Genomic DNA, 230686 nt, shown 5'->3' with positions numbered 1-230686 from the left:
TAGCGGGATGAAAATAGTGAGGAGGTGTGTTATATGGAACGTTTACCAGTTGTGATTTGTCCTAATTGTCACAATTCTGCTGAGATTATTCATGTACTAACGGCTCAATCGAATCAAAACGTAATTTATACGTGCCAAGTTTGCCAATATGTAATTCGGAATATTGAAACGAATAAAGGGTAGGGAGTTATAATTTTGGTTTTTGTCCCATACAATGAGAATACGAAAAGTCTGTCTAATTGAAAGGACGTGACTATGTGGCCGGTGAACATAAATTTTATAATGTTTCAGAGAGACATTTAAATTTTGATATGGTCTTTACCCGTATTTGTAATTTCATTGAAAAGGATCCGCGAAATTTATATCGTTTATCCATTGGGACAGACTCACAAGCACATCAAAAGGATACGAGGTTTATTACGGCAATTCATATTCATCGCGTTGGAAAAGGAGCCTGGGGGTGTTTACACCATCAATCAGTAAAAGATAAGCCAGAAACTTTACGTGAGAAAATATATTTAGAGACGCAGTTTAGTCAAGAAATTGCATGCCTATTTACTCCAAATCATATACAAACAATATGGGATTTATTGCATCCATATGCTCAAGATGGTGCTGGTTTTATAATGGAGATTCACTTAGATATCGGAAATGATGGTTTAACAAAAGAATTTATTCTAGATATGACAGCGAAAATTCAAGCGATGGGATTAACTGCAAAAATTAAGCCAGATGCTTATGCGGCGTTTAGTTATGCAAATCGATATACGAAATAAAAACAATTTATATATTTCTTTCACTAAAAACTGAATATTACATCTATTAAATAGGCTGAAAATTTTATATAATAATGGTAACGATGCGAGTATAAGGAGAGGGGTATATGAAAAGGGAATTTGTTTTAACGGAAGAAGAGGAAAGTTTGTTACTAGATATTTTATTTCAGCAAAATTATGCGAGTGAAATTTTAGCTGTGGAACTTACAGATATCGAGAATGGTTTAAAAAAGACAGACGTGATGCAATATAAAAAAATCACAAGGTTATTTTACAGATTAAAAAATAAAGGGTATTAAGCGCTACCGGAATGGTAGTCTTTTTTTTGTGTTATATGCTAAAATAGCTGTGTAATTTTGTTTTTTACTGAAAGAATGTAAGGACAAAATAATAATGTGAAAACGCTGTCATAAAATGTGAATAGAGCCGGTAATTATAAGCAGGAAAAAGGGAAAATGGGGGATGTAATATGATTAGTATTCCAAAAGACGAGTTTCAACAAATTTTTGTAAAAGATTTAATGATTTCATCAGAAAAAGTAGCACACGTCCAAATAGGGAATGGTTTAGAGCATGCTTTACTCGTACTTGTGAAATCTGGATATTCGGCGATACCTGTTTTGGACCCGATGTACAAATTGCATGGGTTAATTAGTACTGCTATGATTTTAGACGGTATGTTAGGGCTAGAACGCATTGAGTTTGAAAGACTTGACGAAATGAAAGTAGAGCAAGTAATGAAGAAAGATATTCCGGTTCTTAAGTTAGAAGATTCATTTGCAAAAGCATTAGAAATGACTATTGATCATCCATTTATTTGCGCTGTCAATGAAGATGGGTATTTTGAGGGGATTTTAACACGTCGAGCGATTTTAAAATTGTTGAATAAAAAAGTAAGGCAACATAATCGATAATGTGAGAAAAGTGACTTCATAGAACCGAAGAAGTCACTTTTTTTTCGTGCATATCAGTTGTGTATGTATTATATTTAAAAAGATAAAAAATATAAGCGTATGTAGTTAAATTAAGGATGAAAAGCTTATTGAGATAAGGTGTATGGAAGCTAAGGAAAGAGGGAGAAAGTTGCAAATTGATGATTTTCAAATGATGGTTGTGTTAGCACAGGAATCAAATATGAGAAAAGCGGCGGAACGTTTATTTGTTTCACAACCTGCGCTTAGTCAACGATTACAATCTATGGAGAAACAATGGGGAATGAAGTTTTTTATTCGCTCGCAAAAAGGATTGACAATTACACCTGAAGGGGAAAAAGTCGCAAATTACGCAAAAGAAATGCTACAAAGGGAAGAGGATATTAAAAGTGAGCTAGCTGTTTTTAGAACAGAAACTCATGGGACGTTAAAAATAGCTGTCGCATCAGTTATTGGTCAATATTGGCTTCCTCCTGTTTTGAAGAAGTTTGTACATAAATATCCTTCTGTAAAAATATCGCTGTTTACTGGCTGGAGTAGTGAAGTGCAAAAGCAATTTTATGAAGGAGACGTTCATGTTGCTATATTGAGAGGAACACAAGAATATAAAGGCCAGAAGCAACAATTATTTGAAGATGAACTTTATTTAGTGGATAAAGAAATAAAAGATATTTCGATGTTAAAAGAAACAAATAGACCATTTATTCAATTTAAAAGTGATTCGACTTATTATGGACAAATACAAAATTGGTGGTATGGTTTATTTTCTAATCCACCTAAGAGAACAATTGTCGTTGATCAAATTGAGACTTGCAAACAACTCGTTTTAAATGGTATAGGTTATGCTCTTTTACCTTCTACTGTTTTAAAAGAAGTACAGGAAAATATGTATAAAACACCTGTCCAATTAACGAGAGAAACATGGTTATTGACGAGTGAATCAGCTAGACAATTGAAGCAAGTACAAGCATTTTTAGAAATTATAGAAGAAATTCAAATGGAAAAATAGGATTATTATCTTGCTACTCGCCCTATCGTTTGGTAGAGTAACATTATAAATGGATTTAGGAGGCAACAAGAATGAAAATGATGGACGCTAACGAAATTATTTCGTTTATTCAAAAAAGTGAAAAGAAAACTCCTGTAAAGGTATACATAAAAGGGGATTTAAAAGAAGTAACATTCCCTGAAACGGTACAAGCATTTGTAAATAAAAAGTCTGGTGTATTATTTGGAGAATGGTCTGAAATTAAGACAATTCTAGATGAAAATAGCAAGTACATTGTTGATTACGTTGTTGAAAATGACCGTCGTAATTCTGCAATTCCAATGCTTGATTTAAAAGGTATTAAAGCTCGTATTGAGCCAGGTGCGATTATTCGTGACCACGTTGAAATCGGCGATAACGCTGTTATTATGATGAATGCAACAATTAATATCGGTGCTGTAATTGGTGAAGGGTCTATGATCGACATGAACGCGGTACTTGGTGGACGTGCAACTGTTGGTAAGAACTGTCACGTAGGTGCAGGCGCAGTACTTGCAGGTGTTATTGAGCCACCTTCAGCAAAACCAGTTATCGTTGAAGACGATGTTGTTATTGGTGCTAACGTAGTTGTGTTAGAGGGAGTTACAGTAGGTAAAGGTGCAGTTGTAGCAGCAGGAGCTGTTGTAACAGAAGATGTACCTCCATATACAGTTGTAGCAGGTACTCCAGCACGTGTAATTAAAGAGATTGATGAGAAGACAAAAGCAAAAACTGAAATTAAACAAGAGCTTCGTCAATTAAACCCAGAGAAATAAAAACAAAAAAGCGTAAGAGCATAAACAGGCTCTTACGCTTTTTATAGATAGAGGTGCAAAAATGGTAGTAAGCAAATTCGTTCAAATTCGTAGAGACTTACACAAAATACCAGAAATTGGATTTAAAGAGTGGAAAACACAACAGTATATTTTAGATTACATAGGAACGCTTTCGAATGAACATGTGGAAGTGAAAGTATGGAGAACAGGTGTCATTGTTAAAGTAAAGGGAAGAAATCCAGAAAAAGTTATAGGTTATCGCGCAGATATAGACGGTTTACCAATTACAGAGGAAACTGGATATGAGTTCGCTTCTGTTCATGAAGGAATGATGCATGCATGTGGACATGACTTACATACGGCAATCGGTTTAGGCCTCCTAACAACAGCTGTAACAGAAAGAATAGATGATGACCTTGTATTTCTATTCCAACCAGCTGAAGAAGGGCCTGGAGGGGCTCTTCCTATGTTAGAGAGTGAAGAGTTAAAAGAATGGAAGCCGAATATTATTCTCGGCCTTCATATTGCACCTGAATACCCTGTAGGAACAATTGCTACAAAAGAGGGGCTATTATTTGCAAATACATCAGAGTTATATGTTGATTTAAAGGGGAAAGGTGGACATGCAGCTTATCCTCATACTGCAAATGATATGATTGTCGCAGCTAGTCACCTTGTTACACAGCTTCAGTCTGTTATTAGTCGTAATGTAAACCCACTTGATAGTGCAGTAATTACAATCGGAAAAATAACAGGCGGTACAGTTCAAAATATCATAGCAGAAAAGTCTCGATTAGAAGGAACGATTCGAACGTTATCAGTGGAATCAATGAGTCGTGTTAAAAGTAGGATTGAGGCAATTGTTGCAGGTATAGAAGCTTCCTTCCAATGTGAAGCGGTTATTGACTACGGAGCGATGTATCACCAAGTATACAACCATGAAGCATTAACGAGAGAGTTTATGCAATTTGTAAGTGAACAAACTGATATGAAAGTAATTACATGCACTGAGGCAATGACAGGTGAAGATTTTGGTTATATGCTTCAAGAGATTCCTGGATTTATGTTTTGGCTTGGAGTAAATTCAGAATATGGTTTACATCATGCAAAATTAAAGCCAGATGAAGAGGCTATTGAGAAAGCTATCGTATTTTTAGATCAATATGTAAAGTGGAAGGGAACTAGAAAGTAAATTTGCTCGCCAACTTTGTAACAATTTAAAGTGGGTATTCGTTAGTTCCAAGGTGAAAACATCTTTTATATCTGTTTTGGATACACATCGGCATACAAATGGATAAAATAATGAGCAGTGGTTTTGAGCCGCTGCTCATTATTCATTATCACTTATTGAGAAGATGATTAGTTAACTAGCTTATATATGTTTACAATTCGTGTGGAGAGTGTGTAAAATCAAGGTGAAACGTAGAAAAAAGGGTGGGGAATTACGTGCAGATTAGCAGTGCGATTTTATGTTTTGTTTTATATACATATGTTATTATTGCGGCGGTTTATTTTGGGATAAGTTTTTATGCCTACCGTTTAGCGAATAATCATGAATATGAAGAGACATACAACTGGGTGAAAAGGTATTTATCACCTGTACTAGAAATTATGAATGGGTTTGTTCTTTTTTTATTTATTGGATTAATTGCTTTTTCAACGAGCTTAGTAGGAAATAAGACTACATTATTTGTACTAGGTATCATTATTTTTATGCTATTAGGAATTCGTATTGGTAATACGGTATTTTGGAATGAGAGAAAAGTAGATGGTTGGACGGGAATGCTAATACCGTGTATGCTAGCTGCTATCGTGACGAATATAGAACATGAATATTATCAGTTGCATTTTTGGCTCATAATTGTTTTAACAATTCTCTCTGTGTTGTATATAAGTACTGTCGTGCTAACATACATTGCAAATGAAAAGGGAGATGTAAAAGGTACGCATTTCTTTAGAGGGCGTGCATTGTTATGGAGTGTGCCAACGATGGCGGTTATAGCAATTATTGCGATATTAGTAAATGGGTATCAATTTACGAATTGGCAACTGTTTTTAGAAAATTGGTGGATTTTCATTCTTTCGTTTATCGCTTTTTTAGGTGCAACGCACTATTTATTCCATCAACACCATTATATATTGGCATTGCTATTCGCATTCACACAACTATTATTTGCTTTCTTCGGACAAGAAACGTTATTATTCGTTTTTGAAACGTTTAGTTCATTTGGAAACATATTTGTATTTGGTATGTTAATTTTCAGTATCGCATTTTATTTACAACAGTATTTTTATATGCAAAAACAAAAATAAAGAATGATATACAGGTTTTTGTAGCAAATCTAAAGTATGTTACAATAAAAATACATAGTATTCGATGTTATTGGAGGAATTTCTGTGGGTGAAAAAGAGAAAGAATTTGCTGTCATTGGGCTTGGGCGTTTTGGTGGAAGTATTTGTCGGGAACTTGCTCAATTAGGTATGGAAGTAATGGCAATTGACTCAGATGAGGATAAAATTAATGAGTTTGCAAATATAGCTTCACATGCTGTAATTGCAGATTCAACAGATGAGATGGTATTAAAAAGTCTTGGTATTCGTAATTTTGATCATGTAGTCGTTGCGATTGGAGACAATTTAAATTCAAGTATTTTAACAACATTAATTCTGAAAGAGTTAGGTGTAAAAAATATTACTGTAAAAGCTCAAAATGATTACCATGAAAAAGTATTAAGTAAAATAGGAGCAGATCACATTGTGCACCCAGAGCGTGATATGGGAAAAAGGATTGCTAATAATATTGCATCAAGTAATGTGCTAGACTATCTTGAGCTTTCAGATGAGCATAGCATTGTAGAGATTATTGCAAATAAAAAAATTGATGGTCATTCTTTAATCGAATTAGATATTCGTGCGAAGTTTGGATTGAATATTGTAGCGATTAAACGTGGTAAAGAAGTTATTGTATCCCCTCGAGCTACGGAAAATATTCAAGCGGGAGATATATTAATTGTAATTGGTCATGACGATGAAGTAGATCGTTTCAAGCACTTTTTAAGATAAGAGAAAAGGACAATACCATAAAGGTATTGTCCTTTTTTCTTATATCTCCATAATGATTGGTAAAATCATTGGGCGACGTTTCGTTTTCTCATATAGGAATGGTGCTAATGTATCTGTAATTTCATTTTTAATTTCAGACCATTGCGTTGTTTTACGTTCCATTACTTTTTCTAAATGAGTTGTAATTAATGTTTGAGCATCATTAATTAAATCACTACTTTCGCGCATATAAACGAAACCACGTGAGATAATATCAGGCCCTGCTGCAACTTTAAATTCTTTCATATCAATGCTTACGACGACAATAACAAGTCCTTCTTCAGAAAGGATACGACGATCGCGTAATACGATATTACCGATATCTCCAATACCATTTCCGTCAATATAAACAGATCCAGATGGTATTTTACCAGCTACACTTGCTTCATCTGAACGTAAGGCAAGAACATCACCATTATCCATAATGAAACAGTTTTCTTCTGGAATACCACAATCATTTGCTAATTTCATATGCATACGTTGCATACGATATTCACCATGAATTGGCATGAAATACTTCGGTTTAATTAGACGAAGCATTAGTTTTTGTTCTTCTTGTCCACCGTGTCCACTCGTATGAATGTTTGACAGTTTTCCGTGGATTACATCAGCACCAGCACGGTACAACATATTAATTGTACGGCTTACACTAACTGTATTACCAGGGATTGGTGAAGAAGAGAACACAACTGTGTCGCCAGGAATAATTTGAATTTGACGATGGGTACCATTAGCAATACGTGAAAGTGCTGCCATTGGCTCCCCTTGACTACCTGTACATAAAATAACAACTTTATTAGCCGGTAGACGATTTAATTGAGATGCATCTATGAATGTATCTTTCGGACAGCGAATATAACCGAGGTTTTGTCCGATTTCAATCGCTGCCTCCATACTTCGGCCAAATACAGCCACTTTACGATTGTTTTCAACAGCCGCTTCAACGACTTGTTGCAAGCGATGGATATTTGATGCAAAGGTTGCGAAGATAATACGACCTTCTACTTTGCGGAAAATATCTTGAATACTATCACCAACACGGCGCTCAGACATTGTAAAGTTTGGAACTTCACTGTTTGTACTGTCAGATAAGAGACAAAGTACACCGTCTTTTCCGATTTCAGCCATTTTTGTTAAGTCCGCTGGTTCACCAACCGGTGTGAAGTCAAATTTGAAATCTCCAGTATGAACCACTTGTCCTTGAGGTGTTTTCACAACAACTCCGTATGAATCTGGGATACTGTGAGTTGTACGGAAGAAGGAAACAGATGTCTTTTTAAATTTAATAACATCATCTTCTTGAATTTCATAAAGCTTTGCTTTACGAAGTAATCCGTGCTCTTCTAATTTGTTTTTGATTAGTGCAATTGCTAATTTTCCGCCATAAATCGGAATGTTCACTTGACGTAATAAGTAAGGAATTCCACCGATATGATCTTCGTGACCATGTGTAATGAATAACCCTTTAATTTTATCTTCGTTTCGCACAAAATAAGTGTAATCTGGTATTACATAATCGATTCCGAGGAGTTCGTCTTCTGGAAACTTAATTCCAGCGTCAATTATAATAATTTCATCTTGAAATTGAACAGCATATGTATTTTTACCGATTTCACCAAGACCACCTAAAGCAAAAACGGCTGCTTGATCATTCTTTAGAAATTTCATATGACTATACGATTTCCGCTAATGTTAAATCAGCGTTTTCTTTTTCATATTCAAGATGATTGCCAGTCACAGACTGAACGAATTCGATATTATATGCGAACTTATTTAATTTTGTACGAACATCCTTTTCAGACGTAGCCTCTAAATATAAAACTTTTGTATTTTCACGTACTGGAACCTCAGTCATTTTTTCTTGATAAAATACTTTAAAAATCATTTGGAAAACCTCTCCTTGTCTATGTTTTGCATTATCTGTTACTTATTATAAAGCAAACAGTCACGATTTTCATGTTTTTTCGAATGAGAATGAAGAAAAAGCCCGAAATGGGCACAATTTAAGCGATCGTCTTTTTACGGACTAGATCTTTTAAATAACGCTTCAGCTTTTTCTTCAGCTTCTTCAGCATGATTACTCCTTCCTTTCCTTATTTTAAACATGCATATTACTAGTGAAAACGCCGTCTCTGATATAAGAAAGAGGACAAAAGTGAATGTTGAATCTTGTCTTTTCTCATACAGAGAAAGTTATTCTATAGTAACGATTAGTAGCCGTTAGTTATAGATATAGTATGAGAAAGAATAGAAAAGAAAATTCATACGAACAAGTATCCACATTTTTTACTAATATATATATGCAGGTTTTATAAATAAGGTCAGAAAGTGAACGCTTTCTTCACAGATGTTTAATATGTTATACTTTTTTTTAGCATTTGAAAAGCGATAATCAAAATAGGAATATAGAGTAACAGAAAGGATTTTGACAAATGAATGATAAAATTGTCTTTTTTGATATTGATGGAACATTATTAGATCATGATAAGAAGATTCCGCAATCTACACGAGATGCAGTAAGACAGTTACAAGAAAAAGGCGTGCATGTAGCAATTGCGACAGGACGTGCACCATTTATGTTTGAAGATATTCGTAAGGAACTGAATATCCACAATTATGTTAGCTTTAATGGACAGTACGTTGTATTTGAAGATGAGGTAGTATTTAATAACCCATTACATCCAGCTGCTCTACATAAGTTTACTCAGTTTGCAAAACAAGAAGGATATCCGCTTGTATATCTTGATCATCAAGAAATGAGAGCATCAGTGGAATATCATGATTATGTGAAAGAAGGGTTTGGCAGTTTACATTTTGAGCATCCGGCATATGAACCTGATTTTTATGAGAAGCGTAATATTTATCAAACACTTCTTTTCTGTGAAGTAAATGAAGAAGAAAAGTTTATAAATCAATACCCAGACTTTCATTTTATTCGCTGGCATGCGTATTCAATGGATATTATTCCAAATGGTGGTTCTAAGGCAAAAGGGATTGAGAAATTTATTGAAAAATTAGGATTTAACCGTGAACAAGTGTATGCATTTGGGGATGGCTTAAATGATTTAGAAATGATTGAAGCAGTTGGGACAGGTATTGTGATGGGGAATGGTCATGAAGACTTGAAAAAACTTGCGAATCATGTGACAAAGGATGTTAGTGAAGACGGTATATATCACGGTTTAAAATGGGCTGGATTGCTATAAGTGAATATGGAATCTATTTCATATAGTAAAAAGGCGGAAGAGTGTATTCCGCCTTTTTTACTATCGCTCCAGAGGTTTTGAATCATCAGGAGCGGCAAATGGATTTTCTTTATTAATGTGGTCATAGAACATAACACCATTTAAATGGTCAATTTCATGTTGAAATACAATTGCTGGTAACCCTTTTAAACGTAATTTTACTTCTTCGCCGTTAATAGAAGTTGCTTTCACTGTAATTCTTGTATAACGAGGGACATAACCAGGTACTTCACGGTCTACTGATAGACAGCCTTCACCACTTTGTAAATATGTACGTTCAACAGAATGGCTAATGATTTTTGGATTGAATAATGCATGACTATATAACGTACCGTCCGTATCTGTTACATGAACCGCAATCATTCTTTTTGAAATACCGATTTGCGGAGCCGCTAATCCGATTCCAGGGCGTAAACTATATTTTTCAGCCATTTCAGGATCTTGGCTATTTATTACAAATTCAATCATTTCTTTAAGAGTATTTGTATCTTCTTCGCTCGCTGGTAGTACTACCTCTTCTGCAACGTTTCGCAAAATAGGATCTCCTTCGCGAATTACATCTTTCATTGTAAGCATATGTAATCTCTCCTTTCCCTTTTAGTCTACCAAAGGAGATGGAAAAAGTCATCGGCAAGTAAGGGGAAGATAGATCGGTTATGTAGGAATAAAAAGAAAGAGACGGCAGAGCCGTCTCTTTCTTTCCATAGTTGTTTCATTTTACATTAGCGAATGCAAGCAGCACCAACGATAATTAAAAGAATAAACAACACAACGATTAAGGCGAAGCCGCGTCCAGACCCACCACAAGAACCGCCATAACCGTAGGAAGGATATGAACAAGTTGGATAGCAATATGAATATCCGTACATGAGATGACCTCCTTTATCATTTCCCGCTAATACTGCGGTTACTATAATGTATGGAGGGAAGAGTAGAAATGTATGGGTAATTACCTATAAAAGGAAGAAGAGTTTGTATATTTTTGCTAAGAAGAGAGAAAAACTAAAGGGAATTAAATCGTTTACATATTATTCTAAGAGAAAAAACAAGTTAAAAAGGGAATAATATAACAGTAGGTTAATGCTTACTAATACAGATGTGAAAAATAAAAACACGTTTGTGTAGGAGAAACCTGCAGATTATTTATAAAAAAACGTATTCAAAGTAATTGACATCGTAATTAGAATAGTTGTAAACTAAAAAACGTGATCAAGATTGTATTAATATGTTTCTGAAAAAACATTAGTACAGATTGTTAGGTACACAAAATTATTCTCAACCGACAAATAAATTTGTTGGTTTACATTGTTGCGGTTTCCATCTAGCTAATAGATAGTGAAAGCGTTTCAGAATATGGTTCAAGAGAGGAAGAGGTGAACGGAATGGGTACTAAAACAAAAAAGACCCTATTTAATGTTGATGAGCAAATGAAAGCTATCGCAGCTCAATTTGAAACATTACAAATTTTAAATGAAAAAGGCGAAGTTGTGAATGAAGCAGCTATGCCTGAATTATCTGATGATCAATTAAAAGAATTAATGCGCCGTATGGTGTATACTCGCGTACTAGATCAACGTTCTATTTCTTTAAACCGTCAAGGACGTTTAGGTTTCTACGCACCAACAGCTGGACAAGAGGCTTCTCAATTAGCAAGTCATTTCGCACTTGAAGCAGAAGATTTCATCTTACCAGGATATCGTGATGTGCCACAATTAGTATGGCACGGTTTACCATTATACCAAGCATTCTTATTCTCTCGTGGACATTTCATGGGTAACCAAATGCCTGAGAACGTAAATGCACTTGCTCCACAAATCATCATCGGTGCGCAAATCATCCAAACTGCTGGTGTTGCGTTAGGTATGAAATTACGTGGTAAAAAATCTGTTGCAATTACTTACACTGGTGACGGTGGTGCTTCACAAGGTGACTTCTACGAAGGTATGAACTTTGCGGGCGCATTCAAAGCTCCAGCAATCTTCGTTGTACAAAACAACCGTTATGCAATCTCTACTCCAGTAGAAAAGCAATCTGCAGCTAAAACTGTAGCACAAAAAGCAGTAGCAGCAGGTATTTACGGAATTCAAGTAGACGGTATGGATCCATTAGCTGTATACGCAGCAACTGCTTTCGCTCGTGAGCGTGCAGTAAATGGCGAAGGTCCTACTTTAATCGAGACTTTAACATTCCGTTACGGTCCACATACAATGGCTGGTGATGACCCAACTCGTTACCGTACAAAAGATATCGAGAACGAATGGGAACAAAAAGATCCAATCGTACGCTTCCGTGCATTCTTAGAAAACAAAGGCCTATGGTCTCAAGAAGTTGAAGAGAAAGTAATCGAAGAAGCAAAAGAAGATATCAAACAAGCAATTGCTAAGGCTGACCAAGCTCCAAAACAAAAAGTTACTGATTTAATGGAAATCATGTACGAAAAAATGCCTTACAACTTAGCTGAACAATATGAAATTTACAAAGAAAAGGAGTCGAAGTAAGCCATGGCTCAAATGACAATGATTCAAGCAATCACTGATGCTTTACGCGTTGAAATGAAAAATGACCCTAACGTACTTGTGTTTGGTGAAGACGTTGGTGTAAACGGCGGTGTATTCCGTGCTACTGAAGGTTTACAAGCTGAATTCGGTGAAGACCGTGTAATGGATACTCCACTTGCAGAGTCTGGTATTGGTGGACTTGCAGTTGGACTTGCACTTGAAGGATTCCGTCCAGTTCCAGAAATCCAATTCTTCGGTTTCGTTTATGAAGTAATGGATTCAATTTCTGGTCAATTAGCTCGTATGCGTTACCGTTCTGGTGGACGTTGGACTGCTCCAGTAACAGTTCGTTCTCCATTCGGTGGTGGTGTTCATACTCCTGAACTACATGCTGATAGCTTAGAAGGTTTAGTGGCTCAACAACCTGGTCTAAAAGTTGTTATTCCATCTACTCCATACGATGCAAAAGGTCTTTTAATCTCTGCGATTCGTGACAACGATCCAGTTATCTACTTAGAGCATATGAAATTATACCGTTCATTCCGTCAAGATGTACCAGAAGGCGAATACACAATTGATTTAGGCAAAGCTGACATCAAACGTGAAGGTACAGATGTATCTGTTATCGCTTACGGTGCTATGGTTCACGCTGCATTAAAAGCTGCTGAAGAACTTGAAAAAGAAGGTATCTCTTTAGAAGTTGTTGACTTACGTACAGTTCAACCATTAGATATCGAAACAATCATCGCTTCTGTTGAAAAAACAGGCCGCGTAGTTGTAGTTCAAGAAGCTCAAAAACAAGCTGGTATTGCAGCTAACGTTGTAGCGGAAATTAACGACCGTGCAATCTTAAACTTAGAAGCTCCAGTTGTACGTGTTGCAGCTGCTGATACAGTATTCCCATTCTCTCAAGCTGAGAGCGTATGGTTACCAAACCACAAAGATATTGTTGAAGCTGTTAACAAAGTAATGAACTTCTAATTTTTACTTATTCATGTGCAAAAGAAATCAGCACATGCTGATTTCTTTTGCCATATTCCATAATAAAGAAATGAATCAGGGGGCTGAATTCCGTGGCATTTGAATTTAAACTACCAGATATCGGTGAAGGTATCCACGAAGGTGAAATCGTAAAATGGTTTATTAAACCAGGCGACGAAGTAAACGAAGACGACGTACTTCTTGAAGTACAAAATGATAAAGCAGTAGTAGAAATTCCTTCTCCTGTTAAAGGTAAAGTACTTGAAGTACTTGTAGAAGAAGGTACGGTTGCAGTAGTTGGAGATACATTAATTAAATTTGATGCTCCTGGATACGAAAACCTTAAATTTAAAGGCGACGATCATGACGAAGCTCCTAAAGCTGAAGAAGCAAAAGAAGAAGCTCCTAAAGCTGAAGCTACTCCAGCAGCAACTGCAGAAGTAGTAAATGAGCGCGTAATCGCTATGCCATCTGTTCGTAAATATGCTCGTGAAAACGGCGTAGACATTCATAAAGTAGCTGGTTCTGGTAAGAACGGTCGTATCGTAAAAGCTGACATCGATGCATTTGCAAATGGTGGACAAGCGGTAGCAGCAACTGAGGCTCCAGCAGCAGTAGAAGCTACTCCAGCAGCAGCGAAAGAAGAAGCACCAAAAGCACAACCAATCCCAGCTGGTGAATATCCAGAAACTCGTGAGAAAATGAGTGGTATCCGTAAAGCAATTGCGAAAGCAATGGTTAACTCTAAACATACAGCTCCTCACGTAACATTAATGGATGAAGTAGATGTAACTGAACTTGTTGCTCACCGTAAGAAGTTCAAAGCTGTTGCAGCTGACAAAGGTATTAAATTAACTTACCTTCCATACGTTGTTAAAGCTTTAACATCTGCATTACGTGAATATCCAATGTTAAACACTTCTTTAGATGATGCTTCTCAAGAAGTAGTTCATAAACATTACTTCAACATCGGTATCGCAGCTGATACAGACAAAGGTCTATTAGTACCAGTTGTTAAAGATACAGATCGCAAGTCTATCTTCACAATTTCTAACGAGATCAATGATCTTGCTGGTAAAGCACGTGAAGGTCGTTTAGCTCCTGCTGAAATGAAAGGCGCTTCTTGCACAATTACAAACATTGGTTCTGCAGGTGGACAATGGTTCACTCCAGTTATCAACCACCCAGAAGTAGCAATCCTTGGTATCGGTCGTATCGCTGAGAAACCAGTTGTGAAAAACGGTGAGATCGTTGCAGCTCCAGTATTAGCATTATCTCTAAGCTTTGACCATCGTTTAATTGACGGTGCAACTGCTCAAAAAGCATTAAACCAAATTAAACGTCTATTGAATGACCCACAATTATTAGTAATGGAGGCGTAATAACAATGGTAGTAGGAGATTTCCCAATTGAATTAGATACAGTCGTTGTTGGTGCAGGTCCTGGTGGATACGTTGCGGCAATTCGTGCAGCACAATTAGGTCAAAAGGTAGCAATCATTGAAAAAGCTAACCTTGGTGGCGTATGCTTAAACGTTGGATGTATTCCTTCAAAAGCGTTAATCAATGCAGGTCATCGTTATGAGAATGCAATGCATTCTGATGACATGGGTATCACTGCAGAGAATGTAAAAGTTGACTTTACAAAAGTTCAAGAATGGAAAAACGGCGTAGTTAAGAAATTAACTGGCGGTGTTGAAGGCCTTCTTAAAGGTAACAAAGTTGAAATCATTCGCGGTGAAGCTTACTTCGTAGATGCTAACACATTACGCGTAATGACTGAAGATGCAGCTCAAACTTATACGTTTAAAAATGCTGTTCTTGCAACTGGTTCTACACCAATCGAAATTCCAGGATTCAAATACTCTAAACGTGTTATCAACTCTACAGGTGCTTTAAGCTTACCTGAAATTCCTAAAAAACTTGTTGTAATCGGCGGCGGTTACATCGGTATGGAATTAGGTACTGCATATGCTAACTTCGGTACAGAAGTTACTGTAGTAGAAGCTGGCGACGAAATCTTAGCTGGTTTCGAAAAAGCTATGAGCTCTGTTGTTAAACGTGCTCTACAGAAAAAAGGTAACGTAACAATCCATACAAAAGCTATGGCTAAAGGCGTTGAAGAAACAGAAACTGGCGTAAAAGTTAGCTTCGAAGTTAAAGGTGAAATCCAAACTGTAGAAGCAGATTACGTATTAGTAACTGTAGGTCGTCGTCCAAACACTCAAGAAATCGGTCTTGAGCAAGTTGGAGTTAAAATGACTGACCGCGGCATCATCGAAATCGATGAGCAATGTCGTACAAATGTACCAAACATCTATGCAATCGGTGATATCGTTCCTGGACCACCATTAGCTCACAAAGCTTCTTACGAAGGTAAAGTAGCTGTAGAAGCAATTAGTGGCCATGCGTCAGCTATCGATTACATCGGAATTCCTGCAGTATGCTTCACTGATCCAGAATTAGCATCTGTTGGTTACACTAAGAAACAAGCTGAAGAAGCTGGAATGACTGTAACTGTATCTAAGTTCCCATTCGCTGCTAACGGTCGTGCATTATCATTAAACAGCACTGACGGTTTCTTACAACTTGTAACACGTAAAGAAGATGGTCTTCTTGTAGGTGCTCAAGTTGCAGGTGCAGGCGCTTCTGATATTATTTCTGAGATTGGTTTAGCTATCGAAGCTGGAATGACAGCAGAAGATATCGCTCAAACAATCCACGCTCACCCAACATTAGGTGAAATCACAATGGAAGCAGCTGAAGTTGCTCTTGGAATGCCAATTCACATTGTAAAATAATTTAAGTAATGAAAATAGCCCATCTCTTATTTAAAGAGATGGGCTATTTTTTATTTTATAATAAAAGTGGCTTGCAAGGTCTTTATACGTACTTGTCGAATGAATATATAATAATTTAATTGAATTGTTAAAACATATATAAATCCAAAAGCCGTATATATGCTTTCGTGTAATATGTAATTGATTCAAACTTAATACCATATATTAATAAAATAGAGCATGTCAAAGGAGAAGGTTCCATGAAAATATTACATGTTATATTTTATCATTTTTTATTATGGAGTGGTTTTTCTGTTGTATTATCATTGTCAAATGGTGATAAGTTGCATTATAAAGTCATTCTATTTTTTGTATTTCTTTATTTAGCATATGTGATCGCATATTTTGTATTGCAAATTAGAAAGCAGGCATTATTCCTTACGTGTTCAAATTGCATACTTTTCTTAATTATATTTTCTATTTTTTAAATTAACGTTTATAGAAATACATTGTTCTTCCATTAAATAATTTCAACTCTCCTTCTAATTTCTTCGCTAGAAAACGGCAAAATTCATTTGCTTTTCCTTTATCACCAAATGTTGCATTAGGTGGTAAAGAAACTTGAATATAAGTTTGTTCCTTTTCTATACCGATACCAACATAAATGGAGTCATATCGATCGTGCGTAGATTGTAGTTTGAATGTTGTTGCTGATGTATCTAAAATTTCATACGGAAAAGCGGTATTTGTATAAGCGTAATTAATTTGAACACCAGTTTTGGAAGTAACTGTTTTATAATAATGAAAAAGTTGTTTTATATCATCTATTGAAACAGATTGTTGATTGGATTTAGGTACAAGCGTAATAAAGGCATGTTGCATATAAGTTCCCCCTAACTTAGTAGAATACTCTCATTCTACATCCTACTGAATTTTTTGACAATTAAAAGGAGTATTCCTTTTTTTGTTTAATATACTTAATGAAAGGTGATGTAGAAAGGTGGAAACCGATGTTTGAAAAATTGTATGATGAGCATGAAAGTGTGAAGGTACGATTTTTGGGGTTTATGACACATGATACTCCTTATGATTTTGGCGTTATTTATACAAATATGTTTTTTGGAAAGCCACTTATTGTTTGCATGCAAACAGGAAGGTCTACTTTACTTGGACGAGATGATGTAGAGAATGTTCAACATTTGCAGGAAGTGTTCAAATTAGGTTCAGAAGAGGAAGCAGCTGAGTTAGCTCAGTTTTTCTCATTTTTAGTTCCATCTACATCTTTGCATGCGGAATACGAAGAATAAATAATGTAAAACAGTCGTACGTATAAATACGGCTGTTTTTTTGTTTGAATATCGCATACTAATTTAAAATAAAAATATTTAATGTGTTATACTAAAAACCTATTGACGCAAAAAGTATAACATATTAAAATAAAGACAGAAAGTTAAGCGGTTACAAAAAAGTTTTTGGGATTATAAACTTAGGGGGAAATGAAAAATGGGAACAATCGTATGTCAAGATTGTGAAGGTACAATTGCACACTTCGAGGATGAGAAAGTAACGGTACTTTACGGGAAATGTGGATCTTGCGGATGTGATCACACAGAGCATACAAAAGCCCAATAATTGATAGGAAATGGACAGCTGAAAGTTTTTAGGACCATAAACTTAGGGGGAAATGAAAAATGGGAACAATCGTATGCCAAGTATGTGAAGGAACAATCGGACATTTTGAAGATGAAAAAACGACAGTGCTTTACGGAAAATGCGGAACAAATTGTGACTGTGCTAGTAGAGATAATGCGAAAGCTTAATGATAAATAAATAGATTACTATTAAAACTCAGGGGGAAAAGAAAAATGGGAACAATCGTATGCCAAGTATGTGAAGGAACAATCGGACATTTTGAAGATGAAAAATCAACAGTACTATACGGGAAATGTGGATCTCATTGCGACTGTGACCATAAAGAACATTCAAAAGCTTAAATAAAAAAAGCGCCTACATATGTAGGTGCTTTTTTTAATAAACTGTAGTTGTGTTGCCAACTGTTGCAACAATTGCATCATCTCTAATCGGAATAAATCCTATGGATGTCTGTGGTGTGTTAGGAGAAGCGTGGTAGCTCATAAGACGGCTATCGATACGGGTAATAGTATCGGTTAAGAAAGCGGAAATAAAAGCGTAAGGGACTCGTCGCTCATTTAACGCGTATATAATTTCTTCTTTTGTTTTTACACCTACGCCATGCCCATAAAAAAAGAAATTTCCTAGATAGATTGTATTTTCTCCTTGCCACTCGATTGTAGCTGGGTTCACTAGTGGATTTTTAAAGTAAACGAGATCACCTGGGACAAGATCGCCACCCGTCTTTGTTATGAGCTTTAAATCTTGATCGTAGTCCCACGTATAAAGTAAAAGGTTTGCAAAGAGACGGTTGAAGGTTTCTTCCTCATATAATGCTAGTAAAGCTTTGTAAAAAATAATGATCATAGCGGTGGCACATTCAGTTCCATATAGTTTTCCGTTTTTGAAAATATCTTGTATGGCAATGGAAGGGGGTATGTTTGGAAGGAGCTCGAATCCTCCAAGAGATGTTCTTTTCCAATACTGAGGGTTACAAAAAGATTGTTGAAATGTGCGAAACTGAAAACCACTTTGAAAAAGTTCTAATGCAGAAGTAATAATATGAACACGCAAATTTAGATCAAAGCTGAGTTCACCAGATGTTCGGAAGGAATAGATTTCTTGATTTCCTGCCATTATAGATAAAATTTGTTGTTTCTCATTTGCAAATGGCTCATATTCATTTGTGATATAAGGATGTACAATAGAACGGCCTATTACAATCATAATAGTATCCCCACCTATACGTTACATTACATAATATCGTATGAGAAAAGGCCAAAAGGGTGAAAGAAAAGCCTATCAACTGATAGGCTTGTACTCTTTAATCACGCGTAATGTTTGTAATGTCATATCTTCAGGACCTTGTACAGGTAAACCTGCTTCTAAGTTTTTACGAATATACTCTAAGTTATCTTGTGTAATAATTTCCCCCGGAGTAAAGATTGGAATCCCTGGCGGATAAACCATAACGAAATCAGCTATAATACGACCTGCTGCATTTTCAAATGGGATGACTTCTGTTTCCGAATAAAAAGCATCTCGAGGAGAAAGTGCTAAAACAGGTATTTCTGGAATTTCTACTTGCACTTGAACACCTTTATCAGCTTTATTTTTAAATGTTGCTGATAAATCTTGTAATGCTGCAATAAGTGTATTTGTCTCACTTTCTGTATCCCCAAAAGTGACAAGACATAGTATGTTGTATAAATCTGAGAGCTCTACTTCAATGTTATATTGCTCTCTAAGCCATACTTCAGCCTGATGGCCTGTAATACCTAAATCTTTTACAGATACAATTATCTTTGTAGGATCATAGTTAAAAGTAGCATCCGTACCTAGCATTTCTTTCCCTGGACAGTAAAGATGTTCGATATCATTTATAGCATCACGAACTTGTTCCGCTAATTGTATTGTTTGTTCTATGAGTGCCGTTCCTTCTGTAGCAAGACGTTTTCTAGCAACATCTAGGGAGGCTAACAAGATGTAAGACGTTGATGTAGTCGTAAGCATGCTAATAATAGATTGAACATGTTTTACGTTCACAAGGCCTTCTTTTACATTAAGAATAGAACTTTGCGTTAAAGATCCACCTAATTTGTGAACACTTGTTGCTGCCATATCTGCACCGGCTTGCATCGCTGACATCGGCAGTTCATCGTGAAAATGAATATGAACACCATGAGCCTCATCAACGAGTACAGGGATATCGTAAGAATGTGCTAATTGTACAATCTGTTCTAAGTCCGCAGCAAAGCCAAAGTATGTTGGGTTAATAACAAGTAGGCCTTTCGCATCTGAGTGCTCTTCAAGTGCCTTTTTGACAGATTGAATTGTGATTCCATGTGAAATACCAAGTTTTGGATCAATTTCAGGATGCATGAAAATAGGTTTTGCACCTGAGAAAATAATAGCTGACATTACTGATTTATGCACGTTTCGTGGTACTAGTATTTTGTCACCAGGACCGCAAACGCTCATCACCATTGTCATAATTGCGCCACTTGTACCTTGAATAGAAAAGAAAGTATGATCCGCACCAAATGCAGCGGCTGCTAAATCCTGTGCTTCTTTAATCATACCTTTTGGATGATGTAAATCATCGAGCGGCGCAATATTAATTAAATCAATTGCTAATGCATTATGCCCAATAAATTCGCGAAATTCAGGATCCATGCCCTGTCCTTTTTTATGCCCTGGAATATGGAATTGAATTGGATTTCGCTTACTGTGCTCAACTAAAGCGGTAAACAATGGTGTTTCGTATTGGGACAATCTATACACCCCTTCTTTTTTTAATATTTATTAGAGTTTGTTTTATATAATCTTGTTCTAAAAAAGTTACGTTCTTTTTTAGAATGAGACTTGTTTTTCTGCCATTCACAAAAGCTTTTTTGAGATGGGAGCTTCACTTTATTTTCTATAAAACAAAAGCATTATATCACCAATAATTATAGATGTATAGCAAAAAATATTTTTACGGTGAGTATGTTAAATAGTAGCTTCCTACTAACTTCTAGTGGAAGGCAATTCCATTAAAATGAATAAATAGTGTATAATGCAAAGTGGCTATAGTGAAGTAGAAAAAATCACTTTAAGATAGCGTATTGAAATAAGAAGAAATGATAAATGAGGTGCGAAATGGAATATCAATATCCGTTAGATTATGATTGGTCAAATGAGGAAATGGTTACAATTGTGAAGTTTTATGAAGCGATTGAGAAAGCATATGAAAAAGGAATTGTAAGAGAAGAATTAATGGGTTTATATCGTCGTTTTAAAGAGATTGTTCCATCGAAAGCAGAAGAAAAGAAAATTGATAAAGAGTTTCAAGAAGTAAGTGGATATTCTATATACCGTGCGATTCAGAAGGCTAAAGAAATTGAAGAAGAAAAGCTTGTGAAAATGTAAAAAATATTTTGAAAAATAAAAACTGAAGTGATATAATGTGATAACAACTAAAAACGGACAATATAAATTGTCCGTTTTCTACTATCGATTACAAAGTGCATATAAAGGAAGGAGTGATTGCATCGTAGATTCAATCTTAGCAAGGAATTGTTCGTTGGTCATTGCTGAAAACTCCTCTGGTGATATATGAATACCAACTAATAATTCTGCTTTTTTCACAGTAGCTAGACGTTCAATCATCTTTTGTAAATCATTTGTTTCAAGTGTTTTATGTAATTTTACACTTGGTTTAGTATGGTCAATGGACCAAACGAAGTCATTTGGAATATTTGTTTTTAAATCATTTATATGTTCTAAGAAGGCGTGAGCCGTCTCCACTTTTTGTGGACACTCATAGATTAAACCAAAGTATATGAAGGCATGAGTACCCCATAATCCAATTTGGAAATGTGGTAGCATTTTATATCCGCGTTTATTTGTTGAAAAAGCAACCCAAGTATCGTTTGGTGGATTGACTTTGCGACGTGCGTGTTTTGCTACATGATAAAAAAAGTTCTCATCAGTTTGTTTGGATAAATACGCTGCAAACTGTTCCCCTAAAGCTTCTAGCTTAGGATGAATGTTCGTTTTAATTGCACTCATTCGTTCTTCGAGACCATCAACTGTAAAGACCTCAAAATCAGTTGATTTGAATGTTTGTAGTGTCATGATTGTTCCTCCAACTCCTATTTTGCTTTTATTTTAGCATAGCTTGTACTATTCATAAAAAAAACAGCACAAAAAAATTTAAATAAAAAAATATAATTTTGTTGCATAGATGATTTATCCAACATAGTATAGTATAAAACAAAAAATCAGAAAATTGAATCAATTCTAGTCCGAGGGCAGACGAATATTGGGAGGAGGCAAATAATATGAGACAGGTGATTAATGCGTTAAAGAGAACAGATGCTGAAAAGAGAATACCGGTGCTACGTTTGGAGCTAGATTATGAATTAGCGACTTTATATGATGCGATGATGGAAAATGATAAACAGAAAAAAGAAGAGTGTGTACAAAAGTTAGAAGTGTTAAGACTTGAAATGATTCGTTTAGAAGCGTAATAATAGTATATGTATAAAAAATTAGTTGGTGCGAACCTTATAAAGGGTTCGTTTTTTCTGTGAACAGTATAGATCGGAGTGTTTAAACATGCAAGAAGTATGGAAAGACATCGATGCACACGCCAAACAGTGGATTCGGGATGCGGGAGAGCGTTTAATGGCATCAATGAAAAAAGCACTTATTATAGAAACAAAATCAAATGCAGCTGATTTAGTAACAAATATGGACCGAGAAATAGAGCAGTTTTTAATTGGGAAAATTAAAGAAACATTCCCACATCATCATATTTTAGGTGAAGAGGGCTATGGAGACGAGGTAACTTCTTCTGACGGGGTTGTTTGGTTAATTGATCCAATTGACGGCACGATGAACTTTGTTCACCAAAAAAGAAATTTTGCAATTTCAATTGGAATTTATGAGAACGGTATCGGAAAGATTGGACTTATTTATGATCCAGTTCATGATGAATTATATCATGCGTTAAAAGGGGCTGGAGCATTTTGTAATGAAGTACCAATACCTTTATTACAAAAAGGTACTGTAGAGCAAGGTATTGTAGCTTTAAATGCGATATGGCTTACCGACAATCCATTGCTTAATATGGAAAGTATGATGGCACTTGTTAAGAAAGCAAGAGGCACGAGATCATATGGCTGTGCAGCATTAGAGATGGTATACGTTGCAACTGGAAGAATCGATGCATATGTAACGCCTAGATTATCACCATGGGACTTTGGTGGGGGACAGATAATTGTAGAGGAAGTTGGAGGCAAGGTAACAACATTCTCCGGAGCGCCACTTTCTATCGTAGAGAAGAGTAGCGTATTAGTTGCGAAGCCAGGGGTGTATGAAGAAGTGTTATCGTTTATATCCAAGTAACAAAAAAAGTAAGAGGCTGTATACAGGCTTCTTACTTTTTGACGTTATTGCGATTTACGCATTTTTCTTTTTGTTACAAAACCGTATCCAACTGTAACAAATGTGCCGATAATGCAAATAATAATACCGATTGGACTATTTTCAGCAATCATAATGCCGATACCGATTAAGAAAATAACACCGATAATTGCAGTTAATAAAAAGCGATATTGAATGTGTTCCATTTCTTCACCCTCCAATCTCATTTTACTTTCACAAAAGTAAGAATACAACTATATTTTCATTCTTGATTTTATTTTAATTGCTATTGTATCCCCTTCGCTCTTATAATAGAGAAGGATTAAAAAGACATTAGGAGTTGGACATGTTGAAAAAACGACAAGATTTACGTAATATAGCAATTATTGCCCACGTTGACCATGGTAAAACAACACTTGTTGACCAGTTATTACGTCAAGCGGGGACTTTCCGTGCGAACGAACACGTTGAAGAGCGCGCAATGGATTCAAATGATCTAGAAAGAGAGCGCGGTATTACAATTTTAGCGAAAAATACTGCGATTCACTATGAAGATAAAAGAATTAACATTTTAGATACACCAGGTCACGCTGACTTCGGTGGAGAAGTAGAACGTATTATGAAAATGGTTGATGGTGTTTTACTTGTTGTTGATGCATATGAAGGTTGTATGCCACAAACACGATTTGTTTTAAAGAAAGCTCTTGAGCAAAACTTAACTCCAATCGTAGTTGTAAATAAAATTGACCGTGACTTCGCTCGCCCTGATGAAGTAGTTGATGAAGTAATTGACTTATTCATCGAACTTGGTGCAAACGAAGATCAATTAGAGTTCCCAGTTGTATTTGCATCAGCAATGAACGGAACAGCAAGCTTAGATTCAAACCCAGCAAATCAAGAAGAGAATATGAAATCATTATTTGATACAATTATTGAACATATTCCTGCACCAATTGATAACAGCGAAGAGCCACTTCAATTCCAAGTAGCACTTCTTGATTACAACGACTATGTTGGACGTATTGGAGTTGGACGCGTATTCCGCGGTACAATGAAGGTTGGACAACAAGTTGCTTTAATGAAAGTAGACGGAAGCGTAAAACAATTCCGCGTAACAAAATTATTTGGTTACATGGGATTAAAACGTCAAGAAATTGAAGAAGCAAAAGCTGGAGACTTAGTAGCTGTTTCTGGTATGGAAGACATTAACGTTGGTGAAACAGTATGCCCAGTTGAACATCAAGATGCGTTACCATTATTACGTATTGATGAGCCAACACTACAAATGACGTTCCTTGTAAATAACAGTCCATTTGCAGGTCGTGAAGGTAAATACATTACATCTCGTAAAATTGAAGAGCGTCTTCGTTCACAATTAGAAACAGATGTAAGTTTACGTGTAGATAATACAGAGTCTCCTGATGCATGGATCGTATCTGGACGTGGGGAACTACATTTATCTATCTTAATTGAAAACATGCGTCGTGAAGGTTATGAACTACAAGTATCTAAGCCAGAAGTAATTATTAAAGAAGTTGATGGCGTAAGATGTGAGCCTGTAGAGCGTGTACAAATCGATGTACCTGAAGAATACACTGGTTCTATTATGGAATCTATGGGTGCACGTAAAGGTGAAATGTTAGATATGGTGAATAACGGAAACGGTCAAGTTCGCCTTACTTTCATGGTTCCAGCACGTGGTTTAATTGGTTACACAACAGAATTCTTAACATTAACTCGTGGTTACGGTATTTTAAACCATACATTCGATTGCTACCAACCAGTACACGCTGGACAAGTTGGTGGACGTCGTCAAGGTGTTCTAGTTTCACTTGAAACAGGAAAAGCATCACAATACGGTATTATGCAAGTTGAAGACCGTGGTGTAATCTTCGTTGAACCAGGTACAGAAGTATATGCTGGTATGATTGTCGGAGAACACACTCGTGAGAATGACTTAACAGTTAACGTTGTGAAAATGAAACAACAAACTAACATTCGTTCTGCGACGAAAGATCAAACTTCAACAATGAAAAAACCACGCTTAATGACTTTAGAAGAATCATTAGAGTACTTAAACGATGACGAGTTCTGTGAAGTAACTCCAGAATCCATTCGTTTACGTAAAAAGATTCTTGATAAGAGCGAACGTGAAAGAGCTGCTAAGAAAAAGAAATCTGTAGAAGCGTAAAATAGTAAAACAGCTACCTTTAATTAAGGTAGCTGTTTTTTTATGTTTATTTTTTAGAATATTTACTCTTTTTGTGGACAGTATTTTTTTCACAGGTTACTCTTGTATTAAGTACATAAAGAAAAATGGTTTGATTTATGAGGAAGGGGGATAAATAGTGTTAGAAAGAATGTCGTTTTTTGCGAAGTTATGTAAAGTTGATGAAAATCCAGAACTAGGGATGTGGTTACTGTATGGCGTCATTATTATATTAAGTGCACTTGTGTATAATTTAGGTTTTGCAAGAAAGCTATCTATAATAAAAAATATAGTGATATATATATCGTTAGCGATTGGGTGTACAGTGTTAACTTTCTTTGCAGTTTTTTTACCTGTTGGAGAGGGGCTTGTTGTAGCAGCAATTGTACTTGGGATTTATAGGTTGAGATTACGTCAAGCAAGACAACAAAAAGCAGGATGAGGGGGGAAGCTTTATGCGTTCCGTACAAGATGCGTTATATAATTGGTTAACAATTAAAACAGTTGCCGAAGCACGTCCGGATGATAGTGCTGCAAAAGAAACGTATTTGTTATTTCAAAATATGATATATGAAGAACATAAATTGAGAAATGTGGAAGTTAAGAAGAACGAGGAAATGTATGTAGTTACATATGAAATAAATGGAGAAAGAAAATCTGCAAGGTTTCCATTAGAAGCTATTGATTGTTTTTTGGATCAAATGAATCGCGAACCTGAAAAATATAAATAAGTCCTTTATCATATTGATAAAGGACTTATTTATATTTTACCAATCGTCTTCGACTTTTTTATCACGATATAATCGAAAATTACCACTTGCATGACGTTCCATCGTACGTTCAGCAATTCGTTCCGAACATTCCATGCACATATATGTATGAATAGGGCGATTACGCAGTTTTTTTGCCATAGGATTTTCATCATCTAACATATCTTTTTTATCACAAATCATACATTTGACTCTCATTTCGTCACCTCAATACGAATTCTATCAGTATAAGTATATCATGGAAGTGTAATGTTTTTGAATAATAGCGGGAAAAAATAATATTTTCGCAATTCAAAAAATAGGTTATGATAAGGATATATGAAGTATATTTGGAGGTGGAAATATGGCGAATGTAGTAGAGCCCACATTAACGGATGATTTAGTACAAACGTTACGTAAAGAGTGTATTGTTATGGTAGCAACAACAGATTTTGAAAAACAAGTTCCTAACGTAAGTGCTATTTCTTGGGTGTATGCAGTGAGTAAAACTAGTATTCGATTTGCAGTAGATCAACGTTCACGTATTGTGGAAAATATAAGACATAGTACTGGAGTGGTATTGACTATAATGGCGAATGAATCCGTATTTTCCATAAGTGGTGCAGGTGAAATTTTGACTGATAGAATGGAAGGCATTCCTTTAAAATTGACTGTAATAGAAGTAAATGTACAAGAAGTACGTGATGTTATGTTTTATGGTGCAAAACTTGCAATTGAACCAACATATGAAAAAACGTATGATCTTCGTGCAGCTAAAAAGCTCGATAACCAGGTGTTAGCAGGAATGAAAGAATTATAAATGTGATAAATAAGAAAGTCAGTTATTAACTTTTGTAATTACTTATTGTGATTTTATGTTAATAATTATAATTAAAAGTAATATATTGAATAGAAATGAATAAAAAATAAATAAAAGGTTTAATGGCTATAAATTTCGATTCTACCTCGTTTATACGGTACATATAATTATAACAATGGTTCGTCCATATTTTATGGATGAAACCCTTGTTCTACAAATTTAAAAGTGGAGTCAGGGGGTAACAGGTTGGATAAAATTTATGTGTTAGATACGAATGTACTTTTGCAGGATCCTTTATCTATTTTTTCATTTGAAACCAATGAAGTAGTGATTCCAGCAGTTGTATTAGAAGAGGTTGATTCGAAAAAACGTTATATGGATGAAGTAGGACGAAACGCTCGTTATGTATCTAAGTTAATAGACAAATTTCGTGAAATAGGAAAACTGCATGAAAGTATTCCGCTAGAAAACGGCGGTACATTTCGTATTGAATTAAATCATCGTTCGTTTGTCCAACTACAAGATATTTTTGTAGAAAAAACAAATGATAATCGAATTTTAGCTGTAGCAAAAAATCTATCTTTAGAAGAACAAGAAAAAGAGGACGGGAAGTCTGTTATTTTAGTAAGTAAAGACGTGCTCGTAAGGGTAAAAGCAGATGCAATAGGTTTAAAGGCGGAAGATTATTTAAGTGATCGGGTTATTGAAGTGGAAAATATATATTCAGGATTTTTAGAAGGATATATATCAAAAGAACAATTGGATTATTTTTATGAAAAAGGCGAATTGCCTTTATCCGAAATTGCAAATCATCCTTTTTATCCAAATCAGTTTGTAGTAATGAAAGATGCGTTAGGTGGATCTAGTTCAGCACTAGGTATTGTGGATCATTTAGGTAAGAAGGTAAAGAAACTTATTTTTCATAATGAACAAGTATGGGGAATACGACCACGAAATGTGCAGCAAATTATGGGATTAGAATTGTTGCTTCGTGAAGATATTCCGCTAGTCACGCTAACAGGGAAAGCTGGTACAGGAAAGACATTACTAGCTTTAGCTTCGGGGCTCATGCAAACGGAAGATTTAGGGTTATACAAAAAACTACTCGTTGCACGGCCAATTGTTCCAGTTGGGAAAGATATCGGTTATTTACCGGGAGAAAAAGAAGAAAAGTTAAGACCGTGGATGCAACCGATTTTTGATAATCTAGAGTATTTATTTAATACGAAAAAACCAGGAGAGTTAGATGCTATTTTAGCTGGAATGGGTTCGATAGAAGTAGAAGCTCTTACGTATATACGCGGGAGAAGTATTCCAGATCAATTCATTATAATTGACGAAGCACAAAATTTAACGAAGCATGAAGTGAAAACGATACTAACGAGGGTAGGAGAAAAAAGTAAAATCGTATTAATGGGAGATCCTCAGCAAATTGATCATCCGTATTTGGATGAGTATAATAACGGTTTAACATATGTTGTAGAGAAATTTAAAGAGCAACGTATTAGTGGTCATGTGAAATTTGTAAAAGGGGAGCGATCTAATTTAGCTCAACTAGCAGCAGATTTATTATAAAAAGGAGTGAGCTGAAGCTCACTCCTTTTCTTTAAATAATTGTAAATTTGCGGATGTTACGGATTGGATTTTGTCTATTAGATCCATCATTGTAATATAAATGAACAGGTCCATCTTCTTTTAATGGTTTTCCTTCTTTTGAAAAACCAAGAATAGCATGTTTGACAGTTTCTAATGGAAGCGTTATTGTATCATCTACTGTTTCGATCTCGACTTGCGTAGCGTCATCTGAAATTTCGGCGTTAGCAAGAAAAGGTTGAAATGGTATACCGAACGTTCCAGTAATTAGCTGTTCTTTTTTAAATTTCTTTACACTTTGTTGTATCGGCGGGAAAGCAGCACCATCACGGATTTCGCGATCCCAATGTTCCGAAGTGTTTTTTAAATAAGCTTCTAGTTCTGAAGTGTTTTCTCTCGTTTCATCAAAGTAAGTTGTCAAATCTACTTTTCGATCATCAAAGATCCAAACGGTTGGATCGATAGTGATTGGAAAACGAACTTTTCCATTAATAAATAAAATTTCGCTCATTGTTGTTCCCCCATTTGTGTTATACTCCCACTTTTCAGTATAATAGTATTAGACACTATTGTCACAAAAAATGTTTCTATTGCAATTTATTAAAACTATCGCTAATATTAATAGATAGGAGAGAGTAGGACGGAAACGGAGGGAATCAATTTGGCGTCTGAGACAGTATCAAATCATCAGGAAAAGGCACTAGCCCTTCTACAAGCGGATGCGGAGAAGATTTTAAGACTTATTAAGGTGCAAATGGACCATCTTACAATGCCGCAATGTCCATTATATGAAGAAGTGTTAGACACACAAATGTTTGGACTATCCCGCGAAGTCGATTTTGCAGTTCGCCTTGGTCTTATTTCAGAAGAACAAGGGAAAGCAATGTTAGGAGAGCTTGAACGTGAGTTATCTGCACTTCATGAAGCATTTACAAACAAACAACAATAACGGGTTCAAATAAGGGGGCTCAAACTGAAAAAGTTTGAGCTTTTTATTTGTATAATAAAGCAGGAAGAATCAATGTACATATGGAATACAACAATAATTAAATTGAAACAGAGAGAGGAAATGAAATGAAAAGAGTATGGAAATCAATGGATTATTCATTATTACTTCCTCTTGTTATCTTATGTGTGTTGGGAGTTATAATGGTATATAGTTCTAGTTCCATTGTTGCGATTTCGTCAAGATATAACTGGCCAGCAGATTACTTTTTTAAAAAACAATTATTGGCCCTTGCTATTGGGACGGTAATACTAGTGATTGTCGTTATAATTCCTTACAAATTTTGGAGGAAAGGAATGGTTCTAGCTGCGATGGGGCTAGGGAGTCTTGTCTTACTAGCAGCAGCCTATCTTTTCGGTAAGGAAATCAATGGTGCAAAAGGATGGATACTGGGTATACAACCTGCCGAGTTTGCTAAAATAGCGGTTATTATTACGCTAGCAAGTTTTTTTGCTAAGAAACAAGAGAGGCAAACTCCTTTTTTACAAGGGATTATCCCCCCTATAGCTGTTGTCGGTGGATCGATGGTATTAATTTTATTACAAAAGGACTTAGGGACTGACCTATTAATAGGTGGAACAGTGTTAATTATGTTCTTCTGCTCAGGAGTTAATGTTAACTTGTGGATAAAAAGATTCTTTTTAACTTCTATCATATGGATTCCAGCATTGTATTTTATTGGGAGTTATAAATTGAAAGCTTACCAAAAAGCTCGATTTTCAGTTTTTCTTGATCCATTTAACGATCCTCAAAATGATGGATTCCAATTAGTTAATTCGTTTATTGGAATTGCCTCAGGTGGGTTAAATGGTAGAGGATTAGGGAATAGTATACAAAAGTATGGCTACTTACCAGAGCCGCAAACGGATTTCATTATGGCAATTATATCTGAAGAACTAGGTTTTATAGGTGTAGCTATCATTTTAATCTGTTTATTACTTATTATTATTCGTTCGTTTAGAGTAGCACAAAAATGTAAAGATCCATTTGGAAGTTTAATTGCAATCGGAATTGCAAGTTTAATTGGCATACAAACTTTTGTTAATGTTGGTGGTATGTCAGGATTAATACCGCTTACAGGAGTACCTTTACCGTTTATTAGTTATGGCGGTAGTTCCTTGTTGGCTAATCTGATCTCGATGGGTATATTATTAAATATTGCTAGTCATGTGAAACGACAAGAGAAACAGCAAAATGAGGAAATGAAAGAAAGAGAACAAGATGGACCACGTCTTGTTGTTGTAAAATAAAAAACACATTGTGCTTTAGAGCGCGATGTGTTTTTTATTTTTAAGAAAAGTCAAATGTGATGTAATAATTAGCTTTAACATCAAAGGGTATATCACATTTATTTTAATGTGATATACAATTAAGTTGTTACATAAGGAAGAGGTATGCTATACTATTTTTGTGAGACAAATTGCTCAGAAAACTTATCATTTGTTAAAAAATAAGGTATGATGGATAAAAATAAAGTGAAGCTTTCTAAGTATAATATAATGTAGAAAGTGAAGAACTTCACGCTCTTTATGGTGTGTATATATTTTATCTCTAGAGTGGTAGGAAAGTAGAGGGGGAAAATCATGACAAAGCTGCAACGTATTCAAAAAGTATTGGTAGCTAACCGTGGAGAGATTGCAATTCGTGTGTTTCGAGCTTGTTCGGAACTGGGATTAAAAACAGTTGCAATCTATTCTAAAGAGGATAGTGGTTCTTATCATCGTTATAAAGCCGATGAATCCTATTTAGTTGGGGAAGGAAAAAAGCCAATTGATGCTTATCTAGATATTGAGGGCATTATTGAGATTGCGAAAAGTAATCATGTAGATGCAATCCACCCTGGATATGGTTTCTTGTCAGAAAATATTCAATTCGCAAAACGTTGTGAAGAAGAAGGGATTATCTTTATCGGTCCAAAAAGTAAGCATTTAGATATGTTTGGAGATAAAGTAAAAGCAAGAACACAAGCGCAGCTAGCACAAATTCCAGTTATTCCTGGTAGTGATGGGCCAGTAGATTCATTAGAAGAAGTCGAAGAATTTGCTGAAAAGTATGATTACCCGATTATTATTAAAGCTTCCCTTGGCGGTGGCGGTCGTGGTATGCGTATTGTACGTACTAGTGAAGAATTAAGAGAATCGTATAATCGAGCAAAGTCAGAAGCGAAAGCAGCCTTTGGTAATGATGAAGTATACGTAGAAAAATTCGTTGAAAAACCTAAACATATAGAAGTTCAAATTTTAGCAGATGAAGAGGGCAATGTTGTTCATTTATACGAGCGAGACTGTTCTGTACAACGTCGTCATCAAAAAGTAGTAGAAATTGCACCTAGTGTGTCGCTTTCAGATGATTTGCGTCAGCGTATTTGTGATGCTGCTGTGAAATTAACGAAAAATGTAAATTATTTAAACGCAGGAACAGTTGAATTTCTTGTAAAAGATGATAATTTCTATTTCATTGAAGTAAATCCGCGTGTTCAAGTAGAACATACAATTACAGAAATGATTACAGGAGTCGATATCGTTCAATCACAAATTTTAATAGCTGATGGACATGCATTACATAGCAAATTGGTGGGTGTTCCAAAGCAAGAGGAAGTTGTTGTACATGGATTTGCAATACAATCTCGAGTAACGACTGAGGATCCACTAAATAATTTCATGCCGGATACAGGAAAAATTATGGCATATCGATCAGGTGGTGGCTTTGGAGTTCGTCTTGATACAGGTAATAGTTTCCAAGGTGCTGTTATTACACCGTACTATGATTCTTTACTTGTAAAAGTTACAACATGGGCGCTTACTTTTGAACAAGCTGCTGCAAAAATGGAACGTAACTTAAAAGAATTCCGTATTCGTGGTATTAAAACGAATATTCCATTCCTAGAGAATGTAGTAAAACATAAAAACTTCTTATCAGGGGAATATGACACTTCATTTATTGATGCGTCACCTGAACTATTCTTGTTCTCGAAACGTAAAGACCGAGGAACGAAAATGTTAAATTACATCGGGACAGTAACAGTAAATGGCTTCCCAGGAGTAGGGAAAAAAGAGAAACCAATTTTCCCAGATGCTCGTATACCGAATGTATTACACTCAGAGCCAATCCAAAATGGAACGAAACAAATTTTGGATGAGCGTGGAGCAGACGGATTAGTAAAATGGGTACAAGATCAAAAACGTGTACTTTTAACGGATACAACATTCCGTGATGCGCATCAGTCATTACTTGCAACGCGTATTCGTACAAAAGATTTACACCAAATTGCAGAGCCGACAGCGAGAATGTTACCGAACTTATTCTCAGCAGAAATGTGGGGCGGTGCGACGTTTGATGTTGCATATCGTTTCTTAAAAGAAGATCCGTGGGAACGATTACTAGATCTTCGTGAAAAAATGCCAAATGTTTTATTCCAAATGTTACTTCGTTCTTCAAACGCGGTTGGTTACAAAAACTATCCGGATAATTTAATTCAAAAGTTTGTGGAGTGTTCTGCTCAAGCTGGAATTGATGTGTTCCGTATTTTTGATAGCTTAAACTGGGTAGAAGGTATGAGAGTTGCGATTGATGCTGTACGAGATACTGGTAAAATTGCAGAAGCAACTATGTGTTACACAGGGGATATTCATGATCCGTTACGTAGTAAATATGATTTAAATTACTATAAAAATTTAGCAAAAGAATTAGAAGCATCAGGAGCTCACATTTTAGGTATTAAAGATATGGCGGGCTTACTAAAACCAAATGCAGCATATGATTTAGTTTCAGCATTAAAAGAGACGGTATCGATTCCGATTCACCTGCACACACACGATACGAGTGGAAATGGTATATTAACGTATACGAAAGCAATTGAAGCAGGTGTTGACATTGTCGATGTAGCAGTAAGTTCTATGGCTGGTCAAACGTCACAACCAAGTGCGAACACGCTATACTATGCGTTAGGTGGAAACGAAAGACAGCCAGATGTTAATATAGATTCATTAGAAAAATTATCTCATTACTGGGAAGATGTACGTAAATACTACGCACCGTTTGAAAGTGGTATGAATGCTCCTCATACAGAGGTATATATGCACGAAATGCCAGGCGGACAGTATAGTAATTTACAACAACAAGCGAAAGCGGTTGGCTTAGGCGATCGTTTCGATGAAGTGAAAGTAATGTACCGCCGTGTGAATGACATGTTTGGTGATATTGTTAAAGTAACGCCATCATCTAAAGTTGTCGGTGATATGGCATTATTCATGGTTCAAAATCACTTAACAGAACAAGATGTTTTAGAGCGTGGACATTCTATGGATTTCCCAGGATCTGTTGTTGAAATGTTCTCTGGAGATTTAGGACAACCATATGGTGGTTTCCCGAAAAAGTTACAAGAAATTATTTTAAAAGGGAAAGAACCATTAACAGTAAGACCAGGTGAATTATTAGAACCAGTAGATTTCGACGCGTTAAAAGAAGAGCTATTCCATAAACTTGGACGCGAAGTGACGATGTTTGATGTAGTTGCATATGCATTATATCCAAAAGTATTTATGGATTACGAAAAAGTTGCTGAGATTTATGGAAATGTATCTGTGCTTGATACACCGACATTCTTCTATGGTATGAGACTTGGTGAAGAAATCGATGTGGAAATTGAACAAGGTAAAACATTGATGGTTAAACTAGTATCAATTGGAGAGCCTCAGCCAGATGGAAATCGTGTTCTTTACTTGGAGTTTAACGGTCAACCACGTGAGATTGTTGTGAAAGACGAAAGTGTGAAAGCGACAGTTGCACAACGTGTGAAAGGAAACCGTGAAAATCCAAACCACATTAGCGCAACAATGCCAGGAACGGTTATTAAAGTAGTTGTAAAAGAAGGCGATGAAGTGAAAAAAGGCGATTCTATGGCAATTACAGAAGCGATGAAAATGGAAACGACAGTTCAAGCGCCGTTTAATGGTAAAGTGAAAAAAGTATATGTTAACGATGGAGATGCAATTCAAACGGGTGACTTACTCATTGAATTAGATCACTAAAATAAAAAAGGGTTGTGGAAACACAGCTCTTTTTTATTACGAAAAAATACCTTGCCAATTCGGGCAAGGTATTTTCATTTATTTTGTTTGTTTAGAAGTTGATGCAGCTTCTTTTGCATTCACTTTACTTCTTGTACCTAACATAACTAAATAGCATAGTACAGCAAACAAGCAAGAAATGAATAGTGAATGTAATAATGCCATTGATAAACTAGCATTTGTAAATACGACTAAAATTCCTACGATAGCTTGAAGTGTAACAAGGATAAATGAGATGATCCATCCCCAGTATACGACAGGCTGCTGTTTGTAATGGCGGATAGCGAGAATCATCGCGTATAGTATCCAAGCGAAAATTAACATCGCTGCAACTCTATGTCCCATTTGAACCCATTCATGTAATTGAGTTGGCATAGGTCTATTTTTGCTACATAAAGGAAAGTCTGGACAGGCTAAGCTAGCTCGTTCGTGACGTACTAAAGCCCCTGTGTAGACGACAATATAACTGTAAATTGTTACACCATAAATATGAAATTTCATTTTTTTGTCCATAATAAGTGAACGTGCATCAAATTTTTGGTCGATTTCAAAGATAAGACACGTTAATAAAATGACAGAAGCAAATGAAATTAAGGAAATACCGAAATGGATAGCAAGTACAGCTGGCATTTGCCCCCAAACAACCGCTGCGGCTCCCATTAATGCTTGTGCAACTAAAAATACGAAGGATAAAATTGCTAACGTTTTTGTTTCGCGCACATGTTTATAATATTTCCAGGACAAAATACAAAGGAGAGTGACAAGAATTCCTGCTGATCCTGATGTAAGGCGATGACTTAGTTCAATAATAGTTTCCATTGATAAATTAGATGGAACAAATTCACCGTTACAAAGTGGCCATGATTTACCGCATCCTTGGCCAGAGCCTGTTTTTGTAACTAAGGCGCCTCCTAATAAAACTATTAATAAATCAAGACTCGTAATGACTGCTAACCATTTAATAAAGCGTTGCAATCTCTTTCACCATCTTTCTGCTATGAAGTTATTGCGAAATATTTTCATTCCATTATGTATAGAATAAAACGCGCTAGTTCCTATGATATATAAAAAATAATAAAATAGCAAAGAAATGGAGGGGGAAGACAGGGAAGAGAAAACGGGTGTGGAAATAAGGTTTATAAGGAAATTTTTAGGTGAAAAATAGGCTATTTTGAAAAGAAATGGGGAGAATACGTGTTAAATATGACAAAAAAGTTTATTATAGAAGGTAACATCATGTTATGATATGGATAAGTAACAATTAAGTTTTTTATGTTCGACACAAAAAGTTCATGTTTTCTTCACAAAATGTTCGGGAAATATGATTTAATATATTGGAGTATGGGCGTAGATTAGTAGTAGAATGGGTTAACAATGTTTCTACTGTAATAATATTGCTATATAGAAGCGAAATATTTCAATTTGAAATAGGCGCAAAAAGAAAGATGAAAGTTTTAAGAGGGGGTTAAAGTGATGAACCATGCAACAAGTGAGCTGCATGATGAGTCTGCTGTTACAAGCGTACCGGAAACAACTCGGTTACAAGATTTAAAAGCGCTCGTTAAAATGGGGATTGTAAACTCAAATACACTTACTGTATTTACAGGATTTTGGTTGGCATTACACTTTAATGGATTAAGTGTAATGGACAATCTGGATAAGTTATTCTTTACAATCGTTGGTTCTGGATTAGTTATGGCAGGGGTATGTTGTTTAAACAACTACATTGATCGAGACATCGATCCATTAATGGAAAGAACAAAGACCCGTCCAACGGTTACTGGAAAGTATAAACCAGGATTTGCACTTACATTTGGACTAGTTATATTACTTCTTGGTTTTGTATTTTTATTATTAACAACACCAATGGCAGTCTTAATGGGATTTATTGGTGCTTTCACATATGTTGTTCTATATAGTTTATGGACAAAGAGAAAGTATACACTAAATACTGTTGTAGGTAGTATATCTGGTGCAGTTCCACCTTTAATTGGATGGGCAGCAATCGATCCATCTTTAGGCCATCCAATTGCTTGGATGTTATTTTTAATTATGTTTATTTGGCAAATCCCACATTTCCTTGCATTAGCAATGAAACGTGTTGATGAATATCGAAACGCAGGAATTCCAATGCTTCCTGTAGTTCATGGATTTGAAATTACGAAACGCCAAATTATGATTTGGACAGTATGTTTATTACCACTACCATTTTATATGAGTGGACTAGGGATAACATTTATGGTAATTGCAACACTGCTTAACATCGGATGGATCGTTTTAGGTTTTTATGGCTTCCGTAAGAAAGATGACATCAAATGGTCCGTGCAAATGTTTGTTTATTCCCTAAATTATTTAACAATCTTATTTGTATCAATGATTGTAGTTACATTCTTCTAAGACAACGACATAATTGGATTTCTTTACGTTGAGATTTACTTTACTTAACTATAAAGTACAATCTAATTCACAAGGAAAGTGGGGGTTGTTTGTATGAAGAAACAGTGGCGACTGCTTTCGTTCGTTTCACTGCTGGCTTTACTGTTAGGGGGATGCGGTAAAGCCTTTCAATCTACTTTAATTCCGCAAGGAGAGGTAGCAAAAATGCAATACGATCTGCTCTTACTAGCAAGTGCAATCATGGTAGGAGTAGTACTAGTAGTTACTATTATTTTCTTATATGTAATTGTGCGTTTCCGACAAAAGAAAGGTCAGGAAGATTATATTCCGGAGCAAGTTGAAGGGAATCACAAACTAGAAATTATATGGACAGTTATTCCGATTATTCTTTTGCTAATCTTAGCTGTTCCGACGGTTACATATACATTCAAACTTGCTGATGTAAGTGCGATGGAGAAAAAGAATATTGATAAAGATACTATCGTTGTTGATGTAACAGCGAATCTTTATTGGTGGGAATTTTCTTATAAATCAGAAAAGATAGTAACTTCTCAAGATTTAGTCATCCCCACAGGTAAGAAAGTGTATTTGAATTTGAAGGGTGCCGATATTAAACATTCGTTTTGGGTTCCATCTTTAGCTGGGAAAATGGATACAAATACAGATAATGTAAACAAAATGTGGTTAAAGGCAGATAAATCGGGCACTTATAATGGTTTTTGTACAGAATTTTGCGGCCCATCACATTCTTTAATGCAATTCAAAGTGAAAGCTTTAGATGAAAGCGAGTACAAAAAGTGGCTTGCTGATATGAAGAAAATTGATGGGAAGAAAGAAGTAGCTTCAACAAAGGCGCAAGAAGGCCAAGAAATATTTAATAAAAGCTGTATTGGTTGTCACGCAGTTGGATCTAATGATAGTAGACCACCTTCCGCTCGTATCGCACCAAACTTAGCAAACTTTGCGGATCGCGATACAGTTGCCGGCATTGCTGAAAACAATGAAGAAAACTTAAAAAAATGGCTGAAAGATCCTGAAAATATGAAACCAGGAAATAAAATGACTGGTAAATATGGCAACTTAACAGACGATCAAATTGATGCATTAAATGCATATTTACAAACGTTAAAAGTTGAAAAGTAAAGAGGGATTATTCGCGAAGGGGAGGTTGAAAACGTGAGTTCTGTAGCAAAAAAACAGGGGATGGGTGCTGTCATATGGGATTATTTAACGACAGTAGACCATAAAAAGATTGCCATTCTCTATTTAATTGCAGGTGGATTGTTTTTTATAATAGGCGGAATAGAAGCTCTATTTATTCGCCTTCAATTAGCGATTCCTAACAACGCTTTTCTTGTTGGGGATGCTTATAATCAAGTATTAACTATGCACGGTACAACAATGATTTTCCTCGCAGCTATGCCACTCGTGTTTGCATTTATGAACGCCGCTGTACCACTTCAAATTGGTGCACGTGATGTAGCGTTCCCGTTTTTAAATTCACTCGGATTTTGGTTATTTTTCTTTGGTGGAGTATTTTTAAATTTAAGTTGGTTTTTAGGTGGAGCACCTGATGCAGGATGGACATCTTATGCATCTTTAGCTTTAGCCTCTAAAGGCCATGGTGTTGATTTTTATGTGCTTGGCTTGCAAATCTCCGGTATAGGTACATTAATTGGAGGTATTAACTTCCTTGTAACCATTATTAATATGCGTGCGCCAGGGATGACGTATATGCGTATGCCGATGTTTACATGGACGACATTTGTAACATCTTCATTAATATTATTTGCTTTTCCGCCGTTAACTGTAGGATTAGGACTTTTAATGTTAGACCGCTTATTTGGAACAAGTTTCTTTAATCCAGCACTGGGCGGGAATACAATTATATGGGAGCACTTATTCTGGATTTTCGGTCATCCAGAAGTATACATTCTTATACTCCCAGCTTTCGGAATATTCTCAGAAATCTTCGCGACGTTTTCGAAAAAACGATTATTTGGTTATTCGTCGATGGTGTTTGCGACAGTATTAATTGGATTTTTAGGGTTTATGGTATGGGCGCATCATATGTTTACTGTTGGGCTTGGTCCAGTTGCAAATGCTATTTTCTCAGTTGCAACAATGGCGATTGCGGTTCCGACCGGTATTAAAATATTCAACTGGCTCTTTACGATGTGGGGCGGAAGTATTCGTTTTACGACACCGATGATGTGGGCAGTAGCCTTCATTCCATCATTCGTAATGGGAGGAGTTACAGGTGTTATGCTAGCATCTGCACCAGCTGATTATCAATTTCATGATAACTATTTCGTAGTAGCTCACTTTCATTATGTAATTGTCGGTGGTGTTGTATTTGGTTTACTTGCAGGAGCCCATTATTATTGGCCACTGATGTTTAATAAAGTATTGAATGAAACGTTAGGAAAGATAACATTTTGGTTATTCTTTATCGGTTTCCATTTAACGTTCTTCATTCAGCATTTCCTTGGCTTAATTGGTATGCCACGTCGTTACTACACATATCTTGAAGGTCAAGGGTTGGAAATGGGCAATATGATTAGTTCTATTGGAGCGGTATTTATGGCTCTTGGAACGATTGTTCTTCTATTCAATGTAATTAAAACAACAGTATCAAAAGAAAAGGCTGGTCGTGATCCGTGGGATGGACGTACATTAGAATGGACAATGCCAGCACCTACACCAGAATATAACTTTAAACAATTACCATTTGTTCGCGGGTTAGATCCGTTTTGGATTGAAAAACGTGAAGGGAATAAAGAGATGACAGCGGCGGAACCAGTGGGTGATATTCATATGCCAAATCCATCATTTTCACCATTTATCATTTCTTTAGGATTGTTTATAGCGGCATTCGGTGCAATGTATATGCAGGGTGGAAAAGATAAGTTTTGGTTATTAGTAGCAATTATCGGTTTAATTATTACGTTTGGTACAATGTTCCTACGTTCAGTAATTGATGATCATGGATATCATATTCATAAAGAAGATTTAGAAGATAAGGGGGGCAAGGCGTAATGCATGTAGATGAAAAATTAACGAATGAAACATTTCCAGCAGAGCCTGAAAAAGCAACCCTTGAGGGGAAAAATAAGTTTGTCGGTTTTTGGTTATTTCTTGGAGGCGAAACAGTATTGTTCGCTTCCTTATTTGGCACATATTTAGCGTTAAAGAATTCTACAAATGGCGGACCAACATCTCAAGAGATGTTCCAAATGCCACTCGTTTTCATTATGACGATGCTTTTATTAACGAGTAGCTTAACGAGCGTATATGCGATGTATCATATGAAAAACTTTAATTTTAAGAAAATGCAACTTTGGCTACTGGTAACAGTGCTGCTAGGATTAGGGTTTTTAGGGTTTGAGATCTATGAGTTTTACCATTATACACATGAATTTAAGCATACTATGAGAAGTAGTGCATTTGGTTCTGCGTTTTATGCTCTTGTTGGTACACATGGACTCCACGTATTGTTTGGATTGTGTTGGATTTTAACATTAATCTTTAGAAATGCGAAGAGAGGTCTAAATTTATACAATGCACCGAAGTTTTATGTTGCATCAATTTATTGGCATTTTATTGACGTAGTTTGGGTGTTTATTTTCACTGTAGTATATTTAATGGGAATGGTGGGATAAACAATGGCGATAAAGCAAACGAATAATCCTAAAGTTGATCTCGTTTACCGGAAGAGGAAAAGTGCGGAGGAAATGAAGCATCAAGTTATTACATTTGCATTAATGATATTTTTAACATTAGTTGCATTTGTAGCAGTAGCATATCCGAAAACTTTCAGTCCGATTTTCTCAGTACCATTTATTTTACTATTAGCGGTGGTACAAGTAATTTTTCAATTGTACTATTTTATGCATATGAGTCATAAAGGACATGAAGCAGCGAGTTTCTTTCTTTATTCAGGTCTGCTAATCGGGTTAATTACAATTTTAGCTTTTATGACAATCGTGTGGATTTGAAAAGTGAAGAGGGAGCTTGTGTTGCCACAGCTCCCTCTTCATATTATGTGAAAAGATAACCTGAAGAAGGTAGGTGTGACAATGAGTAACTTGTGGATATTTGGTTTTCAAGCGCTATGGAGTCCAATCTTTTTATTATTTATGCTTTCGATCCTCATTGGGTATTTTTTAATTATTGGGCCATATAGAATGCGATTTGAACATGCGACAAAGGTAAGTAAGAAGCAAGTTTTTTATTTTACGACCGGGATTGTTCTTTTGTATTTTGTAAAGGGAGGGCCTATTGATTTAATTGGTCATATTATATTTAGTGCACATATGTTTGAAATGGCAGTTATGTATATTGCCGTTCCGCCGTTATTGTTGCTTGGTATACCAGTTTGGTTATATCGTTATATTACTTCTTTTAAGTTCGTTCAAATTATATTGAAGATATTTACTAAGCCACTTATCGCATTGTTTGTATTTAATGGCCTGTTTTCTTTTTATCATTTACCAGTTGTTTTTGATACAGTAAAACAAAGTCAAATTGCTCATCCTATTTGTCTCGCTATATTATTCTTTACGGCAATCATGATGTGGTGGCCGATGCTAAATCCATTACCAGAATATCAAACGTTAAGTGATATAAAGAAACTTGGTTATATGTTTGCTAATGGTATATTATTAACGCCAGCTTGCGCGTTAATTATTTTTGCGACGGCACCGTTGTTTGCAACGTATACGGATCCAGCTGCTTGGATGAAGGCGATGGAATTATGTGTACCAGCGGGAACTTTATCTGATTTAAATATAACTGGACCAGAATTTTTACACTGGATGCCTGTTTTACAAGACCAACAAACAGGCGGCATCATTATGAAAATTGTCCAGGAAATAGTGTACGGTACGATTATTGGTTATGTTTTCTTTCGATGGGCGCGTCGAGAGCGTGAAAAGGATAAAGAGCAGTTACAACAATTGCCGCCGTATTTACAAACGAAATAAAAGTGAGTGCATCAATATGATGCACTCACTTTTATTTTACTCAATGATTTGGAATTCTTTTAACTCTTTTTCGACATTTTGTAGGAGTTGTTCGCTTTTTTGAAGTACATTCGTTGGGAAAATTTCACCATCACCATATTCAACGCCGTGAGGATAATAGTGTTTACCTAATAAGGGAGGAAGTAGCTTTATTTCAGCGTGTCTACTACCAATGTCACCTTCAACAGCTAAACCTTGTACACGTAAATAATAAACATCGTTTAATATTTCGAATTTATAATCGTATGTAACTCGTTCATAATCCCACTGTCCAGCAAGTACAAAATGGTTCTTTTCCATAATCTCTGTTAATAGTGTTAAATCAACGACGGCTCCATTAAATTTTGTATTTGTAAATTGCATAAAATACCTCCTTTTTTTTATGTTACATCATTATTTTTATAATAGTATGAATAATAAGAAAGTGCAATTCATATTGAGAGAAAAGGGATAATCCAGACTTTTTTTGCAAAAATATGATATAGTGAAAAGAGTACGGTACACACAAAAAAAGGAAAGAAAAGGATTTGTGTATATCTCAATTTTATGTTTTGTGCAGGAGGTATATCGATTGAAGAAATTATTGCGTATCGTAATGATTACAATTTTAATTTTAGCTGTTGATTTATACGGGAAATTACTCGTTTCACAATATATATTAACCCCATCTCAATCAAAGCAAGAAAATAAAATTGTGAAAAAGAAAAAACAAGTGAATGAAGACTCTTCCGATACGGTTTTAAATATGATTGGTGGGGACTCTGAAAATTTATTAGCAAAATGGGGCGAACCTTCTCGAATAGAACCATCTGCTTACGGATATGAATGGTGGGTATACAATCAAGATTTATCTCAGTATGTTCAATTTGGGGTTGCTGAACGCAAAATTGTAACGGCGTATGTCGCTGGTGAGCAAGTTAAGGTGCCACCTTATTATATAAATGAAAAGTATGAAGATGTGTATAAAAAGAATCCACTTTCTCATGAGATTTCGTTAAAAAGAGGAAAGAATAGTTATCAATTTGAGTTATCTGATACTGAAGTGATGGAACAACCATTAGTACCAGTAGAAGATGGTTGGGCACAATTATATTTTGATCATTTTACGCATGAGCTTGTCGGTGTTCGTTATATGGATGACGAAACGTTATTGCGTCAAAGACCGTATCAGCTCGTTTATTCGGGTGAATTATTAGCAGAACAACCATTAACTCCAGATAAAATGAAACAAATAGAGAATGGGAATATGCAACAAATTTTTGATTTAACAAATATTATTCGAAGTCGTCATAATTTACCGTTATTAGCGTGGGACCAACAAACGGCAGAGGTGGCAATCGGTCATAGTAAAGATATGAAGGATAATAATTACTTTTCACACGATTCACCTACATTAGGTACGTTAGGAGATCGTTTACAGCGCGGGAAAGTAGGATTTCAGCTTGCCGGTGAGAACATAGCGGCGCAACATAGTGATGGGGTTGCGGCATTGCAAGGTTGGTTAAATAGTGAGGGACATCGAAAGAATTTATTGAATGAACAATTTACAGGATTAGGTGTTGGCGTATACGATAAGTTTTATACACAAAATTTTATTCGGAAATAAAATGAAACTGTAAATTGTGGATGGGAATCTTCCCCTATGCAAATAGTAGGATAAAAAGGTGCATGAATCGTCTAAAAATAGGCGAACCATGCGCCTTTTTTTTCTTATTATATAGTAGATATACATGAAGAGGTGAGGATTATGCCGACAACAAAAGGACCGTTACATCCATCGGTTCAACAGTTTAAAGAGTTTGTAAACCATCACCCTAAAATGGTTCATGAAGTTCGAAGTGGTCATAAAACTTGGCAACAGTTTTATGAGGAATGGTACTTACTTGGTGAAGAAGATCCAATATGGGCAACTTTTAGACCGGATGGAGCGCCTGCTTTTTCTTCGGTAAAAGAAAAGAAAAAAGAAAAAGGAAAAGAAAAGGATACTCGAACTGAAGAGGAAAAAACTGCTGATGTGATGGGACAAATGCTTTCTTTCTTTAAAAAGTTAGACGTGGAACAAATGCAACATCATTTAGCGAATGTGACGAGTGCGATTGGTAGTGTGCAACAAGTTTTTCAACAATTTCAAGGGAAACGCACGCAGCAAGAAGAGAGTACTTCCGAAAATAATCCATTTTTCTTTCAGAAGGATTAGGAGGAAAGCGGATGAGAGCAGAAATTATGGAGTTTATAAAGGCTGATGAGGATTTATCTCGCTATATTAGGGAGCAACCGTACTGGTATAGAAAACTAACGCGAAACCCTGAAGAAAAAGAGGCATTTGAGTTAGCAGCTATGCAACATTTCAAAAAAACGATACCAGATAAAGTTGAGAAATTTCAAAATCAATTGGCAGTTGCTTCCATTATGATTGATATGTTTCAGTATATGAAGCAGCAAAATGCAACATAATTGGAAGGGAAAACTATGTCCGTCATGCAGAACTTTTGATACAATAGAAGCGGATTATTTAAAAAGGAGTTGCAGCATGAGCATGACGGAAATTTGTTTAGTACGACATGGACAAACTGATTGGAATTTTCAAGAGATTATTCAGGGACGTGAAGATATTCCGCTTAATGAAGTGGGGAAGAAGCAAGCGAGTCAAAGTGCAGCTGCTTTGCAAGCGGAGGCATGGGATATAATTATAAGTAGCCCATTAATTAGAGCGCAAGAAACAGCTAAGGAAATTGCAGAGGCAACTGGATTACAATCAATTTTATTAGATGAGCGATTTGTTGAACGTAATTTTGGTGAAGCTTCTGGGAAGCCAGTTGCGACTGTTAGGGAATTAATTGCAGAAGGTAAAGTAGAAGGTATGGAGCAAGATGAAGAAATTGTAGCTCGTTGTTTTGCTGCGGTAAAAGACGTTGCAGAAACTCATTCTGGCAAACGTATTATTATTGTAGCCCATTCTCATGCGATAAAAGCAATTTTACATGCAATTGCTCCGGAAGATATTTCGTTTAAGACACCGTTAAAAAACGCATGTATTAGTTATGTGAATGAAAATAGTGGGAAGTGGGATGTTGTTAAATACAACATTGCGGAACATATTAATGTATAAATGCGTACTGAAATTATTAAAAAATAGTTAGAATGATATCTTTCTGTTTAGTGAGACACTTCAATTAGTAGTTCTATTCTAAATGTGGTATGATAAATACTCGGAGGTGTCTCTCATGATTGTAGCGACGCTAGAAAGCGTATTAATATTAGATAAGGCAGAGCAGCTTGCAAAAGCGATCATCTGTTCAGATATAGCAGAAGATTACCGTAAATGTTATAAAGACTTGCATGAAGATATGGAAGTTCAGACGTTAATTCAGCAATTTACAGCGATGAAAGAACGATATGAGGAAGTGCAACGTTTCGGTAAATATCATCCTGACTATACTTTCGTTTCGACGAAAATGAGGGAATTGAAGCGTTCTGTAGATTTACATGATAAGATTGCAGCTTTTAAACGAGTAGAAACGGCTTTACAAAAGTTGTTAGATGAAGTGAGTGTAGCAATCGGTTCTGAGGTGTCCTCTTCCATCAAAGTTCCAACAGGAAATCCATTTTTTGATGCTGGTGGCTGTGGTGGCGGTTGTGGTACCGGCGGAGGTTGCGGTTGTAAAAAAACGGGGTAAATCACCCCGTTTTTTAGAAGATAGAAGAAAACGTATACAGAGTTTGTCCTGTAATGTCATAAATTTCTGATTGGTTTTCATAAAATATAAAATATATGTTTTTAAAAGGAGAAGATGGAGAAGATTATGTTCGGGCAACGACAAAGTATGATTGTTTATTTACATTCATTGAAACATGCCAAGATTTTAAGAAAATATGGTAACATACATTACATATCAAAACGTTTAAAATATGCAGTAGTATATTGTGATATGGAACAAATTGAGCATATGATGCAAAAGTTGAACAAACTTCCTTTTGTGAAAAAGATAGAACAGTCGTACCGCCCGTATTTAAAAACGGAATTTGAAAATTCACGTCCTGATCGGGCAAAAGAATACGATTATAGCTAATAGAAAAAATCCCCTGCTAATTTTAACAGGGGATTTTTTATTTGAAATAACACATTATTTCATTGGAGGAATAAAATTATTCATTCGTAAAATACCAATTAAATGATTGAAAAACAGTTCTTTTTCTGGGAAAGTTGTGGATGGTTTTACCGTAAAGGTAGTCACTTTTTTTCCAAGTTGTTCTGCCGTTTCTTCAAATAAAATGACGCGTTTACTTTTTTTATTTTCAAGTACAGGAATGCCTTCACGACATATGTATAATGGTTGGAAATCACCAGTAGTAGTTGGTTTTAATATTACAACAAGTGAGCACACTTTTTTTTCATTTTTAATTGTTTCAAATTGTAACATATGTGTTATACGTTCTTGATTTGCTTTGGCAATTTCAAGTAATTCATATAAATCAGAGTAGCCCTCTCCGAGTTCTATAAAGCGTTGAATCATATCTTTTCCTCCTCTTTCTTTTACTGTACCATCTCACTTTTTAAATGAAAAGTAGACAAAGAAAAAAAACCCTGCAAAGCAGGGCCCTTCTTATACTAGCATGTACTAGTAAGAAGGCAAAGGGAGAGGAGAAACCGGAGGAAGAACTTATGGGGAAACGTAAGTCTTCTCCGCGGTTGGCAACAACATCGAAGGTGATGTTGTTATAGTTATTTATGTCCAATCTAAATGAAGATATACATGATGAAATTAAATTTTATGTTGGGCTTTTTATTTTTCTTTTTTTTATTTTATGATAGGATAAAAAAGATAAAGTGAAACGAATAGTTCGTGTTAGCGAATGGTGAGATGAATACATAAAAATGCAGAGCGGTTATTTTAAGCTAAGTTCTTCTAGTCTTCGTTGGAAGATGAATGGAATCGTAAAGTTTGGTAGCGGTTACCGAATGGAGAAGGGCTTTCTATAATTGCTCGATAGATTGAAATAAAGGTAGTGACAACAGATGAGAGTAGTTTCAGGAAAATGTAAAGGACACCCACTTAAAGCGGTGCCAGGTAATACAACACGTCCAACGACTGATAAAGTAAAAGAATCCATTTTTAATATGATAGGCCCTTATTTTGATGGGGGTGTCGCTCTTGATTTATTTGGTGGTAGCGGTGGTCTTGGAATCGAAGCTATAAGTAGAGGGATTGATAAAGCGATTTTTGTTGATCGAGACAATAAAGCGATAAAGGTAATCCATCAAAATTTAGAAAGTTGTAGAATACAGGAACAAGCTGAAGTATATCGGAATGATGCAGAACGTGCGATAAAAGCACTTATAAAACGTGAAATGTCATTTGATCTTATATTAATTGATCCTCCATATAAAGATCAAAAAATTGTATCTTTAATTAGTGTAATGGATCAACATGGATTGCTACATAACGATGGTTTAATTATGGCGGAGCATGGTAATGATATAGTTTTACCCGAGTCTATAGGAAGACTTGTAAAAGTGCGAGCTGAAAATTATGGTATTACAGCGATATCGATTTATAAGTATGAAGGTGAGGGGACGGAATGACAAGTATAGCTATTTCTTCGGGAAGTTTTGATCCAATTACCCTTGGGCATCTGGATATTATTAAAAGGGGAGCAAAAGTATTTGACGAGGTATACGTAGTAGTTTTAAACAACTCGTCAAAAAAACCGTTCTTTTCAGTGGAAGAGCGTTTAGATTTAATTCGAGAAGCAACAAAGGATATTCCTAATGTCAAAGTAGATTCACATAGTGGACTACTAGTTGAGTATGCAAAAATGCGTAATGCGAACGCGATTTTACGTGGATTACGAGCAGTTTCTGATTTTGAATATGAGATGCAAATTACTTCTATGAATCGAAAGTTAGATGAAAACATTGAAACCTTTTTTATTATGACAAACAATCAATACTCATTTTTAAGCTCGAGCATTGTGAAAGAAGTTGCGAGATATGGAGGAAGTGTAGTAGATCTTGTACCTCCTGTTGTAGAACGTGCTTTAAAAGAAAAGTTTCAAACCCCGTTAAAGTGAACGGGGTTTTTCTTTGTTGCTTCGAAAAAATAATAAGATGACATATACATGTAAACAAAATAATGTAAATATCGGTCCGTAGTGTATAAAAGATGTCCAAATTTCATGCAGAATAGAAGAATGATTCGATAAAAAGACAGGGATATCTTTTTGCATAGGTGAAAAAGAGCTTACTTTTTCATAAAATGGTTTCCAAAATATAAAAGTAAAAATAGGAGCAAGAATACTTTGGATAATTCTTGCGAAAAAATAGGGCTTAAATCTAATGTCTGTTTCAGCTAATATGCTAGCGACTTGTGCCTGAATAGAAAGGCCGCTAAATGCTAAAATAAAGCTTGTTACCATAGCTTGCTGCAGGAGGGGTGTTTCATTTATTTGACTAATCATTTGGCTTCCAAGTGTCATTTCAAACATGCCAGATAATATTGGGATACTAAATTCAGTAGTTAGTTGGAAGAATGATAAAATATGTTGCATAATAAAAGAAAGGGCTGCTGTAATATGAAATACAGTAATCATTTTATTTAAAACAGAGAATAAAATAATAAATCCACCAATCATAAGTAGCGTTTGAATAGAAGAAACGATAGCGTCCCCAAGTAATTTTCCTATTGGTCTTTTTTCTTGCATACGTGTCTCGTGTAGAATTGAAAAAGGGTTTTGAAAAGGGTGTTTTTTAGTAACATGTTTATCATGCGTGGAACTGTTGTTATTGCCGTAAAAACGCATCAGTAACCCGACAGCAAAATTACTTAAATAATGTGCAGCAGCTAATACGATTCCTAATTTCGGATTATTGAAAAAACCGATAGAAACAGCGCCAAAAATAAAAAGTGGATTGGATGAGTTTGTAAAAGATACGAGGCGCTCTGCTTCAATTTGTGTTAGCTGATTGCTTTTGCGCAGTCTAGCGCTTAATTTGGCGCCAGCGGGAAAGCCTGAAGCCATTCCCATTGCCCAAACAAATCCGCCTATTCCTGGAACGCGGAAAAGTGGTCGCATAAGTGGTTCTAATATAACGCCTATAAATTTTACAACACCAATACTAATGAGAAGTTCGGCAATGATGAAAAACGGTAAAAGTGAAGGGAATACAACTTCCCACCATATATTTAACCCTCGAATGGAAGCTTGTAAAGCAGCTTGGGGGTGGAGTACAAGAGAAAAGGTTAAAAAAAGTGTTGATATGGTAAGGAAAGCCGTTTTCCATTTTTCATACATGTAAGTAAATCCCCCTTTGTCCCAAAAAACGTTCATTTCAGTATACGTGGATACGTAGTGAATTTAGACCATAAGTATGAAAAAGGAACGAAAAAAATTAAAGGGTGAGAAAAGTGAAAGAACCGAAAATTGGCTTAGCTCTTGGATCTGGGGGCGCAAAAGGTTTTGCTCATATTGGTGTTATAAAGGTTTTAAGGGAAAATGATATACCGATTCATATGATTGCAGGAAGTAGTATGGGGGCTTTAGTAGGTACATTTTATGCCGCTAGTTCAAACGTTGAAAGACTGTATAAACTGGCAAATGTTTTTAAGAGGAAATATTATTTAGATTTTACGGTTCCGAAAATGGGATTTATTTCTGGAAAACGTGTCAAAGATATGATTAAAATGTTTACATATAATAAAAATTTAGAAGAATTAGATATCCCGACGGCTGTTGTGGCTACTGATATCTTAAAGGGGGAAAAAGTTGTTTTTACAAGTGGTCCAGTTGCAGAGGCGGTGAGAGCGAGTATTTCTGTACCTGGAGTGTTTGTGCCAGAGAAAATAGATGGACGATTATTGGTAGATGGCGGAGTGATTGATCGCATCCCAGTATCGGTTGTGAAAGAGTTAGGTGCCGATATTGTCATTGCTGTTGATGTATCCCCGATTAAAGTAAATGGAGAGGTTACGTCTATTTATGATGTAATTATGCAGAGTATTGAAATTATGCAACATGAGCTTGTGATAAATCGGCAAATTGCATCTGATTTAATGATGCGCCCAGCTGTAGAACAATTTAGTTCCCGGGCTTTTACAAACATTGAAGACATTATTCGAGTTGGAGAGGTAGAAGCGGAAAAGCATGTTGCAAATATTCATTTATTAATTGAGCAGTGGAAGGAGAAACATAATGTTTAAGCGTTTTCGGTTTATATATGCAATTTTAATAGGGGTTATATTGGCAATGTTACTTGTTTACGTACGCCTGCCGTATTATGTGACGAAACCAGGAATGGCTGCAAAATTAGAGCCTTACGTTCAAGTTGAGGGAGGAACAAAAGAATCTGGTGATTTTATGCTTGTTACGGTTTCAATGGGACCGGCAAATGTAGTGAATTTAATAGCGGCACAGTTTAATAAATATACACATATTTCAAAAGCGGAAGAAATATTGCAAAAAGGTGAAAGTGATGAAGAATATCAATTTCGCCAAAATTATGCGATGAAAGATTCGCAAAATGCAGCGATTTATAATGCTTATAAACGTGCAAATCGTACTGTTTCTTTTGAAAATAAAGGTGTGTTGGTTGCTGGTGTAGCGAAAGGGATGCCTTCAGAAGGAAAGCTTAAACTTGGAGATGTTATCATTGCCGTCGACGGAAAAACATTTGAAAAGACAGAACAATTTATTGAATATATGACAGGGAAAAAAGAAGGAGATACAGTAAATATTGAGTACAAGAGGGATGGGAAACAGTTAAAAGAAAATTTAAATGTAAAGACTATTCCGAATGGAAATGGACGTGTTGGTATAGGTGTTTCTATCGTTACGGAAAGAGAATTAGTGGTAGATCCGAAAGTGAAAATTGACTCTCATGAAATAGGAGGACCATCGGCAGGTCTAATGTTTACATTAGAAATATATAATCAGCTGGTGGACGAGGATTTAACAAGAGGGCATGAAATAGCTGGAACAGGTACGATTAATGAAAAGGGAGAAATTGGCCCGATTGGCGGTATTCAGCAAAAAGTAGTCGCTGCAAGTGATGCTGGTGCTGAAGTGTTCTTTGCACCAAATGAAAAAGGTGCGGAGAAATCGAATTATAAAGATGCACTTGAGGCTGCGAAAGATATTAAAACGAAAATGAAAGTTGTGCCAGTTGATACGTTGGATGATGCATTAATGTATTTGGAAAAAATGGGCAAGAAATAAAAAAATCTCTCTGAAAAGAGAGATTTTTTTATAGGAATTTTGCAGTTGTTTCATCGTAACGAATTGGGTGATGTGTTGCATCTTGTTTTAGTAGTTGTGTTCGTAATGGTTCTTGTATGATGGAGAAATATACAGAATTGGCTTTTCGATCTATGTGTAAAGTAGGATGGTCAAATGTTTTTGTATGGGTAAGGATTGGAAGCTCTATTTTTTTCTTGTTTTTTGAAAGGTACGTTTGTCCTTTTTGTGACATGCCTAATAGACGAATGTATGGTGCATGTTGTTCTATATTTGCGCAATGTATTTCTTCTTTTGTTGTATTTGTTAAAATATGTGTACAAGCTCTTTGTAATCTAGTCCACGTATAACGTTTCGTTTTTAACGCTTCCATGAATGAATGGAAGGAGGAACTGGTTTGTATTTTTGATAAAATACGATGCTCTAACCCTTCCTCAATTTCATATATATGTCGTAAGTCTTCTGGAGACATTGTCATAAGTTTGTATTTAAAAAATGAAAAGTATTGTTCCCAATTATGTAATGTCCCGTAGTTTTGTTTATAACTTGCTAAAAGAGAAGCAGTCGCTTTTGGGATGAAAGGCTCAATTTCTGTAAAGGAACTATTTTCACTAAAAAGTTGTTTGCGAATACTTGTTGCGCTTGCAATATGTTGGTCGTTAAATGTTTCATCATGATAATGAGATGCGAACCTTTTTATCGTTTGTGCTTGCATAGAACTATTTTGCATTAGAATTGCTTTTATGTATTGGAAGCCTAAAATGTTATTTGGTTGTGACATGTCTATATTTTTTTCAGAAGATAAAATGTGTAGGAAAGCTTCAGATGTAGCTTTTGCGTAACTATTACCTGCGTTCATAAATTGCTTTACAAGACGATTAAAAGTCTCTTCTTCATTTTTCTGCACAGAGATGGTGTTATAAAAATTTTCGATTTGTCCATCTTCACTGCCGAAACAAATTTCAGAAACGTGTAGGGCGTTTAAAATAGAAATAGCGCCATTTGCAAAGGTTTCGGCCTTTTGCGTTGAAAAGGCATAAGGAAGCTCTACAACGAGGTCTACACCGCATGCTAAGGCCATTTTGGTACGATACCATTTGGATACGAGTGCTGGCTCACCACGTTGTAAAAAAGGGCCACTCATAACAGCGATTGTAATATCAGAGTGTGTTAACTTTTTTGTTTGTTGCACATGATAAGCATGACCGTTATGAAAAGGGTTATATTCAACAACAATACCACTGGCTTTTATGGTAATCTCTCCTTTCGATGTAGCATCTTTTTGAAAAACGTGATACTCTATATATTATTTACTATGATGACTTCATTATAGTGTAAAGAAAAAACATTGACAAATATAAAATGGCTAGCTATAATTTTGTTTGTTGCCTTGAGGTGATATGATATGAAATGGTCCATCCATCAATTGAATAAATTGAGAAATAAAGGATTGACATTGGATGAGATGGTAGATGTAAGTGAGCTAAAAGAGGTCGAGAAAGATATTCGTGAAATTAATCCTGTTCACGTAACAGGAAGAGTTGATTTTGGCTCCGGTAAGTTTACGTTCCATCTACATATAACTGGAAGCATGGTTTTACCATGTTCTCGCTCTTTAGTAGATGTGACATTACCATTTGACATTAAAACAACTGAGGTGTTCCAAACTTCACAAGAAGAATTTGAAACTGAAGCTGAAATTCATTGTTTAGAAGGAGAAGTACTTGACTTACTGCCCGTAATCAAGGAAAATATACTTTTGGAGATTCCAATGCAAATTTTCAGTGATGATGTTTCTGGTGGAGCACCGACGCAAGGTCAAGACTGGCAAGTGATTTCGGAAGAAGACAAAGAAAAGCCTGTTGATCCAAGATTGGCAGGACTTGCAAAGTTTTTTGACAAATAATCGGAAGACTGGTTCAGGCCTTCATATGAAAATAACTATTTCTTTTAAGGAGGTGGGAAGAATGGCTGTACCTTTTAGAAGAACTTCTAAAACAGTAAAAAGAAAGCGTCGTACGCATTTCAAATTATCAGTACCTGGTATGGTAGAGTGCCCAAGCTGTGGTGAAGCGAAATTAGCTCACCGTGTATGTAAAGCATGCGGTACTTACAAAGGTAAAGAAGTAATCAGCAAGTAATTGCGGGAAAATAAACGTAGAAGATATCTTCTACGTTTATTTTTTTTGTCTTATTCTTCATTTGTTGTATTCTATCTTTTCTAGTAACTGCATATGTTTAATAAAAAATGCATAGGGAGGACTAGAGAGATGGCGACAACAAGACAAGATGCTTGGACTGATGATGAAGATTTGCTTCTGGCAGAAGTAGTACTCCGGCATATTCGAGAAGGTGGAACGCAATTATCTGCCTTTAAAGAAGTGGGAAGACATTTATCTCGTACACCAGCAGCATGTGGCTTTAGATGGAATTCTTACGTTAGAAAGCAATACAAAGAACGTATTGAAGAAGCGAAGCAACTGCGTAAAGTGGAAAATTATGAAGTGAAAGAGACGAAGGTATTAGAACCTACGTCAATTACATTGAATGATGTTATTGATTTCTTGCAAAATTATAAAGATGAAAACTCTTTAGTGGTGTTGCAACAGCAAATTGAATCGTTACAAACAGAGAAAGAGAGCCTGTTGGAGCGATTATCAGTATATGAGGAAGAATATAGAACGTTGCTTGATTATATCGATCAAAAAAGAAGTGTAATGGTAGCGGAAAGAAATAGCGCTCGTTCGAATGGGAAATTAGAGAAGTTAAAGAAATAAAAAAACAGCTGCTATGTAGCTGTTTTTTTATTTCTTATGCAGACTCTTCGTTTGTAACCGTATTCAAATTTGTTTCTGGGTGCCAAACGTAAAAATCACCATCAGGTACTGACACAGGTTGGAAATTTAATTTATCCCAAAAACCAGCTGAATGGATACGTGCGATCGTTTTAATTGGGAACTGTAGTTCCTTCGCATAATTTACAAGCATTTCTCCGAATCCTTGTTTTTGGAAAGTTGGTAATACTTCAAGTTTATAAAGTTCTAGGTAAGTACCTGTAATTTCGAATGGTTCCCCGCCGTTCCTTTTCATGTATAGACTCATACGTGCAATGAGTGATCCACCATAATAAATACCGTAAAATGGAGATTCACTATTGTTTTCAATAATGTTTGCTTGTAATTCTTCTAACATGGATAGTTCTTGAGCTCCGCAGCCTTTAAATTTTTTAAACTCGTCTAATGTTTTATAATTGATGAGCAAGCGCTCAACTTTTGGGAATCCCATAACATCACATCCTTTTTGTCTCATTGAATGCAGAAAAGTGAAAATATTTATAATAATATTATAACTCATTTTTTTATTTTTATGAAGATGATAGTGTATTTCTTTTATTATTTTTTGAGGATTTGCTAAACTAAGAGTAGAAGCATAGTAATAAGTAGTCTATACATATTGGAAGAAGAGGTGGCATTTGTTCATCTTTAGTTAATTATGATTCCACACGAATCGAATCGAGTGTTTGAGGAATAAAAGGGGAGGGGGAAAAAGGGACTTGTGTATCGTGTTCAGATGAGTTCCTTACGTGAAAATGAAAATCGGAGTTGTGGGACCAGGAGCTATTGGTCTATTGTATACATTTTATTTACAAAAAAGTAATCAAGATGTTACGTTGTTTACAAGGACAGCTAAGCAGGCTGACGAATTAAATATAACGGGTGTAACTTGTATTAGGGAGGGGAAACGTGAAACGGTATTCCCGCCAGTATTACCAATAGAAAGTATGCTAGACCAGCAGCTAGATTATATATTTATTGCTGTTAAGCAATATCATATAACTGACATACTACCTTTTGTGCGAGGGAAATCCTCAGTAGTCTTTTTGCAAAACGGAATGTCACACCTTCATGCTATGCAGAAAATAGAGAATGAAAATATTGCAGTTGGAATTGTAGAGCATGGTGCAAAAAAAGAAGAAAGACATACCGTTTATCATACAGGGATAGGTGTAACGAAGTTTGGAATCGTGCGCGGTCGGTCTATACATTTTGAAAAAATATTTAATTGCTTTCCTTTTCCGCATTTTCCAATTCGAATAGAAGATGATTGGAAGGGTGTTATGCACAAAAAATTAGTAGTGAATGTATGTATCAATCCATTGACGGCATTATTACAGGTCAAGAACGGAGAATTGATTACGAACCCGTTTTTTAATCAGATGATGGAGCAAGTATTCCAGGAGGTCGTTTTTCTCGTTAAAGAAGAAAAAGAAATGGTATGGGAAATGGTACGTTATGTATGTGAAAGAACGTCTCATAATACATCATCTATGTTGGCAGATGTAAGGGCGAATAGACAAACAGAGATTGGTGCGATTGTTGGATATGTATTAGAAGAAGCGAAGAAACAGCAACGATCCGTTCCGACACTTCAATTTTTGTTCGATGCAATAAAAGGGTTAGAAGTAAAAGTATAAGTGTAATTCTTTGCTTTTACGTGAAACATTGACTACAATGTGGATTGGTGAGAGAACAGGATACGAAAGGAAGAATTATATGGAGATAAAAGAAATCTCTGTTCCGCAACAAGGTGTTGTAGCGGACTATATGAACGGTAAAAAAGAGATACAGTCGTGTTTTGATTATATGTTAACAGAAGATGCTTTTAAACAGCGTGTACAAGATTTGCGTGAGAGGGAGTTTTTCCGCCAAGATTTAGTAGCGCATTTATTAGAATATAATACAAAATTACAAGCGGGAGAAGCTACAATTCAAAATGTAAAAGCGCTTGGAGATGAAGATACATATGTTGTTATAGCTGGACAACAAGCTGGGTTATTAACTGGACCACTTTATACGATTCATAAAATTATTTCAGTTTTACAGCTTGCGAAGGAAAAGGAAGAAAGTTTAGGCGTTAAAGTTGTTCCTGTTTTCTGGATTGCTGGTGAAGACCATGATATGGATGAAATTAATCATACTTTTGTAACGAAGAATAAAAAAATAAAAAAGACCATTTTTCATGATCGTAATCCGAAAAAGGCGAGTGCTTCAGAGTCTGAGCTTTCTTTGGAAGACTGTAGAAAGTGGATTGAAGAAATTTTTAAAACATACCCTGAAACGAATTTTACAAAGGATGTACTGCAATTTATTGATGATTCTTTAGGGGAATCGAATACGTATGTAGATTTCTTTGGTCACCTTATTATGAAAATGTTCATAAATTCTGGTTTAATTCTTGTCGATTCGCATCATCCTGAATTAAGAAAATTAGAAGTGCCGTTTTTTAAACAAATTATAAGTAAGTATAAAGAAGTGCAAGAGGGGCTTCATAACCAACAGGAAGTAATTAAAGAATTAGGGTATAAGCCAATTATTGAAACAAAGTCTAATGCAGTACATATATTCATGGAAATTGATAATGAGCGAGTGTTGCTTGAAGATAATCAAGGGAAGTTTGTTGGGAAGGATGGGACGTATTCCTTTTCATATGAGGAATTGATTGAAGAGATGGAAAGAAGCCCAGAGCGCTTTAGTAATAATGTTGTAACGCGCCCTCTTATGCAAGAGTATGTATTTCCTACATTGGCGTTTATTGGAGGTCCAGGGGAATTAGCTTACTGGAGTGAATTACAACAAGTCTTCCATACTATCGGTTTCCGGATGCCGCCTGTCGTTCCTCGTATTACAATCACTTATATTGAGAGGGATATAGCGACAGATTTACACGATTTACAATTGCAAGAGAGTGACCCGTTTTTAAATAACGTAGATAAGTTGCGTGAAAACTGGTTATCTAATCAAATAGAGGAACCGATAGATGAACGATTTGTAGAGGCGAAAAAAGAAATAATTGATATTCATAAGTCATTACAACAGTTTGTGAAGAAAATAGATCCTGGATTAAGTTCGTTTGCAGGGAAAAATGAGTTCAAAATTAATGAACAAATTGAACTGTTGGAAAGAATGTTGAAAAGAAATGTTGAGAAAAAACATGAAGTGGAACTAAATAAATTCCGTCGTATACAATTTGCAATCCGTCCATTGGGAGCGCCACAAGAGCGTGTGTGGAATGTATGTTACTATTTAAATCAGTTCGGTTTGGATTTCGTTGATCGTGTAATGGAAAACTCGTTTTCTTGGAATGGAAAACATCACGTTATAAAACTATAGAATCTTGCTCTTAGGAGCAGGATTTTATTTTTATCCCGTTGAATTTACTGTGAAGTGAATTTTTTCTGAATTATTAATTTTTAAAAAGCTAATATCGTAATTATGCAGGATACTTAAATATATGACAAAATAGCACAAAATGTAAACGTATTATTATCTTTTTCGACAGTTTTTTATTTAAATTCCCGCAAAAGATGATAAAATTTAGTATATAATAAAAGAAAATAGCGATTTGTATAGTATGCTGCCTTTGTAGGCAAGTTAAATGAGTCGTTCTTTCATAGTATTTCGTTCTCTAGTCGTGAGATATACGTTTAGAGGAGGAGATACATTCAACATAATTAATTGGAAAAAGAGTAGGTGCAACAATGTTTAATCACGTAACAGTGCTTTTGAAGGAAACAGTAGATGGCTTAGATATAAAGCCAGGTGGTACATATGTAGATTGTACACTGGGGGGAGGAGGACATAGTTCTTATTTATTATCCCAATTAACTGAAGGCGGAAGATTAATCGCGTTTGATCAAGATGAGATAGCAATTCAAAATGCGAAAGAAAAATTCTCTTCATACGGTGAGCAGTTCATAACAGTAAAGAGTAATTTCCGTTACCTATCTGAAAAACTACAGGAATTAGGTATAACAGAAGTAGACGGTATTTTATTTGATTTAGGTGTTTCATCCCCGCAATTAGATACACCAGAGCGTGGCTTTAGTTACCATCATGATGCACCGTTAGATATGCGAATGGATCAAGATGCCCCATTAACAGCCTATGATGTTGTAAATAGTTGGTCATATGAACAACTTGTAAGAATTTTCTTCCAGTATGGCGAAGAGAAATTTTCAAAACAAATAGCAAGAAAAATTGAAGCGTATCGTGAGAATAAAGCTATTGAAACGACAGGGGAATTAGTAGAACTAATTAAAGAGGGTATTCCAGCTCCTGCTCGTAGAACGGGAGGACATCCTGCGAAGCGAGTGTTCCAAGCGATCCGTATTGCGGTAAATGATGAATTGAAAGTATTTGAAGAAGCGTTGGAATCTGCAATTGAGATGGTCAAGCCAGGCGGAAGAGTTAGTGTTATAACATTCCATTCTTTAGAAGACCGTATTTGTAAAACGACGTTTAAGCGAAATAGTACAACGCCACAATTGCCACCAGGATTACCAATTATTCCTGATGAGTTTAAGCCGAAATTAAAGCTTATTACAAGAAAACCGATTTTACCTTCTGATATAGAGTTAGAAGAAAATAATCGAGCGCGTTCTGCGAAATTGAGAATCGCTGAAAAACGATAAAAAGGGGAGAGAGGTATGAGTAACTTAGCTGTAAAGTACAAGCAACAAGCGCAAGAAGAGGTTCAGATTCAAACGCCCCCACAGCAGATGGTTCAGCCAAAAGCTAAAGCGAAGATTACAAGAATCGAAAAACTGTTGTATGTAGCGTTTATTGGCTTTTTATTGTATGCCTGTGTAGCGTTTATTGGAAATAAAGCAGGCCTTTATCAAGTTAATGTAGAAGCTGCGACAATAGAACAAAAAATTGTACAGCAGCAAAAAGAAAATCAAGAATTACAGGCTGAAGTAGAGAAGTTAAGTCGTTATGAACGAATCGCTGAAGTTGCAAAAAAACACGGGCTAGAAATTAATGCGAATAATGTGAAAGGCCTCAAATAAGGCAATAGGTGTGAAGGGAAAATGAAGAGAGATATGACTAAATTTCATACCAATAAGGGAGCAGGGTATTTTATGATTTTATTCCTCCTGCTCTTTTTGCTGTTATTAGCCCGATTTTTTTACATACAAGCGACAGGAACAGTGCATAATCAGGATTTGGATAAACTTGCTAAGCAAAAACATAGTAAAACAGGAGTTCTCGAAGCAAATCGCGGGACGATTTATGATCAAAACGGTCATGTGTTAGCGCAAGATGCAAACTCTTATAAGCTTGTAGCCGAATTAAAAGGTGCAAAGCCGGTTGAGAATAAAGAGGATACTGCAAAGAAAATTGCGGGCGTACTCGGAAAAGATGAAGAGAAGATTTTAGCTACATTAAATAAAAAAGATAAAAGTCAAGTCGAATTTGGAACGCTAGGTAAAGATTTGACGAAAGAACAGAAGGAACAAATTGAAGCATTGAAATTGCCAGGTATATCTTTTATTACTGAAAATGCAAGAGTGTATCCGAACGGTGATTTTGCATCTTACGTTATAGGTCATGCTAAACCGAATGAAGAGGGAACTTCGGTGGGACAATTTGGTTTAGAAAAAAGTTTAGATAAGTATTTAAGTGCTTCTAACGGAAAAGTAGCTTATACAGGTGACCGTAAAGGTGTGTCTCTTGACGGTGGAACAGTGAATGTAAAGGCACCTAAAAACGGAGATAACACGTATTTAACGATAGATCAACGTGTTCAAAGTTATTTAGAAGATGCGATGAAATCTGCAAGTAAACATTATGACCCAGAAAGTTTAATAGGGATTGTTGCAGATCCAAAAACAGGGAAAATATTAGCGATGTCTAGTAAACCTAGTTATGATCCGAATGATCGTCAAATTCAATATTTCTTCAATGACGCAATTGCAAATGCATTTGAACCTGGATCAACCATGAAAATTTTCACGCTAGCAGCAGCTATTAATGAAGGTGTGTATAAGGGACAAGATTATTACCAGTCTGGTACATATCAAGTCGGGAACCGCAAAATAAAAGATCATAATGGCGGCGCTGGATGGGGATCTATCACATTTGATGAAGGGGTAGAGCGCTCTTCCAACGTAGCGTTTGCTATTTTAGGTGATCAAAAACTTGGTCCAGACCGTTTCAGAAAGTATATCCATGCTTTCGGATTAGATGAAAAAACGAATATTGATTTACCTGGTGAAGGTTCAAATACCATTTTATTCGATCAGCAAATACAGCAAGTAACGACAGCTTTTGGACAAGGCTCCACTGTAACACCAATTCAGCTTGTACAAGCTGCAACTGCTATTGCGAACGATGGAAAAATGATGAAACCTTATACAATTGATAAAATTGTAGATCCGATAACAGGGGAAGTAAAATTAGAACATAAGCCAGAAGAAGTGGGCAAACCGGTGACAAAAGAGACAGCAGCGCAAGTAAGACAGTTATTAGAACGCGTTGTTACATCGCCGAAAGGAACAGGAACTGCTTATAAAGTTGATGGCTATTCAGTTGGTGGTAAAACAGGAACAGCGCAAATTCCGGATGGAAAAGGGGGCTATATGACGGGAAGAGAGAATTATATATTCTCGTTCTTAGGTATGGCACCTATGGATGATCCGCAACTTGTTGTGTATGTAGCTGTTAAACAGCCAAAATTGAAAGATGATGAGAGTGGTGCACAACCTTTAGCTGATATTTTTAAATATGTAACGAAGAATAGTTTAGAGTATTTAAAGATTAAGCCTAATGAAGTGAAAGATCCGAAGAAATATGTGAAAGAGCAGCAAACTGCTGTTCCAGATGTAACGGGAAAAACGATGGAAGAAGCGAAAAAAGCCATTGATAAAGCAAAACTTCGTCCAATCGTATTAGGTGAAGGGAAAGTGCAGCAACAAGTACCGAAAGCAACCGAACAAACATTGAAGGGTGATCGAGTGTTCTTAGTGGGAGATCAACCTACAATGCCGAATATACAAGGCTGGGCACTTCGTGATGTTATGAATTTAGCAAAAACATTAAAGCTTAACCTAAAACCTACTGGTACCGGATATGTAACCGAACAAAGTGTACCAGAAGGAACATTGTTGCAACCTGGTACAGAGTTAGGTGTAACACTTGTACCGCCACTTGAACCACAACAAGAAGCAGAAAAGCCGTAATGGTAAAAGAGAAGAAGTTCTAATTAAATAAGTACAAGCATATATTGGAACAAGCTAGGCGTAAGGGAGGCTTGTTCCAATATGCGTGTATCAAATGTAACAGTTAGAAAACGACTTATTTTTATACTCATATCAGGTATACTTATTTTCACTATCATCGATATTCGTCTTGGATATGTGCAATTTTTTCTTGGGAATATGTTAACGGATCGTGCGAAAGATTCATGGAGTCGTAATATTACTTTTGAACCTGAACGTGGGAAGATTTTAGACCGAAATGGTGTGGAACTTGCTACGAATAAAAGTGCTCCAACTGTCTTTGTTGTACCGAGGCAAATTGAAAAACCAGCAGAGACTGCAGAGAAGTTAGCTGCAGTATTAGGTGTGGAAAAAGATGAGATTTATAAGAGAATTACAAAAAAAGAATCAATTGTAAGGTTAGATAAAGGCGGAAGGAAAATATCACATGATAAAGCGAAAGAGGTAAGAGGATTAAGTTTGAAAGGTGTTTATATTGCAGAGGACTCTATCCGGTACTATCCATTTGGCAACTTTTTATCACACGTATTAGGGTTTGCAGGTAGTGATAACCAAGGTCTTATGGGACTAGAAAAATATTATGATAAAGAACTAAATGGTGATGAAGGTCATGTGCGCTTTTTTGCAGATGCAAAAGGGCAAAGGATGCCTAATGTTGGCGATGATTTCAAAAAACCAGAAGCTGGTTTGAATTTAGGCTTAACAATTGATGCACGTATTAATAGAATTATGGAAAGAGAAATGAATATTGCAGAGTCGACATATAATCCAGATGGTATGATTGCGATTGCGATGAATCCGAAAAATGGTGAAATTTTAGGTATGTCGAGTCGGCCGAGCTTTGATCCAGCAGATTTTCAAAGTGTTTCTCCAGAAGTGTACAATAGAAATTTACCAGTATGGAGTACGTATGAGCCTGGTTCAACATTTAAGATTATTACGTTAGCCGCAGCTTTGAATGAAAATTTAGTAGACTTAGAGAAAGATACGTTTTATGATGATGGAGCAGCTGAAGTTGGTGGAGCTAGATTGAAATGCTGGAAAGCAGGAGGCCATGGTAGCCAAACGTTTTTAGAAGTAGTTCAAAACTCTTGTAACCCAGGATTTATTGAACTGGGTGATCGCCTTGGTAAAGACCGATTATTTAAATACATTCGTAATTTTGGCTTTGGACAAAAAACCGGAATTGACCTGCAAGGTGAAGGTAGTGGGATTTTATTTAATTTAGACAAAGTCGGTCCAGTTGAGCAAGCAACAACTTCATTCGGTCAAGGTGTTTCTGTTACGCCAATCCAACAAGTAGCGGCAGTAGCAGCGGCTGTAAATGGTGGGACATTGTATCAACCGTATATAGCTAAAGAATTTATTGATCCGAAAAACAATCAAGTTGTAAGTAAAAAGACACCTGTAGCAAAAAGAAAAGTTATTTCCAAGGAAACTTCAGAAAAAGTTCGGTATGCATTAGAGAATGTTGTAGCAAAGGGATCTGGTAAAGGTGCTTTCATTGATGGGTATCGTGTAGGTGGAAAAACAGGTACGGCTCAAAAAGTGAAAGATGGTAAATATTTAGAGAATAATTATATTGTATCTTTTATCGGTTTTGCTCCAGCAGATGATCCAGAAATTGTTGTATATGTTGCTGTTGATAATCCGAAAGGTGTAACGCAATTTGGTGGAGTAGTAGCGGCTCCAATTGTTGGGAATATTCTTCGGGATGCACTTCCTGTTATGGGAGTGAAACCGAGAAAAGAACAAGTTGAGAGAGAATATAAATGGGGCGATACACCAACTGTGGAAGTTCCGAATTTAATTGGTATGAAAAAGAAAGACTTACAGACGCAACTCGTCGATTTGAAGCTTGATATAAGCGGAGATGGAGAGAAAGTCATTAAACAGTCCCCAGAAGCAGGAGCTAAAGTGAAAGAAGGCTCAAAAATTAGAATTTACTTCGGGAATTAAAGGTAACCTAGTACGTTTTATGGTACAATTGGTGGAAGTGAGTTCTTTATAGAAGAGTTACTTAATTTGAGACCGCAAGAGTCTCGGTTATAAATAGGTCTATTTATTAGACAGAGTAGCACTTACCTCCTATTTTACATAATTAGGAGGTAACGTGTTGCTTATTAATAAAAGAGATAAATACACAATGTAGAGAGGGTTTAGTGAAATGAAGTTGCATACACTTGTATCATGTTTGCATGATTTTCCAGTTGTTCCAAAAGAAAATCCAGAAATCACATCTATAGAAGCTGATTCACGTAAAGTGAAAGAAGGAAGCTTATTTGTATGTATGAAAGGATATACGGTTGATAGCCATGATTTTGCTAAGCAAGCAGCGGCACAAGGAGCGGCTGCTATTGTTGCGGAAAGACCAATTGATGTTGACGTTCCAGTTGTACTTGTGAAAAATACTTTTCGTTCGTTAGCGGTTTTAGCTGATTATTTTTATGGTCAACCAACACACAAGTTACATTTAATCGGTATTACAGGTACAAATGGAAAGACAACAACATCGCATATTATGGATGAGATTATGCGCGCACATGGTCATAAAACGGGGCTAATTGGAACGATTAATATGAAAATCGGTGATGAAACATTTGAGGTGAAAAATACAACACCAGATGCACTAACACTTCAACAGACGTTTGCAAAAATGGTTGAACACGGTGTGGATAGCACAGTAATGGAAGTTTCGTCACATGCTTTAGATCTTGGCCGTGTACACGGATGTGATTACGATGTAGCAGTGTTTACAAATTTAACACAAGATCATTTAGACTATCATAAAACGATGGAAGAATATAAACATGCAAAAGGGTTGCTATTTGCGCAACTTGGCAATAGTTATAATCATAATCGTGAAAAATACGCGGTATTGAATAACGATGATGCTGTAACAGCGGAATATATGAGAAGTACTGCAGCAACTGTTGTAACGTATGGAATTGATACAACAAGTGATGTTATGGCCAAAGATATCGTTATGACAAGTGGTGGAACTACATTTACGCTTGTAACACCGTATGAGAGTGTAAATGTTACGATGAAATTAATTGGGAAATTTAATGTATATAACGTACTAGCTGCGACAGCGGCAGGACTTGTTTCTGGTGTAAGTTTAGAAACAATCATTGATGTAATAAAGGAACTAGCTGGAGTTCCAGGACGTTTTGAAGTGGTTGATGGTGGACAAAATTATACAGTTATTGTTGATTATGCACATACACCAGATAGCTTAGAAAATGTATTGAAAACAGCAAAACAGTTTGCAAAAGGTGACGTATATTGCATCGTCGGTTGTGGCGGTGATAGAGATAGAACGAAGAGACCAATCATGGCAAGTGTTGCAACACGATATGCAACTCACGCTATTTACACTTCAGATAATCCAAGAAGTGAAGAGCCAGGAGCTATTTTAGATGATATGGTACATGGTGCAAATGGAAATAATTATGAAGTAATTATTGATAGAAAAGAAGCGATATACCATGCAATTGCTAACGCAAAAGCTGAAGATATCATCATTATTGCTGGTAAGGGTCATGAAACATATCAAATTATTGGTAAAGATGTTCATCATTTTGACGATCGTGAAATCGCTAAAGAAGCAATTACAGAGCGTTTAAACAACGAAGAGTAACAACGTGAGAGGAGGACTACATGTGCTTGAGCAAGGTTTATTAGTAACGGCTGGGGTAGCATTCTTAATTTCTGTTGCCCTTTCGCCATTGTTTATTCCATTTTTAAGAAAATTAAAGTTCGGACAGAGTATTCGTGATGAGGGACCAAAATCACATCAAAAAAAATCAGGGACACCGACAATGGGTGGTATCGTCATATACGTATCTATGATGGTAACTTCACTTATTATGGCGATTAAGTTTAATCATTTAGGTGCAGAGGTATCGTTATTACTATTAGTGACATTTGGTTACGGATTGATTGGATTTTTAGATGACTACATAAAGGTAGTTAAGAAGAGAAATCTTGGTTTAACATCAAAACAAAAATTAGTAGGTCAGCTTGTTATTGCTATTGCGTTCTTTTTAATTGGAAAAGGGCAAGCGTTCCACACATACATCATGATTCCGGGAACGGATGTTAAGTTTGAATTAGGTTGGGCGTATTTTGTACTTGTACTATTTATGCTTATTGGTGGATCGAATGCAGTTAACTTAACTGACGGTTTAGATGGTTTATTATCAGGAACAGCTGCTATTGCATTTGGAGCATTTAGTATTATTGCTGTGGCACAAGAGCAATTTGGAGTAGCGATATTCTGTATGGCAGTTGTAGGAGCTGTACTTGGATTTTTAGTATTCAATGCGAATCCAGCAAAAGTGTTTATGGGAGATACAGGTTCATTAGCTTTAGGTGGAGCCATTGCAGCTGTAGCAATTTTATTAAAACAAGAATTGCTACTTGTAATCATTGGCGGAGTATTCGTAATGGAAACTTTATCGGTTATTATTCAGGTTATTTCGTTTAAAACAACAGGAAAACGTGTCTTTAAAATGAGTCCATTACACCATCATTATGAATTATGTGGTTGGTCAGAATGGCGTGTTGTTGTGACGTTTTGGTCTGTAGGATTTTTATTAGCTGTGTTAGGAATTTATATCGGGGTGTGGATGTAATTGAAAACTGTAACTGAATTTCAAAATAAGAATATTCTTGTATTAGGCATTGCAAAAAGTGGTTATGCAGCAGCTACATTGTTACAAAAGTTAGGGGCAAATGTTATTGTAAATGACGGAAAGCCTTTAGCAGAGAATGTACTTGCTGCAGAATTACAAGCAAAAGGAATGGATGTTGTATGCGGTGGTCATCCTTTAGAATTATTAGAGAGAAATATTTCTCTTGTAGTAAAAAATCCAGGAATCCCGTATTCTAATCCAATATTAGTTGCTGCGAAAGAAAAGCAAATTCCAATTGTTACGGAAGTTGAATTAGCATATCGTATTTCAGAAGCACCATTTGTTGGGATTACGGGGTCTAACGGTAAAACGACGACGACAATGCTTACATTTGAAATGCTAAAAGAAGGACAAAAGCATCCCGTAATTGCAGGGAACATTGGAACTGTTGCGTGTGAAGTAGCACAGGATGCAAAAGAAAATGAAGTTGTAGTTACAGAGCTTTCATCGTTCCAATTGATGGGAGTAGAATTGTTCCAACCTAAAATTGCTGCGTTTTTAAATTTATTTGAGGCCCATTTAGATTATCATGGGACGAAAAAAGAATATGGCTTAGCAAAAGCAAATATTTTTAAAAACCAAACAGAAAATGATTATAGTGTAATAAATGCAGATGATGCAGATGTGATGGCTTTATCTGCTTATAGTAAAGGTCAAAAAGTACTGTTCTCAACAACGAAAGAAATTGAAGATGGTGCGTGCATAAAAGATAATGCTCTTTATTTTAAAGGTGAAAAAGTTGTTGAAGTAGGTGATATCGTTTTACCTGGTCAACATAATTTAGAAAATATTTTAGCAGCGATGAGTATCGCAAAATTATTGGGTGTTTCTAATGAAGCGATTACGGCAGTTTTAAAACGTTTTACAGGTGTAAAACATCGTTTAGAATATGTAACAACTATAAACAACCGTAAGTTTTATAATGACTCAAAAGCAACGAATATGTTAGCGACAGAGAAAGCTTTATCTGCGTTTACACAACCGACTGTGTTATTAGCAGGTGGGCTGGATCGTGGAAATGAATTCGATGATTTAATTCCGTATTTCAAAAATGTTAAAGCGATTGTAACATTTGGACAAACAGCTCCAAAATTAGTAAGAGCTGCAGAAAAAGCGGGATTAGATACAATTGAAAGTGTCGATACTTTAGATGAAGCTGTAGTGAAAGCATATGCTCATTCTACAGATGGCGATGTAATTCTTCTTTCTCCAGCATGTGCAAGCTGGGATCAATTTAAAACATTTGAAGAAAGAGGAGACATTTTTATACAAGCTGTGCATAAACTTATATAAAGTAAATCAAAACATCAGTAGGCTAACACCTACTGATGTTTTGTTACATAGGGCAAAAGTTTCTGCCTAAAGAGGTGGTGTTTATGGGTAATGAAGAAAACGCCTGATTTTATTCTCATCATCGTTACACTTGCGTTGTTAACAATCGGAATGATTATGGTTTATAGTGCGAGTGCGGTTTGGGCCTCTTATAAAATGGGGGACTCATTCTTTTTTGCAAAAAGGCAATTGCTATTCGCAGGTCTTGGTGTAGTGGCTATGTTTTTTATTATGAAAATTGATTATTGGGTGTGGCGTACGTATTCAAAAGTAATTTTGCTAGTTTGCTTCATTCTTCTTATTCTCGTTCTTATTCCTGGAGTAGGTCTTGTTCGAGGAGGAGCGCGAAGTTGGATTGGAATCGGGGCATTTTCCATTCAACCGTCCGAATTTATGAAGTTTGCGATGATTATTTTCTTAGCGAAATTTTTAGCGGAACGACAAAAATTAATTACCTCTTTTAAACGTGGTTTACTACCAGCTCTAGGTTTTGTATTTCTTGCTTTCGGAATGATTATGTTACAGCCGGACCTTGGCACAGGAACGGTAATGGTTGGGACATGTATCATTATGATATTTATCTCAGGAGCAAGGGTCTTTCACTTTGCAATGTTTGGTTTGCTTGGTGTAGCAGGATTTGTAGGGCTAATTGCATCAGCACCGTATCGGATGAAACGTATTACATCATATTTAGACCCGTGGTCAGATCCGCTTGGAAGTGGATTTCAAATTATTCAATCGTTACTCGCAATTGGACCAGGTGGATTATTCGGGCTTGGACTTGGACAAAGTAGACAAAAGTTTCTTTATTTACCTGAACCGCAAACAGACTTTATATTTGCAATCTTATCCGAGGAATTAGGTTTTATTGGTGGTTCATTTGTGTTATTATTATTTAGTCTATTATTATGGCGTGGGATTCGTATAGCTTTAGGAGCGCCAGATTTATATGGTACGTTTTTAGCAGTAGGTATTGTGGCGATGATTGCGATTCAAGTAATGATTAATGTTGGTGTTGTAACAGGATTGATGCCTGTTACGGGTATTACTTTGCCGTTTTTAAGTTATGGTGGATCAAGTTTGACATTAATGTTAATGGCAGTAGGTGTATTATTAAATATAAGTCGCCATTCTCGCTACTAAACCCTGTTTTATAAGACAGGGTTTTTCGTATGTGTACGAAGAAACAATATGTATATAGAAATAAATACTGTAATAAGAAAAAGAGAAGCGGAGGAGTTAGTAGTGCGTGTATTAGTAAGTGGTGGGGGCACTGGAGGTCATATTTATCCGGCTCTTGCTTTAATAAGAGAAATAAAAAAATTAAATCCGGAAGCAAGGTTTTTATATATTGGTACGGAGAATGGATTAGAGAGCACAATCGTGCCCAAAGCAGGTATACCGTTTCAATCTATTGTTATAAGTGGATTTAAGCGTAAAATATCGTTAGATAACGTGAAAACGGTGATGCGTTTCCTAAAAGGTGTACAAGATAGTAAACGATATATTCGTCGTTTTAATCCAGATATTGTAATTGGAACAGGTGGATATGTATGTGGACCTGTTGTATATGCTGCGGCAAAATTAGGTATTCCAACTATTGTACATGAACAAAATAGTGTACCTGGTGTAACGAATAAATTTTTAAGCCGCTATGTTGATAAAGTTGCAGTTTGTTTTGAAGCGGCTGCAGAACATTTTCCGCAGTCAAAAGTGGTCATGACAGGAAACCCAAGAGCGTCAGAAGTAATGGATCAAAATGGAATGAAGGGAAAACGTTCAGTAGGTTTATCTCTTCCTAAAAAATCCGTGCTTATTTTTGGTGGCAGCCGTGGGGCTAGACCAATTAACGATGCTTTCGTAGAGGCAATTGAACAGTTTGGAAATAAAAGTTACGAAATATTGTATGTAACAGGTGAAGTTCATTACGACAAAGTGATGGATGCAGTGAAGCAAAAAGGGAATCCGAATAATGTTATTATTAAACCTTTCATTCATAATATGCCAGAAGTACTTACCGGTGTAGACCTGGTTGTCTCAAGGGCTGGAGCAACAACACTTGCAGAATTAACAGCGTTAGGTAAGCCAAGTGTGTTAATTCCGAGTCCTTATGTAACAAATAACCATCAGGAAAAAAATGCACGTTCTGTTGTCGATAAAGGAGCAGCAAAAATGTTGCTTGAAAAAGATTTAACAGCTGAAACACTTATTCGTGATATTGACGAGATTTTATTAGATGCACAAACATTACAAAATATGAAGCTTGCTGCTGGGCAATTAGGTATTCCAGATGCAGCAAATAAGTTGTATGAAGTAATGAATAAGCTTGTAAAAAAATAACGTTAGGTGAACGCCCTGCATACTACTGTAATAAGGATGCTTAGTATGGGGGAGATTGGTTTATGGAGCAATTAGTAAATGAGCTTATAGAAGCAAATGTTGGTCGTGTGTTAGTGGATGAACCGTTAGCACGTTATACAACTATGAAAATAGGTGGACCAGCTGATATTTTAATTGTGCCAAAGCATGTTGCCGGTATTGAAAAAACGTTGCAGTTAGTAAAGAAATATAAAACAAAGTGGACTGTAATTGGTCGCGGTTCGAACCTTCTTGTATCTGATCTGGGTATAGAAGGTGTCGTTATTCGTTTAGGAGAAGGATTAGACCACTTAGAAGTCGAAAAACATAGGGTAAGAGTTGGTGGTGGGTATCCCCTGATTAAATTATCAACTTTACTTAGTCGTCAAGGGTTAGCGGGTCTGGAGTTCGCAAGTGGTATTCCAGGAAGTGTTGGCGGTGCAGTGTATATGAATGCAGGAGCACATAAATCGGATATATCAAACATATTATCAAAAGCTCTTATTTTGTTTGAAGATGGAACAATTGACTGGTTAACGCATGAAGAAATGGAGTTTTCCTATCGTACATCTGTATTGCAAACGAAACGCCCTGGTATTGTTTTGGAAGCTGAGTTTCAATTACAGATAGGAGAGCGTGAGGGAATTGTAAGTGTCATGCAAAAGAATAAAGATTACCGCCGTGAAACACAGCCATGGAATCACCCTTGTGCAGGAAGTGTGTTTCGGAATCCAATTCCATACTTTGCAGGAGATTTAATAGAGAAGGCGGGACTTCGTGGTTATCAAATAGGTGGAGCTCAAATTTCTGAAATGCATGGGAACTTCATTATTAACACTGGTGGAGCTAGCGCGCAAGATGTATTATCTTTAATAGCATTAGTAAAACAAACAATCAAGGATAAATTTAGCGTAGAAATGCATACAGAAGTAGAAATCATTGGAAGATAACGGTTATTCGTTCCGCTCATTATCATTTATGTTATAATAAGAAGATAAGAACGGCATGAGGAACATGCCGTTCTTTATGTTACGTAGGGGGATCGTACATGAAAAATAGTAAAGTGATTAAACTACAGGATCGTGTACCAAAGTTAAAAAATCAACAGAAAAAAAACAAGAAAAATGTTAATCATCGGTTGATTCTATACATATCAATTTTATTTTTATTAGTGCTCTTTTTAATTTATTTTCGGTCTCCGCTTAGCAATATAAAAAAGATAAGCGTGTTTGGAAATCATTATATGACAGATGAACAAGTGATGAAGGAATCAGGTGTGACATATGATACAAGTTATTTCCGAGTGACAGCACATAAAGCAGAAGAAAACTTAACGAAACGAAAAGAAATTAAAGCAGTAAATGTAAAGAAGCGTTTTCCAAATAAAATTGACGTTCATATTGAAGAATATTTAACGATTGGTTATATAAACAAAGATGGGAAATTACAACCGTTATTAGAGAACGGGAAAACACTTGATGTACTCCCGAACGGAAAACTTCCTGTTGCAGCGCCAATTTTTGAACCTTTTAAAGAGGAGAAAATGAAGGAGTTAATTGCTGAGCTTGAAAAATTAACACCAACTATTTTAAGGTCTATTTCTGAAATTCGTTATTCACCGACAAATGCGAATGAAGACCACCTTACTTTATATATGAATGAAGGGTATGAAGTGAGCACTACGATTCAAAATTTCGCAAAACGTATGGAAGCTTATCCACTTATCTTAAAAACAATTGAGCCAGGTAAAAAGGTATTAATTGACTTAGAAGTAGGGGCGTATACGAAAGAATTAGGAGCAGAAGAAAAAAAAGAATAGAATGATAGTTTTCACTACGTTATTGTAGAAAAAACGAAACGAATGTTCTGCTTGGTGCATAGGAATTTACAAGAATGGTTCATTTGATGAAAAATATGTAAAAATTCTTAGATTCATACTAGGATTGGTACAAGTTTCACTTTTCTATGAGTACATCTTAGTGTAGACTTATACTTGGCGGTAATCTTTACACTTGAAATAGAATTATTTCAAGATAAGCAGTTATTCACAGTTTACTGCAATATTCTTAAATGAATGTTAAATAAAAATAAGAAAAATATAGGGTTAAAAAAGGGAAACGTATAAAGACGTTGAATATTTTTCTTATAAATAGTAAAGTTGCGATTGTTGTTCCATATATTGAGTTGTATGGTATAAATAAAGAAGGAGGTGCCAAAGAATGAACAGCAATGAAATATATGTTAGTCTTGACATCGGTACATCCAATGTTAAAGTCATCATTGGTGAAATGGTTAATGACAGCTTAAACATTATTGGTGTTGGAAATGTAAAATCAAATGGTTTAAAGAAGGGATCGATAGTTGATATAGACGAGACTGTTCGATCAATTAAAAAAGCAATTGAACAAGCTGAGCGCATGGTGGGAATCCACATTGAGCAAGTTGTAGTAGGTGTCAATGCAAACCAGGTACAGCTACTTCCGTGTCACGGAGTAGTCGCTGTTTCAAATGAAGATCGTGAAATCGGGAATGAAGATGTCTTACGCGTTCTAGATGCAGCACAAGTTGTGTCAATTGCTCCAGAACGTGAGTTTATTGATGTGGTACCTCGACAGTTCATTGTAGACGGTCTTGACGAGATTAACGATCCGCGCGGGATGATCGGTGTAAGATTAGAAATGGAAGGTACACTTATTACAGGCTCGAGAACTTTACTACATAACCTACTTCGTTGTGTAGAAAAAGCAGGTCTTGAAATTGTTGATATTTGTCTTCAACCTTTAGCGGCTGCAACAGTTGCTATATCTTCAGATGAAAAAAATAGAGGAGTAGCCCTTGTTGATATGGGGGGAGGATCTACAACTTTATCTATTTTTAAAGATGGAGAGTTACAAGCAACGAGCGTATTACCATTAGGTGGAGACCATATAACGAAAGATATTGCGATTGGGTTGAAAACTTCAACAGAAAATGCAGATCAAATTAAGTTGAAATATGGACATGCTTTTTATGATACAGCGTCGGAAGAAGAGATGTTTACGGTTCCTATTATGGGAAGCGATCAAACAGAACAATATTCTCAGTTGGAATTATCGGATATAATAGAGGCTCGTGTAGAGGAAATTTTAATGTTTGTTCAAGATGAAGTGCGTAAGTTAGGAGTAAAGCAAGTAGCTTCTGGTTATGTACTAACTGGTGGAATTGCTTCTATGCCAGGTGTTCTTGATCTTGCATATGATATTTTACATGAAAATGTTCGTATAGCAACTCCTGATTATATTGGCGTGCGTGAGCCCCAATATACAAGTGGAGTAGGATTAATTAAACATTCATATCAAAAAGCTAAGTTGCGTGGGAAAAATGTGCAGGAAAAACAAGAGCATTTTGAACCAGTACCAGCACCAGCTCCAACGCCGGTACAACAGCAACCTGCGAAACAAAAAACGCGTAATCAAAACAATAATAATCAAAATGATGACCGTATGATGTCAAAAGTAAAACGTGTATTCCGTTATTTATGGGATTAAAATTGGACACGAAAAATGAGGTTCTAGGGGGATTTCGACATGTTAGAGTTTGATACTACTCAAGATCAATTAGCGAATATAAAAGTTATCGGTGTCGGCGGTGGCGGAAACAATGCTGTAAACCGTATGATTGAACACGGTGTACAAGGTGTAGACTTTATCGCTGTAAATACTGATGCACAAGCATTAAATCTATCAAAAGCTGAAACGAAAATGCAAATTGGTGGAAAATTAACACGTGGACTTGGTGCAGGTGCAAACCCTGAAGTAGGGAAAAAAGCAGCAGAAGAAAGTAAAGAACAGATCCAAGAAGCACTTCGTGGTGCTGATATGGTATTCGTAACTGCTGGTATGGGAGGCGGAACTGGAACTGGTGCAGCTCCAGTTGTTGCTCAAGTGGCAAAAGAATTAGGTGCATTAACAGTTGGTGTTGTAACACGACCATTTACATTTGAAGGACGTAAGCGTGCAACACAAGCGGCATCTGGTATTGCGGCATTTAAAGAAAATGTAGATACACTTATTGTAATTCCAAACGATCGCTTATTAGAGATTGTTGATAAAAACACGCCAATGTTAGAGGCATTCCGTGAAGCAGATAACGTATTACGTCAAGGTGTTCAAGGTATTTCTGATTTAATTGCAACACCAGGTTTAATTAACTTAGACTTCGCAGACGTAAAGACAATTATGTCTAATAGAGGTTCTGCTTTAATGGGTATTGGTTCTGGTAATGGAGAAAATCGTGCTGCTGAAGCTGCGAAAAAAGCGATTTCTAGTCCATTATTAGAAACATCTATTGATGGAGCTCAAGGTGTTATCATGAACATTACGGGTGGAGCTAACTTAAGCTTATATGAAGTACAAGAAGCGGCAGACATTGTAGCTTCAGCTTCAGATCCAGAAGTAAATATGATCTTCGGTTCGGTTATTAATGAAGGATTAAAAGATGATATCGTTGTAACTGTAATTGCAACTGGTTTTGATGATACAATTGCAACTCAACCACCAAAACCAATTATCCGTCCGAATGTGAATCACACGCAACAACAGCAACAGCCAGTAGCTCAACCACCAAAACAACGTGAAGTAAAACGTGAAATGAAGCGTGAAGAGCCGGTTGTACATGAGCGTCATTCAGATTCAGATGATATCGATATTCCAGCATTCTTACGTAATCGTCGTAGACGATAAAAGAAAAGGAGCATTTATGCTCCTTTTTTGTTTTATACAGGGAAAAGATCTGCTAAGCAGGTCTTTTTTTATTGTAATTTATTCCGCTTTTTGCTGGGTAGCCCAATTGGTTCAACTAATAATCAGTGGGGGGATGAAGAAAACCCCCACTGATTAAAGTTTGAAAAAAAGATAGCATTCTATGAAACATATACTTTTATTTTTTACCGACAGATTATGTCTAGAAAGCACAAAATAACAAAAAAACACCTCCGCAAATTGACACACTTTCCTATTGGATATGCATTATACTAGTCTCAACTTAAAAAAAGAGGTGAATTGTTTGGTTGTTTACGCCGACGTTGTTTGGTTGTTAAACGCCTGCATTGATTTTCTTTTACTTTTATTAACAGCTACCGTGTTAAAAAAGAAGATCAAAAGATGGAGGCTTGTATTAGGGGCATTGATAGGTTCAACCATTGTTATTTTTGCCTTTACTCCTTTTGCTTCTGTGATGACACATCCAATTATGAAACTACTGTACTCGTTACTTATTGTGTATACAGCATTTGGGTTTACAACATTTAGAAATTATGCACAAACTGTTTTTACTTTTTACTTTGTAACCTTTATGGTTGGCGGAGGGTTAATGGGCACTCATTTCTTTTTGCAAACGAATGAAATGGTAAATGGGTTGGTTCAATCTCAATCAATTTCTTACGGTGACCCAATTAGCTGGTTGTTTGTTATTTTTGGTTTTCCAGTCATTTATTATTTTTCTAAAAAGCGGATTGAAAGCGTAGAGGTTACAAAAATACACTATGATCAAATTGTGAAATTGAAAGTTCAATTAGCTGAAGAGGAGCTAGAACTTGCAGGCTTAATTGATAGTGGAAATCAACTTTACGACCCGTTAACGAAAACACCTGTTATGATTATGCATATTTCATCGTTAGAACATTGTTTGCCGGCTTGGTTAACAGAACAAATTTATTCCAAAACAGAAATTCCTCAAATACCAGAAAATGATTCTGGGTGGGCGACAAAATTACGCTTAATTCCTTTCCGAGCAGTGGGAGTAGAAAGTCAATTTTTATGGGCAATTAAGCCAGATAGTGTACAAATTTATCATGAAGGAAGTTCTATCGTTGTGAACAAAGTATTGATTGGATTAAATACACAACAGTTATCAACCAATGGAGAGTATCAATGTATTGTGCATCCGAAAATGTTAATTTCGCAAAAAATGGTAATTGCTTAATAATGGGAGGCGGGATAATATGATGAAATTAAAATTTTATTTAGTATACCTTTGGTATAAAGTATTGCTGAAATTAGGAATTAAGACCGATGAAATTTATTACATTGGTGGAAGTGAAGCGTTACCACCGCCGTTAACGAAAGAAGAAGAGGAAGTTCTTTTAAATAAATTGCCAAAAGGAGATCAGGCGGCAAGATCGTTACTGATTGAACGCAACTTACGGCTAGTCGTATATATAGCAAGAAAATTTGAAAATACAGGGATAAATATTGAAGATTTGATTAGCATTGGAACAATTGGTCTTATTAAAGCGGTAAATACATTTAATCCAGAAAAGAAAATAAAATTAGCAACATATGCCTCACGTTGTATCGAAAATGAAATTTTAATGCATTTGCGCAGGAATAATAAAAATCGTTCAGAAGTTTCTTTTGATGAACCGCTTAACATCGATTGGGATGGAAACGAACTTTTATTATCAGATGTATTAGGTACAGACGATGATATTATTACAAAAGATTTAGAAGCGACTGTGGATCGTCATCTTCTAATGAAAGCATTACATCAATTAAATGATCGTGAAAAACAAATTATGGAACTTCGGTTTGGGCTTGCTGGAGGAGAGGAAAAGACGCAAAAAGATGTAGCGGATATGCTTGGGATTTCACAGTCATACATTTCGCGTTTAGAAAAAAGAATCATAAAAAGATTACGAAAAGAATTTAATAAAATGGTGTAAAGAGTAAGGCCAGCCGTTATCTAGGCTGGTCTTATTCTATTTAGTTGTATGAGGAAGGACAACTAAAATGAAAAATGAAGAGAAAACCGCATGCATAAAATCCCCTTCAAAGGAAATACTTTACACTGTACAGCAACTCCCGATAGGAGGGAACACTTTGACGAGAAACAAAGTAGAAATTTGCGGTGTTGATACAGCTAAACTTCCCGTACTAAAAAATGATGAAATGCGTAAATTATTTCGTGAAATGCAAAGTGGAGAGATAAGCGCAAGAGAGAAATTAGTGAATGGAAACTTACGTCTTGTACTGAGCGTCATCCAAAGATTTAATAACAGAGGAGAATATGTTGACGATTTATTTCAAGTTGGTTGTATCGGACTTATGAAATCCATTGATAACTTTGATTTAGGCCAAAATGTAAAATTTTCAACGTATGCTGTGCCGATGATTATTGGGGAAATACGCAGATATTTGCGTGATAACAATCCGATTCGCGTATCTCGCTCCTTACGAGATATTGCGTATAAAGCGTTACAAGTAAGAGAAAAGTTGATTGCAGAAAATTCAAAAGAACCGACAGCAATGGATATTGCAAAAGTGCTTGAAGTGACTCATGAAGAAATTGTTTTTGCTTTAGATGCAATTCAAGATCCAGTTTCATTATTTGAGCCGATTTATAACGATGGGGGAGATCCTATCTTTGTTATGGATCAGTTAAGTGATGAAAAACAAAAGGACGAGCAGTGGGTTGAAGAGTTAGCTCTAAAAGAAGGAATGAAGCGTTTAAATGATCGTGAGAAAATGATTATTCGAAAACGTTTCTTCCAAGGAAAAACACAAATGGAAGTTGCAGAAGAAATTGGGATTTCTCAAGCGCAAGTGTCACGTTTAGAGAAATCAGCTATTAAACAAATGAATAAGACGATTCAAGGATAAGGTTTCACCATTTATGGTGAGACCTTTTTATATGTCATATAGTTTGTTTGCGTTCATAGTAGGGGAGCTGTGTTCATATAATGAAAATAATATGAGGTTGGCAAGAGGATGCTTCCTGTTCATTTGAGAAACAATGTTTTTTCGATTCGTCATATATAAGGGAGAGGATGAAAGTGATACGAATTTCGGAATTACAGATGAAAGATATAATAAATGTTTCAGACGGAAAAAGGCTGGGTAATATTGGAGATATCGAAATCGATATGAACACAGGAAAAATCGAGTCTATTATTATTTCCAAACAGGCACGTATGTTAGGGATCTTTGGGAAAGATATAGAAATTGTAATTCCTTGGAAAGAAATTGTGAAAATTGGGGAAGATGTCATACTTGTTAGAGTAAATTCTGTTAATTCTGTAACAGAATCAATACAAACACCGACAATTTCATAAAGAATATTACAAATTCCTCTTTTTTTTCTGTTAGGATTATGAAAAAATAAAAGTATGGTAAAATAGACAGGAAGTACCATGCTTTTTTATGTTATTTTAATTAAAAGGAGCCGCTATTATGAGAGAGCCATTTAAATATGTGGACGGTATACTGTATTTACAAGCGTGGAAAGAACTTGGGAACATTACTGCTGGATTTACGACAAAAGATGGTGGGGTAAGTACGGGCTCCTTTCATGCGATGAATTTAGGATTACATGTGAATGATATTGCGGAGAACGTTCATGAAAATAGACGCATTTTAGCAAATAAGTTACAAAAACCATTAGAAAACTGGATTTGCTCTGAACAAGTTCATGATCATCATGTTGAAAAAGTAGGAGAACAGGAAAAAGGAAGTGGCGTTTATTCATATGAAGACGGCATTTCAAAAACAGATGGCATTTATACGACTAATAATGATGTTCTTCTAACATCTTGTTACGCGGATTGTGTTCCACTCTATTTTTATGCACCATCACATGGTATGATAGGACTTGCGCATGCTGGATGGAAAGGGACTGTAAAAGAGATTGCAAAAGAAATGATTCAAAAATGGAATGCAGAAGGGATTTCAAGTGATGAAATTCATGTTGCGATTGGACCAGCAATTGGATCTTGTTGTTACGTTGTTGATGATCGAGTGCTAACAGCAGCAGAGCAAGTAGTAAACGGTTCTGTCCCTTATAAAAAAATTTCTGACGGACAGTATGCAATTAATTTAAAAGAAATTAATCGTATACTATGTTTACAAGTAGGCATAAAAGAAGAGAATATTGTAATGTCATCTCTTTGTACAAGCTGTGAAGAGCAACTCTTTTTCTCTCATCGTCGTGATCAAGGTAAGACGGGGAGAATGTTGAGTTTCATAGGTTTTAAGGAGGAAGAAAGCAAGTGACAGTACAAACAAATTTAACAACTGTAAATGAATCAATTAAACAATCTTGCGCACGAGCAGGACGTTCGTTGCAAGATATTAAACTCGTTGCGGTTACAAAAACGGTAGGAATTGAAAAAACAAACGAAGTAATTGAAGCAGGAATTATCGATTTAGGTGAAAATAGAAATGAAGGTTTCTTACAGAAGTACGAACATTTCGGTTCAAAAGTGAATTGGCATTTTATTGGATCATTACAAACGAGAAAAGTAAAAGAAATCATTAATGAAATCGATTATTTACATTCATTAGATCGTCTTTCACTTGCAAAAGAAATTCAAAAACGTGCGGATAAGAAAGTGAAATGTTTTATTCAAGTGAAAACATCATCTGAAGAATCAAAGCAAGGATTGGCAATAGAAGAAACCGTTTCTTTTATTCAAAGTTTGCAAGAATTGGATAAGATTGAAGTGGTTGGACTAATGACAATGGCTCCATTTACAGAAGAAGAGAAAGAAATCAGACGCTGTTTTAAGACATTACGTATGCTACAAACAGAGGTGCAGGAGTTAGAATTGTTACATGCGCCATGTAAAGAATTATCAATGGGAATGTCTAATGATTACACCATTGCAATTGAAGAAGGTGCTACATACATTCGTTTGGGGACGATTTTAGTAGGAAAAGCGTAAAAGGAAGGAGAATCTTATTATGAGTTGGTCAAAAGTAAAATACTTCTTTTTTGATACACCTGAAGAAAAAGAAGCAGCTCAATATAGTTATGAAAAGGAGCAAACAGACATGAAGAAGCAGCAAGATCCGCCAGAACAACAAGATGTTACGTTTCCAAAAGCGCAAACGAAACAAAATGTTGTGAGCATTGAAACAGCGAAGCAATCTTCAAAAGTTGTTTTATTAGAACCACGCACATATTCGGAAGCGCAAGGAATTGCGGACCATTTAAAAGGTAGACGAGCTGTTGTGATTAATTTACAACGAATGTCTACGGATCAGGCTGTACGTATCGTTGACTTTTTAAGTGGTACTGTATACGCTATAGGCGGGGACATTCAAAAAATAGGACCGAAAACATTTATGTGTACGCCTGAAAATGTAGATATTGTTGGTGCAATTTCAGAGTTATTCGGTGAAGAAGAAGACACAAATATAAAGAGGTGGTAATACGCCATGGAAACCGTTTTAAGACTTTTAGTTTATGCTATCGAGATTTACTCGTGGGCACTTATTATTTACATTCTCCTATCATGGTTCCCAGGTGCAAAGGAATCAACTTTCGGAGAGTTTCTTGCGCGTATTTGTGAACCATATTTAGAACCATTTCGCAGATTTATTCCGCCGCTTGGTATGATTGATATTTCGCCACTCGTTGCGATCTTTGCTTTAAGACTTGCGACAAATGGCTTGGTAAGTTTATTCGGCTATTTCTTATAGTAAGAGGTTATATGTATGAGCATCTACGAGCATTTTAGACCTGATGAAGTGGTCTTTGTGGATAAAGTGTTAGAGTGGAAGCGAGCAGCGGAGTACCATCAAGTGAAGTTAACAGACTTTCTTGATCCAAGACAACAACAAATTGTCACGATGGTAATAGGACAAGGAGATGTTGCTGTACAGTTTGATGGTGCAACGTCTCAAGCAGAGCGCAAAAGAGCACTCATTTATCCGGACTATCTAGTAGTAAATGAAGAGGAATTTCAAGTAGAAGTATTGGAAATTGACTATCCTTCCAAGTTTTATACGCTAGAGCATAGGAAAATATTAGGTACATTTATGTCTCTCGGTTTAACGAGAGAAAAATGTGGTGATATTTTGCTTCAAGAAGATCGTGCCCAAATTGTAGTCGCGAAAGAAGTTGTATCTTATATTGAGATGAACTTACAATCTATAGGAAAAGTGAAAGTCTCCTTATCACCAGTGCAAGGGGAAAAAATTCTACAGATACAAGAAACGTGGGGGGAGAAATCCGGAACAGTTTCTTCACTTCGTTTAGATGTTATGTTAGCTGAAATGTTACATATATCTAGGCAAAAAGTACAACCTTTCATAAAAAATGGTTTAGTAAAAGTGAATTGGAAAACAGTGGAGCAAACCTCTTATGAATGTTATCCAGGAGATGTTTTTTCAGTGAGAGGATATGGACGCAGTAAATTGTTTTCTGTAGAAGGTAGAACAAAGCGCGACAAATGGAGAATTTTGTATGGTATACTAAAATGATTGGTTTTTTAGAAGGAAATCCTCCTATTTTGTCGAAGAAAAGATATAATTGAAAGAGGAAATTTAGATAACTACTTGGAGGTGGCGTTGTGCCGTTAACACCATTAGATATTCATAACAAAGAATTTGGTCGCGGATTCCGTGGCTATGATGAGGATCAAGTAAATGAGTTTCTTGATCAAATTATCAAAGATTATGAATTAGTCATTCGTGAGAAAAAAGCTTTAGAAGAACAAGTTGCGCAATTAGAAGGGAAGTTAGATCATTTCTCTAATATTGAAGATACGTTAAACAAATCTATCGTTGTTGCACAAGAAGCAGCGGAAGAAGTAAAACGTAATGCGCAAAAAGAAGCAAAATTAATTGTACGTGAAGCTGAAAAGAATGCAGACCGTATTATTAACGAAGCTTTAGTAAAATCAAGAAAAGTTGCTTTTGATATTGAAGAGCTAAAGAAACAAGCGAAAGTATTCCGCACTCGTTTCCGTATGTTATTAGAAACACAGCTTGAAATGTTAAACAACGATGATTGGGATAAACTAATTGAGTTAGAAGACGAAGTAGACGAGCTGTTGAAAAAAGAAGAAACAGTGTAAGCTTGACGTTTTTCTCATTATTACATATAATTTTAAACAACATATTTATTAAGAAAAACGAAGATAGGGATAAGTACCTTTTTCATACCTTATATAGCGAACTGAGGATGGTGTAAGCTCAGGATAAGGAGATAATGGGAATATCACCCTGGAGTTCCGCGCTGAACAAATAGAGTAAGCGTAGGCGTATATTCGCGTTAAGAATATAAAGAGGATTGTATACATACGTATAGGATCTACTAGGGTGGTACCGCGGGAGACTTTCTCGTCCCTTTTTGGGATGAGAAAGTCTCTTTTTTATTCCGTTTTTTAGGTCTTTCTTTTATACATGTAAGGAGGAATTGAGCATGGAGTACAAAAATACATTACTAATGCCAAAAACAGAGTTCCCGATGCGTGGGAATTTACCAAAACGTGAGCCTGCAATGCAAGAAAAGTGGGCGGAAATGAATATTTATGAAAAGGTACAAGAACATACGAAAGGTCGTCCTTTATTTGTACTGCATGATGGACCTCCATATGCGAATGGTGACATTCATATGGGACATGCATTAAATAAAGTATTAAAAGACTTTATCGTTCGTTATAAATCAATGACTGGTTTCTGTGCACCATATGTCCCAGGTTGGGATACACACGGTTTACCAATTGAACAAGCTTTAACAAATAAAGGTGTAAAGCGTAAAGAAATGACAGTTGCTGAGTTCCGTAAGTTATGTGCAGAGTATGCATATGAACAAGTAGAACGTCAGCGTGAGCAATTTAAGCGTTTAGGTGTACGTGCTGATTGGGATAACCCATACATTACTTTAGAGCCAGCTTATGAAGCACAACAAATTAAAGTGTTTGGTGATATGGCGAAAAAAGGTTATATCTATAAAGGACAAAAACCAGTTTATTGGTCACCAACGAGTGAATCAGCTTTAGCGGAAGCTGAAATTGAATACCAAGATAAAAAATCTGCATCTATTTACGTAGCATTCCCTGTAAAAGATGGAAAGAACGTATTAGAAGGTGATGAGAAATACATCATCTGGACAACAACGCCTTGGACGTTGCCTGCAAACTTAGGTATTTCTGTTCACCCAGAACTTGAATACGCTATTGTAAAAGTAAATGATGAAAAATATATTATTGCTTCTGAACTATTTGAGACAGTTGCAAAAACGTTAGAGTGGGAAAACGCTGAAGTTGTGAAAACAGTAAAAGGTAGCGAGCTTGAGTATACAGTTGCAAAGCATCCATTCTACGATCGTGATTCATTAGTTATGCTAGGAGATCACGTAACAACAGATGCAGGTACAGGTTGTGTTCATACAGCACCAGGACACGGGGAAGATGACTTTATTGTTGGTAAAAAGTATGGCTTAGAAGTACTTTGCCCAGTTGATGATAAAGGTGTATTAACAGAGGAAGCACCTGGATTTGAAGGCTTATTCTATGATAAAGCTAACAAGCCAATTACAGAAAAATTAGAAGAAGTAGGCGCATTACTGAAACTAACATTCATTACGCATTCATATCCACATGATTGGAGAACGAAAAAACCTATTATTTTCCGTGCGACAGCACAGTGGTTTGCATCTATTGAAGCATTCCGTAAAGAATTATTAGAAGCTGTTGCGGAAACAAAATGGGTACCAGCATGGGGCGAAACTCGTCTTCATAACATGGTTCGTGACCGTGGTGACTGGTGTATTTCTCGTCAACGTGCATGGGGTGTGCCAATTCCTGTATTCTATGCTGAGAATGGTGATCCAATCATTACGGATGAAACAATTAACCATGTAGCTGATTTATTCCGTGAACACGGTTCTAACGTATGGTTTGAGCGTGAAGCGAAAGATCTATTACCAGAAGGATTTACACATCCAGGTAGCCCAAATGGTGAATTCCGTAAAGAAACAGACATCATGGATGTATGGTTCGACTCAGGTTCTTCTCACCAAGCGGTATTAGAAGAGCGCGATGACTTACAACGTCCAGCAGATTTATATTTAGAAGGATCTGACCAATATCGTGGTTGGTTTAACTCTTCATTATCGACAGCAGTTGCTGTAACAGGAAAAGCGCCATATAAAGGCGTACTAAGCCATGGTTTCGTATTAGATGGTGAAGGACGTAAAATGAGTAAGTCGATTGGAAACATCGTCGTACCGAAGAAAATTATGGATCAATTAGGCGGAGATATTTTACGATTATGGGTATCTTCTGTTGACTATCAATCTGATGTACGTATTTCGGATGATATTTTAAAACAAGTAGCAGAAGTGTATCGTAAAATCCGTAACACATTCCGTTTCTTATTAGGAAACTTAGACGACTTTAAGCCAAGTGAAAATACAGTAGCTGTAGCTGAACTTCGTGAAGTAGATCGTTACATGTTAGTGAAATTAAATGACTTAATTACAAAAGTAAAAGAAGCATATGAGACATACGACTTCGCTGCTGTATATCATGCAATTCATAACTTCTGTACAATTGATTTAAGTTCGTTCTACTTAGACTTTGCAAAAGACATTTTATACATTGAAGGTGCGAACCATGAAGATCGTCGTGCAATTCAAACTGTATTATATGATGTTCTTGTTGCATTGACGAAACTTGTAACACCAATCTTACCGCATACAGCTGATGAAGTATGGCCATACATTCCGGGTGTAACAGAAGAAAGTGTACAATTAACTGATATGCCAGAAGCTGTACAATTAGATGGTGCAGAAGCATTAAAAACAAAATGGGATGCATTTATGACATTGCGTGATGACGTATTAAAAGCGTTAGAAGTGGCTCGTAATGAAAAGGTAATCGGTAAGTCATTAAATGCAAGCATTACGCTATATCCAACTGCAGAAATGAAAGCTATGTTAGAGTCTATTAACGAAGACTTAAAGCAATTATTCATCGTTTCTGAGTACAAACTTGGTGGCATGATGGAAGAAGCGCCAGCAGATGCACCGAAGTATGAACATACAGCGGTTGTTGTTGCTCAAGCAACTGGTGAAACATGTGAACGCTGTTGGGTAGTTTCAGAAACAATTGGTAAAGATGCTGAACATGAAACATTATGTGAGCGTTGTGCAACGGTTGTTAAAGAAAATTATGTAAAATAATAAGGGGTGACTGCACGTAAAGTGCAGTCATTTTTTGGTTAACAGTATATTGAAATAACTTTCACTCTCTTTCCTATGAAGGAAAAATGTGTGAGAGGTAAGCATATAAATTTCGGACACACTAATCGTACATTGCAACTGGGAGGAATGTACACGTGAATGAAATGTATATGGAAATCAAAGAAGAATTGCAATTGATGCGAAAAGAGTTACAAGAGAGGCTAGCTAAAGAGGTTATGTACAAATATAATACAGAGTTTAGCGAAGAGCTTGGGTATGAAATGAAGGAAGAGATAAAGAAAAAACTATTATTACATGATATAAAAGAGGATTTAAAAGATGTAGAACGTGCATTATTTAAAATGGAAATAGATATGTATGGTATTTGTGAAGACACAGGGAGAGTAATGTCGGTAAAACAAATGAAAACGATGCCGACTGCACGTACCATTCATGAATTTTTCTATGAAAAAGTAAATGTATGAATGGGCACAACGATATTATATTACCTTTTTTTTATTTATTTTATTCTTCTATAAAGGTTCATTGTGAAAAGGTTGCAGCTATGCTAAAATTTTGAGGTACACTGTCTTTGTGGGGGAAATGAAAATGATATATTATGTAATAGCGTTATTTGTCATTGCCATCGATCAAATATCGAAATGGCTAATTGTAAAGAACATGGAATTGGGTACGAGCATTCCGATTATCGATAATGTATTATACATAACATCACATCGAAATAGAGGAGCTGCCTGGGGCATTTTAGAAAATAAAATGTGGTTTTTCTACATTATTACAGTCGTTTTTGTAGCATTTATCGTATTTTATATGAAAAAATATGCAAAAACAGACAAGCTTCTAGGAATTTCATTAGGTCTAATTTTAGGCGGAGCAATTGGTAATTTTATTGATCGTGTATTTAGACAAGAAGTAGTGGATTTCATTCACGTGTATATTTTCTCGTACAACTATCCAGTATTCAATATCGCTGATTCAGCATTATGTATTGGTGTTGTATTAATTATTATTCAAACATTATTAGAAGGCAAGAAAACGAAGGAGTAATTGAATGAGTGAAGTAGTACAAGTAACAGTTGCAGAAGAACAAAAAAATGAGCGAATTGATAAATTCGTTGCAGGAATAAATAATGAATGGTCACGTACACAAGTACAACAATGGATTAAAGATGACATTGTTACAGTTAATGGAAAAGCTGTAAAAGGGAATTATAAAGTTAGAGAAAATGATGAAATTACAGTGACGATTCCTGAGCCAGAAGAGTTAGATATTCAGCCAGAAGATATGAACTTAGAAATTTATTATGAAGATGCAGATGTACTTGTTGTTAATAAGCCGCGTGGTATGGTTGTACATCCAGCACCAGGTCATACAAGTGGTACACTTGTGAACGGTCTTATGCACCATTGTACAGACTTATCAGGCATTAATGGTGTGATGCGTCCAGGTATCGTGCATCGTATTGATAAGGATACGTCAGGCCTATTAATGGTTGCTAAAAATGATATGGCACACGAATCACTTGTAAATCAACTTGTAGCAAAAACAGTAACGAGACGTTACAAAGCGATTGTACACGGTGTTATTCCGCACGATAAGGGAACGATTGATGCTCCGATTGCTCGTGATAAGAAAGAACGTCAAAGTATGACGGTTGATGAAAATGGTAAGCATGCTGTTACGCATTTCCAAGTGTTAGAGCGATTCAAAGATTTCACACTTGTAGAATGTCGCTTAGAAACAGGGCGTACACATCAAATTCGTGTTCATATGAAATATATTGGCTATCCACTTGCAGGAGATCCAAAGTATGGACCAAAGAAAACGTTAGATATGAACGGACAAGCACTTCATGCAGGTATTTTAGGATTTGATCATCCTCGCACTGGTGAATATATTCAGTTTGAGGCACCGATTCCAGAAGTGTTTGAAGACGCATTAAATATTTTACGAAAATAGTATTGACAAATCATAAGAAAACTGAGATACTGACAACAGTTAAATAATGATCCTTTAACACAGCCCCGTGAGGTTGAGAAGGTAACGGTTTGAAATGCATAGGGTATGCTATACCCTTTTTCAAAAGTCCTCTCGCACACGCTGAGAGGACTTTTTTTTATACCATTACTCTCACGCAAGAAAAAAGCTTGGAGGTGTAGAGCATGCAAGAGAAAGCTGTCGTTTTAGATGACCAAATGATTCGCCGCGCTTTAACACGAATTAGTCATGAAATCGTGGAACGAAATAAAGGTGTCGATAATTGTGTTCTTGTCGGAATTAAAACTCGTGGAATTTTTATTGCACAACGTTTGGCAGAACGAATTGGTCAAATTGAAGGAAAAGAAATAGAAGTTGGAGAGCTAGACATTACGTTATATCGTGATGATTTAACGCTACAATCGAAAAATAAAGAACCACTTGTAAAAGGTTCTGATATCCCTGTAGATATTACGAAGAAAAAAGTTATCCTTGTAGATGATGTATTATATACAGGCAGAACAGTTCGAGCAGCAATGGATGCTCTGATGGATTTAGGTAGACCATCACAAATCCAATTGGCGGTTCTTGTTGATAGAGGTCATCGTGAACTACCAATTCGCGCTGATTATGTAGGAAAGAACATTCCAACATCAAGTGAAGAGCGTATCGAAGTTGATTTGCAAGAGACAGATCAACAAGATCGAGTAAGCATATACGATAAGTAAAGCCCTTTTAAATGTAGTCCTGTGAGGCTGCCAAAGGGTCTTGGCTTTCATATGTCAAATTTGGCATACGAAAGTGTAGGACTCTTTGTGCACAGGCACAAAGAGTTTTTTTATTGCAAAGATTTAAACTGAAGGAGGATGTAACAATGGAACAAAAGCCAGTGTTAGACGTTAATGAAGTACCGAAACCGGGAAAATGGTTATTTTTAAGTATACAACATTTGTTCGCGATGTTTGGATCAACAGTGCTTGTTCCGTTTTTAACAGGATTGAATCCGTCAGTAGCATTAATATCAAGTGGATTAGGAACGTTAGCGTTTCTTCTTATAACGAAAGGTCAAGTACCTGCCTATCTAGGATCATCATTCGCCTTTATCGCACCGATTATAACAGCAAAAACGGCAGGTGGACCGGGAGCAGCAATGCTTGGTGGGTTGCTAGCAGGGCTTGTGTATATCTTAATCTCAATCGGAATTAAGAAATCAGGATCAAAGTGGATTATGAAATTACTACCACCAATCGTAGTTGGTCCAGTAGTAATGGTAATCGGTCTAGCTTTAGCACATACAGCAGTTAACATGGCGATGAATGGTGCGGATGGCAAATATAGCTTTACACACTTTTCAGTAGCATTAGTAACATTAGCAATTACAATTATATGCTCAATATTCGGAAGAGGATTTTTCAGTATCATACCAGTGTTACTTGGCATTATCGGCGGATATATTTTCGCTTACTTCCAAGGGCTAGTAGACTTAAAGCCGGTAGCTGAGGCAAAATGGTTTGTTGTACCAGATTTCACAGTACCATTTGTAACATACACACCAGAGTTTTCATGGAAGATCGTACTCTTGATGGTACCAGTTGCACTAGTAACAATTTCAGAACATATCGGACACCAAATTGTACTAGGAAATGTTATTAAAAGAGATTTAATTGAAAAACCTGGTTTACACCGTTCAATCTTCGGTGATGGAGTAGCAACATTAATCGCATCACTAATCGGTGGACCACCGAATACAACGTATGGTGAAAACATCGGTGTGCTAGCAATTACAAGAGCGTACAGTGTATACTTATTCATCGGTTCAGCCGTATTCGCAATCATGTTCGGATTTATCGGTAAGATTTCTGCACTGATTCATTCGATACCAACACCAGTTATGGGTGGTGTATCAATCTTACTATTCGGTGTAATCGCATCAAGCGGATTACGTATGATGGTAGACGATAAAACAGATTTAAGTGACAAACGAAACTTAATGATTGCATCAGTAATACTAGTAATCGGTATTGGTGGAGCGGTACTTCACGTAGGAGAATCATTCCAAGTAGAAGGAATGGCACTAGCAGCAATTGTAGGTGTACTGCTAAATTTACTACTACCGGAAACGAAACAAATAAAACAATCTAAGCAGATTGCTTCATAATAATAACCTTTTAATTCAGTCCTGTGAGACCGAAAAGGGTGGCTTCTTTCTTGCACCCTAGTCTCACAAGACTAGGGTATTTTTATGCAGAGGTTGTTATAAAAATACAAAAGTGGTAACATAAAAATCAGAAAGATGAGGGATGACGATGAGCCATTTGTTAACGATGAGTGAATTATCGGAAATAGAAATTTCAGAAATCCTAAAAGACGCAGAAGATTTTGCGAATGGGAAAGAAAGCAAAACGACAGAGCAAACTTTTGTTGCGAACTTGTTCTTTGAGAATAGTACGAGAACAAGATTTAGCTTTGAAGTTGCTGAGAAGAGATTAGGACTTGATGTTTTAAACTTTTCAGCTGATGCATCTAGCGTACAAAAAGGAGAAACATTATACGATACGATAAGAACACTAGAATCAATCGGAACAAAAGCAGTGGTCATCCGCCACGAGCAAGATCGCTACTTCGATGAACTAAAAGATCAGGTGAATATTCCAATCTTAAACGCTGGAGATGGATGTGGGAACCACCCAACGCAGTGCTTACTCGACCTTCTTACCATTAAACAAGAGTTTGGAAGATTTGAAGGATTGAAGATTGCGATAGTAGGAGATGTTCGTCATAGCCGAGTAGCACGTTCGAATGCAGAAGCATTAACGAAACTGGGTGCAACAATTTACTTCGCAAGTCCAGAAGAGTGGAAAGATGAAGACAACACATTTGGAACATACAAACCATTAGATGAGCTTGTTCCAGAAGTGGATGTAATGATGTTACTTCGTGTACAACATGAGCGTCATGATCATTATGAAACAGATATTATGAAAGAGTATCATGAGAAACACGGATTAACAGTGGAAAGAGAACAGCGTATGAAAGAAGGAAGCATTATTATGCATCCAGCTCCTGTAAACCGAGATGTTGAAATTGCAAGTGAACTTGTTGAGTGTGAGCGTTCACGCATATTTAAACAAATGGAAAATGGAGTTTACGTAAGAATGGCTGTACTAAAACGCGCCTTACCAAATGTATTAGGAGGAATGAAACATGAATTACTTGTTTAAAAATGGTCGTTATATGAATGAAGAAGGAAAAATCGTAGCAACGGATCTTCTCGTACAAGACGGTAAAATCGCTAAGGTAGCAGAAAATATTACGGCAGATAATGCTGAAGTAATCGATGTGAACGGAAAGTTAATCGCACCTGGATTAGTAGATGTACATGTACACCTTCGTGAACCAGGTGGTGAACATAAAGAAACAATTGAAACAGGTACACTAGCAGCGGCAAAAGGTGGATTCACTACAATTTGTGCAATGCCAAATACACGCCCAGTACCAGATTGTAGAGAACATATGGAAGACTTACAAAATCGTATTAAAGAAAAAGCGCATGTTAACGTATTACCATATGGAGCAATTACAGTACGTCAAGCGGGTTCTGAAATGACAGATTTCGAAACGTTAAAAGAACTTGGAGCATTTGCTTTCACTGATGACGGTGTAGGCGTACAAGATGCTAGCATGATGTTAGCTGCTATGAAACGTGCAGCGAAATTAAATATGGCAGTAGTTGCGCACTGTGAAGAGAATACTCTTATTAATAAAGGTTGTGTACATGAAGGGAAGTTTTCTGAGAAACACGGATTAAACGGTATCCCATCAGTATGTGAATCTGTACATATTGCAAGGGATATACTGCTTGCTGAAGCGGCAGATTGTCACTATCACGTATGTCACGTAAGTACGAAAGGCTCTGTACGTGTAATCCGTGATGCAAAGCGCGCTGGAATTAAAGTAACAGCAGAAGTAACACCTCATCACCTAGTGTTATGTGAAGATGATATCCCATCAGCTGACCCTAACTTTAAAATGAACCCACCGCTTCGTGGAAAAGAAGATCATGCAGCATTAATTGAAGGTTTATTAGATGGAACAATCGATATGATCGCAACTGATCATGCACCGCATACAGCAGAAGAGAAAGCGCAAGGAATTGAAAGAGCACCATTCGGAATTACTGGTTTTGAAACAGCATTCCCGCTTTTATACACAAACCTTGTGAAAAAAGGAATTATTACATTAGAACAATTAATTCAATTCTTAACAGAAAAGCCAGCTGATACATTCGGCTTAGAAGCAGGTCGCCTGAAAGAAGGTAGAACAGCTGATATTACAATTATTGATTTAGAACAAGAAGAAGAGATTGACCCAACAACATTCTTATCAAAAGGAAAAAATACACCATTCGCAGGTTGGAAATGCCAAGGATGGCCGGTAATGACAATCGTTGGTGGTAAGATCGCATGGCAAAAGGAGAGTGCATTAGTATGAAAAGACAACTTATCTTAGAAGATGGAACAGTATTAATTGGAACAGGTTTCGGAGGAGAAATCGAAAAGTCAGGTGAGGTTGTATTTACAACAGGAATGACTGGATATCAAGAAACATTATCTGATCCATCATATTGCGGTCAAATTGTAACATTCACGTACCCATTAATCGGAAACTACGGCATCAACCGTGACGATTTTGAATCGATTCACCCATCTGTAAATGGTTTAATCGTAAACGAAATTTGTGATCACCCATCAAACTTCCGTAATGAAATTTCGTTAAATGACTACTTAAAAGAAAGAAACATCCCAGGATTAGCAGGGATTGATACGAGAAAATTAACGAGAAAAATTCGTCAATACGGTACATTACGCGGACGCCTTTGTAATATGGATGCAGATGTAGAATACATCGTGAGCCAATTAAAAGCGACAGTATTTACAGATCATGTGAAACGCGTATCAACGAAAGATCCATACCCAAGCCCAGGCCGCGGACATCGCGTTGTACTAGTAGACTTCGGTATGAAACATGGTATTTTAAGAGAATTAAATAAACGTGATTGCGATGTGATTGTAGTTCCTTACAATACAACAGCTGAAGAAATTTTACGCCTTAGCCCAGATGGGATTATGCTAAGTAACGGACCTGGGGATCCAAAAGATGTACCAGAAGCAATTGAAATGTTAAAAGACATTATCGGTAAAGTTCCTTTATTCGGAATTTGTCTAGGACATCAATTGTTCGCTCTAGCATCTGGTGCGAATACAAGTAAGTTAAAATTCGGCCACCGTGGGTTAAACCATCCAGTAAAAAATCTTGCAACTGGAAAAGTAGCAATTACATCTCAAAACCATGGTTACGCAGTAGAAGAAGAATCAGTTGAAAATACAGAACTTGAAATTACACATGTTGCTTTAAATGATGGAACAGTAGAAGGTCTTCGTCATAAGAAGTTCCCAGCATTTACAGTACAATACCATCCAGAAGCTTCAGCGGGACCAGAAGATGCAAATGATTTATTCGAAGATTTCTTAACAATGATTGAAAACTTCAAGAAAGAAGGGGAAGAGTTATGCCAAAACGCCTAGACATTAACACAATTTTAGTAATCGGATCAGGACCAATTGTAATTGGGCAAGCAGCGGAGTTTGACTACTCTGGTACACAAGCTTGTCAATCTCTTAAAGAGGAAGGTTACAAAGTAATCCTTGTTAACTCTAACCCAGCAACAATTATGACCGATACTGCAACAGCAGATAAAGTATACATTGAGCCTTTAACATTAGAATTCGTAAGCCGAATCATTCGTAAAGAACGTCCAGATGCAATCTTACCAACATTAGGTGGTCAAACAGGTTTAAACATGGCTGTTGAACTTGCAAAATCAGGCGTACTTGAAGAGTGCGGAGTTGAAATTTTAGGAACAAAATTGTCAGCAATCGAGCAAGCGGAAGATCGTGATTTATTCCGTACATTAATGCAAGATTTAAATGAACCAACACCACCAAGTGAAATCATTCATAACCTTGATGAAGCATATAGCTTTGTAAACGAAATTGGTTATCCAGTAATCGTTCGTCCAGCATTCACATTAGGCGGAACGGGCGGCGGAATTTGCCATAACGAAGAAGTGTTAATTGAAATCGTAACAAGTGGTTTAAAACATAGCCCAGTAACACAATGTTTATTAGAGAAAAGTATTGCTGGTTGTAAAGAAATTGAATATGAAGTAATGCGTGATTCAAATGATAACGCGATTGTAGTATGTAACATGGAAAACATCGATCCAGTTGGTGTTCATACAGGTGATTCTATCGTTGTAGCACCGAGCCAAACGCTAAGCGACCGTGAATACCAAATGTTACGTAATACTTCATTACGAATTATTCGTGCACTAGGAATTGAAGGTGGATGTAACGTTCAGCTTGCACTAGATCCATATAGCTTCCAATACTATGTAATCGAAGTAAACCCACGTGTAAGTCGTTCATCTGCATTAGCATCTAAAGCAACTGGATATCCAATTGCGAAATTAGCAGCGAAAATTGCAGTCGGCTTAACATTAGATGAAATCGTAAACCCAGTAACGCAAAAAACTTACGCTTGCTTCGAGCCAGCATTAGACTATGTTGTTTCAAAAATTCCACGCTGGCCATTTGATAAGTTTGAATCAGCGAACAGAACACTTGGAACGCAGATGAAAGCAACTGGTGAGGTTATGTCAATCGGACGTAACTTAGAAGAATCATTATTAAAAGCGGTTCGTTCTTTAGAGCTTGGCATTTATCACTTAGAATTAGACCACTTAAAAGAACTTGATAAAGAAACAATGAAAAAACGCATTATTAAAGCAGATGATGAGCGACTGTTTATCGTAGCAGAAGCAATTCGTCAAGGTGTAACGAAAGAAGAGATTAACGAATGGTGTGAAATGGACTTCTTCTTCTTACAAAAAGTTGAAAATATCGTAAATATGGAACGCGAAGTAAAAGCGAATGTAGGAAATATGGAAGTACTACAAACCGCAAAAGAAATGGGCTTCAGCGATCACTACATCGCAGCAGCTTGGAACAAAACGGAGCGCGAAATTTATGATATGCGTAAAGAAAATAATATGACGCCAGTATTCAAAATGGTAGATACTTGTGCGGCAGAGTTTGAATCTGCAACACCGTATTACTACAGCACATACGCTGAGGAGAACGAATCAATTGTAACAGATCGTAAGAGTGTAGTAGTTCTAGGATCTGGTCCGATCCGCATTGGTCAAGGTGTTGAGTTTGACTATGCAACAGTTCACTCAGTATGGGCAATTAAAGAAGCTGGATATGAAGCGATTATCATTAACAATAACCCAGAAACTGTTTCAACAGACTTCAGTATTTCTGACAAATTATACTTTGAACCATTAACGATTGAAGATGTAATGCACATCATCGATTTAGAAAAGCCAGAAGGTGTTATCGTTCAGTTTGGTGGACAAACGGCGATTAACTTAGCGGCGAAATTAGAAGAACATGGTGTGAAGATTTTAGGAACATCACTTGAAGACTTAGACCGTGCAGAAGATCGTGATAAATTCGAAGCTGCTTTAACAAAACTTGGTATCCCACAACCAGTTGGTAAAACAGCAACGACTGTAGAACAAGCGGTAGCAATCGCAGAAGAAATTGGTTACCCAGTATTAGTAAGACCATCTTACGTACTAGGTGGACGTGCGATGGAAATCGTATATCGTCAAGAAGAACTACTGCACTACATGAAAAATGCAGTTAAAGTTCACGCAGATCACCCAGTATTAATCGACCGTTACATGGTCGGTAAAGAAATTGAAGTAGATGCAATTTCAGACGGTGAGAATGTATTCATTCCAGGTATTATGGAACATATTGAACGCGCTGGAGTTCACTCTGGTGACTCAATTGGAGTATATCCACCACAAAGCTTATCTGAAAAATTAAAAGAACAAATTATTGAACATACAATTGCACTTGGAAAAGGATTAAACATTGTTGGATTACTAAATATCCAGTTTGTCGTATTCGAAAATCAAGTGTACGTAATTGAAGTAAATCCACGTGCGAGCCGTACAGTACCATTCTTAAGTAAAATTACAGGTGTACCAATGGCAAACGTTGCAACGAAAGTTATTCTAGGGCAAGACCTAGTAGAGCAAGGATACGGAACGGGCTATCACCCAGAAGAGAAAGAAGTATATGTAAAAGCTCCGGTATTCTCATTCGCGAAATTACGCTCAGTGGATACAACATTAGGACCTGAAATGAAATCAACAGGGGAAGTAATGGGTAAAGATTTAACGCTTGAAAAAGCATTATATAAAGGATTAGTTGCTTCTGGAATTAACATCCCAACGCACGGATCAGTAATCATTACTGTAGCGGATAAAGATAAAGAAGAGGCGATGGAAATTGCAAAACGTTTCCATGAAATCGGCTATAACTTATTAGCAACAGCTGGAACAGCACAATCATTAACAGAGCAAAATATCCCAGTACAAGTTGTAAACAAAATTGATTCTGAGGACTACAACTTACTAGATATTATCCGCCAAGGAAAAGCACAGTTTGTAATCAATACATTAACAAAAGGCAAACAACCAGTGCGTGATGGTTTCCGCATTCGCCGTGAATCAGTAGAAAATGGTGTAGCTTGCTTAACATCACTTGATACAACGAGAGCAATCTTACGAGTATTAGAATCTATGACATTCTCAGCTCATTCAATGAAAGAAATTACGCAAACAAAGCGTCACGAGGTGGTACATGCATGATGCAAAAGCAAAATATGATCGTCGTTAATCAAAAAGAAATCGCAAAGAACATTTACGAATTAGTGCTTCAAGGAACTTTAGTACAGCAAATGAACGAACCAGGGCAGTTTGTACACATTAAGGTAGCAGAGGGCATTGCGCCCCTTCTGCGCCGCCCAATTAGTATTTGTAATGTAGATCAAGAGAAGAACGAATTTACAATGCTATATCGTGCGGAAGGACAAGGGACAAAAACATTAGCAACTAGAAAACAAGGTGAAATGGTAGATGTATTAGGACCATTAGGACACGGTTTTCCTGTAGAAGAAGCAGAAGCTGGTCAAACAGCTTTACTAGTAGGCGGGGGGATTGGTGTACCACCACTTTATGAATTATCACAGCGCCTCGTTGCAAAAGGTGTACGTGTGATTCACATCTTAGGTTTTCAAACGAAAGATGTAGTTTTCTATGAAGAAAAATTTGCAGAACTTGGTGATACGTACGTTGCGACAGTAGACGGTACACACGGTACAAAAGGATTTGTCACAGATGTAATTGATCATTACGGAATTGACTTTGATATTCTTTATTCATGTGGTCCGTTAGCGATGCTTCGTGCATTAGAAGGACGTTACAAAGAGAAAAAAGCCTATATTTCATTAGAAGAACGTATGGGCTGTGGTATTGGAGCTTGTTTCGCATGTGTATGCCACTTACAAGAAGATCCAAGTGGACATTCTTACAAGAAGGTGTGTAGCGACGGACCAGTATTTCCAATCGGGGAGGTTGTACTATGAACAGATTGCAAGTTGAATTACCGGGATTATCATTAAAAAATCCAATTATACCAGCATCTGGATGCTTTGGGTTTGGTCGTGAATATGCACAGTTTTACGATTTAAGTGTACTAGGATCAATCATGATTAAAGCGACGACAGAACAACCACGCTATGGAAATCCTACGCCTCGTGTTGCTGAAACACCGGGCGGCATGTTAAATGCAATCGGACTTCAAAACCCAGGATTAGAAAAAGTAATGAATTCTGAATTACCATGGTTAGAACAATTTGACCTTCCAATCATTGCAAACGTTGCAGGTTCACAAGCTGAGGATTACGTAGCGGTTGCAAAGGAAATTTCTAAAGCGCCTAATGTCCATGCACTGGAATTAAATATTTCTTGTCCAAACGTAAAAACAGGTGGTATCGCCTTTGGTACAAATCCTGAAATTGCTGCTGATTTAACGAAGCGAGTAAAAGAGGTTTCTGAAGTACCTGTATACGTGAAGTTGTCACCGAACGTGGCAAACATTGTGGAAATTGCAAAAGCGATTGAAAATGCAGGTGCAGATGGTTTAACGATGATTAATACATTGCTTGGTATGCGTCTAGATTTAAAAACAGCTAAACCAATTTTAGCAAACCGTACAGGCGGATTATCAGGTCCTGCGATTAAGCCAGTAGCAATTCGTATGGTACATGAAGTAAGCCAAGCGGTTAACATTCCAATTATCGGAATGGGTGGCATTGAAACAGCGGAAGATGTAATCGAATTCTTCTACGCTGGCGCAAGCGCAGTTGCAGTAGGTACAGCGAACTTTATCGATCCGTTCGTATGTCCGACAATTATTGAAGAGTTACCAGCATTACTAGATGAATTAGGATTTGATCACATTTCGGAATGTCAAGGAAGGAGCTGGAAGCAAACATGTCACAGTCGTTAATCGTTGCACTAGATTTTCCAGGGAAACAAGATGTAGAACAATTCTTGCGCCACTTTGAAGGGGAAGAGTTATTTGTCAAAGTTGGTATGGAGTTATTTTACAAAGAAGGCCCTGCAATTATTACGTACTTAAAAGAAAAAGGACATAAGATTTTTCTAGATTTAAAACTTCATGATATTCCAAATACAGTAAAAAGCGCTATGCGTAGCCTAGCTAGTCTAGATGTTGATATGGTAAATGTTCATGCTGCTGGGGGAAGCAGTATGATGAAAGCTGCGATTGAGGGATTAGAGGAAGGTAAGCAAGAAGGAAAAGAGAGACCGATTTGTATTGCAGTTACACAACTAACAAGCACTTCGGAAGCTATGATGAAAAAAGAGATCGGCATTGAGAAAACGTTAGAAGAAGCGGTTGCTCATTATGCAAAACTAACGAAAGAAAGTGGACTTGATGGCGTTGTTTGCTCAACGCTTGAAGTTCCAAAACTACGTGAAGTATGCGGAAATGAATTTGTAACAGTAACACCGGGGATTCGTCTTGCGAGCGATGATGTAAATGACCAGGTGCGCGTAGCAACACCGAAACGTGCGAGGGAACTTGGCTCAAGCTATATCGTAGTTGGACGTAGTATTACAAAAGCAGAAAATCCGCTTGAAGCGTATAAAACAGTAAAACAACAGTGGGAAGGTGTAACAGTATGAAAAAAGAAATCGCATCGCATTTATTAGAAATTGGAGCAGTATTTTTACAACCGAATGATCCATTCACATGGTCTTCAGGTATGAAATCACCAATTTATTGTGATAACCGTTTAACTTTATCTTATCCGAAAGTACGTCAAGCAATTGCAGCTGGATTAGAAGAGTTAATTAAAGAGCACTTCCCAACTGTAGAAGTTATTGCAGGAACAGCAACTGCTGGTATTGCGCACGCTGCATGGGTAAGCGATCGTATGGATTTACCAATGTGCTACGTACGTAGTAAAGCAAAAGGTCACGGTAAAGGGAACCAAATTGAAGGAAAAGCTGAAAAAGGTCAAAAAGTAGTAGTAGTAGAAGACTTAATTTCAACTGGCGGTAGTGCAATTACATGTGTAGAAGCACTTCGCGAAGCTGGCTGTGAAGTATTAGGAATCGTATCAATCTTCACATACGAGCTTGAAGCAGGAAAAGAAAAACTAGAAGCAGCTAACGTAGCATCATATTCTTTAAGCGACTACAGTGCATTAACTGAAGTTGCAGCAGAAAAAGGTATGATCGGACAAGCTGAAACGAAAAAATTACAAGAGTGGCGTAAAGATCCAGCTAACGAAGCTTGGATCACAGCGTAACACGAAAAAAGACGACTGCGGGGGAACGCGGTCGTCTTTTTTATATAAATTCAATGTAAAGTTCCATCAATATTAAAGAAAATCATATGACGATCCCCTTGCTAGCAACTATTTAGCGTTTTCCACAACTTCATACCCTCTCACAAACAATAGCGTCATATAAGAAACAATAAATGAGAAGATGCTATACATGCCAACCCAAAAGAAAAACTTCGGAGTAAAGGCGATAACACCTATTATTAAAAAACTAGCAAACGTTACAATCGGCATGACGTAATACGTTTTTGTCTTGCAGGTTCCAACAATAGAAATGATAAAGATAAGTAATGGACAAATTAATAAGACGAAAATCAATTCATTCATAGCTATGTCCCCTTTTCTAATGGAAGTAATCTGTTTCTCGTAAACGTTTTGAAATAATTACTCTCCTAATATAATTTCGCTAAGTAATAACGAATCCCTCTTGAAAACTGATAATTCATGATGAATTTTACAAGCAAAAAGCGTAAGCAAAAGAAAACTTGCTTACGCTATAGAATAAACATCGCAACGATCGTGGTGACAATTAAGCCAATCCCAACTGGTAAAAAGTTTCGACGTGCAAGTTCAAATGGATCGACTTTACAAATCGCAGCGGCAGGAATAAGTGCCCAAGGAATTAACGTCCCGCCCCCGGTCCATATAGCTGCAATTTGCCCGAGTGCTGTTAATGTAGCTGTTCCATGGCCAAGTGCTGTTCCGAAAAGATTGGCAATGGAACCAGCAAGTGATATACCAGAAAAGCCAGATCCATCTAAGCCGGTAATGACACCAACGATAGTTAATGTCCCTGCCGATACATATTGATTTAAAGGAACAGTTTGAGACAAAGCGATTCCTAAGTCGTTAATGATTCCGTGTGAACCTTTCGGTAAATAGTCTCCGATAATTTTTACAAAACCGCTATCTCCTAAATAAAAGAGTGCGGCAATTGGAATAACTGGACCAAAGATTTTAAAGCCAAATTGGAGCCCTTCTATAAAATAATCGGTCGTTTTATTTAGTCCATTTCCTTTGTAAGCGATGAGAGAAATGATGATAATCATAATAACAGTGGTCCCACCGATAAGTGCAGTTGCGTCGCTTCCTTGTAGTTTAAATTGAATCATGCAAAGGATATCGATGGCATATATGATCGGAATACAAATAGCGAGCCATTTTTTTGTCTGAGGAGATAATGAAGTGAGCGTTTTAGAAGACGCAGTTGATGGAATAGATTCTTGTATAGAAGATAATCCTGTATGAAATTCTTTTCGTAAGAAGAAAAATGCGACGGAAGTTGTCACAATGCCCATAACAATTACGAGAGGAACACTGGCAGAAACAACGCTAGAAACAGGAAGACCAGCAGCGTCCGCTGTTAATTTTGGTGCACCTTGAATAACGAAGTCACCAGATAAGGCGATGCCGTGTCCGAATAAGTTCATAGCGATGGCAACTCCAATTGGCGGAAGGCCAACGCGTACAGCGACGGGTAATAAAATAGCCCCCATTAAGGCGACAGCTGGAGAAGGCCAAAAGAAGAAAGAAATTGTCATCATTAAAAGGCCGATAATCCAGTAGGCGAGGGTAGGTGTACGAATCATCTTTGTAAATGGTGAAATCATCGTATCATTTATGCCGGTATGAACGAGTAAATTGCTCATGGATACGATAATGGAAATGATTAATATAGTTGGTAAAAGTTCAGTAATAGCGTAAATGAAACTTTGAAAAATACCGCTAATAGCAAGAGGGATAGAACTTGTAGCTGTTAATGCTAATAAAAAGATAAAAACGATACAAATAATCGTCGTATCCTTTCGGAAAATAAAAAAGGTAATAATGGTGAGTAAACAAATAACATAGAGAGCGTGTAATAGCGTTAATTCAACTGCCATAACATTCACATCCTTTAGGCATTCGTGTAGTTTATTGTATGAAAGCGGTGAAAGTATGTGAGTATAGGAAAAAGAAAAAGAAAAAGTAAAATTTCATGTACTGTAATGGTAAGAATGATAAATGGATGTTACAATACAATTAATCCTAAAAATGGAATTAAAGGAGGGCTTATGCACAAAAAAATTGGATTTTGGGGATTCGTTATATCTTGTAGTCTATTAATCATTTTAAACTTGTTTACAAACAATGAATGGATCAGTATTATACCTGTTTTCGGATTTGTTTTTGTACTGTTATATAACTGGGATGATATGAAACAATATAGTAAGAAAAATATCGGAATTATGATAGGTACCATTGTTGTTTGCTCATTTTTCGTAGGATTTATTTTAATTGAAGGGCAGAAGCAAATGGAAAAAATGTCTATTTTTCAAGAGTGGATGTCTTCTGCGAAGGGGCTTTATATTGTCATTGTAGTTGTTGTTTTTCTAAGAATTGTTATAAGGATAACAAGTTACATATTAAAGGAAAAGTAGAATGGTGGAGTATGAATGAGAGAGAAAATTGGGTATTATGGTGTGCTCGTTTGTTTGCTATTATCAGTTATTTCAGGACAATTTCTTAACAGTGCATGGGTGCCAGTTATATTATGTATAGGGGTGTTGGTTTTTGCTCCTATGTATCGCTGGGACGAGTGGAAAGCATACAGCCGAAAAAAGAAAATTATTTTCAGCATCGAGTTTGTTATTATAATTAGCACGATTCCATTTTTGTTACTGAAGGGAAATGAAATAATAGATGGGATTGTAATGTTTCAAGGCTGGTTATTTATTGCAAAATTACTATATTTAATGTGTGTTTTAATAGTGGTAGCGCTAGTCGCTAAAAAAGTAAATGAAAAGTTATTTGCTAATGAATAAAAAAAGTGCCACCTTATTCGGTGGCACTTTCTCATTTTATTGAATGAGCTTTTTGCATCTTTTTAATTAAACGAATTTGTCCGCGATGATTGATTTCATCTTCAAATACGTGAAACCACTTAAAATAGTTATTTGCTTGTTTGTCATACCAAAAGTCTGTCGTTTTAAACAGCCATTCATCAGGTAACGATTGGAATGTTTCAATTGTTTTGGAACGTACTTCTTGTAATGTATCAATATAAAATTCTATAGAGTTTCCTTTTATTTTCTCACGTCCAAGAGCTTCTAACTCGAGGCCAGGTAACCATCTTTCTAGTTCGGCCTCCGTTGGTTCGCGGTCTTCAAAAGTATGAATCTGGTAATAAAATTCAACAGCAGCCATGTGATATAATAGCATGCCGATTGAATTTGCTTCCTCATTATATAAATAATCAAGTTCTTCCATTGTTAAATCTTCCACCGCTTGCATTGTTGTATAGCGAGCGTAATTCATCATGGAAACTAGTTTGGAAAATTCAGGATGTAAACCATCGATTTTATCTATTACAAAGTTCAATTACAATTCCCCCTCTTTAAACGAATACTCCAGAGAAGGCATTCTATGTGCAGAGAAAAAATCCTGTTGAAAATTTCAAAATATTAACAAGGGATTACAATTAGTTCTCTATTTGATTTTGTAATAACTTCATATCCGTCTTTTGTAATGACAATATCATCTTCAATTCTACAACCGCCCCAGTTAGGTATGTAAATACCTGGTTCAACTGTAACGACCATACCCTCTTCTAAAGTAGCCTTACTTTCTTGGGATAGGCGGAGAGGTTCATGAATTTCTAATCCAAGACCATGACCAGTAGAATGTCCAAAATATTGACCGTATCCATGCTCAGTAATGTAGTTTCTCGTTATATCATCGATACGTTTTGCAGTTTCTCCAGGTTTAATCGCTTCAGTCCCGCGTTTTAATGCTTCTCGTACAATATTGTATATCTTTTTAAATTCTTCTGATGGTTCCCCGATTGCTACAGTACGTGTTATATCGGAACAGTATCCGTCGTAAAGTGCACCGAAATCTAATGTAACGATGTCGCTCCGCTCGATTATTTTATTTGATGCAACGCCATGAGGAAGAGAAGAACGAACACCAGAAGCTACAATAATTTGAAATGATGAAGATGTAGCTCCTTTTTTTCGCATGAAAAATTCTAACTCATCTCGTACATCATTTTCACTTATTCCCGGTTTTAGAAACGTAAGAATGTGGTGAAATGCTTCGTCCGCAATATGAGCTGCAATTTTCATTGTTTCTATTTCAGGCGTGTCTTTAATGATACGAATACTTTCGATAATTTCGCACACTTGAATCATTTCCGTATGTACGTATTTGTGCAAGTTTTTATATTGTTGCAATGTCATGTTGTTTTCTTCAATTCCAAGTTTTTGAATGTTTAATTTCGATACTTGATGTGCAATCTCTTTTTCTAAATTTCCTTTATGCATAACAATTTCAGCATCTTGTATTTGTGATTTTGCTTGATCTACATAGCGGAAATCTGTTATGAAAACAGCTTGATCCGCAGAGATTAAGACGACGCCAGCACTACCTGTAAAGCCTGTTGCATATTGACGATTTTCTTTTTTTGTAATAAGTAACCCGTCAATTCCATACTTATGTAGTTGTTTTTGGATATTAGTTATTCTTATATTCATTTTAATGCCTCCTTTTTATATTTAATAAAGCAAAAATTGTGCCAATATACTTATTGACAATAAAAGAGAAGAGGGAGTTTTGTGTCAAAAAAACTAGACAAATATAAAATGAGGATGTAAAAAATTTATACAGTAATGTAAACTTGCATATTATAATCTTTCAATTCTAATATTATATTTTTTGTATAAATAAATGGTGATAATTGGTATAATAAGAGGTCGTTATGTGTTCTTGTAGATAAAGGTGCGTAACGAATAAATAGGAATAAGGAATGTGAGTATATGAAGAAATTAAGTAAAGTCATGTCATTTTGCTTCGCTGCTAGTATGCTAGTTGTAACAGGGTGTGAAAAAAGTGAAATCAAAGCTCAAGCAAATGAAACGATTGAACAGCTTGATGAAGCGCCGGAAGTGACAGAAAAAGAAGCGAAAAAGATTGTAAGAAAGAGTGTAGATGCAATAGCAAATGCATTTAGTGAGATGGAAAAAGAAAATGGATGGAGTCGAAATAACCCTGGAGATTTGGCGACAGCGAAAAAAGGAGTTAAGGGATTAGTTACAGAAAAATTTGTAGAGAACCAGCTTCCTAATTCGCTTGAAACATTTAATAGATCTAGAGAGACAGATATGTTGCCATTCCCTATTAATATTGAACCAGAAATGAGATTAACGTATACACAGAAAGATAAAAATTTAATGATTGAAACGATTATACCTTCAAATGATATGGGAAATGAAGCAGAGATATGGGAGTTTATTTTCGTTCATAAAGATGGAAAATGGTTAATGGATAAATGGTCATCGCATACACCGAGAGATTTAAAACTTACGAAGGAAGAAGCTAGTGAGTTTCTGAAAATTCGAGGCTTTAAGAATGTCGATTTTGTTAAAGAAGAAAACAGTGGTGACAAAAAATATATTTTTAAAGAAAATACTAGATCAATAGCTGTGGATGCAAAAACATCGGTTATTACATATAATTTAGATGAGCAAAAGCAGGAAAAAGAAGCGAAAGAAAATAGTAGTCAAGAACACGAAAACATTAAGGAAAATAACATGAGTACGCATGCTACTTCTAAAGAAGAGAAGCAGACTAAAAAAGAAACTTCGTCAGCAGTAGGTAAAAGTAAGGTTTTAAATGAGTTAGCGGCTCTAGAAAACCAAGAAAAACATACAAATGTCATGTCAACAAATGACATAGTAAATGAAATAGAAGGAAATTATGAACTGTGGGATAATAAACTAAATGAAATTTACAGTACATTAAAAAATACGATGTCCCCTGATGCATTTCAGTCATTAAAAACGAAACAAATTGCGTGGGTTAAAGAAAAGGAAAGTAAGGTTAAAGCAATTGGTACTGATACAAATAACGGGACGATGAGACGTATAGATGCTTCAGAGGAGAAATACAAGATGACAAAAGAAAGATGTTATGAATTAGTGAATGGGTATATGAACTAGTTGGAACGAATATAAAAATGCGTTGCTTATGAGCAACGCATTTTTATATTTAAGCTTTTAATTTCATTACAGTATCAGCATCCGGTGTAACATATACGGTTTGCTGATTGTCGTACGTAACAAAACCAAGTTTTGCACCACTCGGTTTTTTCACATGGCGTATTTTGGTGAAATCAACAGGTACAGAACTAGACTCTTTTGCTTTACTGTAATAAGCAGCAATTTTGGCAGCTTCTAGTAAAGTTTCGTCAGCAGGTTCTAAAGAACGAATGACAACGTGAGAACCAGGTATGTCTTTCGTATGTAACCAAATTTCATCACGACGGGCAAATTTCGTTGTTAAATAATCATTTTGCTTATTGTTTTTACCGACGAAAATCTCTGTGCCATCACTTGCTACATATTTATCTAATACTGGTTTAGTAGGCTTTTTCTTTCCGTTTTTCGTTTTACGATTGCGCATATAACCTTCTTCAGCTAATTCCTCACGAATTTCTTCAATATCTTTTGAAGAAGCAGCTTCCATTTGTTGAAGTAAGCTATCAAAATAAAGAATTTCTTCCTTTGTTTTTTCGATTTGTTCTTCTACAACAACAACTGAATTTTTCGCTTTTTGGTACTTTTGGAAATAGCGTTGTGCATTTTCAGATGGCGTTTTTAAAGGATCTAATGCGATCTTTACAGTTCCGCCATTTTCATCATAATAGTTAACGACTTCAATATCTTTATCGCCTTTTTTCAAAGCGTACATATTGGCTGTAAGTAGTTCGCCAAATAGTTGATATTTATCTGCTTTTCCAGCATCTTGTAATGTTTTTTCTAGTTTAATGAGTTTTTTCTCATTTTTATTTTTTTCGTTTTGCATAAAGCGCTCTAAATCATGAGCTTGTTGTTTTACACGGTCACGCTCTGCTTTTCCAAAAAAGAAACGGTCTAGCAATTCGCTAACAGATGAGAATGTCTTGTCTTCTCCAGCTAAGTGCGCAAGAGGGAAAAGATAAAAGAATTCTTTCCCATTTGAAGTAGTCATTGTTGGTGAATATGTATGAGTTAATAATGGTTTTTGTATGGAGAAAAATGCGTTAGCTAATGCTTTTTCATTTACCATACCTGCTTTTTTCACTACTTCTTTTGCGAATAATGGTGATATTCCGGTAAAGGTTCCGACCAGCTGTTTATCCATGTTTCCAGATAGAAAGTCTAGCGGTCTAATAAATTCATCATTTGTTTCGATCTGAAGTGGGTTAATTTTATGTTGTGCTGGTGGTGCAATATATTCAGCTCCAGCGTATACAGTTCGATGTCGGTTTACTGCTAAGGAAACGTGTTTTAAGCTATCTAAAATATTGTTTGTTTTTGTATCTACTAAAATGATGTTACTATGTCGTCCCATAATTTCAATTACTAATGTTTTTAGCGATTCATCACCAATTTCATTTCTGCTACGAACGGTAATTTGAATAATACGCTCTAAATCAATTTGTTCAATTTTTTCAATAAATCCACCTTCTAAATGCTTACGAAGAAGCATACAGAACATTGGTGGAAGTGCAGGTGAATCATAATTTTGATTTGTTAAGTGTAAACGTGCATATGTCGGATGAGCGGAAAGAATCAGTTTTTGATTTTTTCCGTTTGCTCGAATATGTAATAAAATCTCGTATTTTGAAGGTTGGTATATCTTAGAAATTCTTCCTGTGTAAAGAGAATTTGCAATTTCATGTGTAATTGCTCTTGTAAATAATCCATCGAATGCCATAAATGAACACTGCTACTAAAAATATAGACAAATGTATATTCTTAGAGTATTCCTGCTTCTACGTGTCCTGTCTCGCCAATTACTCGCTACTACAGTTTGCTGTAACACTCCACAGGCGTAAATTCCGATGTAGCCCACCGTACATATATACAATCTATTTACGTTAGTATTGTATATTCTTTTGTTTGTAAAAGATTGAAAGCTGCGTTCAAATCTCTATCCATTACAATGCCACATTCACATGTATATAACCGGTCAGATAGCTTTAAATCCTCTTTCTTTTGACCGCAACATGAGCACAACTTTGACGATGGATAAAACCGGTCTACTTGACGTAATTCAATTCCATATCCCTCACATTTCATCAAAAGCCACATTTTAAAAGCATAAAAGGACTGCTTGGCAATTGTTTTAGATAGATGTTTATTCTTCAGCATATCTTTCACATTCAAATCTTCCACAGTAATAAACGTTGGCTTGGTTTTCACCACATTCGTTACAATAGACTTTACATACTCTAGTCGAATATTCGCTAATCGAGCGTGTAGTTTTTGCACTCTAAGAATATTTTTGTTTATATTCGCTCTTTTATTAGTAACAGATTTTTCACCTCTCTTTTTTAGATTTTCATATTTTTGCGCTAAAGAGCGTTGTTCACGTTTTAACCGTTTTTCCATCTTTTTTACTTTTATTGTTTTGTTGATGTTTTCGTGAACGATACCATCGCTACGTGTAGCGAAATCCTTCACCCCTAAATCAATCCCTAGACCTATGTTATTAAGTATTGGTTTTACCCTTACTTCTTCTCTTTCACAAAGTACAGATACAAAATATCTTCCTGCTCTTTGATACACTGTGCCACTTTTTACAGTTGCATTTTTAGGGATATATCCATATTCTTTTAACCTTACCCAACCAATTGTGGGGATTTTTATTCTATGCCTTTCTACTGTCCAATCTGTTTTGTTGTTTTTAGGAAAATAGCACTTCACATCTTGCTTCTTCTTTTTCTTATATCGTGGGAATTTAGATAAACCCTTAAAAAATCGTTTGAAAGCTTTATCTCCATTCATAATCGCTTGTTTTACAGCTTTACTTGATACTCCTTTTATCCACTGGTCACATTCTTTTGTATAGACATTATTCAACCATTTAGAAAAGTCATACCCACTTAGAAACTTTCCTTCGGCTTCATACAGCTCATTGTTTTTAGAGATATACAGGTTGTAAACATATCTACACACACCAATCGTCTGGTTTATTTGGATTATTTGTTCTTTTGTCGGATGGATTTCTATTAGATATGCTCTTTTCATAAATCTTCATCCTCCGGTATTTTCTTCTTGAATCCCCATATAGTCTTTATAATGTTTATCTGTATAATATCTTCTTCCTTTAGGGTTTCGGTAAGTAGGCAATACACTCTTGTTATCCCATCTCTGCAAAGTTCTTATAGGCATATTGATTATTTCAGTAAATTCTTTTGGTCTATATTTTATATAACTGTATTTAGCTCCTTTCTAACTAAAAGTTAATTATAGCATTTTTTTGGACGAGGCTGAATAAGCTTTCAATAGAGTATGTCTGGAATCAGGAGGTCGATAGCAGGATGAACTGGTATGGAATGCGTGCACATGAAGTGGAAGAAAGAACGAATACAAATGTGAAGGTTGGACTTACAGAGAAAGAAGCAGAAGGGCGAATAAAAAAATTTGGTACAAATGAACTAGATGAAGCGAAAAGGCCTTCTGCACTAATGGTATTTTTGGCGCAATTTAAAGATTTTATGGTGCTTGTTTTGTTTGGTGCAACAATCGTTTCGGCTTTTTTAGGGGAATACATTGATTCTATTGCGATTGTGGCAATTGTTATTATCAATGGTATTCTCGGATTTTTTCAAGAAAGAAAGGCTGAAAAGTCATTGGAAGCTTTAAAAGAGCTAGCCGCCCCGCAAGTAACTGTACTGCGAAATGGAAAGTGGGTAAAGGCACCGTCTAAAGCACTCGTTTTAGGTGATATTATTAAATTTTCTAGTGGCGATCGTGTTGGAGCTGATGTACGTCTGGTTGAGGCGTCGAGTTTATATATTGAAGAATCGGCTTTGACAGGAGAGTCAGTACCCGTGCAGAAGAAAGTAGAAGCATTGCAAGGGCAAGATGTTTCAATTGGTGATCAAAAAAATATGGCTTTTATGGGTACTATGATTACACGAGGGTCTGGAACAGGAGTCGTTGTAGCAACGGGTATGAATACAGCGATGGGACAAATTGCAAATATGTTACAAAATGCAGAGCAGATGGAAACACCACTGCAAAGAAGATTAGAGCAACTCGGAAAAATATTAATTATTGTGGCTCTTGTTTTGACAGCGCTTGTCGTGTTAGCTGGTGTGTATCAAGGGAATGAAGTGTATCATATGTTTTTAGCGGGTGTGTCGCTAGCTGTTGCTGCTATTCCAGAAGGATTGCCAGCAATTGTTACAGTAGCCTTATCACTTGGTGTACAGCGTATGATAAAAAAGAGAGCAATTGTAAGAAAGTTACCAGCAGTAGAAACGTTAGGTTGCGCTTCTGTTATATGCTCTGATAAAACAGGAACGATGACGCAAAACAAAATGATGGTAACACATATGTGGTCAGGTGGAGAGTTGTGGAAAGTGACAGGCCAAGGATATGAACCTAATGGCTCGTTTATGAAAGGTGAAAAAGAAATTAATCCAGCTAAGACGAAATCACTTTATCAACTACTTACATTTGGTTCGTTATGCAATAACGCAAATATTATTCAAAAGAAAAAGGCGTATGTATTAGATGGAGATCCAACTGAGGGAGCGCTTGTAGCTGCAGCAATGAAAGCGGGGATAACGCGTGAGGCGCTGACAGGGAAATTTGAAATTATCCGTGAATTTCCGTTTGATTCAACTCGAAAAATGATGAGTGTTATTGTACGAGATCGAGAGGGTAAAAAGTTTGTCGTTACGAAGGGAGCGCCAGATGTCCTTCTGCAAATGAGTCAAACGATTTTATGGGGGGATAAGCAGCAACCATTAAGTGAGTTGTATAGAAAAGAAGTACAGGCGGCTATTCATAGCTTAGGTAGTCAAGCACTTCGAACAATTGCAGTTGCTTTTAAGCCTTTAAAAGTAACAGACTCAATTGAACATGAAAGAGACGTTGAAAAAGATTTTATGTTAGTTGGAATACAAGGAATGATTGATCCGCCAAGACCAGAAGTAGAGCAGGCAGTAAAAGAGTGCAGAGAAGCTGGTATTCGAACGGTGATGATTACAGGTGATCATAAAGTGACTGCAATGGCGATTGCAGAACAATTAAGCATTTTACCACCAGGTGGACGCGTTGTTGAAGGGGTAGAACTCGCAACTATGGATGTAGAAGAATTAGAAAATGTTGTAGAAGATACGTATGTATTTGCTCGTGTATCACCAGAACATAAATTAAAAATTGTTAAGGCGTTGCAAAATAAAGGACATATAGTGGCGATGACAGGTGATGGAGTAAACGATGCTCCGGCTATAAAAACTGCGGATATTGGGATAGCGATGGGAATTACAGGGACAGATGTTGCAAAAGAAGCTTCTTCTCTCGTATTGCTGGACGATAATTTCGCTACGATAAAATCAGCAATTAAAGAAGGTAGAAATATATACGAGAACATACGTAAGTTTATTCGTTATTTATTAGCATCGAACGTTGGAGAAATTTTGGTCATGTTATTTGCAATGTTACTTGCACTACCGCTGCCGATGGTTCCAATTCAAATTTTATGGGTGAATTTAGTTACTGACGGTTTACCGGCGATGGCGTTAGGTTTGGATAAGGCCGAGGGAGACGTGATGAAGAGAACGCCGCGTCATCCGAAAGAAGGGGTATTTGCTAGAGGGCTTGCCTGGAAAATTATAAGTCGTGGCTTTCTAATTGGGGCAGTGACGCTAGTAGCATTTATTATTGCGTATAATCAACATCCAAATGAACTGAAATATGCACAAACTGTAGCGTTTGCAACATTGGTACTTGCTCAGCTGATTCATGTATTTGATTGCCGAAGTGAGCATTCTGTTTTCCACCGCAATCCGTTTGGAAATGTGTATTTAGTAGGAGCGGTTATCATTTCATTACTACTCATGCTAGTCGTTATATATTATCCACCGTTACAACCGATTTTTAGCACGATGCCAATACAAGCGAGAGATTGGTTGTTAATTGGAGGTTTATCGTCAATTCCGACCTTCTTATTAGTAGGCTCTTTATTAACAGGGAAAAAAGGGAAGAAGGAAAAGCCAATATTATATAAGAAGGGATTAAACTTGAAATAGTCAATGATATGAAAATGTGATATAATTTACAGAAGGTAGTAGAGCCTTGTCTCTATTACCTTTTTCATTGAGTTATTTCATGGCTTGGATGTGATAAAAAATGATTTGTAGTATGACAGGATTTGGAAGGTCGAAAGTAGAGAGTGATACTTTTCAAATTACAGTAGAAATGAAATCGGTGAACCATCGTTTTCTAGAGATGAGTATTCGACTACCGAAGCAAATGATGGTATTTGAAGACAAAATTCGTAAAATAATTGCACAGCAAGTTCGCCGTGGACGTATTGAAGTGTCTATTAGTATAGCGGGTGAAGGGCTTGTTGAAAGAAAATTAAGTGTGAATTGGTCGCTTCTTGAGCAGTACCAATCAATTATGGAAGATATAAAAGGAAAATTTCAATTACAAGATTCTATTACACTCGAGCAATTAATGGCAATGCCAGAAGTAACAGCGATTGAAGAGGTAGAAAACGTAAATGAACAATTTGAGAACAGTTTATATGAGGCTGTTCGCCAAGCTGCTCATATGTTAAAAACGATGAGAGATGGCGAAGGAGAACGATTACATAAAGATATAGCGTATCGCTTACAAGAGATTCACAATTGTGTAAATGCTATTATTCCGCATGCACCAATTGTTACACAAAAATATCGTGAACGATTAGAAAATCGCTTAAAGGAATTACATAATCAAGATCTAGATGAACAAAGATTGCTAACAGAAGTTGCAATCTTTGCTGAGCGTTGTGATATTCACGAAGAGTTAGTTCGTTTGCAAAGTCATTTAGAACAATTCCGTGAAACACTGCAGATTGAAGAGCCTGTTGGAAGGAAAATGGATTTCATCGTGCAAGAGATGCATAGAGAAATTAATACGATTGGTTCTAAGGCAAATGACTTAACAATTTCAAAATATGTTGTAGAAATGAAAAATAACCTTGAAAAAATTCGTGAACAAGTACAAAATATTGAGTAGCTTTCAAAAAATATATAAAGTTATACGTGGTGGAGAAATCGGATAGACTTACTAGGAGGCGCAAACTATGGCCATGCGGTTTTTAAATATTGGATACGGAAATATTGTATCTGCTCATCGAATTATTGCTATTGTAAGTCCGGAGTCAGCTCCTATTAAACGAACAGTACAGGAAGCACGCGAACATAATGCTTTGCTTGATGCTACGTATGGGAGAAAAACAAGGGCGGTTATTGTTATGGATGATGGGCATGTTGTATTAAGTCCAATTCAGCCAGAGACGATTGCACATCGTTTGAATAATAAAGAAGATTTAAGTGAGGAAGGGTAGGTTTTACATATTTATGAGAAGTAGAAGAGGATTGCTCATCGTTCTTTCAGGACCTTCTGGGGTTGGTAAAGGAACGGTTCGAAAAGAGCTGTTTAGTCATGAGGATACACGTTTTCAGTATTCCATTTCAGTAACGACACGTAAGCCGCGTGAAGGTGAAGTGGATGGTGTGGATTATTTCTTTAAAGAGAGAGAAGAATTTGAGGAAATGATTCGTAATGAAAAATTACTTGAGTGGGCTGAGTTCGTAGGTAATTATTACGGAACACCAATTGACTATGTTGAAAAAACATTACAAGAAGGAAAAGATGTATTCTTAGAAATTGAAGTGCAAGGAGCAATTCAAGTTAAGAAAGCTTTCCCAGAAGGTGTATTTATTTTCTTAGCACCTCCAAGTTTATCTGAACTAAAGAACCGAATTGTCGGTCGTGGTACAGAAACTGAAGATGTTATTGAAAATCGTTTAACGGTAGCGAAAGAAGAAATTGATATGATGGACGCTTACGACTACGTTGTAGAAAACGACCAAGTTGAACTAGCTTGTGAAAGAATTAAAGCAATTGTGGTTGGCGAACATTGCCGCCGCGAAAGAGTAGCAAAATATTATAAAGAAATGACGGAGGGTCTATAATTATGTTAAATCCATCAATTGATTCATTATTAACAAAAATCGATTCTAAATATACACTTGTAACAGTGGCTGCAAAACGTGCGCGCGAAATGCAACTTGCTAATAACTGTGTTGTAGAAAAACCAGTTTCTCATAAATGTGTAGGTAAAGCATTAGAAGAAATCGATATTGAAGCGTTAAGCTACGTACCAAGTGAAGATAAAGTAACTGAATAAGACTTTGTCTTCGACAATTTAAAACATAGACTTTATAATTTTCTATGTAACGGTAACAACCTATTTACAAGTAGGTTGTTATTTTTTTACGGTAGGGAAGAAATATTGATACTGATGAGCTGATAATCTTGTTTCAGTATGATAAGTTTGAAAAAGAAAGAGGACGAGCCATATGCTAAAAGGGAAAAAGATACTTTTATGTGTAACAGGAGGCATTGCGGTCTTTAAAGCGGCTGCGTTAACGAGTAAATTGACACAATCTGGTGCTATTGTAAAAGTAATGATGAGTGAGTCGGCAATGAAATTTGTTACACCTCTTACATTCCAAGCGCTTTCTCGCCATGATGTATATACGGATACATTCGATGAGAAAGACTCAGCTGTTATTGCTCATATCGATTTAGCAGATTGGGCAGATGTTGTACTTGTTGCACCTGCTACAGCCAATTGTATTGGAAAGTTAGCTAACGGTATTGCAGATGATATGATTACAACTACTTTGTTAGCTACTACAGCCCCAGTGTGGATTGCACCTGCTATGAATGTGCATATGTATGAAAATAAAATTGTTCAAAAAAATATGATGACGTTAAAAACGTTAGGGTATACATTTATTGAGCCCGGAGAAGGTTTTTTAGCGTGTGGTTATGTAGCGAAAGGAAGATTAGAAGAACCTGAAGCGATTATCGCACGGTTAGAAGAGGCTTTTTCAGAACAAAAACCATTACATGGAAAAAGAATATTAATAACTGCTGGTCCAACGCGTGAAAAGATTGATCCAGTTCGTTTTATGACCAATTTTTCTTCTGGAAAAATGGGATATGCGATTGCGGAAGTGGCAGCGAACTTAGGTGCTGACGTCATACTCGTTTCGGGACCGACAGCATTACATCCACCATTACATGTAACTACGGTGCAAGTGGAATCTGCGCAAGATATGTTAGAGGCGGTTATTCAACATTATGAAGACGTAGATGTTGTTATTAAAACAGCAGCAGTTGCAGATTATCGCCCGAAATACGTTCATGATAATAAAATGAAAAAGAAAAATGGCGATGCTGTAATTGAACTTGAGAGAACAGTAGATATTTTAAAAACGTTAGGTGAGATGAAGGACAAACAGTTACTTATCGGTTTTGCGGCTGAAACGACAAACGTAGAGGAATATGCAACGAAAAAATTACGTGAGAAAAATGCGAATATGATTGTTGCAAACGACGTAAAGGCGCAAGGAGCTGGATTTGGTACAGATACGAACATTGTAACAATGTATAGAAAAGATGGAGAAGTTATAGAGTTGCCACTTTTAACGAAGAAAGAGGTTGCTCGTGAAATATTAAAGCAAATTGAAATGATGTTAGAAGATGATCGTCTATGAAATTTGCAAGTGTAATTGTTGATGTACCTGCACGTCAGACAGATCGACCATTTGATTATATTATCCCTAAAAAATGGGAAGATATTGTCCAGACAGGCATGCGTGTAGTAGTTCCGTTTGGCCCAAGGAAATTGCAAGGTTTTATTATTGGGATTAAAGATTCTGTTGAAGTAGAAAGTAAGAAGTTAAAGACAATCCATGAAATTTTAGATGTAACACCCGTTTTAAATGAAGAGTTGTTAAAGCTAGGGTATTGGCTTACAAGTGAAACGTTATGTTATATGATTTCAGCTTTTCAAGTTATGCTTCCAACGGCGATAAAAGCAACATATAAAAAACGTCTACAGCTTCGCAAACAAGAAGAAGTAGCACCTGAACTACTGTTTTTATTCCAGGACAGAGAAGCGATAGATTGGGAAGCGATTGAGACGCAACCACATCTATACCGCACGATTCAACAAGAAATTAAACATGGCACGATTGAAGTTGTTTATCAAGTAAAAGATAAAGTACAAAAGAAGAAACAAAGAGTCGTTCAACCGGAGTTGTCAGAAGATAAATTAGAATTAGCAGCATTTGAACTGAAAAGTAAAAAACAACAAGATGTCCTCTATTATTTTGTGGAAAATTATAAAAGTGTACCGTTGAAAGTAATAACAGAAGAGTTACAAATAACAGATGCTCCAATTAAAGCACTTGTTAAAAAGGGACTACTCTCAGAAAAGTATGTGGAAGTGTACCGAAATCCGTATGACGATGACGATTTTGAACAAACGAAACCATTCCCACTTACTGAGGAACAAAAGCAAGTTATTACACCGATTTTATCATCAATTACAAATGAAACTTACAATCCATTTTTACTATATGGTGTTACAGGAAGCGGAAAAACAGAAGTATATTTACAATCTATAGCAGCGGTGCTCGAGAAAGGAAAAGAAGCTATTGTACTTGTTCCTGAAATTGCACTAACGCCTCAGATGGTAGATCGTTTTAAAGGTAGATTTGGCTCACAAGTTGCAGTTCTTCATAGTGCGCTGTCTGTTGGAGAAAAATATGATGAATGGCGTAAGATTTTAAGAAAAGAAGTGAAAGTCGTAGTTGGTGCACGTTCAGCTGTATTTGCTCCTTTTGAAAATTTAGGGATTATTATTATTGATGAGGAACATGAATCGAGCTATAAGCAAGAAGATAATCCGAGGTATCATGCAAGGGATGTAGCTGTGTGGAGAGGACAATATCATAAATGCCCTATCGTTCTTGGTAGTGCAACACCGACGCTTGAATCGTTTGCAAGAGCGAAAAAAGGTGTGTATGAATTACTGACGATGGAAAAACGTATGAACGAACAAGCTTTACCGACAGTAGAGATTGTTGATATGCGTGAAGAACTTCGTGACGGGAATCGCTCCATGTTTTCAAAGGCGCTGCATGAAAAAATAGCAGATCGGTTAGAAAAGAAAGAACAAATGGTGCTCTTTTTAAATAGAAGAGGTCATTCTACATTTGTTATGTGCCGTGATTGCGGGTATGTTGTACAATGTCCGCATTGTGATATCTCGCTGACATATCATAAAATGAACCATCGTTTAAAATGCCATTATTGCAGTTACGAAGAAAATATGCCGACTGCGTGTCCTGCTTGTCAAAGTACATACATTCGTTTCTTTGGTACAGGTACGCAAAAGGTAGAAGAAGAAATTACAAAACTATTTCCAGAGGCACGAGTCATTCGAATGGATGTAGATACGACGAGTCGTAAAGGGATGCATGAGAAATTATTAAAGGCGTTCGGGGAAGAAAAAGCAGATATATTACTTGGAACACAAATGATTGCAAAAGGATTAGATTTTCCGAAAGTAACGCTTGTTGGTGTTTTAACTGCTGATACGATGCTTCATTTACCTGATTTCCGGGCGAGTGAAAAGACTTATCAGTTATTGACGCAAGTAAGTGGACGAGCAGGCCGACATGAATTGCCAGGGGAAGTTATCATTCAAACGTATACGCCAGAACATTATAGTATAGAGTTAGCAAAGAACCAACAATATGATGTGTTTTTTGATCAAGAAATGCAAATGAGGCGAACGAGACAATACCCACCTTATTACTATGTTGTACTTGTGACGGTATCTCATCCGGAATTATTAAAGGCAGTACAAGTGACGGAAAAAATTGTCGGTCATTTACGGACGCACTGTTCGCAGCAAACGATGGTGTTAGGACCGGTTGCTTCAGCAATTCCAAGGATAAAAGATAGATATCGTTATCAATGCATGATAAAATACAAACGGGAACCAAACTTAAAGAACGTGCTCAAAATGGTAAATGAACATTATCAAGCAGAAATGCAAAAAGAGCTACAAATCTCAATTGATTTTAATCCAACAATGTTAATGTAGCGGAGGGAAATATGGCAGTTTTAGAAATAGTAAAGCATCCAAATGAAGTGTTAGAAACACCGTGTGAAAGAGTAATTAACTTTGATAAAAAGTTAGTGAAATTGTTGAAAGATATGCATGAAACAATGTTAATTGCGGACGGAGTCGGTTTAGCTGCGCCTCAAGTAGGGGTAAGCTTGCAAGTGGCGGTAGTTGATATCGGTGATGATACTGGGAAAATTGAGTTAATCAATCCATCGATATTAGAAAAACGTGGTGAACAAGTAGGTCCCGAAGGCTGTTTAAGCTTCCCGGGACTTTATGGTGAAGTGGAACGTGCGGATTATATTAAAGTGCGTGCGCAAAATCGCAGAGGTAAAGTATTTTTATTAGAAGCAGAAGGGTTTTTAGCGCGTGCAATTCAACATGAAATCGATCATTTACACGGTGTGTTATTTACATCGAAAGTGACAAGATATTATGAGGAAAACGAATTAGAATAGGTATTAAAAGGAGCGGTTTTTAAATGATAAAAGTAGTATTTATGGGAACACCGGACTTTTCAGTGCCGGTGCTTCGTCGTCTTATTGAAGATGGCTATGATGTAATAGGTGTTGTGACGCAACCAGATCGTCCGGTAGGCAGAAAGAAAGTATTAACACCTACACCTGTTAAAGTGGAAGCCGAAAAACATGGTATTCCAGTGTTACAACCGTTAAGAATTCGTGAAAAAGACGAATATGAAAAAGTATTGGCATTAGAGCCGGATTTAATTGTAACAGCTGCGTTCGGTCAAATTGTACCAAATGAAATTTTAGAAGCACCGAAGTATGGATGTATTAACGTCCACGCTTCTTTACTTCCTGAACTTCGTGGTGGTGCACCAATCCATTATGCAATTATGGAAGGGAAAGAAAAAACAGGTATTACAATTATGTATATGGTAGAAAAATTGGATGCTGGTGATATTTTAACGCAAGTAGAAGTGGAAATTGAAGAGCGTGAAACGACAGGCTCGTTATTTGATAAGTTAAGTGAAGCAGGGGCACATCTTCTATCTAAAACAGTACCTTTACTAATTCAAGGTAAGTTAGAACCAATTAAACAAAACGAGGAAGAAGTAACGTTTGCATATAATATAAAACGTGAGCAAGAGAAAATTGATTGGACAAAAACAGGTGAAGAAGTATACAATCACATTCGCGGATTGAATCCATGGCCAGTTGCTTATACAACTTTAGCAGGACAAGTTGTTAAAGTATGGTGGGGAGAAAAAGTACCTGTAACGAAATCAGCTGAAGCAGGTACGATTGTTGCAATCGAAGAAGATGGTTTCGTTGTAGCAACTGGTAATGAAACGGGTGTTAAAGTTACAGAATTGCAACCTTCTGGTAAAAAGCGTATGAGTTGTTCGCAATTTTTACGTGGCACAAAACCTGAAATTGGAACGAAGTTAGGAGAAAATGCATGAGACAAAATGTTCGTGAATTAGCTCTTGATGGTTTAATTCAAGTAGAAAAAAGTGGTGCATACAGTAACTTACTTTTAAATAATCTAATTGAAAAAAGTACAATTGATAGAAAAGATATTGGTTTATTAACTGAAATTGTATATGGAACAATTCAACGTCGTGACACATTAGATTATTATTTACAGCCTTTTTTAAAAAAGAAGGTTGAAGCGTGGGTAAGAGTATTGCTTCGCTTATCTTTATATCAAATGATTTATTTAGACCGAGTGCCCGAAAGAGCGGCTATTCATGAAGCAGTTGAGATTGCAAAGCGTCGCGGGCATAAAGGAATTGCTGGTATGGTGAACGGTGTATTACGTTCGATTCAAAGAGAAGGTGTACCTTCTGTAGATGAAATCAAAGATCCAGTAGAACGCTTGGCAATTGCAACAAGTCATCCAGTTTGGCTTGTCCAAGAATGGGCTTCAGAATATGGTTTAGAAACTGCTGAGAAAATGTGTGAAGTGAACATGTTACCGCCTGTACCAACAGCGCGTGTAAATGTTGATAAAATAACAGTAGAAGAAGCAATTACATTATTAGCTAGTGAAGGTATAGAAGCGAAGCGTGGCGATTTATCAGATGATGCAATTCAAATTGAAAGAGGGAATGTAGCGCACACAGATGCGTTTAAAAAAGGTTTTCTTTCTATTCAAGATGAAAGTTCTATGCTGGTAGCACGTGCCTTAGAACCAGATGAGGGAGATGTAGTTCTTGATAGTTGTGCTGCTCCAGGTGGAAAAACAACGCATATTGCAGAGCGATTAAAAGGAACTGGTCAAGTCATGTCCCTTGATTTACATGCACACAAAGTACGTTTAATTAAACAACAAGCAGAGCGACTTGGTCTAGGAAATGTCGAAACAAAGGCATTAGATGCTAGAAAAGTACAAGAACACTTTGCAAATGAAACGTTTGATAAAATATTAGTAGATGCCCCATGTTCTGGATTTGGTGTAATTAGACGTAAGCCTGATATTAAGTTAGGTAAAGATAAAGGCGATAGTGAAAGACTATCGACGATTCAACTTGCAATACTAGAAAAAATCGCACCGTTATTAAAACAAGGTGGTCGCCTTGTTTATAGTACGTGTACAATTGAGAAAATAGAAAATGAACAAGTAATAGAACGATTTTTACAAGAGCATCCTGAGTTCGAGTGGGATACTACGATAAAAGAACGTATGCCAGAAAAGTTAAGTCCGTATATTGATGAAGGTCAAGTACAAATTTTACCGCATTATTTTGCAACAGATGGCTTTTATATTGCTTGTTTAAGGAAGAAGGTGTAGCATCGTGGAAACGACTGTGAGAAAACAAAAGAAAAATTTAGAAACGAAAAAACCATCAATTTACTCTTTACAACTTCATGAAATGCAAGATTGGTTAAAGGAGCAAGGAGAACCAAAGTTCCGTGCTGGACAAATTTTTGATTGGTTATATAAAAAACGTGTAAAAAATTATGAGGATATGTCAAACCTTTCTAAAGGATTGCGTGAAAAATTGTCGAATTCCTTTGATATTACTACTTTAAATACGTTAGTAAAACAAACGTCTTCGGATGGAACAATTAAATTCTTATTCCAATTATATGATGGATATTCTATTGAAACGGTATTAATGCGACATGAATATGGAAATTCCATTTGTGTAACAACACAAGTAGGTTGTCGTATTGGGTGTACGTTCTGTGCTTCGACGCTTGGCGGTTTAAAGCGAAACTTAGAAGCTGGAGAAATTGTAGCACAAGTAGTAGAAGTGCAACGTGCACTTGATGAATCAGAAGAACGTGTAAGTTCTCTTGTCGTTATGGGAATTGGAGAACCATTTGATAACTATGATAATTTAATGGGATTCTTACGCATCATTAATCATGAAAAAGGACTTCATATTGGTGCGAGACATATGACAGTTTCGACAAGTGGAATCATCCCGAAAATTTATAAGTTCGCTGAAGAAGATTTACAAATTAATTTTGCGATTTCACTGCATGCTCCAAACTCAGAATTACGTTCAAAATTAATGCCGATTAACCGTGCTTATAAGCTACCAGATTTGATGGAAGCTATTAAATACTATGTAAATAGAACAGGGCGTCGTATTACTTTTGAATATGGACTATTTGGAGGCGAAAATGACCAAGTTGAGCACGCTGAAGAGCTTGCTGCGCTCTTGAAAGGTGTAAAATGTCATGTGAACTTAATTCCGGTAAACTACGTACCTGAACGTGATTATGTACGTACGCCACGTGAACAAATTTTCTTATTTGAAAAAACGTTAAAAGATCGTGGAGTAAATGTAACGATTCGCCGTGAACAAGGTCATGATATTGATGCAGCCTGCGGTCAGTTGCGTGCGAAGGAGCGCAAAGAAGAGACGAGGTGACGAGATGAAAGCCGTGTTTCTATCAGATAAAGGAAAAGTTCGTCAACATAATGAAGATAGTGCAGGAGTTTTTCACAATTTAGATGGAAATATTTTAGCGGTAGTAGCAGATGGAATGGGAGGTCATCGAGCTGGTGATGTAGCTAGCTCGATGACCATTCAATTATTCCATGATTATTGGAAGCAAACGCATAATATGAACGAGCCAAAAAAAGTAGAAGAGTGGTTACATACTAGCGTGGGGATTATTAATGAGCGTATATATGAATACTCTAAGCAACATGTAGAATGTAATGGTATGGGAACAACACTTATAATAGCGATTTGTACACCAAATTTTGTGACGATAGGTCATATAGGAGATAGTCGTTGTTATATGGTATCAGAGGGGGAAATCTCGCTTGTAACGGAAGATCACTCACTTGTTAATGAACTTGTGAGACATGGTGAAATTTCAAAAGAAGACGCAGAATATCACCCGAAAAAGAATGTTTTGTTAAGGGCATTAGGAACAGAAGAGAAAGTCGGATTAGATGTGAAAACATTAGTGCTAGAGGAAGATGATCAGTTACTTCTTTGTTCTGATGGACTATCTAACAAAGTTTCTATTGCTGATATGCAACAAGTTTTACAGTTAAATGAACAGCTAGAAACTAAGGGACAACGTCTCATTCAATTGGCGAATGATCGTGGCGGGGAAGATAATATCACCCTTGTTCTCATTGATTATGCGGGTTCGACAAACGAAAGTAGGTGAAGTGCAACGTGCTGATTGGAAAACGCTTAAATGACCGTTATAAGCTACTGAAAATGATTGGTGGCGGTGGAATGGCCAATGTTTATTTAGCTCATGATGATATACTAGGCCGAGATGTAGCGGTGAAAATATTAAGACTCGACTATTCAAATAACGAAGAGTTTATTAAACGTTTCCATCGAGAAGCGCAGTCTGTTACAACGTTGTCGCATCCAAATATTGTGAATATGTATGATGTCGGAGAAGAAGATGGTATATATTATCTTGTAATGGAGTATGTACCAGGACAAACATTGAAGCAATACATAATTGAGCAAGGAATGTTACCGATAGGAGAAGCTCTTGATATTATGGAGCAGTTAACATCCGCCATGGCACACGCCCATCATTTTGAAATTGTGCACCGCGATATTAAACCGCACAATATTTTAATTCGAGCTGATGGAGTAATAAAAGTAACAGATTTTGGAATTGCGACAGCTACAAGTGCAACAACAATTACACATACAAATTCAGTACTCGGTTCGGTGCATTATTTATCACCAGAACAAGCGCGTGGCGGGATAGCAAATAAACAATCAGATATTTATTCCCTAGGGATTGTTATGTTTGAGTTGTTAACAGGAAGACAACCATTTTCTGGCGAATCTGCTGTTGCTATAGCTTTAAAACATTTACAAAGTGAAATTCCGTCTCCAAAAAGATGGAATGAAAGTATTCCGCAAAGTGTCGAAAATATTATATTAAAGGCAACTGCGAAAGATCCGTTTCATCGATATCAATCTGCTAATGCGATGAAACGAGATATTGAAACTGCGCTATATCCAGAGAGGATAAATGAGCAGCCATTTTACATACCGGAAGATATGGAAGCGACAAAAGCGATTCCGGTTATTCAACAGGAACAATTATTCGAAAATGTAACTGATGAAACAATTGTTTTACAAGGAAGTAAAGTGGATGAACAGGCAAGAAAAGAAGATGAGGGTTTAAATAAGAAGAAAAAACGAAGTAATAAATGGCTCAAAGTTTTAATTATAACATTTTTACTTTTAGCGATCGGAATAACGTTAGCCCTTACTGTTATTCCAGGATTCTTTATTCCAAAAGATGTAAAAGTACCTGATGTGGCTGGTATGAAATATACGACCGCAGTAAATACATTAGTTGAAAAGGGTTTTGAGGTTACGGAACCTAATATTGTATATACAGATGATGTTGAAACCGGTAATGTTATAAAAACAGACCCTGTGGCAGGAAGAGTCGTGAAAGAAAACTCTAAAATTACTATCTATCAATCAGGTGGGAAAAAGAAAAGTAAGATGATTGATTTCACAGGAAAAGATTTTGAGAGCATAAGGTCTGAATTAGAAGAAAAATATAAACAAGTTACAATAAATTATATTGAAAATGATAGACCAAAAGGTGAAATCGTTGAGCAAATTCCGACGCCGGATCAAATGGTAGTAGAGGCGGAACAAGACTTGAAAATTTGGGTAAGTAAAGGTCCTTATCAAATTAGACCAGGTGATTTTTCAGGATGGACTGAAAATAGTGTCAATGGTTATTTGAATGAGAGGAAACTAACTCCAGATATAAAACGAGAGTATTCCGATACTGTTGATAAAGGACTTGTAATTTCGCAATCTCCAAAACCAGGAACGCCGTTAAAAGAAGGAGATAAAGTGACGATTGTTATTTCAGATGGTCCTAAGCCGAAAGTAACGAAAACAGTGAAAGTGGATAATATTTCTATTCCGTATGAGTCTTCTATAATAGGTGAGAAAAAACCGCAAACGATAGAAATTTATAAAGAAGATATGCAACAAAAAATGGATAGACCAATTGAAACTAGAACAATTTCAGAGTCGGCAACTATTTCATTAGAATTTGTAATTCAAGAAGGTACAAAAGGACATTATAAAATTGTACGAGATGGTGTAACGATTATTGACAAAGAAGTACCATATCCAACTCAATAATAATGAATTCCATTTTCTTTTTAGAGAGAATGGAATGTATTACTTCTGCCTGTTATGCTGTCTACATATAGTGGACTGTATAACAGGCAAAAATATATGATTCAAAAAGATATAAAAGTGATACTGTTATAAATAATATTTTAAATTTGATGGTAGATTAAATATATTAATGTGTATATATGACGGGTTTTGAAATCTTTATTTAAAGAATGATAATCCATTCAATATGAATTACAGCTTCACTTTATACAGAATAAAGGAGAATTATATGCCAGAAGGAAAAATTGTAAAAGCTCTAAGTGGATTTTATTATGTGCAGCATGAAGAAGGGATTACACAATGTCGTGGGCGTGGTGTGTTTAGAAAAAATAAAATTACACCACTGGTAGGAGACCAAGTTGTTTTTCAGGCTGATAATTCAAGTGAAGGATACGTGCTTGAAGTATTTGATCGAAAAAATGAACTTGTCAGGCCTCCTATTGCTAATGTTGATCAAGCAATTCTTGTTTTTTCAGCAGTAGAACCAGATTTTAATCCGGGACTGTTAGATCGATTTTTAGTGCTGATTGAATATCATAACATTAAGCCGATTATTTGCATTAGTAAGATGGATTTAGTGGATGAAAAAATGAGAGAGACTGTTGAATCTTATGCAAATGACTATCGTGAGATGGGATATGATGTATTATTTACTTCTATAAATACATCGGAAAGTATTGATATTTTAAAACCGTTCTTAGAAGGTTGTGTTTCCGTTGTTGCGGGACAATCTGGTGTTGGAAAATCTTCTATGCTTAACGTCTTACGTCCAGAATTAGAACTGAAAACGAATGATATTTCCTCACATTTAGGACGCGGGAAACATACGACAAGACACGTAGAATTAATTGCGATTGGAAGCGGACTAGTTGCAGATACACCTGGTTTTAGTTCACTCGATTTCATAGATATAGAGGTAGAAGATCTTACATATTGTTTTCCAGAGTTGAAAGAAGCGAGCCAATACTGTAAATTTAGAGGGTGTACACATCTTTCTGAACCGAAATGCGCTGTGAAGGCTGCGGTTGAAGAGGGGAAGATTACAGAATATCGTTATAAGAATTACAAACAATTTGTAGAAGAAATTAGAGAGAGAAAGCCGAGGTATTAGTTATGATTAAAATTGCACCATCGATCTTATCAGCAGATTTTTCAAAATTAGGGGAAGAGATTAAAGATGTAGAAAAAGGCGGAGCGGATTACATTCACGTCGATGTAATGGATGGACATTTCGTACCAAATATTACGATTGGACCATTAATTGTAGAAGCAATTCGTCCGATCACATCGTTACCGTTAGATGTACATTTAATGATTGAAAATCCTGATAACTATATCCCGACTTTCGCAAAAGCGGGAGCGGATATTATTACTGTTCATGTAGAGGCTTGCCCTCATTTACATCGTACAATTCAGTTAATTAAATCTCATGGCATTAAAGCAGGAGTTGTATTAAATCCGCATACGCCAGTTTCAGTGATTGAGCATGTATTAGAAGATATTGATATGGTATTACTTATGACAGTAAACCCTGGATTTGGTGGGCAGAAATTTATCCATTCTGTATTACCGAAAATTAAACAAGTTGCAGAAATGGTTAAAGAGCGCAATCTAGAAGTAGAAATTGAAGTTGATGGTGGTGTAAACGCTGAAACAGCAAGACTTTGTGTAGAAGCAGGAGCAAATGTACTTGTAGCTGGGTCAGCGGTATACAATCAAAAAGACCGCGGTGAAGCAATTCGTGTCATTCGTGGATAATGAATGAACGAGTCTTTATCCCAGTGAATCTTCTAGTGTAGTAAGTTTTCACTATTTATAAAGGGTAGAGAAAAAATATGTAAAAAGGCAATCTACCGAATGGCAGATTGCCTTTTTACAATAGAAGGGGAAGGAAACATGATTATTCATATTTTAGCGGGAGGACCCGCGGAATATTGTGCAGATTTTTCTTCATATGAAAATGAGAAAGTAGTGTGGGCGGCAGTTGATAGAGGAGTATATCGTTTATTAAAAAGAGGTATTACTCCTGCTGTTGCGTTTGGAGATTATGACTCGGTTACTGAAGAAGAATTAGCATGGATAGGGCAACAAACAAATGATTTACATATTGTTCCTCGTGAAAAAGATCAAACAGATTTAGAAATTGCGATTAACTGGGCGTTAGAACAAAAGCCGGCACTCATTCGTATTTTTGGTGCTACTGGCGGAAGACTTGATCACGGTTTAGCGAATATACAAATGCTTTTAAAAGGATTAGAAGTAGGAATAGAGATGTGTATTGTAGACAATCACAATGAAATAAGTGTAAAAAGAGTGGGTACACATATAATTGAAGAAAATAAAAATTTCCCTTATGTATCTTTTGTGCCTGTTACTGAAATAGTGGAAGGGATTACATTACTTGGTTTTAAATATCCTCTAACGAATAAAAAAATAGAGTGGGGATCCACACTTTGTATTAGTAATGAACTGGTTGAGGAAAAAGGTACTTTTTCATTTACTTCTGGCATATTAATGGTGATAAGAAGCACTGATTAAAGAAACAATTTTGCTCCTTACATCATATAGTGACCAAGTGGAGTAATGGGGATTAGGAGGGAAACCATGAGATTTTATACAATTAAGTTACCTAAATTTCTTGGTGGAATTGTTCGTGCCATGTTAAATACCTTCAAAAAAGATTAAAAAAAGCACCTATTACCGGTGCTTTTTCCATTGGTATAGTAAAAAAAGAGCCTAGCGGCTCTTTTTTTTATTATTAAACACGTTCGATTTTGCCAGATTTTAATGCTCTAGCAGAAACGTAAACACGTTGAACTTTTCCGTCGATGCGTACGCGAACTTTTTGAAGGTTAGCGCCCCACTTACGTTTTGTAGCGTTCATTGCGTGAGAACGAGAGTTACCAGAACGAGCTTTTCTTCCAGTAATAGCACAAACACGAGCCATTTATATTTCCCTCCCTTGATACCTTACCATACGTAATTTTTCAATGTTAGTCTTTTATGCGATGCTAAAAACACTACTATAATTTAACACAACTAAAAAGAGAATGCAACACTGTAGAAAAAAGAAATCAAGAAAAATTACTTGACACTATATGTCAATGAAGAAAAGTTGAAATCAAGAAAAATTGCTTGACATATTATAGTGATACATGTTGTATAATAACAATGGACTATTTTGCTCATCATAAAAAAGTGTAGTTTTCAACATAAAATATGAGAGTGCAAAAGAAAGAACGATGGAATTTTCTTTAAAAAGATTATATGATAGTAACTAAAGTAGTCTAACTCACTTTCACCATTTATGAAGGGGGAAAACGAGATGTCAATTGAAATTAAAACGAAGTACGGTCAAATTGATATTAGTACAGATGTAATTGCAACAATTGCTGGAGGTGCCGCGGTAGATTGCTACGGTATCGTAGGTATGGCATCAAAAAATCAGTTAAAAGATGGATTAACAGACATTTTACGAAAAGAAAATTTCACTAGAGGTGTTATTGTTCGTAAAGATGAAGATGAAGTACATATTGATATGTATATTATTGTGAGCTATGGTACGAAAATTTCAGAAGTAGCACATAACGTGCAGACGAAAGTGAAATATACATTAGATCAAACTGTAGGACTAGCAGTAGATTCTGTAAACATCTACGTACAAGGAGTTAAAGTAATAAACTTGTAATGTGCATTAAGGAGGAAAATCTGTGTCAATTCAAAAAATTGATGGAAAACGTTTATCACAAATGATCATTCAAGGAGCGAATAATTTAACAAATAATGTTCAGCTTGTTGATGCATTAAACGTATTTCCAGTTCCAGATGGCGATACCGGTACAAACATGAACTTATCTATGACTTCAGGCGCACGTGAAGTGAAAGCAAATCCTTCACAACATGCTGGTAAAGTCGGCGTAAGTTTAGCCAAAGGATTATTAATGGGAGCTCGTGGTAACTCTGGAGTTATTTTATCTCAGTTGTTCCGTGGTTTCTCGAAATCCATTGAACAAAAAGAAGAATTAACAACAGTTGATTTTGCTGCAGCTTTAGAAGCTGGAGTAGAGGCGGCTTACAAAGCGGTTATGAAACCGATTGAAGGAACGATTTTAACGGTTGCAAGAGAAACGGGTAAATATGCAGTAACAGTTGCGAAAAAACAGCGCGACTTTGTTTTGTTTATGGAAGACGTTGTGAAAGAAGCAAATGCATCGTTAAATCGTACGCCAGATTTATTACCTGTATTAAAACAAGTTGGCGTTGTAGATAGCGGTGGTAAAGGTCTTGTAGTAGTTTACGAAGGGTTTTTAGCTGACTTAAAAGGAGAAACGATTTCTTCTGATGCACCTGCCCAACCATCTATGAATGAAATGGTGCGCGCAGAACATCACCGTAGTGTACAAAGCCAATTGAGTACAGAAGATATTAAGTATGGATATTGTACGGAGTTCATGGTGAAATTAGAAGCTGATAAAGTGAAAGAACATAATTTCTCTGAACAAAAATTCCGTGAAGATATTAGTGTGTATGGTGATTCACTACTAGTTGTATCTGATGATGAAATTGTAAAAGTTCATATTCATGCAGAACATCCTGGAGACGCTATGAACTACGGACAACGTTACGGTAGTTTAATCAAGATTAAAGTAGAGAATATGCGTGAACAGCATACTGCTTTATTAGATGAGCCTGCTATGATGCCTGAGCCAACTAGCCAGCCTAAAGAGAAACAACCATATGGTATCGTAACTGTAGCTATGGGATCTGGTATTAAAACTTTATTTGAAAGCATTGGCGCGACGAAAGTTATCGAAGGTGGCCAAACGATGAATCCAAGTACTGAGGATATCGTGAAGGCGATTGAAGAAGCAAACGCTGAAAAAATCATTATTTTACCGAACAACGGGAATATCGTAATGGCAGCAGAACAAGCAGCGTCAGTTGTGGATCAAGAAGTGATTGTAGTTCGTTCAAAAACAGTTCCTCAAGGTATGGCTGCAATGTTAGCATTTAATCCAGTTGGAACGCTAAAGGAAAATGAAGAAAACATGAAAGAAGCTTTATCTCATGTGAAAACAGGTCAAATTACGTATGCTGTACGTGATACGGAAATTGATGGTGTGGCAATTCAAAAAGATGATTTCATGTGTATCGCAGATGGAAAAATCGTATCAACAAATGCTGAAAAAGTAGGAGCTGCGAAGCAATTACTAGAAGCACTAATTGATGAAGATTCTGAAATCGTAACGATTCTACAAGGTGAAGATGCAACTGATGAAGAAGTAGCTGAATTAGTTGAGTTTGTAGAAGAGAATTTTGAAGATGCAGAAGTAGAAGTACATGCTGGAAACCAACCGGTGTATTCTTTCATCTTCTCTGTAGAATAAGAAAAAATTCGTTTTGAAAATAAAGGGATTACTTACTTGCTAATGGATAATAAGTAGTAATATGAAGTTTATTACTAGTTTTTATTCAAAAGGCTAGCATATTGAAGATAAAAAAGAGCCTTGCTGCTAATAGTGAGGCTCTTTTCTTTCGTGTTGTTTATGAGGGATTTGAGTAGTTTCTCTTAGAATGCCTATGATAGAATATATAAGGTGAAAGAGAGCGATTACAGATGTCAATCATGTTAATGGATAATGAATCAAAAAATAATGTGACGGAGCGTGAGAATCTTGAATGAAGTTGTACAAGTTCCTGTTACGGATGTAAAGGGAATCGGAGGAGAAACATCTGAATTACTACACGAGATGGGAATTTATACAGTTTCTCATCTATTAGAACATTTTCCGTACCGTTATGAAGACTATGCGATGAAAGATCTTGCAGAAGTAAAGCATGATGAACGTGTAACAGTTGAGGGAAAAGTTCATAGTGCTCCTTTACTGCAATATTACGGGAAGAAGAAGTCGCGTCTTACGGTTCGTGTCCTCGTAGGTCGTTATTTAATTACAGCTGTATGTTTTAATAGGCCGTACTATAAGCAGAAGTTAAATTTAGATGAAACGGTAACGATTACTGGAAAATGGGACCAGCATCGTCAAACGATTGCGGTATCAGAACTTCATTTTGGACCGGTTGTACGTCAACAAGAAGTGGAGCCTGTGTACTCAGTGAAAGGGAAACTTACAGTAAAACAGATGCGCCGTTTTATTGCACAAGCGTTAAAGGAGTATGGAGACTCTATAGTTGAAGTGTTACCAGATGGATTGCTAAGTCGGTATAAATTACTGCCACGTTATGAAGCACTTCGGGCTTTGCATTTTCCATCGGGGCAGGAAGACTTGAAGCAAGCGCGTCGCCGGTTTGTATATGAAGAGTTTTTCTTATTTCAGTTGAAAATGCAAACGTTACGAAAAATGGAGAGGGAAAATTCGAAAGGGACGAAAAAAGAAATTCCTTCAGAAGAATTGCAAGAGTTTATCGATGCACTTCCGTTTCCATTAACTGGTGCGCAACGCCGAGTTGTAGATGAAATTATGAAAGATATGACATCTCCTTATCGAATGAATCGTCTGCTGCAAGGTGATGTAGGTTCTGGTAAAACGGTGGTCGCTGCAATTGGTCTTTATGCAGCGAAATTAGCGCATTATCAAGGTGCTTTAATGGTTCCAACAGAAATTTTAGCAGAACAACATTATCAATCGCTCGCAGAGACGTTCTCGCACTTTGGTATGAAGGTTGAATTGTTAACAAGTTCAGTTAAAGGTGTGAGACGCCGAGAGATTTTGGCAAAATTAGAACAAGGAGAAATAGATATCCTTGTTGGAACGCATGCTTTAATTCAAGATGAAGTTATTTTTCATAGGTTAGGTCTCGTGATTACTGATGAACAACATCGATTTGGTGTAGCGCAGCGACGAGTTTTACGTGAGAAAGGTGAAAGTCCAGATGTATTATTTATGACAGCAACACCAATTCCACGTACGTTAGCAATTACTGCATTTGGAGAGATGGATGTTTCTATAATCGATGAGATGCCAGCTGGTAGAAAGGTAATTGAAACATACTGGGCAAAACATGACATGTTAGATCGTGTTCTCGGTTTTGTAGAGAAAGAGATAAAAAAAGGAAGACAAGCATATGTTATTTGTCCTCTAATTGAAGAATCTGAGAAACTTGATGTACAAAATGCAATCGACTTACATAGTATGCTGACTCATCATTATCAGGGGAAATGTCAAGTCGGATTAATGCATGGAAGATTATCATCTCAAGAAAAAGAAGAGATAATGGGGCAATTTAGTGAAAATAAAGTGCAAATTCTTGTGTCGACAACAGTTGTTGAGGTGGGTGTGAACGTACCGAATGCGACTGTAATGGTTATTTATGATGCAGAGCGTTTCGGTTTATCACAGCTTCATCAGCTAAGAGGACGTGTTGGGCGTGGTAGTGAACAATCGTATTGTTTATTAATCGCGGATCCAAAATCGGAAACGGGAAAAGAACGAATGCGTATTATGACCGAAACGAATGATGGATTTGTATTGTCAGAAAAAGATTTAGAATTACGAGGTCCTGGAGATTTCTTTGGGAGTAAGCAAAGTGGTTTACCAGAATTCAAGGTTGCTGATATGGTACATGATTATCGGGCGCTAGAAACAGCTAGACAAGATGCGGCGTTACTAGTAGATTCAGAAGCGTTTTGGCATAATGATCAATATGCGTCGTTGCGTACGTATCTTGACGGGACAGGTGTGTTCCAGGGAGAGAAGCTCGATTAAAGGGAGGCAACAAAAGTTTTTGTTGCATTCTACTTTTAATGATTATATACTACTGTTAGTACCTAGTCATAAAAATGGATGGTGCGGTATGAAAAAAAGAAGAAGTAAAAAAGAAAGACAAGAATTATTACAACAAACGATAGAAACGAATCCTTTTATTACGGATGAAGATTTAGCAGAAAAATTTCAAGTGAGTATACAAACTGTACGTCTTGATCGTATGGAATTATCTATTCCTGAATTAAGAGAAAGAATTAAACATGTAGCTACAAAGCAACATGAAGAAGATGTGAAATCTTTACCGTTAGAAGAGGTTGTCGGAGAAATTATTGATATAGAATTAGATAGACATGCGATTTCTATTTTTGAAGTGAAGGTAGAACACGTATTTAAAAGAAATCAAATTGCCCGTGGGCATCATTTGTTTGCACAAGCAAACTCACTAGCTGTTGCGGTTATTGATGAAGAATTAGCTTTAACTGCAAAGTCTACCATTCGATACATTCGTCCTGTAAAATTAGGAGAGCGTGTTGTTGCAAAAGCGCGCGTGGAAGATGTAGAGAATGATAAAGGGCGGACGGTTGTCAAAGTGCGTAGCTTTGTTGGAGAAGAACTTGTTTTTACAGGCACTTTTGAAATGTATCGATCTAGTAATTATAGTGAGGAAGGTAACAACTTATGAAAATCGCAATAGATGCAATGGGCGGCGATCATGCTCCAAAGGCTGTCGTACTAGGAGCAATGAAAGCTATTAAGGAATATTCTGATTTACATATTACGTTAGTGGGGAAAGAAGAGGAAATTCGTCAATACTTAACGAGTGAAGAACGAATTACTATACTTCATACAGACGAAAAAATTGAATCGACAGATGAACCAGTAAGAGCGGTTCGTCGAAAAAAACAAGCTTCAATGGTACTTGCGGCGCAGCAAGTGAAAGACGGTGTAGCGGATGCTTGTATATCAGCTGGTAGTACAGGAGCTTTAATGGCGGCTGGATTGTTTGTTGTAGGTCGTATGGAAGGAATTGAGCGACCAGCTTTATCCCCTACAATGCCAACTGTTGATGGAGAAGGTTTTGTTATGTTAGATGTTGGAGCGAACGTTGATGCAAAACCAATTCATTTATATCAATATGCAGTAATGGGATCTGTATACGCTGAGAAAGTAAGAGGAATTAAAAATCCTCGCGTTGGACTTTTAAACGTTGGAACAGAAGATGGTAAAGGTAACGAGCTTTCAAAACAAGTCTTTGCAATGCTTAAAGATGCCCCAATTAATTTCGTTGGGAACGTTGAATCAAGAGATTTATTGCAAGGTGTAGCAGATGTTGTTGTATGTGATGGTTTTACAGGGAATGTAGCACTGAAATCATTAGAAGGAACAGCACTTGCATTATTCTCTATGTTAAAAGAACAGTTAATGAGTTCGTTTACGAGCAAATTAGCAGCAGCGGTATTAAAGCCAAAACTTATGGTATTAAAAGATAAAATGGATTATTCGGAGTATGGAGGAGCGGCATTATTTGGATTGAAGGCTCCTGTCATTAAGGCTCACGGTTCTTCCAATGACCAATCGATATTTAGTGCGATTCGTCAAACGAGAGAAATGGTAGCGAAAGAAGTTATTCCTACTATTTCAAGCGTAATGGAGAAAGAGCCACTCCAATAAGAGGAGGATTTGAAATGGGAAAACTAGCATTTCTTTTTCCGGGCCAAGGTTCACAGGCAGTTGGAATGGGTAAACAGTTAGCAGAGAATAATAAAGAGGTTGCAAATGTATTTGCAAAAGCAGATGAGGTGTTGCAAGACTCACTTTCAGAAGTGATTTTTGAAGGGCCGCAGGAAAAGCTTACGTTAACAACAAATGCGCAACCTGCTTTATTAACAACGAGTTTTGCTATTTTGACAGCTTTAAAAGAGTATGATATTACACCAGACTTTGTCGCAGGGCATAGTTTAGGTGAGTATAGCGCTCTTGTAGCAGCGGGTGCATTAACTTTTGAGGATGCAGTATATGCTGTAAGGAAACGTGGGGAATATATGGAAGAAGCTGTTCCTGGCGGAGAAGGTGCAATGGCGGCTATTTTAGGTGCTGATCCACATATGCTGAAACAAGTTACAGAAGAAGTAACAAGTGAAGGGTATGCAGTACAAATTGCTAATATGAATAGTACGAAGCAAATTGTGATTTCTGGAACAAAGCAAGGAGTCGAGATTGCTTCTCAAAGAGCGAAAGAACATGGTGCAAAGAGAGCAATTCCGCTTAAAGTAAGTGGACCGTTCCACTCTGCGCTTATGAAGCCAGCGGCGGAGAAATTCCAAAGTGTCTTAAATGAAATTACAATTCAAGATACGAATATTCCGGTAATCGCAAATGTAACAGCAGACGTTATTACAAGTGGTGCGCATATTCAAGAAAAGCTAATCGAGCAGCTCTATTCGCCTGTCTTATGGTATCCATCCATTGAATATATGGTGAGTCAAGGGGTAGATACATTTATTGAGATTGGACCTGGGAAAGTACTTGCTGGACTTATGAAGTCAATTGATTCATCAGTGAAAGCATACGCGATATACGATGAAGAGACATTACAAGATACCATTTCAAATTTGAGAGGAGAAAACTGATGTTAAAAGGGAAAGTAGCATTAGTAACGGGTGCTTCACGTGGAATTGGTCGTGCAATTGCGATTGATTTAGCAAAACAAGGGGCAAATGTTGTAGTAAATTATGCTGGTAACGAGCAAAAGGCAAATGAAGTAGTTGATGAAATAAAGAAATTAGGTTCGGATGCAATTGCAGTAAGAGCAGATGTTGCAAATGCTGAAGACGTTACAAATATGGTGAAACAAACTGTAGATGTATTTGGACAAGTTGATATTCTTGTAAATAATGCAGGTGTAACAAAAGATAATTTATTAATGCGTATGAAAGAAGAAGAATGGGATACAGTTATTAATACAAACCTAAAAGGTGTATTCTTATGTACAAAGGCAGTATCTCGATATATGATGCGTCAACGTCATGGACGTATTGTAAATATCGCTTCTGTTGTCGGAGTAACGGGAAACCCAGGACAAGCAAACTATGTTGCTGCTAAAGCAGGTGTAATCGGATTAACAAAAACATCAGCAAAAGAGTTAGCAAGCCGCAATATTACTGTAAATGCAATTGCTCCTGGATTTATTGCGACAGATATGACAGACGTATTAGATGAAAATATAAAAGCTGAAATGTTAAAATTAATTCCTGCAGCTCAGTTTGGTGAAGCGCAAGATATCGCAAATGCTGTAACGTTTTTTGCTTCTGATCAAAGCAAATATATTACAGGTCAAACGTTAAATGTTGATGGCGGTATGGTAATGTAATAAAAGAATCGATTTCAGCTAGTTTTTTTGGACAATATTTAATATAATATTTGAGGGGAGGTGAATGGAATGGCAGATGTTTTAGAGCGTGTAACAAAAATTATCGTTGATCGTTTAGGAGTAGAAGAAACAGAAGTAGTACCAGCTGCAAGCTTCAAGGAAGATTTAGGAGCAGACTCCCTAGATGTAGTAGAACTTGTAATGCAATTAGAAGACGAATTCGAAATGGAAATTTCTGATGAAGATGCTGAAAAGATTGCTACTGTTGGCGATGCTGTGACTTACATAGAGAGTCATCTATAATGCTTGAATGAAGTCCCGTTTTTTAGCGGGGCTTCTCGGCTTATATCTGGAGGGACCTATGCCGTACCGTAAATATAGAGAAAAAAAATACGAAACAAAATATCGTGAAGCGTTTAAAGTATTTCAAGAAAAAATAGGTATTACGTTTACAGATGAAAAATTATTGATTCAAGCATTTACGCATTCATCGTATGTGAATGAGCATCGAAAAAAACCGCATGAAGACAATGAGCGTCTCGAATTCCTTGGAGATGCAGTATTGGAACTTACTGTATCGCAGTATCTGTTTCAAAAATATCCGACAATGAGCGAAGGAGAGTTAACAAAACTACGTGCAGCTATTGTATGTGAACCATCTCTTGTTCGTTTTGCAAACGAGTTGTCATTTGGTAGCCTAGTTTTATTAGGAAAAGGTGAGGAAATGACAGGCGGACGTGAACGACCAGCTTTATTAGCGGATGTCTTTGAAGCGTTTATTGGTGCCCTTTATCTTGATCAAGGGCTAGAAACAGTATGGGGCTTCTTAAAAGAAATTGTATACCCTAAAATTAATGAAGGTGCTTTTTCTCATGTGATGGATTATAAGAGTCAATTACAAGAGTTGATTCAGCGTGATGGTAGTGGCAATATTGAGTATCAAATTTTGCAAGAAAAAGGACCGGCTCACAATCGAGAATTTGTGTCACGTGTTACGTTAAATAACGTGGCCTTAGGTCTTGGTAGTGGCAAGTCGAAAAAAGAAGCAGAGCAACAAGCTGCTGCAGAAGCGTTGAAAAAGTTAAAAGAACAACTATAAGGAATCCCCCTTTGAATGAGGGGGATTCCTTGTGCATAGAATGAAACTTTCCTTTCGTTTATAAATGTAAGGAAATGAAATCCGTATAATCGTTTGTTTTTGTATAAACAACATTTATAGCAACGGAGAATAGGAGGAAGGCCTTTCGTGTTTTTAAAAAGATTAGAAATAGCGGGATTTAAGTCTTTTGCTGAGCGTGTATCTGTCGATTTTGTCCCAGGTGTAACGTCTGTAGTAGGACCTAATGGAAGCGGGAAAAGTAATATTACTGATGCCATTCGTTGGGTACTTGGTGAACAATCGGCAAAATCATTACGTGGTGCAAAGATGGAAGATATTATTTTTGCAGGTAGTGATACGAGAAGAGCGGTTAATGTTGCTGAAGTAACATTAACTTTAAATAATGAAGATCAACGTTTACCGATTGAATATAATGAGGTGTGTGTAACGCGTCGTGTATCTCGTTCTGGTGATAGTGATTTTTATATTAATAAACAATCATGCAGGTTGAAAGATATTATCGATTTATTTATGGACTCTGGTATGGGAAGAGAAGCTTTTTCAATTATTAGCCAGGGGAAAGTTGAAGAAATTTTAAGTAGTAAATCAGAAGAACGTCGTGGGGTATTTGAAGAAGCGGCGGGAGTGTTGAAATACAAACTTCGTAAAAAGAAAGCTGAAGGTAAATTAGCAGACACACAAGAAAACTTAAATCGTGTACAAGATATAATTCACGAATTAAGTAGTCAAGTAGAACCTTTAGAAAGACAAGCTTCTATTGCAAAGGATTATCTCGAGAAAAAAGAAGAATTAGAGAAAGTAGAAGCGGCGCTTATTGTACATGAAATTGAAGAATTACATGAGAAATGGGAAGCGCTTCGAAATCAGTTTGGGCATAATAAAAACGAAGAAGCGAAAATGTCAACGCATTTACAAAAAGGTGAAGAAGAGCTAGAAGAATTACGAGGCCAATTACAAGCAGTAGATGAGTCTGTAGATTCCCTGCAAGAAGTACTTTTGCTTTCTAGTAAAGAGCTAGAAAAGTTAGAAGGACAGCGTGAGCTATTAAAAGAGAGAAAGCAAAATGCAACGACGCATTGTGCACAACTCGAACAGCTAATTGTTGAATTAACAGAGAAAGCTACAAGTTATGATGGTGAAATTGAATCGAGTACAGAAGTATTGATGCAATTTGTAAATCATGTAAAAGAGTTGGAGACGAAATTGTATGACAATGAGCAATTACTTGCAACGTTTGCTGACAATTTAGAAGAGCAAATTGAGAATTTAAAAGGTGACTATATTGAACTTTTAAATCAACAAGCTAGTCATCGTAATGAGTTATCTATGATTGAAGAACAATCTAAACAACAAAACTCAAAAAATGAACGCCTTGATGAAGAAAATGCGAAATATGTAGAAATGCGTATGGAAATTACAGCGAAAAAGACAAAACTTGTGGAAAGTTATGAACAAGTAAAAGAAAAAGTAGCTGGAATCCTTTCGAATATACAAAAGACAGAAGCGGCACTTGGGAAATGCAAGGCGCAGTATAGTGAAAACGAAACAAAACTGTATCAAGCATATCAATTTGTACAACAGGCACGTTCTCGAAAAGAAATGCTAGAAGAGATGCAAGAGGACTACTCTGGTTTCTATCAAGGGGTACGTGAAGTATTAAAAGCTAGAGAAAATAGGTTGCAAGGTATTGAGGGTGCTGTTGCAGAACTGCTAACGGTACCGAAAGAATATGAAATTGCAATGGAAATTGCTCTAGGTGCAGCGATGCAGCATATAGTTGTACAAAAAGAAGAACATGCTCGTAATGCAATTGCGTTTTTAAAACAAAATAAACATGGACGAGCAACGTTTTTACCGCAAGCTGTTATTAAAGGTAGATCGTTATCATTTGAGCAATTACGTATTGTAAATCAGCACCCATCGTTTGTAGGTGTGGCAGCAGAACTCGTGCAATATAACAATAAATATGAAAATGTAGTTTCAAATTTATTAGGTACTGTTATTGTTGCAAAAGATTTACGCGGAGCGAATGAGTTGGCGAAACAATTGCAATACCGTTATCGCATTGTAACAATCGAAGGTGATGTAGTAAACCCTGGCGGTTCTATGACGGGTGGAGCGGTAAAACAGGCGAAATCATCTTTATTAGGACGTCAACGTGAACTAGAAGAGTGGACGAGTAAGTTAACTGATATGGAAGAGAAAACAACGAAGTTAGAAAACTTTGTTAAAGCAGTAAAACAAGAGATTCAAGAAAAAGAAGTGCAAATACGCGAACTAAGGCAAAGTGTAGAAGCAGAGCGTGTAGATGAACAGAAATTAAGAGAAGAAATTAGTCGCTTAGAATTAGAAGAACATCGTATTAATGATCGTTTATCTATTTACGATTTAGAGATTGAAGGGTTCTTGCAAGACCAAGTGAAAATGCAAGGCCGTAAAGAAGAGTTAGAAAAGATTTTGGCGACTCTTCAGGCAGAGATTACGGAATTAGATAGCAAAATCACAGCTTTAACAAAACAAAAAAGTGAGCAACATTCTTCGAAAGAAAAAGTTCAAAAAGAAATGACTGAGTTAAAAGTGTTAGCAGCTGAAAAGCAACAACGCTTATCTAATCAAAAAGAAAAAGTAGAACGATTGACGAAGGAAAAAGAAGAAACCGATGCAACGCTTGTCAAAACGAAAGAGGATTTAGCATTCTTAAAACAAGAAATGACATCGAATTCAAGTGGTGAAGAACAAATTACGAATATGATTGAGAAGAAAGCATATGATCGTAATCAAACTTCAGAGTTAATTCGCTCTCGTCGTGAACAACGTGTATCGTTACAAGAGAGAGTAGAACAGTTAGAGCGTAACCTGAAAGAAACAACAGGTAAACATAAATACATTCTTGAGATGTTGAAAGATCAAGAGGTAAAAATAAACCGACTTGATGTAGAGTTAGAAAATAGATTACAACATTTACGTGAAACATATACGATTTCATTTGAAGCGGCAAAACTGAAGTATACAATGGTGATGCCTGCTGAGGATGCACGTAAAAAGGTGAAACTAATTAAACTCTCCATCGAAGAGCTAGGTACAGTAAACTTAGGAGCAATTGATGAGTATGAGCGTGTGGCAGAGCGTCATACATTCTTACTAGAGCAAAAAGATGATCTAGAAGAAGCAAAAACGACATTGCACCAACTTATTACTGAAATGGATGAAGAAATGAAAAAACGCTTTTCTACTACGTTTGAAGGAATTCGAATGGAGTTTCAATCGGTGTTCTCTGAATTATTTGGAGGCGGTAGAGCGGATTTAGTTATGACGAATCCAGAGGACTTATTAAATACGGGTATTGATATCGTAGCGCAACCGCCAGGGAAAAAACTGCAAAACTTAGGTTTACTTTCAGGTGGAGAGCGTGCTTTAACGGCAATTGCGCTGCTATTTGGTATTTTAAAAGTGCGCCCAGTCCCATTCTGTGTATTAGATGAGGTAGAGGCTGCTCTTGATGAGGCAAACGTTGCCCGTTTTGCTCAGTATTTAAAGAAATTTAGTGATGAGACACAGTTTATTGTAATTACACATAGAAAAGGTACAATGGAAGAGTCTGACGTATTGTACGGTGTAACAATGCAAGAGTCAGGGGTATCTAAACTTGTTTCGGTTCGTTTAGATGATGGAGAAGAACTAGTTGCAAGCAAATAGAAAGGATGGGACAGTATGAGCTTTTTTAAAAAACTAAAAGAAAAAATTTCAAAACAAACAGATACGGTAACAGAGAAGTTTAAACAAGGATTAGAAAAAACGAGAAATTCGTTTGCAGATAAAGTAAATGATTTAGTCTTTCGTTACCGTAAAGTAGATGAAGATTTCTTCGAAGAATTAGAAGAAATTTTAATCGGTGCAGATGTTGGCGTTTCGACAGTGATGGAATTAATCGACCAGCTGAAAGAAGAAGTGCAACGCCGTAATATTCAAGATCCAAAAGAAGTACAAGCTGTTATTTCGGAAAAATTAATAGAAATTTATAAAGGTGACAGCGATTTTACTAATGAAATTAATGTGCAAAAGGATGGTTTAACAGTTGTTTTATTTGTTGGTGTGAATGGTGTAGGTAAAACGACAACAATTGGTAAGATGGCTCATAAGTTTAAATCAGAAGGTAAGTCTGTCTTATTAGCAGCAGGAGATACATTTCGTGCTGGAGCGATTGAACAATTGGAAGTATGGGGCGATCGCGTTGGGGTAGAAGTGATTAAACAAGGATCAGGGTCTGATCCAGCAGCGGTTATGTATGACGCTGTACAAGCTGCAAAAGCACGTAAAGTAGATGTATTACTATGTGATACAGCAGGGCGTTTACAAAATAAAGTAAACTTAATGAAAGAGTTAGAGAAGGTAAAGCGTGTAATTGAGCGTGAAGTACCAGGAGCTCCTCATGAAGTATTGCTTGTTATTGATGCAACAACAGGACAAAATGGTTTAAGTCAAGCGAAAACATTCCGTGAAGCAACGAATGTGACTGGTATTGTTTTAACGAAGTTAGATGGAACTGCTAAAGGTGGTATTGTATTAGCAATTCGTAACGAAATGGATGTACCGGTGAAATTCGTTGGATTAGGAGAGCAAATGGATGATCTGCAACAGTTCGATCCAGAACAATATGTATATGGTTTATTTGCGAACTTAGTAGAAACAGAAGAAGTATAAGTGAAAGAAGCGGTATTTTCCGCTTCTTTTTCTATAAAAATATGAGATGTTAAGAAAAAAACTTGACACTCTTTTGTACTCCATGTAAACTAATTCATGTAAAGGGAAATCACTTAACAAAGGATGATCCAACATGCTCGAAAAAACAACGAGAATGAACTATTTATTTGATTTTTATCAATCGTTGTTAACGCAAAAACAAAGAAGTTATATGTCGCTTTATTATCTAGATGATTTATCTCTTGGTGAAATTGCGGAAGAATTTGATGTAAGTCGCCAAGCCGTGTATGATAACATTAAACGGACTGAAGCGATGCTTGAAGAATATGAAGAAAAATTAGTATTACTTCAAAAGTTTCAAGAGCGACAGCGACTTGTTGCAAAGCTAAAACAGCTAATCAGCGAAGAAGAGCATGTGAATGAAGAAATGAAACAAGTTGTTGAAGCTATCGAAAAATTAGATTAGGAGGGCGGCAATATGGCATTTGAAGGATTAGCCGACCGACTTCAACAGACGATGCAAAAAATCCGCGGCAAAGGAAAAGTTTCTGAAGCCGATGTGAAAGAAATGATGAGAGAAGTTCGTCTAGCTCTTTTAGAAGCGGACGTTAACTTTAAAGTAGTAAAAGATTTTGTAAAGCGTGTATCTGAACGTGCTGTCGGACAAGATGTAATGAAAAGTTTGACACCTGGACAACAAGTAATTAAAGTTGTACAGGAAGAACTTACAGAACTTATGGGCGGAGAGCAAAGCAAAATTGCTGTTGCTAATAAGCCACCGACTGTTATTATGATGGTTGGTCTGCAAGGTGCAGGTAAAACAACGACGACAGGTAAGCTTGCGAATTTGCTTCGTAAAAAGCATAATCGTAAACCAATGCTTGTTGCGGCGGATATTTACCGTCCTGCAGCGATTAAACAGCTTGAAACATTAGGGAAGCAATTGGACATGCCTGTATTCTCTTTAGGAGATCAAGTAAGTCCTGTTGAAATTGCGAAACAAGCGATTGCAAAAGCGAAAGAAGATCATCATGATTATGTTTTAATTGATACAGCAGGTCGCCTGCATATTGATGAAGAACTAATGGATGAATTAGCGAAAGTGAAAGAAGTTGCGAAACCGGATGAAATTTTCCTTGTTGTCGATGCGATGACAGGACAAGACGCGGTTAATGTTGCACAAAGTTTCCATGAACAGTTAGGTTTAACAGGGGTTGTATTAACGAAGCTGGATGGTGATACGCGCGGTGGTGCGGCATTGTCTATTAAAGCTGTTACAAATACGCCAATTAAATTTGCAGGTATGGGTGAAAAACTAGATGCACTTGAAGCGTTCCATCCAGAACGTATGGCATCCCGTATTTTAGGGATGGGAGACGTCTTAACATTAATTGAAAAAGCGCAAGCTACAGTTGATGAAGAGAAAGCAAAAGAACTTGAGCAAAAAATGCGTACGCTTTCGTTTACACTTGACGATTTCCTAGAACAACTTGGACAAGTGCGTCAACTTGGCCCGCTTGATGAATTGTTAGGAATGCTTCCTGGTGCAAATAAAATTAAAGGGCTGAAAAATGCACAAGTTGATGAAAAACAAATTGGGCATATTGAGGCAATTATTCGTTCTATGACTAAATTAGAGCGAGAACAACCGGAAATAATCAATGCTAGTCGCAAAAAACGCATTGCCAAAGGTAGCGGTACAACGGTACAAGAAATCAATCGTTTAATCAAGCAATTTGATGATATGAAAAAGATGATGAAAACGATGACTGGAATGCAAAAAGGTAAGAAAAAAGGACTAGGTGGATTGAAGTTTCCATTCATGTAAGGAAAAAAGATGGCTCTGTTAAGAAAAAATACTTTACAAAGCAATAGTCTTTTTGCTAATATAATTATCTGTGTGAAATAAATTCGGAGGTGCTTTATAAATGGCAGTTAAAATTCGTTTAAAACGTATGGGAGCTAAAAAAACTCCTTTCTATCGTGTAGTTGTTGCAGATTCTCGTTCTCCTCGTGACGGACGTTTCATTGAGGAAATCGGTACTTACAATCCGGTTGCTCAACCAGCTGAAGTTAAGATCAACGAAGAAGCAGCATTAAAATGGTTAGGAAATGGTGCTAAACCATCTGATACAGTTCGTAACTTATTCTCTAACCAAGGTATCATGGAGAAATTCCACTTATCTAAACAAGGTAAGTAATTGAGGCAATGACTATGAAGAAGTTAGTCGAGACGATTGTCAAGCCTCTTGTCGATTATCCTGAAGATGTAAAAGTTACACAGGAACTTTACAACGGAGAGATAAAGTATCGATTAACTGTACATCCTGAGGATGTTGGAAAAGTCATTGGAAAACAAGGGAAAGTTGCGAAAGCAATTCGAATGCTCTTGTATTCAGTGGGACATCACAATAGTGAAAAAGTAACACTGGAAATTCAATAAACGTAAAAAGGGCGAGGAGTTATTTCCTCTCCCTTTTTTAACATTTAAAGAGAAATTGCATGTTCCATATGTGAAATGGGGATGCTTAATTTATATAGAAACCAGGGGTGACATACTGTTTATGACAAAATGGTTTAACGTAGGGAAAATTGTAAATACTCATGGCGTAAAAGGAGAAATTCGTGTGGTTTCTCGTACTGATTTTCCAGAAGAGCGATATAAGGTAGGGAATACGTTATACATATCGAATGAAAAAGGTGGAGAGCCTTTCCCAGTAAAGATTACTTCTCATCGTCAACATAAAACATTTGATTTATTGACATTTGAAGGATATGGGAATGTAAATGAAGTAGAACAGTTTAAAGGTTCTCTTTTAAAAGTACCTGAAGATCAATTAGGCGAACTAGCTGAAGGCGAATACTACTATCATGAAATTATTGGTTGCAACGTTGTAACGGAAGAAGGAGAAGCGTTAGGGACAATAAAAGAAGTTTTATCTCCTGGTGCAAACGATGTTTGGGTAATTAAACGTCCAAAAGGTCAAGATCTGTTAATTCCTTATATTGATGATGTTGTACTTCAAGTTAACATTGAGAATAAATTAGTAACCATTCATGTAATGGAAGGGCTACTATAATGAAAATTGACATTTTAACTTTGTTTCCAGATATGTTTACAGGTGTGTTTGGATCTTCAATTTTAAAGAAAGCACAAGAAAAAGAAGCGGTAGAGCTCCGTGTTGTCAATTTCCGTGATTATACAACGAGTAAGCATAATAGTGTGGATGATTATCCGTATGGTGGCGGCGCTGGGATGGTGTTAACTCCTCAGCCTATTTTTGATGCTGTAGAAGATTTAACGAAAGAAACGGAGCGGAAGCCGCGAGTTGTCTTAATGTGTCCGCAAGGTGAAAGGTTTACTCAGAAGAAAGCGGAAGAGCTTGCAGAGGAAGAACATTTAATCTTTGTATGTGGGCATTATGAAGGATATGACGAACGAATTCGTGAACATCTCGTAACAGATGAGATTTCTATCGGTGACTATGTATTAACAGGCGGAGAGTTAGCCTCTATGGTTATAACTGATAGTGTCGTACGTCTCCTTCCAGGAGTACTAGGAAATCATGCTTCACAAGTCGAGGATTCGTTTAGTACAGGTTTATTAGAGCATCCTCATTATACACGTCCAGCTGATTTTCGTGGTATGAAAGTGCCAGATGTATTAATGTCGGGAAATCATAAAAATATTGATGAATGGCGACATAAAGAATCGTTGCGTCGTACGTACACGCGTAGACCGGATTTACTAGAAGAACGAGAATTGTCTAAGCAAGAAAAGAAGTGGCTAGAACAGATTAAAGAAGGCAAATAAGTGCTTGATATATTTTCTATTGCAACAGCCTTAGCAATATGCTATTATAACACTTGTGCTGCTGAAATCAGTAGCCGTATTAACGATGTTCCGCTGTAATTTATTTAGACTTTATAAGAGCATCTGTTTAAAGGAGAGAATTTAATATGCAACAATTAATCGCAGAAATTACAAAAGGCCAATTAAAAACTGACCTTCCTTCATTCCGTCCTGGAGACACTTTACGTGTACACGTAAAAGTAGTTGAGGGAACTCGTGAAAGAATTCAGCTTTTCGAAGGTGTTGTAATTAAACGTCGTGGTGGCGGAATCAGTGAAACATTCACAGTTCGTAAGATTTCTTACGGTGTAGGTGTAGAGCGTACATTCCCAGTTCACACGCCAAGAATCGCGAAAATCGAAGTACTTCGCCGTGGTAAAGTACGTCGTGCTAAGTTATACTACTTACGTAACCTTCGCGGTAAAAAAGCACGTATTAAAGAAATTCGATAAGACATGTATGGGAGCTTGTAAATGCACAAGCTCCCTTTTTCCAATCTATATAAAATTTTGATATAATACGATCAGCTTACATAATCGTGGAGGGGAAAAGCATGAAGAAAGAAAAGAGTTCACTTTGGGAATGGATCAAGGCAATTTTGATAGCTGTTGTATTAGCAGGTGTTATTAGACAGTTTTTCTTTGCGCCAATTCTCGTAGATGGAGTATCGATGGCGTCTACATTACATGATCGCGATCGAATGATAGTTAATAAAATTGGTTATCACATAGGAGATCCGAAACGATTTGATATTATTGTATTCCGAGCGACGGAAGATAAAGATTATATTAAGCGTATTATCGGCCTACCAGGCGATGAAATAGAGTATCGTAATGATAAACTATATGTTAACGGAAAGGCTTATGAGGAGCCGTATTTAGACAAGCAGAAAAAACAAATTGCTGACGGACCGCTTACATATGATTTCACTCTTGAAGAAATGACAGGGAAGAAAACTGTTCCAGAAGGTCAATTATTTGTTTTAGGTGATAATCGTCGTTTTAGTAAAGATAGCCGTTCGATTGGTACAATTTCAATGGACCAAGTGATTGGAAAGGCAAATATACTATATTGGCCGTTAAAAGATGCTCGTATTGTGAAATAAAAGAAAAAGAAGGTGGCAACATGGTAATTCAATGGTTCCCGGGACATATGGCAAAGGCTAGACGCCAAGTAACAGAAAAATTAAAGTTAATTGATGTTGTAATTGAGCTTGTAGATGCTCGATTACCTTTATCTTCTCGAAATCCGATGATCGATGAGATTATTACACATAAACCGAGGCTTGTTGTTTTAAATAAAGCGGATATGGCAGACGATCGTTTAACAAAGCAATGGATCGCATATTTTAAAGAAAAAGGCCATATGGCAATTTCAATTAACGCACAGGCTGGACAAGGCATGAAGGAAATTGCGGCGGCTTGTAAAGTGTTAGTGAAAGAGAAATTCGATAAAATGGTTGCAAAAGGTATTAGACCGAGAGCGATTCGTGCATTAATTGTAGGGATACCGAATGTTGGTAAATCTACGTTGATTAATAAGTTAGCGAAGAAAAATATTGCTAAAACAGGGGATCGTCCTGGTGTGACAACAGCTCAGCAATGGATTAAGGTTGGGAAAGAAATGGAGCTGTTAGATACGCCAGGTATTTTATGGCCTAAATTTGAAGACCAATTAGTTGGGTTACGTCTAGCTACGACTGGTGCAATTAAAGATTCTATTTTAAATCTACAAGACGTAGCTGTTTATGCGCTACGTTTTATGGAGAAACATTACCCAGACCGATTAAAAGAGCGCTATAATTTAAATGACATTCCAGAAGACATCGTGGAGTTATTTGATGCGATTGGAAAAAATAGAGGCTGTTTAATGGGCGGCGGAATGATTGATTATGATAAAACATCTGAACTTATACTTCGTGAGCTTCGTGGTGGCAAACTTGGGAAAATGACGTTTGAAACACCAGAAGAGTTTGCGGAGCAGACAGAAGATGCAGAAAAAGTAGAAGAAGTATAAGACGTGCGTTTGTACGTCTTTTCTTTTTTGTATATAAAGGGAGTGGCATGAATGCAAAAAGTGACTATTCAAGAGGCGGAACATTTACTACAAGAAATTATGAGTGAAGAGGACGACCGCTTTCAAATATTAATAAAAGATGAACGTAAAGGGGTACAAAAGCTCATTTCTAAGTGGTATAAACAAAAAGAGTTAGCGCAAAAGGAAAAAGAAAAATTTCTAGAAATGTCTAAGTATGAAAATGCGTTACGTGAAAAAGGTCTCACATATATCGCAGGTATAGATGAAGTAGGTCGTGGACCGTTAGCTGGGCCTGTTGTGACGGCAGCTGTCGTTCTTCCTGAGGATTTTTATATTCCGGGGTTAAATGACTCGAAAAAGTTGAGTGAAGCGAAACGTGAGCGTTTTTATGATGAAATTAAAGCGCAAGCAATTGCAATTGGAGTTGGAATTGTATCACCGCAAGTTATTGATGAAATAAATATTTATCAAGCGACGAAACAAGCGATGTTAGATGCTGTAGCGAATTTATCTTGTACACCACAATATTTATTAATTGATGCGATGAAACTCCCTACACCAATTCCGCAAACATCTATTATTAAAGGTGATGCAAAAAGTATTTCTATTTCAGCTGCATCCATTATTGCGAAAGTAACGAGAGATCGTATGATGAAAGAGCTTGGAGAAAAGTATCCTGCATATGGATTTGAACAACATATGGGATATGGCACAAAACAACATTTAGAAGCGATTGAAGCGCATGGCATATTAGAAGAACATCGAAAATCGTTCGCGCCAATTAAAGATATGATTCAAAAATAAGCTGCGAAAACGCAGCTTATTTTGTATTTTGACATATAAACATTACTATTTTCCAAAAAGAATAAAGCGATTTCAGTTTTCTGACACTTTATTGTAGACAGCGTGCCAATCATCTTATACAATGGCAATGTAATGTTTTTTAAACATTAAAAAACTTTTCGAGTAAAACAGGAAAACAGGGGAGGATGGGACCATGAATATCCATGAGTACCAAGGTAAGGCAGTCCTTAGAAGCTATGGGGTTAGCGTTCCGAACGGGAAGGTTGCATTTACAGTAGAAGAAGCTGTAGAAGCGGCGAAAGAATTAGGAACGGATGTATGTGTAGTGAAAGCACAAATTCACGCTGGTGGACGCGGCAAAGCTGGCGGAGTAAAAGTTGCAAAAAATTTAGATGAAGTTCGTACATATGCAGAGAGCATTTTAGGAACTACACTTGTGACACATCAAACAGGTCCTGAAGGTAAGGAAGTAAAACGCTTACTTATCGAAGAAGGTTGCGATATTAAAAAAGAATATTATGTAGGTCTTGTTTTAGACCGTGCAACTTCTCAAGTTGTTTTAATGGCTTCTGAAGAAGGCGGAACAGAAATTGAAGAAGTAGCAGAAAAAACACCTGAAAAAATCTTTAAAGAATATATTGATCCAGCAGTAGGCTTACAAGGCTTCCAAGCACGCCGAATTGCATTTAACATCAATATTCCAAAAGAGCTTGTAGGACAAGCTGTGAAGTTTATGATGGGCTTATACCGTGCTTTTATCGAAAAAGATTGCTCTATCGCAGAGATTAACCCACTTGTTACAACAGGTGATGGTAAAGTTATGGCATTAGATGCGAAATTAAACTTTGATTCTAATGCTTTATATCGCCATAAAGACATTTTAGAACTTCGTGACCTTGATGAAGAAGATGCAAAAGAAATCGAAGCTTCTAAATATGACTTAAACTACATTCCTTTAGATGGAAATATCGGTTGTATGGTTAATGGTGCAGGTTTAGCGATGGCTACTATGGATATCATTAAACATTACCATGGAGATCCAGCTAACTTTTTAGATGTTGGTGGCGGTGCGACAGCTGAAAAGGTTACAGAAGCATTCAAAATTATCCTTTCTGACAAAAATGTAAAAGGTATCTTCGTTAACATTTTTGGTGGCATTATGAAGTGTGATGTTATTGCAGAAGGTGTTATTGAAGCAACGAAACAAGTAGGTCTTGAATTGCCTTTAGTTGTACGTCTTGAAGGTACAAACGTAGAGTTAGGTAAGAAAATTTTAAATGAGTCTGGCTTAAATATTGTTGCAGCAGAATCTATGGCAGACGGTGCACAAAAAATTGTTTCACTAGTGGGCTAATAGAAAGCGGGGGAGAAAAATGAGCGTATTAGTTAATAAAGATACAAAAGTTATTGTTCAAGGTATTACAGGTTCTCAAGGGTTATTCCACACAAAGCAAATGATAGAATACGGTACGAAAATTGTCGGTGGTGTAACGCCAGGTAAAGGTGGCACTGATATTGAAGGTGTACCAGTATTTGATACTGTAGAAGATGCAGTGAAAGCAACAGGCGCAAACGCTTCAGTTGTATACGTTCCACCCGCTTTTGCGGCTGATGCAATTATGGAAGCAGTTGATGCAGAAATTGATTTAGTAGTATGTATTACTGAAGGAATTCCTGTATTAGATATGGTAAATGTAAAGAGATATATGGCTGGTAAACATACACGTTTACTTGGACCGAACTGCCCAGGTGTTATCACACCTGATGAATGTAAAATTGGTATTATGCCAGGATACATTCATAAAAAAGGTCATGTAGGTATCGTATCTCGCTCTGGTACATTAACGTATGAGGCTGTACATCAGTTAACACAAGAAGGTATTGGTCAATCTACGGCTGTAGGTATCGGCGGAGACCCTGTTAACGGTACAGACTTTATTGACGCGTTAAAAGCATTTAATGAAGATGAAGAAACACACGCTGTAATTATGATTGGTGAAATCGGTGGTACAGCGGAAGAAGAGGCAGCTGAATGGGTAAAAGCTAATATGACAAAACCTGTTGTAGGCTTCATTGGCGGCCAAACAGCGCCTGCTGGCAAACGTATGGGTCATGCTGGTGCAATCATTTCTGGCGGCAAAGGAACTGCTGCAGAAAAGATTAAAACGATGGAAGCTTGTGGTATTAAAGTAGCGGAAACTCCAGCAGTTATGGGTGAAACGCTAATCTCTGTCTTAAAAGAAAAAGGTCTATTTGAGACTTGTAAAAACTACTAATCTGTTGAAAGACACCTTCTTGCTTGAAGGTGTCTTTTTACAAACTTCTTGTTAACATAATAAAAATTATGGGTAAGGAGAATTGTGATGAAAAGAGAACGATTATTACATCTTCATTACTTGTTAGCAGACCATTGGAAGGCGATAGAGAGGCTATTACATGTCGATCCAGAATTGAAGGAAATATACAATTTTAATGCAAAACAAATTGAATGTTACACTGGAATATCCTCGAAAAAATCTTCAGAATTAGTAAATTTTCTTCAAAGTTCAAATCTCCCACAATATATATCTTATTTAGAGAAAAATCGATTCTTTTATATGACAATATGGGATGAAGATTATCCAAAATTATTACGTGAAATACAAGATCCTCCCTTTGTATTATATGGAAAAGGAGAAAAAGATTTTCTCAATAAAGTGAATAAATTAGCGGTTGTTGGAACAAGAGAACCGAATTTATATGGATATGAAAGTTTGAAATTTATTTTACATCCATTATTAGAAAAGGAATGGCTTGTTGTCAGTGGATTTGCAAGAGGGATAGATGCGATGTCTCATGAAATTACAGTAAGACGGCATTGCCCAACAATTGCGATACTAGGACATGGATTATCGTATATATATCCAAGAGAGAATCGATATTTATATGAAGTGTGGAATGAATATATATTGTTATTAACAGAGTATCCGCCGCACTATGCACCGAAAAAATGGTATTTTCCAAAAAGGAATCGGATTATTAGTGGCATAAGTAAAGGTGTTTTAGTTGTAGAAGCGAAATCGAGAAGTGGAACACTTATTACCGCAGACCTTGCTCTAGAGCAAAATAGAGAGGTATTTGCACTTCCTGGACCTATATTTATAGATAGTGCATCAGGAACAAATCATCTCATTCAACAAGGAGCGAAACTAGTAAGAAATGCAGAAGATATACTGGAAGAGATTTTAAATTAACCTTATATTTTTATGTTTTTATTAAACAATTATTGACAAATGGTAGATAGGCACTGTATGGTATATTCATTCTTGATTGACAAAAACAAGAGAAATCAATAAGATTAATGAAGACTTGAATCCACCTCTTAAGGAGGCACTAGCATGTCAGATTACCTCGTAATCGTGGAGTCGCCTTCTAAGGCGAAGACCATTGAGAAATATTTAGGGAAAAAATACAAAGTTGTCGCGTCTATGGGACACGTTCGCGATTTACCTAAAAGCCAAATGGGGATAGAAGTAAAGAACAACTTCACCCCGAAGTATATTACCATTCGTGGTAAAGGTCCCGTCTTAAAAGACTTAAAATCAGCAGCAAAAAAAGCAAAGAAAGTCTATCTCGCGGCCGATCCAGACCGCGAAGGGGAAGCTATTGCTTGGCATTTAGCCAATACGTTAAATGTGGACGTTGAATCAGATTGCCGAGTTGTGTTTAATGAGATTACAAAAGATGCAATAAAGGAATCCTTTAAACATCCTCGCGCGATTAACATGAATTTAGTAGATGCACAACAAGCAAGACGTATACTAGATCGTCTTGTTGGTTACAATATTAGTCCTTTATTATGGAAGAAAGTAAAAAAAGGATTAAGTGCAGGACGCGTACAATCTGTAGCAGTTCGTTTAATTATCGAACGTGAAAGAGAAATTCAAAGTTTCGAGCCTGAAGAATTCTGGACAATTAAGACAGAATTTGTGAAAGGGAAAGACACATTTGAAGCAAGCTTTTACGGTGTAGATGGTGAAAAAGTTCAATTAACGAATGAAACACAAGTGAATGAAATAATTGAACGGCTGAAAGATAATGCGTTCTCAGTTGAAAATGTAACGAGAAAAGAGCGAAAACGTAATCCGGCATTACCATTTACAACATCTTCCTTGCAACAAGAGGCGGCGCGTAAGTTAAACATGCGAGCAAAGAAAACGATGATGCTTGCGCAGCAATTGTATGAAGGAATTGATCTTGGAAAACAAGGAACTGTAGGTCTTATTACGTATATGAGAACTGATTCAACACGTATCTCAGAAACAGCTCAAACAGAGGCACGTACGTACATTACTGAGGCGTTTGGTACGGAATACATAGGAACAGAAAAGAAGAAAGAAACGAAGAAGTCGAACGCACAAGATGCGCATGAGGCAATTCGTCCTACTTCGGTAATGAGAAAGCCAGAGGAACTAAAGAGTTTCTTAAGTCGTGATCAACTTCGATTGTATAAATTGATTTGGGAGCGATTTGTTGCAAGTCAAATGGCGTCTGCTATAATGGATACTGTGACAGCGAGACTCATTAATAATAATGTTCAGTTCCGTGCAAGTGGATCGGTTGTAAAGTTCCCAGGATTTATGAAAGTGTATGTAGAGTCGAAAGATGATGGGGCTGAAGAAAAGGATAAGATGTTGCCACCTTTAGAAGTAGGGGAAACCGTATTTTCGAAGGATTTAGAACCGAAGCAACACTTTACACAACCTCCGCCGCGCTATACAGAGGCTCGTTTAGTAAGAACACTTGAAGAGCTTGGAATTGGAAGACCGTCGACTTACGTACCGACACTTGAAACGATTCAAAAACGTGGATATGTAGGTTTGGATAATAAACGCTTCGTTCCAACTGAACTAGGTGAAATAGTAATTGAACTTATTTTAGAGTTTTTCCCAGAAATTATTAACATTGAATTTACTGCTAACATGGAGCAAAGCCTCGATGAAGTAGAAGAAGGAAATGCGAATTGGGTAAAAATTGTTGATGATTTCTACGTAGGATTTGAACCGCGTTTAGAAAAAGCGGAAAAAGAAATGCGTGAAGTGGAAATTAAAGATGAACCAGCTGGGGAAGATTGTGAATTATGTAATCACCCAATGGTCTTTAAAATGGGTAAATACGGGAAATTTATGGCTTGCTCGAATTTCCCAGATTGTCGTAATACAAAACCGATTGTGAAAGAAATCGGTGTTACTTGTCCGAAATGTGATAAAGGTCAAATTATTGAGCGTCGTAGTAATAAAAAGAAACGTCTTTTCTATGGGTGCGGTACGTATCCAGAGTGTGACTTTGTATCTTGGGATAAGCCGATTGGCCGTAAATGTCCGAAGTGTGAAGGTATGCTAGTAGAGAAGAAGTTGAAAAAAGGCGTACAAGTACAATGTATTTCGTGTGATTATGAAGAAGAACAACAAATGTGAGCGTAACTGCTCACATTTTTTTCGGGAAGAAAAGGAAAGGTGATAAATATATGACAACACAAGTAGTAAACGTCATTGGCGCAGGTCTTGCAGGAAGTGAAGCAGCTTACCAAATTGCAAAACGTGGTGTCCAAGTAAGATTATACGAAATGAGACCGGTAAGGCAAACGCCAGCTCATCACACAGATAAATTTGCAGAATTAGTATGTAGTAACTCGCTTCGCGCAAACACATTAACAAATGCTGTTGGTGTTATTAAAGAAGAAATGCGTTTAATGGATTCTGTTATTATTCGTGCAGCTGATGAGTGTTCTGTACCAGCAGGAGGGGCTTTAGCGGTAGATCGTCATGAATTTGCGGCAAAAGTAACGGAATATGTGAAAAATCATCCGAACGTAACTGTGGTGAATGAAGAAATTACTGAAATTCCAGAAGGTCCTACTGTTATCGCGACAGGTCCACTTACGTCGCCTGATCTTTCTGCGCAATTAAAAGAATTAACGGGTGAAGACTACTTTTATTTCTATGATGCAGCAGCACCGATTGTTGAGAAAGACAGCATTGATATGAATAAAGTGTATTTAAAATCTCGTTACGATAAAGGTGAAGCGGCATATTTAAACTGTCCAATGACGGAAGAGGAATTCGACCGTTTTTACGAGGCTTTAATCGCTGCTGAAACAGTACCTTTAAAAGAATTTGAAAAAGAAATTTTCTTTGAAGGTTGTATGCCAGTAGAAGTTATGGCAAGTAGAGGAAGACAAACACTAGTATTTGGACCGATGAAACCTGTTGGATTAGAAGATCCGAAAACAGGGAAAACGCCATATGCTGTTGTTCAGTTACGCCAAGATGATGCAGCGGGAACGTTATACAATATCGTAGGTTTCCAAACGCATTTAAAATGGGGACCGCAAAAAGAAGTGTTACAGTTGATTCCAGGACTGGAAAACGCAGAGATTGTACGTTATGGTGTAATGCATCGTAATACGTTTATTAATTCACCTAACTTGCTTCGTCCAACATACCAATATAAACAACGTGATGATTTATTCTTCGCTGGTCAAATGACTGGAGTGGAGGGATATGTTGAATCAGCGGCTTCAGGATTGCTAGCAGGTATCAACGCTGCTCGACTTGTAAAAGGTGAAGAGCCGGTTGTATTACCACCAGTAACTGCGATGGGAAGTATGGCGAATTATATTACTGCGACAAATGCAAAAAACTTCCAACCGATGAATGCAAACTTCGGTCTGTTTGCACCGTTAGAGAAGAAAATTAAAAAGAAAGCAGAACGTAATGAAGCCTATGCAACACGCGCTTTAGAAACGATTCGAAATTTTGTAAATATTTAGTTAAATTTCTTGCAAAGGCTACTAAGTTGTGATACGATTTAGTAGCCTTTATTGAGGTGAATTGTGTGAATGTGAAGAAATTGTTACAATTATTCGTTGGATATTTACAAATTGAAAGAAATTATTCAAAATATACAATTGCAAGTTATCAAAATGATTTAGAACATTTTGTGCAATTTATGGAGCGAGAAGGCATATCCTCTTTTTTAGATATTACATACGCGGATGTTCGTTTGTACTTAACGACGTTGCACGATGAAAAGTTAGCCCGTAAATCTGTCGCAAGAAAAGTATCAAGCTTACGAAGTTTATATCGTTTTTTGATGCGTGAAGGTTATCGGAAGGATAATCCGTTTGCACTTGCGTCACTCCCCAAAAAAGAATTGTCAATCCCAAAGTTTTTATATGCTGAAGAATTAGAGGAATTATTTGAAGTTTCTGATACGGAAACCCCGTTAGGTCAAAGGAATCAAGCTTTATTAGAGTTGATGTATGCGACCGGGATCCGTGTGAGTGAATGTGTCAATTTACAACTTACCGATATTGACTTTGCGGTGGGGACAATTTTAGTAATGGGAAAAGGAAAAAAACAAAGGTATATTCCGTTCGGGAGCTATGCACAAGATGCTTTAATTACTTATATAGAGAACGGGAGAAAACAGTTAGCCAAGAAAACTGAAGAACAATCTCATATGGTATTTTTAAATGCGAAAGGCACGCCGCTGACAAGTCGAGGAGTACGCTATGTATTAAATGAACTCATTAAGAAAGCTTCACTGACAATGCGTATAAGTCCTCATATGTTAAGGCATACATTTGCTACACATATGTTAGATGAAGGGGCAGATTTACGTACTGTACAGGAGCTACTCGGTCATGAAAATTTGTCTACGACACAAATTTATACGCATGTCTCTAAAGAAAGATTGCGTTCTGTCTACATGAAGCATCACCCACGGGCATAAATTGCTTTTAAAGCTATAAAAACATATAAAGGAGTTTTTTCTATGGGAAATTTCCACGCTACAACGATATTTGCAGTTCATCATAATGGAGAATGTGCAATGGCTGGAGATGGCCAGGTGACAATGGGAAATGCTGTTGTAATGAAACATACAGCTCGTAAGGTTCGTAAACTTTTTCAAGGGAAAGTTTTAGCTGGTTTTGCAGGTTCAGTTGCTGATGCATTTACTCTTTTTGAAATGTTTGAAGGGAAATTAGAAGAGTATAATGGAAACTTGCAGCGTGCTGCTGTTGAGATGGCGAAGCAATGGCGCGGTGACAAAATGTTACGTCAGCTAGAAGCGATGCTCATTGTCATGGATAAAACAACTATGCTCCTTGTTTCAGGTACGGGAGAAGTGATTGAACCGGATGATGGTATTTTAGCAATTGGATCTGGCGGAAATTATGCGCTTTCAGCAGGTCGTGCTTTAAAACAATATGCAAGTGAACATTTAACAGCGAAGCAAATTGCGAAAGCGAGTTTAGACATTGCAGGCGATATTTGTGTGTATACAAACCACAATATAATTGTGGAAGAATTGTAGAATCGTAAGGGAGGCATTTTATATGCATTTACATTTTACTCCGCGTCAAATTGTGGAAAAATTAGATCAATACATTATCGGTCAAAAAGATGCGAAGAAAGCGGTTGCTGTAGCTTTAAGAAATCGATACCGCCGAAGTAAATTAGCTGAAAATCTACGTGATGAAATTGCACCTAAAAATATTTTAATGATTGGACCGACAGGTGTTGGTAAAACAGAGGTAGCACGACGAATGGCGAAACTCGTTGGAGCACCTTTTATTAAGGTTGAAGCTACGAAATTTACAGAAGTTGGATATGTAGGTAGAGATGTAGAATCGATGGTACGTGACCTTGTGGAAACGTCAGTTCGCATTGTGAAAGAAGAAATGGTAGTAAAAGTACAAGACAAAGCAGAAGAACAAGCGAACCAACGTCTTGTTGAAATTTTAGTACCGAGTCCGGAGAAGCAATCTGGATTTAAAAACCCATTAGAAATGCTATTTGGTGGCGCTCAAAATTCGAATCAAACAACAGATTCACAGGAAGATGTTGAAATCGAAAAGAAACGTCAAGATGTGGAAAGAAAGCTTGCTGCAGGACTTCTTGAAGATGAAATTGTATCGATTGAAGTGACTGAACAACAGTCTTCCATGTTCGATATGCTGCAAGGAACTGGCATGGAACAAATGGGGATGAATTTCCAAGATGCATTAGGAAGTTTTATGCCGAAAAAAACAAAAAAACGTAAACTTTCTGTAAAAGAAGCAAGAAAAGTCTTGACAAATGAGGAAGCACAGCGCTTAATTGATATGGATGAAGTTACACAAGAGGCTGTTTATCGTGCTGAACAGCTCGGGATTATTTTTATCGATGAAATTGACAAAATTGCTGGTAAGCAGTCGAATAGTGTAGATGTATCACGTGAAGGTGTGCAACGTGACATTTTACCAATTGTAGAAGGATCAAATGTTGCGACAAAATACGGATCAGTAAAAACGGATTATATTTTATTCGTTGCAGCTGGAGCGTTTCATATGTCTAAACCGTCAGATTTGATTCCGGAATTACAAGGGAGATTTCCGATTCGAGTAGAATTAACAAAATTATCGACGGATGATTTTGTTAAAATATTAATCGAGCCTGACAATGCGTTAATTAAACAATATATTGCTTTATTAGCGACTGAAGGTATAGAAATTGAATTTTCAGACGAAGCTATTCGTAAGATTGCTGAGATTGCTTATCAAGTTAATCAGGATACAGATAATATTGGAGCAAGAAGACTTCATACGATTATGGAGAAGCTCCTTGAAGATTTATCGTTTGAAGCATCTGAAATTACGTTAGAGAAAATAACGATAACGCCTCAATACGTTGAGGAAAAATTAGCAACGATTGCTAAAAATAAAGATGTGAGCCAGTTTATTTTGTAATAGTGTCATCAGGTGACTCGCCCTAGTTTCCAAGTGATGAAAAAATATGTGAGTAACATGTAGGAGGAACTTTTGAAATGGAATTATTAGCAAAAACAAGAAAATTAAATGCGTTATTACAGAGCGCAGCAGGAAAGCCTGTAAACTTTAGAGAAATGTCTGACACAATGTGTGAAGTAATCGAAGCGAACGTATTCGTAGTAAGCCGTCGTGGTAAATTACTAGGTTATGCAATTCACCAACAAATCGAGAATGAGCGTATGAAACAAATGCTTGCAGAGCGTCAATTCCCAGAAGAGTATACACAAAGCTTATTCAACATTACAGAAACATCTTCAAACTTAGATGTAAACAGTGCTTACACAGCATTCCCAGTAGAAAATAAAGAATTATTTGGTCAAGGCTTAACTACAATCGTACCGATCGTTGGTGGCGGTGAGCGTCTAGGTACATTAGTTTTAGCTCGTCTTGGTCAAGAGTTCTTAGATGATGATTTAATTCTTGCTGAGTACAGCTCAACTGTTGTAGGTATGGAAATTTTACGTGAAAAAGCAGAAGAAATTGAAGAAGAAGCGCGTAGCAAAGCTGTTGTTCAAATGGCGATCAGCTCATTATCTTACAGTGAGTTAGAAGCAATCGAGCACATCTTCGAAGAATTAAACGGAACAGAAGGTTTACTTGTTGCAAGTAAAATTGCTGACCGTGTAGGAATCACTCGTTCGGTAATCGTAAATGCACTTCGTAAATTAGAAAGTGCTGGTGTAATTGAGTCACGTTCTTTAGGTATGAAAGGAACATACATTAAAGTATTAAACGACAAATTCTTACATGAACTTGCTAAATTAAAAACAAACTAATTTATAAAACTCTTCTCATTTTTTGAGGAGAGTTTTTTTGTATAACAGATTGATGTTGTTCGTACATAGCGTCATAATCGCATTTTTTTGAAAAGCCATGAATTGCATTTCACTTTTTGCTTAAAAGAAATGCAGGTTGGTAATACTAGAATTCGAGTATGAACAAAGAAAGTTTTACATTGTTCGCATTTTCGACTTGATTGTAATATTTCAGTATGATATAGTAAGCAGTGGTGTCAGTACAAAGTACACACGTTTACTGATTTAAGTGTTGGTGCTACGTTTGTAGTTTCGCTTAGAGATGAAGTAAACGGAGGATATCAAAAACCATTTAGGAGGAACTATATTATGTCAGTAATTTCTATGAAGCAATTGCTTGAAGCTGGTGTTCATTTCGGACATCAAACTCGTCGTTGGAACCCAAAAATGAAGCGTTACATTTTCACAGAGCGTAACGGTATCTACATCATCGACTTACAAAAAACTGTGAAAAAAGTTGAGGAAGCTTTCAAAGTTATGCGTGACATCGCTGCTGAAGGCGGAGACATCTTATTCGTAGGTACTAAAAAACAAGCACAAGAAGCTATTAAAGAAGAAGCAACTCGTGCTGGTATGTACTTCGTTAACCAACGTTGGTTAGGTGGAACTTTAACTAACTTCCAAACAATCCAAAAGCGTATCAAGCGTCTTAAAGACATCGAAAGAATGCAAGAAGATGGTACTTTCGAAGTACTACCTAAGAAAGAAGTTGTTCAACTTAAAAAAGAGTTAGAGCGTCTTGAGAAATTCTTAGGCGGTATTAAAGATATGAAAGGTCTTCCAAGTGCATTATTCGTAGTAGACCCTCGTAAAGAGCGTATTGCAGTTGCTGAAGCACGCAAATTACACATTCCAATCATCGGTATCGTTGATACAAACTGTGATCCAGACGAAATCGATCACGTTATCCCAGCGAACGATGATGCAATTCGTGCTGTAAAACTTCTTACATCTAAAATGGCAGACGCGATCCTTGAAGCAAAACAAGGTGAAGAAACTGTTACTGCGTAACAAAGTTGGAAAGGTGATAAGGGGTTCGGCCTTTTATCACCTTTTTTAAGGTATAAACACCTTTATAAAAGGTATAAATACATATTTTAGGAGGATGAAAAGTATGGCAATCACTGCACAAATGGTAAAAGAATTACGTGAAAAAACTGGCGCAGGTATGATGGACTGCAAAAAAGCTTTAACAGAAACTAACGGCGACATGGAGAAGGCAATTGACTTCTTACGTGAAAAAGGTATCGCGAAAGCTGCTAAAAAAGCAGACCGCATCGCTGCTGAAGGTTTAACTTTCATCGAAACAAACGGTAACGACGGTTTAATCTTAGAATTAAACTCTGAAACTGATTTCGTTGCGAAAAACGAAGGTTTCCAAACATTAATTAAAGAATTAGCTGCTCACTTATTAGCTAAGAAACCTGCTAACGTTGAAGAAGCTATGGCTCAAACAATGGAAAACGGTAAAAAAGTTGAAGAGCACATCAACGAAGCAATCGCTAAAATTGGTGAAAAGCTTACACTTCGTCGTTTCGAAATCGTATCAAAAACTGATGCAGATGCATTCGGTGCTTACCTACACATGGGTGGACGCATTGGTGTTCTAACAGTTCTTGAAGGTTCTACTGATGAAGCGGCTGCTAAAGACGTAGCAATGCACATCGCTGCAGTTAACCCTAAATACATCGATCGTGATGCTGTAACAGCTGAAGAAGTTGAGCATGAGCGTCAAGTATTAACACAACAAGCATTAAACGAAGGCAAGCCTGAAAAAATCGTTGCAAAAATGGTTGAAGGCCGTCTAGGCAAATTCTTCGAAGAGATTTGCTTACTTGACCAAGCATTCGTTAAAAACCCTGATATGAAAGTTCGTCAATTCGTTGAGTCTAAAGGCGCAACATTAAAAGGATTCGTTCGCTACGCTGTTGGTGAAGGTATCGAAAAACGCGAAGACAACTTTGCTGAAGAAGTAATGAACCAAGTAAAAGGTAGTAACTAATACAGATTAGGGAACACATTGTGTTCCCTTTTTTAAAATAAAGATGTAAGCAATTGGAGGTTCATTATGAGTAAACCGAAATATAATCGTGTCGTTTTAAAGCTGAGTGGAGAAGCTTTAGCTGGCGAGCAAGGATTTGGAATCAACCCAGCTGTTATTAAGTCAGTTGCGGAACAAGTGAAAGAAATTGCAGAACTAGATGTAGAGGTTGCTGTTGTTGTTGGCGGCGGTAACATTTGGCGTGGGAAAATTGGAAGTGAGATGGGCATGGATCGTGCAGGAGCGGATTACATGGGCATGTTAGCGACAGTTATGAATTCATTAGCTCTTCAAGATAGCTTGGAGAACATCGGAATTCAAACTCGCGTACAAACTTCAATTGAAATGCGTCAAGTGGCAGAGCCTTACATTCGTCGTAAAGCAGTTCGTCACTTAGAGAAAAAACGTGTTGTTATCTTCGCGGCAGGTACTGGTAACCCATACTTCTCTACAGATACAACGGCAGCATTACGTGCGGCGGAAATTGAAGCTGACGTAATTTTAATGGCGAAAAACAATGTGGATGGCGTATATAATGCAGATCCATCTATTGACCCAACAGCTACGAAATACGAAACACTTACTTACTTAGATGTATTAAAAGAAGGTTTAGGTGTAATGGATTCTACAGCTTCTTCTCTATGTATGGATAATGATATTCCATTAATTGTATTCTCAGTTATGGAAAAAGGGAATATTAAACGTGCCGTGTTAGGCGAAAATATCGGAACAGTTGTAAGGGGGAAATAAATATGGGACAACAAGTATTGAAGTCTGCAAATGAAAAAATGGAAAAAGCGGTTGCTGCTTATTCACGCGAATTAGCAACAGTTCGCGCTGGTCGTGCAAACGCGTCTGTATTAGATAAAGTACAAGTTGATTACTATGGTGCACCAACACCAGTTGTGCAATTAGCGAACATTACAGTTCCAGAAGCACGTTTACTTGTAATTCAACCGTATGATAAAACTTCTATCGGTGATATCGAAAAAGCAATTTTAAAAGCAGATTTAGGCTTAAACCCTTCTAATGATGGAACTGTAATTCGTATTGCATTCCCTGCATTAACAGAAGAGCGTCGTCGTGATCTTGTAAAAGTTGTGAAAAAATATGCTGAAGAAGCAAAAGTTGCTGTTCGTAACGTACGTCGTGACGGTAACGATGATCTTAAGAAGCTTGAAAAAGCTGGCGAGATTACAGAAGACGATTTAAGAGGATATACTGAAGATATCCAAAAAGAAACAGATAAATATATTGCAAAAGTTGACGAAATCGCAAAAAACAAAGAAAAAGAAATCATGGAAGTGTAATAGCGATACTTTCGCAAATATGACCCTCTTCTTAAGGGGGTCTTTTTACACTTTTAGGCATACGTCTGCTTGTTGGAGGGTATGAATGATGTTTAAAAACTTTCCTTTTTTTAAAGGTAAAAAGGACACATCGTTTGATCATCTCGTTGAAGAAGTGAAAAAAGGATACATCCCAGAACATATTGCCATCATTATGGATGGTAATGGAAGGTGGGCAAAGAGGAGAGCGATGCCTCGTATTGCGGGACATCATGAAGGCATGCAAGTTGTAAAGAAAATCACAAAATTTGCAAGCAAACTTAATGTGAAAGTATTAACTCTTTATGCTTTTTCAACTGAGAACTGGAAAAGACCGAAAAAGGAAGTTGATTATTTAATGAAGCTTCCAGAAGAATTTTTAGGTACATTTTTACCAGAATTGATTGAAGAGAACGTACAAGTCCGTGTAATAGGGCAACAAGATCGTCTTCCTACGCATACACGCAGAGCGATGGAGAAGGCCATGGAAGAGACGAAAGAGAATACGGGATTAATTCTGAATTTCGCGTTAAACTATGGAAGTCGAGATGAAATCGTTTCTGCTGTGCAACATATGATGAAAGATCGTGAGGAAGGAAAAGTTCGTGTTGAAGATGTAAGCGAAGAAATGCTTTCTTCCTACTTAATGACGAGTTCTTTACCTGACCCAGAGTTGTTAATCCGTACGAGCGGAGAGCTACGTATTAGTAATTTCATGTTATGGCAAATTGCATATTCGGAATTTTGGTTTACAGATGTGTATTGGCCAGATTTTACCGAGGAACATTTGCTAAATGCGATTACAGACTTTCAGCATAGAGGGCGCAGATTCGGAGGCGTGTAGAAAGAGAGGGTTTGGTAGTGAAACAGAGAATTATTACTGGAGTGGTTGCTGCCGCGCTATTCATTCCCATCGTAATTTACGGTGGCGTGCCTTTTACGGTTTTAGTGTATGCACTTGCTTCTATAGGTTTATATGAATTAATTCGTATGAATAAGCTTACGCTTATTTCAGTACCAACAGTTTTAGCTGCAGTATTATTATGGATTATTTTAGTTCCAAGTAGTGCATCAGAACTGTTTACTTGGATTGGATTAGGTAAATTAGAAATCACATTTGTGATTGTTCTATTACTTTTATCATATACAGTCCTTTCTAAGAATACATTTACTTTTGACAATGCTTCATTTTTACTAATGGCAACAACATATGTTGCAATGGGATTCTTATATTTGAATGAAACGAGAATTTTAGGAATTAAATATGTGTTTTGCGCATTATTTGTTATATGGGCTACTGATTCAGGCGCATATTTTGTAGGAAAAGCATTAGGAAAAAGAAAGTTATGGCCAGAAATTAGTCCAAATAAAACGATTGAAGGTTCATTAGGCGGCATCGTTTGTGGAATTATTGTAGCGCTTGTTTACAACATGTTTTTCCCAGTGGAATCGAATGTAGTAATTTTAATTGTGCTGACAATTATCATTTCTATTTTTGGACAAATTGGTGATTTAGTACAATCTGCATTTAAACGTCATTATGGCGTAAAAGATTCAGGTACAATTTTACCTGGACATGGTGGTATATTAGATCGAACAGATAGTTGGTTATTCGTTTTACCAATTCTCTACTTCTTATTACAATACAATTAATAAATGAACGAGGGGTTGGAGTCATGAAAAACATTAGTTTATTAGGTGCAAGCGGATCAATTGGTACACAAACTTTAGATGTATTACGCTCGCACCCAGACCAATTCCGTCTCGTTGCTTTTTCTGTAGGGAAAAATATTGACTACGCAGTAAAAGTCATTCAAGAATTTTCTCCGCAAATTGTCTCTGTGCAAAGAGAGGAAGATGTTTTAAAATTACAAGCTGTCTCTGGTAATACAAAAATTGTATATGGTAGTGAAGGACTTTTAGAAGTAGCATTACATCCAGATGCGGAGATCGTAGTAAATGCTGTTGTAGGTAGCGTAGGGTTGTTACCAACACTTCGTGCAATTGAGGCGAAAAAAACAATTGGAATTGCAAACAAAGAAACGTTAGTAACTGCAGGGCATCTTGTAATGGAAGCAGCGCGAAAACATAATGTTTCGTTACTTCCAGTAGACAGTGAACATTCAGCTATTTTTCAATGCTTGAATGGTGAAAATGAAAAAAGAATTTCTCGACTAATTATAACGGCTTCTGGTGGAAGTTTCCGTGATAAAACGAGAGATGAATTGCATCATGTGACCGTAGAAGATGCGCTTCGACATCCAAACTGGTCAATGGGTTCGAAAATTACAATTGATTCTGCTACAATGATGAATAAGGGGCTAGAAGTAATTGAAGCACATTGGCTTTTTGGTATCCCTTACGAGCAAATCGATGTTGTTTTACATAAAGAAAGTATTATTCATTCTATGGTTGAATTTGAAGATCGTAGTGTGATGGCACAGCTTGGCTCACCTGATATGCGAGTACCAATTCAATACGCACTTACATATCCTGATCGATTGCCTCTTTCAGACACAAAGCAGTTAAATTTATGGGAAATGGGTACATTGCATTTTGAGAAAATGAACCAAGAACGTTTCCGTTGCTTGCGCTTTGCGTATGAAGCTGGAAAAACAGGTGGAAGTATGCCGGCTGTAATGAATGCAGCGAATGAAGTAGCTGTTGAAGCTTTTTTACAAAAGAGAATTGGTTTCTTAACAGTGGAAGACCTCATTGAAAAAGCAATGAACCATCACAATGTCATTGCACGTCCGAGCTTAGAGGAAATTCTGGAAATTGATGCAACCACAAGACGGTTTGTGATGGAACAAATTTAGCAAAGGTGGTATGGAATTGAATACAGCGATTGCCTTTATATTAATTTTCGGTGCACTCGTATTTTTCCATGAGCTAGGGCATCTATATTTCGCAAAAAGAGCAGGTATTTTATGCCGTGAGTTTGCGATTGGTTTTGGTCCGAAAATATTCTCATTTGAAAAGAATGAAACGGTGTATACGATTCGATTATTGCCCCTTGGTGGCTATGTAAGAATGGCTGGCGAGGATGCAGATACAGTTGAGTTAAAGCCTGGGAAAAAGGTTGGCCTTGTATTAAACGAAAAAGACGAAGTTGTAAAATTAGTTTTTGATGGATATGAAAAGTATCCAAATGTTCGCGTGATTGAAGTGGAACAAGCTGATTTAGAGCATAATTTAACAATTTCGGGTTATGAAGAGTACGAGGAAGAGCTTCAAACATTCCGAGTGAATGAAAAGGCTCGTATTATTACTGCCGGTGAAGAAATTCAAATTGCTCCGTATAATAGACAGTTTGGCTCTAAGAAATTAGGTCAACGTGCTTTAACGATCTTTGCGGGTCCTGCAATGAACTTCATTTTAGCGTTTGTTATTTTTGTGATTCTTGGATTTGTACAAGGTGTTCCTGTTGACAAACCAATGGTCGGAAAAGTGATGGAGAATAGTGCGGCAGAGCAAGCTGGATTAAAAGAAAATGATACAATTCAAGCTATTGATGGGAAAAACACAAGTACATGGAAAGATGTTGTTACCATTGTACGTGAAAATCCGAATAAAGAAATTACGTTACAAGTAAAGCGTGATAGTGAACAGTTTAATGTGAAAGTAACGCCAACGCTTGATAAAGAAGGTAAAGAAGAAGTTGGTAGAATCGGTGTTTACTCTCCTGTAGAAAAAACAGTGATGGGTTCTATTAAATCAGGTTTTGAACAAACATACCAATGGACGAAACTAATTTTTGAGTCTCTTGTGAAATTAGTAACCGGCCAATTCTCTATTAATGAGTTGTCAGGTCCAGTAGGAATTTATAATCTAACAGATCAAGTTGTAGATTATGGATTTACGCGTGTATTAAGTTTAGCAGCCGTTTTAAGTATTAACCTTGGTTTATTTAACCTACTACCAGTTCCTGCTTTAGACGGTGGACGTTTGTTCTTCTTCTTAATTGAAGCGTTACGCGGGAAACCAATTGACCGTCAAAAAGAAGGAATGGTTCACTTTATTGGTTTTGCATTATTAATGTTACTTATGTTAGTAGTAACTTGGAATGACATTCGTAAGTTTTTCTTGTAAAATAAAGTGAAACTTATAATGAAATAGAGCTCGTAGAATAAAATCCCTCACCTAACTCGAGGTGAGGGGTTTTCCTGCGTATAAGAGTAAAATGAAGAGGTGCGAATAAATGAAACAAAGTATGGTATTTAGTCCTACATTACGTGAAGTTCCAGCTGATGCTGAAATTAAGAGTCATCAGTTATTACTTCGTGCAGGTTTTATGCGTCAAAATGCTTCTGGTATTTATAGCTTTTTACCATTTGGATTAAAAGTGCTACACAAAGTAGAACGAATCGTTCGAGAAGAAATGGAGCGCGCAGGTGCTGTAGAATTATTAATGCCAGCGATGCAAGCTGCAGAATTATGGCAAGAGTCAGGTCGTTGGTATTCTTACGGATCTGAATTAATGCGTATGAAAGATCGTAACGCTCGTGAATTTGCATTAGGAGCGACACATGAAGAAGTAATTACGGATCTTGTACGTGATGAAGTGAAATCATATAAAAAATTACCGTTAACATTATATCAAATTCAAACAAAATTCCGTGATGAACAAAGACCTCGTTTCGGTTTATTACGTGGAAGAGAGTTTCTAATGAAAGATGCATACTCTTTCCATGCTACACAAGAGAGCTTAGATGAAGTGTACGATCGCTTATACAAAGCATACTCTAACATTTTCGCTCGTTGTGGCTTGAATTTCCGTGCGGTTATTGCTGATTCAGGGGCAATGGGCGGAAAAGATACACATGAATTTATGGTATTATCTGATGTTGGTGAAGATACAATTGCATACTCTGATACATCTGATTATGCAGCGAACATCGAAATGGCTCCTGTTGTAGCTACGTATACGAAGAGTGACGAAGCAGAAAAAGCGCTTGAAAAAGTAGCGACACCAGACCAAAAAGCAATTGAAGAAGTATCTGCCTTCTTAAACATCGAAGCTGAAAAGTGCATTAAGTCTATGGTATTTAAAGTAGATGAGAAATTAGTAGTTGTACTTGTTCGTGGTGATCATGAAGTAAACGATGTAAAAGTGAAAAATGTATACGGTGCTTCCGTTGTTGAGCTTGCCTCTCATGAAGAAGTAAAAGAATTATTAAATTGTGAAGTTGGTTCATTAGGTCCAATTGGTGTAACAGGTGATATCGAAATTATTGCTGATCACGCTGTAGCATCAATTGTCAACGGATGTTCAGGAGCGAACGAAGAAGGGTTCCATTATGTAAATGTAAATCCAGAACGTGACTTTAAAGTAAGTCAATATACGGATTTACGATTCATTCAAGAAGGAGACCAATCTCCAGACGGAAACGGAACAATTCTTTTCGCACGCGGAATTGAAGTTGGTCATGTATTTAAATTAGGAACTCGTTATAGTGAAGCAATGAACGCAACATTCCTAGATGAAAACGGAAAAACACAACCACTTATTATGGGTTGTTACGGCATTGGTGTGTCTCGTACAGTGGCAGCAATTGCAGAGCAGTTTAATGATGAGAACGGTTTAGTTTGGCCAAAAGCTGTGGCGCCGTTCCATGTGCATGTAATTCCAGTAAATATGAAATCTGATGCACAACGTGAAATGGGTGAAAACATCTATAACTCATTACAAGAGCAAGGATATGAAGTATTACTAGATGATCGTGCAGAACGTGCAGGCGTTAAATTTGCTGATGCTGATTTATTCGGCCTTCCAGTTCGCGTGACAGTTGGTAAAAAAGCAGACGAAGGTATTGTAGAAGTGAAAGTACGTGCTACAGGTGAGTCTGAAGAAGTGAAAGTAGAAGAGCTTCAAACATATATTGCTAATATTTTAAAATAAGAAGAGGTACCTCGTAACGAGGTACCTTCTCTTTCTTTGTAAACGTATTTTGTAAAAGAAGAAGGGAGAAATCTTTCTTTGTAGTACGTTTCAATTTATAATAGCAAATGGAAGGAGAGTGCTTATGTCTTTAACAAATGAACAACAAGAGCGATTTCAAATTTTGCTCCAGCAGTTGCAAATACCAGAAGACCTTATAAATCAATATTTACAAGGCGGTGGCATTGAAAAGCTAGTTATTGATAAAGCGAATAAAAGTTGGCATTTTGATTTACAAGTACCGCGTATTTTGCCTACAGAATTATATGAATTGCTAGAAACAAAGCTTAAGCAATCATTTTCTCATATTGCAAGAACAACATTTGCATTAGAAACAGAGAACAAACAATTTACTGAAGAAGAAGTGAGGGCGTATTGGCCACTTTGTACAGAACGAATTACATTTTCACCTATGTTTGCTTATTTAAAGAAGCAGCTTCCGCAGGTCAATGGAGTGAAGTTACTTATAAATGTGAATAATGAGCTGGAATCTACTGCTTTAAAGAAAAACGTTGCGAAACCAGTAGGGGATCAATACGAGGCTTTTGGATTCCCGCGTTTCCAGTTAGACACACATATACAGCAAAATACAGAAGAAATGCAAAAGTTTCGTGAGCAAACGCAGCAAGAAGACCGCGAGCGTGTTATACAAGCTATGGAAGAAATGGCGAAGAAGCAAGCTGAAGAAAGCAGCGTTGTGCATGAAGGGCCGATCACACTCGGGTATCTTATTAAGCCAGATGAAGAGATTACACCAATGCGAGAAATTCAAGATGAAGAAAGAAGAAAAACAGTTCAAGGATATGTCTTCCATGTGGAAACGAAAGAGCTTCGTAGTGGACGTACGTTATTAACTTTAAAAATAACGGATTATACAGATTCGATTATGATCAAAATGTTCTCACGTGATAAAGAAGATATTCCAATGCTACAATCCTTGAAAAAAGGAATGTGGGTGAAGGCTCGTGGTTCTGTTCAAAATGATACATTTGTTCGAGATTTAGTAATGATTGCAAATGATATTAATGAAATAACAGGACCGTCTCGTAAAGATAAAGCCCCAGAAGGCGAAAAACGAGTAGAGCTCCATCTTCACACGCCAATGAGTCAAATGGATGCTGTTACTCCAGTTTCTAAGCTTGTTGCTCAAGCAGGTAAATGGGGGCATGAGGCTATTGCCATTACAGACCACGCTGTTGCACAGTCATTCCCAGAAGCATATTCAGCTGGGAAAAAAGCCGGAATTAAAGTTATATATGGTGTGGAAGCAAACTTAGTGAATGACGGTGTACCAATAGCGTATAACGAAGCGCATCGTTTACTTGCAGAGGAAACGTATGTTGTTTTCGACGTTGAGACGACAGGTTTATCAGCTGTATATGATACAGTTATTGAGTTAGCTGCTGTAAAAGTAAAAGGCGGCGAAATTATTGACCGCTTTGAATCTTTTGCAAATCCGCATCAACCATTATCGGCAACGATCATTGAATTAACAGGTATTACAGATGATATGTTAACCGACGCACCAGAAGTGGACGAAGTGTTTAAAAAGTTTGAGGAATGGATGGGTGACCATACACTTGTTGCTCATAACGCAAGCTTCGATATGGGCTTTATTAACGTAGGATTTAAAAAAGCTGGTTTAGAAAAAACAAAAAATCCAGTAATAGATACGTTAGAGCTTGCACGATTCTTATTCCCAGAAATGAAAAATCACCGTTTAAATACGTTGTGTAAAAAGATGGATATCGAATTAACGCAACATCACCGTGCAATTTATGATACAGAAGCAACGGGATATTTACTTGTAAAAATGTTAAAAGAGGTAATTGAAAAAGGTTTTGAATATCACGATCAATTAAACGATAGTATGGGACAAGGGGATGCATATAAACGCGGGCGTCCAAGTCATATGACATTACTTGCTACATCGGATGTTGGATTGAAAAATTTATATAAACTTGTTTCATATTCTCATTTAAATTACTTTTACCGTGTACCACGAGTACCAAGATCACTATTAAAAAAGTATCGTGAAGGTATTTTAGTAGGAACGGCTTGTGATAAAGGTGAAGTGTTTGAGGCGATGATGCAAAAAGCTCCTGAAGAGGTAGAAGAAATTGCGCAGTTCTACGATTACATTGAAGTAATGCCACCAGAAGTGTTACGTCATTTAGTAGAGCGTGAACTCGTTCGAGATGAGGGACAATTAAAAACAATCATTTCTAACTTAGTAAAACTAGGTGAGACGTTAGATAAACCAGTTGTTGCTACCGGAAACGTACATTATTTAGATCCAGAAGATGCAATGTATCGTAAAATTTTAGTAAGTTCACAGGGTGGAGCGAATCCGTTAAACCGACATTCATTACCACCTGTACATTTCCGTACAACGGATGAAATGTTAGAGTGTTTCTCATTTTTAGGTGAAGACGTAGCGAAAGAAATTGTCGTAACGAATACACAAAAGATTGCATCATTAATTGGTGATGTTCATCCAGTAAAAGATGATCTATATACACCGAAAATTGAAGGTGCAGATGATGAAACGCGTGATATGAGTTATAAAATGGCGCGTAGCATTTATGGTGAAGAGTTACCTGAAATAGTAGAAGCCCGTTTAGAAAAAGAATTAAAAAGTATTATTGGTCATGGATTCGCCGTAATCTATTTAATTTCACATAAACTTGTGAAAAAATCATTAGTAGACGGATATCTAGTAGGTTCGCGTGGATCGGTAGGTTCATCATTCGTTGCAACGATGATGGAAATTACAGAAGTAAACCCATTACCACCACATTATGTATGTCCGAAGTGTAAGCAATCAGAATTCTTTAATGATGGTTCTGTAGGGTCTGGTTTCGACTTACCGGATAAAGAATGTCCTACATGTAATGTTCCATACGTAAAAGATGGACATGATATTCCGTTCGAAACGTTCCTTGGATTTAAAGGAGATAAGGTACCCGATATCGATTTGAATTTCTCCGGGGAATACCAACCACGTGCCCATAACTATACGAAAGTACTGTTCGGTGAAGATTATGTATATCGTGCAGGAACGATTGGTACAGTTGCGGAAAAAACTGCTTATGGATATGTAAAAGGTTATGCAAATGATCATAACTTAACGATTCGAAATGCAGAAATTGATCGCTTAGTAGCAGGATGTACCGGTGTAAAACGTACAACAGGACAGCATCCAGGTGGTATTATCGTTGTGCCAGATTACATGGACATTTTTGATTTCTCACCGATACAGTATCCGGCAGATTCAATAGGGGCTGAGTGGAGAACGACACACTTTGACTTCCACTCGATTCATGATAATTTATTGAAACTTGATATACTAGGACACGATGATCCGACAGTTATTCGTATGTTACAAGATTTAAGTGGTATTGATCCGAAAACAATCCCAACGGACGATCCAGAAGTAATGAAAATTTTCTCAGGGCCAGAATCGTTAGGCGTAACGGAAGAACAAATTAACTGTAAAACAGGTACACTTGGTATACCAGAGTTTGGTACGAAATTCGTAAGACAGATGTTAGAAGAGACGAAACCGACGACATTCTCAGAGTTAGTCCAAATTTCTGGATTATCACATGGTACGGACGTATGGCTAGGTAATGCAAACGAATTAATTTATAACGGTACATGTACGCTGAGTGAAGTTATCGGTTGTCGTGATGACATCATGGTATATTTAATCTATCAAGGTTTAGACCCATCATTAGCCTTCAAAATCATGGAGTCAGTACGTAAAGGTAAAGGTGTACCAGAAGAATGGGAAGAGGACATGAAAAATAATAATGTACCAGGTTGGTATATTGATTCATGTAAGAAGATTAAGTACATGTTCCCTAAAGCCCATGCGGCTGCATACGTACTTATGGCCGTGCGTATTGCATACTTTAAAGTACATTTCGCGCTTCTATTCTATGCGGCATACTTTACGGTTCGTGCAGATGACTTTGACGTAGAAGCGATGGCGAAAGGTTCAGCATCTATACGTGCAAGAATTGATGAAATTGCGCAAAAAGGTTTAGATGCATCGCCGAAAGAGAAGAGTTTATTAACGGTACTAGAAATGACACTTGAAATGTGTGAGCGTGGATACTCATTCCAAAAGGTTGATTTGTATCGTTCACATGCAACAGACTTTATTATTGATGGAGACTCATTAATTCCTCCATTTAATGCGGTACCTGGTCTTGGTACGAACGCAGCTTTAAGTATTGTGGAAGCTCGTAAAAATGGAGAATTCTTATCAAAGGAAGACTTGCAGCAGCGTAGTAAGGTTTCGAAAACAATTATTGAGTACTTAGATAGTCAAGGTTGTTTAGGTGATTTGCCGGATCAAAACCAGTTATCACTGTTCTAATAGGTAGGAAAAGTCTTTGCAAATCAACATTTGCTATGGTATACTATTAACCGAGATAACCATGTCATGTATATTGTGTGAAAAAAAGAGTGGGGAAACCCACTCTTTCGTGTTACTATCTACATTTTATTGATGTGGAGAGGTAAGAAATTTCTGTCGTATATACATATTTTGTTACAAGTTTTACTTCTTAAATTTGGTAATACTAAGACAGATATTCCCTGCTTAACGGCAGGGGCTTTTGTTAGCTAACGAGAAAGAATAAGATAGACCGTTCTATGGGCGGGGTCTTTTCTTGTAAATGGTACATGGCGGCAGGAAGGAGGCTGTTTATGGATAAGAAAGTCACAGAAGTTGTAGAAGCATTTGCGCAGCCAATCGTTGAAGAGTTAAATCTTGAACTTGTAGATGTAGAGTATGTGAAAGAAGGACAAGACTGGTTCTTACGCGTATTCATCGATTCTGAAAAGGGAGTCGACATTGAAGAATGCGGTGCGGTGAGTGAACGTTTAAGCGAAGCTTTAGATAAAGAGGATCCAATTCCTCATCTTTACTTTTTGGATGTGTCATCTCCTGGAGCAGAACGCCCATTAAAGAAAGAGAAAGACTTCCAGCAAGCGGTAGGAAAACAAGTGGCAATTAAAACATATGAGCCGATTGATGGTGAAAAGATGTTTGAAGGAAAAATGCTTTCCTACGATGGTACTACAATTACACTATTATTAACAATTAAAACACGTAAAAAAGAAATCCAAATTCCAATGGACAAAGTTGCAAATGCGCGACTTGCTGTTACGTTTTAGTTAGAAGGGGGATCTTCATGAGCACTGAGTTGTTAGATGCCTTGCTCGTATTAGAGTCAGAAAAAGGAATTAGTAAAGATATTATTATTGATGCGATTGAAGCAGCGTTAATCTCTGCTTATAAACGCAATTTTAACCAAGCACAAAACGTTCGTGTGAGCTTTAACCCACAAGTGGGAACAATCCAAGTTTTAGCACGTAAAGACGTTGTTGATAATGTGTTTGATCCACGTCTTGAAATTTCTGTTGAAGAAGCAAGACAAATTAATCCAAACTATCAAGATGGTGACGTACTAGAAATTGAGGTAACGCCAAAAGATTTCGGTCGTATTGCAGCACAAACTGCAAAACAAGTTGTAACACAACGAGTGCGTGAAGCAGAGCGTGGTGTTATTTACTCTGAGTTTAGTGATCGTGAAGAAGATATCATGGTTGGTATCGTACAACGTCAAGATGCTCGTTTCATCTATGTAAGCTTAGGGAAAGTAGAAGCTTTATTACCTGTAAGTGAGCAAATGCCGAACGAACAGTACAAACCACATGATCGTATTCGCGTATTCATTACGAAAGTAGAAAAAACAACAAAAGGACCACAAATTTACGTATCACGTACACATCCTGGTCTTTTAAAACGTTTATTCGAAATGGAAGTTCCTGAAATTTATGATGGAACGGTTGAAATTCGTTCTGTAGCACGTGAAGCAGGAGATCGTTCTAAAATCTCTGTACATGCAGAGAACATTGATGTGGATCCAGTAGGTTCTTGTGTAGGACCGAAAGGACAACGTGTACAACGCATTGTAGACGAACTAAAAGGTGAAAAGATTGACATCGTTCGCTGGTCAAATGATCCAGTAGAATATGTTGCCAATGCTTTAAGCCCATCACAAGTTGTTAAAGTGCTTGTAGATGAAGAAGAAAAAGCAACAACTGTTGTTGTTCCAGACCACCAACTGTCATTAGCTATCGGTAAACGTGGACAAAATGCACGTCTTGCAGCTAAATTAACAGGTTGGAAAATTGATATTAAGAGTGAGTCTGATGCGAAACAACTTGGAATTGTAACAGAAGAAGATAGCGTAGTCGCATTCGGATTCGATTCAGTTGAAGACGAAATCGAGTAGAGGTGATGAGTATGAGCAATCGAAAAGTTCCGTTACGAAAATGTGTTGCAACGCAAGAAATGAAATCAAAACGAGAGCTCGTTCGCATTGTTCGTTCCAAAGAGGGAGAAGTGTCTATTGATTTAACTGGAAAGAAATCAGGACGAGGTGCTTATTTATCAAAAGATAAAGAAAGCATTCTTCAAGCTCAAAAGAAAAATGTTTTGGAACATCATCTAAAAGCGAAAATCGACAGTTCTCTTTATGAAGAACTTCTTGAGCTTGTTGAGAAGGAGTCGAAATAAGTGTCCGATTGGAAATCGTTTTTAGGACTAGCAAACCGGGCTCGAAAAATTATTTCGGGTGAAGAACTCGTTTTAAAGGAAGTACGAAGTGGCAAAGCAAAACTTGTGTTGCTATCTGAAGATGCGTCAGTAAATACTACAAAGCGTATTACGGATAAAACGACGTACTACAACGTACCAATGAGAAAGGTCGAAAATCGACAACAATTAGGGCATGCGATTGGGAGAGATGAGCGAGTCGTTGTAGCTGTGTTAGATGAAGGCTTTGCGAAAAAGCTGCGTAGCATGCTCGATACAAATTACCGGGGGTGAAGGTATGAGTAAAATTCGAGTGCATGAATATGCGAAAAAACATAATATCTCAAGTAAAGATCTTATGACAAAACTAAAAGAAATGAATATCGAGGTTTCGAATCATATGACAATGTTAGACGATGAAGTAGTAAACAAATTAGATAATGAGTATCAAACTGAAAAACCTTCTGTTGCAGATGAGTTTGAAGTAGAAGAAAAAGTTGTTCGTAGTAAAAAGAACAGCAATAAGAAAAAGAAAAAAGGCAAAGGAAACGAAGATAAGCGTCAAGAGAACTTTGCTGGAAGACAACAAACACAAACTGTAGAAACACCAGATAAAATTACTTTCTCTGGAAGTCTTACAGTAGGTGATCTTGCTAAGAAATTAAGTAAAGAGCCATCTGAAATTATTAAAAAGCTCTTCATGCTTGGAATTATGGCAACAATTAACCAAGACTTAGATAAAGATACAATTGAGTTAATTGCTAACGACTACGGTATTGAAGTAGAAGAAGAAGTAATTGTAAGCGAAACTGAGTTTGAAACATTCATCGATGAGCAAGATGATGAAGAGAACTTAAAAGAGCGTCCAGCTGTAGTTACAATCATGGGACACGTTGACCATGGTAAAACAACATTGCTTGACTCTATCCGTAACTCTAAAGTAACTGCTGGTGAAGCGGGTGGAATTACTCAGCATATTGGTGCATACCAAGTTGAAGTAAATGACAAGAAAATTACATTCTTAGATACACCTGGTCACGCGGCGTTTACAACGATGCGTGCTCGCGGTGCACAAGTAACGGATATTACAATCCTTGTTGTTGCAGCTGATGACGGTGTTATGCCACAAACAGTTGAAGCAATTAACCATGCGAAAGCAGCAGGAGTACCAATTATTGTAGCTGTGAATAAAATGGATAAACCAGCTGCGAACCCTGATCGCGTAATGCAAGAACTAACAGAATATGAATTAGTTCCAGAAGCATGGGGCGGAGACACAATTTTCGTACCAATTTCTGCGATTCAAGGCGAAGGAATTGACAATTTACTAGAAATGATTCTTCTTGTAAGTGAAGTAGAAGAGTATAAAGCAAATCCAAACCGCTATGCAACTGGTACTGTAATTGAAGCCCAACTTGATAAAGGTAAAGGAACTATCGCGACATTACTTGTTCAAAACGGTACGCTTCGAGTAGGAGATCCAATCGTTGTTGGAACTACATTCGGTCGTGTTCGTGCAATGGTAAGTGATATTGGTCGTCGTGTAAAAGTTGCTGGTCCATCAACTCCTGTTGAAATTACAGGTTTAAACGAAGTACCACAAGCAGGAGATCGTTTCATGGCATTCGCTGATGAGAAGAAAGCTCGTCAAATCGGTGAATCACGTGCACAAGAAGCGCTACTTGCTCAACGTGGTGAGAAATCTAAATTAAGCCTTGAAGATTTATTCCAACAAATCCAAGAGGGCGATGTAAAAGAAATTAACTTAATTGTGAAAGCGGACGTACAAGGTTCTGTAGAAGCAATGGCAGCATCACTTCGTAAAATTGATGTTGAAGGTGTTAAAGTTAAAATTATCCATACAGGCGTAGGTGCGATTACAGAATCTGATATCATTTTAGCTTCTGCATCTAATGCGATTGTAATTGGATTTAACGTACGCCCAGATGTAAATGCGAAGCGTACAGCTGAATTAGAGAACGTTGATATTCGTTTACACCGCATTATTTATAAAGTAATCGAAGAGATCGAAGCAGCGATGCAAGGTATGCTAGATCCAGAATTTGAAGAAAAAGTAATCGGTCAAGCAGAAGTACGTCAAACGTTTAAAGTAACAAAAGTTGGAACAATCGCAGGTTGTTACGTAACAGATGGTAAAATTACACGTGATAGCGGCGTGCGTATTATCCGTGATGGTGTGGTAATCTATGAAGGTCAACTTGATACGTTAAAACGTTTCAAAGACGACGTAAAAGAAGTTGCTCAAAACTATGAGTGTGGTATTACAATTGAGAAATACAACGATCTTAAAGAAGGGGACATCATTGAAGCGTACATTATGGAAGAAGTGAAGCGATGATTATCGCTTCTCTCTCATTCGAGTGTATGATCTACGATGTGCATTCTTTAAAAGAGAAACGAGCAATTTTGCAACGGGTGTTAACTCGTGTGAAACAGCGTTATAACGTAGCTGTTTCAGAAGTAGGGCATCAAGATGTATGGCAACGTACAGAAATTGCGATTGTTTCCGTATCCTCAAATCGTGTTATTTGTGAAAAAGAAATGAATCGTGTACTTGAGTATATCGATTCATTTCCTGAAATTGAACGTACGATAACACAATTGGAATGGTATTGAATGAGGTGAAGAGTTATGAAATTACGTGCAAACCGTGTAGGCGAGCAAATGAAAAAAGAATTAGGCGACATCATCAGTCGTAAAATTAAAGATCCACGTGTCGGATTTGTTACTGTAACAGATGTACAAGTGAGTGGAGATTTACAAATTGCTACAGTATATATTTCTGTTTTAGGTGATGAAGAACAGAAAGAAAGTACATTAAAAGGTTTAGCGAAGGCAAAAGGCTTCATTCGTTCAGAAATTGGCCAACGTATTCGTCTTCGTAAAACGCCTGAAATTTCCTTTGAATTTGATGAATCTATCGGATATGGTCATCGAATTGATACACTTTTACATGAAATTAATAAAGAAGGTAAACGTGAAGAATAATGGATAGACATTTGTCTATCCATTTTTTCAATGTAAAATAAGTTTTAGGTAATGATTATGAAAGAATTACGATGAGGTGAACATATATGGAAGGTGTAGTATTATTACATAAGCCAAAAGGCATGACATCACACGATTGTGTATTTAAATTAAGAAAGATATTGCGTGAAAAACGAATTGGTCATACAGGAACATTAGATCCAGATGTAACAGGAGTATTGCCTATTTGTGTTGGACGAGCAACGAAGATTGCACAATTTTTAACAAGTGAAACGAAAACATATGAAGGTGAAGTAACATTAGGGTTTTCAACAACAACTGAAGATGCTTCAGGTGAAGTTGTGGAAACGAAACATGTAGATCGTGTTATTACTCGTAAAGAAGTGGAAGAGGTTCTTGCCGCATTAACAGGTACGATTGAGCAAATGCCTCCGATGTTTTCGGCTGTAAAAGTTAACGGGAAAAAATTATATGAATATGCAAGAGCAGGACAAGAGGTTGAACGTCCAGTTCGTACAATTACAATTCATGAATTTGTATTACTGGATGAACGTGAAGTGTTTGAAGGAGAAAATATTTCATTCCGTTTCCGTGTAACGTGTAGTAAAGGCACATATGTAAGAACATTAGCGGTAATGATTGGTGAAAAACTTGGTTTTCCATCACATATGTCTCACCTTGTAAGAACGGCTTCAGGTGAATTTGTATTAGAAGATTGCATATCATTTGAAGAAATTGAAGAAAACGTGCAAAATGGAACAGTAGAGTCTATCTTCATTTCAATTGATGAAGCGTTAAGTAAGTTCCCGAAAATGGTTGTAGATGAAAAGCAAGCAGAAAAAATAAAAAATGGTATGTTCTTAAAAAATGAATTGCAAATAACGGCGCCATTTATAACAGTGTTTGATAAAAACGATCGTTGCCTTGCAATTTATGAGCACCATCCAAAACACCCTGGTATGCTAAAGCCGATGAAAGTACTTGTGAATAATCAAGAACTAAAGCTATAATGAATTATTGGAAGGATTATTACAGAAAAAGGTGAATTCAAGCGTGAAACTTATTCATTTAACTCATCCACATGAACAAAATAAATTAGAATTACCACCTACTGTAATGGCATTAGGATTTTTTGATGGCATTCATTTAGGACATCAATGTGTGATTCGAACTGCGAAACAAATAGCGGATGAACGAGGATATAAAAGTGCAGTGATGACATTTTATCCGCATCCATCTGTTGTTTTAGGTAAAAAGGAAGCGCATGCGGAGTATATTACACCAATGTGTGATAAAGAAAAAATAGTCGAGAGTTTAGGAATCGATATATTATATGTTGTTAAATTCGATGAATCATTTGCAGGCTTATTGCCACAACAATTTGTAGATGATTATATTATTGGTTTAAATGTAAAACATGTAGTAGCAGGATTTGATTATTCATATGGACGTTTAGGAAAAGGAAAGATGGAGACTTTACCATTTCATGCAAGAGGGGAGTTTACACAGACTGTGATTGAAAAAGTTGAATTTCAAGAAGAGAAAGTAAGTTCTACGGCATTACGAAAGTTAATTCGAAATGGCGAAATGGAGCAAATTCCATCTATTTTAGGTAGAGCATATACAGTAGGAGGAACGGTTGTACACGGTGATAAACGTGGACGTCAAATTGGTTTCCCAACAGCTAATGTAGGTTTAAGTGATGAGTATCTATTACCACCTGTAGGTGTTTATGCAGTGAGATTAAAAGTTCACGATGAATGGTACGATGGTGTATGTAATATTGGATATAAACCAACCTTTAAAGAAGATGAGCGCCAACTATCTATTGAAGTGCACTTATTTGAATTTAACAAAGACATATATGATCAAAATGTTACAGTAGAGTGGCATATGCGTATAAGAGAAGAGAAGAAATTCAATGGCATCGATGAGTTAGTTGAACAAATCGCTAAAGATAAGAAAACAGCACAAGAATATTTTGCGAACGAAAAGAATATACTTGCTTTTTCAAATGAAAAGTAGTATTCTATGTTATGTACTTTATGACAACCATTGCTTGGCATTGCGACTCACCGACGCTTGCTAGGTAATCGGGGGTTTAATTAATAGGAGGTGAAATAGGATGGCTTTAACACAAGAGCGTAAAAATGAAATCATTGCACAATTTAGAACTCATGAGACTGATACTGGTTCTCCAGAGGTTCAAATTGCTGTCCTAACGGAGCAAATTAACACTCTAAACGAGCACTTACGTACTCACAAGAAAGATCATCATTCACGTCGTGGTCTATTAAAGATGGTTGGTAAACGTCGTAACTTACTAACTTACCTTCGTAATAGCGATATCACACGTTACCGTGAATTAATCACAAAGCTTGGCTTACGTCGATAGTCAAAGAAGCGGGAATATTCCCGCTTTTTTGTTAGGTAAAAATATATCTTCTACTCTTTATAGCTTACTTCATTTTCGGTAATACTAGAGGTAGAATATTGTGATATACTATCCATTTACATAGAAGAATTGAATACTTTAAATTGAGAGGGGTACTTAAATGAGTCAAGAAAAGCAAGTCTTCTCGATAGATTTAGCTGGTCGCCAGCTAACAGTTGAAACAGGTCAGCTTGCAAAGCAAGCGAACGGAGCAGTATTAGTAAGATATGGCGATACAGCGGTTCTATCTACAGCAACTGCATCAAAAGAAGCAAAAAATGTAGATTTCTTCCCACTTACAGTAAACTATGAAGAGCGTTTATATGCAGTCGGAAAAATTCCTGGCGGTTTCATTAAACGTGAAGGTCGTCCAAGTGAAAAAGCAATTTTGGCAAGTCGTTTAATCGACCGTCCAATTCGTCCACTTTTCGCAGATGGTTTCCGTAACGAAGTACAAGTTGTCAGCATCGTAATGAGTGTTGATCAAGATTGTTCTTCTGAAATGGCAGCTATGCTTGGTTCTTCATTAGCGTTATCGATTTCAGACATTCCATTTGAAGGTCCGATCGCGGGTGCAACAGTTGGTCGTATTAACGGCGAATTCGTTATCAACCCAACAGTAGAACAGCAAGAACAAAGTGATATTCACCTTGTTGTAGCTGGTACGAAAGATGCAATTAACATGGTTGAAGCAGGAGCAGATCAAGTGCCTGAGGAAACAATGTTAGAAGCAATTATGTTTGGGCATGACGAAATTAAACGTCTAATTGCATTCCAAGAAGAGATTGTACAAGCTGTAGGTAAAGAGAAATCAGAAGTGAAACTTTATGAAGTTGACGCTGATCTTAACCAATCTGTACGTGAAATGGCTGAGAAGGATATGCATTCTGCAATTCAAGTACATGAGAAACATGCACGTGAAGATGCAATTAACGAAGTGAAAAAGCGTGTAATTGAGCATTACGAAGCGCAAGAAGCTGATGCTGATACATTAGGACAAGTAAATGAGATTTTATATAAAATTGTAAAAGAAGAAGTACGTCGTCTTATTACAGTTGAGAAAATCCGCCCAGATGGCCGTAAAGGTGACGAAATCCGTCCATTAGCATCAGAGGTTGGCATTTTATCTCGTACACACGGTTCTGGTTTATTCACACGTGGACAAACACAAGCATTAAGTATTTGTACATTAGGCGCATTAGGCGATGTGCAAATTTTAGATGGCCTTGGTGTAGAAGAATCAAAACGCTTTATGCACCATTACAATTTCCCATCATTTAGTGTTGGTGAAACAAGACCAATGCGTGGACCAGGTCGTCGTGAAATTGGTCACGGTGCACTAGGAGAACGTGCTCTTGAGCCTGTAATTCCGTCTGAAAAAGATTTCCCATACACAGTCCGTCTTGTATCTGAAGTATTAGAATCAAATGGTTCTACTTCACAAGCGAGTATTTGTGGTAGTACTTTAGCAATGATGGATGCTGGTGTTCCACTTAAAGCTCCAGTTGCAGGTATTGCAATGGGCCTAGTTAAATCAGGTGAGCATTACACAATTTTAACTGATATTCAAGGTATGGAAGATCATTTAGGTGATATGGACTTTAAAGTAGCAGGTACAGCACACGGTGTAACTGCACTACAAATGGACATTAAAATCGATGGTCTATCTCGTGAAATTTTAGAAGAGGCATTACAACAAGCGAAAGTTGGTCGTATGCACATTCTAGATCATATGTTATCTGTAATTGCAGAGCCACGCACTGAATTATCAGCGTACGCTCCAAAGATTATTACAATGACAATTAACCCAGATAAAATCCGTGACGTTATCGGACCAAGCGGTAAACAAATCAATAAAATTATTGAAGAAACTGGCGTTAAAATTGACATCGAGCAAGATGGTACAGTATTCATTTCTTCAATAAATCAAGAAATGAACGACAAAGCTAAGAAAATTATCGAGGATATCGTTCGCGAAGTACAAGTAGGGGAAATCTACGAAGGAAAAGTGAAACGTGTTGAGAAATTCGGTGCTTTCGTTGAATTATTCAGCGGTAAAGATGGATTAGTTCACATTTCTGAACTTGCACTTGAGCGTGTAGGTAAAGTAGAAGACGTTGTGAAAATCGGTGATGTAATTACAGTTAAAGTTATCGAGATTGACAAGCAAGGTCGCGTGAATTTATCTAGAAAAGTATTGCTAAAAGAAGAGCAAGAAAAAGAAGCTGCTAAAGAAGAAAACAAACAAGAGCAGCAATAAGTAAAAGCCAGTTTAACTGGCTTTTTTTGTTATGTAAAAATATGATTTGCATATATTTTTATGTCAGTATAGGTATAGTTTTCATTATAACGCTCAAATTAACAAAGATAAGAAGGAAAATGGTTTTTTATATAGTTAATGGGAGGGTTTATATGAAAACTCGTATATTGGCATACATATGTATATTCTTTTTATATGTCAGTGCAGGTTCTTATTCTGTTTTTGCACAGGATCACTTATATGAAGAAATTCAAAAGCATGCAAAACAATATGAGATTGCACCGCAAAATGCGATGATTGATAAGATATGGAAAGCAACACCAGGATATAATGGAAGACAAGTTGATATGGAAGCATCCTATAACAATATGAAGAAATTAAAGCAGTTTGATCAAAAACATCTTGAATTCAAGGAAGTATCACCGAGTGTCCACTTAGAAGATTTATCACCAGCACCAATTTATAGAGGTCATCCGGATAAAAAGATGGTCGGGTTAACAATAAATGTGGCATGGGGAAATGAGTATTTGCCTCGTATATTAGAAATATTGAAAAAACATGATGTGAAGGCGACCTTCTTTTTAGAAGGACGTTGGGTGAAAGAAAATTTACGATTTGCAAAAATGATTGTCGATGCAAAGCAAGAAGTTGGAAATCATTCTTACACACACCCTAATATGAAAACATTATCGTCTGATGAAATAAGAGATCAGTTACAAAAAACAAATCGAATGATCGAAGCAGCTACGAATCAAAAGGTAAGATGGTTTGCACCGCCGAGTGGAAGTTTTCGGGATGAAGTCGTGAAAATTGCAGATGATTTTCAAATGGGAACGATTATGTGGACTGTTGATACAATTGATTGGAAGCGACCTGAGCCAGGTGTACTATTGCAGAGAGTAATGAGAAAAATACATCCAGGTGCTATCGTATTAATGCATCCTACTTCGTCCACAACAGAAGCATTAGATACAATGATTACAAAATTGAAGGAACAAGGATATAAAGTAGGGAATATAACAGAATTACTGGATGAAAAACGTGTGGATTAAATACATTTGCATGACATTCATCCTTAAACTTGTTATCATTAAATAATAGCACTTATTTAGAGAAACTGGCATTAGGAGGAAAGTTTTTGATTAAAAAATATACTTGTAAAAATGGTGTAAGAATAGTTATGGAGAATATACCAACTGTAAGATCGGTTGCGATTGGTATTTGGATCCATGCAGGATCAAGAAATGAAAATGAAAAAAATAACGGGATTTCTCACTTTTTAGAGCATATGTTCTTTAAAGGAACAGAAACACGTAGTGCACGTGAAATTGCAGAATCATTTGATAGCATTGGCGGACAAGTGAATGCTTTTACTTCAAAAGAATACACTTGTTACTATGCAAAAGTGCTAGATGAGCATGCTAAATATGCTCTAGATGTATTAGCAGATATGTTCTTTAATTCAACATTTGATGAAGAAGAACTGAAAAAAGAGAAGAATGTCGTATGTGAAGAAATTAAAATGTACGAAGATGCTCCAGATGATATTGTGCATGATATGTTAACGAAAGCAACATATGAAACGCATCCGCTTGGATACCCTATTTTAGGAACAGAAGAAACGCTTAATACGTTTACAGGTGATACGCTACGTCAATATATTAAGGATCATTACACACCTGAAAATGTAGTTGTATCAATTGCAGGAAATATTGATGAAGCCTTTTTACAAACAGTAGAGCAATATTTCGGTAGTTATGAAGGAACGACAAACCGTGAACAAGTACATAGCCCAATTTTCCATTTTAATAAGGTAGCACGTAAAAAGGAAACAGAACAAGCTCATTTATGTTTAGGATATAAAGGCTTACAAATGGGACACGAAGATATTTATAACTTAATTGTATTAAATAACGTTTTAGGCGGTAGTATGAGTAGCCGTTTATTCCAAGAAGTACGTGAGCAACGCGGGTTAGCTTACTCAGTATTCTCTTACCATTCTTCTTATGAAGATACAGGTATGTTAACGCTGTATGGTGGAACAGGTAGCCAACAATTAGATACACTGTATGAAACAATGCAAGAAACATTAGAAACATTAAAAAATACAGGTATTACAGAAAAAGAGCTTATGAATAGTAAAGAGCAATTAAAAGGAAACTTAATGTTAAGTTTAGAAAGTACGAATAGTCGTATGAGCCGTAATGGTAAAAATGAATTGCTACTTCGTAAGCACCGTTCACTTGATGAGATTATTGAAAGTGTAAACACGGTAACAAAAGAAAATGTAGATGAGTTAATTCGTAACATGTTTACAGATGAATTTTCTGCAGCATTAATTAGTCCAGATGGAAAACTTCCAAAAGGAATAAAACTGTAATTACTATATATGATTTAAAAATAACCGTATCTCTTTTAAATGAGATACGGTTATTTTTTGTGGGTATATAGAATAGGTACTAATTATGGATAACTTAAATGAATAATTTGGGTAGGGGGAGAGAGTATGCGATTAAGTGAACTAAGTGGGAAAGAAATTGTTAATTTAGAAAGAGCAGAAAAAATGGGGGTTTTAGGCTATGTGGATTTAGAGATTGATGAGAAGGATGGACAAATACAGGCTCTTATTATACCTGCTGGGAAATGGGGAGGTTTTAAAAAGGAACCACAAGAAATAAGAGTCGCATGGAGTCAAATAAAAAAAGTGGGTCATGATATGATTCTTTGCGATATTACAGATCGTTCAAATTCGAAGTGAAAGATGGCCATTTTGGTCATCTTTTTTGTTCATTTTACTCAGAGCAAAATCCAACATAATGTCTTTTCCTACGCCGAATTTTGAGGTGGGGCCTTCCTGCATACAAATAGGGGGATACATGATGGGTGCTTTTTGTTTTTCAATCACCTAAAACTCGTACATTACATATGATGTGGAGGAAAAAGAAAAAGTAGGCACTTTTCTTATAAATGACAGAAAAAGAAGGTGAATTAGGGAATGTTGACTGAGATGCATATTGCTGTCATAGGAGGAGATGCAAGACAGCTAGAAGTAATTCGCAAGCTCGTTGAATTGGATGCGAAACTTTCATTGATAGGGTTTGATCAGTTAGACCATGGCTTCACAGGGGCAGCAAAAGAAAGTATACAAAATTTAGATTTCACTTCTGTAGATGCAATTATTTTGCCAGTTGCAGGTACAAATGCCAAGGGAGAAGTAGATACTATTTTTTCAAATGAAAAAGTTTCTATAACGAAAGAACAAATTGAAAATACACCAGAACATTTTACTATATATTCAGGTATTGGTACGCCTTACTTGGAAAATCTCGTATCTACTACAAACCGTAAACTAATTAAATTATTTGATCGTGATGATGTGGCAATCTACAATTCTATACCAACTGTAGAAGGTACATTAATGATGGTAATTCAACATACCGACTATACAATTCATGGTTCTAATGTAATGGTTTTAGGATTTGGTAGAACAGGGATGAGCGTTGCCAGAGCATTTCAATCATTAGGAGCCCATGTCAAAGTTGGAGCAAGACGATCAGAACATATTGCACGTATTACAGAAATGATGTTTTCTCCTTTTCATATGCAGGACATTGAGAAAGAAGTAGGGGATATCGATATTGTCATTAATACAATTCCTCATCTCGTTGTGACAGCGAATGTCATTTCAAAAATGCCAGCTCATACGTTAGTAATTGATTTAGCTTCTAAACCAGGTGGTACCGACTTTAGATATGCGGAAAAAAGGGGAGTTAAAGCGCTGTTAGCACCTGGATTACCAGGTATTGTTGCTCCAAAAACAGCAGGACAAATTTTAGCGAACGTTCTTTCTCAGTTATTAGCAGAAGATGTAATCGCAAGAAAGGAGAATGGGGAATGAATTTAAAAGGGAAAAGAATAGGGTTTGGTTTTACTGGTTCACATTGTACGTACGAAGAAGTAATGCCTCATTTAGAAAAGTTAATTGCTGAGGGAGCTGAAGTGCGTCCAGTTGTTTCTTACACTGTTCAATCAACAAATACGAGATTTGGAGAAGGGGCAGAGTGGATTAAAAAGATTGAAGAAGTAACAGGTTTTAAAGCGATTAATTCAATCGTTGGCGCAGAACCGCTAGGACCTAAAATTCCACTAGATTGTATGGTAATTGCACCACTAACAGGAAATTCTATGAGTAAATTTGCTAATGCAATGACAGACTCTCCGGTATTAATGGCAGCGAAAGCGACGCTAAGAAATGGTAAGCCCGTCGTATTGGCTGTTTCGACGAATGATGCGTTGGGACTTAATGGGGTAAATCTCATGCGCCTAATGGCTACAAAAAACATCTACTTCGTCCCATTCGGTCAAGATGCACCAGAGAAAAAACCAAATTCAATGGTAGCTCGCATGGAGTTACTGGAAGATACAGTATTAGAAGCGCTGCAAGGGAAGCAATTGCAACCGGTTGTCGTAGAAAAATTCAGATATATGAATTAAAAAACGAAAAAAAACGGACAATTTTCGATGAAACCATCATTCTTACTGTAGAATATGATAAAATTAACGTTATTAAGATTAGAAGGGGTATTGTATACTCCTTCTCATTCTAAGTTATAGAAGGATTGGTATCTAGAAAGGGGCATAGTGATGGAAAAGCAAAAAACTTTTCATGTCGCTGTAGTTGGAGCAACCGGCGCAGTTGGTGAACAAATGTTAAATACTTTAGAGAAACGAGAATTTCCAATTGGGAAGTTAACGTTACTTTCATCTAAACGATCTGCAGGTAAGAAACTTGTATTTAAAGGCGAAGAATTTACAGTTCAAGAGGCAACTCCTGAAAGTTTTGAAGGAGTAGATATCGCACTATTTAGTGCTGGTGGATCTGTATCAAAACAATTAGCGCCAGAAGCAGCAAAGCGCGGTGCGATTGTTGTTGATAATACAAGTGCATTCCGTATGACAGAAAACGTGCCACTTGTTGTACCTGAAGTAAATGAAAACGACTTAAAAGAACATAACGGTATTATTGCAAATCCAAACTGTTCTACAATTCAAATGGTAGTAGCTCTTGAGCCAGTTCGTCAGCAATATGGTTTAAAACGAGTAATCGTTTCCACATATCAAGCTGTATCAGGTGCTGGTGCGGCAGCGATTGAAGAACTTCATGAACAATCACAAGCAATCTTAAATGGTGAGGAAGTAAAGGCGAATGTTTTACCTGTATCAGGTGATAAGAAACATTTCCCGATTGCTTTCAACGCGATTCCACAGATTGATAAGTTCCAAGATAATGGATTTACATTTGAAGAAATGAAAATGATTAATGAAACGAAAAAAATTATGCATATGCCAGAGCTAGAAGTAGCGGCAACATGTGTACGTTTACCAGTTGTATCAGGTCACTCTGAGTCTGTTTACATTGAAGTAGAAAAAGAAGGCGTAACAGTAGAGGAATTAAAGAATTTACTTGCAAATGCGGAAGGTATCGTTCTGCAAGATAACCCAGAAGAGCAATTATATCCAATGCCAGCTACTGCAGTAGGTAAAAACGAAGTATTCGTTGGAAGAATTCGTAAAGATTTAAATAACGATAAAGGATTCCATCTTTGGGTCGTATCTGATAACTTATTAAAAGGCGCTGCATGGAATTCTGTTCAAATTGCAGAGCGCTTAGTAAAATTACAATTAGTGTAAACGGCTAAGAGAAGGTGCAAAATATGAAAATTATTGTTCAAAAATTTGGTGGCACATCTGTACGTGATGAAAATGGACGTAAGCATGCGCTTCATCATATAAAAAAATCGCTAGATGCGGGTTATAAAGTAGTGACTGTCGTATCTGCTATGGGTCGTAAAGGTGAACCATATGCAACTGATACGTTGTTAAGTCTTGTAAATCAAGAGGAATCTCACATTTCTAATCGTGAGCAAGATTTATTATTATCATGCGGAGAATTAATCTCAGCAATCGTTTTCTCTAACATGTTAAATGAGAACGGTATAAAAGCAGCGGCATTAAATGGTGCACAAGCTGGTTTTGTAACAAATGATGATTTTACAAATGCTAAGATTATTGAAATGAATTGTGATCGTATACACGAAGAGCTAGAAAATGTAGATGTAATCGTTGTGACAGGATTCCAAGGACAAACGAAAAAAGGTGATACGACAACACTTGGACGCGGAGGTAGTGATACTTCAGCTTCAGCTTTAGGTGTTGCGCTTCATGCTGAATATATCGATATCTTCACAGATGTAGAAGGTGTGATGACTGCAGATCCTCGCATTGTAAAAGATGCACGTCACCTTCAAACTGTAACGTATAACGAAATTTGTAACATGGCATACCAAGGTGCAAAAGTCGTTCATCCACGTGCAGTTGAAATTGCGATGCATGCAAAAGTACCGCTTCGTGTACGTTCTACGTACTCTGATAGTGAAGGTACGCTTATTTCAGCATCTGACGGCGCTACAAAAGGCCGTGATGTAGAAGAACGTCCTGTTACAGGTATTGCACATGTATCAAATGTGACGCAAATTAAAGTACTTGCAAAAGAAACAGCATATGATTTGCAGCAGCATGTGTTTAAAGAAATGGCGAATGAAGGAATCAGTGTCGATTTAATTAACATTTCACCTACTGGGGTAGCTTATACGGTGAGTGATAATGTATCAAATCGTGCAGTTGAACTATTACAAAACCTTGGATATGAGCCAATTGTGACAGAGCATTGTGCGAAAGTATCTATTGTAGGAGCTGGAATGGCAGGATACCCAGGGGTTACTGCGAAAATCGTTACAGCTTTAGCTGAAAAAGGTATTCAAATTCTGCAATCAGCAGATAGCCATACGACAATTTGGGTTCTTGTAAAAGAAACTGATTTAGTGGAGGCTGTAAATGCATTACATAGTGCGTTTGAGCTTTCAAAAGAAAAGCAACTGGAACAATAAGGAGTGAGACCATGATAGATTTTGGGACAATTGCAACCGCGATGGTAACACCGTTTGATATAAACGGCAATATCGATTTTGCAAAGACAACGAAATTGGTAAATTATTTAATTGATAACGGTACAACAGCAATCGTGGTAGGAGGAACGACAGGAGAATCTCCTACATTAACTTCAGAAGAAAAAGTAGCGTTATATCGCCATGTCGTATCTGTTGTCGATAAAAGGGTGCCCGTAATCGCTGGAACAGGTAGCAATAATACGCATGCTTCTATTGACTTAACGAAAAAAGCAACAGAGGTTGGTGTTGATGCAGTAATGCTAGTAGCACCGTATTATAACAAACCGAGTCAAGAAGGAATGTATCAGCACTTTAAAGCAATTGCTGAAAGCACGCCACTTCCGGTTATGCTATATAACGTTCCAGGACGATCTATTGTACAAATCTCCGTTGATACAGTTGTTCGTTTATCAGAAATAGAAAACATTGTTGCGATTAAAGATGCAGGCGGCGATGTGTTAACAATGACAGAAATCATTGAAAAAACAGCGGACGACTTTGCAGTATACAGCGGTGATGACGGTTTAACGTTACCAGCTATGGCAGTTGGAGCGAAAGGTATCGTTTCTGTAGCATCTCATGTTATCGGAAATGAAATGCAAGAAATGATTGCAGCGTTCCAAGCAGGTGAATTTAAGAAGGCGCAAAAATTACATCAATTACTTGTAAGAGTAACGGATTCATTATTTATGGCGCCAAGCCCAACACCAGTAAAAACAGCATTACAAATGGTTGGATTAGATGTAGGTTCTGTACGTTTACCACTTCTTCCGTTAACAGAAGAAGAAAGAGTAACGTTACAATCTGTTATGCAATCTATCCCTCGTTAATAAAAATGACCTAGTGTAGAACTAGGTCATTTTTTATTTGTATGAAAGTCTTTTCCTCTCTTTTCTTATCTTACCTATATATGTTTTTATAAGGTCATTAACTGGTTTTTCATTATATATTGCAACATGTAAAAGAAAATAATCGTAACCCTTTAAAAGAATTAAAAAGTCATAGTTATTATAGAATGAACACTTGTATAAACGTATTAAAATACCAATTCTATTTTTCGGATAAATTGCTTCAAATATGACGTAATTCATAAAAAAACTTCATTTTATAAGTTTTTTGTTCAATTCTAGAAAAATAAGTCTTGAAAATCTATATTATGAAATGAATTTAGAGTATTTATAGCTATTTCTTCAAAACGATATGGGGTACGAAATCGGAGTAAATATAAAGGACATCAGTTCGATAAGTTTGTTGGGAATGCGTTCTTTTCCTTTTTCTTTCGCACGATTTAACTTGTGTTCTATTTCTTGTATCAGGTATAATATGGCTAAGTAGCTTAGTACGGGTATGCTTAGCAAAATTGGTAAAAATTATAATTTGATTACATTTTCATATCATATCGAATAAGATATTTGATTTATATAATGAAAGAGAGGTGAAACCTGGTTTAAAAAATAAACAAGGACATGATATCGCATAACGGTAAGGACATTCGTCTTGGACGGTGAATATATGGTGGTTGTAGAGTTTCCCCTGGTGTCTCTGCAATTTTAGTGAAATCAGTGTTTGAAAGATTTTTAAACCAGGCAACAACATGAAGAGAAAAGAGAATGAGTCTGTTAAAGTATTTGCTCTTGGTGGAGTAGGTGAAATCGGGAAAAACATGTACTGTGTTGAAATTGATTCTGAAATCTTTATTGTAGATGCAGGGTTAATGTTCCCGGGAGATGAAATGTTTGGAATTGATATCGTTATTCCTGATATTACATATTTAGTAGAAAACCAAGAGCGAGTAAAAGGTTTATTTATTACTCACGGTCATGAAGATCATATTGGTGGCATTGTTTACGTACTTCGTAAATTATCAATTCCAGTGTATGCAACGAAATTAACGGTAGGACTTATACAAGAAAAACTTGGCGAAGCGGGTATGTTAGGCCGTGTAGATTTAAAAACAATCGATTCAAATTCAACAGTAGAATTTAATACTACAACGGTGTCGTTCTTTGGAACAACACATAGTATTCCAGATTCTGTTGGTGTTTGTTTCCATACATCAAAAGGTGCAATCGTATATACGGGAGACTTTAAATTCGATCAAACTCCAATTGGAAATAGTGGAGCAGACCTTGGGAAAATGGCTCAAATCGGAAATGAAGGCGTTCTATGCTTATTATCTGATAGTACAAATGCTGAGCGTCCAGGCTATACGGGTTCTGAAAAAGAAGTTGGTGTAGAAATTTCTAAAGTGTTCTACGGTGCAGAAGGACGTATTATCGTTGCTTCATTTGCATCGAATGTACATCGTATTCAACAAGTATTTGATGCAGCTGCTGAAACAGGACGAAAAGTAGCGGTTGTAGGACGTAGTATGGTGAAAGTGGTAGATATCGCAAGACGTCTCGGTTATTTAGATGTTCCTGAAGGTATGGTTATTTCACTACAAGAAGTAGACAATTTCCCAGAGAAAAAGGTAGCTATTTTAACGACAGGTAGCCAAGGTGAACCGATGGCAGCCCTTTCTAGAATGGCAAAGCAAGCTCATAAACAAATTTCAATTCGTAAAGGTGATACGGTTATTATCGCGGCATCTCCAATTCCAGGTAATGAAATATCTGTATCGAAAATTATTGATTTGTTATTTAGAGCGGGAGCTGAAGTTGTTTATTACGGTGAAAGAAAAGTTCACGTTTCAGGTCACGGTAGCCAAGAAGAATTAAAATTAATGTTAAATTTAATGAAACCGAAATATTTTGTACCCGTACATGGTGAGTTCCGTATGCAAAAAGCACATGCATACTTAGCTGAAGATGTAGGTATTGCAAGAGAAAATATCTTTATTGTAGAAAAAGGCGATGTAATTGGTTTTGGTGACGATGAAGCGAACTTAGTTGGCAAAGTGCAAGCTGGCAATGTGTTAATTGATGGATTAGGTGTAGGTGATGTTGGTAATATCGTTCTTCGAGATAGAAAAATGTTATCTCAAGATGGAATATTAGTAGTTGTTGTAACACTGGGTAAAGATGAAAAGAAAATTATCTCTGGTCCAGAAATCATTTCACGTGGATTTGTATATGTACGTGAATCAGAAGCGTTAATTGACCGTTCTACAGAGATTGTACGTATGATTGTTGAGCAATCAATTAAAGAATATTCAATTGAATGGTCTATGTTAAAACAAAATATTCGTGAATTATTAGGACAGTTCTTGTACGAAGAGACGAAGAGAAAACCTATGATTTTACCGATTATTATGGAAGTATAAAAAAGATCACCTTTACGGGTGATCTTTTTTCTTTTTCACTCTATCGAATGAAATTTATAACTTAAGAAATACTAGCTATATACGAGTGAAAGGGGATGCGATATGACAGAACGTGATCGTTATACAAATGAAGAGAAAGAGGCTGAGCCGAAAGAAACCGGAAAAGAAGCTTCAATAGTGGAAAAAATTCAGCAGCTTGGACAAACGAATGTACCGCAAATGAATGAATCACGTATTCATTGTTTAACAATTGTTGGACAGGTGGAAGGTCATGTTCAGTTGCCACCGCAAAATAAAACAACGAAATATGAGCATATTATTCCGCAAATTGTTGCGATTGAACAAAATCCGAAAATTGAAGGCTTGCTTTTAGTGTTAAATACAGTTGGAGGTGACGTTGAAGCTGGGCTAGCAATTTCTGAGATGGTCGCTTCACTTTCAAAACCGACAGTATCTTTAGTTTTAGGCGGAGGGCATTCTATCGGTGTACCGATTGCCGTTTCTACAGACTATTCATTTATTGCAGAAACTGCGACGATGACAATTCATCCGATTCGTCTAACAGGTCTTGTTATAGGTGTGCCACAAACATTTGAGTATTTAGATAAAATGCAAGAAAGAGTCATTCGCTTTGTGACGAAGCATTCGAAAGTAACGGAAGATCGTTTTAAAGAGCTTATGTTTGCGAAAGGGAATTTGACGCGAGATATTGGTACGAATGTAATTGGTGGAGATGCAGTGAAGTATGGTCTTATAGATGATGTCGGTGGTATCGGAAATGCGATTCGAAAATTAAACGAATTAATAGATGGTCGCGCGGATGATCATGCAGAAGGGACAATGTTACAATGATTTTATATACAATTATGCCAGAGCAACTCGTGTATCCAGCCGATTATTCGCAATGTGAAAGTCAAAAAGTCGTAAATATAAATGGTGTTGAATTAATGGTTTCAGAAGAAGAACATGGGTATTATTCTATTGTACGCGTGTTAAGTACGGATCCGCTTCACTACTTAGAGTTTGAGCCGGGACAGAAAATAACCTTTTAGCAAAAAGAAGGATTTTGTTTAGAAGCTATGGTATAATATAAAAAACAAGACGGTTGAGCAGCCATGAGAGGGCTGCTTTCTTCTGTTTATTTAACATTTTACAAGAAGTGTAAAAATAGAAGATATAAAGACCTGAAAAAATAGAGAAAACAAACATATAAGCAGAGTTTTTTAGGAAGTTTTACTTATATGTAGATCACGAGGTGAAGAAATGGCAAAACAAAAGCAAAGAGGGACGAAGGCAAAGACAAGACGTACGATAAAGCCAACTTTGTATTATGAAATCGTCGGTTTAACTCTTTTTGCACTTTCAATCATTACGATTTTACAGCTAGGCGTTGTAGGAAAATCGTTTGTGTTATTTTTTCGCTTCTTCTTTGGTGAGTGGTACATAATTGGTGTGTTAGGTGTAATAGCTTTATCCGTTTCATTCGTTATAAAACGTGGATGGCCGAACCTTTTAAATAAACGGTTAATCGGTTTTTATTTAATAGTATTGGCGATATTAATGTTTAGTCATATTACATTATTTAACCTTCTTACGAAAGATGGAGCAGTGCAAAATACTTCTGTTATTGTAAGTACGAAAGATAATTTCTTTCTTGAAATGAAAAAAGGGCCAGATAGCGTTCATTTAGGTGGTGGCATGTTTGGTGCACTTATGTTCGCGACTTGTTACTTCTTATTTGACGAAGTAGGAGCTTATATTATTGGTATTATTTTAGTTATTCTCGGTATACTTTGTATAACAAATAAGCATATTGGAGAAGTGTTAGCTCCAGTTGGCAGAATTCTTAGAAGTCAATTTCAAGTGATGCAAGGGGACTATAAAGATTGGAGAGCCAAAAGAACGGCTGAACAAACAGAAAAGAAAAAAACAACAAGAAGCACAAGGAGCAAACGCGCTGCAGAACATGAAGAAATTATTGAGCCGATGGAAGAAATCTCAATTGATCCTCCGATTATTTCGAATTTCACTGAGAATTATCCTGTAAATGAAGAAGAGGATAAACGAATTGAAGTAGAGGAAGAAGAGTTAATCACTTCACCGTTTATTGAAGAGGCTCCACCAGTTGAAGAGCCGAAGAAAAAGCGTGGAGAAAAAATCGTTGAATCGCTAGAGGGGGAAACACAAGCACCTCCTATGCAATTTTCAAATGTAGAAAATAAAGATTACAAGCTTCCTGCGCTTGATATATTGAAATTTCCAAAGAATAAGCAAGTTACAAATGAAAATGCGGAAATTTATGAGAATGCTCGTAAATTAGAACGTACTTTCCAAAGTTTTGGAGTGAAAGCGAAAGTAACAAAAGTACATAGAGGTCCTGCAGTTACAAAATATGAAGTGTATCCTGATATGGGAGTAAAGGTAAGCAAAATCGTCGGTTTAAGTGATGATTTAGCACTTGCGTTAGCGGCGAAAGACATTCGTATTGAAGCGCCTATTCCCGGGAAATCAGCTGTAGGAATTGAAGTTCCGAACTCAGAAGTCTCTATGGTAACGCTTAGAGAAGTTCTTGATTCTAAAGCTAACAATCATCCGGAAGAGAAGTTGTTAATAGGTCTTGGACGAGATATTACAGGTGAAGCTGTATTAGCCCGTTTAAATAAAATGCCCCATTTGCTAGTGGCAGGTGCGACAGGTAGCGGGAAAAGTGTATGTATTAACGGTATTATTGTTAGTATTTTAATGCGTGCAAAACCACATGAAGTAAAATTAATGATGATTGATCCGAAAATGGTAGAGTTAAATGTATATAACGGTGTGCCTCATTTGTTAACACCAGTTGTAACGGATCCGAAAAAGGCATCGCAAGCATTGAAAAAAGTTGTGAGTGAAATGGAGCGCCGTTATGAATTATTTGCTCATAGTGGCACGCGAAATATTGAAGGATATAATGACTATATAAAAGAGCATAATAATCAATCAGAAGCGAAACAACCCGAATTACCTTATATTGTCGTAATTGTGGACGAGTTAGCAGATTTAATGATGGTTGCTTCATCGGATGTAGAGGATGCGATTATGCGTCTAGCGCAAATGGCTCGTGCTGCCGGTATTCATTTAATTATTGCAACGCAGCGTCCGTCAGTTGATGTCATTACGGGAGTTATTAAAGCAAATATTCCATCACGTATTGCATTCGCTGTATCTTCTCAAACAGATTCTCGTACAATTCTTGACGGCGGTGGTGCAGAGAAACTGCTAGGTCGTGGAGATATGCTATTTATACCAATTGGTGCATCGAAGCCTGTACGTGTACAAGGTGCGTTTTTATCAGATGATGAAGTTGAGAGAGTTGTAGAATATGTTATTGGTCAACAAAAAGCGCAATATCAAGAAGATATGATTCCGCAAGATGTTCCTGATACGAAGCAGGAAGTAGAAGATGAATTATATGATGAAGCAGTTCAGCTCGTAGTGGAAATGCAAACAGCATCGGTTTCTATGTTACAACGTAGGTTTAGAGTTGGTTATACACGTGCTGCCCGTTTAATTGATGCAATGGAAATGAATGGTGTAGTAGGTCCGTATGAAGGTAGTAAACCACGTGAAGTGCTCATTAATGATGTACAAGAAAAAAGTTCATAAAAAAAGCCTAATTGTTTTTACAATTAGGCTTTTTTATATGCTGGTTTTGTTATATACTATATTCAGCAATAAAGAAAGGGCTTACATTTAAGGCGATTCTTTAGAATACGAATACTTTGGTGTGGTTTTTTGTGAACGTTCGATATTTAATGTAGAAAATTGTTAAATTTTATTGACACGTATGGGAGCAAGTGGTAAGATTACTTCGAAAAGAATCACTGCCTCATATAATCTTGGAGATAAGGTCCATAAGTTTCTACCTGGCAACCATGAATTGCTAGACTATGAGGGGAAAAGTGTGTAACAAAGGATGTAAGAGATCTTTGTGCCGAACTTTTTCTCGCTATGAGGAATGTTTGTGGTGCAAAGTTTTTTTTATGCAGTAAAGAGTGAAAATTTCATCTTAAAAAATTATTAATATTTATTCGACAATTATGCCTGTTTTTAGTATTTAGCAATTTTTATTATGTTGTAAGTTGAAAAAAGAGAAAAGAAGTCTTACATCAGAGGTCGAATAATTGAAATGCGGGGGAGTCTTATGTCAGTAAAATCCGATAGTCGTCACCTATATTTACGGGTGATTGATCACATCAAAGAAAAAATTAAAGATGGGGCTTACAAAGAAAGACAAAAGTTACCATCAGAGTTTGATTTAGCGAAAGAACTTGGCGTAAGTAGAGCGACTTTAAGGGAAGCGCTGCGTATTTTAGAAGAAGAAAATGTTGTCATTCGCAGACATGGTGTAGGAACATTTGTAAATGCAAAGCCGTTATTTTCTTCTGGGATTGAACAACTTTCTAGTATTACAGATATGATTTCTAGTGTGGGGAAAACACCAGGAACTATCTTTTTATCATCATCTACAACAAGTTTAACAGAAGAAGAAAAAGAGAAGTTTAATAGTGAAGATGGTTTTAATGCAGTGATGATTGAGCGTGTGCGTACAGCAGATGGGGAACCTGTTGTATATTGTATCGATAAACTTGCAAAAGAGATATTGCCAGATTTATCGGGATACAACGAAGAATCATTGCTTACAGTGATACATAACAATACGCACAAACGTATCACATACGCAGTTGCTCACATTGAGCCGATTGGCTATCATCCGAAAATCTCACCGATTTTGGAATGTGAACCGGAAACGGCACTGCTAGTGTTAAAACAAATGCACTATGATCAAAATGATGAGCCAATCTTATATTCTATCAATTACTTTAGAGCTGATAAGTTTAGCTTCCACGTATTAAGAAAACGTATGTAGGTGAGTTCCTTTTTAGGGAGGTGACAGCAAGAAGTTAGGGACAGCGGCGTATAAAAAAATAGACAAATCATTTCAGGAGGGGTTTCTAGTATGAAGAAAAAAACAGGTCTTTTATTATCATTAACATTAGCAGCAAGTGCGGTGTTAGGTGCATGTGGTAACTCGGATAAAGCGAGTAGCGACAAAAAAGAGTTTAAGGTTGGTATGGTTACAGATGTTGGGGGCGTTGATGACAAATCATTTAACCAATCAGCTTGGGAAGGTTTAACGAAGTTCGGTAAAGACAATGACTTAAAGAAAAATGAAGGATATCGTTATCTTCAATCTAGTAAAGATGCGGATTATATCCCGAATTTAACGAAATTTGCGAAAGATCATTATAACACAACATTTGGTATTGGTTACTTAATGGAAAAATCAATTGCAAAGGTAGCTGAACAATATCCAAAAGAGCAATTTGCGATTGTAGATACAGTTGTAGAGAAGCCGAACGTAACAAGTATTACATTTAAAGACCATGAAGGTTCATTCCTAGTTGGTGCTGTAGCAGCGATGACGACAAAATCAAATAAAGTTGGGTTTGTTGGTGGTGTAAAAAGCCCATTAATTACAAAATTTGAATCAGGCTTTAAAGCTGGTGCAAAAGCAGTAAATCCAAATATCGAAATCGTATCACAATATGCTGATGCGTTTGATAAACCAGAAAAAGGCTCTGTATTAGCTTCAGCAATGTACGGTGGTGGAGTTGACGTAATTTACCATGCTTCAGGTGCAACTGGTAACGGTGTATTCACAGAAGCGAAAAACCGTAAGAAAAAAGGTGAAAACGTTTGGGTAATCGGTGTTGACCGTGACCAAAATCAAGAAGGTATGCCTGAAAACGTAACTTTAACATCAATGGTAAAACGTGTTGATATTGCAGTAGCAAAAGTAGCACAAGAAGCGAAAGATGGTAAATTAAAAGGCGGTAAAGTAGAAGAATTCGGATTAAAAGATGACGGTGTTGGTATTGCGAAAACTACTGACAATGTGAAAAAAGTAAATCCAGAAATCTTAACAAAAGTAGAAGAGTTTGAGAAGAAAATCACTGACGGTGAAATTAAAGTCCCTGCAACTGACGAAGAATATAAAACATATGAAGCTTCTCTAAAGAAATAATAATAGAGAAATAGCAAAGGTTAGTTCGTAGAACTAACCTTTGCATATATATAAATACTTTTAATAGAGTGTAATTAGGGAGTGTTCCCTGCTAAAAGGAGGAACAAAATGGAATACGTAATTGAGATGAACAATATTACAAAAGTATTCCCAGGCATTGTAGCGAATGATGATATTACGCTGCAAGTAAAACAGGGAGAAATACATGCTTTACTTGGAGAAAATGGTGCAGGGAAATCCACATTGATGAATGTACTATTTGGTTTGTACCAACCAGAACAAGGTGAAATTAAAATTAAAGGAAAACCTGTAAAAATTACAAATCCGAATATAGCAAATGACCTTGGTATTGGGATGGTCCATCAGCATTTTATGCTTGTTCATAATTTTACAGTTACAGAGAATATTATTCTTGGAAATGAGCCGAAGAAAAACGGGAAAATTGCTGTTGAAGAAGCGGCAAAAGAAATTAAGCAATTATCTGAACAGTATGGTTTGGCTGTTGATCCACATGCGAAAATTGAAGATATTTCTGTTGGGATGCAGCAAAGGGTTGAAATATTAAAGACTCTTTATCGTGGTGCTGAGATTTTAATATTTGATGAGCCAACCGCGGTGTTAACTCCTCAAGAAATTCATGAGTTGATTCAAATTATGAAAAAGCTTGTGCAAGAGGGGAAATCTATTATCCTTATTACACATAAGTTGAAAGAAATTATGGAAGTTTGCGATCGTTGTACAATTATTCGTAAAGGTAAGGGGATTGGTACTGTTGATGTAGCGGAAACGGATGAGCATAAACTTGCAGAGTTAATGGTCGGACGTCAAGTGAATTTTAAAACAGAAAAAATAGAAGCTAAACCAATGGAAGAAGTACTATCTATTGCAAACCTAATTGTTCATGATACGCGCAAGTTACCTGCTGTAAAAGGCCTTGACTTAACTGTTCGTGCAGGAGAAATCGTTGGGATTGCAGGGATTGATGGAAATGGTCAAAGTGAATTAATAGAGGCGATTACTGGTTTACGAAAAGTTGAGTCAGGTTCTATTGCAATTAAAGGAAAAGAAATAACGAATTGGCCTGTTCGAAGAATAACAGAAGAGGGGATTGGTCATATTCCTGAAGACCGTCATAAACACGGACTTGTTCTCGATTTTTCTGCTCGGGACAATATTGTTTTACAAACATACTATAAAAATCCATTTTCAAAGAAAGGGATTTTAAATTTTAGTAAAATTACAGAAAAAGCGAAAGCACTTATTGAACAGTTTGATGTACGTACACCTAGTGAACAAACGTTAGCTCGCGCTCTATCTGGTGGAAACCAACAAAAGGCAATTATTGCACGTGAGGTAGATCGTAATCCAGATTTATTAATTGCAGCACAGCCAACACGTGGTTTAGATGTAGGTGCGATTGAATTTATTCATAAAAAATTAATTGAGCAGAGAGATAATGGTAAGGCAGTATTACTTTTATCTTTAGAGCTGGATGAAATTTTAAATGTAAGTGATCGAGTGGCTGTTATATATGAAGGGAAAATTGTAGCGATTGTCGATGCGAAAGAAACAAATGAACAACAGCTTGGATTATTAATGGCCGGCGGGACAGGGAAAGAGAAGGTGAACACAAATGGCTAAAAAATTTTTAACAGAACGAACAATTAATATTTTAGTACCTGTGTTATCCGTAGTTTTCGGTTTACTTGTTGGTGCCATTGTAATGTTAGTTAGTGGATATGATCCAATTGTTGGATATGCCGCGCTTTGGGAAGGGATGGTTGGCAATCCACAAGCTATCGGTGAGACGTTGCGTACAATGATTCCACTTGTATTAGCTGGTCTTTCAGTAGCATTTGCATTTCGTACAGGTCTTTTCAATATTGGAGTGGAAGGACAATTATTAGTTGGGTGGCTTGCTGCTGTTTGGTTTGGATATGCAGTGTCGTTACCAGCAATTTTGCATATTCCGTTATCTATTTTAGTGGCAGCAATTGTCGGCGGTTTATGGGGTTTTATACCTGGATATTTAAAAGGGAAACTTAAAGTAAATGAAGTAATTGTTACAATTATGATGAACTACATTGCACTTTATGTTACCTATGATCTTATTAAACGTTTTATCCACGAAGGTAATGAAAAATCTTATGACGTACAAGCAAGTGCTTCGTTAGCTTCTGATTGGTTATCTTCATTGACAGATGGATCTCGTTTACACTGGGGAATTGTTGTGGCTATTATCATTGCGATTGTAATGTGGTTCTTATTAGATAGAACAACGTTAGGGTATGAATTAAAATCGGTTGGTTTTAACCAAAATGCCTCTCAATACGCAGGAATGAAAGTATCGCGTAATGTTGTATTATCAATGACAATTGCTGGTGCTTTTGCAGGAATTGGTGGAGCTATGGAAGGATTAGGGACATTCCAAAGTATGACAGCAATGTCTTCGTTTACTGGTATTGGATTTGATGGGATTGCGGTAGCACTTTTAGGCGGAAATAATCCATTTGGTATACTATTAGCAGCTTTACTGTTTGGTGGTTTGAAAAGTGCAGCACCACAAATGAATTTCGAAGCAGATGTACCTTCGGAGTTAATTAACGTTATTATTGCATGTATTATTTTCTTTGTAGCGTGCAGTTATGTTTTACGCTGGGCACTTACACGCATGAGCAAGGAGGGGAAATAAATGAGCTTTTTAGATATTTTAGCCATTCTTGTGACGGGTACGTTATATACGGCAGCGCCACTTATTTTTACGGCGTTAGGTGGAGTGTTCAGTGAACGTTCTGGAGTTGTAAATATAGCGTTAGAAGGTTTAATGTTATTTGGTGCATTTATTGGTATTGTTACAACGTTATTAATGGGTGATACGTGGGGATCGATGACTCCTTGGATTGCATTATTATTTGCAGCAATTGGTAGTGGATTGTTTGCACTTCTTCACGCAGTAGCATCCATTACATTCCGTGCAGATCAAGTAGTGAGTGGGGTAGCGATTAACTTCTTAGCACTTGGTTTAACAGTATTTGCGATTAAGAAAATCTTTGGCAAAGGACAAACTGATTTCATTCAATACCGCATTGAAAAAATCGATGTTCCGGGTCTTTCGGATATTCCGGTAATCGGAAAAATCTTTTTCTCTAATGTACCGTTAACATCATATATTGCTATTATTTTAGCGTTTGTCGTTTGGTATATCATTTATAAAACGCCGTTCGGTCTTCGTCTTCGTGCGGTTGGTGAGCATCCAATGGCGGCGGATACGATGGGGATTAACGTATATAAAATGCGTTATATTGCAGTTGCTATATCTGGAATGTTTGCAGGGGTTGGTGGAGCGGTCTTCGCTATGTCGATTTCTGGTAACTTCTCAGGTGCTACAATTACTGGACAAGGTTTCTTAGCGTTAGCAGCAATGATTTTCGGTAAATGGAATCCACTCGGTGCTCTTGGAGCGGCTCTGTTCTTCGGATTTGCTCAATCATTAGGAATAACAGGCGGTACAATTCCAGTACTAAAAGAAATTCCAAGTGTATTCTTAACGATATTGCCGTATGTATTCACAATATTAGCGCTTGTTGGTTTTGTAGGTCGTTCTGAAGCTCCGAAAGCATTAGGAACTCCTTATGAAAAAGGAAAACGATAAGTATAAAAAAAGCTCGCACATTAGTGCGGGCTTTTTTACATAGACTATATTTAATACGGAATTTTACTATGTTCCTTACATATTACAGTTTTTAGAAAGAGCTTAATGTAAGTATAGTGAGGAAGAAAAGTTGATTTTTTATTTCTAAAAACTGTATATTGAAGAGGAATATTCCTATATACGTAAAGGAGGGCTATAAATGAAACTGATGGAACAACAGTTACATGAGTTAGGTGGTTTACGAGTACATATTATTCCAACTGATAAATATAAAACAAATACATTTGTATTTCGTTTGAAAGCACCTTTAAATGAGGAGACGGTGACAGAGCGAGCCCTATTGCCATACGTATTGCAAAGTGCGACAGAAAAGCTTCCTTCTGTAATTCGTCTTCGTCAATATTTAGAAGAATTATATGGATCTTCTTTGGCAGTAGATGTAAGTAAAAAAGGAGAAGACCATATCATCTCTATCTATGTAGACATTGCAAATGAAGTATATTTACATGATGCACCACCGTTATTTGAAAAAGCGCTTTCTATGTTATCGGATATCGTTTTACATCCAGCGAAAGAGGGGAATGGTTTTCTGCCTTCTATTGTAGAAAGTGAAAAGAGAGCGCTCTTACAACGAATTGAAGCGACGTATGATGATAAAATGCGTTATGCAAACGAGCGTTTAATTGAAGAAATGTGCAAAGTAGAACCATATCGTTTAAGCGCAAATGGGAAAAAAGAGAGTGTTTCTTCTATTACAAATGAAAGTTTGTATCAATATTATCAAAAAGTGTTAGCGGAAGATGAAATGGACCTATACATTATTGGTGATATTTCAGAAAACGCAGTTGATCTTGTAAGTAAGTATTTTTCTATTTCAGCACGTCCTGTGAGGGAAAGAAATGTACTTCTTCATAAGAGAAATAATGAAGAAAAAGAAGTTGTGGAAAAACAAGAATTAAAACAAAGTAAATTACACATCGGTTATCGTACATTTATTACGTATAAAGACGAAGATTATTTTGCGCTGCAATTGTTCAATGGATTGTTTGGAGGATTTTCTCATTCGAAGTTATTCGTTAACGTTCGTGAAAAAAATAGTTTAGCGTACTACGCAGCATCTCGCTTTGAAAGTCATAAAGGTTTATTATTTGTCATGTCAGGAATCGAAGCGAAAAATTATGAAAAAGCGGTTGAGATTATTAAAGAGCAAATGCTTGCAATGCAAAATGGTGATTTTTCTGAAGAAGAGATGCATCAAACGAAAAGTGTCATTCGAAATCAAATATTAGAAGCGATTGATACACCGCGCGGATTTGTGGAAATGCTGTATCATGGTATTATTTCAGATCGTACGCGTCCGGTTGAAGAATGGCTTACAGGTATTGAAAGTGTGACGAAAGAAGAGATTGTGAAAGTTGCTAAAAATATTGAACTAGATACAATTTACTTTTTACAAGGAACGGAGGGAGAATAAATGGAGAAAATTGTTTATGAGCAATTAAAAGAGACACTCTATTATGAAAAACTTCCTAATGGATTAGATGTATATATTTTACCGAAGCAAGGATTTAATAAAACATTTGCAACGTTTACGACAAAATATGGTTCTGTGGATAATACATTCGTACCACTAGGTAAAGAAGAGATGATTCGTGTGCCGGATGGGATTGCTCATTTTCTTGAGCATAAATTATTTGAAAAAGAAGATCACGATGCGTTCCAATTGTTTAGTAAACAAGGGGCATCGGCAAATGCTTTCACATCATTCACAAGAACAGCTTACCTTTTTTCATGTACATCAAATGTAGAACAAAATTTAAATACATTGTTAAATTTCGTACAAGAGCCTTACTTTTCTGAAAAAACAGTTGAAAAAGAGAAGGGTATCATTGGGCAAGAAATTCAAATGTATCAAGATAATCCAGATTGGCGCTTATATTTTGGGTTAATTGATAGCTTGTTTGTAAAGCACCCGATTAAAATTGATATTGCGGGTACAATCGAGTCTATTAGTAAAATTACGAAAGACCTACTATATGAATGTTATGAAACGTTTTATCATCCAAGCAATATGTTAATGTTTGTTGTAGGGGCAATTGATCCAGAGAAAACGATGGATTTGATACGTGAAAATCAAGCGAAAAAAGATTATAAAAATCAACCGGAAATAATACGTTCATTCGAAGAAGAACCAGATGAGGTAAATGAAAAGAAGAAAATTATTTCAATGCCTGTACAAACACCGAAATGTTTAGTTGGTATTAAAGCGACAAACTTAAAAGAAAAAGGGGAAGCCCTTTTAAAACAAGAAATTGCGCTTACGTTACTTTTAGATTATTTATTTGGGAAAAGTTCTGTTCATTACGAATCTTTATATAATGAAGGACTCATTGATGATTCGTTCTCGTATGATTATACGGAAGAGAATAACTTCGGTTTTGCAATGGTTGGCGGCGATACGAAGCAACCTGATGAACTGGAAGAGCGTTTGAAAGGTATTTTATTACACACAAATTATGATCAATTAGATGAGGCGGCATTAGAACGAGTAAAGAAAAAGAAAATAGGTGGCTTTTTACGCTCCTTGAATTCACCAGAATATATTGCAAATCAATTTACACGATATGCGTTTAATGAATCGAGTTTGTTTGATGCATTGACTGTATTAGAAAGTTTAACGGTTCAAGATTTACAAGAAGTAGCAAAATTATTATTATCAGAAGAAAAAATGAGCGTTTGTCAAGTTTTACCGAAAAAATAAAAGGTTTCACAATAATACCCTCATCTTATCATTGATAAATTGTAAGATGAGGGTATTATTTATTTGTGGGGAAAAGATTTTTTGAGATAAGAGAGGAATTGTATGAAAAAGTATGCATTAGTAACTGGAGGAAGCGGAGGGATTGGCTCTGCTATTTCGAAACAATTAATTCAAGATGGATATACAGTATATGTTCATTATAATAACAGTGAAGAGAAAGTGAATGAGTTACAGAAAGAATGGGATGAAGTAATTCCTGTTCAAGCGAATTTAGCTTCTACTAATGGGGCAGAGCAATTGTGGAAACAAATTGAACATCCTCTTGATGTTATCGTATATGCAGCTGGGAAGAGTATATTTGGACTCGTAACAGATGTAACGAACGATGAATTAAATGATATGGTAGAACTTCAAGTGAAGAGTATCTATAAATTATTATCAATGGCACTGCCTTCAATGATTCAGCGGAGAAGCGGTAATATTGTACTTGTTTCGTCTATATGGGGACAAATTGGTGCATCATGTGAAGTGCTTTACTCGATGGTAAAAGGTGCGCAAAATTCATATGTGAAAGCTTTAGCAAAAGAAGTTTCATTAAGTGGAATAAGGGTGAACGCGGTGGCGCCAGGTGCAATTGAAACGGAAATGTTAAACGTATTTTCAGAAGAGGATAAGAATGAAATTGCAGAAGAGATTCCGTTAGGTAGGCTGGGATTGCCAGAAGAAGTAGCAAAAACAGTGTCGTTTCTTGTATCTCCAGGTGCATCTTATATAACGGGACAAATTATCGGAGTGAACGGCGGTTGGCATTGTTAAAAATTTCTTACATAAAAAATGAAAAACTGTACAAATTAAGCATGATTCTATTACTAAGTAGTGAGGTGCTTACACATGTCAGTTTTAGATAATTTTGATCAATGGAAGAGCTTTTTAGGAGAACGTTTAGAGCAAGCGCAAGGAAAAGGTCTTGATGGTGGTGCTGTATCAGATATGGCATTTCGTGTTGGTGACTATTTAGCGAATGAAGTAGAAGCACGCAACGATCAAGAGAAACTATTAGCTGAGCTTTGGAAAGTTGCTGACGAACAAGAGCAACATACAATCGCAAACTTAATGGTAAAGTTTGTACAACATAAGTAAAAAATAGAGAGGAGATTCTCCTCTCTATTTTTTTTGTATAATAATTGAAAGGGATAGATTATACATTTAGCTTCCCTATTAAGGTGAAATCATATAATATAGTACGTAGGTGTAAAGTAAGCAAGGGGAGTGATCTTGGATGATTGAATGGTATTTTGAATATGAAATACATAAAAACCGACCTGGCTTGCTTGGTGACGTTTCTTCGTTAATCGGTATGCTCGGCATTAATATTGTCACAATTAATGGTGTAGATAATGCAAGGCGTGGATTACTCCTTATGTGTGATAATCAAGAGCAAATCTCTAGACTTGAATCAATTTTAAATACGATGGATAACATAACGGTAACGAAATATCGTCCGCCAAAGCTAAGAGATAAGCTAGCGGTTAGACATGGTAGGTACATACAACGAGATGCAGATGATAAGAAGACATTTCGGTTTGTGCGTGATGAATTAGGGTTACTTGTAGACTTTATGGCTGAAATAATGAAAAAAGAAGGCCATAAGCTAATTGGTATACGAGGAATGCCTCGTGTTGGAAAAACAGAATCCATTGTTGCCGCAAGTGTTTGTGCAAATAAAAGATGGTTATTTGTATCGTCTACTCTTATTAAGCAAACTGTTCGTAGTCAATTGATTGAAGATGAGTATAGCGACGACAATATTTTCATCCTAGATGGAATCGTGTCAACAAAGCGTGCTAACGAAAGGCATTGGCAGCTTGTTCGTGAAATTATGAGATTGCCTGCAACGAAAGTTGTGGAGCATCCTGACGTATTTGTGAGTCAGTCAGAATACACATTGGATGATTTTGATTATATTATCGAGTTGCGTAACGATTATGATGAAGAGATTCAATATAATTTAGTAGATGAAATTGAGCAAGGTACGCAAAATAATTTCTCTATGTTTGACTTTTAAAGAAATATTGAGGTGTTAGTAGTGACAGAATTAGGACAAAAGCTGAAAGAAGCAAGAGGAACGAAAGGCTTGTCTATTGATCAGCTGCATGAGATTACAAAAATTCAAAAACGCCATTTAGTAGCGATTGAGGAAGGCAATTATGATGTATTGCCAGGAGCTTTTTATGCGCGTGCATTCATTAAACAATACGCAGATGCGGTTGGATTAAATGGAGAAGAACTGCTTGTGGAATATCAGAGTACGATACCGCAATCTGAAAAACGTGACGTTCCACAAGTATCAACTGGACAAAAAACGCAAGAAACAATGCAAAAGTCTTCATCATGGCCAATTGCAGATCATATGCCAAAAATCTTAGTTGCGCTGTTAGTTATTGCAATTGGAGTAGTAATTTGGTTTGTTTTCCAAGCGTTGACTGGAAAAGATGATGAGAAAGTTCCGAATGCTCAAAGCGAGAAAATTGAAGTTAAAAAAGCGGAAAACTCTCCGTTAGATACGAAGAAAGATGAAGTGAAAGCGGAAGAGCCGAAAAAAGAAGAACCGAAAAAAGAAGAGCCAAAGAAAGAAGAACAACCAGCGCAACAAACGGGACAACAAGAAATCAAAGTAATTGGGACAACTGGTAAGGAATCCACTTTGGAAATTCATAATAATAAAACGTTAGAACTAGAAATTACAACAAAAGGCGCAAGTTATGTAGGTATTAAAAATGAGGCAGGAAATGATATCTTTAGTGGAACAATAGAGGAAGGTCAAACTCAAAAATATGATTTATCAACAGCGAAAGTGGTAAACCTTAATATAGGAAGTGCACCGAATGTTGAATTTAAATTAAATGGCCAAGTCGTTACATTCCCGTTGAATCCAGAAGAGAATTATCATCAAAAATTCTTGATTAAAAATCTAGGGATAGAGCAACCTGCACAATAACAGTCATCGCTTCGATGACTTTTTTCAATGAACAAATGTTTTTGATATGATGGAGGAATAGCTGTGAATTTACCAAATAAAATTACAATATCTAGAATCTGCTTAATTCCAATTTTTATGGTAATTATGTTAGCGCCCTTTGATTGGGGTTCATACACAATTGGTGATGTTGATTTACCAATTCAACATTTAGTAGGAGCGCTTATCTTTATTGTTGCTTCGGCTACAGATTGGATTGATGGACATTACGCAAGAAAGTATAATCTTGTAACGAATTTAGGGAAGTTCCTTGACCCGTTAGCTGATAAATTACTTGTTTCAGCGGCACTTATCACGTTAGTTGAGATGCAATACGTACCTGCTTGGATCGTTATTGTCATTATAAGCCGTGAGTTTGCGGTCACTGGTTTACGTCTTGTACTTGCTGGAACAGGGGAAGTAGTTGCGGCAAATCAACTAGGGAAAATTAAGACGTGGACACAAATCATCGCGATTGCGGCATATTTATTACACGATGTGCCTTTAAATTTAATCCATATTCCAGTTGCTGATATTTTTATATGGATTGCATTAATTTTTACTGTTATTTCAGGATGGGATTATTTCTGGAAAAATAGAGCTGCTTTTGTAAACTCAAAATAGAAGTTTATGGGGGAATTGGGATGAATGCTGAAATTATTGCGGTTGGAACAGAATTATTACTTGGACAAATTGCAAATACAAACGCCCAGTTTTTATCCGAAAAGTTAGCTTCAATTGGCATTAATGTGTACTACCATACTGTAGTTGGAGATAATAACAAACGATTACAGCAGGCGATTGAAGTTGCAGAAGAGCGTGCGGACATGCTTATTTTTACAGGTGGATTAGGCCCGACAAAAGATGATTTGACGAAGGAAACAATTGCGTCTAGCTTAGGGGAAGAGCTTGTATATGACGAAAATGCATTAGCATTAATAAGCGATTATTTTAAGCGTACAGGTCGTGAGTTCACTGAAAATAATAAAAAGCAGGCACTCGTTTTGAATGGGGCAAATGTATTTGCAAATGATCACGGTATGGCACCTGGTATGGGGTTAAATAAGAACGGAAAAGTTTATATTTTATTACCAGGACCACCGAAAGAGATGAAGCCAATGTATGTAAGGTATGTAGAGCCTTTTTTACGTAACTTTACAACAGGAGAAAACATTTATTCTCGCGTGCTTCGCTTCTTCGGAATTGGGGAATCTCAATTAGAGGTGAAAGTTCAAGATTTAATTGATGGACAAACGAATCCGACAATTGCCCCGCTTGCCAATGATGGAGAAGTGACATTACGTTTAACTGCTAAACATCAAAATGTTGATGAAGCAGAGAAACTCATTCAGCATGTGGAAGATTTGATTTTAGAAAGAGTAGGAGAGTTTTTCTACGGGTATGACCAAGAGTTTCTGCATTATAAGGCGATAGAGTTATTGAAGAAAAAAGGATTAACTTTAGCGTGTGCGGAAAGTTTAACAGGTGGTCTCTTCGGTAATCAAGTAACAGAAAGTGCTGGTGTATCTTCCGTATTTAAAGGCGGTGTCATTTGTTATCATAATGATGTGAAGCAACATGTATTACATGTACCTGAGGAAGTGTTGTCTACTGACGGTGCAGTTAGTAAAGAATGTGCTCGTTATCTTGCTGAAAATGTTAAAGAATTATTAAAAGCGGATATCGGAATTAGTTTCACTGGGGTAGCAGGACCAGATGCTTCAGAACATAAAGAGCCGGGAACTGTATTTGTTGGATTGGCGATTAAAGATGAACCAACTGTAGTCTTTCCTCTAAATTTAAGTGGAAGTCGTCAACAAATTAGGGAACGCTCAGCAAAATATGGATTTTATCATTTGTATAAAAAGCTAGAAGAGATATAAGTCTCTTTTAGCTTTTTTTAATGGTTAAATGCGGTTATATTTAATGAAAAATAAAAAAATCGAATAAATGTTCGATTTTTGTTGGCAAATTGAATTGAAAATAGGTATAATAAGATTAGCAATTCAGTTAAGGAGGAATTTTGAATGAGTGATCGTCAAGCAGCGTTAGATATGGCGTTAAAACAAATAGAGAAGCAATTCGGTAAAGGTTCAATTATGAAATTAGGAGAACAAGCAGAGCGTAAAGTTTCTACGGTTTCTAGTGGTTCTTTAGCACTAGATGTGGCACTAGGAGTAGGCGGATACCCACGTGGCCGTATTATCGAAATTTACGGACCTGAAAGTTCAGGTAAAACAACAGTTTCATTACATGCAATTGCAGAAGTACAGCGCCAAGGTGGACAAGCGGCATTCATCGATGCTGAGCATGCAATGGATCCTGTATATGCACAAAAATTAGGTGTTAACATCGATGAATTACTATTATCACAACCTGATACAGGGGAGCAAGGTTTAGAAATCGCAGAGGCACTTGTACGAAGTGGTGCGGTTGATATTATCGTAATTGACTCTGTAGCAGCTCTTGTCCCAAAAGCTGAGATTGAAGGAGACATGGGTGACTCACACGTAGGTTTACAAGCTCGTCTAATGTCTCAAGCACTTCGTAAACTTTCAGGTGCAATCAATAAATCAAAAACAATCGCAATCTTTATTAACCAAATTCGTGAAAAAGTTGGGGTTATGTTCGGAAACCCAGAAACAACTCCAGGTGGTCGTGCGTTGAAATTCTATTCAACTGTTCGTCTTGAAGTACGTCGTGCGGAGCAATTAAAACAAGGTAACGACATTGTTGGTAATAAAACAAAAGTAAAAGTAGTTAAAAATAAAGTGGCACCACCATTCCGTGTTGCGGAAGTTGATATTATGTACGGAGAAGGTATTTCAAGAGAAGGTGAAATCTTAGATATGGCTTCTGAACTTGATATCGTTCAAAAGAGTGGTGCTTGGTACTCTTATAATGAAGAACGCTTAGGACAAGGTCGTGAAAATTCGAAGCAGTTCTTAAAAGAAAATACGGATTTAAGAGAAGAAATTGCCTTCTTTATTCGTGAGCATCACGGAATTAGCGAAGATTCAGGTGCTGAAGATATGGAAGATCCAAGTCTTCTTGATTAAAGTGGGATAAAAGACACGGCTTCGTGTCTTTTATTTTTGTATCATTATGAAAGCGTTGTATATTGTTGGAGATAAAATATTTAATCCATCTAAAACATTATGTGTACAGAGGGATATATGCGTGTTTTACATGAATAAACTGGAATTTACTAAGGTTTTCCAGGATAATATGCTCTCTGCTTTTTACATTCCTATATAAATTAGAGCTGAAGGTAAAGAAAGTAAAAGTAGACAACGCTTGACAATGAAAATTGCGATAGATACAATGAGAATGTATATTTTTTCTTATATACGAAACACTCTTCTCAAGAAGAGAAGTAATATTCGGAGTAAGACTTAAATCTTGCCGAAATAATAATATGACATTTTAATTGTGAAATGAAGAAAGTCCCTTAAAAAAGCGGGACGACGGTCTTTGCTGTATGTTGGTATTCAATGTACATGCCGACAGTCTTTTTTCATTCATAGCAAGGGGAGGTGAAATCATGAGTAGTACAGTTTGGATACTCATCTCCATTTTGCTTGCAACAGTCGGTGCAGTTGTTGGCTTTTTTGTTCGAAAGTCTATTGCTGAAGCGAAGATTAATGGTGCAGCCAATGAAGCGAAACGTATTCTAGACGAAGCGAATCGTGAGGCTGAAGCACTTAAGAAAGAAGCGCTTTTAGAAGCAAAGGATGAAATTCATACACTTCGTACAGAAGCTGAATTAGAAATTCGTGACCGTAGAAGCGAATTACAAAAACAAGAAAATCGTTTAATGCAAAAAGAAGAGAACCTTGATCGTAAAGACGAAACGCTCGATAAACGCGAGCAACAGTTAGAAAAGAAAGAGGATTCTCTTGTAGCGAGACAACAACAGATTGAAGAGTTGGAAAGCAAAGTGGGAGAGTTAGTTCAAAAGCAACAAACAGAATTAGAGCGCATTTCCAATCTGACACGCGAACAAGCGAAAGCAATTATTCTTGGTAAAGTAGAAAGTGAAGTTTCTCATGAAATTGCCGTAATGGTAAAAGAAAGTGAAGTTCGTGCGAAAGAAGAAGCAGATAAGAAAGCAAAAGAGATTTTATCTCTTGCAATGCAGAGATGTGCAGCTGATCATGTTGCTGAAACAACCGTTTCGGTTGTAAATCTTCCAAATGACGAAATGAAGGGACGTATTATCGGGCGTGAAGGTCGAAATATTCGTACGTTAGAAACGTTAACAGGTATTGACCTAATTATCGATGATACACCAGAAGCGGTTATCCTTTCTGGATTCGATCCAATTCGTCGTGAAACAGCTCGTATCGCTCTTGATAAACTAGTACAGGACGGACGTATTCACCCAGCGCGTATTGAAGAGATGGTCGAAAAATCAAGACGTGAAGTGGACGAGTATATTCGTGAAGTCGGAGAGCAAACAACGTTTGAAGTGGGTGTTCACGGATTACATCCAGATTTAATTAAGATTTTAGGTCGTTTAAAATACCGTACAAGTTACGGACAAAACGTCTTAAAACATTCTATGGAAGTTGCATATTTAACTGGACTTATGGCGGCAGAGCTTGGTGAGGATGAAAAACTAGCAAGACGTGCTGGTCTATTACATGATATCGGTAAAGCGATTGACCATGAAGTAGAAGGTAGCCACGTTGAAATTGGTGTTGAACTTGCAACGAAATATAAAGAGCATCCTGTAGTTATAAACAGTATTGCATCTCACCACGGAGACACAGAACCAACTTCTATCATTGCAGTTTTAGTTGCAGCAGCAGATGCATTATCAGCTGCAAGACCTGGAGCTCGTAGTGAAACACTTGAGAACTATATTCGTCGTCTTGAAAAGTTAGAAGAGATTTCAGAGTCTTATGAAGGCGTAGAAAAATCTTTCGCAATTCAAGCAGGACGAGAAGTTCGTATTCTGGTAAAACCAGATACAATTGATGATTTAGAAGCTCATCGTTTAGCTCGTGATATTCGAAAACGTATTGAAAATGAACTGGATTACCCAGGGCATATTAAAGTAACTGTTATTCGTGAAACACGTGCAGTGGAATACGCAAAATAAAGTGGTGAAACACCACTTTATTTTTTTGTGTTGGAATTGGTTAAAATAAAGGAAATTAGTTATACCTAGCATACAAGTGAAACAAACTTATAATAAATATATTGTAAGATAATTACTTGAAGCTATAGTAATAAAAAATGTAGTACATAGGAAGGGTAAGACATATGAGAATATTATTTGTTGGGGATGTAGTAGGATCTCCTGGTAGAGGTATGATTCAACAATACGTACCGGCACTAAAGAAGAAATATACACCTACAGTAACCATTATTAATGGAGAAAATGCAGCAGGTGGACGTGGAATTACGGAAAAAATATATCGTAACTTTTTAGAATGCGGAGCACAAGCGGTTACACTTGGAAATCACGCTTGGGATAACCGTGAAGTATTTGAATTTATTGATGATGCAAAATATCTTGCAAGACCAGCTAACTTCCCAGAAGGAACTCCAGGAAAAGGGCTTATTTTTGTGAACTGTAATGGAACAGAAGTTGCAGTTATTAACTTACAAGGACGTACGTTCCTTCCTCCAATTGATTGTCCATTCCGTAAAGTGGATGAATTAATTAACATTGCGAAAAAACGTACGAATATTATTTTTGTTGATTTCCATGCGGAAACTACAAGCGAAAAACAAGCGTTAGGTTGGTATGTAGATGGTCGTGCTACAGCGGTAGTAGGTACACATACGCATGTTCCTACAGCAGATAATCGCATTTTACCAAGCGGAACGGCATATATCACAGATGTTGGTATGACAGGGCCGTACGATGGAATTTTAGGTATGGACCGAGAAGCAGTATTGAAGAAGTTTTTAACAAACTTACCAGTACGATTTGAAGTGACAAATGGTAGAACACAATTAAGTGCAGTGCTAATTGATGTGGATCCTAATACAGGAAAAGCTAAGAAAATTGAGCGTATCTTAATTAATGATGATCAGCCATTTTTTGAGTAATTTCCATTAAAATTTAGATAAGTTATTATTTTTTAATTTTTTAGAAAAATTACAGAAATTTAGCAGGAATACGTGTCATTCCTCGTGAATATAAGTTAAAGTGAAATAATTGCTAATACTTTTTATAGAAACGAGGAGGAAACGCGGAATGGAAATATTAAAAGTTAAAGCAACGTCGGTCCCTAATTCTGTAGCTGGTGCACTTGCAGGTGTTATTCGCGAACGCGGAACAGCAGAAATTCAAGCCATTGGTGCAGGTGCATTGAACCAAGCGGTAAAGGCAGTAGCAATTGCAAGAGGATTTGTAGCGCCTAGTGGTTTGGACCTGATTTGTATCCCAGCGTTTACGGATATTATGATTGATGGGGAAGAGCGTACAGCAATAAAATTAATTGTAGAACCTCGTTAAGTTTAAACAACCTGTTTGCAGTATGCAAACAGGTTGTTTTTATAATGGAGGAATGGAAATGAAAATATTTGATGCCCATTGTGATGTACTCTTTCAGTTATGGAATGCGAAGGGGAAAAAGGATTTTAAACATGATTCGCAATTACATATTACGTTTGAACAGTTAAAGAGAAGAAAAGGAAGTATACAATGTTTTGCTATATATGTTCCAGAAACAGTGGCGTATGAAAAACGATTTGAAGTGGCATTACAAATGGTAGATATTTTTTATAATGAAATTTTATCACTACCGGGTGTAAAGTTTATTCGGACAAAAGATGATATGAACATGTTAAAACAGGACGAGATTGGAGCAATATTAACACTAGAAGGATGCGAAGCACTTGGAAAAGATGAAATGAAATTACGGTTGTTTTATCGCCTAGGAGTACGTTCTTTTGGACTAACATGGAATTATGCCAATTTATTAGCTGATGGTGCGCTAGAGACGCGTGGGGCGGGTTTAACGACTTTTGGTAAACATGTTGTACAAGAATTTAATACATTACATGTATGGACTGATGTTTCTCATTTGAATGAAAGAAGTTTTTGGGATGTGATTGAAATTGCAAGAAATCCAATTGCCTCCCACTCAAATTGTAGGAAACTTTGTCAGCATCCACGTAATTTAAATGATGAACAACTTAAAGTTCTTATAAAGCGAAATAGCGTGATTGGTGTTACTTTTGTACCACAGTTCCTAACAAGTGAAAAACAAGCGAATATAACAGATATAATAAGACATATCGAATATATTTGTTCGTTGGGGGGAGAGAACAATATAGGATTTGGTTCGGATTTTGATGGGATATTAGAAACGGTTGTAGATGTATCAGCGTATGGAGATTATGAAAATGTAATTAACGAGCTTTGTAAACACTATGCTGCATCTACTATAGAGCGATTTTTATATGATAATTTTGTTGAACATATAAGCTTTTAAAATTTTTGTTTTAAAAATCCAGAAAAATTAGAATTAATTCATTTGATATTATTGCTTTTTTTAAGACCTAATACTAGAATGAAAAACAAAATAGCTTTATACTAAAGATTCAGGGAAATCAGAAGAGGCATAATTTGCGTCCATTGTAGTTTATTTGCATAAAAAATGCTAAACTATTACTGTAAAAAAATACACTACAATGAATGCAGCCAAAAGGGGTGTAGGAGATGATTAGTCAACTTTCATGGAAAGTTGGAGGCCAACAAGGTGAAGGAATTGAAAGTACAGGAGAAATCTTCTGTATTGCATTAAACCGATTAGGATATTACCTATACGGTTACCGCCACTTCTCATCACGTATAAAAGGCGGCCATACAAATAATAAAATTCGTGTAAGTACAACAGAAGTACGCGCGATCTCAGATGATTTAGATATTTTAATTGCTTTTGATCAAGAAACAATTGATTTTAACTTCCACGAATTACGTCCAGGTGGGATTGTAGTTGCAGATGCGAAATTTAATCCGACAATACCTGACAATACAGATGTAAATCTATATGTGATACCGTTTACAGATATTGCTTCAGAATTAGGCACATCATTAATGAAAAACATGGTTGCTGTTGGAGCATCAAGTGCGGTATTAGGATTAGATGAAACAGCTTATTTAGATGTTGTTGAAGAGATCTTTGGTCGTAAAGGAGAGCAAGTCGTTCAAAAAAACATGGACGCAATTAAGCGCGGCTCTCAATATATGAAAGAGTTACTAGGTGAAAAAGTAAACATGATGCAGCTTGAAAAAGCTGATGGTCAGAAACGCATGTTTATGATTGGGAACGATGCAATTGCATTTGGTGCAGTAGCTGGTGGTGCTCGCTTTATGTCTGCATATCCAATTACACCTGCATCAGAAATTATGGAATACTTAATTAAAAAATTGCCAAAAGTCGGCGGAACAGTAATCCAAACTGAGGATGAAATCGCAGCTTGTACAATGGCAATCGGTGCAAACTATGCTGGTGTTCGTACATTAACTGCATCTGCTGGTCCAGGTCTATCCTTAATGATGGAAGCAATCGGTTTAGCAGGTATTACAGAAACGCCATTAGTAATTGTTGATACACAACGCGGTGGCCCAAGTACAGGATTACCAACGAAACAAGAGCAGTCTGATTTAATGGCAATGATTTATGGTACGCACGGTGAAATTCCAAAAATCGTAATGGCGCCAAGTACAGTGGAAGAAGCTTTCTATGATATTGTAGAAGCGTTTAACTTATCTGAAGAATATCAAGTACCTGTTATTTTCTTAACAGATTTACAGCTTTCTTTAGGGAAACAGACAGTAGAACCACTTAAGTTAGATAAAGTGGAAATTCGTCGCGGTAAGCTTGATTTAGAAGCGGAATTACCAGAACGTGAAAATAAAGCATACTTCAAGCGTTATGAAGTAACAGAAGATGGCGTTTCACCACGTGTTTTACCTGGTATGAAAAATGGTGTTCACCATGTTACAGGTGTAGAACATGATGAAACGGGTAAACCATCTGAATCAGCTATAAACCGTAAAGATCAAATGGACAAACGTTTCCGTAAAATGGAGAACTTGAAGTTTAATACCCCTGTTTATAAAAATGTTAAGCATGAAGAAGCAGACGTATTGCTTGTTGGATTTAACTCAACTCGTGGTGCGATCGAAGAAGCAATGGAGCGCTTAGAACAAGAGGGTATGAAAGTAAACCATGCTCATGTGCGTTTAATTCATCCGTTCCCAACAGCTGAAATCGATCCACTTGTGAAAAATGCGAAGCGTGTTGTAGTGGTAGAAAACAATGCAACAGGCCAACTTGCTAACATTATGAAAATGAATCTTGGTAACGGTGAGAAAATTTCTAGTCTTTTAAAATATGATGGAAACCCATTCTTACCGAAAGAGATTTACAACGAATGCAAAAAAGGGGTTGTATTAAATGGCAACATTTAAGGACTTTCGTAACAGTGTAAAACCAAACTGGTGCCCAGGTTGCGGAGACTTCTCAGTGCAAGCTGCAATTCAACGTGCGGCAGCTAACGTTGGCCTAAATCCAGATGAACTTGCTGTTATTTCTGGTATCGGCTGTTCAGGTCGTATTTCAGGATATATTAATTCATATGGTGTGCATAGTATTCATGGTCGTGCCCTTCCAATTGCGCAAGGTGTGAAAATGGCAAACCGTGATTTAACAGTTATCGCATCAGGTGGTGACGGTGATGGATTTGCGATTGGTATGGGACATACGATCCATTCTATTCGTCGTAACATTGATATTACGTACATCGTAATGGATAACCAAATTTACGGATTAACAAAAGGGCAAACTTCACCACGTAGTGAAGCTGGATTCAAAACGAAAAGTACACCACAAGGTTCAATTGAACCGTCACTAAATGTTATGGAAATGGCTTTAACAGCTGGTGCGACATTTGTGGCGCAAAGCTTTTCAAGTGATTTAAAAGAATTAACACAAATTATTGAAGCTGGTATTAATCATAAAGGATTTTCATTAATTAACGTGTTTAGCCCATGTGTTACTTACAATAAAGTAAATACTTACGATTGGTTTAAAGAGAATTTAACAAAACTAAGTACAGTAGAGGGATATGATCCGTCTAATCGCATGATGGCTATGCAAACATTAATGGAAAATAACGGATTAGTAACTGGTTTAATTTATCAAAATACAGCGCAACCTTCATACCAAGAACTAGTAAAAGGATATAGTGAGAAGCCCTTAGTGCAATCTGATTTAAATATGGATCAGAAAATGTTTGATGAACTTGTTGCTGAATTTATGTAATATAAGAAGAGGAGGTTGCCATTTGGCAACCTTTTTTTATGAGTGAAAATAAGGTAGTCTTATTTACTTAGAAAATTCAGAATGGTACAATAATATGTAAATCGTTGTATGGAAATGGCAAGTTCATTGCTAATAAAATGTAAGATAAGACAGCGCCAATTTTTTGTTAAAATTGGCGAAACGCTTCATACTATGGTAATGTTTATAGGGATAAAGCAATATGCTTTTTAGTAGGACAAAAAGAAATATAAAAAGGGAATGTCTATTTGTGTGGGGAAGACTTCATTCTTATAGATGATTAGATTGGTTACTCAAGTTTCAAAGGACAAGTTATCTCTCAAGCTATCTAACCATTTTTGAGGTGGGTCTAAGTGCATTAAAATGGACTATAAAGTGTGTATAGTTAAGGGTGAAAGGAGATTACCGATGAACGAGCAACAACGATTAGCAAGTCAACAAGCAAATTCCTCTAAGAAAAAAGAAGAGAAAGATTATAGTAAATACTTTGAAAGTGTATACCAACCACCTTCCTTAAAAGAGGCGAAAAAACGAGGGAAAGAAGAAGTTAAAATTGAACGGGATTTTGGCTTACCTGAAGAGTTTCGCAATTTCGGTACAGGAAGAAAGTTCTATATTCGTACATATGGTTGTCAAATGAATGAGCATGATACAGAAGTAATGGCAGGTATTTTCACTGCACTTGGATATGAACCAACCTTTTCAACTGAAGAAGCAGATGTAGTATTATTAAATACTTGTGCTATTCGTGAAAATGCTGAAAATAAAGTGTTCGGTGAACTAGGGCATTTAAAGGCACTAAAACGAAGAAATCCGGATCTTTTAATTGGTGTATGTGGTTGTATGTCCCAAGAGGAATCAGTTGTAAATAAAATTATGCAAAAAAATCAGCATGTAGATATGGTGTTTGGAACGCATAATATTCATAGATTACCGTACATTCTAAAAGATGCAATGTTCTCGAAGGAGACGGTAGTTGAAGTTTGGTCCAAAGAAGGAGACGTAATTGAAAATCTTCCGAAAGTACGTCGTGGTGATATTAAAGCTTGGGTAAATATTATGTATGGCTGTGATAAGTTCTGTACATATTGTATCGTACCGTATACACGCGGAAAAGAGCGAAGCAGACGTCCAGAAGACATTATCCAAGAGATTCGTCATTTAGCTGCGAATGGTTATAAAGAAATTACGTTACTTGGACAGAACGTAAATGCATATGGTAAAGACTTTGAAGATATAGAATACGGTCTTGGCGATTTAATGGACGAACTCCGTAAAGTTGATATTGCCCGTATTCGTTTTACAACGAGCCATCCACGCGATTTCGATGATCACTTAATTGAAGTGCTTGGAAAAGGTGGCAACTTAGTAGAACATATTCACTTACCAGTTCAATCTGGAAGCACAGAAATGTTAAAAATTATGGCGCGTAAATATTCACGTGAGCATTATTTAGAGCTTGTAAGAAAAATTAAAGAAGCAATTCCAGATGCGGTATTAACAACTGATATTATCGTCGGTTTCCCGAATGAAACAGATGAGCAATTTGAAGAAACGATGTCGTTATATCGTGAAGTAGGGTTTGATACTGCCTTTACCTTTATTTATTCTCCGCGTGAAGGTACACCAGCTGCAAAAATGAAAGACAATGTACCGATGGAAGTAAAGAAAGAACGTCTGCAACGCTTAAATGCATTAGTAAATAAATTGGCAATTGAAAAGAATAATCGTTATAAAGGTCAAATTGTAGAAGTGTTAGTTGATGGGGAAAGTAAAAATAATCCAGAAGTACTTGCAGGTTATACTCGTACGAATAAACTTGTAAATTTCGTTGCTCCAAAGTCTTTAATTGGTCAGCTTGTGAAAGTAAAAGTAACGGATGCAAAAACTTGGTCTCTTAACGGAGAATTAGTTGAAGAGCCGATTGAGGTGGAATAATAGATGAAAGTATATTCGAAAGATGAAATTGTTGAGCAAGCGAAAGAATTAGCAAAAATGATTTCTGAAACAGAAGAAGTTGATTTCTTTAAGAAAGCAGAGGCGCAAATTCATAAAAATGAAAATGTGAAGCGCGCAATTGATGAAATTAAAGCACTGCAAAAACAAGCAGTAAACTTGCAACATTACGGGAAATGGGAAGCTTTGAAAAAAGTAGAAGCTGAAATTGATGCCCTGCAAGATAAGTTAGATAGTATCCCAGTTGTACAAGAATTTAAATCTTCACAAACATATGTAAATGACTTACTACAGCTAGTTGCAAGTACGATTTCTAACAACGTAACAGATGAAATATTAATTTCAACTAATGGTGATGTATTGAAGGGTGAAACGGGCGCAGCGGTAGAAAGTAAAAAAGGAAATTGTGGTTGTTAAAGAGATGTCGAATTGACATCTCTTTTTTTAGTGGATTAAACGTAAGTTCTTCTCAAAAAAAGAATGACACATTCCGCTATTGTCACGCATATGATTAAGTGAATAGTGATTGAGGAGGGTTACGAATGTCCGAATTTAGAGAGATTATTACAAAAGCAGTGGTTGGAAAAGGACGTAAGTATACAAAGTCAACGCATACATGTGAATCGAATAATGAGCCAACAAGTATTTTAGGGTGCTGGGTAATTAACCACTCGTACGAAGCAAGAAAGAATGGAAAACATGTGGAAATTGAAGGTTTCTACGATGTGAACACTTGGTATTCATTCGATGGCAATACAAAGACAGAAGTTGTAACAGAACGTGTAAACTACACAGATGAAGTAAGCATTGGATATCGTGATAAAAACTTTTCTGGTGATGATTTAGAAATTATTGCTCGTGTCATTCAGCCACCAAATTGTTTAGAAGCTCTTGTATCACCAAATGGTAATAAAATTGTTGTAACGGTAGAACGTGAATTTGTAACAGAAGTAGTTGGCGAAACGAAAATTTGTGTAAGTGTAAACCCTGAAGGTTGTGTAGAATCAGATGATGCTTTCCAAATTGAAGATGATGAGTTTGAAGAGTTAGATCCGAACTTTATCGTTGATGCAGAAGAAGAGTAATAGAAAGCTAGGGAGAAGTTCTTCCTAGCTTTTTACTTTACATAAGTGGTGCTTAGATGAACATGATTGCTAATGAAATGTGCTATAATGAAGAAAGACTCCTGAATTAGGAGATAAGAGTGTCCGTGAAATGTGACATATATGAATATAGATTATTATGTAAGAATTATGGAGGATAAGTATGACGCAATATACGCCTATGATACAGCAATATTTAAAAGTTAAGGCAGACTATCAAGATGCCTTTTTATTTTTCCGCTTAGGTGATTTTTATGAAATGTTCTTTGAGGATGCGGTTAAAGCAGCCCACGAACTTGAAATTACATTAACGAGCCGAGACGGTGGTAGTAGTGAACGTATACCGATGTGCGGTGTACCGTATCATGCGGCTAAAAACTATATTGAACAACTTGTTGAAAAAGGATATAAAGTAGCGGTTTGTGAGCAAGTAGAAGACCCAAAAACAGCTAAAGGTGTAGTGCGCCGTGAAGTCGTACAATTAATTACGCCAGGAACGATGATGGAAGGGCGTACGATTGATGAGAAAGAAAATAACTTTTTAGCCGCATTAACACATTTTGAAGATGGATCATATGCGTTAGCTTGTAACGATTTAACGACTGGGCAAAATACAGTAACGTTATTGACTGGTTCAGTAGAAGATATTTTATTAGAAGTGTATGCAACTGGTTCGAAAGAAATTGTTGTAGATTCTTCCTTTTCTAAAGATGAACTAAACAAGTTAACTGAAACGTTAAAAATGACGATTTCATATGAAGATGCAACGGCAATTCCTGAAGGGCTAGAACATCTTGTGAAAAATGTTTCACAAGCAAAGTTAATTAAAGCAGTTGGGCGCTTATTTAACTATGTAATAAGAACGCAAAAACGTTCATTAGATCATTTGCAGCCTGTGGAAATTTATTATACGAATCAATTTATGAAGATTGATGTGCATTCAAAGCGAAATTTAGAGCTGACAGAAACACTTCGAACGAAAGAAAAAACAGGATCATTATTATGGCTATTAGATAAGACGAAGACTGCTATGGGTGGTCGTATGTTAAAACAGTGGATGGAACGTCCACTTATACAGAAGGAACGAATTGAAGAGCGTTTAGAAATGGTTGAAACGTTTGTAAATGATTACTTCTTGCGTGAAGATTTAAAAGAAAAGTTAAAAGAAGTATATGATTTAGAACGTTTAGCAGGGAAAGTTGCATTTGGTAATGTGAATGCACGGGACTTATTGCAGTTGAGACGCTCGTTACTGCAAGTGCCAGCTATTTTAGAAGCGATTAGTTTGTTAGATAACGCGTATGCAGCGAGATTAATTCAAGGTGCAGATCCATGTGAGAGCTTAACAGAATTACTAGGAAGAAGTATTCAAGAAAATCCACCACTTTCTATTAAAGATGGAGATATTATTAAAGATGGTTATAATGACAAGCTTGATCAATATCGTTACGTGAGTAAAAACGGAAAAACGTGGATTGCTGAGCTTGAAAAACGAGAGCGTGATATTACAGGAATTAAATCGTTAAAAATCGGATACAACCGTATTTTCGGGTACTACATTGAAGTAACGAAAGCAAACCTTGGAGCATTACCAGAAGGCCGCTATGAGCGTAAACAAACGCTTGCTAATGCGGAACGTTTCATTACAGATGAACTAAAAGAAAAAGAAACATTAATCTTAGAAGCAGAAGAAAAAATTGTACAACTAGAATATGATCTATTTACAGCACTTCGTGAAGAAGTAAAAGTATTTATTCCGAAATTACAGCATTTAGCGAAAGTAATCAGTGAATTAGACGTACTGCAAAGTTTTGCGACAGTGAGTGAAGAAGAACAGTTTGTAAAACCTGTACTAACAACGAAGCGCGAAATCTTTATTAAAGATGGTCGTCATCCTGTCGTAGAAAAAGTATTGAACGGGAAATTGTATGTACCGAATGATTGTATTATGCCAGAGAATATGGATGTATTTTTAATTACAGGACCGAACATGTCTGGTAAAAGTACGTATATGAGACAATTAGCACTTGTAACAGTTATGTCGCAAATCGGTTGTTTCGTACCAGCAACAGAAGCAGTATTACCTGTATTTGACCAAATCTTTACGAGAATTGGCGCAGCAGATGATTTAATTTCAGGTCAAAGTACATTTATGGTCGAAATGTTAGAAGCGAAAAATGCCATTGCAAACGCATCAGAAAGAAGTTTAATTTTATTCGATGAAATTGGACGCGGTACATCTACGTATGATGGTATGGCACTTGCACAAGCCATCATTGAACATATTCACGACCAAATTGGTGCAAAGACGTTATTCTCTACACATTATCATGAATTGACAGTGCTAGAAGAAAGTTTAGATCAACTGAAGAATGTACACGTTTCAGCTATTGAAGAGAACGGAAAAGTAGTATTCCTTCATAAAATTCAAGACGGGGCAGCAGATAAAAGTTACGGAATTCACGTTGCGCAACTTGCAGAGCTTCCAGATAGCTTAATTGCTCGTGCGAAAGAAGTGTTAGCACAATTAGAAGGACAAGAAGAAATTATTATCCCAAAGCGTGTAGAAGTGAAAGTGCAAGAGCAAGAAGTAATTCCAGAACCTGTAGTTGTAAAAGAAGCGCCAGTAGAAATAGAAGAAACAAAGGTAGAGAATGAAGAAGAATCACAACTATCATTCTTTGGTGGAGAACAGTCCCCGAAAAAACAAGACAAGCCAGTTCTAGATACAAAAGAAACGGCAGTACTTGCGCAAATTAAAAAAATTGATTTACTTGATATGACACCTTTAGAAGCGATGAATGAACTGTATCGCTTACAGAAAAAGTTAAAGAAAGGATGAGTAAGTAGATGGGGAAAATTCGCAAACTCGATGACCAACTCTCAAACTTAATTGCGGCAGGGGAAGTAGTAGAGCGTCCTGCCTCAGTTGTAAAAGAACTTGTGGAAAATTCTATCGATGCGAATAGTACATCTATTGAAATCCACTTAGAAGAAGCTGGGTTATCGAAAATTCGTATCATTGATAACGGTGATGGTATTGCAGAAGAAGATTGTATTGTCGCTTTTGAACGACATGCGACGAGCAAAATTAAAGATGAAAACGATCTGTTTCGCATAAGAACACTTGGTTTCCGCGGTGAGGCATTGCCGAGTATTGCCTCAGTTAGTGAATTAGAATTAATCACTAGCACAGGTGATGCACCTGGTACACACCTTATTATTAAAGGTGGAGACATTATAAAGCAGGAGAAAACAGCGAGCCGAAAAGGAACAGATATTACAGTACAAAACTTATTCTTTAATACACCAGCGCGTCTTAAATATATGAAAACTATTCATACAGAGCTTGGAAATATTACAGATATCGTATATCGTATTGCAATGTCACACCCAGAAGTATCGTTAAAGCTATTTCATAATGAAAAGAAATTGCTTCATACATCAGGAAATGGTGATGTAAGACAAGTACTTGCATCGATTTATAGCATTCAAGTTGCAAAGAAGCTTGTTCCAATTGAAGCGGAATCTTTAGATTTCACAATTAAAGGCTATGTAACATTACCAGAAGTAACGAGAGCATCTCGAAATTATATGTCAACGATTGTAAATGGTCGTTACGTTCGAAATTTCGTATTAATGAAAGCTATTCAGCAAGGATACCATACATTATTGCCAGTCGGACGATATCCAATCGGCTTCTTATCGATTGAAATGGATCCAATGCTAGTTGACGTTAACGTACATCCTGCGAAATTAGAAGTTCGTTTTAGTAAAGAACAAGAATTGCTAAAGCTTATCGAAGAAACATTGCAAGCAGCATTCAAAAAAATACAGCTCATTCCAGATGCGGGTGTGACAACGAAGAAAAAAGAAAAAGATGAAAGTGTGCAAGAACAGTTCAAGTTTGAGCATGCGAAGCCGAAGGAGCCATCTATGCCGGAAATTATTTTACCGACAGGCATGGATGAAAAACGAGAAGAACCGCTGGCAGTGAAGCAGCCAGCACAACTGTGGCAACCGCCGAAGCAAGAATGGCAACCACCACAATCGCTCGTAAGGGAAGAACAAAGTTGGCAACCATCTACAAAATCGATAATAGAAGAACCGATTCGAGAAGAGAAATCGTGGAACAGTAACGATGAAGACTTTGAATTAGAGGAATTGGAAGAAGAAGTTCAGGAAATAGAAGAAATCGAAATGAACGGTAATGATTTACCGCCGCTTTATCCAATTGGACAAATGCATGGAACATATATTTTCGCTCAAAATGATAAAGGCTTATATATGATTGACCAGCATGCCGCGCAGGAACGTATTAATTATGAATACTTCCGTGATAAAGTAGGACGAGTAGCACAAGAAGTACAAGAACTACTCGTACCATACCGTATTGATTTATCTCTTACCGAATTTTTACGTGTTGAAGAGCAACTAGAAGAACTAAAAAAAGTTGGACTATTTTTGGAGCAATTCGGTCATCAATCCTTTATCGTCCGCTCACATCCAACGTGGTTCCCGAAAGGACAAGAAACAGAAATTATCGATGAAATGATGGAACAAGTCGTTAAACTAAAAAAAGTTGATATAAAAAAACTACGTGAAGAAGCAGCCATCATGATGAGCTGTAAAGCTTCAATTAAAGCAAATCAATATTTAACGAACGATCAAATATTTGCTTTACTGGAAGAACTTCGTACAACAACAAACCCATACACATGCCCGCACGGCAGACCAATTCTTGTGCATCATTCTACTTATGAATTGGAAAAGATGTTTAAGAGGGTTATGTAGGGATACTGTTCATAGAGAAAATGGTCTCTGGTTATTTTAATAAAATATAGAAAGAAATAAAAAGGAGCGATAGTAACAATTCGCTCCTTTTTCATATAATTCTTTTGCAACTATATTTTAAAAATTTATAAACTAGAGATAACCTCAACGTATGTATACTTTATATGTGCGTTCTCAATTTGTTTGTAAGGAAAGAGGTTTTTATTTTACAGATTTATCAGAATTATGTAAAGTATAGATAAAATCATAAAATGGGGTGTTATCTATGTGTACTAGTTTGACATTACTGACAAAAAACGATCAGCATCTTTTTGCAAGAACGATGGACTTCACATTAGATATGAATCAAGAAGTAATAATCATTCCTCGGCATTACCAGTGGAATAATATAACTGGTGAAATCATTAATACGAAACATGCTGCGGTCGGAATGGGAATTAATCATCAAGGAAGGATCATTATGGCGGACGGAGTAAATGAAGCAGGTATGACATGTGCAACACTCTATTTTCCAGGATTCGCTACTTATAGTCAAAGCATAGATGACAACAAAACGAATTTAGCTCCATTTGATTTTGTGACTTGGAGTCTGACACAATTCAATTCTGTCAAAGAGTTAAAGAAATCTGTAGATAGCCTTACCTTTTTGGACATACCGTTACCGGATTTAGGACTTACGCCACCACTACATTGGATTTTGGCAGATAAATGGGGAGATTGTATTGTACTGGAGCCGACAAATGAAGGATTAAAAATGTATGACAACCCACTAGGAGTGATGACGAATAGTCCGGAGTTTAATTGGCATTTGCAAAATTTAAGACAATACATAGGTCTTAAATCGCAGCCATTCGCGCCAACAGAGTGGAGTAACTTACCATTAAGTGCTTTTGGTCAGGGATCGGGCTCAATGGGACTTCCAGGGGATTTCACTCCACCCTCAAGATTTGTGCGGGCAGCATATGGCAAACAAAACATTCAAGGTATAGATAGTGAAGAAGAGGGAGTATCAGCTCTTTTTCATATCTTATCAAATTGCGAGGTTCCTAAAGGTGGAGTAATAACAGAAGAAGGTGCACTAGATAATACCATATATACAAGTGTAATGTGTATGGAGTCCGGAACATATTATTATCATACTTACGATTGTAGACAAATTATAGCCATTCATTTATTTCATGAAAATTTAGATACAGATGAGATTAAAGCCTATCCGTTCCAACGGAAACAAAAAATATTTTACGAAAACTAAGTAGCTTCGAAACAATGTTTGGTAAATTTTTAAATATATATAATAGAACAATAATGGCCTATATAATTCATGGGTGCTTCTTTAACTTTGTGATTCATCATAAATCTACTCCTTTCTCCGGTGACTTCAACAAGTAAAATTTTGCTGGTAGGCTTTATTTATAAATAGTAAAGGACAAAAAAGGTGCGGAAAATATCCATACCTTTTTTGTTCTTCCATTATCTATGTATAAAAAAGCGCTGTATATCAGCACTTTTTAAAAGTACATGAGTTGTATAAGAAAGGTTTATTAACTATACAAGGCCTAATATAGGTTATTATTTGATTCATTGCTATAAGAGTCTATAAGGTTATTTGTTTTTATTAATATTAATTTTTTCCGTATATAGCACCTGTTCCTTATAGTGTTTTTTAATTGGGAAAGTATGTGTACCAGAGCCGTTTTTGAAATTTTTATTGATAGGATTCTTTAGAGGGATTGTTGTAGTTTCTGTAAATTCATATGGGTAGTTGATTTTAGATTTATCTTCAAACATGAAAAAGCCTCCTTTTAGGATTTCCTGAATTCTTTACTATAACATGATATGCATATAGATTTTTTTTGGACTAGTTATTTATATAGGTTAATGGAATTTAATTACGTAACTACTGAAGTGTTCTAAAGGAAAACAATTCGAGAAAGATATTGTATGAATAGCTGCTCGCTATTGTTGTTGTTGTTGTTTAAATTATCATGGTGTATGTGAAATTCTGAAGAGACTTAGTATATATGTCTATCTAACAAGCACTATGTGATGAACTCTTTTATGTTAGGTGAAGTGAATTTTGTATATATATTCGTTATAAATTGTTTTTATAATATGATTCATATAAGTTTTTCCTGATAATATAATGCGGAATATTATAGTGTTATTATGTTATTAGGAACATTTAATGCTGTTTCATAACTGAAAGGGAATTGAAAAAAAACTGAAACTTTTCTCATAAAAATTCAATCTAACTTGAAAAATGAAAGGAAAATGAAATTTTCCAAAAGATATTCTTTGTTAAGATAAAAAGCATACATAAATAAAGTGTTGACATATCTTAAAAATGTATTTTCAAGATATAGTGGGGGAAAAGATGAGAATAGAAAAACAATTAATAAAAAAGATGTATTATGAAACATTTCTAATGGAGAATGTAACAAAATCACCTCTTGACGTACTTGGAGAAGCTTATGTAAACGAAGAAAAAAATGAGGTTTCTGATGGATCTTATATTCGTTTTGCACAAGGTGAATTTTATTATCGCCATCAAGATTTTGAAGCAGCTATTTTTAAATGGGAGAAGGTTAGTAATGAATTAGCACCGTGGGCACAAAAAAATATTGCGGATGCGTATTTCGAACTGAATCAATTATCAATTGCTGAAAATGTATACACTTCCATTACTACTGATAATAAAATATTGATGACTGAAATTAGATTACAATTACTTTCTCTTTACATAGAGCAAAATAATTTTGATTCAGCTTTCGCTGTTATTAAAGAAGCAGTTTCTTTAAATCCAGACTATCCGAATGTTACAAAAATTGCCCGTTCCTTTTATGAGGAACAACAAGATTTTGATAGTGCAGTAGAGCTTGCTGTGAATGAGTTGATTCGAACAGAATCTTATCCGTGGTTTGAGGTGTTAAAAGGATATATCGATAAAAGATTTACTAAACATATTTCACCAGATTATTTTTATGATGCATTAGTTACATTAAATAATGTAGATCAAGTACAATTTACGCAAATGGTTTCATCACTTTGGAACAGTTATAAAAATGAACAAAATTACTTATTGTGGCTTAACACAATAAATGAATTTTTCTTACATATTGAAATAGAGTCTTCCGATATATGGGACAAAATTTCTTCTCTTTACGAAGAAACATACTTTGCATTAATTCAAGGGAAATATACGCTTAGACAATTACACGATATCATTCCCAATCTTTTAACAAATTGGTTGAAAGTAGTTAATCCATCGTATGCTGTATTTCCATCAGCAGCTGTATTGGCATGGGATGAAATTTTTCCTACCCAAATAGATTCATCAAATATAAAACATGCGGAAAACCTACTGTCATATTCTATGAATCATGTGAATGCTTTAGAGTACAGTCTACATCTTTTTGAATCTATTACACAGTGGGCACAAAAGCAAAATATAGAAATAGGTCACCGATTTAGATGGTTAGTTGACGAACTTGCGGATTTAAGAACAAATCGTATTTTAGTAACGGGAACTTCAGGGAACGGAAAAACTACATTTATTAACTCTATATTAGGAGAAAATATAGTAGAAAAATCAATTTCAAATGTAGTAGTTTTAAAAAATGATGCTCATACAGAAATTAACGCCATAACAGACGCTGCAATTACAACAACGGAAGATATCTCTGATTACCATAATATGATGTCTCAGCACCATCAAACATATAGAGATAGAGCATGTGTCGAATTTAAATTACCATGCAGATTTTTAAGTGAAAATAAACTTACATTTGTAGTTACACCCGGCTTTAATAGGAATAACGACACTAGGGATGAGGTATTTGAATATCTAAATTCTGTAGATGAATTATTGTTTGTATTGAATGCAGATTCACCTTTTACTGATAAAGAGCGTGATATTCTATTAAACATTCAAGAGCATACACCAAATTTACAAGTGCATTTCTTATTAAATAAAATCGATAACATTTATAGTGAAGCAGAAGTAAAAAGAGTACTACATGATACGGCAACGAGAATAAACACATATTTCCCGCATGCGAGGATTTTCCCTTACTCTTCGTTATATACAAGTAATCAACAATTGAATGAATTAACAGAGTTTATTCATTTTAACTTTAATCATAAAAATATCGATGCAGAACGTACTGAAAAGCTATTATTTTTCATTCGAAAAACAATTACATATCTTTTGGATAAACGAGTTGAGAAAGAAAATAATCTAGTGGATGCTATTAATTGGAATGAAGATATGCTAGTGAAACTAAACGGTAGCATGAATAACCTTACTGCATTTGAGAGGGAAAAAATTCATTTCATTACACAGTCATATCGTGCAATGAAAATGGAAATTACGAACGATCTTACTGAAAATATACCGAAGATATTACAGAGTTGTTCTGATTTAATGAGTGAAGACAGTGATTTCGGTCACATGGATACAGAACTAAATAAAGCAATGAACGAAAGAGTGCATAAATATTTAGAACAAACTGTATTACCTAATCTTGCTCTTTCTATGCAAAATTGGATTGCCACTTCTCATAATGAGCTCCTTCAAAGTCAATCGTACTTAGAAGAACTTAGTGAAGGACTTAATTCTTTATTTGGAGAAAATCGAATACAGTTAGAATGTGACTTTAAAGTGCTTGATGACTGGCGCAGAGATACTGACAGAATGACGACTAGAATACAAATGGATGAAGTAAATATTTTACGTCGATTTACGCCAGCACAATTTTTATTGAAAAGTGCCGGTAAATTATTTGGAGTTCTTCCGAAAAACAAAACTATGCTATATAACAAATACAAACAGTATGTAGAAAATGAAGATTATACCGAGGTAACGGATTCTATTATGAAGAAATTTTTCTTGCAATTTGAGCTATTCGAAAACACACAAGAGCGAGATATTCATATATTCTTTAGGAATCCATTTAACTCCTTGAAACAAGCTGTAGAGAATATACAATTAGAAATACAAGAAAAACAAGAGATGTTACATAAAATGAAATCAAACCCTGAAGTTTATCATGATTCCATCATGCTCTTTGAATTGAGATTACGTCAATGTGAAGTGATTTTACATATAGGTGATGATCATGCTTATACAGATGTAAGTTTAGAGACAAGCGTAGAATAAAAATGAAATATATGAAACTGCATCATGTATTATAGGAGAATAAAAGGGAGCAACTATAACGAGTTGCTCCCTTTTCATATTAAGATTATTTTTCAGTCTCTTTAATTTTATTACTTTCTGAGAAACGTAATAAATCGCCTTCAATAATTTTGTCAGACATTCGTAATTCATTTTGTGCACGTTTAATGAGTGCTTCTGCTTCTTCTTTTGGTAAGTCTACAATTTCACCTGTTATGCGGTCATAGAAAGTATTGTTTTTGTATGCATACTTGTCTGTAATGAAGCTACCATCACGTAAAACAACAAAACCGGCATATTCATCCGAAAACATATCATGGCCAAAACGAATATCGTTTGTAGTATCAATTCCTAATAAATTGAGAATAGTAGGTTTCATATCGATTTGTCCCGTAGGCTTTGAAATCGTTCGACCTTCTGTTTGTCCAGGGATATGAATATATAAAGGTGTGCGTTGTAAATTTAAAGTATCAAATTCTGTTATTTGATCTTTTTCTAAAA

General features: G+C 36.6%; 225 protein-coding genes, 1 riboswitch and 1 other annotated feature (1 of these 227 cut by a window edge). Of the genes, 198 read left to right on the top strand and 27 right to left on the bottom strand.

Features of this window, described 5'->3' with window-relative positions; translation table 11 throughout:
• Nucleotides 1-33: 33 nt before the first annotated feature.
• The 9 genes from ACTFRN_RS02595 (at nt 34) to ACTFRN_RS02555 (ending at nt 6573) form a co-directional block, all read left to right on the top strand.
• The gene (locus tag ACTFRN_RS02595; RefSeq protein ID WP_000440538.1) at nt 34-183 is read left to right on the top strand and encodes a hypothetical protein; all 150 of its coding nucleotides are present in this window, start codon (nt 34-36) and stop codon (nt 181-183) included.
• Between the two features lie 74 nt (nt 184-257).
• Nucleotides 258-776, top strand: a complete 519-nt coding sequence (locus ACTFRN_RS02590; RefSeq protein ID WP_000896651.1) for a ribonuclease H-like YkuK family protein — start codon at nt 258-260, stop codon at nt 774-776.
• 107 nt (nt 777-883) lie between these two features.
• The gene (gene abbA / locus ACTFRN_RS02585; protein ID WP_000817794.1) at nt 884-1075 is read left to right on the top strand and encodes an antirepressor AbbA; all 192 of its coding nucleotides are present in this window, start codon (nt 884-886) and stop codon (nt 1073-1075) included.
• Nucleotides 1076-1245: 170 nt separating this feature from the next.
• Nucleotides 1246-1689, top strand: coding sequence for a cyclic-di-AMP-binding protein CbpB (cbpB, locus tag ACTFRN_RS02580; protein ID WP_000623566.1), 444 nt, complete (start codon nt 1246-1248; stop codon nt 1687-1689).
• A 142-nt stretch (nt 1690-1831) separates the two neighbouring features.
• Nucleotides 1832-2716, top strand: a complete 885-nt coding sequence (locus ACTFRN_RS02575) for a LysR family transcriptional regulator (RefSeq protein WP_001984809.1) — start codon at nt 1832-1834, stop codon at nt 2714-2716.
• Nucleotides 2717-2787: 71 nt separating this feature from the next.
• Nucleotides 2788-3510, top strand: a complete 723-nt coding sequence (gene dapD / locus ACTFRN_RS02570) for a 2,3,4,5-tetrahydropyridine-2,6-dicarboxylate N-acetyltransferase (RefSeq protein ID WP_000783248.1) — start codon at nt 2788-2790, stop codon at nt 3508-3510.
• A 61-nt stretch (nt 3511-3571) separates the two neighbouring features.
• Entirely contained in the window at nt 3572-4702 is a 1131-nt protein-coding gene (locus ACTFRN_RS02565) for an N-acetyldiaminopimelate deacetylase (protein ID WP_074567404.1), read from the top strand.
• Between the two features lie 254 nt (nt 4703-4956).
• Nucleotides 4957-5823, top strand: a complete 867-nt coding sequence (locus ACTFRN_RS02560; RefSeq protein WP_001167328.1) for a hypothetical protein — start codon at nt 4957-4959, stop codon at nt 5821-5823.
• Between the two features lie 84 nt (nt 5824-5907).
• A complete protein-coding gene (locus tag ACTFRN_RS02555; RefSeq protein ID WP_000504032.1) occupies nt 5908-6573 on the top strand; it encodes a potassium channel family protein in 666 nt (221 codons plus the stop codon).
• A 39-nt stretch (nt 6574-6612) separates the two neighbouring features.
• Here ACTFRN_RS02555 and rnjA read toward each other — a convergent pair whose 3' ends face one another.
• Entirely contained in the window at nt 6613-8280 is a 1668-nt protein-coding gene (rnjA, locus tag ACTFRN_RS02550; RefSeq protein WP_000670369.1) for a ribonuclease J1, read from the bottom strand.
• Between the two features lie 4 nt (nt 8281-8284).
• A complete protein-coding gene (locus ACTFRN_RS02545) occupies nt 8285-8497 on the bottom strand; it encodes a DNA-dependent RNA polymerase subunit epsilon (RefSeq protein WP_000576444.1) in 213 nt (70 codons plus the stop codon).
• Nucleotides 8498-9044: 547 nt separating this feature from the next.
• On the opposite strand from ACTFRN_RS02545, the gene ACTFRN_RS02540 reads away from it, so the two are divergent.
• The gene (locus tag ACTFRN_RS02540) at nt 9045-9818 is read left to right on the top strand and encodes a Cof-type HAD-IIB family hydrolase (protein ID WP_000998288.1); all 774 of its coding nucleotides are present in this window, start codon (nt 9045-9047) and stop codon (nt 9816-9818) included.
• Nucleotides 9819-9878: 60 nt separating this feature from the next.
• Here the strand turns inward: ACTFRN_RS02540 and def (ACTFRN_RS02535) are convergent, their stop codons facing one another.
• Together def (ACTFRN_RS02535) and ACTFRN_RS02530 are read right to left on the bottom strand one after the other, a co-directional pair.
• Complete coding sequence (def, locus tag ACTFRN_RS02535) at nt 9879-10433, bottom strand: peptide deformylase (protein ID WP_000957059.1); 555 nt, start codon at nt 10431-10433, stop codon at nt 9879-9881.
• 146 nt (nt 10434-10579) lie between these two features.
• The gene (locus tag ACTFRN_RS02530) at nt 10580-10726 is read right to left on the bottom strand and encodes a YjcZ family sporulation protein (RefSeq protein ID WP_000274562.1); all 147 of its coding nucleotides are present in this window, start codon (nt 10724-10726) and stop codon (nt 10580-10582) included.
• A 513-nt stretch (nt 10727-11239) separates the two neighbouring features.
• Here ACTFRN_RS02530 and pdhA point away from each other — a divergent pair.
• The 5 genes from pdhA (at nt 11240) to ACTFRN_RS02505 (ending at nt 16603) form a co-directional block, all read left to right on the top strand.
• Nucleotides 11240-12355, top strand: a complete 1116-nt coding sequence (pdhA, locus tag ACTFRN_RS02525) for a pyruvate dehydrogenase E1 component subunit alpha (protein ID WP_000536893.1) — start codon at nt 11240-11242, stop codon at nt 12353-12355.
• A gap of 3 nt (nt 12356-12358) precedes the next feature.
• A complete protein-coding gene (pdhB, locus tag ACTFRN_RS02520; RefSeq protein ID WP_000068166.1) occupies nt 12359-13336 on the top strand; it encodes a pyruvate dehydrogenase complex E1 component subunit beta in 978 nt (325 codons plus the stop codon).
• 92 nt (nt 13337-13428) lie between these two features.
• A complete protein-coding gene (gene pdhC, locus ACTFRN_RS02515; RefSeq protein WP_000863427.1) occupies nt 13429-14718 on the top strand; it encodes a pyruvate dehydrogenase complex dihydrolipoyllysine-residue acetyltransferase in 1290 nt (429 codons plus the stop codon).
• A gap of 5 nt (nt 14719-14723) precedes the next feature.
• Complete coding sequence (gene lpdA, locus ACTFRN_RS02510) at nt 14724-16136, top strand: dihydrolipoyl dehydrogenase (protein WP_000260111.1); 1413 nt, start codon at nt 14724-14726, stop codon at nt 16134-16136.
• Nucleotides 16137-16375: 239 nt separating this feature from the next.
• Nucleotides 16376-16603: a hypothetical protein gene (locus ACTFRN_RS02505; protein ID WP_000697468.1), complete on the top strand. Its 228-nt coding sequence runs from the start codon at nt 16376-16378 to the stop codon at nt 16601-16603.
• Between the two features lies 1 nt (nt 16604).
• Here ACTFRN_RS02505 and ACTFRN_RS02500 read toward each other — a convergent pair whose 3' ends face one another.
• On the bottom strand, nt 16605-16997 hold the full coding sequence (locus tag ACTFRN_RS02500; RefSeq protein WP_074567403.1) for a DUF1885 family protein: 393 nt from the start codon (nt 16995-16997) through the stop codon (nt 16605-16607).
• Between the two features lie 128 nt (nt 16998-17125).
• Between ACTFRN_RS02500 and ACTFRN_RS02495 the strand changes: the two genes are divergently transcribed.
• From ACTFRN_RS02495 to ACTFRN_RS02480, 4 genes are all read left to right on the top strand, one after another.
• A complete protein-coding gene (locus ACTFRN_RS02495; RefSeq protein ID WP_088106472.1) occupies nt 17126-17422 on the top strand; it encodes a DUF3055 domain-containing protein in 297 nt (98 codons plus the stop codon).
• Between the two features lie 196 nt (nt 17423-17618).
• On the top strand, nt 17619-17747 hold the full coding sequence (locus ACTFRN_RS02490) for a GapA-binding peptide SR1P (RefSeq protein ID WP_000536778.1): 129 nt from the start codon (nt 17619-17621) through the stop codon (nt 17745-17747).
• Between the two features lie 59 nt (nt 17748-17806).
• The gene (locus ACTFRN_RS02485; RefSeq protein ID WP_000536805.1) at nt 17807-17935 is read left to right on the top strand and encodes a GapA-binding peptide SR1P; all 129 of its coding nucleotides are present in this window, start codon (nt 17807-17809) and stop codon (nt 17933-17935) included.
• 45 nt (nt 17936-17980) lie between these two features.
• Nucleotides 17981-18109, top strand: a complete 129-nt coding sequence (locus ACTFRN_RS02480; protein ID WP_000536793.1) for a GapA-binding peptide SR1P — start codon at nt 17981-17983, stop codon at nt 18107-18109.
• A gap of 34 nt (nt 18110-18143) precedes the next feature.
• Here the strand turns inward: ACTFRN_RS02480 and ACTFRN_RS02475 are convergent, their stop codons facing one another.
• Both ACTFRN_RS02475 and speA read right to left on the bottom strand, forming a co-directional pair.
• Nucleotides 18144-18974 (bottom strand): protein-glutamine gamma-glutamyltransferase, encoded by an 831-nt coding sequence (locus ACTFRN_RS02475; protein WP_088106430.1) that lies wholly within the window; start codon nt 18972-18974, stop codon nt 18144-18146.
• Nucleotides 18975-19049: 75 nt separating this feature from the next.
• Complete coding sequence (gene speA, locus ACTFRN_RS02470) at nt 19050-20522, bottom strand: arginine decarboxylase (protein WP_000084887.1); 1473 nt, start codon at nt 20520-20522, stop codon at nt 19050-19052.
• Nucleotides 20523-20888: 366 nt separating this feature from the next.
• Between speA and ACTFRN_RS02465 the strand changes: the two genes are divergently transcribed.
• Entirely contained in the window at nt 20889-21158 is a 270-nt protein-coding gene (locus ACTFRN_RS02465) for a UPF0223 family protein (protein ID WP_000456556.1), read from the top strand.
• Nucleotides 21159-21239: 81 nt separating this feature from the next.
• On the opposite strand, the gene ACTFRN_RS02460 is transcribed toward ACTFRN_RS02465, so the two are convergent.
• Entirely contained in the window at nt 21240-21866 is a 627-nt protein-coding gene (locus ACTFRN_RS02460) for a YktB family protein (RefSeq protein ID WP_000175082.1), read from the bottom strand.
• Between the two features lie 206 nt (nt 21867-22072).
• Here ACTFRN_RS02460 and ACTFRN_RS02455 point away from each other — a divergent pair, with 206 nt between their 5' ends.
• On the top strand, nt 22073-22261 hold the full coding sequence (locus ACTFRN_RS02455) for a hypothetical protein (protein WP_001250168.1): 189 nt from the start codon (nt 22073-22075) through the stop codon (nt 22259-22261).
• An 88-nt stretch (nt 22262-22349) separates the two neighbouring features.
• Complete coding sequence (locus ACTFRN_RS02450) at nt 22350-23141, top strand: inositol monophosphatase family protein (RefSeq protein ID WP_001158698.1); 792 nt, start codon at nt 22350-22352, stop codon at nt 23139-23141.
• 44 nt (nt 23142-23185) lie between these two features.
• On the opposite strand, the gene ACTFRN_RS02445 is transcribed toward ACTFRN_RS02450, so the two are convergent.
• On the bottom strand, nt 23186-23365 hold the full coding sequence (locus ACTFRN_RS02445) for a DUF5325 family protein (RefSeq protein WP_000400127.1): 180 nt from the start codon (nt 23363-23365) through the stop codon (nt 23186-23188).
• Nucleotides 23366-23505: 140 nt separating this feature from the next.
• Here ACTFRN_RS02445 and typA point away from each other — a divergent pair, with 140 nt between their 5' ends.
• From typA to ACTFRN_RS02430, 3 genes are all read left to right on the top strand, one after another.
• Entirely contained in the window at nt 23506-25350 is a 1845-nt protein-coding gene (gene typA, locus ACTFRN_RS02440; protein ID WP_000914763.1) for a translational GTPase TypA, read from the top strand.
• A 157-nt stretch (nt 25351-25507) separates the two neighbouring features.
• A complete protein-coding gene (locus ACTFRN_RS02435; RefSeq protein ID WP_000893666.1) occupies nt 25508-25810 on the top strand; it encodes a YlaH-like family protein in 303 nt (100 codons plus the stop codon).
• A gap of 13 nt (nt 25811-25823) precedes the next feature.
• On the top strand, nt 25824-26099 hold the full coding sequence (locus ACTFRN_RS02430) for a hypothetical protein (RefSeq protein ID WP_001258149.1): 276 nt from the start codon (nt 25824-25826) through the stop codon (nt 26097-26099).
• Nucleotides 26100-26135: 36 nt separating this feature from the next.
• Here the strand turns inward: ACTFRN_RS02430 and ACTFRN_RS02425 are convergent, their stop codons facing one another.
• A complete protein-coding gene (locus tag ACTFRN_RS02425) occupies nt 26136-26336 on the bottom strand; it encodes a YlaI family protein (protein ID WP_001995040.1) in 201 nt (66 codons plus the stop codon).
• A gap of 145 nt (nt 26337-26481) precedes the next feature.
• Between ACTFRN_RS02425 and ACTFRN_RS02420 the strand changes: the two genes are divergently transcribed.
• Nucleotides 26482-26937 (top strand): pyridoxamine 5'-phosphate oxidase family protein, encoded by a 456-nt coding sequence (locus ACTFRN_RS02420; RefSeq protein ID WP_000024588.1) that lies wholly within the window; start codon nt 26482-26484, stop codon nt 26935-26937.
• Nucleotides 26938-27183: 246 nt separating this feature from the next.
• A complete protein-coding gene (locus ACTFRN_RS02415; RefSeq protein ID WP_000358083.1) occupies nt 27184-28512 on the top strand; it encodes a PhoH family protein in 1329 nt (442 codons plus the stop codon).
• Between the two features lie 31 nt (nt 28513-28543).
• Here the strand turns inward: ACTFRN_RS02415 and ACTFRN_RS02410 are convergent, their stop codons facing one another.
• Entirely contained in the window at nt 28544-29041 is a 498-nt protein-coding gene (locus ACTFRN_RS02410) for a hypothetical protein (protein ID WP_001289788.1), read from the bottom strand.
• Nucleotides 29042-29191: 150 nt separating this feature from the next.
• Here ACTFRN_RS02410 and ACTFRN_RS02405 point away from each other — a divergent pair, with 150 nt between their 5' ends.
• From ACTFRN_RS02405 to pyc, 3 genes are all read left to right on the top strand, one after another.
• Nucleotides 29192-29479 carry a YlaN family protein gene (locus tag ACTFRN_RS02405; RefSeq protein WP_000135697.1) on the top strand — a complete coding sequence of 96 codons (288 nt, stop codon included), beginning with the start codon at nt 29192-29194 and terminating at the stop codon, nt 29477-29479.
• A 125-nt stretch (nt 29480-29604) separates the two neighbouring features.
• Complete coding sequence (gene ftsW / locus ACTFRN_RS02400) at nt 29605-30786, top strand: putative lipid II flippase FtsW (RefSeq protein WP_000832785.1); 1182 nt, start codon at nt 29605-29607, stop codon at nt 30784-30786.
• Between the two features lie 333 nt (nt 30787-31119).
• On the top strand, nt 31120-34566 hold the full coding sequence (pyc, locus tag ACTFRN_RS02395) for a pyruvate carboxylase (protein ID WP_000164051.1): 3447 nt from the start codon (nt 31120-31122) through the stop codon (nt 34564-34566).
• Between the two features lie 78 nt (nt 34567-34644).
• Here pyc and ctaA read toward each other — a convergent pair whose 3' ends face one another.
• Nucleotides 34645-35580 (bottom strand): heme A synthase, encoded by a 936-nt coding sequence (gene ctaA / locus ACTFRN_RS02390; protein ID WP_001188737.1) that lies wholly within the window; start codon nt 35578-35580, stop codon nt 34645-34647.
• A gap of 498 nt (nt 35581-36078) precedes the next feature.
• On the opposite strand from ctaA, the gene ctaB reads away from it, so the two are divergent.
• From ctaB to ctaG, 6 genes are all read left to right on the top strand, one after another.
• Entirely contained in the window at nt 36079-37002 is a 924-nt protein-coding gene (gene ctaB / locus ACTFRN_RS02385; RefSeq protein ID WP_001015058.1) for a protoheme IX farnesyltransferase, read from the top strand.
• A 93-nt stretch (nt 37003-37095) separates the two neighbouring features.
• Nucleotides 37096-38145 carry a cytochrome c oxidase subunit II gene (coxB, locus tag ACTFRN_RS02380; protein ID WP_000745271.1) on the top strand — a complete coding sequence of 350 codons (1050 nt, stop codon included), beginning with the start codon at nt 37096-37098 and terminating at the stop codon, nt 38143-38145.
• Between the two features lie 60 nt (nt 38146-38205).
• Nucleotides 38206-40041: a cytochrome c oxidase subunit I gene (gene ctaD / locus ACTFRN_RS02375; protein ID WP_011040617.1), complete on the top strand. Its 1836-nt coding sequence runs from the start codon at nt 38206-38208 to the stop codon at nt 40039-40041.
• Complete coding sequence (gene ctaE / locus ACTFRN_RS02370) at nt 40041-40664, top strand: cytochrome c oxidase subunit III (RefSeq protein WP_000557861.1); 624 nt, start codon at nt 40041-40043, stop codon at nt 40662-40664. The genes ctaD and ctaE overlap by 1 nt, the downstream gene beginning before the upstream one ends.
• A 3-nt stretch (nt 40665-40667) precedes the next feature.
• Nucleotides 40668-41000 (top strand): cytochrome c oxidase subunit IVB, encoded by a 333-nt coding sequence (ctaF, locus tag ACTFRN_RS02365; RefSeq protein ID WP_000985700.1) that lies wholly within the window; start codon nt 40668-40670, stop codon nt 40998-41000.
• 81 nt (nt 41001-41081) lie between these two features.
• Entirely contained in the window at nt 41082-41987 is a 906-nt protein-coding gene (gene ctaG / locus ACTFRN_RS02360; protein WP_000069015.1) for a cytochrome c oxidase assembly factor CtaG, read from the top strand.
• A 36-nt stretch (nt 41988-42023) separates the two neighbouring features.
• Here ctaG and ACTFRN_RS02355 read toward each other — a convergent pair whose 3' ends face one another.
• Nucleotides 42024-42389: a YugN family protein gene (locus tag ACTFRN_RS02355; protein WP_001160939.1), complete on the bottom strand. Its 366-nt coding sequence runs from the start codon at nt 42387-42389 to the stop codon at nt 42024-42026.
• A 208-nt stretch (nt 42390-42597) separates the two neighbouring features.
• Between ACTFRN_RS02355 and ACTFRN_RS02350 the strand changes: the two genes are divergently transcribed.
• From ACTFRN_RS02350 to ACTFRN_RS02325, 6 genes are all read left to right on the top strand, one after another.
• Complete coding sequence (locus ACTFRN_RS02350) at nt 42598-43632, top strand: CAP domain-containing protein (protein WP_000735396.1); 1035 nt, start codon at nt 42598-42600, stop codon at nt 43630-43632.
• A gap of 141 nt (nt 43633-43773) precedes the next feature.
• Nucleotides 43774-44223, top strand: coding sequence for a YlbD family protein (locus ACTFRN_RS02345; protein WP_001143334.1), 450 nt, complete (start codon nt 43774-43776; stop codon nt 44221-44223).
• An 11-nt stretch (nt 44224-44234) separates the two neighbouring features.
• Nucleotides 44235-44480 (top strand): YlbE-like family protein, encoded by a 246-nt coding sequence (locus ACTFRN_RS02340; protein WP_001200990.1) that lies wholly within the window; start codon nt 44235-44237, stop codon nt 44478-44480.
• 82 nt (nt 44481-44562) lie between these two features.
• Nucleotides 44563-45135 (top strand): histidine phosphatase family protein, encoded by a 573-nt coding sequence (locus ACTFRN_RS02335; protein ID WP_001998138.1) that lies wholly within the window; start codon nt 44563-44565, stop codon nt 45133-45135.
• Between the two features lie 115 nt (nt 45136-45250).
• Nucleotides 45251-45703: a YlbF family regulator gene (locus tag ACTFRN_RS02330; protein ID WP_000634351.1), complete on the top strand. Its 453-nt coding sequence runs from the start codon at nt 45251-45253 to the stop codon at nt 45701-45703.
• 126 nt (nt 45704-45829) lie between these two features.
• Entirely contained in the window at nt 45830-46096 is a 267-nt protein-coding gene (locus tag ACTFRN_RS02325) for a YlbG family protein (protein ID WP_002080814.1), read from the top strand.
• A 54-nt stretch (nt 46097-46150) separates the two neighbouring features.
• Here ACTFRN_RS02325 and ACTFRN_RS02320 read toward each other — a convergent pair whose 3' ends face one another.
• Nucleotides 46151-46540, bottom strand: a complete 390-nt coding sequence (locus ACTFRN_RS02320) for a DUF7147 family protein (RefSeq protein ID WP_000616011.1) — start codon at nt 46538-46540, stop codon at nt 46151-46153.
• Between the two features lie 503 nt (nt 46541-47043).
• Here ACTFRN_RS02320 and rsmD point away from each other — a divergent pair.
• Nucleotides 47044-47610: a 16S rRNA (guanine(966)-N(2))-methyltransferase RsmD gene (gene rsmD / locus ACTFRN_RS02315; protein WP_001266988.1), complete on the top strand. Its 567-nt coding sequence runs from the start codon at nt 47044-47046 to the stop codon at nt 47608-47610.
• Nucleotides 47607-48098, top strand: coding sequence for a pantetheine-phosphate adenylyltransferase (coaD, locus tag ACTFRN_RS02310; protein WP_000200598.1), 492 nt, complete (start codon nt 47607-47609; stop codon nt 48096-48098). Before rsmD ends, coaD begins: the two co-directional genes overlap by 4 nt.
• On the opposite strand, the gene ylbJ is transcribed toward coaD, so the two are convergent.
• Entirely contained in the window at nt 48090-49319 is a 1230-nt protein-coding gene (ylbJ, locus tag ACTFRN_RS02305) for a sporulation integral membrane protein YlbJ (RefSeq protein WP_000273095.1), read from the bottom strand. The genes coaD and ylbJ overlap by 9 nt on opposite strands.
• 113 nt (nt 49320-49432) lie before the next feature.
• Here ylbJ and ACTFRN_RS02300 point away from each other — a divergent pair, with 113 nt between their 5' ends.
• Together ACTFRN_RS02300 and ACTFRN_RS02295 are read left to right on the top strand one after the other, a co-directional pair.
• Nucleotides 49433-50224: a patatin-like phospholipase family protein gene (locus ACTFRN_RS02300; protein WP_000662598.1), complete on the top strand. Its 792-nt coding sequence runs from the start codon at nt 49433-49435 to the stop codon at nt 50222-50224.
• Nucleotides 50217-51239, top strand: a complete 1023-nt coding sequence (locus ACTFRN_RS02295; RefSeq protein WP_000476300.1) for a SepM family pheromone-processing serine protease — start codon at nt 50217-50219, stop codon at nt 51237-51239. The genes ACTFRN_RS02300 and ACTFRN_RS02295 overlap by 8 nt, the downstream gene beginning before the upstream one ends.
• A 28-nt stretch (nt 51240-51267) precedes the next feature.
• Here ACTFRN_RS02295 and ACTFRN_RS02290 read toward each other — a convergent pair whose 3' ends face one another.
• Nucleotides 51268-52449 carry a nucleotidyltransferase gene (locus ACTFRN_RS02290; RefSeq protein ID WP_001187903.1) on the bottom strand — a complete coding sequence of 394 codons (1182 nt, stop codon included), beginning with the start codon at nt 52447-52449 and terminating at the stop codon, nt 51268-51270.
• Nucleotides 52450-52662: 213 nt separating this feature from the next.
• Between ACTFRN_RS02290 and ACTFRN_RS02285 the strand changes: the two genes are divergently transcribed.
• The 3 genes from ACTFRN_RS02285 (at nt 52663) to ACTFRN_RS02275 (ending at nt 54034) form a co-directional block, all read left to right on the top strand.
• On the top strand, nt 52663-53163 hold the full coding sequence (locus ACTFRN_RS02285) for a YceD family protein (protein WP_000872145.1): 501 nt from the start codon (nt 52663-52665) through the stop codon (nt 53161-53163).
• A gap of 61 nt (nt 53164-53224) precedes the next feature.
• Nucleotides 53225-53398, top strand: coding sequence for a 50S ribosomal protein L32 (gene rpmF / locus ACTFRN_RS02280; protein WP_001984764.1), 174 nt, complete (start codon nt 53225-53227; stop codon nt 53396-53398).
• Nucleotides 53399-53527: 129 nt separating this feature from the next.
• The gene (locus ACTFRN_RS02275) at nt 53528-54034 is read left to right on the top strand and encodes an RsfA family transcriptional regulator (RefSeq protein ID WP_000246478.1); all 507 of its coding nucleotides are present in this window, start codon (nt 53528-53530) and stop codon (nt 54032-54034) included.
• Between the two features lie 34 nt (nt 54035-54068).
• Here ACTFRN_RS02275 and ACTFRN_RS02270 read toward each other — a convergent pair whose 3' ends face one another.
• Nucleotides 54069-54542 (bottom strand): N-acetyltransferase, encoded by a 474-nt coding sequence (locus ACTFRN_RS02270; RefSeq protein ID WP_014893536.1) that lies wholly within the window; start codon nt 54540-54542, stop codon nt 54069-54071.
• Nucleotides 54543-54840: 298 nt separating this feature from the next.
• Here ACTFRN_RS02270 and panE point away from each other — a divergent pair, with 298 nt between their 5' ends.
• From panE to pyrE, 39 genes are all read left to right on the top strand, one after another.
• A complete protein-coding gene (panE, locus tag ACTFRN_RS02265; RefSeq protein WP_000782391.1) occupies nt 54841-55731 on the top strand; it encodes a 2-dehydropantoate 2-reductase in 891 nt (296 codons plus the stop codon).
• A 79-nt stretch (nt 55732-55810) separates the two neighbouring features.
• Nucleotides 55811-57427, top strand: coding sequence for a bacillithiol biosynthesis cysteine-adding enzyme BshC (gene bshC, locus ACTFRN_RS02260; RefSeq protein WP_000403055.1), 1617 nt, complete (start codon nt 55811-55813; stop codon nt 57425-57427).
• A gap of 368 nt (nt 57428-57795) precedes the next feature.
• Nucleotides 57796-58728, top strand: coding sequence for a 16S rRNA (cytosine(1402)-N(4))-methyltransferase RsmH (rsmH, locus tag ACTFRN_RS02255; RefSeq protein WP_000481789.1), 933 nt, complete (start codon nt 57796-57798; stop codon nt 58726-58728).
• Between the two features lie 15 nt (nt 58729-58743).
• A complete protein-coding gene (gene ftsL, locus ACTFRN_RS02250; RefSeq protein WP_000067081.1) occupies nt 58744-59106 on the top strand; it encodes a cell division protein FtsL in 363 nt (120 codons plus the stop codon).
• 21 nt (nt 59107-59127) lie between these two features.
• Nucleotides 59128-61278 carry a penicillin-binding protein gene (locus tag ACTFRN_RS02245; protein ID WP_011040611.1) on the top strand — a complete coding sequence of 717 codons (2151 nt, stop codon included), beginning with the start codon at nt 59128-59130 and terminating at the stop codon, nt 61276-61278.
• A gap of 81 nt (nt 61279-61359) precedes the next feature.
• The gene (locus ACTFRN_RS02240; protein ID WP_001266225.1) at nt 61360-63276 is read left to right on the top strand and encodes a stage V sporulation protein D; all 1917 of its coding nucleotides are present in this window, start codon (nt 61360-61362) and stop codon (nt 63274-63276) included.
• A 208-nt stretch (nt 63277-63484) separates the two neighbouring features.
• Nucleotides 63485-64960 carry a UDP-N-acetylmuramoyl-L-alanyl-D-glutamate--2,6-diaminopimelate ligase gene (gene murE / locus ACTFRN_RS02235; RefSeq protein ID WP_000766300.1) on the top strand — a complete coding sequence of 492 codons (1476 nt, stop codon included), beginning with the start codon at nt 63485-63487 and terminating at the stop codon, nt 64958-64960.
• Between the two features lie 22 nt (nt 64961-64982).
• Nucleotides 64983-65957 carry a phospho-N-acetylmuramoyl-pentapeptide-transferase gene (mraY, locus tag ACTFRN_RS02230; RefSeq protein ID WP_000893058.1) on the top strand — a complete coding sequence of 325 codons (975 nt, stop codon included), beginning with the start codon at nt 64983-64985 and terminating at the stop codon, nt 65955-65957.
• Nucleotides 65958-67310, top strand: coding sequence for a UDP-N-acetylmuramoyl-L-alanine--D-glutamate ligase (gene murD / locus ACTFRN_RS02225; RefSeq protein WP_000860122.1), 1353 nt, complete (start codon nt 65958-65960; stop codon nt 67308-67310).
• 90 nt (nt 67311-67400) lie between these two features.
• The gene (gene spoVE / locus ACTFRN_RS02220) at nt 67401-68492 is read left to right on the top strand and encodes a stage V sporulation protein E (RefSeq protein ID WP_000753510.1); all 1092 of its coding nucleotides are present in this window, start codon (nt 67401-67403) and stop codon (nt 68490-68492) included.
• A 102-nt stretch (nt 68493-68594) separates the two neighbouring features.
• On the top strand, nt 68595-69689 hold the full coding sequence (murG, locus tag ACTFRN_RS02215) for an undecaprenyldiphospho-muramoylpentapeptide beta-N-acetylglucosaminyltransferase (protein WP_001265415.1): 1095 nt from the start codon (nt 68595-68597) through the stop codon (nt 69687-69689).
• Nucleotides 69690-69751: 62 nt separating this feature from the next.
• Complete coding sequence (gene murB, locus ACTFRN_RS02210; protein ID WP_000437037.1) at nt 69752-70657, top strand: UDP-N-acetylmuramate dehydrogenase; 906 nt, start codon at nt 69752-69754, stop codon at nt 70655-70657.
• Between the two features lie 98 nt (nt 70658-70755).
• Complete coding sequence (divIB, locus tag ACTFRN_RS02205; protein WP_000798232.1) at nt 70756-71526, top strand: cell division protein DivIB; 771 nt, start codon at nt 70756-70758, stop codon at nt 71524-71526.
• Between the two features lie 400 nt (nt 71527-71926).
• Complete coding sequence (ftsA, locus tag ACTFRN_RS02200) at nt 71927-73234, top strand: cell division protein FtsA (protein WP_001087553.1); 1308 nt, start codon at nt 71927-71929, stop codon at nt 73232-73234.
• Between the two features lie 39 nt (nt 73235-73273).
• A complete protein-coding gene (gene ftsZ / locus ACTFRN_RS02195) occupies nt 73274-74428 on the top strand; it encodes a cell division protein FtsZ (protein ID WP_000888991.1) in 1155 nt (384 codons plus the stop codon).
• Nucleotides 74429-74750: 322 nt separating this feature from the next.
• Nucleotides 74751-75668: a sigma-E processing peptidase SpoIIGA gene (spoIIGA, locus tag ACTFRN_RS02190; protein ID WP_000261996.1), complete on the top strand. Its 918-nt coding sequence runs from the start codon at nt 74751-74753 to the stop codon at nt 75666-75668.
• 19 nt (nt 75669-75687) lie between these two features.
• Entirely contained in the window at nt 75688-76407 is a 720-nt protein-coding gene (gene sigE, locus ACTFRN_RS02185) for an RNA polymerase sporulation sigma factor SigE (RefSeq protein WP_000976948.1), read from the top strand.
• A 157-nt stretch (nt 76408-76564) separates the two neighbouring features.
• On the top strand, nt 76565-77344 hold the full coding sequence (sigG, locus tag ACTFRN_RS02180; protein ID WP_000197753.1) for an RNA polymerase sporulation sigma factor SigG: 780 nt from the start codon (nt 76565-76567) through the stop codon (nt 77342-77344).
• A 167-nt stretch (nt 77345-77511) separates the two neighbouring features.
• Complete coding sequence (locus ACTFRN_RS02175) at nt 77512-77796, top strand: YlmC/YmxH family sporulation protein (RefSeq protein WP_014893538.1); 285 nt, start codon at nt 77512-77514, stop codon at nt 77794-77796.
• A gap of 118 nt (nt 77797-77914) precedes the next feature.
• Nucleotides 77915-78733, top strand: a complete 819-nt coding sequence (gene pgeF / locus ACTFRN_RS02170; protein WP_001209018.1) for a peptidoglycan editing factor PgeF — start codon at nt 77915-77917, stop codon at nt 78731-78733.
• On the top strand, nt 78730-79404 hold the full coding sequence (locus tag ACTFRN_RS02165; RefSeq protein WP_000218173.1) for a YggS family pyridoxal phosphate-dependent enzyme: 675 nt from the start codon (nt 78730-78732) through the stop codon (nt 79402-79404). The genes pgeF and ACTFRN_RS02165 overlap by 4 nt, the downstream gene beginning before the upstream one ends.
• Before the next feature lie 19 nt (nt 79405-79423).
• Nucleotides 79424-79894, top strand: a complete 471-nt coding sequence (locus ACTFRN_RS02160) for a cell division protein SepF (RefSeq protein WP_000119138.1) — start codon at nt 79424-79426, stop codon at nt 79892-79894.
• Between the two features lie 6 nt (nt 79895-79900).
• The gene (locus ACTFRN_RS02155) at nt 79901-80164 is read left to right on the top strand and encodes a YggT family protein (protein WP_000450921.1); all 264 of its coding nucleotides are present in this window, start codon (nt 79901-79903) and stop codon (nt 80162-80164) included.
• A 15-nt stretch (nt 80165-80179) separates the two neighbouring features.
• Entirely contained in the window at nt 80180-80947 is a 768-nt protein-coding gene (locus tag ACTFRN_RS02150) for an RNA-binding protein (protein WP_088106431.1), read from the top strand.
• An 89-nt stretch (nt 80948-81036) separates the two neighbouring features.
• Entirely contained in the window at nt 81037-81543 is a 507-nt protein-coding gene (gene divIVA, locus ACTFRN_RS02145) for a septum site-determining protein DivIVA (protein ID WP_001131612.1), read from the top strand.
• A 51-nt stretch (nt 81544-81594) separates the two neighbouring features.
• Nucleotides 81595-81819: a binding site (T-box leader), on the top strand.
• Between the two features lie 71 nt (nt 81820-81890).
• Nucleotides 81891-84656: an isoleucine--tRNA ligase gene (gene ileS2, locus ACTFRN_RS02140; RefSeq protein WP_000455925.1), complete on the top strand. Its 2766-nt coding sequence runs from the start codon at nt 81891-81893 to the stop codon at nt 84654-84656.
• 155 nt (nt 84657-84811) lie between these two features.
• Nucleotides 84812-85141 (top strand): molecular chaperone DnaK, encoded by a 330-nt coding sequence (locus ACTFRN_RS02135; RefSeq protein WP_001004666.1) that lies wholly within the window; start codon nt 84812-84814, stop codon nt 85139-85141.
• A gap of 124 nt (nt 85142-85265) precedes the next feature.
• Nucleotides 85266-85724: a lipoprotein signal peptidase LspA gene (gene lspA / locus ACTFRN_RS02130; protein WP_000642177.1), complete on the top strand. Its 459-nt coding sequence runs from the start codon at nt 85266-85268 to the stop codon at nt 85722-85724.
• A gap of 4 nt (nt 85725-85728) precedes the next feature.
• Nucleotides 85729-86637 carry an RluA family pseudouridine synthase gene (locus tag ACTFRN_RS02125; RefSeq protein WP_000005834.1) on the top strand — a complete coding sequence of 303 codons (909 nt, stop codon included), beginning with the start codon at nt 85729-85731 and terminating at the stop codon, nt 86635-86637.
• A 203-nt stretch (nt 86638-86840) separates the two neighbouring features.
• Nucleotides 86841-87383 carry a bifunctional pyrimidine operon transcriptional regulator/uracil phosphoribosyltransferase gene (pyrR, locus tag ACTFRN_RS02120; protein WP_001156487.1) on the top strand — a complete coding sequence of 181 codons (543 nt, stop codon included), beginning with the start codon at nt 86841-86843 and terminating at the stop codon, nt 87381-87383.
• A gap of 146 nt (nt 87384-87529) precedes the next feature.
• Nucleotides 87530-88813, top strand: coding sequence for a uracil permease (gene uraA / locus ACTFRN_RS02115; protein ID WP_000435920.1), 1284 nt, complete (start codon nt 87530-87532; stop codon nt 88811-88813).
• 148 nt (nt 88814-88961) lie between these two features.
• Nucleotides 88962-89876: an aspartate carbamoyltransferase gene (pyrB, locus tag ACTFRN_RS02110; protein ID WP_049110770.1), complete on the top strand. Its 915-nt coding sequence runs from the start codon at nt 88962-88964 to the stop codon at nt 89874-89876.
• Nucleotides 89860-91146 carry a dihydroorotase gene (pyrC, locus tag ACTFRN_RS02105; RefSeq protein ID WP_001108374.1) on the top strand — a complete coding sequence of 429 codons (1287 nt, stop codon included), beginning with the start codon at nt 89860-89862 and terminating at the stop codon, nt 91144-91146. The genes pyrB and pyrC overlap by 17 nt, the downstream gene beginning before the upstream one ends.
• A complete protein-coding gene (locus ACTFRN_RS02100; RefSeq protein WP_000828682.1) occupies nt 91143-92240 on the top strand; it encodes a carbamoyl phosphate synthase small subunit in 1098 nt (365 codons plus the stop codon). Before pyrC ends, ACTFRN_RS02100 begins: the two co-directional genes overlap by 4 nt.
• The gene (carB, locus tag ACTFRN_RS02095) at nt 92225-95443 is read left to right on the top strand and encodes a carbamoyl-phosphate synthase large subunit (protein ID WP_088106432.1); all 3219 of its coding nucleotides are present in this window, start codon (nt 92225-92227) and stop codon (nt 95441-95443) included. The genes ACTFRN_RS02100 and carB overlap by 16 nt, the downstream gene beginning before the upstream one ends.
• A complete protein-coding gene (pyrK, locus tag ACTFRN_RS02090; protein WP_000983358.1) occupies nt 95440-96219 on the top strand; it encodes a dihydroorotate oxidase B electron transfer subunit in 780 nt (259 codons plus the stop codon). Before carB ends, pyrK begins: the two co-directional genes overlap by 4 nt.
• Nucleotides 96216-97145 (top strand): dihydroorotate oxidase B catalytic subunit, encoded by a 930-nt coding sequence (gene pyrD / locus ACTFRN_RS02085; protein ID WP_001081057.1) that lies wholly within the window; start codon nt 96216-96218, stop codon nt 97143-97145. Before pyrK ends, pyrD begins: the two co-directional genes overlap by 4 nt.
• Nucleotides 97130-97846, top strand: a complete 717-nt coding sequence (gene pyrF / locus ACTFRN_RS02080; RefSeq protein WP_000083496.1) for an orotidine-5'-phosphate decarboxylase — start codon at nt 97130-97132, stop codon at nt 97844-97846. Before pyrD ends, pyrF begins: the two co-directional genes overlap by 16 nt.
• Nucleotides 97843-98475 (top strand): orotate phosphoribosyltransferase, encoded by a 633-nt coding sequence (pyrE, locus tag ACTFRN_RS02075; protein WP_000711446.1) that lies wholly within the window; start codon nt 97843-97845, stop codon nt 98473-98475. Before pyrF ends, pyrE begins: the two co-directional genes overlap by 4 nt.
• Before the next feature lie 108 nt (nt 98476-98583).
• Here the strand turns inward: pyrE and ACTFRN_RS02070 are convergent, their stop codons facing one another.
• Together ACTFRN_RS02070 and ACTFRN_RS02065 are read right to left on the bottom strand one after the other, a co-directional pair.
• Entirely contained in the window at nt 98584-98838 is a 255-nt protein-coding gene (locus ACTFRN_RS02070; RefSeq protein WP_001003925.1) for a YbeF family protein, read from the bottom strand.
• Nucleotides 98839-99005: 167 nt separating this feature from the next.
• A complete protein-coding gene (locus tag ACTFRN_RS02065; RefSeq protein WP_088106433.1) occupies nt 99006-100394 on the bottom strand; it encodes a hypothetical protein in 1389 nt (462 codons plus the stop codon).
• A 105-nt stretch (nt 100395-100499) separates the two neighbouring features.
• Between ACTFRN_RS02065 and ACTFRN_RS02060 the strand changes: the two genes are divergently transcribed.
• Nucleotides 100500-100931, top strand: coding sequence for a YoqO family protein (locus tag ACTFRN_RS02060; RefSeq protein ID WP_170932381.1), 432 nt, complete (start codon nt 100500-100502; stop codon nt 100929-100931).
• A gap of 15 nt (nt 100932-100946) precedes the next feature.
• The gene (locus ACTFRN_RS02055; protein WP_001208269.1) at nt 100947-101315 is read left to right on the top strand and encodes a YoqO family protein; all 369 of its coding nucleotides are present in this window, start codon (nt 100947-100949) and stop codon (nt 101313-101315) included.
• Nucleotides 101316-101346: 31 nt separating this feature from the next.
• Here the strand turns inward: ACTFRN_RS02055 and ACTFRN_RS02050 are convergent, their stop codons facing one another.
• Both ACTFRN_RS02050 and ACTFRN_RS02045 read right to left on the bottom strand, forming a co-directional pair.
• Nucleotides 101347-101871 carry a DinB family protein gene (locus tag ACTFRN_RS02050; RefSeq protein WP_001012019.1) on the bottom strand — a complete coding sequence of 175 codons (525 nt, stop codon included), beginning with the start codon at nt 101869-101871 and terminating at the stop codon, nt 101347-101349.
• A gap of 83 nt (nt 101872-101954) precedes the next feature.
• Nucleotides 101955-103025, bottom strand: a complete 1071-nt coding sequence (locus ACTFRN_RS02045; RefSeq protein ID WP_088106434.1) for a M24 family metallopeptidase — start codon at nt 103023-103025, stop codon at nt 101955-101957.
• A gap of 282 nt (nt 103026-103307) precedes the next feature.
• Here ACTFRN_RS02045 and ACTFRN_RS02040 point away from each other — a divergent pair, with 282 nt between their 5' ends.
• On the top strand, nt 103308-104489 hold the full coding sequence (locus ACTFRN_RS02040) for a lysozyme inhibitor LprI family protein (RefSeq protein WP_000736512.1): 1182 nt from the start codon (nt 103308-103310) through the stop codon (nt 104487-104489).
• Nucleotides 104490-104538: 49 nt separating this feature from the next.
• Here the strand turns inward: ACTFRN_RS02040 and ACTFRN_RS02035 are convergent, their stop codons facing one another.
• From ACTFRN_RS02035 to ACTFRN_RS02025, 3 genes are all read right to left on the bottom strand, one after another.
• Nucleotides 104539-106248 carry an Rqc2 family fibronectin-binding protein gene (locus tag ACTFRN_RS02035; RefSeq protein ID WP_088106435.1) on the bottom strand — a complete coding sequence of 570 codons (1710 nt, stop codon included), beginning with the start codon at nt 106246-106248 and terminating at the stop codon, nt 104539-104541.
• 158 nt (nt 106249-106406) lie between these two features.
• Nucleotides 106407-107564 (bottom strand): RNA-guided endonuclease InsQ/TnpB family protein, encoded by a 1158-nt coding sequence (locus ACTFRN_RS02030; protein ID WP_088106436.1) that lies wholly within the window; start codon nt 107562-107564, stop codon nt 106407-106409.
• Nucleotides 107565-107570: 6 nt separating this feature from the next.
• The gene (locus tag ACTFRN_RS02025) at nt 107571-107747 is read right to left on the bottom strand and encodes a MerR family transcriptional regulator (protein ID WP_225990156.1); all 177 of its coding nucleotides are present in this window, start codon (nt 107745-107747) and stop codon (nt 107571-107573) included.
• 110 nt (nt 107748-107857) lie between these two features.
• Here ACTFRN_RS02025 and ACTFRN_RS02020 point away from each other — a divergent pair, with 110 nt between their 5' ends.
• From ACTFRN_RS02020 to spoVM, 17 genes are all read left to right on the top strand, one after another.
• Nucleotides 107858-110581 carry a calcium-translocating P-type ATPase, SERCA-type gene (locus tag ACTFRN_RS02020; RefSeq protein ID WP_088106437.1) on the top strand — a complete coding sequence of 908 codons (2724 nt, stop codon included), beginning with the start codon at nt 107858-107860 and terminating at the stop codon, nt 110579-110581.
• A 100-nt stretch (nt 110582-110681) separates the two neighbouring features.
• Complete coding sequence (locus tag ACTFRN_RS02015; protein WP_000564120.1) at nt 110682-111557, top strand: YicC/YloC family endoribonuclease; 876 nt, start codon at nt 110682-110684, stop codon at nt 111555-111557.
• A 67-nt stretch (nt 111558-111624) separates the two neighbouring features.
• On the top strand, nt 111625-111888 hold the full coding sequence (remA, locus tag ACTFRN_RS02010; RefSeq protein WP_001251456.1) for an extracellular matrix/biofilm regulator RemA: 264 nt from the start codon (nt 111625-111627) through the stop codon (nt 111886-111888).
• A gap of 13 nt (nt 111889-111901) precedes the next feature.
• Nucleotides 111902-112519, top strand: coding sequence for a guanylate kinase (gmk, locus tag ACTFRN_RS02005; RefSeq protein WP_001257738.1), 618 nt, complete (start codon nt 111902-111904; stop codon nt 112517-112519).
• Between the two features lie 2 nt (nt 112520-112521).
• Nucleotides 112522-112734 carry a DNA-directed RNA polymerase subunit omega gene (rpoZ, locus tag ACTFRN_RS02000; RefSeq protein WP_000933969.1) on the top strand — a complete coding sequence of 71 codons (213 nt, stop codon included), beginning with the start codon at nt 112522-112524 and terminating at the stop codon, nt 112732-112734.
• 172 nt (nt 112735-112906) lie between these two features.
• Entirely contained in the window at nt 112907-114112 is a 1206-nt protein-coding gene (coaBC, locus tag ACTFRN_RS01995) for a bifunctional phosphopantothenoylcysteine decarboxylase/phosphopantothenate--cysteine ligase CoaBC (RefSeq protein ID WP_000911756.1), read from the top strand.
• Nucleotides 114109-116514 carry a primosomal protein N' gene (gene priA / locus ACTFRN_RS01990; protein ID WP_000666730.1) on the top strand — a complete coding sequence of 802 codons (2406 nt, stop codon included), beginning with the start codon at nt 114109-114111 and terminating at the stop codon, nt 116512-116514. Before coaBC ends, priA begins: the two co-directional genes overlap by 4 nt.
• Before the next feature lie 11 nt (nt 116515-116525).
• Complete coding sequence (gene def, locus ACTFRN_RS01985; protein WP_000279468.1) at nt 116526-116996, top strand: peptide deformylase; 471 nt, start codon at nt 116526-116528, stop codon at nt 116994-116996.
• Between the two features lie 23 nt (nt 116997-117019).
• Complete coding sequence (fmt, locus tag ACTFRN_RS01980) at nt 117020-117964, top strand: methionyl-tRNA formyltransferase (protein WP_000598791.1); 945 nt, start codon at nt 117020-117022, stop codon at nt 117962-117964.
• Nucleotides 117961-119295, top strand: coding sequence for a 16S rRNA (cytosine(967)-C(5))-methyltransferase RsmB (gene rsmB, locus ACTFRN_RS01975; protein WP_001249677.1), 1335 nt, complete (start codon nt 117961-117963; stop codon nt 119293-119295). Before fmt ends, rsmB begins: the two co-directional genes overlap by 4 nt.
• Before the next feature lie 4 nt (nt 119296-119299).
• The gene (gene rlmN, locus ACTFRN_RS01970; protein WP_000450543.1) at nt 119300-120388 is read left to right on the top strand and encodes a 23S rRNA (adenine(2503)-C(2))-methyltransferase RlmN; all 1089 of its coding nucleotides are present in this window, start codon (nt 119300-119302) and stop codon (nt 120386-120388) included.
• A 4-nt stretch (nt 120389-120392) separates the two neighbouring features.
• Nucleotides 120393-121145 carry a Stp1/IreP family PP2C-type Ser/Thr phosphatase gene (locus ACTFRN_RS01965; RefSeq protein WP_000648696.1) on the top strand — a complete coding sequence of 251 codons (753 nt, stop codon included), beginning with the start codon at nt 120393-120395 and terminating at the stop codon, nt 121143-121145.
• An 8-nt stretch (nt 121146-121153) separates the two neighbouring features.
• Nucleotides 121154-123127, top strand: a complete 1974-nt coding sequence (gene prkC, locus ACTFRN_RS01960; protein ID WP_088106438.1) for a serine/threonine protein kinase PrkC — start codon at nt 121154-121156, stop codon at nt 123125-123127.
• Between the two features lie 268 nt (nt 123128-123395).
• Nucleotides 123396-124277, top strand: a complete 882-nt coding sequence (gene rsgA / locus ACTFRN_RS01955; RefSeq protein ID WP_088106439.1) for a ribosome small subunit-dependent GTPase A — start codon at nt 123396-123398, stop codon at nt 124275-124277.
• A 2-nt stretch (nt 124278-124279) separates the two neighbouring features.
• Nucleotides 124280-124924 (top strand): ribulose-phosphate 3-epimerase, encoded by a 645-nt coding sequence (rpe, locus tag ACTFRN_RS01950; protein ID WP_000589966.1) that lies wholly within the window; start codon nt 124280-124282, stop codon nt 124922-124924.
• Nucleotides 124925-125023: 99 nt separating this feature from the next.
• Nucleotides 125024-125704, top strand: coding sequence for a thiamine diphosphokinase (locus ACTFRN_RS01945; protein WP_041184501.1), 681 nt, complete (start codon nt 125024-125026; stop codon nt 125702-125704).
• A gap of 66 nt (nt 125705-125770) precedes the next feature.
• Nucleotides 125771-125851, top strand: a complete 81-nt coding sequence (gene spoVM / locus ACTFRN_RS01940; RefSeq protein ID WP_001213599.1) for a stage V sporulation protein SpoVM — start codon at nt 125771-125773, stop codon at nt 125849-125851.
• Nucleotides 125852-125924: 73 nt separating this feature from the next.
• Here spoVM and rpmB read toward each other — a convergent pair whose 3' ends face one another.
• On the bottom strand, nt 125925-126113 hold the full coding sequence (gene rpmB, locus ACTFRN_RS01935) for a 50S ribosomal protein L28 (protein ID WP_000124776.1): 189 nt from the start codon (nt 126111-126113) through the stop codon (nt 125925-125927).
• A gap of 378 nt (nt 126114-126491) precedes the next feature.
• On the opposite strand from rpmB, the gene ACTFRN_RS01930 reads away from it, so the two are divergent.
• The 89 genes from ACTFRN_RS01930 to ACTFRN_RS01490 all read left to right on the top strand — a co-directional run bounded on the left by ACTFRN_RS01930 (nt 126492) and on the right by ACTFRN_RS01490 (nt 226261).
• The gene (locus ACTFRN_RS01930; RefSeq protein ID WP_000021109.1) at nt 126492-126854 is read left to right on the top strand and encodes an Asp23/Gls24 family envelope stress response protein; all 363 of its coding nucleotides are present in this window, start codon (nt 126492-126494) and stop codon (nt 126852-126854) included.
• A gap of 22 nt (nt 126855-126876) precedes the next feature.
• Nucleotides 126877-128553, top strand: coding sequence for a DAK2 domain-containing protein (locus ACTFRN_RS01925; protein ID WP_000027112.1), 1677 nt, complete (start codon nt 126877-126879; stop codon nt 128551-128553).
• Nucleotides 128554-128841: 288 nt separating this feature from the next.
• Nucleotides 128842-130890 carry an ATP-dependent DNA helicase RecG gene (recG, locus tag ACTFRN_RS01920; RefSeq protein WP_001006880.1) on the top strand — a complete coding sequence of 683 codons (2049 nt, stop codon included), beginning with the start codon at nt 128842-128844 and terminating at the stop codon, nt 130888-130890.
• A gap of 88 nt (nt 130891-130978) precedes the next feature.
• Complete coding sequence (fapR, locus tag ACTFRN_RS01915; RefSeq protein ID WP_000747352.1) at nt 130979-131572, top strand: transcription factor FapR; 594 nt, start codon at nt 130979-130981, stop codon at nt 131570-131572.
• A complete protein-coding gene (gene plsX, locus ACTFRN_RS01910) occupies nt 131569-132561 on the top strand; it encodes a phosphate acyltransferase PlsX (protein WP_000684108.1) in 993 nt (330 codons plus the stop codon). The genes fapR and plsX overlap by 4 nt, the downstream gene beginning before the upstream one ends.
• 14 nt (nt 132562-132575) lie before the next feature.
• Entirely contained in the window at nt 132576-133520 is a 945-nt protein-coding gene (fabD, locus tag ACTFRN_RS01905; protein WP_000516951.1) for an ACP S-malonyltransferase, read from the top strand.
• Nucleotides 133520-134260, top strand: coding sequence for a 3-oxoacyl-[acyl-carrier-protein] reductase (gene fabG / locus ACTFRN_RS01900; protein ID WP_000911784.1), 741 nt, complete (start codon nt 133520-133522; stop codon nt 134258-134260). Before fabD ends, fabG begins: the two co-directional genes overlap by 1 nt.
• A gap of 69 nt (nt 134261-134329) precedes the next feature.
• Nucleotides 134330-134563 (top strand): acyl carrier protein, encoded by a 234-nt coding sequence (gene acpP / locus ACTFRN_RS01895; RefSeq protein WP_000786062.1) that lies wholly within the window; start codon nt 134330-134332, stop codon nt 134561-134563.
• Nucleotides 134564-134621: 58 nt separating this feature from the next.
• Nucleotides 134622-135359: a ribonuclease III gene (rncS, locus tag ACTFRN_RS01890; RefSeq protein ID WP_001146876.1), complete on the top strand. Its 738-nt coding sequence runs from the start codon at nt 134622-134624 to the stop codon at nt 135357-135359.
• 147 nt (nt 135360-135506) lie between these two features.
• Entirely contained in the window at nt 135507-139076 is a 3570-nt protein-coding gene (gene smc / locus ACTFRN_RS01885) for a chromosome segregation protein SMC (RefSeq protein WP_088106440.1), read from the top strand.
• Between the two features lie 15 nt (nt 139077-139091).
• Complete coding sequence (ftsY, locus tag ACTFRN_RS01880; protein ID WP_000007647.1) at nt 139092-140081, top strand: signal recognition particle-docking protein FtsY; 990 nt, start codon at nt 139092-139094, stop codon at nt 140079-140081.
• A gap of 133 nt (nt 140082-140214) precedes the next feature.
• Entirely contained in the window at nt 140215-140547 is a 333-nt protein-coding gene (locus ACTFRN_RS01875) for a putative DNA-binding protein (RefSeq protein WP_000891062.1), read from the top strand.
• A gap of 12 nt (nt 140548-140559) precedes the next feature.
• On the top strand, nt 140560-141909 hold the full coding sequence (ffh, locus tag ACTFRN_RS01870) for a signal recognition particle protein (protein ID WP_000863461.1): 1350 nt from the start codon (nt 140560-140562) through the stop codon (nt 141907-141909).
• Between the two features lie 100 nt (nt 141910-142009).
• Complete coding sequence (gene rpsP, locus ACTFRN_RS01865) at nt 142010-142282, top strand: 30S ribosomal protein S16 (RefSeq protein WP_000268750.1); 273 nt, start codon at nt 142010-142012, stop codon at nt 142280-142282.
• A 14-nt stretch (nt 142283-142296) separates the two neighbouring features.
• On the top strand, nt 142297-142524 hold the full coding sequence (locus tag ACTFRN_RS01860; RefSeq protein ID WP_000737403.1) for a KH domain-containing protein: 228 nt from the start codon (nt 142297-142299) through the stop codon (nt 142522-142524).
• Between the two features lie 121 nt (nt 142525-142645).
• Nucleotides 142646-143161 carry a ribosome maturation factor RimM gene (gene rimM / locus ACTFRN_RS01855; protein WP_000170268.1) on the top strand — a complete coding sequence of 172 codons (516 nt, stop codon included), beginning with the start codon at nt 142646-142648 and terminating at the stop codon, nt 143159-143161.
• A complete protein-coding gene (trmD, locus tag ACTFRN_RS01850) occupies nt 143161-143895 on the top strand; it encodes a tRNA (guanosine(37)-N1)-methyltransferase TrmD (protein ID WP_000686892.1) in 735 nt (244 codons plus the stop codon). Before rimM ends, trmD begins: the two co-directional genes overlap by 1 nt.
• Before the next feature lie 146 nt (nt 143896-144041).
• On the top strand, nt 144042-144386 hold the full coding sequence (rplS, locus tag ACTFRN_RS01845; protein WP_001186516.1) for a 50S ribosomal protein L19: 345 nt from the start codon (nt 144042-144044) through the stop codon (nt 144384-144386).
• A gap of 101 nt (nt 144387-144487) precedes the next feature.
• Nucleotides 144488-145039 carry a signal peptidase I gene (gene lepB, locus ACTFRN_RS01840; RefSeq protein WP_000711857.1) on the top strand — a complete coding sequence of 184 codons (552 nt, stop codon included), beginning with the start codon at nt 144488-144490 and terminating at the stop codon, nt 145037-145039.
• 20 nt (nt 145040-145059) lie between these two features.
• The gene (gene ylqF / locus ACTFRN_RS01835; RefSeq protein WP_000236697.1) at nt 145060-145950 is read left to right on the top strand and encodes a ribosome biogenesis GTPase YlqF; all 891 of its coding nucleotides are present in this window, start codon (nt 145060-145062) and stop codon (nt 145948-145950) included.
• 51 nt (nt 145951-146001) lie between these two features.
• Nucleotides 146002-146775, top strand: a complete 774-nt coding sequence (gene rnhB, locus ACTFRN_RS01830; RefSeq protein WP_001174724.1) for a ribonuclease HII — start codon at nt 146002-146004, stop codon at nt 146773-146775.
• A gap of 193 nt (nt 146776-146968) precedes the next feature.
• Nucleotides 146969-148129, top strand: coding sequence for an ADP-forming succinate--CoA ligase subunit beta (sucC, locus tag ACTFRN_RS01825; RefSeq protein ID WP_001020785.1), 1161 nt, complete (start codon nt 146969-146971; stop codon nt 148127-148129).
• A gap of 19 nt (nt 148130-148148) precedes the next feature.
• Nucleotides 148149-149051 (top strand): succinate--CoA ligase subunit alpha, encoded by a 903-nt coding sequence (gene sucD, locus ACTFRN_RS01820; RefSeq protein ID WP_000115178.1) that lies wholly within the window; start codon nt 148149-148151, stop codon nt 149049-149051.
• 87 nt (nt 149052-149138) lie between these two features.
• Nucleotides 149139-150008: a DNA-processing protein DprA gene (gene dprA / locus ACTFRN_RS01815; protein ID WP_000818028.1), complete on the top strand. Its 870-nt coding sequence runs from the start codon at nt 149139-149141 to the stop codon at nt 150006-150008.
• 144 nt (nt 150009-150152) lie between these two features.
• Complete coding sequence (gene topA, locus ACTFRN_RS01810) at nt 150153-152231, top strand: type I DNA topoisomerase (protein WP_001286972.1); 2079 nt, start codon at nt 150153-150155, stop codon at nt 152229-152231.
• A gap of 50 nt (nt 152232-152281) precedes the next feature.
• The gene (gene trmFO / locus ACTFRN_RS01805; protein WP_002028254.1) at nt 152282-153586 is read left to right on the top strand and encodes an FADH(2)-oxidizing methylenetetrahydrofolate--tRNA-(uracil(54)-C(5))-methyltransferase TrmFO; all 1305 of its coding nucleotides are present in this window, start codon (nt 152282-152284) and stop codon (nt 153584-153586) included.
• A 65-nt stretch (nt 153587-153651) separates the two neighbouring features.
• Entirely contained in the window at nt 153652-154551 is a 900-nt protein-coding gene (gene xerC / locus ACTFRN_RS01800) for a tyrosine recombinase XerC (RefSeq protein WP_001101228.1), read from the top strand.
• 42 nt (nt 154552-154593) lie between these two features.
• Nucleotides 154594-155136 carry an ATP-dependent protease proteolytic subunit HslV gene (hslV, locus tag ACTFRN_RS01795; RefSeq protein ID WP_000526271.1) on the top strand — a complete coding sequence of 181 codons (543 nt, stop codon included), beginning with the start codon at nt 154594-154596 and terminating at the stop codon, nt 155134-155136.
• Nucleotides 155137-155158: 22 nt separating this feature from the next.
• On the top strand, nt 155159-156550 hold the full coding sequence (gene hslU, locus ACTFRN_RS01790; RefSeq protein WP_000550081.1) for an ATP-dependent protease ATPase subunit HslU: 1392 nt from the start codon (nt 155159-155161) through the stop codon (nt 156548-156550).
• Nucleotides 156551-156627: 77 nt separating this feature from the next.
• Nucleotides 156628-157407, top strand: a complete 780-nt coding sequence (gene codY / locus ACTFRN_RS01785) for a GTP-sensing pleiotropic transcriptional regulator CodY (protein ID WP_000421288.1) — start codon at nt 156628-156630, stop codon at nt 157405-157407.
• A 348-nt stretch (nt 157408-157755) separates the two neighbouring features.
• Nucleotides 157756-158457 carry a 30S ribosomal protein S2 gene (gene rpsB / locus ACTFRN_RS01780; RefSeq protein WP_000111483.1) on the top strand — a complete coding sequence of 234 codons (702 nt, stop codon included), beginning with the start codon at nt 157756-157758 and terminating at the stop codon, nt 158455-158457.
• 103 nt (nt 158458-158560) lie between these two features.
• A complete protein-coding gene (tsf, locus tag ACTFRN_RS01775) occupies nt 158561-159448 on the top strand; it encodes a translation elongation factor Ts (protein ID WP_001018580.1) in 888 nt (295 codons plus the stop codon).
• Between the two features lie 66 nt (nt 159449-159514).
• Nucleotides 159515-160237, top strand: a complete 723-nt coding sequence (gene pyrH, locus ACTFRN_RS01770; RefSeq protein ID WP_000042663.1) for a UMP kinase — start codon at nt 159515-159517, stop codon at nt 160235-160237.
• Nucleotides 160238-160239: 2 nt separating this feature from the next.
• Entirely contained in the window at nt 160240-160797 is a 558-nt protein-coding gene (gene frr, locus ACTFRN_RS01765) for a ribosome recycling factor (protein ID WP_000531500.1), read from the top strand.
• 85 nt (nt 160798-160882) lie between these two features.
• Complete coding sequence (gene uppS / locus ACTFRN_RS01760) at nt 160883-161659, top strand: isoprenyl transferase (RefSeq protein WP_000971300.1); 777 nt, start codon at nt 160883-160885, stop codon at nt 161657-161659.
• A gap of 17 nt (nt 161660-161676) precedes the next feature.
• Nucleotides 161677-162468 (top strand): phosphatidate cytidylyltransferase, encoded by a 792-nt coding sequence (cdsA, locus tag ACTFRN_RS01755; RefSeq protein WP_000813586.1) that lies wholly within the window; start codon nt 161677-161679, stop codon nt 162466-162468.
• A gap of 23 nt (nt 162469-162491) precedes the next feature.
• Complete coding sequence (dxr, locus tag ACTFRN_RS01750) at nt 162492-163634, top strand: 1-deoxy-D-xylulose-5-phosphate reductoisomerase (protein WP_000790363.1); 1143 nt, start codon at nt 162492-162494, stop codon at nt 163632-163634.
• Nucleotides 163635-163650: 16 nt separating this feature from the next.
• On the top strand, nt 163651-164907 hold the full coding sequence (gene rseP, locus ACTFRN_RS01745) for an RIP metalloprotease RseP (protein WP_001090246.1): 1257 nt from the start codon (nt 163651-163653) through the stop codon (nt 164905-164907).
• Between the two features lie 109 nt (nt 164908-165016).
• On the top strand, nt 165017-166717 hold the full coding sequence (locus ACTFRN_RS01740; RefSeq protein WP_000814305.1) for a proline--tRNA ligase: 1701 nt from the start codon (nt 165017-165019) through the stop codon (nt 166715-166717).
• A 124-nt stretch (nt 166718-166841) separates the two neighbouring features.
• On the top strand, nt 166842-171143 hold the full coding sequence (locus ACTFRN_RS01735) for a PolC-type DNA polymerase III (protein WP_049113048.1): 4302 nt from the start codon (nt 166842-166844) through the stop codon (nt 171141-171143).
• A gap of 332 nt (nt 171144-171475) precedes the next feature.
• Nucleotides 171476-171946, top strand: a complete 471-nt coding sequence (rimP, locus tag ACTFRN_RS01730; protein WP_000359097.1) for a ribosome maturation factor RimP — start codon at nt 171476-171478, stop codon at nt 171944-171946.
• A 17-nt stretch (nt 171947-171963) separates the two neighbouring features.
• Nucleotides 171964-173070, top strand: a complete 1107-nt coding sequence (gene nusA, locus ACTFRN_RS01725; protein WP_000102609.1) for a transcription termination factor NusA — start codon at nt 171964-171966, stop codon at nt 173068-173070.
• An 11-nt stretch (nt 173071-173081) separates the two neighbouring features.
• A complete protein-coding gene (gene rnpM, locus ACTFRN_RS01720; protein ID WP_000071128.1) occupies nt 173082-173354 on the top strand; it encodes an RNase P modulator RnpM in 273 nt (90 codons plus the stop codon).
• Nucleotides 173355-173666 carry a YlxQ family RNA-binding protein gene (locus tag ACTFRN_RS01715; RefSeq protein WP_001286523.1) on the top strand — a complete coding sequence of 104 codons (312 nt, stop codon included), beginning with the start codon at nt 173355-173357 and terminating at the stop codon, nt 173664-173666. It begins immediately after the preceding gene.
• Nucleotides 173667-173670: 4 nt separating this feature from the next.
• Nucleotides 173671-175731: a translation initiation factor IF-2 gene (gene infB, locus ACTFRN_RS01710; RefSeq protein WP_000036345.1), complete on the top strand. Its 2061-nt coding sequence runs from the start codon at nt 173671-173673 to the stop codon at nt 175729-175731.
• Nucleotides 175728-176009 carry a DUF503 domain-containing protein gene (locus ACTFRN_RS01705; protein WP_000582364.1) on the top strand — a complete coding sequence of 94 codons (282 nt, stop codon included), beginning with the start codon at nt 175728-175730 and terminating at the stop codon, nt 176007-176009. Before infB ends, ACTFRN_RS01705 begins: the two co-directional genes overlap by 4 nt.
• A gap of 15 nt (nt 176010-176024) precedes the next feature.
• Complete coding sequence (rbfA, locus tag ACTFRN_RS01700; protein ID WP_000776443.1) at nt 176025-176381, top strand: 30S ribosome-binding factor RbfA; 357 nt, start codon at nt 176025-176027, stop codon at nt 176379-176381.
• 86 nt (nt 176382-176467) lie between these two features.
• A complete protein-coding gene (gene truB / locus ACTFRN_RS01695; protein WP_000399343.1) occupies nt 176468-177391 on the top strand; it encodes a tRNA pseudouridine(55) synthase TruB in 924 nt (307 codons plus the stop codon).
• A gap of 43 nt (nt 177392-177434) precedes the next feature.
• Nucleotides 177435-178406: a bifunctional riboflavin kinase/FAD synthetase gene (gene ribF / locus ACTFRN_RS01690; RefSeq protein ID WP_000766721.1), complete on the top strand. Its 972-nt coding sequence runs from the start codon at nt 177435-177437 to the stop codon at nt 178404-178406.
• Nucleotides 178407-178506: 100 nt separating this feature from the next.
• A complete protein-coding gene (gene rpsO, locus ACTFRN_RS01685; protein ID WP_001229392.1) occupies nt 178507-178776 on the top strand; it encodes a 30S ribosomal protein S15 in 270 nt (89 codons plus the stop codon).
• Nucleotides 178777-178936: 160 nt separating this feature from the next.
• Nucleotides 178937-181075, top strand: a complete 2139-nt coding sequence (pnp, locus tag ACTFRN_RS01680) for a polyribonucleotide nucleotidyltransferase (protein WP_000076751.1) — start codon at nt 178937-178939, stop codon at nt 181073-181075.
• A gap of 152 nt (nt 181076-181227) precedes the next feature.
• Nucleotides 181228-182127, top strand: coding sequence for a polysaccharide deacetylase family protein (locus tag ACTFRN_RS01675; RefSeq protein WP_000857420.1), 900 nt, complete (start codon nt 181228-181230; stop codon nt 182125-182127).
• Between the two features lie 86 nt (nt 182128-182213).
• Complete coding sequence (locus tag ACTFRN_RS01670) at nt 182214-183455, top strand: M16 family metallopeptidase (protein WP_000592994.1); 1242 nt, start codon at nt 182214-182216, stop codon at nt 183453-183455.
• Nucleotides 183456-183581: 126 nt separating this feature from the next.
• The gene (locus tag ACTFRN_RS01665) at nt 183582-183833 is read left to right on the top strand and encodes a YlmC/YmxH family sporulation protein (protein WP_001239750.1); all 252 of its coding nucleotides are present in this window, start codon (nt 183582-183584) and stop codon (nt 183831-183833) included.
• Nucleotides 183834-184070: 237 nt separating this feature from the next.
• A complete protein-coding gene (gene dpaA, locus ACTFRN_RS01660) occupies nt 184071-184973 on the top strand; it encodes a dipicolinic acid synthetase subunit A (protein ID WP_000954733.1) in 903 nt (300 codons plus the stop codon).
• On the top strand, nt 184970-185569 hold the full coding sequence (gene dpaB / locus ACTFRN_RS01655) for a dipicolinate synthase subunit B (RefSeq protein WP_001049480.1): 600 nt from the start codon (nt 184970-184972) through the stop codon (nt 185567-185569). The genes dpaA and dpaB overlap by 4 nt, the downstream gene beginning before the upstream one ends.
• 150 nt (nt 185570-185719) lie before the next feature.
• Nucleotides 185720-186766, top strand: a complete 1047-nt coding sequence (gene asd / locus ACTFRN_RS01650; RefSeq protein ID WP_000414848.1) for an aspartate-semialdehyde dehydrogenase — start codon at nt 185720-185722, stop codon at nt 186764-186766.
• 23 nt (nt 186767-186789) lie between these two features.
• Entirely contained in the window at nt 186790-188022 is a 1233-nt protein-coding gene (dapG, locus tag ACTFRN_RS01645) for an aspartate kinase (protein WP_000692473.1), read from the top strand.
• An 11-nt stretch (nt 188023-188033) separates the two neighbouring features.
• Nucleotides 188034-188912, top strand: coding sequence for a 4-hydroxy-tetrahydrodipicolinate synthase (gene dapA / locus ACTFRN_RS01640; protein WP_000564761.1), 879 nt, complete (start codon nt 188034-188036; stop codon nt 188910-188912).
• Between the two features lie 764 nt (nt 188913-189676).
• Nucleotides 189677-191347 (top strand): ribonuclease J, encoded by a 1671-nt coding sequence (locus ACTFRN_RS01635; protein ID WP_000823085.1) that lies wholly within the window; start codon nt 189677-189679, stop codon nt 191345-191347.
• A 102-nt stretch (nt 191348-191449) separates the two neighbouring features.
• Nucleotides 191450-192199: a translocation-enhancing protein TepA gene (gene tepA / locus ACTFRN_RS01630; RefSeq protein WP_000139814.1), complete on the top strand. Its 750-nt coding sequence runs from the start codon at nt 191450-191452 to the stop codon at nt 192197-192199.
• Nucleotides 192196-192399: a YlzJ-like family protein gene (locus tag ACTFRN_RS01625; RefSeq protein ID WP_000605027.1), complete on the top strand. Its 204-nt coding sequence runs from the start codon at nt 192196-192198 to the stop codon at nt 192397-192399. The genes tepA and ACTFRN_RS01625 overlap by 4 nt, the downstream gene beginning before the upstream one ends.
• Before the next feature lie 211 nt (nt 192400-192610).
• The gene (locus ACTFRN_RS01620; protein WP_001118800.1) at nt 192611-194992 is read left to right on the top strand and encodes a DNA translocase FtsK; all 2382 of its coding nucleotides are present in this window, start codon (nt 192611-192613) and stop codon (nt 194990-194992) included.
• A 203-nt stretch (nt 194993-195195) separates the two neighbouring features.
• Nucleotides 195196-195297: riboswitch (purine riboswitch) on the top strand.
• 233 nt (nt 195298-195530) lie between these two features.
• Complete coding sequence (locus ACTFRN_RS01615; RefSeq protein WP_000114176.1) at nt 195531-196256, top strand: GntR family transcriptional regulator; 726 nt, start codon at nt 195531-195533, stop codon at nt 196254-196256.
• A 90-nt stretch (nt 196257-196346) separates the two neighbouring features.
• On the top strand, nt 196347-197414 hold the full coding sequence (locus ACTFRN_RS01610; protein WP_000730592.1) for a BMP family lipoprotein: 1068 nt from the start codon (nt 196347-196349) through the stop codon (nt 197412-197414).
• 108 nt (nt 197415-197522) lie between these two features.
• Nucleotides 197523-199055: an ABC transporter ATP-binding protein gene (locus ACTFRN_RS01605; protein ID WP_088106441.1), complete on the top strand. Its 1533-nt coding sequence runs from the start codon at nt 197523-197525 to the stop codon at nt 199053-199055.
• The gene (locus tag ACTFRN_RS01600) at nt 199048-200106 is read left to right on the top strand and encodes an ABC transporter permease (protein ID WP_001074499.1); all 1059 of its coding nucleotides are present in this window, start codon (nt 199048-199050) and stop codon (nt 200104-200106) included. Before ACTFRN_RS01605 ends, ACTFRN_RS01600 begins: the two co-directional genes overlap by 8 nt.
• Nucleotides 200107-201066, top strand: coding sequence for an ABC transporter permease (locus tag ACTFRN_RS01595; protein ID WP_000008842.1), 960 nt, complete (start codon nt 200107-200109; stop codon nt 201064-201066).
• A gap of 199 nt (nt 201067-201265) precedes the next feature.
• Nucleotides 201266-202540: an EF-P 5-aminopentanol modification-associated protein YfmF gene (yfmF, locus tag ACTFRN_RS01590; protein ID WP_049113038.1), complete on the top strand. Its 1275-nt coding sequence runs from the start codon at nt 201266-201268 to the stop codon at nt 202538-202540.
• Complete coding sequence (yfmH, locus tag ACTFRN_RS01585) at nt 202541-203827, top strand: EF-P 5-aminopentanol modification-associated protein YfmH (protein ID WP_000411944.1); 1287 nt, start codon at nt 202541-202543, stop codon at nt 203825-203827.
• Between the two features lie 102 nt (nt 203828-203929).
• Entirely contained in the window at nt 203930-204643 is a 714-nt protein-coding gene (gene ymfI / locus ACTFRN_RS01580; protein WP_000759612.1) for an elongation factor P 5-aminopentanone reductase, read from the top strand.
• A gap of 75 nt (nt 204644-204718) precedes the next feature.
• Nucleotides 204719-204967 (top strand): DUF3243 domain-containing protein, encoded by a 249-nt coding sequence (locus tag ACTFRN_RS01575; RefSeq protein WP_000114454.1) that lies wholly within the window; start codon nt 204719-204721, stop codon nt 204965-204967.
• A 139-nt stretch (nt 204968-205106) separates the two neighbouring features.
• Nucleotides 205107-205892: a DUF3388 domain-containing protein gene (locus ACTFRN_RS01570; RefSeq protein ID WP_000574107.1), complete on the top strand. Its 786-nt coding sequence runs from the start codon at nt 205107-205109 to the stop codon at nt 205890-205892.
• A gap of 21 nt (nt 205893-205913) precedes the next feature.
• A complete protein-coding gene (locus ACTFRN_RS01565; RefSeq protein WP_000137481.1) occupies nt 205914-206825 on the top strand; it encodes a helix-turn-helix domain-containing protein in 912 nt (303 codons plus the stop codon).
• A gap of 63 nt (nt 206826-206888) precedes the next feature.
• A complete protein-coding gene (gene pgsA, locus ACTFRN_RS01560) occupies nt 206889-207467 on the top strand; it encodes a CDP-diacylglycerol--glycerol-3-phosphate 3-phosphatidyltransferase (RefSeq protein WP_001052965.1) in 579 nt (192 codons plus the stop codon).
• A 20-nt stretch (nt 207468-207487) separates the two neighbouring features.
• Nucleotides 207488-208726 (top strand): competence/damage-inducible protein CinA, encoded by a 1239-nt coding sequence (cinA, locus tag ACTFRN_RS01555; RefSeq protein WP_074567377.1) that lies wholly within the window; start codon nt 207488-207490, stop codon nt 208724-208726.
• Nucleotides 208727-208870: 144 nt separating this feature from the next.
• Nucleotides 208871-209902, top strand: coding sequence for a recombinase RecA (recA, locus tag ACTFRN_RS01550; RefSeq protein WP_001283850.1), 1032 nt, complete (start codon nt 208871-208873; stop codon nt 209900-209902).
• 485 nt (nt 209903-210387) lie between these two features.
• Nucleotides 210388-211950, top strand: coding sequence for a ribonuclease Y (gene rny, locus ACTFRN_RS01545; protein ID WP_000099774.1), 1563 nt, complete (start codon nt 210388-210390; stop codon nt 211948-211950).
• Nucleotides 211951-212114: 164 nt separating this feature from the next.
• Nucleotides 212115-212909 (top strand): TIGR00282 family metallophosphoesterase, encoded by a 795-nt coding sequence (locus tag ACTFRN_RS01540; RefSeq protein WP_001221095.1) that lies wholly within the window; start codon nt 212115-212117, stop codon nt 212907-212909.
• 148 nt (nt 212910-213057) lie between these two features.
• On the top strand, nt 213058-213318 hold the full coding sequence (gene spoVS / locus ACTFRN_RS01535) for a stage V sporulation protein SpoVS (protein ID WP_000404341.1): 261 nt from the start codon (nt 213058-213060) through the stop codon (nt 213316-213318).
• A gap of 58 nt (nt 213319-213376) precedes the next feature.
• Nucleotides 213377-214300, top strand: a complete 924-nt coding sequence (locus ACTFRN_RS01530; RefSeq protein WP_000688009.1) for a dipeptidase — start codon at nt 213377-213379, stop codon at nt 214298-214300.
• A gap of 227 nt (nt 214301-214527) precedes the next feature.
• Nucleotides 214528-216285, top strand: coding sequence for a 2-oxoacid:acceptor oxidoreductase subunit alpha (locus tag ACTFRN_RS01525; RefSeq protein WP_000625421.1), 1758 nt, complete (start codon nt 214528-214530; stop codon nt 216283-216285).
• Nucleotides 216272-217138 (top strand): 2-oxoacid:ferredoxin oxidoreductase subunit beta, encoded by an 867-nt coding sequence (locus tag ACTFRN_RS01520; RefSeq protein WP_000190154.1) that lies wholly within the window; start codon nt 216272-216274, stop codon nt 217136-217138. The genes ACTFRN_RS01525 and ACTFRN_RS01520 overlap by 14 nt, the downstream gene beginning before the upstream one ends.
• 426 nt (nt 217139-217564) lie before the next feature.
• Entirely contained in the window at nt 217565-219094 is a 1530-nt protein-coding gene (miaB, locus tag ACTFRN_RS01515) for a tRNA (N6-isopentenyl adenosine(37)-C2)-methylthiotransferase MiaB (protein WP_001005373.1), read from the top strand.
• A gap of 3 nt (nt 219095-219097) precedes the next feature.
• A complete protein-coding gene (locus ACTFRN_RS01510) occupies nt 219098-219529 on the top strand; it encodes a RicAFT regulatory complex protein RicA family protein (protein WP_000870462.1) in 432 nt (143 codons plus the stop codon).
• A 125-nt stretch (nt 219530-219654) separates the two neighbouring features.
• Nucleotides 219655-220197, top strand: a complete 543-nt coding sequence (gene cotE / locus ACTFRN_RS01505) for an outer spore coat protein CotE (RefSeq protein ID WP_001288798.1) — start codon at nt 219655-219657, stop codon at nt 220195-220197.
• Between the two features lie 181 nt (nt 220198-220378).
• Complete coding sequence (gene mutS, locus ACTFRN_RS01500) at nt 220379-223057, top strand: DNA mismatch repair protein MutS (protein ID WP_000196018.1); 2679 nt, start codon at nt 220379-220381, stop codon at nt 223055-223057.
• Between the two features lie 8 nt (nt 223058-223065).
• Nucleotides 223066-225009: a DNA mismatch repair endonuclease MutL gene (gene mutL / locus ACTFRN_RS01495; protein ID WP_049113030.1), complete on the top strand. Its 1944-nt coding sequence runs from the start codon at nt 223066-223068 to the stop codon at nt 225007-225009.
• A 265-nt stretch (nt 225010-225274) separates the two neighbouring features.
• Nucleotides 225275-226261, top strand: a complete 987-nt coding sequence (locus ACTFRN_RS01490) for a choloylglycine hydrolase family protein (protein WP_000337582.1) — start codon at nt 225275-225277, stop codon at nt 226259-226261.
• A gap of 350 nt (nt 226262-226611) precedes the next feature.
• Here the strand turns inward: ACTFRN_RS01490 and ACTFRN_RS01485 are convergent, their stop codons facing one another.
• Nucleotides 226612-226797 (bottom strand): hypothetical protein, encoded by a 186-nt coding sequence (locus tag ACTFRN_RS01485; protein WP_014893540.1) that lies wholly within the window; start codon nt 226795-226797, stop codon nt 226612-226614.
• A gap of 556 nt (nt 226798-227353) precedes the next feature.
• Between ACTFRN_RS01485 and ACTFRN_RS01480 the strand changes: the two genes are divergently transcribed.
• The gene (locus ACTFRN_RS01480) at nt 227354-230167 is read left to right on the top strand and encodes a dynamin family protein (RefSeq protein WP_140383339.1); all 2814 of its coding nucleotides are present in this window, start codon (nt 227354-227356) and stop codon (nt 230165-230167) included.
• Nucleotides 230168-230252: 85 nt separating this feature from the next.
• Here ACTFRN_RS01480 and ACTFRN_RS01475 read toward each other — a convergent pair whose 3' ends face one another.
• Nucleotides 230253-230686: the final stretch of an LTA synthase family protein gene (locus ACTFRN_RS01475; RefSeq protein ID WP_088106443.1), read on the bottom strand. It continues 1459 nt past the right edge of the window; 434 of the gene's 1893 nt are visible here — the last part of the coding sequence; its start codon lies off the right edge, out of view; it ends in the stop codon at nt 230253-230255.

Source organism: Bacillus cereus group sp. MYBK245-2, assembly GCF_051916145.1.
GTDB lineage: Bacteria > Bacillota > Bacilli > Bacillales > Bacillaceae_G > Bacillus_A > Bacillus_A pacificus.
This window is presented reverse-complemented; position numbering and strand designations above follow the sequence as displayed.

Bases quoted from the DNA above. Each gene is read 5' to 3' on its own strand.
- cbpB (WP_000623566.1), top strand. From the start codon at position 1,246: ATGATTAGTATTCCAAAAGACGAGTTTCAACAAATTTTTGTAAAAGAT.
- murE (WP_000766300.1), top strand. From the start codon at position 63,485: ATGAAGTTGCATACACTTGTATCATGTTTGCATGATTTTCCAGTTGTT.
- ACTFRN_RS01530 (WP_000688009.1), top strand. From the start codon at position 213,377: ATGAAAATATTTGATGCCCATTGTGATGTACTCTTTCAGTTATGGAAT.
- rsgA (WP_088106439.1), top strand. From the start codon at position 123,396: ATGCCAGAAGGAAAAATTGTAAAAGCTCTAAGTGGATTTTATTATGTG.
- ACTFRN_RS02030 (WP_088106436.1), bottom strand. From the start codon at position 107,564: ATGAAAAGAGCATATCTAATAGAAATCCATCCGACAAAAGAACAAATA.
- ACTFRN_RS02465 (WP_000456556.1), top strand. From the start codon at position 20,889: ATGGAATATCAATATCCGTTAGATTATGATTGGTCAAATGAGGAAATG.
- mutL (WP_049113030.1), top strand. From the start codon at position 223,066: ATGGGGAAAATTCGCAAACTCGATGACCAACTCTCAAACTTAATTGCG.
- ylqF (WP_000236697.1), top strand. From the start codon at position 145,060: ATGGTAATTCAATGGTTCCCGGGACATATGGCAAAGGCTAGACGCCAA.
- lepB (WP_000711857.1), top strand. From the start codon at position 144,488: ATGAAGAAAGAAAAGAGTTCACTTTGGGAATGGATCAAGGCAATTTTG.
- fmt (WP_000598791.1), top strand. From the start codon at position 117,020: ATGATAAAAGTAGTATTTATGGGAACACCGGACTTTTCAGTGCCGGTG.
- rncS (WP_001146876.1), top strand. From the start codon at position 134,622: ATGCCGTACCGTAAATATAGAGAAAAAAAATACGAAACAAAATATCGT.
- ACTFRN_RS02455 (WP_001250168.1), top strand. From the start codon at position 22,073: ATGAGACAGGTGATTAATGCGTTAAAGAGAACAGATGCTGAAAAGAGA.
- ACTFRN_RS02565 (WP_074567404.1), top strand. From the start codon at position 3,572: ATGGTAGTAAGCAAATTCGTTCAAATTCGTAGAGACTTACACAAAATA.
- ACTFRN_RS02065 (WP_088106433.1), bottom strand. From the start codon at position 100,394: ATGGCAGTTGAATTAACGCTATTACACGCTCTCTATGTTATTTGTTTA.
- ACTFRN_RS02040 (WP_000736512.1), top strand. From the start codon at position 103,308: ATGAAGAAATTAAGTAAAGTCATGTCATTTTGCTTCGCTGCTAGTATG.
- ACTFRN_RS01875 (WP_000891062.1), top strand. From the start codon at position 140,215: ATGCTCGAAAAAACAACGAGAATGAACTATTTATTTGATTTTTATCAA.
- ACTFRN_RS02345 (WP_001143334.1), top strand. From the start codon at position 43,774: ATGCCGACAACAAAAGGACCGTTACATCCATCGGTTCAACAGTTTAAA.
- ACTFRN_RS02125 (WP_000005834.1), top strand. From the start codon at position 85,729: ATGAGTGAAGTAGTACAAGTAACAGTTGCAGAAGAACAAAAAAATGAG.
- ACTFRN_RS01665 (WP_001239750.1), top strand. From the start codon at position 183,582: ATGCGATTAAGTGAACTAAGTGGGAAAGAAATTGTTAATTTAGAAAGA.
- dpaB (WP_001049480.1), top strand. From the start codon at position 184,970: ATGAATTTAAAAGGGAAAAGAATAGGGTTTGGTTTTACTGGTTCACAT.
- rimP (WP_000359097.1), top strand. From the start codon at position 171,476: ATGGATAAGAAAGTCACAGAAGTTGTAGAAGCATTTGCGCAGCCAATC.
- ctaG (WP_000069015.1), top strand. From the start codon at position 41,082: ATGAGTAACTTGTGGATATTTGGTTTTCAAGCGCTATGGAGTCCAATC.
- coxB (WP_000745271.1), top strand. From the start codon at position 37,096: ATGAAGAAACAGTGGCGACTGCTTTCGTTCGTTTCACTGCTGGCTTTA.
- dapD (WP_000783248.1), top strand. From the start codon at position 2,788: ATGAAAATGATGGACGCTAACGAAATTATTTCGTTTATTCAAAAAAGT.
- sucD (WP_000115178.1), top strand. From the start codon at position 148,149: ATGAGCGTATTAGTTAATAAAGATACAAAAGTTATTGTTCAAGGTATT.
- ACTFRN_RS01600 (WP_001074499.1), top strand. From the start codon at position 199,048: ATGGCTAAAAAATTTTTAACAGAACGAACAATTAATATTTTAGTACCT.
- spoVS (WP_000404341.1), top strand. From the start codon at position 213,058: ATGGAAATATTAAAAGTTAAAGCAACGTCGGTCCCTAATTCTGTAGCT.
- fabD (WP_000516951.1), top strand. From the start codon at position 132,576: ATGGGAAAACTAGCATTTCTTTTTCCGGGCCAAGGTTCACAGGCAGTT.
- hslV (WP_000526271.1), top strand. From the start codon at position 154,594: ATGGGAAATTTCCACGCTACAACGATATTTGCAGTTCATCATAATGGA.
- ACTFRN_RS02420 (WP_000024588.1), top strand. From the start codon at position 26,482: ATGGCGAATGTAGTAGAGCCCACATTAACGGATGATTTAGTACAAACG.
- ACTFRN_RS02485 (WP_000536805.1), top strand. From the start codon at position 17,807: ATGGGAACAATCGTATGCCAAGTATGTGAAGGAACAATCGGACATTTT.
- cinA (WP_074567377.1), top strand. From the start codon at position 207,488: ATGAATGCTGAAATTATTGCGGTTGGAACAGAATTATTACTTGGACAA.
- ACTFRN_RS02045 (WP_088106434.1), bottom strand. From the start codon at position 103,025: ATGAATATAAGAATAACTAATATCCAAAAACAACTACATAAGTATGGA.
- rpsB (WP_000111483.1), top strand. From the start codon at position 157,756: ATGTCAGTAATTTCTATGAAGCAATTGCTTGAAGCTGGTGTTCATTTC.
- ACTFRN_RS02240 (WP_001266225.1), top strand. From the start codon at position 61,360: ATGCGTGTATCAAATGTAACAGTTAGAAAACGACTTATTTTTATACTC.
- dapG (WP_000692473.1), top strand. From the start codon at position 186,790: ATGAAAATTATTGTTCAAAAATTTGGTGGCACATCTGTACGTGATGAA.
- nusA (WP_000102609.1), top strand. From the start codon at position 171,964: ATGAGCACTGAGTTGTTAGATGCCTTGCTCGTATTAGAGTCAGAAAAA.
- pnp (WP_000076751.1), top strand. From the start codon at position 178,937: ATGAGTCAAGAAAAGCAAGTCTTCTCGATAGATTTAGCTGGTCGCCAG.
- rplS (WP_001186516.1), top strand. From the start codon at position 144,042: ATGCAACAATTAATCGCAGAAATTACAAAAGGCCAATTAAAAACTGAC.
- ACTFRN_RS02530 (WP_000274562.1), bottom strand. From the start codon at position 10,726: ATGTACGGATATTCATATTGCTATCCAACTTGTTCATATCCTTCCTAC.
- uppS (WP_000971300.1), top strand. From the start codon at position 160,883: ATGATGTTTAAAAACTTTCCTTTTTTTAAAGGTAAAAAGGACACATCG.
- ACTFRN_RS02320 (WP_000616011.1), bottom strand. From the start codon at position 46,540: ATGATTCAACGCTTTATAGAACTCGGAGAGGGCTACTCTGATTTATAT.
- ACTFRN_RS02480 (WP_000536793.1), top strand. From the start codon at position 17,981: ATGGGAACAATCGTATGCCAAGTATGTGAAGGAACAATCGGACATTTT.
- ACTFRN_RS01930 (WP_000021109.1), top strand. From the start codon at position 126,492: ATGTCAATTGAAATTAAAACGAAGTACGGTCAAATTGATATTAGTACA.
- ctaB (WP_001015058.1), top strand. From the start codon at position 36,079: ATGAACCATGCAACAAGTGAGCTGCATGATGAGTCTGCTGTTACAAGC.
- ftsL (WP_000067081.1), top strand. From the start codon at position 58,744: ATGAGTAACTTAGCTGTAAAGTACAAGCAACAAGCGCAAGAAGAGGTT.
- ACTFRN_RS02475 (WP_088106430.1), bottom strand. From the start codon at position 18,974: ATGATTGTAATAGGCCGTTCTATTGTACATCCTTATATCACAAATGAA.
- yfmF (WP_049113038.1), top strand. From the start codon at position 201,266: ATGAAACTGATGGAACAACAGTTACATGAGTTAGGTGGTTTACGAGTA.
- ACTFRN_RS01625 (WP_000605027.1), top strand. From the start codon at position 192,196: ATGATTTTATATACAATTATGCCAGAGCAACTCGTGTATCCAGCCGAT.
- ACTFRN_RS02295 (WP_000476300.1), top strand. From the start codon at position 50,217: ATGTTTAAGCGTTTTCGGTTTATATATGCAATTTTAATAGGGGTTATA.
- pyrB (WP_049110770.1), top strand. From the start codon at position 88,962: ATGAGCCATTTGTTAACGATGAGTGAATTATCGGAAATAGAAATTTCA.
- ACTFRN_RS01635 (WP_000823085.1), top strand. From the start codon at position 189,677: ATGAAGAGAAAAGAGAATGAGTCTGTTAAAGTATTTGCTCTTGGTGGA.
- dprA (WP_000818028.1), top strand. From the start codon at position 149,139: ATGAAAAGAGAACGATTATTACATCTTCATTACTTGTTAGCAGACCAT.
- rpoZ (WP_000933969.1), top strand. From the start codon at position 112,522: ATGTTAAATCCATCAATTGATTCATTATTAACAAAAATCGATTCTAAA.
- typA (WP_000914763.1), top strand. From the start codon at position 23,506: ATGTTGAAAAAACGACAAGATTTACGTAATATAGCAATTATTGCCCAC.
- ACTFRN_RS01605 (WP_088106441.1), top strand. From the start codon at position 197,523: ATGGAATACGTAATTGAGATGAACAATATTACAAAAGTATTCCCAGGC.
- dxr (WP_000790363.1), top strand. From the start codon at position 162,492: ATGAAAAACATTAGTTTATTAGGTGCAAGCGGATCAATTGGTACACAA.
- pyrD (WP_001081057.1), top strand. From the start codon at position 96,216: ATGAACAGATTGCAAGTTGAATTACCGGGATTATCATTAAAAAATCCA.
- ACTFRN_RS02500 (WP_074567403.1), bottom strand. From the start codon at position 16,997: ATGCAACATGCCTTTATTACGCTTGTACCTAAATCCAATCAACAATCT.
- ACTFRN_RS02020 (WP_088106437.1), top strand. From the start codon at position 107,858: ATGAACTGGTATGGAATGCGTGCACATGAAGTGGAAGAAAGAACGAAT.
- pyrK (WP_000983358.1), top strand. From the start codon at position 95,440: ATGATGCAAAAGCAAAATATGATCGTCGTTAATCAAAAAGAAATCGCA.
- ACTFRN_RS02495 (WP_088106472.1), top strand. From the start codon at position 17,126: ATGTTTGAAAAATTGTATGATGAGCATGAAAGTGTGAAGGTACGATTT.
- gmk (WP_001257738.1), top strand. From the start codon at position 111,902: ATGAGAAGTAGAAGAGGATTGCTCATCGTTCTTTCAGGACCTTCTGGG.
- remA (WP_001251456.1), top strand. From the start codon at position 111,625: ATGGCCATGCGGTTTTTAAATATTGGATACGGAAATATTGTATCTGCT.
- trmD (WP_000686892.1), top strand. From the start codon at position 143,161: ATGAAAATTGACATTTTAACTTTGTTTCCAGATATGTTTACAGGTGTG.
- ACTFRN_RS02100 (WP_000828682.1), top strand. From the start codon at position 91,143: ATGAAAAGACAACTTATCTTAGAAGATGGAACAGTATTAATTGGAACA.
- ACTFRN_RS02505 (WP_000697468.1), top strand. From the start codon at position 16,376: ATGAAAATATTACATGTTATATTTTATCATTTTTTATTATGGAGTGGT.
- ACTFRN_RS01860 (WP_000737403.1), top strand. From the start codon at position 142,297: ATGAAGAAGTTAGTCGAGACGATTGTCAAGCCTCTTGTCGATTATCCT.
- coaBC (WP_000911756.1), top strand. From the start codon at position 112,907: ATGCTAAAAGGGAAAAAGATACTTTTATGTGTAACAGGAGGCATTGCG.
- ACTFRN_RS02150 (WP_088106431.1), top strand. From the start codon at position 80,180: ATGAGCATCTACGAGCATTTTAGACCTGATGAAGTGGTCTTTGTGGAT.
- rbfA (WP_000776443.1), top strand. From the start codon at position 176,025: ATGAAATTACGTGCAAACCGTGTAGGCGAGCAAATGAAAAAAGAATTA.
- ACTFRN_RS02155 (WP_000450921.1), top strand. From the start codon at position 79,901: ATGGAAACCGTTTTAAGACTTTTAGTTTATGCTATCGAGATTTACTCG.
- ACTFRN_RS01610 (WP_000730592.1), top strand. From the start codon at position 196,347: ATGAAGAAAAAAACAGGTCTTTTATTATCATTAACATTAGCAGCAAGT.
- murB (WP_000437037.1), top strand. From the start codon at position 69,752: ATGGAGCAATTAGTAAATGAGCTTATAGAAGCAAATGTTGGTCGTGTG.
- rpmB (WP_000124776.1), bottom strand. From the start codon at position 126,113: ATGGCTCGTGTTTGTGCTATTACTGGAAGAAAAGCTCGTTCTGGTAAC.
- rnpM (WP_000071128.1), top strand. From the start codon at position 173,082: ATGAGCAATCGAAAAGTTCCGTTACGAAAATGTGTTGCAACGCAAGAA.
- yfmH (WP_000411944.1), top strand. From the start codon at position 202,541: ATGGAGAAAATTGTTTATGAGCAATTAAAAGAGACACTCTATTATGAA.
- rny (WP_000099774.1), top strand. From the start codon at position 210,388: ATGAGTAGTACAGTTTGGATACTCATCTCCATTTTGCTTGCAACAGTC.
- ACTFRN_RS01480 (WP_140383339.1), top strand. From the start codon at position 227,354: ATGTATTTTCAAGATATAGTGGGGGAAAAGATGAGAATAGAAAAACAA.
- sucC (WP_001020785.1), top strand. From the start codon at position 146,969: ATGAATATCCATGAGTACCAAGGTAAGGCAGTCCTTAGAAGCTATGGG.
- sigE (WP_000976948.1), top strand. From the start codon at position 75,688: ATGATGAAATTAAAATTTTATTTAGTATACCTTTGGTATAAAGTATTG.
- ymfI (WP_000759612.1), top strand. From the start codon at position 203,930: ATGAAAAAGTATGCATTAGTAACTGGAGGAAGCGGAGGGATTGGCTCT.
- ACTFRN_RS02325 (WP_002080814.1), top strand. From the start codon at position 45,830: ATGTTCGGGCAACGACAAAGTATGATTGTTTATTTACATTCATTGAAA.
- coaD (WP_000200598.1), top strand. From the start codon at position 47,607: ATGACAAGTATAGCTATTTCTTCGGGAAGTTTTGATCCAATTACCCTT.
- miaB (WP_001005373.1), top strand. From the start codon at position 217,565: ATGAACGAGCAACAACGATTAGCAAGTCAACAAGCAAATTCCTCTAAG.
- rsmH (WP_000481789.1), top strand. From the start codon at position 57,796: ATGTTTAATCACGTAACAGTGCTTTTGAAGGAAACAGTAGATGGCTTA.
- ACTFRN_RS02330 (WP_000634351.1), top strand. From the start codon at position 45,251: ATGATTGTAGCGACGCTAGAAAGCGTATTAATATTAGATAAGGCAGAG.
- ftsA (WP_001087553.1), top strand. From the start codon at position 71,927: ATGAACAGCAATGAAATATATGTTAGTCTTGACATCGGTACATCCAAT.
- pyrH (WP_000042663.1), top strand. From the start codon at position 159,515: ATGAGTAAACCGAAATATAATCGTGTCGTTTTAAAGCTGAGTGGAGAA.
- ftsZ (WP_000888991.1), top strand. From the start codon at position 73,274: ATGTTAGAGTTTGATACTACTCAAGATCAATTAGCGAATATAAAAGTT.
- dpaA (WP_000954733.1), top strand. From the start codon at position 184,071: ATGTTGACTGAGATGCATATTGCTGTCATAGGAGGAGATGCAAGACAG.
- ACTFRN_RS01485 (WP_014893540.1), bottom strand. From the start codon at position 226,797: ATGTTTGAAGATAAATCTAAAATCAACTACCCATATGAATTTACAGAA.
- ftsY (WP_000007647.1), top strand. From the start codon at position 139,092: ATGAGCTTTTTTAAAAAACTAAAAGAAAAAATTTCAAAACAAACAGAT.
- trmFO (WP_002028254.1), top strand. From the start codon at position 152,282: ATGACAACACAAGTAGTAAACGTCATTGGCGCAGGTCTTGCAGGAAGT.
- ACTFRN_RS02015 (WP_000564120.1), top strand. From the start codon at position 110,682: ATGATTTGTAGTATGACAGGATTTGGAAGGTCGAAAGTAGAGAGTGAT.
- pdhB (WP_000068166.1), top strand. From the start codon at position 12,359: ATGGCTCAAATGACAATGATTCAAGCAATCACTGATGCTTTACGCGTT.
- lspA (WP_000642177.1), top strand. From the start codon at position 85,266: ATGATATATTATGTAATAGCGTTATTTGTCATTGCCATCGATCAAATA.
- rpe (WP_000589966.1), top strand. From the start codon at position 124,280: ATGATTAAAATTGCACCATCGATCTTATCAGCAGATTTTTCAAAATTA.
- rimM (WP_000170268.1), top strand. From the start codon at position 142,646: ATGACAAAATGGTTTAACGTAGGGAAAATTGTAAATACTCATGGCGTA.
- infB (WP_000036345.1), top strand. From the start codon at position 173,671: ATGAGTAAAATTCGAGTGCATGAATATGCGAAAAAACATAATATCTCA.
- ACTFRN_RS02410 (WP_001289788.1), bottom strand. From the start codon at position 29,041: ATGAGCGAAATTTTATTTATTAATGGAAAAGTTCGTTTTCCAATCACT.
- ACTFRN_RS01595 (WP_000008842.1), top strand. From the start codon at position 200,107: ATGAGCTTTTTAGATATTTTAGCCATTCTTGTGACGGGTACGTTATAT.
- ACTFRN_RS02285 (WP_000872145.1), top strand. From the start codon at position 52,663: ATGAAATGGTCCATCCATCAATTGAATAAATTGAGAAATAAAGGATTG.
- pyrF (WP_000083496.1), top strand. From the start codon at position 97,130: ATGTCACAGTCGTTAATCGTTGCACTAGATTTTCCAGGGAAACAAGAT.
- hslU (WP_000550081.1), top strand. From the start codon at position 155,159: ATGCATTTACATTTTACTCCGCGTCAAATTGTGGAAAAATTAGATCAA.
- pyrE (WP_000711446.1), top strand. From the start codon at position 97,843: ATGAAAAAAGAAATCGCATCGCATTTATTAGAAATTGGAGCAGTATTT.
- ACTFRN_RS01735 (WP_049113048.1), top strand. From the start codon at position 166,842: ATGTCTTTAACAAATGAACAACAAGAGCGATTTCAAATTTTGCTCCAG.
- ACTFRN_RS02270 (WP_014893536.1), bottom strand. From the start codon at position 54,542: ATGGGATTCCCAAAAGTTGAGCGCTTGCTCATCAATTATAAAACATTA.
- ACTFRN_RS02245 (WP_011040611.1), top strand. From the start codon at position 59,128: ATGAAGAGAGATATGACTAAATTTCATACCAATAAGGGAGCAGGGTAT.
- ACTFRN_RS01510 (WP_000870462.1), top strand. From the start codon at position 219,098: ATGAAAGTATATTCGAAAGATGAAATTGTTGAGCAAGCGAAAGAATTA.
- spoVM (WP_001213599.1), top strand. From the start codon at position 125,771: ATGAGATTTTATACAATTAAGTTACCTAAATTTCTTGGTGGAATTGTT.
- bshC (WP_000403055.1), top strand. From the start codon at position 55,811: ATGGAGATAAAAGAAATCTCTGTTCCGCAACAAGGTGTTGTAGCGGAC.
- pyrR (WP_001156487.1), top strand. From the start codon at position 86,841: ATGCAAGAGAAAGCTGTCGTTTTAGATGACCAAATGATTCGCCGCGCT.
- uraA (WP_000435920.1), top strand. From the start codon at position 87,530: ATGGAACAAAAGCCAGTGTTAGACGTTAATGAAGTACCGAAACCGGGA.
- ACTFRN_RS01740 (WP_000814305.1), top strand. From the start codon at position 165,017: ATGAAACAAAGTATGGTATTTAGTCCTACATTACGTGAAGTTCCAGCT.
- ACTFRN_RS02450 (WP_001158698.1), top strand. From the start codon at position 22,350: ATGCAAGAAGTATGGAAAGACATCGATGCACACGCCAAACAGTGGATT.
- frr (WP_000531500.1), top strand. From the start codon at position 160,240: ATGGGACAACAAGTATTGAAGTCTGCAAATGAAAAAATGGAAAAAGCG.
- ACTFRN_RS01945 (WP_041184501.1), top strand. From the start codon at position 125,024: ATGGCAGATTGCCTTTTTACAATAGAAGGGGAAGGAAACATGATTATT.
- pyrC (WP_001108374.1), top strand. From the start codon at position 89,860: ATGAATTACTTGTTTAAAAATGGTCGTTATATGAATGAAGAAGGAAAA.
- fapR (WP_000747352.1), top strand. From the start codon at position 130,979: ATGAAAAAAAGAAGAAGTAAAAAAGAAAGACAAGAATTATTACAACAA.
- ACTFRN_RS02445 (WP_000400127.1), bottom strand. From the start codon at position 23,365: ATGGAACACATTCAATATCGCTTTTTATTAACTGCAATTATCGGTGTT.
- rpsO (WP_001229392.1), top strand. From the start codon at position 178,507: ATGGCTTTAACACAAGAGCGTAAAAATGAAATCATTGCACAATTTAGA.
- rnhB (WP_001174724.1), top strand. From the start codon at position 146,002: ATGCAAAAAGTGACTATTCAAGAGGCGGAACATTTACTACAAGAAATT.
- dapA (WP_000564761.1), top strand. From the start codon at position 188,034: ATGATAGATTTTGGGACAATTGCAACCGCGATGGTAACACCGTTTGAT.
- ACTFRN_RS01620 (WP_001118800.1), top strand. From the start codon at position 192,611: ATGGCAAAACAAAAGCAAAGAGGGACGAAGGCAAAGACAAGACGTACG.
- topA (WP_001286972.1), top strand. From the start codon at position 150,153: ATGTCAGATTACCTCGTAATCGTGGAGTCGCCTTCTAAGGCGAAGACC.
- ACTFRN_RS01520 (WP_000190154.1), top strand. From the start codon at position 216,272: ATGGCAACATTTAAGGACTTTCGTAACAGTGTAAAACCAAACTGGTGC.
- carB (WP_088106432.1), top strand. From the start codon at position 92,225: ATGCCAAAACGCCTAGACATTAACACAATTTTAGTAATCGGATCAGGA.
- ACTFRN_RS02545 (WP_000576444.1), bottom strand. From the start codon at position 8,497: ATGATTTTTAAAGTATTTTATCAAGAAAAAATGACTGAGGTTCCAGTA.
- ACTFRN_RS01965 (WP_000648696.1), top strand. From the start codon at position 120,393: ATGAAAGCCGTGTTTCTATCAGATAAAGGAAAAGTTCGTCAACATAAT.
- ACTFRN_RS02275 (WP_000246478.1), top strand. From the start codon at position 53,528: ATGGCGACAACAAGACAAGATGCTTGGACTGATGATGAAGATTTGCTT.
- ctaF (WP_000985700.1), top strand. From the start codon at position 40,668: ATGGCGATAAAGCAAACGAATAATCCTAAAGTTGATCTCGTTTACCGG.
- tsf (WP_001018580.1), top strand. From the start codon at position 158,561: ATGGCAATCACTGCACAAATGGTAAAAGAATTACGTGAAAAAACTGGC.
- fabG (WP_000911784.1), top strand. From the start codon at position 133,520: ATGTTAAAAGGGAAAGTAGCATTAGTAACGGGTGCTTCACGTGGAATT.
- ACTFRN_RS01675 (WP_000857420.1), top strand. From the start codon at position 181,228: ATGAAAACTCGTATATTGGCATACATATGTATATTCTTTTTATATGTC.
- asd (WP_000414848.1), top strand. From the start codon at position 185,720: ATGGAAAAGCAAAAAACTTTTCATGTCGCTGTAGTTGGAGCAACCGGC.
- ACTFRN_RS02160 (WP_000119138.1), top strand. From the start codon at position 79,424: ATGAGTTGGTCAAAAGTAAAATACTTCTTTTTTGATACACCTGAAGAA.
- ACTFRN_RS01575 (WP_000114454.1), top strand. From the start codon at position 204,719: ATGTCAGTTTTAGATAATTTTGATCAATGGAAGAGCTTTTTAGGAGAA.
- ACTFRN_RS02175 (WP_014893538.1), top strand. From the start codon at position 77,512: ATGAAAGTGATACGAATTTCGGAATTACAGATGAAAGATATAATAAAT.
- ylbJ (WP_000273095.1), bottom strand. From the start codon at position 49,319: ATGTATGAAAAATGGAAAACGGCTTTCCTTACCATATCAACACTTTTT.
- ACTFRN_RS02490 (WP_000536778.1), top strand. From the start codon at position 17,619: ATGGGAACAATCGTATGTCAAGATTGTGAAGGTACAATTGCACACTTC.
- rnjA (WP_000670369.1), bottom strand. From the start codon at position 8,280: ATGAAATTTCTAAAGAATGATCAAGCAGCCGTTTTTGCTTTAGGTGGT.
- ACTFRN_RS02460 (WP_000175082.1), bottom strand. From the start codon at position 21,866: ATGACACTACAAACATTCAAATCAACTGATTTTGAGGTCTTTACAGTT.
- pyc (WP_000164051.1), top strand. From the start codon at position 31,120: ATGACAAAGCTGCAACGTATTCAAAAAGTATTGGTAGCTAACCGTGGA.
- ACTFRN_RS02425 (WP_001995040.1), bottom strand. From the start codon at position 26,336: ATGAGAGTCAAATGTATGATTTGTGATAAAAAAGATATGTTAGATGAT.
- acpP (WP_000786062.1), top strand. From the start codon at position 134,330: ATGGCAGATGTTTTAGAGCGTGTAACAAAAATTATCGTTGATCGTTTA.
- ftsW (WP_000832785.1), top strand. From the start codon at position 29,605: ATGAAAAGAGTATGGAAATCAATGGATTATTCATTATTACTTCCTCTT.
- codY (WP_000421288.1), top strand. From the start codon at position 156,628: ATGGAATTATTAGCAAAAACAAGAAAATTAAATGCGTTATTACAGAGC.
- ACTFRN_RS01615 (WP_000114176.1), top strand. From the start codon at position 195,531: ATGTCAGTAAAATCCGATAGTCGTCACCTATATTTACGGGTGATTGAT.
- ACTFRN_RS02060 (WP_170932381.1), top strand. From the start codon at position 100,500: ATGGTAAGAATGATAAATGGATGTTACAATACAATTAATCCTAAAAAT.
- def (WP_000957059.1), bottom strand. From the start codon at position 10,433: ATGCTTACAATGAAAGATGTAATTCGCGAAGGAGATCCTATTTTGCGA.
- plsX (WP_000684108.1), top strand. From the start codon at position 131,569: ATGAAAATCGCAATAGATGCAATGGGCGGCGATCATGCTCCAAAGGCT.
- ffh (WP_000863461.1), top strand. From the start codon at position 140,560: ATGGCATTTGAAGGATTAGCCGACCGACTTCAACAGACGATGCAAAAA.
- spoVE (WP_000753510.1), top strand. From the start codon at position 67,401: ATGAAGAAAACGCCTGATTTTATTCTCATCATCGTTACACTTGCGTTG.
- pgeF (WP_001209018.1), top strand. From the start codon at position 77,915: ATGAGAGAGCCATTTAAATATGTGGACGGTATACTGTATTTACAAGCG.
- ctaE (WP_000557861.1), top strand. From the start codon at position 40,041: ATGCATGTAGATGAAAAATTAACGAATGAAACATTTCCAGCAGAGCCT.
- rpmF (WP_001984764.1), top strand. From the start codon at position 53,225: ATGGCTGTACCTTTTAGAAGAACTTCTAAAACAGTAAAAAGAAAGCGT.
- ACTFRN_RS01525 (WP_000625421.1), top strand. From the start codon at position 214,528: ATGATTAGTCAACTTTCATGGAAAGTTGGAGGCCAACAAGGTGAAGGA.
- ACTFRN_RS02540 (WP_000998288.1), top strand. From the start codon at position 9,045: ATGAATGATAAAATTGTCTTTTTTGATATTGATGGAACATTATTAGAT.
- ACTFRN_RS02070 (WP_001003925.1), bottom strand. From the start codon at position 98,838: ATGAATGAATTGATTTTCGTCTTATTAATTTGTCCATTACTTATCTTT.
- ACTFRN_RS01490 (WP_000337582.1), top strand. From the start codon at position 225,275: ATGTGTACTAGTTTGACATTACTGACAAAAAACGATCAGCATCTTTTT.
- ACTFRN_RS02035 (WP_088106435.1), bottom strand. From the start codon at position 106,248: ATGGCATTCGATGGATTATTTACAAGAGCAATTACACATGAAATTGCA.
- ACTFRN_RS01540 (WP_001221095.1), top strand. From the start codon at position 212,115: ATGAGAATATTATTTGTTGGGGATGTAGTAGGATCTCCTGGTAGAGGT.
- ACTFRN_RS01570 (WP_000574107.1), top strand. From the start codon at position 205,107: ATGATTGAATGGTATTTTGAATATGAAATACATAAAAACCGACCTGGC.
- rsmB (WP_001249677.1), top strand. From the start codon at position 117,961: ATGAGACAAAATGTTCGTGAATTAGCTCTTGATGGTTTAATTCAAGTA.
- cotE (WP_001288798.1), top strand. From the start codon at position 219,655: ATGTCCGAATTTAGAGAGATTATTACAAAAGCAGTGGTTGGAAAAGGA.
- ACTFRN_RS02430 (WP_001258149.1), top strand. From the start codon at position 25,824: ATGCGTTCCGTACAAGATGCGTTATATAATTGGTTAACAATTAAAACA.
- ACTFRN_RS02335 (WP_001998138.1), top strand. From the start codon at position 44,563: ATGACGGAAATTTGTTTAGTACGACATGGACAAACTGATTGGAATTTT.
- ctaD (WP_011040617.1), top strand. From the start codon at position 38,206: ATGGGTGCTGTCATATGGGATTATTTAACGACAGTAGACCATAAAAAG.
- truB (WP_000399343.1), top strand. From the start codon at position 176,468: ATGGAAGGTGTAGTATTATTACATAAGCCAAAAGGCATGACATCACAC.
- tepA (WP_000139814.1), top strand. From the start codon at position 191,450: ATGACAGAACGTGATCGTTATACAAATGAAGAGAAAGAGGCTGAGCCG.
- abbA (WP_000817794.1), top strand. From the start codon at position 884: ATGAAAAGGGAATTTGTTTTAACGGAAGAAGAGGAAAGTTTGTTACTA.
- ACTFRN_RS02355 (WP_001160939.1), bottom strand. From the start codon at position 42,389: ATGCAATTTACAAATACAAAATTTAATGGAGCCGTCGTTGATTTAACA.
- rsmD (WP_001266988.1), top strand. From the start codon at position 47,044: ATGAGAGTAGTTTCAGGAAAATGTAAAGGACACCCACTTAAAGCGGTG.
- ACTFRN_RS02340 (WP_001200990.1), top strand. From the start codon at position 44,235: ATGAGAGCAGAAATTATGGAGTTTATAAAGGCTGATGAGGATTTATCT.
- pdhA (WP_000536893.1), top strand. From the start codon at position 11,240: ATGGGTACTAAAACAAAAAAGACCCTATTTAATGTTGATGAGCAAATG.
- divIB (WP_000798232.1), top strand. From the start codon at position 70,756: ATGAAAAATAGTAAAGTGATTAAACTACAGGATCGTGTACCAAAGTTA.
- ileS2 (WP_000455925.1), top strand. From the start codon at position 81,891: ATGGAGTACAAAAATACATTACTAATGCCAAAAACAGAGTTCCCGATG.
- mutS (WP_000196018.1), top strand. From the start codon at position 220,379: ATGACGCAATATACGCCTATGATACAGCAATATTTAAAAGTTAAGGCA.
- ACTFRN_RS02055 (WP_001208269.1), top strand. From the start codon at position 100,947: ATGAGAGAGAAAATTGGGTATTATGGTGTGCTCGTTTGTTTGCTATTA.
- recA (WP_001283850.1), top strand. From the start codon at position 208,871: ATGAGTGATCGTCAAGCAGCGTTAGATATGGCGTTAAAACAAATAGAG.
- priA (WP_000666730.1), top strand. From the start codon at position 114,109: ATGAAATTTGCAAGTGTAATTGTTGATGTACCTGCACGTCAGACAGAT.
- def (WP_000279468.1), top strand. From the start codon at position 116,526: ATGGCAGTTTTAGAAATAGTAAAGCATCCAAATGAAGTGTTAGAAACA.
- ACTFRN_RS02575 (WP_001984809.1), top strand. From the start codon at position 1,832: ATGGAAGCTAAGGAAAGAGGGAGAAAGTTGCAAATTGATGATTTTCAA.
- ACTFRN_RS02595 (WP_000440538.1), top strand. From the start codon at position 34: ATGGAACGTTTACCAGTTGTGATTTGTCCTAATTGTCACAATTCTGCT.
- rpsP (WP_000268750.1), top strand. From the start codon at position 142,010: ATGGCAGTTAAAATTCGTTTAAAACGTATGGGAGCTAAAAAAACTCCT.
- ACTFRN_RS01705 (WP_000582364.1), top strand. From the start codon at position 175,728: ATGATTATCGCTTCTCTCTCATTCGAGTGTATGATCTACGATGTGCAT.
- lpdA (WP_000260111.1), top strand. From the start codon at position 14,724: ATGGTAGTAGGAGATTTCCCAATTGAATTAGATACAGTCGTTGTTGGT.